The sequence below is a fragment of the Roseateles asaccharophilus genome (assembly GCF_004362405.1).
GTDB classification, from domain to species: Bacteria; Pseudomonadota; Gammaproteobacteria; order Burkholderiales; family Burkholderiaceae_C; genus Kinneretia; species Kinneretia asaccharophila.
Genome location: NZ_SNXE01000001.1, coordinates 281,485 through 503,324, shown reverse-complemented (window position 1 = coordinate 503,324; position 221,840 = coordinate 281,485). Strand labels below are relative to the sequence as shown.

206 protein-coding genes, 1 tRNA gene and 1 riboswitch (2 of these 208 only partly in view) are annotated in these 221,840 nt (G+C 68.9%); of the genes, 97 read left to right on the top strand and 110 right to left on the bottom strand.

Annotated features, from left to right (window positions below; all coding sequences use genetic code 11):
* The 3 genes in view from phnD to DFR39_RS02245 are tightly spaced (at most 23 nt apart) and all read left to right on the top strand, a layout consistent with a single transcriptional unit that may run on beyond the window.
* Positions 1-738, top strand: the 3' portion of a protein-coding gene (phnD, locus tag DFR39_RS02255) for a phosphonate ABC transporter substrate-binding protein (protein WP_133601902.1). Its footprint begins 246 nt before the window's first position; the window shows 738 of its 984 coding nt (coding positions 247-984); its start codon lies beyond the left edge, outside the window; it ends in the stop codon at positions 736-738.
* A gap of 23 nt (positions 739-761) precedes the next feature.
* Positions 762-1,574 (top strand): phosphonate ABC transporter, permease protein PhnE, encoded by an 813-nt coding sequence (gene phnE, locus DFR39_RS02250; RefSeq protein ID WP_133601901.1) that lies wholly within the window; start codon positions 762-764, stop codon positions 1,572-1,574.
* The gene (locus tag DFR39_RS02245; RefSeq protein WP_409846872.1) at positions 1,571-2,155 is read left to right on the top strand and encodes an HD domain-containing protein; all 585 of its coding nucleotides are present in this window, start codon (positions 1,571-1,573) and stop codon (positions 2,153-2,155) included. Before phnE ends, DFR39_RS02245 begins: the two co-directional genes overlap by 4 nt.
* A gap of 2 nt (positions 2,156-2,157) precedes the next feature.
* Here the strand turns inward: DFR39_RS02245 and DFR39_RS02240 are convergent, their stop codons facing one another.
* Positions 2,158-2,844: a DUF1045 domain-containing protein gene (locus tag DFR39_RS02240; protein WP_133601900.1), complete on the bottom strand. Its 687-nt coding sequence runs from the start codon at positions 2,842-2,844 to the stop codon at positions 2,158-2,160.
* Complete coding sequence (phnF, locus tag DFR39_RS02235; RefSeq protein ID WP_133601899.1) at positions 2,841-3,593, bottom strand: phosphonate metabolism transcriptional regulator PhnF; 753 nt, start codon at positions 3,591-3,593, stop codon at positions 2,841-2,843. The genes DFR39_RS02240 and phnF overlap by 4 nt, the downstream gene beginning before the upstream one ends.
* An 85-nt stretch (positions 3,594-3,678) precedes the next feature.
* Here phnF and phnG point away from each other — a divergent pair, with 85 nt between their 5' ends.
* The 9 genes from phnG to DFR39_RS02190 are packed head-to-tail and all read left to right on the top strand — an operon-like array spanning position 3,679 to position 10,907.
* Entirely contained in the window at positions 3,679-4,185 is a 507-nt protein-coding gene (gene phnG / locus DFR39_RS02230; RefSeq protein WP_133601898.1) for a phosphonate C-P lyase system protein PhnG, read from the top strand.
* Positions 4,182-4,820: a phosphonate C-P lyase system protein PhnH gene (phnH, locus tag DFR39_RS02225; RefSeq protein WP_133601897.1), complete on the top strand. Its 639-nt coding sequence runs from the start codon at positions 4,182-4,184 to the stop codon at positions 4,818-4,820. Before phnG ends, phnH begins: the two co-directional genes overlap by 4 nt.
* Positions 4,820-5,917: a carbon-phosphorus lyase complex subunit gene (locus DFR39_RS02220; protein WP_133601896.1), complete on the top strand. Its 1,098-nt coding sequence runs from the start codon at positions 4,820-4,822 to the stop codon at positions 5,915-5,917. The genes phnH and DFR39_RS02220 overlap by 1 nt, the downstream gene beginning before the upstream one ends.
* The gene (locus DFR39_RS02215; RefSeq protein WP_133601895.1) at positions 5,914-6,768 is read left to right on the top strand and encodes an alpha-D-ribose 1-methylphosphonate 5-phosphate C-P-lyase PhnJ; all 855 of its coding nucleotides are present in this window, start codon (positions 5,914-5,916) and stop codon (positions 6,766-6,768) included. Before DFR39_RS02220 ends, DFR39_RS02215 begins: the two co-directional genes overlap by 4 nt.
* Positions 6,765-7,574 carry a phosphonate C-P lyase system protein PhnK gene (gene phnK / locus DFR39_RS02210; RefSeq protein ID WP_133601894.1) on the top strand — a complete coding sequence of 270 codons (810 nt, stop codon included), beginning with the start codon at positions 6,765-6,767 and terminating at the stop codon, positions 7,572-7,574. The genes DFR39_RS02215 and phnK overlap by 4 nt, the downstream gene beginning before the upstream one ends.
* On the top strand, positions 7,571-8,305 hold the full coding sequence (gene phnL, locus DFR39_RS02205) for a phosphonate C-P lyase system protein PhnL (RefSeq protein WP_133601893.1): 735 nt from the start codon (positions 7,571-7,573) through the stop codon (positions 8,303-8,305). Before phnK ends, phnL begins: the two co-directional genes overlap by 4 nt.
* Positions 8,302-9,444: an alpha-D-ribose 1-methylphosphonate 5-triphosphate diphosphatase gene (locus tag DFR39_RS02200; protein ID WP_133601892.1), complete on the top strand. Its 1,143-nt coding sequence runs from the start codon at positions 8,302-8,304 to the stop codon at positions 9,442-9,444. Before phnL ends, DFR39_RS02200 begins: the two co-directional genes overlap by 4 nt.
* A 12-nt stretch (positions 9,445-9,456) precedes the next feature.
* Positions 9,457-10,029 carry a phosphonate metabolism protein/1,5-bisphosphokinase (PRPP-forming) PhnN gene (gene phnN, locus DFR39_RS02195; RefSeq protein ID WP_133601891.1) on the top strand — a complete coding sequence of 191 codons (573 nt, stop codon included), beginning with the start codon at positions 9,457-9,459 and terminating at the stop codon, positions 10,027-10,029.
* On the top strand, positions 10,026-10,907 hold the full coding sequence (locus tag DFR39_RS02190) for an EamA family transporter (RefSeq protein ID WP_133601890.1): 882 nt from the start codon (positions 10,026-10,028) through the stop codon (positions 10,905-10,907). Before phnN ends, DFR39_RS02190 begins: the two co-directional genes overlap by 4 nt.
* 10 nt (positions 10,908-10,917) lie before the next feature.
* On the opposite strand, the gene DFR39_RS02185 is transcribed toward DFR39_RS02190, so the two are convergent.
* The 3 genes from DFR39_RS02185 to DFR39_RS02175 all read right to left on the bottom strand — a co-directional run bounded on the left by DFR39_RS02185 (position 10,918) and on the right by DFR39_RS02175 (position 13,474).
* Positions 10,918-12,774: a M56 family metallopeptidase gene (locus DFR39_RS02185; RefSeq protein WP_133601889.1), complete on the bottom strand. Its 1,857-nt coding sequence runs from the start codon at positions 12,772-12,774 to the stop codon at positions 10,918-10,920.
* Positions 12,774-13,187, bottom strand: coding sequence for a BlaI/MecI/CopY family transcriptional regulator (locus DFR39_RS02180; protein WP_133601888.1), 414 nt, complete (start codon positions 13,185-13,187; stop codon positions 12,774-12,776). Before DFR39_RS02180 ends, DFR39_RS02185 begins: the two co-directional genes overlap by 1 nt.
* A 74-nt stretch (positions 13,188-13,261) precedes the next feature.
* A complete protein-coding gene (locus DFR39_RS02175; RefSeq protein WP_133601887.1) occupies positions 13,262-13,474 on the bottom strand; it encodes an endonuclease/exonuclease/phosphatase family protein in 213 nt (70 codons plus the stop codon).
* A 406-nt stretch (positions 13,475-13,880) separates the two neighbouring features.
* Between DFR39_RS02175 and DFR39_RS02170 the strand changes: the two genes are divergently transcribed.
* Both DFR39_RS02170 and queE read left to right on the top strand, forming a co-directional pair.
* Positions 13,881-14,993, top strand: coding sequence for a 6-carboxytetrahydropterin synthase (locus DFR39_RS02170; RefSeq protein ID WP_133601886.1), 1,113 nt, complete (start codon positions 13,881-13,883; stop codon positions 14,991-14,993).
* Between the two features lie 16 nt (positions 14,994-15,009).
* Complete coding sequence (queE, locus tag DFR39_RS02165; protein ID WP_133601885.1) at positions 15,010-15,648, top strand: 7-carboxy-7-deazaguanine synthase; 639 nt, start codon at positions 15,010-15,012, stop codon at positions 15,646-15,648.
* A 326-nt stretch (positions 15,649-15,974) separates the two neighbouring features.
* On the opposite strand, the gene DFR39_RS02160 is transcribed toward queE, so the two are convergent.
* Positions 15,975-17,111 carry an SGNH/GDSL hydrolase family protein gene (locus tag DFR39_RS02160; RefSeq protein WP_133601884.1) on the bottom strand — a complete coding sequence of 379 codons (1,137 nt, stop codon included), beginning with the start codon at positions 17,109-17,111 and terminating at the stop codon, positions 15,975-15,977.
* Positions 17,112-17,314: 203 nt separating this feature from the next.
* Between DFR39_RS02160 and DFR39_RS02155 the strand changes: the two genes are divergently transcribed.
* The 5 genes from DFR39_RS02155 to DFR39_RS02135 all read left to right on the top strand — a co-directional run bounded on the left by DFR39_RS02155 (position 17,315) and on the right by DFR39_RS02135 (position 19,426).
* Positions 17,315-17,635, top strand: coding sequence for a nucleotide pyrophosphohydrolase (locus DFR39_RS02155; RefSeq protein ID WP_133601883.1), 321 nt, complete (start codon positions 17,315-17,317; stop codon positions 17,633-17,635).
* Positions 17,636-17,760: 125 nt separating this feature from the next.
* Positions 17,761-18,279 (top strand): GNAT family N-acetyltransferase, encoded by a 519-nt coding sequence (locus DFR39_RS02150; RefSeq protein WP_133601882.1) that lies wholly within the window; start codon positions 17,761-17,763, stop codon positions 18,277-18,279.
* A 34-nt stretch (positions 18,280-18,313) separates the two neighbouring features.
* Positions 18,314-18,691, top strand: a complete 378-nt coding sequence (locus DFR39_RS20055) for an AbrB/MazE/SpoVT family DNA-binding domain-containing protein (protein ID WP_246030648.1) — start codon at positions 18,314-18,316, stop codon at positions 18,689-18,691.
* The gene (locus DFR39_RS02140; RefSeq protein WP_133601881.1) at positions 18,688-19,146 is read left to right on the top strand and encodes a PIN domain-containing protein; all 459 of its coding nucleotides are present in this window, start codon (positions 18,688-18,690) and stop codon (positions 19,144-19,146) included. Before DFR39_RS20055 ends, DFR39_RS02140 begins: the two co-directional genes overlap by 4 nt.
* A gap of 58 nt (positions 19,147-19,204) precedes the next feature.
* The gene (locus DFR39_RS02135) at positions 19,205-19,426 is read left to right on the top strand and encodes a hypothetical protein (RefSeq protein WP_133601880.1); all 222 of its coding nucleotides are present in this window, start codon (positions 19,205-19,207) and stop codon (positions 19,424-19,426) included.
* A 30-nt stretch (positions 19,427-19,456) separates the two neighbouring features.
* Here the strand turns inward: DFR39_RS02135 and DFR39_RS02130 are convergent, their stop codons facing one another.
* A complete protein-coding gene (locus DFR39_RS02130; RefSeq protein WP_133601879.1) occupies positions 19,457-20,584 on the bottom strand; it encodes a hypothetical protein in 1,128 nt (375 codons plus the stop codon).
* Between the two features lie 123 nt (positions 20,585-20,707).
* Here DFR39_RS02130 and DFR39_RS02125 point away from each other — a divergent pair, with 123 nt between their 5' ends.
* Complete coding sequence (locus DFR39_RS02125) at positions 20,708-21,703, top strand: helix-turn-helix transcriptional regulator (protein WP_133601878.1); 996 nt, start codon at positions 20,708-20,710, stop codon at positions 21,701-21,703.
* Between the two features lie 11 nt (positions 21,704-21,714).
* Here DFR39_RS02125 and DFR39_RS02120 read toward each other — a convergent pair whose 3' ends face one another.
* The 3 genes from DFR39_RS02120 to DFR39_RS02110 all read right to left on the bottom strand — a co-directional run bounded on the left by DFR39_RS02120 (position 21,715) and on the right by DFR39_RS02110 (position 24,335).
* Positions 21,715-22,302, bottom strand: a complete 588-nt coding sequence (locus tag DFR39_RS02120) for a cob(I)yrinic acid a,c-diamide adenosyltransferase (RefSeq protein ID WP_133601877.1) — start codon at positions 22,300-22,302, stop codon at positions 21,715-21,717.
* Positions 22,303-22,388: 86 nt separating this feature from the next.
* Positions 22,389-22,643: a hypothetical protein gene (locus tag DFR39_RS02115; protein WP_133601876.1), complete on the bottom strand. Its 255-nt coding sequence runs from the start codon at positions 22,641-22,643 to the stop codon at positions 22,389-22,391.
* Between the two features lie 174 nt (positions 22,644-22,817).
* Positions 22,818-24,335 (bottom strand): OmpP1/FadL family transporter, encoded by a 1,518-nt coding sequence (locus DFR39_RS02110; RefSeq protein ID WP_133601875.1) that lies wholly within the window; start codon positions 24,333-24,335, stop codon positions 22,818-22,820.
* Between the two features lie 128 nt (positions 24,336-24,463).
* On the opposite strand from DFR39_RS02110, the gene DFR39_RS02105 reads away from it, so the two are divergent.
* Positions 24,464-26,947: a penicillin acylase family protein gene (locus DFR39_RS02105; RefSeq protein WP_133601874.1), complete on the top strand. Its 2,484-nt coding sequence runs from the start codon at positions 24,464-24,466 to the stop codon at positions 26,945-26,947.
* 142 nt (positions 26,948-27,089) lie between these two features.
* Positions 27,090-28,514 (top strand): FAD-binding oxidoreductase, encoded by a 1,425-nt coding sequence (locus tag DFR39_RS02100; RefSeq protein ID WP_133601873.1) that lies wholly within the window; start codon positions 27,090-27,092, stop codon positions 28,512-28,514.
* A 5-nt stretch (positions 28,515-28,519) separates the two neighbouring features.
* Here DFR39_RS02100 and DFR39_RS02095 read toward each other — a convergent pair whose 3' ends face one another.
* The 6 genes from DFR39_RS02095 to DFR39_RS02070 all read right to left on the bottom strand — a co-directional run bounded on the left by DFR39_RS02095 (position 28,520) and on the right by DFR39_RS02070 (position 36,217).
* Positions 28,520-29,353 (bottom strand): PEP-CTERM/exosortase system-associated acyltransferase, encoded by an 834-nt coding sequence (locus DFR39_RS02095; RefSeq protein WP_211343768.1) that lies wholly within the window; start codon positions 29,351-29,353, stop codon positions 28,520-28,522.
* A 76-nt stretch (positions 29,354-29,429) separates the two neighbouring features.
* On the bottom strand, positions 29,430-31,028 hold the full coding sequence (locus DFR39_RS02090) for a SpoVR family protein (RefSeq protein ID WP_133601872.1): 1,599 nt from the start codon (positions 31,026-31,028) through the stop codon (positions 29,430-29,432).
* Between the two features lie 61 nt (positions 31,029-31,089).
* Positions 31,090-32,370 (bottom strand): YeaH/YhbH family protein, encoded by a 1,281-nt coding sequence (locus DFR39_RS02085; protein WP_162849382.1) that lies wholly within the window; start codon positions 32,368-32,370, stop codon positions 31,090-31,092.
* Positions 32,371-32,406: 36 nt separating this feature from the next.
* Positions 32,407-34,329 (bottom strand): PrkA family serine protein kinase, encoded by a 1,923-nt coding sequence (locus DFR39_RS02080; RefSeq protein WP_133601871.1) that lies wholly within the window; start codon positions 34,327-34,329, stop codon positions 32,407-32,409.
* 422 nt (positions 34,330-34,751) lie between these two features.
* Positions 34,752-35,651 carry a ParB/RepB/Spo0J family partition protein gene (locus DFR39_RS02075; RefSeq protein ID WP_133601870.1) on the bottom strand — a complete coding sequence of 300 codons (900 nt, stop codon included), beginning with the start codon at positions 35,649-35,651 and terminating at the stop codon, positions 34,752-34,754.
* Positions 35,652-35,668: 17 nt separating this feature from the next.
* The gene (locus DFR39_RS02070) at positions 35,669-36,217 is read right to left on the bottom strand and encodes an RBBP9/YdeN family alpha/beta hydrolase (RefSeq protein WP_133601869.1); all 549 of its coding nucleotides are present in this window, start codon (positions 36,215-36,217) and stop codon (positions 35,669-35,671) included.
* Positions 36,218-36,275: 58 nt separating this feature from the next.
* Here DFR39_RS02070 and argC point away from each other — a divergent pair, with 58 nt between their 5' ends.
* Both argC and DFR39_RS02060 read left to right on the top strand, forming a co-directional pair.
* Entirely contained in the window at positions 36,276-37,217 is a 942-nt protein-coding gene (gene argC / locus DFR39_RS02065) for an N-acetyl-gamma-glutamyl-phosphate reductase (protein WP_133601868.1), read from the top strand.
* Positions 37,217-37,648, top strand: coding sequence for a GNAT family N-acetyltransferase (locus DFR39_RS02060; protein ID WP_133601867.1), 432 nt, complete (start codon positions 37,217-37,219; stop codon positions 37,646-37,648). The genes argC and DFR39_RS02060 overlap by 1 nt, the downstream gene beginning before the upstream one ends.
* Positions 37,649-37,674: 26 nt before the next feature.
* On the opposite strand, the gene DFR39_RS02055 is transcribed toward DFR39_RS02060, so the two are convergent.
* From DFR39_RS02055 to mnmG, 4 genes are read right to left on the bottom strand one after another with little or no spacing between them, the layout of a single operon-like run.
* Positions 37,675-38,451, bottom strand: coding sequence for a GNAT family N-acetyltransferase (locus DFR39_RS02055; RefSeq protein WP_162849381.1), 777 nt, complete (start codon positions 38,449-38,451; stop codon positions 37,675-37,677).
* Between the two features lie 11 nt (positions 38,452-38,462).
* Positions 38,463-39,233 carry a ParA family protein gene (locus tag DFR39_RS02050; protein WP_133601865.1) on the bottom strand — a complete coding sequence of 257 codons (771 nt, stop codon included), beginning with the start codon at positions 39,231-39,233 and terminating at the stop codon, positions 38,463-38,465.
* Between the two features lie 60 nt (positions 39,234-39,293).
* Positions 39,294-39,971 carry a 16S rRNA (guanine(527)-N(7))-methyltransferase RsmG gene (gene rsmG / locus DFR39_RS02045; protein WP_133601864.1) on the bottom strand — a complete coding sequence of 226 codons (678 nt, stop codon included), beginning with the start codon at positions 39,969-39,971 and terminating at the stop codon, positions 39,294-39,296.
* Between the two features lie 22 nt (positions 39,972-39,993).
* The gene (mnmG, locus tag DFR39_RS02040) at positions 39,994-41,973 is read right to left on the bottom strand and encodes a tRNA uridine-5-carboxymethylaminomethyl(34) synthesis enzyme MnmG (RefSeq protein ID WP_133601863.1); all 1,980 of its coding nucleotides are present in this window, start codon (positions 41,971-41,973) and stop codon (positions 39,994-39,996) included.
* A 130-nt stretch (positions 41,974-42,103) separates the two neighbouring features.
* Between mnmG and DFR39_RS02035 the strand changes: the two genes are divergently transcribed.
* The gene (locus DFR39_RS02035; protein ID WP_133601862.1) at positions 42,104-42,370 is read left to right on the top strand and encodes a YkgJ family cysteine cluster protein; all 267 of its coding nucleotides are present in this window, start codon (positions 42,104-42,106) and stop codon (positions 42,368-42,370) included.
* On the opposite strand, the gene DFR39_RS02030 is transcribed toward DFR39_RS02035, so the two are convergent.
* From DFR39_RS02030 to DFR39_RS02015, 5 genes are all read right to left on the bottom strand, one after another.
* On the bottom strand, positions 42,367-42,579 hold the full coding sequence (locus DFR39_RS02030) for a DUF2061 domain-containing protein (protein WP_133601861.1): 213 nt from the start codon (positions 42,577-42,579) through the stop codon (positions 42,367-42,369). The two genes, DFR39_RS02035 and DFR39_RS02030, sit on opposite strands and share 4 nt — an antisense overlap.
* 101 nt (positions 42,580-42,680) lie before the next feature.
* Positions 42,681-44,855, bottom strand: coding sequence for a peptidase domain-containing ABC transporter (locus DFR39_RS02025; protein WP_162849380.1), 2,175 nt, complete (start codon positions 44,853-44,855; stop codon positions 42,681-42,683).
* Positions 44,848-46,092: an HlyD family secretion protein gene (locus DFR39_RS02020; RefSeq protein ID WP_133601860.1), complete on the bottom strand. Its 1,245-nt coding sequence runs from the start codon at positions 46,090-46,092 to the stop codon at positions 44,848-44,850. The genes DFR39_RS02025 and DFR39_RS02020 overlap by 8 nt, the downstream gene beginning before the upstream one ends.
* Positions 46,093-46,151: 59 nt before the next feature.
* Positions 46,152-46,322: a hypothetical protein gene (locus DFR39_RS19765; RefSeq protein WP_162849379.1), complete on the bottom strand. Its 171-nt coding sequence runs from the start codon at positions 46,320-46,322 to the stop codon at positions 46,152-46,154.
* Positions 46,323-46,437: 115 nt separating this feature from the next.
* A complete protein-coding gene (locus tag DFR39_RS02015; RefSeq protein ID WP_133601859.1) occupies positions 46,438-47,151 on the bottom strand; it encodes a helix-turn-helix transcriptional regulator in 714 nt (237 codons plus the stop codon).
* A 219-nt stretch (positions 47,152-47,370) separates the two neighbouring features.
* Here DFR39_RS02015 and DFR39_RS02010 point away from each other — a divergent pair, with 219 nt between their 5' ends.
* On the top strand, positions 47,371-47,688 hold the full coding sequence (locus DFR39_RS02010) for a hypothetical protein (protein ID WP_133601858.1): 318 nt from the start codon (positions 47,371-47,373) through the stop codon (positions 47,686-47,688).
* A gap of 58 nt (positions 47,689-47,746) precedes the next feature.
* Here the strand turns inward: DFR39_RS02010 and DFR39_RS02005 are convergent, their stop codons facing one another.
* From DFR39_RS02005 to DFR39_RS01985, 5 genes are read right to left on the bottom strand one after another with little or no spacing between them, the layout of a single operon-like run.
* Positions 47,747-48,067: a hypothetical protein gene (locus tag DFR39_RS02005; RefSeq protein WP_133601857.1), complete on the bottom strand. Its 321-nt coding sequence runs from the start codon at positions 48,065-48,067 to the stop codon at positions 47,747-47,749.
* Complete coding sequence (locus tag DFR39_RS02000) at positions 48,064-48,723, bottom strand: RNA polymerase sigma factor (protein ID WP_133601856.1); 660 nt, start codon at positions 48,721-48,723, stop codon at positions 48,064-48,066. The genes DFR39_RS02005 and DFR39_RS02000 overlap by 4 nt, the downstream gene beginning before the upstream one ends.
* Positions 48,720-49,166 carry a DUF3106 domain-containing protein gene (locus tag DFR39_RS01995; protein WP_133601855.1) on the bottom strand — a complete coding sequence of 149 codons (447 nt, stop codon included), beginning with the start codon at positions 49,164-49,166 and terminating at the stop codon, positions 48,720-48,722. Before DFR39_RS01995 ends, DFR39_RS02000 begins: the two co-directional genes overlap by 4 nt.
* Before the next feature lie 26 nt (positions 49,167-49,192).
* Positions 49,193-50,356 carry a DUF1501 domain-containing protein gene (locus DFR39_RS01990; RefSeq protein WP_246030647.1) on the bottom strand — a complete coding sequence of 388 codons (1,164 nt, stop codon included), beginning with the start codon at positions 50,354-50,356 and terminating at the stop codon, positions 49,193-49,195.
* Between the two features lie 10 nt (positions 50,357-50,366).
* Entirely contained in the window at positions 50,367-51,713 is a 1,347-nt protein-coding gene (locus tag DFR39_RS01985) for a DUF1800 domain-containing protein (RefSeq protein WP_133601854.1), read from the bottom strand.
* Positions 51,714-51,892: 179 nt separating this feature from the next.
* Between DFR39_RS01985 and DFR39_RS01980 the strand changes: the two genes are divergently transcribed.
* On the top strand, positions 51,893-52,258 hold the full coding sequence (locus tag DFR39_RS01980) for a hypothetical protein (RefSeq protein WP_133601853.1): 366 nt from the start codon (positions 51,893-51,895) through the stop codon (positions 52,256-52,258).
* A 25-nt stretch (positions 52,259-52,283) separates the two neighbouring features.
* Here DFR39_RS01980 and DFR39_RS01975 read toward each other — a convergent pair whose 3' ends face one another.
* Positions 52,284-53,162, bottom strand: a complete 879-nt coding sequence (locus DFR39_RS01975; protein WP_133601852.1) for a hypothetical protein — start codon at positions 53,160-53,162, stop codon at positions 52,284-52,286.
* A gap of 98 nt (positions 53,163-53,260) precedes the next feature.
* Here DFR39_RS01975 and gstA point away from each other — a divergent pair, with 98 nt between their 5' ends.
* Together gstA and DFR39_RS01965 are read left to right on the top strand one after the other, a co-directional pair.
* Positions 53,261-53,872 carry a glutathione transferase GstA gene (gene gstA / locus DFR39_RS01970; RefSeq protein WP_133601851.1) on the top strand — a complete coding sequence of 204 codons (612 nt, stop codon included), beginning with the start codon at positions 53,261-53,263 and terminating at the stop codon, positions 53,870-53,872.
* A gap of 249 nt (positions 53,873-54,121) precedes the next feature.
* Positions 54,122-55,954 (top strand): putative bifunctional diguanylate cyclase/phosphodiesterase, encoded by a 1,833-nt coding sequence (locus DFR39_RS01965; RefSeq protein ID WP_133601850.1) that lies wholly within the window; start codon positions 54,122-54,124, stop codon positions 55,952-55,954.
* 21 nt (positions 55,955-55,975) lie between these two features.
* Here the strand turns inward: DFR39_RS01965 and DFR39_RS01960 are convergent, their stop codons facing one another.
* Positions 55,976-57,544 carry a thioredoxin family protein gene (locus tag DFR39_RS01960; protein WP_133601849.1) on the bottom strand — a complete coding sequence of 523 codons (1,569 nt, stop codon included), beginning with the start codon at positions 57,542-57,544 and terminating at the stop codon, positions 55,976-55,978.
* Between the two features lie 199 nt (positions 57,545-57,743).
* Between DFR39_RS01960 and DFR39_RS01955 the strand changes: the two genes are divergently transcribed.
* On the top strand, positions 57,744-59,924 hold the full coding sequence (locus DFR39_RS01955) for a diguanylate cyclase (protein ID WP_162849378.1): 2,181 nt from the start codon (positions 57,744-57,746) through the stop codon (positions 59,922-59,924).
* A 31-nt stretch (positions 59,925-59,955) separates the two neighbouring features.
* Here the strand turns inward: DFR39_RS01955 and DFR39_RS01950 are convergent, their stop codons facing one another.
* Together DFR39_RS01950 and DFR39_RS01945 are read right to left on the bottom strand one after the other, a co-directional pair.
* Positions 59,956-60,900, bottom strand: coding sequence for a DMT family transporter (locus DFR39_RS01950; RefSeq protein ID WP_133601847.1), 945 nt, complete (start codon positions 60,898-60,900; stop codon positions 59,956-59,958).
* 62 nt (positions 60,901-60,962) lie between these two features.
* Complete coding sequence (locus DFR39_RS01945; RefSeq protein ID WP_133601846.1) at positions 60,963-62,249, bottom strand: DUF4397 domain-containing protein; 1,287 nt, start codon at positions 62,247-62,249, stop codon at positions 60,963-60,965.
* A gap of 118 nt (positions 62,250-62,367) precedes the next feature.
* Positions 62,368-62,598: riboswitch (cobalamin riboswitch) on the top strand.
* A 126-nt stretch (positions 62,599-62,724) separates the two neighbouring features.
* Here DFR39_RS01945 and DFR39_RS01940 point away from each other — a divergent pair.
* The 5 genes from DFR39_RS01940 (at position 62,725) to DFR39_RS01920 (ending at position 69,408) form a co-directional block, all read left to right on the top strand.
* On the top strand, positions 62,725-63,516 hold the full coding sequence (locus DFR39_RS01940) for an acyl-CoA thioesterase (protein ID WP_246030646.1): 792 nt from the start codon (positions 62,725-62,727) through the stop codon (positions 63,514-63,516).
* Positions 63,497-63,970 (top strand): GNAT family N-acetyltransferase, encoded by a 474-nt coding sequence (locus tag DFR39_RS01935; protein WP_133601845.1) that lies wholly within the window; start codon positions 63,497-63,499, stop codon positions 63,968-63,970. The genes DFR39_RS01940 and DFR39_RS01935 overlap by 20 nt, the downstream gene beginning before the upstream one ends.
* A gap of 114 nt (positions 63,971-64,084) precedes the next feature.
* Positions 64,085-66,148: an NADPH-dependent 2,4-dienoyl-CoA reductase gene (locus DFR39_RS01930; RefSeq protein ID WP_133601844.1), complete on the top strand. Its 2,064-nt coding sequence runs from the start codon at positions 64,085-64,087 to the stop codon at positions 66,146-66,148.
* 146 nt (positions 66,149-66,294) lie between these two features.
* Positions 66,295-68,571: a sensor domain-containing protein gene (locus DFR39_RS01925; RefSeq protein ID WP_133601843.1), complete on the top strand. Its 2,277-nt coding sequence runs from the start codon at positions 66,295-66,297 to the stop codon at positions 68,569-68,571.
* Between the two features lie 78 nt (positions 68,572-68,649).
* Complete coding sequence (locus DFR39_RS01920) at positions 68,650-69,408, top strand: phosphatase PAP2 family protein (RefSeq protein WP_133601842.1); 759 nt, start codon at positions 68,650-68,652, stop codon at positions 69,406-69,408.
* Here DFR39_RS01920 and DFR39_RS01915 read toward each other — a convergent pair.
* Both DFR39_RS01915 and DFR39_RS01910 read right to left on the bottom strand, forming a co-directional pair.
* Entirely contained in the window at positions 69,341-69,574 is a 234-nt protein-coding gene (locus DFR39_RS01915) for a hypothetical protein (RefSeq protein WP_133601841.1), read from the bottom strand. The two genes, DFR39_RS01920 and DFR39_RS01915, sit on opposite strands and share 68 nt — an antisense overlap.
* Before the next feature lie 194 nt (positions 69,575-69,768).
* The gene (locus tag DFR39_RS01910) at positions 69,769-70,233 is read right to left on the bottom strand and encodes an Lrp/AsnC ligand binding domain-containing protein (protein ID WP_133601840.1); all 465 of its coding nucleotides are present in this window, start codon (positions 70,231-70,233) and stop codon (positions 69,769-69,771) included.
* Between the two features lie 91 nt (positions 70,234-70,324).
* Here DFR39_RS01910 and DFR39_RS01905 point away from each other — a divergent pair, with 91 nt between their 5' ends.
* Positions 70,325-73,906 carry an L-glutamate gamma-semialdehyde dehydrogenase gene (locus DFR39_RS01905; RefSeq protein ID WP_211343767.1) on the top strand — a complete coding sequence of 1,194 codons (3,582 nt, stop codon included), beginning with the start codon at positions 70,325-70,327 and terminating at the stop codon, positions 73,904-73,906.
* Between the two features lie 15 nt (positions 73,907-73,921).
* On the opposite strand, the gene DFR39_RS01900 is transcribed toward DFR39_RS01905, so the two are convergent.
* Positions 73,922-74,437 (bottom strand): YciI family protein, encoded by a 516-nt coding sequence (locus DFR39_RS01900; RefSeq protein WP_162849377.1) that lies wholly within the window; start codon positions 74,435-74,437, stop codon positions 73,922-73,924.
* A gap of 364 nt (positions 74,438-74,801) precedes the next feature.
* On the opposite strand from DFR39_RS01900, the gene DFR39_RS01895 reads away from it, so the two are divergent.
* The 3 genes from DFR39_RS01895 (at position 74,802) to DFR39_RS01885 (ending at position 86,450) form a co-directional block, all read left to right on the top strand.
* On the top strand, positions 74,802-77,795 hold the full coding sequence (locus tag DFR39_RS01895; protein ID WP_133601838.1) for an RHS repeat domain-containing protein: 2,994 nt from the start codon (positions 74,802-74,804) through the stop codon (positions 77,793-77,795).
* A 65-nt stretch (positions 77,796-77,860) separates the two neighbouring features.
* Positions 77,861-79,396: a hypothetical protein gene (locus tag DFR39_RS20340; protein ID WP_133601837.1), complete on the top strand. Its 1,536-nt coding sequence runs from the start codon at positions 77,861-77,863 to the stop codon at positions 79,394-79,396.
* Positions 79,397-79,562: 166 nt separating this feature from the next.
* Positions 79,563-86,450: an RHS repeat-associated core domain-containing protein gene (locus DFR39_RS01885; protein ID WP_133601836.1), complete on the top strand. Its 6,888-nt coding sequence runs from the start codon at positions 79,563-79,565 to the stop codon at positions 86,448-86,450.
* A 748-nt stretch (positions 86,451-87,198) separates the two neighbouring features.
* Here the strand turns inward: DFR39_RS01885 and DFR39_RS01880 are convergent.
* Positions 87,199-87,378 (bottom strand): hypothetical protein, encoded by a 180-nt coding sequence (locus DFR39_RS01880; protein ID WP_133601835.1) that lies wholly within the window; start codon positions 87,376-87,378, stop codon positions 87,199-87,201.
* On the opposite strand from DFR39_RS01880, the gene DFR39_RS01875 reads away from it, so the two are divergent.
* Both DFR39_RS01875 and DFR39_RS01870 read left to right on the top strand, forming a co-directional pair.
* Positions 87,377-88,471, top strand: coding sequence for a DUF4034 domain-containing protein (locus tag DFR39_RS01875; RefSeq protein ID WP_133601834.1), 1,095 nt, complete (start codon positions 87,377-87,379; stop codon positions 88,469-88,471). The genes DFR39_RS01880 and DFR39_RS01875 overlap by 2 nt on opposite strands.
* Positions 88,472-88,666: 195 nt before the next feature.
* The gene (locus DFR39_RS01870) at positions 88,667-89,905 is read left to right on the top strand and encodes a vanadium-dependent haloperoxidase (RefSeq protein ID WP_133601833.1); all 1,239 of its coding nucleotides are present in this window, start codon (positions 88,667-88,669) and stop codon (positions 89,903-89,905) included.
* Here the strand turns inward: DFR39_RS01870 and DFR39_RS01865 are convergent.
* A complete protein-coding gene (locus tag DFR39_RS01865) occupies positions 89,887-90,462 on the bottom strand; it encodes a hypothetical protein (protein ID WP_133601832.1) in 576 nt (191 codons plus the stop codon). The genes DFR39_RS01870 and DFR39_RS01865 overlap by 19 nt on opposite strands.
* Before the next feature lie 340 nt (positions 90,463-90,802).
* On the opposite strand from DFR39_RS01865, the gene DFR39_RS01860 reads away from it, so the two are divergent.
* The 6 genes from DFR39_RS01860 to DFR39_RS01835 all read left to right on the top strand — a co-directional run bounded on the left by DFR39_RS01860 (position 90,803) and on the right by DFR39_RS01835 (position 95,605).
* Positions 90,803-91,045, top strand: a complete 243-nt coding sequence (locus DFR39_RS01860; protein WP_133601831.1) for a DUF3297 family protein — start codon at positions 90,803-90,805, stop codon at positions 91,043-91,045.
* A 42-nt stretch (positions 91,046-91,087) separates the two neighbouring features.
* Positions 91,088-92,824 (top strand): ExeA family protein, encoded by a 1,737-nt coding sequence (locus tag DFR39_RS01855; protein ID WP_133601830.1) that lies wholly within the window; start codon positions 91,088-91,090, stop codon positions 92,822-92,824.
* A gap of 2 nt (positions 92,825-92,826) precedes the next feature.
* Positions 92,827-93,525 (top strand): general secretion pathway protein GspB, encoded by a 699-nt coding sequence (locus DFR39_RS01850; protein WP_133601829.1) that lies wholly within the window; start codon positions 92,827-92,829, stop codon positions 93,523-93,525.
* A 25-nt stretch (positions 93,526-93,550) separates the two neighbouring features.
* On the top strand, positions 93,551-94,378 hold the full coding sequence (gene proC / locus DFR39_RS01845; protein WP_133601828.1) for a pyrroline-5-carboxylate reductase: 828 nt from the start codon (positions 93,551-93,553) through the stop codon (positions 94,376-94,378).
* A 10-nt stretch (positions 94,379-94,388) separates the two neighbouring features.
* Entirely contained in the window at positions 94,389-94,925 is a 537-nt protein-coding gene (locus DFR39_RS01840; protein ID WP_162849376.1) for a chorismate--pyruvate lyase family protein, read from the top strand.
* A 65-nt stretch (positions 94,926-94,990) separates the two neighbouring features.
* Positions 94,991-95,605 carry a histidine phosphatase family protein gene (locus DFR39_RS01835; protein WP_133601826.1) on the top strand — a complete coding sequence of 205 codons (615 nt, stop codon included), beginning with the start codon at positions 94,991-94,993 and terminating at the stop codon, positions 95,603-95,605.
* Positions 95,606-95,644: 39 nt separating this feature from the next.
* Here DFR39_RS01835 and DFR39_RS01830 read toward each other — a convergent pair whose 3' ends face one another.
* Together DFR39_RS01830 and DFR39_RS01825 are read right to left on the bottom strand one after the other, a co-directional pair.
* Positions 95,645-96,799 (bottom strand): GGDEF domain-containing protein, encoded by a 1,155-nt coding sequence (locus DFR39_RS01830; RefSeq protein WP_133601825.1) that lies wholly within the window; start codon positions 96,797-96,799, stop codon positions 95,645-95,647.
* Complete coding sequence (locus DFR39_RS01825; RefSeq protein ID WP_133601824.1) at positions 96,796-97,953, bottom strand: GGDEF domain-containing protein; 1,158 nt, start codon at positions 97,951-97,953, stop codon at positions 96,796-96,798. Before DFR39_RS01825 ends, DFR39_RS01830 begins: the two co-directional genes overlap by 4 nt.
* An 89-nt stretch (positions 97,954-98,042) precedes the next feature.
* Between DFR39_RS01825 and DFR39_RS01820 the strand changes: the two genes are divergently transcribed.
* Positions 98,043-99,155, top strand: a complete 1,113-nt coding sequence (locus tag DFR39_RS01820) for a serine hydrolase (protein ID WP_133601823.1) — start codon at positions 98,043-98,045, stop codon at positions 99,153-99,155.
* Here DFR39_RS01820 and DFR39_RS01815 read toward each other — a convergent pair.
* The 4 genes from DFR39_RS01815 to DFR39_RS01800 all read right to left on the bottom strand — a co-directional run bounded on the left by DFR39_RS01815 (position 99,152) and on the right by DFR39_RS01800 (position 105,405).
* Positions 99,152-101,527, bottom strand: a complete 2,376-nt coding sequence (locus tag DFR39_RS01815) for an ATP-binding protein (protein WP_133601822.1) — start codon at positions 101,525-101,527, stop codon at positions 99,152-99,154. The genes DFR39_RS01820 and DFR39_RS01815 overlap by 4 nt on opposite strands.
* Before the next feature lie 14 nt (positions 101,528-101,541).
* Positions 101,542-102,657, bottom strand: a complete 1,116-nt coding sequence (locus DFR39_RS01810; RefSeq protein WP_133601821.1) for an ABC transporter substrate-binding protein — start codon at positions 102,655-102,657, stop codon at positions 101,542-101,544.
* Positions 102,654-104,915: a putative bifunctional diguanylate cyclase/phosphodiesterase gene (locus DFR39_RS01805; RefSeq protein WP_162849375.1), complete on the bottom strand. Its 2,262-nt coding sequence runs from the start codon at positions 104,913-104,915 to the stop codon at positions 102,654-102,656. The genes DFR39_RS01810 and DFR39_RS01805 overlap by 4 nt, the downstream gene beginning before the upstream one ends.
* Before the next feature lie 103 nt (positions 104,916-105,018).
* Positions 105,019-105,405 (bottom strand): Fur family transcriptional regulator, encoded by a 387-nt coding sequence (locus tag DFR39_RS01800; RefSeq protein ID WP_133601819.1) that lies wholly within the window; start codon positions 105,403-105,405, stop codon positions 105,019-105,021.
* A 228-nt stretch (positions 105,406-105,633) separates the two neighbouring features.
* Here DFR39_RS01800 and DFR39_RS01795 point away from each other — a divergent pair, with 228 nt between their 5' ends.
* Genes DFR39_RS01795 through DFR39_RS01780 form a run of 4 tightly spaced genes read left to right on the top strand, consistent with a single transcriptional unit; the run spans position 105,634 to position 109,809 of the window.
* Positions 105,634-106,944, top strand: a complete 1,311-nt coding sequence (locus tag DFR39_RS01795) for a hypothetical protein (protein WP_133601818.1) — start codon at positions 105,634-105,636, stop codon at positions 106,942-106,944.
* A 35-nt stretch (positions 106,945-106,979) separates the two neighbouring features.
* On the top strand, positions 106,980-108,140 hold the full coding sequence (locus DFR39_RS01790) for a hypothetical protein (RefSeq protein ID WP_133601817.1): 1,161 nt from the start codon (positions 106,980-106,982) through the stop codon (positions 108,138-108,140).
* On the top strand, positions 108,121-109,047 hold the full coding sequence (locus tag DFR39_RS01785; protein WP_133601816.1) for a metal ABC transporter substrate-binding protein: 927 nt from the start codon (positions 108,121-108,123) through the stop codon (positions 109,045-109,047). The genes DFR39_RS01790 and DFR39_RS01785 overlap by 20 nt, the downstream gene beginning before the upstream one ends.
* Before the next feature lie 3 nt (positions 109,048-109,050).
* Complete coding sequence (locus tag DFR39_RS01780; RefSeq protein WP_133601815.1) at positions 109,051-109,809, top strand: metal ABC transporter permease; 759 nt, start codon at positions 109,051-109,053, stop codon at positions 109,807-109,809.
* Here DFR39_RS01780 and ubiA read toward each other — a convergent pair.
* The 4 genes from ubiA to DFR39_RS19760 form a co-directional block, all read right to left on the bottom strand.
* A complete protein-coding gene (ubiA, locus tag DFR39_RS01775; RefSeq protein ID WP_246030643.1) occupies positions 109,763-110,689 on the bottom strand; it encodes a 4-hydroxybenzoate octaprenyltransferase in 927 nt (308 codons plus the stop codon). The two genes, DFR39_RS01780 and ubiA, sit on opposite strands and share 47 nt — an antisense overlap.
* A 44-nt stretch (positions 110,690-110,733) precedes the next feature.
* On the bottom strand, positions 110,734-111,069 hold the full coding sequence (locus tag DFR39_RS01770) for a PspC domain-containing protein (protein ID WP_133601813.1): 336 nt from the start codon (positions 111,067-111,069) through the stop codon (positions 110,734-110,736).
* Between the two features lie 181 nt (positions 111,070-111,250).
* Complete coding sequence (locus tag DFR39_RS01765) at positions 111,251-112,897, bottom strand: peptide chain release factor 3 (RefSeq protein WP_133601812.1); 1,647 nt, start codon at positions 112,895-112,897, stop codon at positions 111,251-111,253.
* A gap of 128 nt (positions 112,898-113,025) precedes the next feature.
* Complete coding sequence (locus DFR39_RS19760) at positions 113,026-113,184, bottom strand: hypothetical protein (RefSeq protein WP_162849374.1); 159 nt, start codon at positions 113,182-113,184, stop codon at positions 113,026-113,028.
* 106 nt (positions 113,185-113,290) lie between these two features.
* Here DFR39_RS19760 and DFR39_RS01760 point away from each other — a divergent pair, with 106 nt between their 5' ends.
* The 4 genes from DFR39_RS01760 to DFR39_RS01745 all read left to right on the top strand — a co-directional run bounded on the left by DFR39_RS01760 (position 113,291) and on the right by DFR39_RS01745 (position 116,639).
* Positions 113,291-114,109, top strand: a complete 819-nt coding sequence (locus DFR39_RS01760; protein ID WP_133601811.1) for a P-loop NTPase family protein — start codon at positions 113,291-113,293, stop codon at positions 114,107-114,109.
* 279 nt (positions 114,110-114,388) lie between these two features.
* Positions 114,389-115,078 carry a DUF2306 domain-containing protein gene (locus DFR39_RS01755; protein ID WP_133601810.1) on the top strand — a complete coding sequence of 230 codons (690 nt, stop codon included), beginning with the start codon at positions 114,389-114,391 and terminating at the stop codon, positions 115,076-115,078.
* A gap of 146 nt (positions 115,079-115,224) precedes the next feature.
* The gene (locus tag DFR39_RS01750) at positions 115,225-116,082 is read left to right on the top strand and encodes an alpha/beta fold hydrolase (protein ID WP_133601809.1); all 858 of its coding nucleotides are present in this window, start codon (positions 115,225-115,227) and stop codon (positions 116,080-116,082) included.
* Between the two features lie 35 nt (positions 116,083-116,117).
* On the top strand, positions 116,118-116,639 hold the full coding sequence (locus DFR39_RS01745; RefSeq protein ID WP_133601808.1) for a GNAT family N-acetyltransferase: 522 nt from the start codon (positions 116,118-116,120) through the stop codon (positions 116,637-116,639).
* A gap of 36 nt (positions 116,640-116,675) precedes the next feature.
* Here the strand turns inward: DFR39_RS01745 and DFR39_RS01740 are convergent, their stop codons facing one another.
* From DFR39_RS01740 to DFR39_RS01715, 6 genes are read right to left on the bottom strand one after another with little or no spacing between them, the layout of a single operon-like run.
* The gene (locus DFR39_RS01740) at positions 116,676-117,485 is read right to left on the bottom strand and encodes a PPK2 family polyphosphate kinase (protein ID WP_246030681.1); all 810 of its coding nucleotides are present in this window, start codon (positions 117,483-117,485) and stop codon (positions 116,676-116,678) included.
* A 49-nt stretch (positions 117,486-117,534) separates the two neighbouring features.
* Complete coding sequence (locus DFR39_RS01735) at positions 117,535-118,692, bottom strand: ABC transporter permease (RefSeq protein ID WP_133601806.1); 1,158 nt, start codon at positions 118,690-118,692, stop codon at positions 117,535-117,537.
* Positions 118,689-119,849: an ABC transporter permease gene (locus DFR39_RS01730; RefSeq protein WP_133601805.1), complete on the bottom strand. Its 1,161-nt coding sequence runs from the start codon at positions 119,847-119,849 to the stop codon at positions 118,689-118,691. Before DFR39_RS01730 ends, DFR39_RS01735 begins: the two co-directional genes overlap by 4 nt.
* Positions 119,846-120,823 (bottom strand): HlyD family secretion protein, encoded by a 978-nt coding sequence (locus DFR39_RS01725; protein WP_133601804.1) that lies wholly within the window; start codon positions 120,821-120,823, stop codon positions 119,846-119,848. Before DFR39_RS01725 ends, DFR39_RS01730 begins: the two co-directional genes overlap by 4 nt.
* Before the next feature lie 6 nt (positions 120,824-120,829).
* Positions 120,830-122,215 carry a TolC family protein gene (locus DFR39_RS01720; protein WP_246030642.1) on the bottom strand — a complete coding sequence of 462 codons (1,386 nt, stop codon included), beginning with the start codon at positions 122,213-122,215 and terminating at the stop codon, positions 120,830-120,832.
* Between the two features lie 4 nt (positions 122,216-122,219).
* The gene (locus tag DFR39_RS01715; protein ID WP_133601802.1) at positions 122,220-122,726 is read right to left on the bottom strand and encodes a Dps family protein; all 507 of its coding nucleotides are present in this window, start codon (positions 122,724-122,726) and stop codon (positions 122,220-122,222) included.
* 134 nt (positions 122,727-122,860) lie between these two features.
* Here DFR39_RS01715 and DFR39_RS01710 point away from each other — a divergent pair, with 134 nt between their 5' ends.
* Positions 122,861-124,198 (top strand): ferredoxin reductase family protein, encoded by a 1,338-nt coding sequence (locus tag DFR39_RS01710; protein WP_211343766.1) that lies wholly within the window; start codon positions 122,861-122,863, stop codon positions 124,196-124,198.
* A 186-nt stretch (positions 124,199-124,384) separates the two neighbouring features.
* On the opposite strand, the gene katG is transcribed toward DFR39_RS01710, so the two are convergent.
* The 3 genes from katG to DFR39_RS01695 form a co-directional block, all read right to left on the bottom strand.
* Positions 124,385-126,532: a catalase/peroxidase HPI gene (katG, locus tag DFR39_RS01705; protein ID WP_133601800.1), complete on the bottom strand. Its 2,148-nt coding sequence runs from the start codon at positions 126,530-126,532 to the stop codon at positions 124,385-124,387.
* Positions 126,533-126,670: 138 nt separating this feature from the next.
* Positions 126,671-127,477 (bottom strand): substrate-binding periplasmic protein, encoded by an 807-nt coding sequence (locus tag DFR39_RS01700; protein ID WP_246030641.1) that lies wholly within the window; start codon positions 127,475-127,477, stop codon positions 126,671-126,673.
* 43 nt (positions 127,478-127,520) lie between these two features.
* Positions 127,521-128,441 (bottom strand): LysR substrate-binding domain-containing protein, encoded by a 921-nt coding sequence (locus DFR39_RS01695; protein ID WP_133601799.1) that lies wholly within the window; start codon positions 128,439-128,441, stop codon positions 127,521-127,523.
* A gap of 154 nt (positions 128,442-128,595) precedes the next feature.
* Here DFR39_RS01695 and panB point away from each other — a divergent pair, with 154 nt between their 5' ends.
* Together panB and panC are read left to right on the top strand one after the other, a co-directional pair.
* A complete protein-coding gene (gene panB / locus DFR39_RS01690; protein ID WP_133601798.1) occupies positions 128,596-129,408 on the top strand; it encodes a 3-methyl-2-oxobutanoate hydroxymethyltransferase in 813 nt (270 codons plus the stop codon).
* A gap of 13 nt (positions 129,409-129,421) precedes the next feature.
* Entirely contained in the window at positions 129,422-130,249 is an 828-nt protein-coding gene (gene panC, locus DFR39_RS01685; protein WP_133601797.1) for a pantoate--beta-alanine ligase, read from the top strand.
* Positions 130,250-130,273: 24 nt separating this feature from the next.
* Here the strand turns inward: panC and DFR39_RS01680 are convergent, their stop codons facing one another.
* Positions 130,274-130,708, bottom strand: coding sequence for an FKBP-type peptidyl-prolyl cis-trans isomerase (locus DFR39_RS01680; RefSeq protein WP_246030680.1), 435 nt, complete (start codon positions 130,706-130,708; stop codon positions 130,274-130,276).
* Between the two features lie 179 nt (positions 130,709-130,887).
* A complete protein-coding gene (locus tag DFR39_RS01675) occupies positions 130,888-133,056 on the bottom strand; it encodes an ATP-dependent DNA helicase RecG (protein ID WP_133601795.1) in 2,169 nt (722 codons plus the stop codon).
* Between the two features lie 147 nt (positions 133,057-133,203).
* On the opposite strand from DFR39_RS01675, the gene DFR39_RS01670 reads away from it, so the two are divergent.
* Positions 133,204-133,725 (top strand): DUF2799 domain-containing protein, encoded by a 522-nt coding sequence (locus DFR39_RS01670; protein WP_162849372.1) that lies wholly within the window; start codon positions 133,204-133,206, stop codon positions 133,723-133,725.
* A 36-nt stretch (positions 133,726-133,761) separates the two neighbouring features.
* Here DFR39_RS01670 and DFR39_RS01665 read toward each other — a convergent pair whose 3' ends face one another.
* Together DFR39_RS01665 and DFR39_RS01660 are read right to left on the bottom strand one after the other, a co-directional pair.
* The gene (locus DFR39_RS01665; protein WP_133601793.1) at positions 133,762-134,142 is read right to left on the bottom strand and encodes a hypothetical protein; all 381 of its coding nucleotides are present in this window, start codon (positions 134,140-134,142) and stop codon (positions 133,762-133,764) included.
* A gap of 56 nt (positions 134,143-134,198) precedes the next feature.
* Positions 134,199-134,597, bottom strand: coding sequence for a TraR/DksA family transcriptional regulator (locus DFR39_RS01660; protein WP_133601792.1), 399 nt, complete (start codon positions 134,595-134,597; stop codon positions 134,199-134,201).
* 139 nt (positions 134,598-134,736) lie between these two features.
* On the opposite strand from DFR39_RS01660, the gene queA reads away from it, so the two are divergent.
* Positions 134,737-135,831 carry a tRNA preQ1(34) S-adenosylmethionine ribosyltransferase-isomerase QueA gene (gene queA, locus DFR39_RS01655; protein ID WP_133601791.1) on the top strand — a complete coding sequence of 365 codons (1,095 nt, stop codon included), beginning with the start codon at positions 134,737-134,739 and terminating at the stop codon, positions 135,829-135,831.
* Positions 135,832-135,858: 27 nt separating this feature from the next.
* Here the strand turns inward: queA and DFR39_RS01650 are convergent, their stop codons facing one another.
* The 5 genes from DFR39_RS01650 to DFR39_RS01630 all read right to left on the bottom strand — a co-directional run bounded on the left by DFR39_RS01650 (position 135,859) and on the right by DFR39_RS01630 (position 141,945).
* Entirely contained in the window at positions 135,859-136,296 is a 438-nt protein-coding gene (locus DFR39_RS01650) for a hypothetical protein (protein WP_133601790.1), read from the bottom strand.
* A gap of 11 nt (positions 136,297-136,307) precedes the next feature.
* Positions 136,308-136,613, bottom strand: coding sequence for a TfoX/Sxy family protein (locus DFR39_RS01645; RefSeq protein WP_133601789.1), 306 nt, complete (start codon positions 136,611-136,613; stop codon positions 136,308-136,310).
* A 191-nt stretch (positions 136,614-136,804) separates the two neighbouring features.
* Positions 136,805-138,157, bottom strand: coding sequence for an argininosuccinate synthase (gene argG, locus DFR39_RS01640; protein ID WP_133601788.1), 1,353 nt, complete (start codon positions 138,155-138,157; stop codon positions 136,805-136,807).
* Between the two features lie 112 nt (positions 138,158-138,269).
* Positions 138,270-139,403, bottom strand: a complete 1,134-nt coding sequence (locus DFR39_RS01635; RefSeq protein ID WP_133601787.1) for a hypothetical protein — start codon at positions 139,401-139,403, stop codon at positions 138,270-138,272.
* A gap of 100 nt (positions 139,404-139,503) precedes the next feature.
* Positions 139,504-141,945, bottom strand: a complete 2,442-nt coding sequence (locus DFR39_RS01630) for a hypothetical protein (protein WP_133601786.1) — start codon at positions 141,943-141,945, stop codon at positions 139,504-139,506.
* Positions 141,946-142,091: 146 nt separating this feature from the next.
* On the opposite strand from DFR39_RS01630, the gene DFR39_RS01625 reads away from it, so the two are divergent.
* Positions 142,092-142,775: a response regulator transcription factor gene (locus DFR39_RS01625; RefSeq protein ID WP_133601785.1), complete on the top strand. Its 684-nt coding sequence runs from the start codon at positions 142,092-142,094 to the stop codon at positions 142,773-142,775.
* Here the strand turns inward: DFR39_RS01625 and DFR39_RS01620 are convergent.
* From DFR39_RS01620 to DFR39_RS01610, 3 genes are all read right to left on the bottom strand, one after another.
* Positions 142,726-145,047, bottom strand: coding sequence for a sensor histidine kinase (locus DFR39_RS01620; RefSeq protein ID WP_162849371.1), 2,322 nt, complete (start codon positions 145,045-145,047; stop codon positions 142,726-142,728). The genes DFR39_RS01625 and DFR39_RS01620 overlap by 50 nt on opposite strands.
* Positions 145,048-145,118: 71 nt before the next feature.
* A complete protein-coding gene (locus tag DFR39_RS01615; protein WP_133601783.1) occupies positions 145,119-145,709 on the bottom strand; it encodes an IMPACT family protein in 591 nt (196 codons plus the stop codon).
* Between the two features lie 11 nt (positions 145,710-145,720).
* The gene (locus DFR39_RS01610; RefSeq protein ID WP_133601782.1) at positions 145,721-146,563 is read right to left on the bottom strand and encodes a substrate-binding periplasmic protein; all 843 of its coding nucleotides are present in this window, start codon (positions 146,561-146,563) and stop codon (positions 145,721-145,723) included.
* Positions 146,564-146,716: 153 nt separating this feature from the next.
* Here DFR39_RS01610 and tgt point away from each other — a divergent pair, with 153 nt between their 5' ends.
* Genes tgt through DFR39_RS01590 form a run of 4 tightly spaced genes read left to right on the top strand, consistent with a single transcriptional unit; the run spans position 146,717 to position 149,938 of the window.
* Positions 146,717-147,877 (top strand): tRNA guanosine(34) transglycosylase Tgt, encoded by a 1,161-nt coding sequence (gene tgt, locus DFR39_RS01605; protein WP_133601781.1) that lies wholly within the window; start codon positions 146,717-146,719, stop codon positions 147,875-147,877.
* A gap of 23 nt (positions 147,878-147,900) precedes the next feature.
* A complete protein-coding gene (locus DFR39_RS01600) occupies positions 147,901-149,013 on the top strand; it encodes a saccharopine dehydrogenase family protein (protein ID WP_133601780.1) in 1,113 nt (370 codons plus the stop codon).
* Entirely contained in the window at positions 149,010-149,552 is a 543-nt protein-coding gene (locus DFR39_RS01595) for a DUF4166 domain-containing protein (protein WP_133601779.1), read from the top strand. Before DFR39_RS01600 ends, DFR39_RS01595 begins: the two co-directional genes overlap by 4 nt.
* Positions 149,549-149,938: a thiol-disulfide oxidoreductase DCC family protein gene (locus tag DFR39_RS01590; protein ID WP_133601778.1), complete on the top strand. Its 390-nt coding sequence runs from the start codon at positions 149,549-149,551 to the stop codon at positions 149,936-149,938. Before DFR39_RS01595 ends, DFR39_RS01590 begins: the two co-directional genes overlap by 4 nt.
* Positions 149,939-149,999: 61 nt before the next feature.
* Here DFR39_RS01590 and DFR39_RS01585 read toward each other — a convergent pair whose 3' ends face one another.
* From DFR39_RS01585 to DFR39_RS01550, 8 genes are all read right to left on the bottom strand, one after another.
* Positions 150,000-150,593 carry a malonic semialdehyde reductase gene (locus DFR39_RS01585; protein ID WP_133601777.1) on the bottom strand — a complete coding sequence of 198 codons (594 nt, stop codon included), beginning with the start codon at positions 150,591-150,593 and terminating at the stop codon, positions 150,000-150,002.
* Positions 150,594-150,662: 69 nt separating this feature from the next.
* On the bottom strand, positions 150,663-152,588 hold the full coding sequence (locus tag DFR39_RS01580) for an MFS transporter (RefSeq protein ID WP_133601776.1): 1,926 nt from the start codon (positions 152,586-152,588) through the stop codon (positions 150,663-150,665).
* Positions 152,585-153,202, bottom strand: a complete 618-nt coding sequence (locus tag DFR39_RS01575; RefSeq protein WP_246030639.1) for a CAAX prenyl protease-related protein — start codon at positions 153,200-153,202, stop codon at positions 152,585-152,587. Before DFR39_RS01575 ends, DFR39_RS01580 begins: the two co-directional genes overlap by 4 nt.
* 153 nt (positions 153,203-153,355) lie before the next feature.
* Positions 153,356-154,942, bottom strand: a complete 1,587-nt coding sequence (locus DFR39_RS01570; protein WP_133601774.1) for an ATP-binding protein — start codon at positions 154,940-154,942, stop codon at positions 153,356-153,358.
* Positions 154,943-154,957: 15 nt separating this feature from the next.
* On the bottom strand, positions 154,958-155,518 hold the full coding sequence (locus DFR39_RS01565; RefSeq protein ID WP_133601773.1) for a heme NO-binding domain-containing protein: 561 nt from the start codon (positions 155,516-155,518) through the stop codon (positions 154,958-154,960).
* A gap of 144 nt (positions 155,519-155,662) precedes the next feature.
* Positions 155,663-156,421 carry an SDR family oxidoreductase gene (locus DFR39_RS01560; RefSeq protein WP_133601772.1) on the bottom strand — a complete coding sequence of 253 codons (759 nt, stop codon included), beginning with the start codon at positions 156,419-156,421 and terminating at the stop codon, positions 155,663-155,665.
* Between the two features lie 50 nt (positions 156,422-156,471).
* Positions 156,472-158,094, bottom strand: coding sequence for a GGDEF domain-containing protein (locus tag DFR39_RS01555; RefSeq protein WP_133601771.1), 1,623 nt, complete (start codon positions 158,092-158,094; stop codon positions 156,472-156,474).
* 115 nt (positions 158,095-158,209) lie between these two features.
* The gene (locus tag DFR39_RS01550; protein ID WP_133602382.1) at positions 158,210-159,721 is read right to left on the bottom strand and encodes a CoA-acylating methylmalonate-semialdehyde dehydrogenase; all 1,512 of its coding nucleotides are present in this window, start codon (positions 159,719-159,721) and stop codon (positions 158,210-158,212) included.
* Between the two features lie 114 nt (positions 159,722-159,835).
* Between DFR39_RS01550 and DFR39_RS01545 the strand changes: the two genes are divergently transcribed.
* Positions 159,836-160,828, top strand: coding sequence for a LysR family transcriptional regulator (locus DFR39_RS01545; protein WP_133601770.1), 993 nt, complete (start codon positions 159,836-159,838; stop codon positions 160,826-160,828).
* Between the two features lie 134 nt (positions 160,829-160,962).
* Here the strand turns inward: DFR39_RS01545 and DFR39_RS01540 are convergent, their stop codons facing one another.
* Positions 160,963-161,523, bottom strand: a complete 561-nt coding sequence (locus tag DFR39_RS01540; protein ID WP_133601769.1) for a flavodoxin family protein — start codon at positions 161,521-161,523, stop codon at positions 160,963-160,965.
* Between the two features lie 31 nt (positions 161,524-161,554).
* Here DFR39_RS01540 and DFR39_RS01535 point away from each other — a divergent pair, with 31 nt between their 5' ends.
* On the top strand, positions 161,555-162,289 hold the full coding sequence (locus tag DFR39_RS01535) for a YecA/YgfB family protein (RefSeq protein ID WP_246030638.1): 735 nt from the start codon (positions 161,555-161,557) through the stop codon (positions 162,287-162,289).
* Positions 162,290-162,296: 7 nt separating this feature from the next.
* Here the strand turns inward: DFR39_RS01535 and DFR39_RS01530 are convergent, their stop codons facing one another.
* Both DFR39_RS01530 and DFR39_RS01525 read right to left on the bottom strand, forming a co-directional pair.
* Complete coding sequence (locus DFR39_RS01530; protein WP_133601768.1) at positions 162,297-163,619, bottom strand: Hsp70 family protein; 1,323 nt, start codon at positions 163,617-163,619, stop codon at positions 162,297-162,299.
* An 85-nt stretch (positions 163,620-163,704) separates the two neighbouring features.
* The gene (locus tag DFR39_RS01525; protein WP_133601767.1) at positions 163,705-165,018 is read right to left on the bottom strand and encodes a D-amino acid dehydrogenase; all 1,314 of its coding nucleotides are present in this window, start codon (positions 165,016-165,018) and stop codon (positions 163,705-163,707) included.
* Between the two features lie 196 nt (positions 165,019-165,214).
* Between DFR39_RS01525 and DFR39_RS01520 the strand changes: the two genes are divergently transcribed.
* On the top strand, positions 165,215-166,150 hold the full coding sequence (locus DFR39_RS01520; RefSeq protein WP_133601766.1) for a LysR family transcriptional regulator ArgP: 936 nt from the start codon (positions 165,215-165,217) through the stop codon (positions 166,148-166,150).
* An 8-nt stretch (positions 166,151-166,158) separates the two neighbouring features.
* Here the strand turns inward: DFR39_RS01520 and DFR39_RS01515 are convergent, their stop codons facing one another.
* On the bottom strand, positions 166,159-166,350 hold the full coding sequence (locus DFR39_RS01515) for a hypothetical protein (protein WP_133601765.1): 192 nt from the start codon (positions 166,348-166,350) through the stop codon (positions 166,159-166,161).
* A gap of 262 nt (positions 166,351-166,612) precedes the next feature.
* Here DFR39_RS01515 and DFR39_RS19945 point away from each other — a divergent pair, with 262 nt between their 5' ends.
* A complete protein-coding gene (locus DFR39_RS19945; protein ID WP_211343763.1) occupies positions 166,613-166,843 on the top strand; it encodes a hypothetical protein in 231 nt (76 codons plus the stop codon).
* A gap of 63 nt (positions 166,844-166,906) precedes the next feature.
* Here the strand turns inward: DFR39_RS19945 and DFR39_RS01510 are convergent, their stop codons facing one another.
* From DFR39_RS01510 to DFR39_RS01495, 4 genes are all read right to left on the bottom strand, one after another.
* Positions 166,907-167,329, bottom strand: coding sequence for a universal stress protein (locus tag DFR39_RS01510; RefSeq protein ID WP_133601764.1), 423 nt, complete (start codon positions 167,327-167,329; stop codon positions 166,907-166,909).
* Between the two features lie 89 nt (positions 167,330-167,418).
* Entirely contained in the window at positions 167,419-168,192 is a 774-nt protein-coding gene (locus DFR39_RS01505) for a metallophosphoesterase (RefSeq protein ID WP_133601763.1), read from the bottom strand.
* Positions 168,193-168,300: 108 nt separating this feature from the next.
* Positions 168,301-169,044 (bottom strand): UPF0149 family protein, encoded by a 744-nt coding sequence (locus tag DFR39_RS01500; protein WP_133601762.1) that lies wholly within the window; start codon positions 169,042-169,044, stop codon positions 168,301-168,303.
* Positions 169,041-169,994 carry a LysR family transcriptional regulator gene (locus DFR39_RS01495; protein ID WP_281277214.1) on the bottom strand — a complete coding sequence of 318 codons (954 nt, stop codon included), beginning with the start codon at positions 169,992-169,994 and terminating at the stop codon, positions 169,041-169,043. Before DFR39_RS01495 ends, DFR39_RS01500 begins: the two co-directional genes overlap by 4 nt.
* A 129-nt stretch (positions 169,995-170,123) precedes the next feature.
* On the opposite strand from DFR39_RS01495, the gene DFR39_RS01490 reads away from it, so the two are divergent.
* Positions 170,124-170,363, top strand: a complete 240-nt coding sequence (locus DFR39_RS01490) for a hypothetical protein (RefSeq protein WP_133601761.1) — start codon at positions 170,124-170,126, stop codon at positions 170,361-170,363.
* A 94-nt stretch (positions 170,364-170,457) separates the two neighbouring features.
* Here the strand turns inward: DFR39_RS01490 and DFR39_RS01485 are convergent, their stop codons facing one another.
* A complete protein-coding gene (locus DFR39_RS01485) occupies positions 170,458-172,326 on the bottom strand; it encodes a phosphoenolpyruvate carboxykinase (GTP) (RefSeq protein WP_133601760.1) in 1,869 nt (622 codons plus the stop codon).
* A gap of 226 nt (positions 172,327-172,552) precedes the next feature.
* Between DFR39_RS01485 and DFR39_RS01480 the strand changes: the two genes are divergently transcribed.
* Positions 172,553-173,140 carry an MOSC domain-containing protein gene (locus DFR39_RS01480; RefSeq protein WP_133601759.1) on the top strand — a complete coding sequence of 196 codons (588 nt, stop codon included), beginning with the start codon at positions 172,553-172,555 and terminating at the stop codon, positions 173,138-173,140.
* 34 nt (positions 173,141-173,174) lie between these two features.
* Here DFR39_RS01480 and DFR39_RS01475 read toward each other — a convergent pair whose 3' ends face one another.
* The gene (locus DFR39_RS01475) at positions 173,175-174,254 is read right to left on the bottom strand and encodes an alkene reductase (RefSeq protein WP_133601758.1); all 1,080 of its coding nucleotides are present in this window, start codon (positions 174,252-174,254) and stop codon (positions 173,175-173,177) included.
* Between the two features lie 228 nt (positions 174,255-174,482).
* On the opposite strand from DFR39_RS01475, the gene DFR39_RS01470 reads away from it, so the two are divergent.
* From DFR39_RS01470 to DFR39_RS01450, 5 genes are read left to right on the top strand one after another with little or no spacing between them, the layout of a single operon-like run.
* The gene (locus tag DFR39_RS01470) at positions 174,483-175,667 is read left to right on the top strand and encodes a right-handed parallel beta-helix repeat-containing protein (protein WP_133601757.1); all 1,185 of its coding nucleotides are present in this window, start codon (positions 174,483-174,485) and stop codon (positions 175,665-175,667) included.
* Positions 175,668-175,711: 44 nt separating this feature from the next.
* Positions 175,712-176,566, top strand: coding sequence for a 23S rRNA (adenine(2030)-N(6))-methyltransferase RlmJ (locus DFR39_RS01465; RefSeq protein WP_133601756.1), 855 nt, complete (start codon positions 175,712-175,714; stop codon positions 176,564-176,566).
* A gap of 9 nt (positions 176,567-176,575) precedes the next feature.
* Complete coding sequence (locus tag DFR39_RS01460) at positions 176,576-177,739, top strand: CaiB/BaiF CoA transferase family protein (protein ID WP_133601755.1); 1,164 nt, start codon at positions 176,576-176,578, stop codon at positions 177,737-177,739.
* Positions 177,736-178,131 (top strand): MerR family transcriptional regulator, encoded by a 396-nt coding sequence (locus tag DFR39_RS01455; protein ID WP_133601754.1) that lies wholly within the window; start codon positions 177,736-177,738, stop codon positions 178,129-178,131. The genes DFR39_RS01460 and DFR39_RS01455 overlap by 4 nt, the downstream gene beginning before the upstream one ends.
* A gap of 34 nt (positions 178,132-178,165) precedes the next feature.
* Entirely contained in the window at positions 178,166-178,759 is a 594-nt protein-coding gene (locus tag DFR39_RS01450) for an NAD(P)H-dependent oxidoreductase (protein ID WP_133601753.1), read from the top strand.
* 4 nt (positions 178,760-178,763) lie between these two features.
* On the opposite strand, the gene DFR39_RS01445 is transcribed toward DFR39_RS01450, so the two are convergent.
* Positions 178,764-179,858 carry a septal ring lytic transglycosylase RlpA family protein gene (locus DFR39_RS01445; RefSeq protein ID WP_133601752.1) on the bottom strand — a complete coding sequence of 365 codons (1,095 nt, stop codon included), beginning with the start codon at positions 179,856-179,858 and terminating at the stop codon, positions 178,764-178,766.
* Between the two features lie 110 nt (positions 179,859-179,968).
* On the opposite strand from DFR39_RS01445, the gene DFR39_RS01440 reads away from it, so the two are divergent.
* On the top strand, positions 179,969-180,667 hold the full coding sequence (locus DFR39_RS01440; RefSeq protein ID WP_133601751.1) for a fumarylacetoacetate hydrolase family protein: 699 nt from the start codon (positions 179,969-179,971) through the stop codon (positions 180,665-180,667).
* Between the two features lie 25 nt (positions 180,668-180,692).
* Positions 180,693-181,568 (top strand): carboxylating nicotinate-nucleotide diphosphorylase, encoded by an 876-nt coding sequence (nadC, locus tag DFR39_RS01435; RefSeq protein ID WP_133601750.1) that lies wholly within the window; start codon positions 180,693-180,695, stop codon positions 181,566-181,568.
* A gap of 20 nt (positions 181,569-181,588) precedes the next feature.
* Here the strand turns inward: nadC and DFR39_RS01430 are convergent, their stop codons facing one another.
* The 4 genes from DFR39_RS01430 to DFR39_RS01415 are packed head-to-tail and all read right to left on the bottom strand — an operon-like array spanning position 181,589 to position 185,544.
* Positions 181,589-182,323: a proteasome-type protease gene (locus tag DFR39_RS01430; RefSeq protein WP_133601749.1), complete on the bottom strand. Its 735-nt coding sequence runs from the start codon at positions 182,321-182,323 to the stop codon at positions 181,589-181,591.
* Between the two features lie 9 nt (positions 182,324-182,332).
* The gene (locus DFR39_RS01425; protein ID WP_133601748.1) at positions 182,333-183,154 is read right to left on the bottom strand and encodes a transglutaminase family protein; all 822 of its coding nucleotides are present in this window, start codon (positions 183,152-183,154) and stop codon (positions 182,333-182,335) included.
* Between the two features lie 33 nt (positions 183,155-183,187).
* Positions 183,188-184,156, bottom strand: a complete 969-nt coding sequence (locus DFR39_RS01420) for an alpha-E domain-containing protein (protein ID WP_133601747.1) — start codon at positions 184,154-184,156, stop codon at positions 183,188-183,190.
* A 2-nt stretch (positions 184,157-184,158) separates the two neighbouring features.
* Complete coding sequence (locus tag DFR39_RS01415) at positions 184,159-185,544, bottom strand: circularly permuted type 2 ATP-grasp protein (RefSeq protein ID WP_425466544.1); 1,386 nt, start codon at positions 185,542-185,544, stop codon at positions 184,159-184,161.
* Positions 185,545-185,832: 288 nt separating this feature from the next.
* On the opposite strand from DFR39_RS01415, the gene DFR39_RS01410 reads away from it, so the two are divergent.
* Genes DFR39_RS01410 through DFR39_RS01400 form a run of 3 tightly spaced genes read left to right on the top strand, consistent with a single transcriptional unit; the run spans position 185,833 to position 189,331 of the window.
* A complete protein-coding gene (locus DFR39_RS01410; RefSeq protein WP_162849370.1) occupies positions 185,833-187,353 on the top strand; it encodes an alpha/beta fold hydrolase in 1,521 nt (506 codons plus the stop codon).
* The gene (locus DFR39_RS01405) at positions 187,350-188,144 is read left to right on the top strand and encodes an ABC transporter ATP-binding protein (protein WP_133601744.1); all 795 of its coding nucleotides are present in this window, start codon (positions 187,350-187,352) and stop codon (positions 188,142-188,144) included. The genes DFR39_RS01410 and DFR39_RS01405 overlap by 4 nt, the downstream gene beginning before the upstream one ends.
* The gene (locus DFR39_RS01400) at positions 188,141-189,331 is read left to right on the top strand and encodes an ABC transporter permease (protein ID WP_246030637.1); all 1,191 of its coding nucleotides are present in this window, start codon (positions 188,141-188,143) and stop codon (positions 189,329-189,331) included. The genes DFR39_RS01405 and DFR39_RS01400 overlap by 4 nt, the downstream gene beginning before the upstream one ends.
* Positions 189,332-189,533: 202 nt before the next feature.
* Here DFR39_RS01400 and DFR39_RS01395 read toward each other — a convergent pair.
* A tRNA-Arg gene (locus tag DFR39_RS01395) sits at positions 189,534-189,609 on the bottom strand.
* A gap of 141 nt (positions 189,610-189,750) precedes the next feature.
* Here DFR39_RS01395 and DFR39_RS01390 point away from each other — a divergent pair.
* Positions 189,751-190,302 (top strand): c-type cytochrome, encoded by a 552-nt coding sequence (locus DFR39_RS01390; protein ID WP_133601743.1) that lies wholly within the window; start codon positions 189,751-189,753, stop codon positions 190,300-190,302.
* Positions 190,303-190,360: 58 nt separating this feature from the next.
* Here the strand turns inward: DFR39_RS01390 and DFR39_RS01385 are convergent, their stop codons facing one another.
* From DFR39_RS01385 to DFR39_RS01345, 9 genes are all read right to left on the bottom strand, one after another.
* On the bottom strand, positions 190,361-190,900 hold the full coding sequence (locus DFR39_RS01385) for a DUF2946 family protein (RefSeq protein WP_133601742.1): 540 nt from the start codon (positions 190,898-190,900) through the stop codon (positions 190,361-190,363).
* A gap of 45 nt (positions 190,901-190,945) precedes the next feature.
* Entirely contained in the window at positions 190,946-191,374 is a 429-nt protein-coding gene (locus tag DFR39_RS01380; RefSeq protein ID WP_133601741.1) for a TerB family tellurite resistance protein, read from the bottom strand.
* A gap of 141 nt (positions 191,375-191,515) precedes the next feature.
* Positions 191,516-192,511 carry a YheT family hydrolase gene (locus tag DFR39_RS01375; protein WP_133601740.1) on the bottom strand — a complete coding sequence of 332 codons (996 nt, stop codon included), beginning with the start codon at positions 192,509-192,511 and terminating at the stop codon, positions 191,516-191,518.
* A 5-nt stretch (positions 192,512-192,516) separates the two neighbouring features.
* Complete coding sequence (locus tag DFR39_RS01370; RefSeq protein WP_133601739.1) at positions 192,517-192,966, bottom strand: YybH family protein; 450 nt, start codon at positions 192,964-192,966, stop codon at positions 192,517-192,519.
* 10 nt (positions 192,967-192,976) lie between these two features.
* Positions 192,977-193,186 carry a zinc-finger domain-containing protein gene (locus tag DFR39_RS01365; protein WP_133601738.1) on the bottom strand — a complete coding sequence of 70 codons (210 nt, stop codon included), beginning with the start codon at positions 193,184-193,186 and terminating at the stop codon, positions 192,977-192,979.
* 141 nt (positions 193,187-193,327) lie between these two features.
* The gene (locus tag DFR39_RS01360; RefSeq protein ID WP_133601737.1) at positions 193,328-194,251 is read right to left on the bottom strand and encodes a branched-chain amino acid transaminase; all 924 of its coding nucleotides are present in this window, start codon (positions 194,249-194,251) and stop codon (positions 193,328-193,330) included.
* Positions 194,252-194,342: 91 nt separating this feature from the next.
* On the bottom strand, positions 194,343-194,729 hold the full coding sequence (locus DFR39_RS01355) for a hypothetical protein (RefSeq protein WP_133601736.1): 387 nt from the start codon (positions 194,727-194,729) through the stop codon (positions 194,343-194,345).
* 87 nt (positions 194,730-194,816) lie between these two features.
* On the bottom strand, positions 194,817-196,178 hold the full coding sequence (radA, locus tag DFR39_RS01350; protein ID WP_133601735.1) for a DNA repair protein RadA: 1,362 nt from the start codon (positions 196,176-196,178) through the stop codon (positions 194,817-194,819).
* A gap of 21 nt (positions 196,179-196,199) precedes the next feature.
* Positions 196,200-197,075, bottom strand: coding sequence for a hypothetical protein (locus tag DFR39_RS01345; protein WP_133601734.1), 876 nt, complete (start codon positions 197,073-197,075; stop codon positions 196,200-196,202).
* Between the two features lie 152 nt (positions 197,076-197,227).
* Between DFR39_RS01345 and DFR39_RS01340 the strand changes: the two genes are divergently transcribed.
* Positions 197,228-197,863: a LysE family transporter gene (locus DFR39_RS01340; RefSeq protein WP_133601733.1), complete on the top strand. Its 636-nt coding sequence runs from the start codon at positions 197,228-197,230 to the stop codon at positions 197,861-197,863.
* A 63-nt stretch (positions 197,864-197,926) separates the two neighbouring features.
* Positions 197,927-198,808 carry a DMT family transporter gene (locus tag DFR39_RS01335; RefSeq protein WP_133601732.1) on the top strand — a complete coding sequence of 294 codons (882 nt, stop codon included), beginning with the start codon at positions 197,927-197,929 and terminating at the stop codon, positions 198,806-198,808.
* Here the strand turns inward: DFR39_RS01335 and DFR39_RS01330 are convergent, their stop codons facing one another.
* The 3 genes from DFR39_RS01330 to alr are packed head-to-tail and all read right to left on the bottom strand — an operon-like array spanning position 198,809 to position 201,920.
* Complete coding sequence (locus DFR39_RS01330) at positions 198,809-200,341, bottom strand: EAL domain-containing protein (RefSeq protein WP_133601731.1); 1,533 nt, start codon at positions 200,339-200,341, stop codon at positions 198,809-198,811.
* A gap of 49 nt (positions 200,342-200,390) precedes the next feature.
* Positions 200,391-200,795: an alternative ribosome rescue aminoacyl-tRNA hydrolase ArfB gene (gene arfB / locus DFR39_RS01325; RefSeq protein WP_133601730.1), complete on the bottom strand. Its 405-nt coding sequence runs from the start codon at positions 200,793-200,795 to the stop codon at positions 200,391-200,393.
* A 15-nt stretch (positions 200,796-200,810) separates the two neighbouring features.
* Positions 200,811-201,920: an alanine racemase gene (alr, locus tag DFR39_RS01320; RefSeq protein WP_133601729.1), complete on the bottom strand. Its 1,110-nt coding sequence runs from the start codon at positions 201,918-201,920 to the stop codon at positions 200,811-200,813.
* 164 nt (positions 201,921-202,084) lie between these two features.
* On the opposite strand from alr, the gene lplT reads away from it, so the two are divergent.
* Positions 202,085-203,362, top strand: a complete 1,278-nt coding sequence (lplT, locus tag DFR39_RS01315; RefSeq protein WP_133601728.1) for a lysophospholipid transporter LplT — start codon at positions 202,085-202,087, stop codon at positions 203,360-203,362.
* A gap of 92 nt (positions 203,363-203,454) precedes the next feature.
* Here lplT and DFR39_RS01310 read toward each other — a convergent pair whose 3' ends face one another.
* Positions 203,455-204,408: a hypothetical protein gene (locus DFR39_RS01310; protein ID WP_133601727.1), complete on the bottom strand. Its 954-nt coding sequence runs from the start codon at positions 204,406-204,408 to the stop codon at positions 203,455-203,457.
* Positions 204,409-204,620: 212 nt separating this feature from the next.
* Here DFR39_RS01310 and DFR39_RS01305 point away from each other — a divergent pair, with 212 nt between their 5' ends.
* The 4 genes from DFR39_RS01305 (at position 204,621) to DFR39_RS01290 (ending at position 208,826) form a co-directional block, all read left to right on the top strand.
* Positions 204,621-205,493: a DMT family transporter gene (locus tag DFR39_RS01305; protein WP_133601726.1), complete on the top strand. Its 873-nt coding sequence runs from the start codon at positions 204,621-204,623 to the stop codon at positions 205,491-205,493.
* 42 nt (positions 205,494-205,535) lie between these two features.
* On the top strand, positions 205,536-206,024 hold the full coding sequence (locus DFR39_RS01300; RefSeq protein WP_133601725.1) for a glutathione peroxidase: 489 nt from the start codon (positions 205,536-205,538) through the stop codon (positions 206,022-206,024).
* A 162-nt stretch (positions 206,025-206,186) separates the two neighbouring features.
* On the top strand, positions 206,187-207,917 hold the full coding sequence (locus tag DFR39_RS01295; protein ID WP_133601724.1) for an AMP-binding protein: 1,731 nt from the start codon (positions 206,187-206,189) through the stop codon (positions 207,915-207,917).
* Positions 207,918-207,920: 3 nt separating this feature from the next.
* Positions 207,921-208,826 (top strand): bile acid:sodium symporter family protein, encoded by a 906-nt coding sequence (locus DFR39_RS01290; protein WP_133601723.1) that lies wholly within the window; start codon positions 207,921-207,923, stop codon positions 208,824-208,826.
* Between the two features lie 29 nt (positions 208,827-208,855).
* Here the strand turns inward: DFR39_RS01290 and DFR39_RS01285 are convergent, their stop codons facing one another.
* Positions 208,856-209,530 (bottom strand): Crp/Fnr family transcriptional regulator, encoded by a 675-nt coding sequence (locus DFR39_RS01285; RefSeq protein WP_133601722.1) that lies wholly within the window; start codon positions 209,528-209,530, stop codon positions 208,856-208,858.
* A 59-nt stretch (positions 209,531-209,589) separates the two neighbouring features.
* Between DFR39_RS01285 and DFR39_RS01280 the strand changes: the two genes are divergently transcribed.
* The 7 genes from DFR39_RS01280 to DFR39_RS01250 all read left to right on the top strand — a co-directional run bounded on the left by DFR39_RS01280 (position 209,590) and on the right by DFR39_RS01250 (position 217,786).
* Positions 209,590-210,696, top strand: coding sequence for a DUF2332 domain-containing protein (locus DFR39_RS01280; protein ID WP_162849369.1), 1,107 nt, complete (start codon positions 209,590-209,592; stop codon positions 210,694-210,696).
* A gap of 103 nt (positions 210,697-210,799) precedes the next feature.
* Positions 210,800-211,528, top strand: coding sequence for a substrate-binding periplasmic protein (locus tag DFR39_RS01275; RefSeq protein WP_133601720.1), 729 nt, complete (start codon positions 210,800-210,802; stop codon positions 211,526-211,528).
* Positions 211,529-211,629: 101 nt separating this feature from the next.
* Positions 211,630-212,976 carry a glutamate carboxypeptidase gene (locus DFR39_RS01270; protein ID WP_133601719.1) on the top strand — a complete coding sequence of 449 codons (1,347 nt, stop codon included), beginning with the start codon at positions 211,630-211,632 and terminating at the stop codon, positions 212,974-212,976.
* Between the two features lie 60 nt (positions 212,977-213,036).
* Positions 213,037-214,230: an amino acid aminotransferase gene (locus DFR39_RS01265; RefSeq protein ID WP_133601718.1), complete on the top strand. Its 1,194-nt coding sequence runs from the start codon at positions 213,037-213,039 to the stop codon at positions 214,228-214,230.
* 125 nt (positions 214,231-214,355) lie between these two features.
* Complete coding sequence (locus DFR39_RS01260; protein WP_133601717.1) at positions 214,356-215,615, top strand: D-amino acid dehydrogenase; 1,260 nt, start codon at positions 214,356-214,358, stop codon at positions 215,613-215,615.
* 10 nt (positions 215,616-215,625) lie between these two features.
* Positions 215,626-216,870 (top strand): serine hydrolase, encoded by a 1,245-nt coding sequence (locus tag DFR39_RS01255; protein WP_133601716.1) that lies wholly within the window; start codon positions 215,626-215,628, stop codon positions 216,868-216,870.
* Positions 216,871-216,874: 4 nt separating this feature from the next.
* Complete coding sequence (locus tag DFR39_RS01250; RefSeq protein WP_162849368.1) at positions 216,875-217,786, top strand: S66 peptidase family protein; 912 nt, start codon at positions 216,875-216,877, stop codon at positions 217,784-217,786.
* A gap of 84 nt (positions 217,787-217,870) precedes the next feature.
* On the opposite strand, the gene DFR39_RS01245 is transcribed toward DFR39_RS01250, so the two are convergent.
* Complete coding sequence (locus DFR39_RS01245; protein WP_133601714.1) at positions 217,871-220,693, bottom strand: TonB-dependent receptor; 2,823 nt, start codon at positions 220,691-220,693, stop codon at positions 217,871-217,873.
* Positions 220,694-221,083: 390 nt separating this feature from the next.
* Positions 221,084-221,840, bottom strand: the final stretch of a protein-coding gene (locus DFR39_RS01240; protein WP_162849367.1) for a TonB-dependent receptor. 2,039 nt of this gene lie beyond the right edge of the window; the window shows 757 of its 2,796 coding nt (coding positions 2,040-2,796); its start codon lies off the right edge, out of view — the gene reads right to left on this strand; its stop codon occupies positions 221,084-221,086.

The window sequence follows — 221,840 nt, the reverse complement described above, 5'->3', positions numbered from 1 at the left end:
GTGCAGGTGGGCTGGTTCGGCAACAAGTCGGCCATCGAGGCGGTGGACCGCGCCCAGGGCGAGGTCTTCGCCCGCATGGTGCAGCCGGACGGCGGCATCGGCTACTGGGGCTTCATCATCGCCCGCAAGGACAGCCCGCTGAACAGCCTGGACGATGTGATCAAGCAGCGCCAGAACCTGACCCTGGGCTTTGGCGACCCCAACTCCACCAGCGGCGCCCTGGTGCCGGGCTACTACGCCTTCAGCCAGAACAAGGTGGACCCGACCAAGGACTTCAAGCGCATGGTGCGCGCCAACCACGAGACCAATATCCTGGCCGTGCATGGCAAGCAGATCGATATCGCCACCGTGGCCAGCGACGCCATGGAGCGCATGAAGCTCAAGCAGCCCGAGAAGCACGATGAGCTCAAGGTCATCTGGCGCTCGCCCCTGATCGCCAGCGACCCCATGGTCTGGCGCGCCGACCTAGACGCCGGCACCAAGAAGAAGGTGGCGGACTTCTTCCTCGCCTACGGCAAGCAGCCGCGCGAGAAGGAGATCCTGGCCAAGCTGACGATTGGCGGCTTCATGAAGTCGGACAACAGCCAGCTCAACCCCATCCGCCAGCTGGGCCTGGTGGCCGAGCGCGCCAAGATCGAGGGGGATGCCAATCTCTCGGCCGAGGACAAGGCACGCCGCCTGCAGGCCATCGACCAACGCCTGGCCGAGCTGGGCCAGCAGACGGCCGCCGCCAAGTAAACCGCCGGGAAGCGCAGCACACCATGTCCACCGCCAGCAGCAGCCTCCTGCACAAGGCCTCTTCAGCCGTTCCGGCACCGCCCAAGCCCAGCCTCTGGAGCCTGCTGGGTTGGGGCCTGCTCATCGCCCTGCTGGCGGCCTCCTGGCAGGGCGCCGATATGCGGCCCCTGGACCTGCTGCGCGACAGCGCCAATATGGCGGAATACGCGGGCGGCTTCTTCCCGCCCGACTTCCGCGAATGGCGCCAGTACCTTCAGGAGCTCGTCGTCACCCTGCAGATCGCGCTCTGGGGCTCGGCCCTGGCCGTGATCTGCTCGGTGCCCCTGGCCCTGCTGGCGGCCGGCAATATCACGCCCTGGTGGGTGCACCAGCCGGTGCGTCGCCTGCTGGACGCCTTCCGCTCGATCAATGAGATGGTCTTCGCCCTGCTCTTCGTGGTGGCGGTGGGCCTGGGACCTTTTGCCGGCGTGCTGGCGCTGTGGGTGCACACCACGGGCACCCTGGCCAAGCTCTTCAGCGAGGCGGTGGAGGCCATAGACCCGCAGCCGGTGGAGGGCATACGCGCCACCGGCGCCAATGTGCTGGAGGAGATCGCCTACGGCGTGCTGCCCCAGGTGATGCCGCTGTGGATCTCCTATGCGCTCTACCGCTTCGAGGCCAATGTGCGCTCGGCCTCGGTGGTGGGCATGGTGGGCGCGGGCGGCATCGGCATGCTGCTGTGGGAGGTGATCCGCGGCTTCCAGTACGGCCAGACCGCCGCCATCCTGCTGATGCTCATCGTCAGCGTGAGCCTGATCGACATGCTCTCCGCCCAGCTGCGCAAGAAACTCGTATGAGCCCCGACACCACACGCCAGGACTTCATCGCCCGTATCGGGCATATGTTGCGCAGCCAAGCGCATATGAGCTACGACGGCCAGCGCGCCGAGGCCGTCAGCGCCCTGGACCATGGCCTGCAATGCGCCCAGCTGGCCGAGTGGGCCGGCGCACCCGCCAGCCTGGTGGCCGCGGCCCTGCTGCACGACATCGGCCACTTTGCCGATGACGAGGTGGTGAGCCTGGGCGACACGGTGGATGACGAGCACGAGCTGCGTGCCCTGCCGCTGCTGAGCCAGGGCTTTGGCGCCGCGGTGCTGGAGCCCATACGCCTGCATGTGGCCGCCAAGCGCTATCTGGTGGCCACCGAGCCGGGCTACCGCGAGACCCTGTCCCCGGCCTCCCTGCACTCGCTGATGCTGCAGGGCGGCCCCATGAGCCCCGACGAATGCGCGGCCTTTGCGGCCCTGCCGTTCGCGCAGGATGCGCTGGCCCTGCGCCGCTGGGACGATGTGGGCAAGGAGGTGGGCAAGCCCACGCCCTCGCTGGACTACTACCTGGCCCTGCTGGACGAGGTGGCGGCGCTGGACGCGCGCGCCTGAGCTCAGGCCGCGAGCGGGTAGCGGCGCTTGAGCAGGAAGGGCTGTTCGGGCGCGGCCTGCACGAACAGGCCGATATCGCTGCAGCGCAGCGGCTGACTGGCCAGCACGGTGGCGAAATGCTGGCGCGCCTGCTGCAGCAAGGCCTCGCGCTGGGCCGGGGGCAGGGGATCGCTGAGCGTCATATGAAAGCGCCAGCCCTCCAGCACATGCGGGTAGCCCCATTGGCGCAGGCGCAGCAGGGCGGAGGCATCCAGGGGCTTGCCCAGGCGGCGCACCTGCTCGGCCGAGCTGGGCGGGGCGCGGAAGCGGTCGAAGCCGCAGACACAGTCATCGGCCAGGCGCCACAGCGCATGATCGCGCGGCAGGGGCTGGGCGGGGCGCAGGGCCACAAAGTCCGCCAGGCTGTCCACGGCCAGGGCCGGCATCTCGAAGGCCGGCGTGCGCGCGGCCAGGGCCTGCAAGGCCTCGTCCAGCCCGGCCTCGCTGCAGCCGGGGGCCAGGCGCATGGGCGCCTTCAGGGTGGCGTGAAAGCCATAGCGCCAGGGCTCGTAGCGCTGGGGCGGCGCGGGCCGGCGGTCCTGGGAGCGGGCCGGGTCGCGGCCCAGCCACTGGCAGCCGGCCTGCCACAGGGCATGGTCGGCCGCCGGGGCGTAGTAGATGGCGTAGCGCGTCTGCGCCCCGGCACTCATGCCAGAGCCTCGCCGGTATCCACCTGCAGTTGCACCGCATCGGCGGCAAACAGCGTGCAGGCGGCCTCCACCGGCACGCCCTGGGCGTCCACATTGGTGTAGTTGACCACCAGCACCGGCTGCGTCACGGGACGGGCCAGGGCATCGGCCTCATCGGGTGTGGGCAGACGGGCGGAGATGCTGGAGCGCAGGCGCGTGTAGTCGCCCACGCCCAGGCTGCGCAGGGCCGCGGTGATGGAGCGCTCACGCAGAAAGGCCTCGGCCATGCCCGCCAGGCGCGCACTCGGATAGGCCGCCGTGCTCAGGCTGATGGGTCGGCCGCGCACCGAGGAGCGGGTGTAGAGCAGCTCGATACGGCTGCCGGCCGAAATCTTCAGGGCCTGGGCCCAGGGGCCGGCGGGTCGCCCGGACTCCTGGGCCAGCAGCTCGCGCTCAGCGCGCTCGCCGGCCTCGGCCAGGTTCTCGCTCAGCCGGGTGCGCTTTTGCAGGGCGTAGTCCAGCACCAGCTCGCGCACCCAGGTCCCGCTGCCCTGGCGCACATTGACAAAGCCCTCTCGGGTGAGCGCCTGCACCGCCTGGCGCAGGGTGTGGCGGTTCACGCCAAAGCGTTCGGCCAGCAAGGATTCATTGGGCAGACGCGAGCCGGGCGCAAAGTGGCCGCTGGCGATATCGGCCCGCAGCGCCGCGGCAATCTGCTCCCAGCGGCGCGTGCCGCCGCGAGGGCTGTCCAGGGAGGTGGGGCTGCTCATCGCCTGCTCATGTCCTTTGATTCAAGAAACTGTCACGGCTGCTGGTGATACTGGGCTCATCCTAAGTCGTCTAGATGACAGACCCATGAACTCAAGAACTGAAGCACCGTCGCCCGACCCCGAAGCGGCCGAGCTGGTGGCACAGCGCCAGCGCTGGCTGGGCATTCTGGCCCAGGCGCCGCGTGCGGCCCTGGCCCTGCATGGGCAGCGTGTTCTGGCGGACTACCGCTTCGAGGCGCTGCGCGCGCCCGAGGCCGGTCTGCTGATGCTGCGGGCCCGCGCCAGCAATAGCGGCGCACGCTTCAACCTGGCCGAGGCCACGGTGACGCGCTGTGCGCTGCGCTACCGTCCGGCCGCGGCGGCGGCCAGCGTGGGCGTGGGCTATGTGCTGGGGCGCGACGAGGAGCGCGCCCGCTGGGTGGCGGCCCTGGATGCGCTGCTGCAGCAGGCCGATCAGCAGGCCCTGCTGCTGAGCGAGGTGATCGCGCCCCTGCAAGCCGCGCTGGACGCGCAGCGGGCCGCCGAGCGCGCACGCGTGGCCGCCAGCCAGGTGCGCTTCTTCACCCTGCAAGCCGAAGGAGCGGCGGCATGAGCGCCCGGCTGGAAAGCGCCGCGCTGGCCGAGCTGGCACCCGCCTTTGCCGAGCCTGTGCATGACGCGCAGGCGGTGTTTCGCGTGCTGCTAGAGGCCATGAGCCGGCCGGGCCGGGTCCAGGCCCTGCCCGCGGCCTGCCTCTCCACCATGGGCCGACCTCAAGACCTGGCCCCGGCCCTGGCCGCCACCCTGCTGACCCTGCTGGATGCGGACACCAAGCTGTGGCTGGGCGAGAGCCTGGACAGCCCGGCGCTGCGCGCCTGGATCCGCTTTCACTGTGGCGCGAGCCTGGTGGCACAGCCCGAGCTGGCGGACTTTGCCCTGCTGGGCGCCCAGGAAGCGCGGCCGGCCCTGCTGCAAAGGCTCAATGCCGGCAGCGATGTGGCGCCCCAGGACAGCGCCACCGTGCTGATGCTGGTGGACGCGATGGCGCCGGCGCAAGGCAACCAGCGCTGGCGCGGCCCCGGCATCGAGCGGGAGCATGAGCTGACCATACTGGGCCCGCAGCCCGAGTTCTGGGCCTGGCGGCGCGCGCAGCAGGCCAGCTTTCCCTGCGGTCTGGACTTTGTGTTTGCGGCCGGTGACCGGCTGCTGGGGCTGCCACGCAGCACCCTGATTGCGGAGGTGGACTGATGTATGTTGCCGTCAAGGGCGGTGAAGCCGCCATTGCCGCCTCGCTGCGCCTGCTGGAGGCGCAGCGCCGCGGCGACCCCGCGCTGCGCGAGCTGCAGGTGGCGCAGCTGCGCGAGCAGCTGGGCCTGGCCGTCTCGCGGGTGATGGGCGAGGGCTCGCTGTACGACCCCGAGCTGGCGGCCCTGGCCCTCAAGCAGGCCCAGGGTGATGCGCTGGAAGCCGTGTTCCTCCTGCGCGCCTACCGCAGCACCCTGCCGCGCCTGGGCTATGGCGAGCCGCTGGACACCGCCGCCATGCGCTGCGAGCGCCGCATCAGCTCCATCTTCAAGGATCTGCCCGGCGGGCAGCTGCTGGGTGCGAGCTTCGACTACAGCCAGCGTCTGCTGGAGTTCGGGCTGCTGCAGGACCAGGACGCCGTGGCGTCTGAGCCTGCAAGCGATGCGCTGGCCGATGAGCCCATGCCGCATGCGCTGGCCGCACTCAGCGCCGACGGTCTGATCGAGCAGGAAACGCCGCCCGCGGGCGATCCCGAGCCCCGCGACATCACGCGCGAGCCGCCGCTGTATCCGCTCTCGCGGGCGCAGCGCCTGCAGATGCTGGCGCGCGGCGACGAGGGCTGGGTGCTGGGCCTGGCCTACAGCACGCAGCGTGGCTATGCCAACACCCACCCCTTTGCGGGCGAGATCCGCCATGGTCGGGTGGCGGTGACGCTGGTGCCCGATGAGCTGGGCTTTGCCATCGAGATCGGTGAGATCGAGCTGACCGAGTGCCAGATGGTCAACCAGTTCGTGGGTAGCGCCGAGCAGCCGCCCCAGTTCACCCGCGGCTACGGCCTGGTGCTGGGTCATGCCGAGCGCAAGGCCATGGCCATGAGCCTGGTGGACCGCGCCCTGCGCGCCGACGAGTTCGGCGAGGCGATCACCAGCCCGGCACAGCAGCAGGAATTCGCCCTGGCGCACAGCGACAACGTCGAGGCCTCGGGCTTTGTCCAGCATCTGAAGCTGCCGCATTACGTGACCTTCGAGTCCGAACTGCAGATGCTGCGCGCCATCCGGGCCGATCTGGCCGCGCCAGCGCAGGAAGGAACACCGGCATGAAGCACCCGCACAGCAGCCCGGCCCAGGGCTACAACTTCGCCTATCTGGATGAGGGCGCCAAGCGCATGATCCGCCGCAGCCTGCTCAAGGCCGTGGCCGTGCCCGGCCACCAGGTGCCCTTCGGCTCGCGCGAGATGCCCCTGGCCTATGGCTGGGGTACCGGCGGCATCCAGGTGACGGCCGCCGTGATCGGCCGCGCCGACACGCTCAAGGTCATTGACCAGGGCTCGGACGACACCACCAATGCGGTGAACATCCGCCGCTTCTTCGCCCGCACCACGGGCGTGGCCACCACCGAGCGCACCGCCGAGGCCAGCCTGATCCAGACCCGCCACCGCATCCCCGAGCGCGCGCTGCGCGAGGGCCAGATCCTGGTCTACCAGGTGCCGCAGCCCGAGCCCCTGTACAAGCTGGAGCCGCGCCGCCGCGAGGCCGCACAGCTGCATGCCTTCCAGGAGTACGGCCTGATCCAGGTGAAGCTCTACGAGGATCTGGCGCGCTGGGGCCGCATCGACAGCAGCTACGACCATCCGGTGCTGGTCAATGGCCGCCATGTGATGGCGCCCTCGCCCATACCCTCTTTCGACAACCCCAAGATGGACCGCATGCCGGCCCTGCAGCTTTTTGGCGCCGGGCGGGAGAAGCGGCTCTACGCGGTACCGCCCTATACCGAGGTGAAGAGCCTGGACTTTGCGGACCGGCCCTTCCACATCGAGCCGCAGGGTCATGCCTGCGCCCTGTGCGGCAGCAGCAGCAGCTTTCTCGACGAGGTGCCCCTGGCCGGTGGCGAGACGCTCTGGACCTGCTCCGACACCGACTACTGCCGCGAACAGGCAGAGCTTCAGCCATGAATCAAGCCACCATCGAGAACGCCCATCCGCTGCTGGAGGTGCGCAACCTGAGCCACCGCTTTGCCGGCGCACGCCCCGGTGTCTGGGCGGTGCAGGAGGCCAGCCTGCAGCTTTATCCGGGCGAGGTGCTGGCCATCGTCGGCGAGTCCGGCTCGGGCAAGAGCAGCCTGCTGAACTGCATTGCCGGACGCATCGCCTGCGCGCCGGGTCAGGTGCATTACCGACGCGGCAGCGACGAGCAATGGGTGGATGTGCATGCCTTGCCCGAGCGCGAACGCCGCCAGCTGGCGCGCAGCGAATGGGGCTTTGTGGAACAGCATGCGGCCGAGGGCCTGCGCATGAATGTCAGCGCGGGGGCCAATGTGGGCGAACGCCTGATGGCCGCGGGCGAGCGCCGCTACGAGACGCTGCGCGAGCAGGGCCGGCGCTGGATGGAGGCGGTGGAACTGGACCCCGAGCGCCTGGATGACAGCCCGCGCGCCTTCTCCGGCGGCATGCGCCAGCGCCTGCAGATCGCGCGCAATCTGGTCACGCATCCGCGCCTGGTGCTGATGGACGAGCCCACCTCGGGACTGGATGTCTCGGTGCAGGCGCGGCTGCTGGACCTGATACGCCAGCTGGTCAGCCGCCTGCAACTCTCGGCCCTGATCGTCACCCATGATCTGGGCGTGGCACGCTTGCTGGCTCAGCGTACCCTGGTGATGCGCCAGGGCCGCATCGTGGAGCAGGGGCTGACCGACCGCGTGCTCGACGATCCCCAGCATCCCTACACCCAACTCCTGGTCTCCTCGGTGGTCGCGCCATGACAAAGCTGCCCGTTCTGGATGTGCGCGCGCTGCGCAAAACCTTCACCCTGCATCTGCGCGAGGGCCTGCAGCTGCCGGTGCTGCATGGCGTGTCACTGAGCGTGCATCGCGGCGAATGCCTGGCTCTGGTGGGCCCCTCGGGCCAGGGCAAGAGCACCCTGATGAAATGCCTGTACGGCAGCTACGGGGCCGATGCCGGAGAGATCCTGGTGCATGGCGCCGATGGACGAACGCTGGACCTGGTGAGCGCCACGCCGCAGCAGCTGCTGGCGCTGCGCCGCCGGGCCCTGGCCTATGTGAGCCAGTTCCTGCGGGTGCTGCCGCGGGTGTCGGCGCTGGAGGTGGTCGCCGAGCGCGCCATGACGGCCGGCGAGACGGACGAGCAGCGCGCCCGCGCGCGTGCCGCCGAGCTGCTGTCCCGCCTGAACCTGCCCCAGGGTCTGTGGGGTCTGCCGCCGGCCACCTTCTCGGGCGGGGAGCAGCAGCGCGTGAACATCGCGCGCGGCTTCATCGCCCCGGCCGAGCTGCTGCTGCTGGACGAGCCCACGGCCTCGCTGGACGCGCTGAACCGCCGCGTCGTGGTGCAGCTGATCGAGGAAGCCAAGGCCCGCGGCACCGCCATCGTCGGCATCTTTCACGACGAGGAAGTGCGGGAAGCCGTGGCCAGCCGCTGTCACACCATGGCTTCGGCCCCCGCGGTCTCAAGCCATGAACACAAGGAGGCCGCATGAGCCACAGCCGCATCATTCACAACGCCCGCCTCGTGCTGGCCAACGAGACCGTGCAGGGTCAGGTCTTGATTGAAGACGGGCGCATTGCCGCCATCGACACCGGTCGCAGCGCACTGCCCGCGGCCGAGGACTGGGGCGGCGACTGGCTGCTGCCCGGCCTGGTGGAAATCCATACCGACAATCTCGAGCGCCATGTGACGCCACGGCCCAAGATCGTCTTCCCCATGCTGGGTGCGGTACAGGCCCATGATGCCGAGCTGGCCTCGGCCGGCATCAGCACGGTGTTTGACGCCATCGGCGTGGGCGATCCCTATGGCGAGGGCTTTCGCGCACGCAGCCAGGCGGCCGTGCTGGAGGCATTGGACCGGCTGGAAGCCGCGGGCGCGCTGCGCGCCGATCATCTGGTGCACATCCGCTGCGAGCTGCCGGCCCCCAATGCGCGCGAGCTCTTCGAGCCCTTTGCCTCGCATCCACGCCTGAAGCTGCTCTCGCTGATGGACCACACGCCGGGTCAGCGTCAGTGGAACGATATCGCCCATGCCCGCGTCTACTACACCGGCAAGAAGGGCTGGAGCGATGCCCAGTTCGATGAGGAGGTGCGCATCGCGCCGCAGCGCCAGGCCCAGCATGCCCAGCCCAACCGGCTGTGGTTTTCCGAGTTCGCGCGCCAGCAGGGTCTGGCCCTGGCCACGCATGACGACACCACGACCGAGCATGTGGACGAGGCCCGGGCCCTGGGCGCCTGCATGAGCGAGTTCCCCACCACCCTGGTGGCGGCGCGTCGGGCGCGCGAGCTGGGTCTGGCCACGGTGGCTGGCGCGCCCAATGTGATACGCGGCGGCTCGCACTCGGGCAATGTCTCGGCCCTGGAGCTGGCGCGCGAGGGCGTGCTGGACATGCTGTCCTCCGACTATGTGCCCAGCAGCCTGCTGCAGGCGGCCTGGGTGCTGCAACGCGAGGCGGGCTTCAGCCCCTCGGAGGCCCTGGCCATCGTCAGCCTGAATCCGGCCCGCGCCTGTGGCCTGCACGACCGGGGGCAGATCGCCATCGGTCTGCGCGCCGATGTGCTGCGTGTGGCCGAGGTCGACGGCTTTCCGGTCGTGCGTGAGCTGAGCGTGCTGGGCCGCCGTGTGGCCTGAACCGGATTGCGCATGAGTGCTCGCCTGATCTATGTGATGGGCCCCTCGGGCAGTGGCAAGGACAGCCTGCTGCGCCGGGCGCGCGAAACCCTCGAGGCCCGGCCACAGGGTCTGGATCGGATCTGCTTTGCCCACCGCTACATCACCCGGCCCGCCGATGCCGGGGCGGAGAACCACATCGCCCTGAGTCCGGCCGAGTTCCTGGCAAGACGCCGGGCCGGTTTGTTCGCCCTGCACTGGCACAGCCATGGCCTGGACTACGGCATCGGGCTGGAAGTGGAGCAATGGCTGGCGCGGGGCTTGACCGTGGTGATGAACGGATCGCGGGAGCATCTGCCGGCGGCGCAGCAGCGCTTCAGTCTGCTCACGGCGGTGGCCATCAGCGTGGACATGCAGACACAGCGCCAGCGTCTGCAGGCGCGCGCGCGCGAAAGTGCAGCGGCCATCGAGGCCCGCCTGGCACGCACACTGAGCCTGAGACTGCCTCCCGAGGTGCTGCTGATCCGCAACGAGGGCACGCTGAGCGAGGGTGCGGCCCAGCTCCTGCGCGTCATCGAAGCCGCCGAGACTGCCGCCTCCGCATGAACCACGCCGTGCTGGCCCTGGGCGCCTCGGTGAGCATGCATGTGGGCTGGAACCTGATCGCGCGCCGTGCCCCTCAGGACAGCTGGCCGCTGTGGTGGGCCCTGCTGGGCCATCTGCTGCTGTTTGCACCCTGGGGCTGGTGGAGTCTGTGGCAGGAGGCCCAGGCCAGCCCACTGCTCTGCGCTCTGGCCGCCATGTCGGCGCTCGCCAATGCGATCTACTTCATCGCCCTGGCCCAGGCCTATGAGCGGGCGCCCATCTCCCTGGTCTATCCCATGGTGCGCAGCTCACCCCTGCTGATCGCACTGTGGGGGCAGCTGTTTCTGGGACAGACCTTGGGCGCGGGCACCTGGCTGGGTCTGGGCGTCAGCGGTCTGGGCCTGGTGGTGATGGCCTTGAGCACCTTGGGCTCGGCCGGGGCAGGCGCGAGTGCCCTGGATCAGGCCGCGGTTCGCAAGGCGCTGCCCTGGGCCTTGCTGGCCATGCTCAGCACCAGCGTCTATTCGCTCAGCGACAAGGCCGCCACCGCTTACCTGCCCAGCACGGGGGCGCTGCTGGGCTATGTCTCGCTGAGCTATCTCTGCGCCTTTGCGGCCCTGAGCCTGCGTCTGAAGCGGCGCACCGGTGCCTGGCGCCCACCGCGGCGACTGCCCTGGCGTCTGTGCGGGCTGGGCGCGCTGTGCATCGGCTGGGCCTATGTGCTGGTCGTGCACGCCATGCGCCAGATGCCGGCGGCCGAGGTGGTGGGATACACCAATGCCGGCATCGTGATCGCCACCCTGGTGGGCATGCTGGTCTTTGGCGAGCGCTTTCGCTGGCCTGTGAGGCTGGGCGGTGCCTTGCTCATCAGCGCCGGTCTGGCGCTCATGGCGCGCTAAGCCCTGGCGCCTAGCCGCCCAGCTTGCCCAGTGATTGCCGGATGCGCCTGGCATCGGCCAGACGCTGGGCCGAGCCATCGGCATCCAGCAGAACCACGGTCACGAAGTGGCGCACGCCCTGTTTGCCCTCGGCCAGCAGGCGCATGGTCAGGCAGCGGCCGGCTTCCTCGGTATAGCCGGTCTTGGACAGGCGGATGTCCCAGCCCTTGCCCCCCACCAGATGGTTGGTGTTGCGCAGCTCGCGCGGGCGGCCGTTGACGCTGACCTTGGTCTTGGCCCGGCTGCTGATCTCGGCAATCTGCGGATAGCGGGCGGCGGCGGCCGCGAGGCGGGCCAATTCCTTGGCGGTGGACACATTGGCCGGCGAGAGGCCCGTGGGCTCCACCACCCGGCTCTGGTTCAGGCCCAGGGCCGCAAGCTTGGCCTGGGCGGCGCGGGCAAAACCTTCCGGCCCGCCGGGGTAGCTGCGCGCCAGGGCCGAGGCCGCCCGGTTCTCGGAGCTGATCAGGGCCAGGGCCAGGGCATCGCGCCGGCTCATGCGGGCGCCCACGGGCAGGCGCGAGGCGCTGTGCTTGAGGCGGTCCACATCCTCGGCCGTGACCTGCAAGGTCTCGTCCATGTCCTGGCGCGCATCCAGCACCACCATGGCCGTGAGCAGCTTGGTCAGGGAAGCGATGGGCACCACGACATCGGGGGCCTTGCTGGCCAGCACGCGGCCGTCCTCGTCCAGCACCAGCATATGGCGGGCATTCACAGGCAGCTTGAGCAGAGCGGCCATGCTGCCGGGCTCGGCCGGCAATTCCACCACCTTGCCAGCATGCTGGTGCTGGGGTGCCACGGCGGCGTCGGGCGGAGGAACGGGGCTGGCAGCGTTTTCGGCAGGGCCGCGGGCGGCCTGCACCAGCAGGCTGCTGCCGGCCAGCAGCAGGGCGGGCAGGGCCAGCTTCCAGCCGGCAACGCGGGAATCGGAGGAGCTCATCATCACCATGGTCATCAGTTGTTCGATACGGGGCAGCAGGCGACCACCGCGGGCACTCATTGCCATCGGGGGAAGGGGTCGGATGTCTTGGGCGGCCGGTCCGGCCCGGACATCCAGCTCGGCCAAGGCATGCAGGGCCTGGGCCAGACGGCGCGGGTCGTCCAGGGCGCGGGCGGCCAGGGCATCGGCCACCAGCTCCCGCTCCTGGCTCAGGCGCGAGGACAGCCACCACACCACCGGATGGAAGAAGAGCAGGGCCTCCACCAGGCTCTGTAGCAGATGGGCCAGATAGTCCTGGCGTCGCACATGGGCCAACTCATGGGCCAACAGGGCTTCCAGCAGGGGCACAGGCAGGCCGCTGAGCAGGGCGGCCGGGAGCAGCACCAGGGGCTTGAGGCAGCCGATGGCCACCGGCGCGTCCAGGCTGCCGGCCGGCGACAGACGCAGGGGCACGGCGCGGCGCAGGCCCAGGCGGCGGGCCAGGGCGTCCTGCCGCGCCTGCCATTCGGCCGGGGCCGGCAGGGCCCGGCGGCGCAGGCGTGCCACCCAGGCCAGGCCCAGACCCAGACGCAGCCCCATCAGGCCCACACCCAGGCTCCAGGCGCTCACCAGAGCCGGCAGCTGAGCCACCAGGCCGGCCAGCCAGCCGGGTAAGGCCGGGGGCGCGCTGGCGCTCTGACGCTCGCTCAGCAGCCAGAGCAGATGGCCGCTGGGGAGCAGCAGGCAGGCCAGCAGGGCCAGAGCGCAGACAGCGTAGCGCAGGCGCGCATCCGCCCCGCGCAGGGCGGCCAGGGCCACGGCGGCCAGCGCTCCGATCAGCAGGCCCTGCCAGATAAAGTGCAGCAGGGCCCAGCCCAGGGCGGGCACCAGGAGATCGAGCTCGCTCATCAGGCCTGCCCGTCGCGCGCGCCGGGCGTCTGCTGCTGTTGGAGCAGCTTCTGGATTTCCTCGCGCTCCTTCGCGCTCACATGACCCTTGAGCGCCGCCATCACCAGGGCCTTGCCCGAGCCGGCAAAGGCCTTGGCGATCAGGTCCTTGAGCAGGCGGGTCTGCAGCTTGTCCTGGGCCTGGGCGGGGATGTAGCGCTGCGGGCGCTGGCTTTCGTCGCGCAGCAGCAGGCCCTTGCCATGCATAACCTGGAGCTGGCGCAGCACCGTGGCATAGCTGGCCTCGGGACGCTCGGCCAGCAGGGCCTCATGCACCTGCTTGGCATCGGCCGGCGCATCCAGGCGCCAGAGCACGCGCAGCAGGTCCAGCTCGGCCGCCGTGGGCTTGGGCGCGGGAGAGGTCTTGTTCACCATGGATTCAGAATAATCGTTCTAGAACTTTTTGTCTAGAACTTTCATTCTGAATCAACGGCCGATGATCGCAGTGCTCAGCTGTGGATCTCGAAATAGAGCAGGCAGTGGTTCTGCCCACCTTTGTTGATGGTGACCAGCTGGCCGAAGACCATGGAGCCCTCTACCTCGTAGAGCCCGAACACATCCGGGTTCTGCTGCTTCATGAACTCCACCACCCGGCCCACGCGGGCCGGGTCTTCCTTGAAGTGCTCCACGTTCCAGGACATCACCGAGAAGAGCGTGGCCATGAGCAACCCCCTTGCCCTGTGAGCGGGCTGGCGCAGCTCGAGCGCCCGGCTCGGGCCCGACAAGCCCAAAATCCATCCGGACTTATGCACAAGTCTGTGAATAATTCTTGAACAAGACCCTGCTTATCCACAGGGTCGGCGCGTTTCGCCAAGTTGTTGTCTGTTGAGCCCGAATTTGTGCCCGGGTCGGCCCACAAGCTTGATCGCAAGACAAACCTTTGTCGCAAAAGGGAAAATCTGGCTTGTCCACAGGCTGGCGGCCCCTCTACTAAGACTACCAATTTGATAAATCAATAAGACAGGAATAACAAACGCAGCGCTGTACAAGTGCCTCCGCCCCTTTTTGCCCCGCCCGGCTTCGCCCTAGGCGCCCATGGCGGCCCATGTCACACTGCCGCCTCTCCCTATGAGCCAGATCCATTCCACACTTCACACCGCCTCCGGCGGTTTCGAGTCGGCCTGCCGCATTCCGGCCTTGCCGAGTTCGCATCGCAGCCATGGCCTGCACGGCCACAGCTATTTCGCCACCGTGCGTGCCCTGCTGCCGCAGGGCTGGGCGTCTTTCCCCGGCGCAGAAGTCGAGGAGCTGCGCCGCCGCCTGGAAGCCTGCGTCGCGCCCCTGGACCATGCCCTGCTCAATGACAGCCTGGCCCAGCCCACCGACGAGAACATCGCGCGCTGGATACGCCAGCGCCTGGAGACCGAGTTCGGCGTGCCCGGCATCCAGCAGGTGGGCATCCAGAGCACCCAGCACTCGGGCGTGGATCTGGATGTGTCCGGACAGGCCCATGTCTGGCGCCGCTACCGCTTCCAGGCCGCGCACCAGCTGCCCAATGTGCCGGCCGGCCACAAGTGCGGCCGCATGCACGGCCATGGCTTTGAAGTGATCCTGCATGCCAACCAGGACCTGGGCGAGCGCGATCTGGCGGTGGACTACGACCATCTGGACGAGGTCTGGGCGCCCTTCCACATGCAGCTCAACTACCAGTGCCTCAACAGCATCGAGGGCCTGGCCAATCCGACCAGCGAGGTGATCTCGGCCTGGCTGTGGGAGCGGCTCAAGCCCCAGCTGCCCGAGCTGAGCTGGGTCACGGTCTATGAGACCGGCTCCTGCGGTGCCAATTACGACGGCAGCCGCTACCGCATCTGGAAGGAGCTGACCCTGGACTCCGCCATCCAGCTCAAGCGCGCCCCCGCCGAGCACCCGCTGCGCGGCATCCATGGCCACACCTACACCCTGCGCCTGCATCTGAGCGCGCCGCTGGATGAGGTGCAGGGCTGGACCGTGGACTTTGGCGATGTGAAGACCCTGTTCGATCCCATCTTCAAGGCCATCGACCACCGGCCGCTGTACGAGATCGCCGATCTGCCGGATGGCGATGCGGCCAGCCTGGCGGCCTGGGTGCTGGCCAAGGGCCGGGCGGTGCTGCCGCAGATCGACCGGGTGGATCTGTACGAGACCCGGGGTTCGGGCGCCATCGTCAGCGTGGACCGCGCGGACGAGCTGATTCCGGTCTGAGGGGAGGGCTGGCGAGATGACTTATGCGGTCAAGGAAATGTTCTACACCCTGCAGGGTGAGGGCGCCCAGGCCGGGCGGCCGGCGGTGTTCTGCCGCTTTGCCGGCTGCAACCTCTGGAGCGGGCGGGAGCAGGACCGCGCGGAGGCGGTCTGCAGCTTCTGCGATACCGACTTCGTGGGTACCGATGGCCAGGGGGGCGGCAAGTTCGCCACTGCGGCCGAGCTGGCCGCGGCCGTGGCGGCCAAGTGGGCGGGTGGCCCGGGCGGCAAGCCCTATGTGGTGTGCACCGGCGGCGAGCCTCTGTTGCAGCTGGACGAGCCCCTGATCGAGGCCCTGCATGCCCAGGGCTTCGAGGTGGCGGTGGAGACCAATGGCACCCAGCCCGCACCGGCGGGGCTGGACTGGATCTGCGTCAGCCCCAAGGCCGATGCCGAGATCGTGCTGACCCGCGGCCACGAGCTCAAGCTGGTCTGGCCCCAGCCCCTGGCCCGGCCGGAGCGCTTTGCCGGCCTGGACTTCCAGCACTTCTACCTGCAGCCCATGGACACGCCCCTGCTGCAGAAGCAGCACGCGCGCGAGGCCATTGAGTACTGCCTGGCCCATCCGCAGTGGAAGCTCTCGGTGCAGATGCACAAGGTGGTGGGCATCGATTGAGGCCCGGGCATCGGCCCATGTGGACAAGTCTGTGGATGGCGCTTGAACAAGTGCAGGCTTGTCCACAGCACCCGCGAGCGGCTGGAACTTGTTCCGATTTCTGCACCTGCCTGTCCCGGGGTCGGCTCACAGACTTTGAGCCCGGCCAAGTCCTTGTGGCGCAAAGCTTTTTGGCGGCTGTCCACAGACAGGGCCGTCCTCTACCAATACGACTAAAGAGATAAGTTAAAAAACAAGGAAGAAATACAGGACATGAAAAAGGGAGCCGCGCGGGCTCCCTGAGCGGGGGAAGGGCGGGCGCCGCTTCCCCGAAAACAGCCTTGGCTTTACTTCAGCCAGCCCTTGGCCTTGAGTGCCGTGGTGATGGCCGAGGCGATCTGCTGGTGACCCAGGGGCGTGGGGTGGAAGCCGTCCGAGAACAGATAGGTCTTCCACCAGTCGGCGCCACCGCTGACACCGGCCGGCGGGTTGGCCGAGAGGGCCGGGGCCGTGCAGCTGGGGAAGTCATAGCTGGGCAGACCATCGCTGCCCAGGCCCTTGACCGGGCAAGCCGGCGTCTTGACATTGCTGAGCCCGAACTGGGCCGGCGTGGCCATCTGCTGGTTGAAGGTGGTGTAGAAGTCCACGATCACCACCTTGTCCTGACCGGTGAACTGCTTGGCCAGCTCGGCGTTGTAGGCCTCGACCCAGCTCTTGAACAGGGCCTCGGACTGGGCGCGTGCGGTGGCGCCGGCCGTGCCACCGCCGCTGGCGGCGGCAATGCTGTCCAGCACGGTCTGGAAGCGCGGCGTGTTGGTGATGCCGGGCATGTTCAGCAGGGCCACGCGACGGGCGCCCTTGTCCAGGGCCTGGTCCTTGATGCTGCTGGCGAACTTCTGGGCCAGGGCCTGCATATAGGGCACGCCGATGGCCGCGATGCTGCTGGCGCCGCCGGCCAGGGCCGTGCCCACCTGGGCCGAGGGCAGCAGGGTGCCCAGCAGCTTGGCGTAGGCGTCACCCTTGTCCTTGGGCACCGAGAGGTAGGCGGTGACCAGGTTGGCCGCATCGTTGCCACCGCCGTCGATCAGCAGCAGATCACTGGGCTTGAAGCCATTGGCCGCCACCAGCTGCAGCGGAATGCCGCGCGGATCGGCCGGGTTGCTGTTGTTGATGACCCCGCCACCGATGGCGTAGTTGGTGCAACCGGCCTTGCTGTTGAGGGTGAAGGTGGTGCCGGTGAAGGCGTAGTAGTTGCACTGACCGCTCAGGCCATAGGCCGCGGCCACACGCTCGGGGAAGGTGCTGGCCTCGCCCGTCTGCACGGTGAAGCGGATGCCAAAGGTGCCGACATCGGCCAGGCTGTCGCCAAAGACCTTGACGCTGCTGACGCTGTCATCGACGGGAATGGCATCGTCACCGCCGCCGCCACAACCGGCCAGGGCCAGCAGGGCCAGGCTCAGCATGCTGATCTTGAATTTTTTCATCGCTGTCTCCAGTAATCGGCGGCCCGAAAAGCGGTGGGGAAGCTCCCCGCGGGCGCCGGTGCCTTGACTCTAGCCAGCGGCCGCCGACGCTACGCGGGTGCAAACCCCGTGCTGTTGCGGAGGGCAGACTGCTTTGGAGGCTTGCGTCTAGACTGTGCCGGGCTGTCGCCGAGGTGACAGCCGGGGCGTGACACACTGGCGGCATGGACATCGAAAACCTTCAGCAGCGCTTGCGAGACTTTGCCGCGGCGCGGCAGTGGCAGCCCTACCAGACGCCCAAGAACCTGGCCATGGCCATGGTGGTGGAGGCTGCCGAGCTGGTGGAGATCTTCCAGTGGCTCACCCCCGAGGAGTCGCAGAACCTGGATGCGGCCCGGCGCGAGCATCTGGGCGAGGAGATCGCCGATGTGCTGCTCTACCTGCTGCAGATCGCGGCCCATAGCGGAGTGGACATCGAGGCGGCCGTGGAGCGCAAGCTCACGCTCAATGCGCGCAAATACCCCGCGCCAGCGGGCTCGGACTGAGCGCGCAGGGCTCACAGGCGGAGCAAAAAATATCCTGCTGTCAAGCGCCGCTTGACGGCTTTTTGGCGCGCAAAATCCCGCCCTTGCGTTTTTTCGCCGTCCCCTGAGTTTCTTTCGAGTTCCGTATGTCCAGTATCCAGGTCCGCCCGGCCACGCTGCGTGATGCCAAAGCCATTGCTGAAATCCATGTTGCAGCCTGGCAGGACGCTTACCGCGGTCTGCTGCCCGACACCACGCTGGACAGCCTGTCGGTCCAGAAGCGCCAGGCCTTTTGGCGTGAGGCCATCGATCTGTGCGAGCCCCAGGTGATGGTGGCCCATCTCGACAACGAGATTATGGGCTTCGTGGGTTTCGACCGTTCGCGTGACAAGGGCACCCCCTCCACCACCGGTGAGATCTGGGCCATGTACGCCAATCCCGTGCACTGGGACAAGGGCGTGGGTCTGGCCCTCTGGGATGCGGCCCGCGATGGTCTGCAGGAAGAGGGCTGCACCAAGGTCACGCTGTGGACCTATCTGCGCAATGAGCGCGCGCTGCGCTTCTTCGAGCTGGCCGGCTTCAAGCGTGAGCTGGGCAGTGCCAAGACCACCGAGGTGAGTGGCACGCGCATCGAGGAACTGCGTCTGCAGCGCTCCCTGGTCTGAGTTTCGCGGCTCGGCCCGTCGAGCCTTCTTCACCATGACTGCAAGTGCAGCGGCTGCCGTGCTGGCCAAGATTACCTCCAAGAACCAGCTCACCCTGCCCAAGAGCGTGACGCAGGCGCTGGGGCCCGTGCAGTACTTCGAGGTACAGGCCAAGGGCGGGCAGATCATCCTGACCCCGGTGCGCATACAGCGCGGTGACGCGGTGCGCGCCAAGCTGGCCGAGCTGTCTCTGGACGAGGCCGATATTGCGGCGGCCCTGGACTTTGCGGCTCAGGCCCAGGACGTGCCGGCTGCCGCCCAGGCGCAGCCAGTAGCCACCAAGGCCGTGGCCAAGAAGCCCCAGCCGGCCAAGAGCCGCAGCCCTGCCAGCGCGGGCCGCAAGCCGGCCGCTCGCAAGGCCGCCGCGCGGTGAACCGCCGGCCGGCCGTGGCAGCTGCGGCACCCCGTGTTGTCTTTGATACCGCGCTGCTGCTGCGCAGCCTGCTCGCCGGTTCGAGCGCTGCCCAGGCCCTGCGCCAGTCCTGGCAGGACGCCGCTTGCCAGCCCCTGGTGGATGCCGACGCGGCCCGTGGCCTGATGTTGGCGCTGGGCGCACCCAGCCTGGGGCTGTCGGCGGCGCAGCAGCAGGAGCTGCTGGCGGACTTTCTGCCCTATGCCCAGGTGGTCCAGCGCCCGCAGACGAGTCAGCCCCTGCGCCCGCAGCGCGGGCTGCCCTTGCTGCAAAGGCAAGCCCTGACCCTGGCACGCCAGGCCCGGGCACGTTGGCTGGTCAGCGACAGCCCGGCCTTGCAGGCCTACTTCGAGCGCCATCGCGTGGCGCGGCCGCTGGAACTCGTGAGCAGTGAGAAATTCTTGGCGGGCCTGTGAGCAAACCCTGCCCTTGGAGCGTGCGGAGCTCTGCTAGATTGCGCACGCCCCAAGCATCATGAACAGCTTCGATCGTTCCACCTCCACCACTACCGGCATGTGGCGCGTCGTCTTCTACGAGCGCCGCGGTTACCGCATCCATATGGACCGAACAGGCCCCTGGCTGCCCAGCAAATCCCAGGCCCAGCATTGGGCCAACTGGTTCGGCCAGCTGGGCTATCACGTGGCCCTGCAGGACCAGATGGGGGGCATGGAACGCCTGAGCCCCGGCCTGCCCTGAAGCTGGGCAAGACCTGGCCCTCTGAGGCCTTCAGTGCGTTGGCTGCGGGTGGTGGGTCCGGTAGCCGCCCCGATCCAGCGCCCAGCCCTCGGTGGCACGGGGTTGTGCGTGGCGTTGCACATGCACGGGACACAGCTGCTTGGCCGCGGCACGCTGCACCAGCTGCTCGGCCTGCGCCGCGCTGAGCTGCAGGGCGAGTCGCGTCCAGCGCTTCATCACCAGAGGCTGGCTCCAGGCATCTTCAAGCGCCCAGCGAATCTGCTGGGCCTCGGTCAGCGTGCCCTGTCCCAGCTGCAACACCCGCGGTGCCAGGGCCAGCACAAAGCGGTTGAAGTCGGCGCGCAGGGCCTCGCCGTGCAGCAGAGCCTCCAGGCGAGCCAGGCGGGCGCTCCAGCCCGGCGTGGCCAGCTGTCGCGTTATCAGGGCCTGCAGTGCCTGGATGGGGTTGAACAGACGCAGGCGGTTGGGCGGCAGCACATGCAGCGGAATCTGGGCTGCTTCCTCGTGCGGCAGCTCGGTGACAAAGCTGCACAGCACGGCCACGCGCTGCCACTGGGCGGCGTCCAGGCCGGCCACGCTGCGGATGGGGCCTTGGCTGAGGCTGCGCGCCAGCTCGCTGGCGCTGGCCCAGCCATGACGGGCCTTGGCCGCATTGGCGCCGGGACTCATCACGGCCAGATTGCCGGCGGCATAGCCGGCGTCGTCGCGCACCCGGTCCACCGAGATCTGCTCCCCAAGGGGGCAGCGCAGGATGGGGCAATGGCTGACACCCAGCAGCTGCTGCAGATGATTGGGGGTGAGCTCCACCTCTTCAAAGGCGCGGCCGCGCTGCCAGGCGTGCAGGCGCAGGGCCAGCCAGAGCTTGGTGGCGCGCGAGGGGCGGGGCCCCGGGCGGCGGCCGAAGGTGGCCATGCCGGCCTGCCAGCCCTGCAGCAGGGGGGATTGATGCGAGAGATGGGCCACCGGCGGGGTCAGGCCGTGACGGGCGTGGTCAAAGCCCAGCTCGAAACCCAGATCATTGCTGCAGCGTGCCGCGGCGGGCTCAGCGGCCGGGGCGGTGCCAGTGGCTGGGTCCACAAAGCCCGCCAGCTCCAGCTGGGCGGCGGAGACGGGGCTGCCCGGGTGGGCGATGGAAGCGGCTGCTGCGATCTGTGCCATGGTGTGCTCCTGTTGATATGGCACAGTGTGGATCGCGGGTGGCTCACTGGATGAGCTACCTATCGAGGCCTGCAAAAGACGCGCAGGCTACTGACAAATTTGGGCAGGAGGGCCCGTCCCGCCATGGACCGCACCGAGCGCTTCTACAAGATCGAGATGCTGATACGCGGGCGCGAATGCGTGAGCTTCGCCACTTTGCTGGAGGCCCTGGAGGTGTCGCCGGCCACGCTCAAGCGCGATCTGCAATACCTGCGCGAGCGCCTGGGCGCCCCCATCGAGTACGACGCCCTGGCCAATGGCTACCGCTTCGGCCAGCAGTGGCGCGGCCAGCAGCATGAGCTGCCGGGCGTCTGGTTCAGCGAGAAGGAGCTGCATGCCCTCCTGACCATGCACCAGCTGCTCTCCGGTCTGGACGAGAACGGCCTGCTGAGCCGGCATCTGCAGCCCATGTTCGACAAGCTCAGCAGCATGCTGGGTGCCGACGCCCAGGAGGCGCAGCAGATCACGCGGCGCGTGAAGCTGATCAGCACCGCGCGGCGGCGGGTGGCCAGCGAGTTCTTCGAGACCGTGGGCAGCGCCGTGGTGCAGCGGCGCCGCCTGCATATTGCCTACCGCAAGCGCGGGGGCGGCGGTGCGGAGCGCTCCGAGCGCGAGATCTCGCCCCAGCGTCTGGTGCACTACCGCAACACCTGGTACCTGGATGCCTGGTGCCACCGCAGCGAGGGCTGGCGGCGTTTTGCGCTGGACGCCATGGAGCAGGCCCGGCTGCTGGACACGCCGGCCCAGGCGGCAGATCTGGCGACCCTGGAGGCCGAGCTGGACCGGGGTTATGGCATCTTTGCCGCGGGGGCTGGCCAGATGCTGCAGGCCAAGCTGGTGTTCAGCGCCGAGGCGGCGCCATGGGTGTCACGCGAGGAATGGCATCCGGCCCAGCGCAGCCGCTGGCTGGAGGACGGGCGCTGGGAGCTGGTCCTGCCCTATGGGGAGGCCACGGAGCTGCTGATGGACCTGCTGCGCCATGCGGGGCAGGTGCAGGTGCTGGAGCCCCCCGCGCTGCGCGAGGCCTTTGCTCAACGCCTGCGCGAGGCCGTCGCCCGCCTGGATGCCGCTCAAGCGTAGCGCAGCGAGGCTCAGTCCCCGGCCTGCTCCTGCTGGCGTTGCAGGCGTTCGCTGTGCCAGTAGACATCGTCCCCGCCCTTGCCATCGAGATTGGCGCGGTTGAGCACGCGGGCCAGCACAAAGAGCAGGTCGGAGAGCCGGTTCAGATACTGGCGCGGGGCGGCGTTGATGGTCTCCTGTGCGGCCAGGGTGACCACGGCGCGCTCGGCGCGGCGGGCCACGGTGCGGCAGACATGGGCGATGGCGGCGCTGCGCGTGCCCGCCGGCAGGATGAACTCGGCCAGGCGGGGCAGGGTGGCGTTGTGGTCGGCCAGGGCCTGGTCCAGGCGCAGCACGGCGTCTTCCTTGAGCAGGCTGTAGCCGGGCATGCAAAGCTCGCCGCCCAGATTGAAGAGCTCGTGCTGGATGGTGATCAGGAGCTCGCGCACATCCTCGGGCAGGGGCTCGGCCAGGAGCACGCCGATCTGGGAGTTGAGTTCGTCCACATCGCCCATGGCCATCACGCGCAGATGGTCCTTGGGCACGCGGCTGCCGTCACCGAGGCCGGTGCTGCCGTCGTCACCGGTGCGGGTTGCGATCTGGGAAAGTCGGTTGGCCATGGGCGGTTTGCAGGTCTTGCTTGGAAAAGGCCTGCATCTTGCCCCAGAAGCCCGGCCCTCAGACGCGACGGGCTTTCAAGCCGTTCTCAGTGGCGGCGACCCCGGCGGTGGAAGGCCGGCTTCTGGGCTAGGCGCGGGTCGTCGCCGTGCAGGGGACGCGGACGGCCCGGCACATAGGGCCCGTGGGCATGGCCCGCGTCCGCCGTCTCGGCGGGGCTGGCCGGCTTGTCGCCCAGACGCAGCCACTCGCGCCAGAGCTGTCTGAGCGAGTCCAGGCGCAGGGCGCCCACCACAAGCAGAAGCACCAGGATCAGCAGCAGCACATTGGCGGTATCGGACATGGCGCAACACTCCTTTGCGTGTGTGGCCGGCAGCCGCGCTCAAGGCAGCAGACGCTTGCCGACCGTCTTCATGGTGGCACCGGCGCCTGGGGCATGCAAGCCGCTGGATCAAAGTCCTGGCATCGGCCAAGAAAAAACCCCGCCGGGGCGGGGTTTGTAGCGCTGTTGCGGTGCTCAGAACTGCTGGTTGTACTGCACGCCGAAGAGCAGGGAGTTCAGCTTGTAGCGGCCCCGGGTGGTGGCGCAGCTGGAGGTGTTGCGCGTGGCATCGCAGATCTGGCTGCCGGAGGCATCGGTAATGCCGCCGTTGTCGAACTGGTCGATCTGGCCAGCCTTCACATGCACATAGCTGGCCGCCAGGTCGATGGAGCGCTTCTTGTCCAGCTTCCAGTTCATGCCGGCCGAGAGCCAGCTGCGGTCATTGTCCGGCAGGGAGGCCGTGCGGTTGCGCGGGTTGACGGGCGACTGGTCAAAGGCCACGCCGCCACGCAGGGTCAGGGCATCGCTCCAGTGGTAGTTCAGGCCCAGGGAGGCGCGCAGGGTATCGGTCCAGTTTTCCGGGGTGTTGCTGTCCGGCAGGTTGTTGGCGAAGTCGATGCGCAGTTCCTTGAAGCGCGAGTGACGGGTCCAGGTGATGTCACCCATCACGCCAAAGCGCTCATGCTGCTTGAAGAAGTTGAAGGACAGGGATTCCGGCGTGTCGATGTTCAGGCGCGCATCGCTGTTGGTGTAGGCCGCCAGCAGACGCTGCTGAATGGCCGTGCCGGCACCGGGCTGCACCGAAGCCAGGGCGGTGTTCAGCAGGGTGGCCAGATTGCCGGCCGGGGTGGCCACATTCCAGGTGGCATTGCCCTTAAGCTGGTGGCTGATGGACGAGCGGTAGGCCAGGCCAAAGCGGGTGTCCTTGTCGTACTCGTACATCAGGCCCAGATTGAAGCCGAAGCCCCAGTCATCGCCCGTGACTTCCACGCCGCCGGAGTAGGCGGGATTGCCCGAGACCTGCTTGACCAGACCGGAGAGCTGGTTCATGACGGTGGCGCGGATCATCTGCACCGGCACGCCCGGGTTGGCGGCGGCATTGGCAGCCACCAGCTGGTTGATCAGATTGCCCAGCGCGCCTGAACCAAAGTCGGCGCCCTTGACCAGCTTGCCGTCGATGTACTGGGCGGTCAGACCGGCGCCCACGCTGAGCTTGGGGCTGAGCTTGTAGGCCACCGAGGGGTTGAAGGCAATGGTGGTCAGCTCGGTGGACAGCGAGGTGTAGCGGCCGGCCCAGTTCTTGTCGTACTCGGTCTTGGAGCCGAAGGGCACGAAGACGGCCATGCCCACGGACAGATCGTTGGAGAGCTTGTGCGTCAGATAGCCATGGGGCACGGCCGTGGTCTTGACGAACTTCTTGGTGTCACCGCCGCTGATGGGCAGGCCAAAGGAGGTGACCGAGCCCTGGTCGCTGTACTTGGTGCTGGGCACCACGATGTTCAGCACGCCGGAGGCCTGGGTGCCGTCCAGGCGGGTCATGCCGGCGGGGTTGTAGAAGAGCACGGTGGCGTCGCTGGCTTCGGCGGCATTGGCGTTGGCCGTACCTTGGGCCGAGGCCGACTGGGAGCCGAAGTGGTAGCCCGAGGCCAGGACGCTGCTGCTGGCGAGCGCGCACAGCAGACCGAACATGATGGGAGAGGGGGCGAAACGCATAGGGTCTCCTGTTGTTGTTTAGCAGGGACCATGATGTCCCTATCGCTCCTCATAATAGCCAGCACCCGACTGGGGAAAGCCCGCGGCTTGATGCCGCAAGACAACAAGATATTAAGGAGAGACATCTAATGCGCAAGACCAAGGGCGCCCTGCGCGCGCAAGTCCTGACCCCTGTCGCCTTGGCGACATCGCTGGTCCTGCTGGCCGGCTGCGGAGGTGGCTCCGGCGATCAGAATCCGGCCGATCCGCCGCCGACGGCGGCGCCCACCTTCCAGGCCGAAGTCCGCTACACCAGCTACGGTGTGCCGCATATCAAGGCCGAGAACTTCAAGGGTCTGGGCTATGGCTATGGCTATGCCTTCGCCACCGACCATGTCTGCCTGTTTGCCCAGGAGACCGTGACCCTGCGCGGAGAGCGCTCGCGCTACTTTGGTGATGTGGATGCCAAGGGCATGCCCATCACCTATCTGGGCCAGTTCGGCGATTTCACGCCCAATCTGTCCTCCGACTTCTTCTACAAGCTCTTGATGACGCCCAAGCTGGCCACCTCGCTGAAGGAGGCGGCCAGCCAGGAGACGCGCGATCTGGTGACGGGCTTTGTGGCGGGCTACAACCGCTATCTGCGCGAGAAGGGCGAGAACGGTCTGCCCAACGAGTGCAAGGGCGCGGCCTGGGTCAAGCCGCTCACCGAGGAGGAGATGTACTGGCGCTTCAGCCAGGCCGCCATGGCCGGCAGCTCGATGCAGTTCATCAACGCCATCGGCAGCGCACAGCCGCCGGTGCTCAAGACGGCCTCTGCCACGCTGCCTGGCGCCAAGGCCCTGCGCGCCCAGAGCACGCGCATGGCCGTGCTCAACAGCCCCCTGGTGCGTGGCACGGATGCGGTGTACGAGCACATGATCGGCTCCAATGGCTATGGTCTGGGCAAGGGCGTGACCCAGAGCGGCGCCGGCATGGTGCTGGGCAACCCGCACTTCCCCTGGTGGGGGGCGCTGCGTCTGCACCAGCTGCACATGACCATTCCCGGTCAGTACGACGTGATGGGTGCTACGCTGCTGGGCGCGGTGGTGCCGCTGATCGGCTTCAACAAGGATGTGGCCTGGACCCACACCTTCTCCACCGACAACCGCTTCACCCTGTTCCAGCTCAAGCTGGACCCGGCCGATCCCACGCGCTATCAGGTGGACGGGGTCTTCAAGCCCATGAGCAAGACCACGGTGAGCGTGCAGGCGCTGCAGGCCGATGGCAGTCTCAAGACCCATGAGCGCACGATGTACGGCACCGACTTCGGCCCGGTGCTCAGCGATGGCGCGACCTTCGCCTGGAGCGGTGCAGCGGCCTTTGCCATGCGCGATGCCAATTACGGCAATTACCGCCTGATCGACCAGGCCCTGCTCAACGGCAAGTCCACCAGCGCCGAGTCCCTGCGCCAGAACCTGGCCACCTACAACGCCATGCCCTGGGTCAACACCATGGCGGCCGACAGGGCCGGACGAGCGCTCTACGCCAATTACTCGGTGGCGGCCAATGTCAGCGATGCGCAGCTGGCCAGCTGCGTGAACAGCCCCACGGGCCAGTTCTTGCTGGCCAGCCGCGGCCTGGTGCTGATGGATGGCAGCAAGAGCAGCTGCAACTGGAACGGCGCCATTCCCGCCGCCCAGCGTCCCTATGTGCTGCGTGATGACTACATCGTCAACGCCAATGACAGCCACTGGCTGCCCAATGATCAGGTGCGCCTGAGCGGCCATCCCAAGATCATCGCCACCGGCCCCGTGGCCGAGGGCGCGGAGCAGGGCGAACGCACCCGCGCCGGCATTGCCCAGGTGCTGGACCGCATGAAGGGCAGCGACGGCCTGGCCGGCACCGGCTTCACCCTGGCCAATCTGCAGCAGGTCTACGCCAAGAGCCGATTCTTCAAGGCGGAGATGTGGCTGGACGAGTTCCTGGCCGCCACCTGTCAGGGCAAGCCCACGCCCATTGTGGTCAAGGACTCCAAGGGGGTGGATACCGACATCAGCAAGGCCTGCGGCGTGTTGGCCATCTGGAAGAAGACCGAGGGCATGACGGATCCGGGCGCCCTGCTGTTCCGCAAGTTCTATGAGCTGGCCGGTGAACTCAAGGACGCGAGCTACTGGCGCGTGGCCTACAGCCCGGCCGATCCGGTGCAGACCCCGCGCGGCTTCAACACCGCCAACACCAAGGCCCGCACTCTGCTGGCCGACACGGTGCAGTGGTTCGCCGCCAACGGCTTTGCGCTGGAGGAGGTCAGTGCCCGCAAGCAGGTGGTCATTCGCGACGGGGCACCGATTCCCTTCCCCGGTGGCCGCTACACCTTCAACAATGTGCGCGGCAACCTCAGCGCTGGTCTGTACGGCGATCCGGTCTATGGCAATAGCTATATGCAGTTCGTGACCTTCGATGCCAATGGGCCGGTGGCCGAAGGCCTGCTGACCTATTCGCAGAGCACGCACACCTTCAGCGCACATTTCGCGGATCAGACCAAGCTCTATTCGGACGTCTTCCTCAAGGGCGCCAAGTGGGCCAAGCTGCCCTTCAGCGAGGCGGAGATCAAGGCCGATCCGGCCTACCGCTCCTTCAGCCTGAGCGAGTGATCGTCGGGTTCCCCGACTGCCAGACCAGGCCTGGGCGCACAGCGCTCAGGCTTTTTTTTGGCGCCTCGCGCCAGCAGCCTGGCGGCGCACAATCGGGGTCAAGAGGCCCCGCGCGGGCCGGCATCCCCTTCGGAGACAGTGCATGAACCACCCCAGTCCGGCCCCCGAGCTGCTGCAGTCCTCCCCACGGCGCGAGCTGCCGCACGCCATGCTGGAGGCCTTGCGCGCCCGCTTTGGCGAGCGCTGCTCGACGGCGCTGGCCGTGCGCCAGCAGCATGGTCGGGACGAGTCACCCTTTGATGTGGATCCGCCGGACTGTGTGGTCTATGCCCAGAGCAATGAGGAGGTGGCGGCCGTCCTGACCCTGGCGCAGCAGCATGGTGTGCCCGTGATTCCCTACGGGGCCGGTTCTTCGCTGGAGGGCCATCTGCTGGCGGTACAGGGCGGGGTGAGCCTGGACCTCTCGGGCATGAAGCAGATCCTGCGCGTCAATGCCGAGGATCTGACCGTCACGGTGCAGGCCGGCGTCACGCGCAACCAGCTCAATACCGAGATCCGCCACCAGGGCCTGTTCTTTCCCATCGACCCGGGGGCGGATGCCTCCATCGGCGGCATGGCGGCCACGCGCGCCAGCGGGACGAACGCGGTGCGCTACGGCACCATGCGCGAGAACGTGCTGGGCCTGACCGTGGTCACGGCCAGCGGCGAGATCATTCGCACCGGCTCCCGCGCGCGCAAGAGCAGCGCCGGCTATGACCTGACCCGGCTGTTCGTGGGCAGCGAGGGGACGCTGGGGGTGATCACCGAAGTCACGCTGAAGCTGTTTCCGCTGCCCGAGGCGGTGTCGGCCGCCATCAGCTTTTTCCCCAGCATTGATGCGGCCGTGCAGGCCACCATCCAAATCATCCAGATGGGTGTGCCGATTGCGCGCTGCGAGCTGCTGGACGCCAATGCCATACGCGCCGTCAATCTGCACGACCGCCTGGGCCTGCGCGAGGCGCCCATGCTGCTGATGGAGTTTCATGGCTCGCAGGCCGGCGTCGCGGAACAGGCCCAGCTGGTGCAGGAGATTGCCCGCGACCTGGGCGGCGAGGACTTTGAATGGGCCACCACGCCCGAGGCGCGCAGCAGGCTCTGGACGGCGCGGCACCACGCCTATCTGTCGGCCCTGCAGACTCGTCCGGGCTGCCGCTGCGTGACCACGGATACCTGCGTGCCCATCTCACGCCTGGCCGAGAGCATCAATGAGTCGGTGCGCGAGGTGGAGGAGGCCGGGCTGCCCTATTTCATCGTCGGCCATGTGGGCGACGGCAACTTCCATCTGGGCTATCTGATCGACCCCGCCGTGCCGGCCGAACGGGAGACCGCCGAGCGCCTGTCCGCCCAGATGGTGCAGCGGGCCCTGCGGCTGGAGGGCACCTGCACCGGCGAGCATGGCATTGGCCTGCACAAGCAGGGCTTTCTGGTGGATGAGGCCGGTGAGGGGGCCGTGGCCCTGATGCGCCAGCTGAAGCTGGCCCTGGATCCCCGCAACATCATGAATCCGGGCAAGATCTTCGCGCTCTGACGCGCTCAGAGCCGAGACGCTGGCTCGGGCGTGTCTCCAGGCGCGCGCGGACCGTCAGCGAGCCGGGCCCGTAGGGCGGGCAGGTACTCGGGATTCTGGCGGAAGTTCTCGAGCACGGCCGCCTCGATGACTTCGTAAAGCGGCTTGATCAGCGGCCGCAGATTGGCCACCACCTTGCTGGAGCTGATCAGCGAGGGCATGCGGGTGCCGCGGTGCTCGATGGTGCCACCAATGCCGTGGATATCGAAGCCGATGCGGGTGAAATGGGCCGCCAGGCGCGGCTCGGTCAGCACGAACACATGCTCCACATTCAGATGCCGCGCGATGGCGGCCGCGCCCAGGTAGAGGCTGATGGGGATGAAGGGGAAGCGAGGCGTCTGCCCGCGCGACTCGAAGTCTTCTTCCGAGATGGAGACGGCGGTGCCGGATTCGCCCTTGCGCTGCCGGAAGTTGCTCATCACGGCCAGCCGGGATACCTCGCCAATATCTTGGCGGGGCAGGGCTCTGGGATCGATGATGGAGCGGTCAATCACCTCATCGCAGCTCACCTCGAAGGGCAGGCGGGCCTCGGGCTGGCCGGGGTAGGCCATGACCAGGCGGGTGCAGCCCACCGGCTCACCGCTGCCGCGCCGACGCAGCAGACAGTGCACGGACTGCGGGTCGTACTTGTCGGTTTCCAGGCCGTCCTCGCGCAGAGGCTCCCAGCCCAGATCGCGGCAATAGACCTCATGCCGGATGCGGTAGACCTCTTCGATGCTCGCGGGATCCAGGGCGGCCGACAGCTCAAACAGCTGGTTGAAGGTGCCACCCAGATTGCGACGGTCCATTTCGACGTTCAAGTTGCATCCCTCCCGCTAGACGACCTTGCAGGATATGTCCAGGCATGGGTGCTGCCTAGGCCCTAGAACCGGGGGGTCAGTGCGCGGGAGGCGGCACGGTCCAGCGCTTGCTGATGTCACCGCGATCGTTGACGCTCTCCAGATGCACACCAAAGCCCCAGAGCCGGGCCACATGCTTGAGCACCTCCTGTGCGCCCTCGTGCAGGGGCCGGTTCATGTGCTGGGTGTGGCGCAGGGTGAGAGAGCGGTCGCCGCGCAGATTGACGTTCCAGACCTGGATATTGGGCTCGCGCGTGCTGAGGTCGTACTGGCGCGACAGGGTCTCGCGCACGTGCTGGTAGCCCGACTCGTCGTGGATGGCCGAGATCTCGTACTCGCTCTGGCTTTCGTCATCCACGATGGAGAAGAGCCGGAATTCGCGCATCAGGTGCGGGCTCAGGTACTGGCCGATAAAGCTCTCGTCCTTGAAGTTGCGCATGGCGTGGTCCAGCGTGGGCAGCCAGTCGCTGCCGGCGATGTCGGGGAACCAGCGCCGGTCTTCCTCGGTGGGCTGCTCGCAGATGCGCTTGATGTCGCTGTACATCGCGAAGCCCAGGGCATAGGGGTTGAGATTGGCCATGGGCGGCTGGGCCACCACATTGGTGTGTGACTTGAGCCACTCGATCATGACGCCGTCGGTCAGGTAGCCGTCGTCGTACATGGTGTTGAGCAGCTTGTGGTGCCAGAAGGTGGCCCAGCCCTCGTTCATCACCTGGGTCTGGCGCTGCGGGTAGAAGTACTGCGCGATCTTGCGCACGATGCGCACGATTTCTCTCTGCCAGGGTTCCAGCAGGGGCGCATGCTTCTCGATGAAATAGAGCAGGTTCTCCTGCGGCTCCTCGGGGAAGCGCCGCGCCTCGCGACCTTCCTCGGCACGGTCCTTGCCGCGCGGCAGGGTGCGCCAGAGTTCGTTGATCTGCTGCTGGGCGTAGGCCTCGCGATCGTGCTGGCGGGCGCGCTCCTCGGCGAGCGAGAGCTTGGAGGGGCGGCGGTAGCGGTCCACGCCGTGGTTCATCAGGGCGTGGCAGGAGTCCAGAAGGGTCTCCACCGCGTCCAGGCCGTGGCGCTCCTCGCATTCGGCCACATAGTTCTTGGCGTAGACCAGGTAGTCGATGATGGAGGAGGCGTCCGTCCACATGCGGAACAGGTAGTTGCCCTTGAAGAAGCTGTTGTGCCCGTAGCAGGCGTGCGCGATCACCAGGGCCTGCATGGCCATGGTGTTCTCTTCCATCAGGTAGGCGATGCAGGGGTCGGAGTTGATGACGATCTCGTAGGCCAGGCCCATCTGGCCGCGCTTGTAATGGCGCTCGGTGGCGATGAACTCCTTGCCATAGCTCCAGTGGCGGTAGTTCACCGGCATGCCCACCGAGGCATAGGCATCCATCATCTGCTCGGAGCTGATGACCTCGAGCTGGTTGGCATAGGTGTCCAGGCCGTAGCGCTCGGCGGTCTGGCGGATCACCTCGTGGTACTGCTCGATCAGCTCGAAGGTCCAGTCGCTGGGGCCGGGCAGGGGGCCGGCGGGGCGCTGCTTCAGGGGCAGGAGCTGGCGCAGGGGCTCGCGGCAACGGCGGCCGCCATATTCGCTTCGATCGGCCGCGATGCCGATCTGGCGGCGGTTCTCGATCATGCTCATTGGATAACCTCCGTGCTGCGCACTGCGCTGGGAGCCGCCTTCGGAGCGGCCGGGCCGGGGCTCATGCGCTGGCCCCTTCCTTCTTGAACAGGTCGCGGAAGACCGGGTAGATCTGCGCCACCTCCACCGCCTTGCGCATGGCGAACAGGGGTTCCTCGTCGGCCAGCTTGGCGTATTCCTCCCAGAGGTTCTGCTCGGCCTCGGCCACCTGCACATAGGCGAAGTAGCGGCACAGGGGCAGGATCTTCTCGGACAGCAGCTCGCGGCAGCGGCCGCTGTCGTGGTGCCAGTTGTCGCCGTCGCTGGCCTGGGCGCCGTAGATATTCCACTCGGTGGGCGAGTAGCGCTGGCGGATGATCTGCTCCATCAGCACCAGGGCCGAGGAGACCACGGTGCCCCCGGTCTCGGTGGCGTGGAAGAAGTTCTGCTCGTCCACCTCCTGGGCCTGGGTGTGGTGGCGGATGAAGACCACCTCGATCTTTTCGTAGTGCCGGGTCAGGAAGAGGTAGAGCAGGATGAAGAAGCGCTTGGCCAGGTCCTTGCGCGACTCGTCCATGGAGCCGCTCACATCCATCAGGCAGAACATCACGGCCCGTGTGGTGGGCTGGGGCACGCGCACGCGGTTGCGAAAGCGCAGGTCGATGGGGTCCAGAAAGGGAATGGCGTCCAGGCGCTGGCGCAGCAGCAGGATGCGGGCCTCGGTTTCGGCCAGCAGGGCCTGCACCTCGGGCTTGGCCGCGTCCTCGCGGCGCAGCAGGGCCAGGCGCTCTTCCAGCTCACGCAGCTCGCGGCGCTTGTCCATGCCCAGGGCGATGCGCCGGCCCAGGGCACCGCGCATGGAGCGCACCACGTGCAGATTGGTGGGCGTGCCGTCGCTGACGAAGCCGGCGCGGTGCGTCTTCCACTCGGGGGTCTCGGCCAGGGTGGTGCGGGCCAGATTGGGCAGGGCCAGATCCTCGAAGAAGACCTGCATGAACTCCTCCTTGCTGAGGTGGAAGACGAAGTCGTCCTCGCCCTCGCCGGAGTCGCTGGCTTCGCCGCCCCCGCCCTGGCCCGCGCCGCCCTTGGGCTTGGCGATGCGGTCACCGCGCACATGCTCGGTATTGCCGGGGCGCACCACCTCGCGCACGCCGCCCTCGCCATGGCTGAAGACGGGTTCGCTGATGTCCTTCTTGGGGATGTGCACCTCTTCCCCGCGCTCCATGTCGCGGATGCCGCGCCCGTCCACCGCGCGCCGCACCGCCTCGCGGATCTGCTCCTTGTGGCGGCGCAGAAAGCGCTCGCGGTTGCCGATGGACTTGTTCTTACCTGACAGTCGACGATCGATGATTTGTTGCAGCATCTTCGTTCCTTGGCCCTGTCACGGCCCTTGCCTATATCAGGAGCTCTTTCTCACCCGCAGGTACCACTCGCAGAGCAGGCGCACCTGCTTGGCCGTGTAGCCCTTGTCCACCATGCGTTGCACGAAGTTCTCGTGCTTCTTGGCTTCATCGGCGCTGGCCTTGGCATTGAAGCTGATGACGGGCAGCAGCTCCTCGGTGTTGGAGAACATCTTCTTCTCGATCACCGTGCGCAGCTTCTCGTAGCTGGTCCAGGCGGGGTTCTTGCCCTGGTTGTTGGCGCGCGCCCGCAGCACGAAGTTGACGATCTCGTTGCGGAAGTCCTTGGGGTTGGAGATGCCTGCGGGCTTCTCGATCTTCTCCAGCTCGGCGTTCAGGGCCGCGCGGTCGAAGACCTCGCCGGTGTCGGTGTCGCGGTATTCCTGGTCCTGGATCCAGTAGTCGGCATAGGTGACGTAGCGGTCGAAGATGTTCTGGCCGTACTCGCTGTAGCTCTCCAGATAGGCCGTCTGGATTTCCTTGCCGATGAACTCGGCATAGCGCGGGGCCAGGGCCTCCTTGATGAAGCCCACGTACTTCTGCTCCAGATCCTGCGGGAACTGCTCGCGCTCGATCTGCTGCTCCAGCACATACATCAGGTGCACCGGATTGGCCGCCACCTCGCTGGAATCGAAGTTGAAGACCTTGGACAGGATCTTGTAGGCGAAGCGGGTGGAGATGCCGCTCATGCCCTCGTCCACGCCGGCGTAGTCGCGGTACTCCTGGTAGCTCTTGGCGCGCGGGTCGGTGTCCTTGAGGTTCTCGCCGTCGTAGACCTGCATCTTGCTGAAGAGCGAGCTGTTCTCGGGCTCCTTCAGGCGCGTGAGGATGGCGAACTGGCTCATCATCTTGAGCGTGCCCGGGGCGCACTTGGCCTCGGCCAGCGAGGAGCCGCGGATCAGCTTCTCGTAGATCTTGACCTCCTCGCTGACGCGCAGGCAGTAGGGCACCTTGACGATGTAGATGCGGTCCAGGAAGGCCTCGTTGTTCTTGTTGTTGCGGAAGGTCTTCCACTCGCTCTCGTTGCTGTGCGCCAGCACGATGCCGTCAAAGGGGATGGCACCAAAGCCTTCGGTGCCCTTGAAGTTGCCCTCCTGCGTGGCGGTCAGCAGGGGGTGCAGCACCTTGATGGGCGCCTTGAACATCTCCACGAACTCCAGCAGCCCCTGGTTGGCCAGGCACAGGCCGCCGGAGTAGCTGTAGGCATCGGGGTCGTCCTGGGCATAGGTCTCGAGCTTGCGGATGTCCACCTTGCCCACCAGGCTGGAGATGTCCTGGTTGTTCTCGTCACCCGGCTCGGTCTTGGCCACGCCCACCTGGCGCAGCACGCTGGGATAGCGCTTGACCACCTTGAAGCGCCGGATGTCGCCGCCGAACTCCTCCAGGCGCTTGACGGCCCAGGGGCTCATGATGCGGTTCAGGTAGCGGCGCGGGATGCCGTATTCCTTCTCCAGCAGCGGCCCGTCCTCGACGCCGTCAAACAGTCCCAGCGGCGACTCGTTGACCGGCGAGTCCTTGAGCGCGTAGAAGGGCACCTGTTCCATCAGGCTCTTGAGCCGCTCGGCGATGGAGCTCTTGCCGCCGCCCACCGGACCCAGTAGGTAGAGGATCTGCTTCTTCTCCTCTAGCCCTTGCGCGGCGTGGCGGAAGTAGGAAACGACCTGCTCGATCGCGTCCTCCATGCCGTAGAACTCGGCGAAGGCCGGATAGATCTTGATGGTCTTGTTCGCAAACAGGCGCGAGAGCCGCGGGTCGTTGCGCGTGTCCACCATCTGCGGCTCGCCGATGGCCTGCAGCATGCGCTCGGCGGCGGTGGCGTAGGCGAGGGGATTGCGTTTGCACTCGGCCAGGTACTCTTCCAGCGAGAGCTCTTCGACCCGGGTGCGCTCGTAGCGAGCGGCAAAGCTGCTGATCACGTCCATGCTGACCTCCTGTGTCGGACAGAGACGGCCGCCGGGCGTGAAACACCGGCGTCGTCTGGGAAGTTCTGATGGCGCCCCTACAACCGGACCGAGGCGTCATCAGAGCTTTCCGAGGTTCAGCAGCAAAGCGAGGGCTCTTGCTGTCTAGCTTGGTTCATGCACCAAGCCTTGAACACAGGATAAGCCTAGTCTTTGTCCTTCAACACAGAAGATTCGCGTCGCGTTGACATCATGCTACGCCCTTCCGTGCGTTCTTGCTCAGGGCAAGACCTGGCCCTGTTGCCTGCCCCCCCCGCAAAGTGATGGACGGGGCGTGCATTTCAATATGCATGCACCATGCCGGCTTGTGCACCGGGCATGAAAAAGCCGTGAAGAGCTCACGGCTTTGCGGAGGCTTGCAGCGACCGGTGTCCGCGCTGGTATTACTGCGGGCCGCGCAGTTTCTCGATCAAGCCATTGAGTTCATCCAGCGAGCCGAACTGTATGGCCAGTTCGCCCTGCTCGCCGCGCTTGGTGCGCTTCTTGACGCGGATCTCCACCTGGGCGGTGAGCAGGTCCGAGAGCTCTTCCTCCAGGCGCAGCACATCGCGGCTCTTGTCGCTCTTGACGCGCAGCAAGGGCTTTTGCCGGGCCGAGCCCTGGCGGGCCACCAGCTTCTCGGCCTCGCGCACGCTGAGCTTCTTGGCGGCGATCTCGGTGGCGGTGGTGATCTGGTGCGCGCCATCCAGGGGCAGCAGGGCACGGGCATGGCCCATATCGATATCGCCGGCCATCAGCATGTTCTGCACCGGATCGGCCAGCTGCAGCAGGCGCAGCAGATTGCTGGCGGCGCTGCGCGAGCGGCCCACGGCCTGGGCGGCCTGTTCGTGGGTGAGTCCGAACTCTTCGGTCAGGCGCTTCAGGCCCTGGGCCTCTTCCAGCGGATTCAGGTCTTCGCGCTGGATGTTCTCGATCAGGGCCATGGCGGCCGCGGCCTCGTCGGGCACGGCCTTGACCAGCACCGGCACCTCGCGCAGACCCGCCAGCTTGGCGGCGCGGAAGCGCCGCTCGCCGGCGATGATCTCGTAGCGCGCTTCACCGTTCGGTGTGATGGGCCGCACCAGGATGGGCTGCATGATGCCCTGGCCCTTGATGCTCTCGGCCAGCTCATAGAGCGAGCCCTCGTCCATGCGCGTGCGCGGCTGGTACTTGCCGGCCTGCATCCATTCCAGGCGCAGGGTGCTGGGCTCACCCTCGCGGCTTGCGGCGGGGCTATCGCTGACTTTGGGGCCGAGCAGGGCCTCCAGGCCCATGCCCAGGCCCTTGGGTTTTTTCGTGACCATAGGGGCTGGATTGTCCCTTATGCCGCGGCCGTCGCCTGCAGGCGTTGCAGCAGGGCCCGGCCCTCGGGCCAGTCGCCCAGGCCGGAGGCGCTGTTGATATGGCCGCAGGCGCCCAGCATCAGCAGCTCGGCGCCCCAGTCGGCCGCCATCTGGGCGCCGCGCTCGGGGGCGCAGAAGGGGTCGTCGCTGCTGACCACGGCCAAGGCAGGGAAGGGCAGGCGCGGTCGGCGTATGGGGCGCCAGTTGTGCAGCTGGGGCGGGGTGTCCTCGCGCTCGGTATCGGGCGGGGCCACCAGCAGGGCGCCGCGCACCCGGGCCGTGTGCTGCGAATGAGCGGCCCAGCTGGCCACCAGCTGGCAGCCCAGGGAATGGGCCACCAGCAGGGCGGGGCGGGCATCCTGCTGCAGCACCTCGTCCAGCCGGGCCATCCAGTCCCCGCGGCGCGGCCATTGCCAGTCGGCCTGCTCGACGCGCTGGTCGCCATGCAGGGCCTCCCAGCGGCTCTGCCAGTGATCCGGGTCGGAATTCAGCCAGCCAGGCAGTAGCAATACACGCGGTTCAATCATGGTTTGGCCTTATGCTGTCGGTCCTTTCTGATCGATCGATTGTGCTGGAGAAGAGGCCATGGCTTACAAGGTGTTTGTGGATGGACAAGAGGGCACGACGGGCCTGCGCATTCATGAGTACCTGGCCGGTCGCAGCGACATCGAAGTCCTGAAGATCGACGCCGACAAGCGCAAGGACGCCGCCGAGCGCGCGCGCCTGATCAATGCCTCGGATGTGTCCTTTCTGTGCCTGCCCGATGCCGCCTCGCGCGAGGCCGCGGCCATGGTCAGCAACCCCAACACCTGCCTGATCGACGCCAGCACCGCCCACCGCACGGTGCCGGGCTGGAGCTTCGGCCTGCCCGAACTGGCCAAGGATCAGCGCGCCAAGATCCGCGCCAGCAAGCGCATCGCCAACCCGGGCTGCCACGCCAGCGCCTTCATCCTGGCGGTGCGCCCCCTGGTGGACGCCGGCCTGCTGGCGCCCGAGGCCCTGATCAGTGCTACCTCCATCACCGGCTACTCGGGTGGCGGCAAGTCCATGATTGCCCAGTACGAGGCCGGTGGCGACAGCAAGCTGGACTCGCCCCGCCCCTACGCCTTGGGTCTGGCCCACAAGCACCTGCCCGAGATGATGGCCCACACCGGCCTGAAGCAGGCGCCGGTGTTCATGCCCATCGTCGGCAGCTTCTACAAGGGCCTGGCCGTGACCGTGCCCCTGCATCTGAGCCAGCTGCGCGCCGGCACCCGGGCCGAGCATCTGCACGAGGCCCTGAGCGCGCATTACGCGGGCGAGCGCTTCATCAAGGTGCTGACCCTGCGTGACCCGGCCACGATGGAAACCGGCTTCTACGATGTGCAGGCCTGCAATGACACGAACCGCGTGGACATTGCCGTCTTCGGCAGCGAGACCCAGGTGCTGGTGATGGCCCGCCTGGACAATCTGGGCAAGGGCGCCAGCGGCGCCGCCGTGCAGTCCATGAATGTGCATCTGGGTCTGGACGAGGGCCTGGGCCTCTGATGTCCCAGCGGGTGTGGCGTCGCGACGCCGAACTGCCCCCCGCCGATCTGGACGCCATCCGCGATGGCGTCATCCTGCATGGCCGTCAGCAGACCCAGGGCAGTGACGCCCGTGACATCGCTTGCGGTCTCTATGAAGACGGCCAACTGATCGCCGGGGCCTGGGGCCGCACGGAGTTCCAGCGCCTCTACCTCAGCTATATCTGGGTGCAGCCCGAGCATCGCGGCCAGGGGCTGGGCGGCCAGCTGCTGCGCCAGATCGAGGCCCAGGCGCTCAAGCGCGGCTGCGTCGACGCCCTGATCGAGACCCTGTTGGACGAGGCGGCCGACTGCTTCGAGCACCTGGGCTATGCCTGCGTGGCCTATCTGCACGACTATGTGCCGGGCTTCACCCGCCACACCCTGCTCAAGGTCTGGCAGCCGCGCGATTGAGCGCCACGCCCTGACCTGAGTCGTCGTCAACGCAGTTCGGCGAGCGGGCTGCGGTAGTGGTAGCGGTAGGCGAACTCGAAGCCCAGGCGGCCATAGACGCGCTGCGCCACCGCGTTGTCGCTGCCCACCTGCAGATAGGCATGCCGGGCACCTTCCTCCCGGGCGGCCGCCAGCAGGGCCAGGCAGAGCTGGTGGGCATGACCACGACCCCGCTGCTCGGCGGGCGTGAAGATGTCGTAGAGGCCCACCATGACGCCTTCCCGGGCGAACTGGCCGCAGGCCAGCAGGGTGCCCGCGGCATCGCGCAGGGCGTGGCCTCGGTAGGGCACGGGCGATTCCCGCAGGCGCTGGGCATGGGCCTCGATTTCGGCCGCGCTGGAGCCGCGCAGGGCACCCACCAGGGCGGCATAGGCCTCGGCTTCCAGCGGCTCGACCCGGCAGCCTGGTGTCAGGTCCTTGGCCGGCAGATCATCCAGCCGGGCCCGAACCATGACCTCGGCCGGATCGAAGCTGGACCAGCCCAGGGCGGCCAGCTGCGCGTCCAGATCGGCCGGCTGGCTGAAGGGGGTGACGCGCACACACAGGGGCAGGCCGGCGGCAGCAAAGGCGGTGGCGCAGCGCTGCAGCAGCTCATGCAGGGGCAGCTCGCCTTGCTCCAGCGCATTCACGCAGCGCGAGCGCTTGGCCTTGCCCGGCGAGAGCCGGATCAGCCAGCCCGCCACGCGCTGCTGCTGGGGCGGGGTGCTGGCATTGAGCCCCGCTTCCTCGGCCAGGCGGGCCAGCGCGGGCAGGGAGGGGCTCATCGCGGCCTGCATCACATGGTGGCGACGCGCCGCACCATCTCCCGGGCGAAGTCCACAAAGGCCTGGGCGCCCTTGGAGCTGGGGTCGAAGACCACGCCGGGCAGACCGTAGCTGGGGGCCTCGGCCAGGCGCACATTGCGGGGGATCACGGTGTCGAACACCTTGTCGCCGAAATGGCCCTTGAGCTGCTCACTCACCTGCTGCTGCAGGGTGATCCGGGGGTCGAACATCACGCGCAGCAGGCCGATGATCTGCAGGTCCGGGTTCAGATTGGCATGCACCTGCTTGATGGTGTTGACCAGGTCGGACAGGCCTTCCAGCGCGAAGTACTCGCACTGCATGGGCACCACCACGCCATGGGCCGAGCACAGGCCGTTCAGCGTGAGCATGGACAGCGAGGGCGGGCAGTCGATCAGCACGAAGTCGTAGTCGGCATCGGCGGCGGCAATCGCGGCCTTGAGCCGGCGCTCGCGGCGCTCCAGCTCCACCAGTTCCACCTCGGCACCGGCCAGCTCGCGGTTGGCGCCCAGCACGTCGTAGCCCACCTTCTCATTGCGCTGGCGGGCCTCGGCGATGCTGGCCGATTCCAGCAGCACGTCATAGACGCTCAGCTCCAGGGCGCGCTTGTCGATGCCCGAGCCCATGGTGGCATTGCCCTGCGGGTCCAGGTCCACCACCAGCACCCGCTGGCCCACCTGGGCCAGGCCGGCGGCGAGGTTGACGGTGGTGGTGGTCTTGCCGACCCCGCCTTTTTGATTGGCAACGCAGAAAATCTTGGCCATGGTCTTGTAGTTCTGAGCAGGCAGCGATGGTAGCCCGGAAGCGGCCGGGGCAAGGACGGATCAAGCCCGCGGTTTGATCCAGATGAGACAGCGCTGGGCATCCAGACCGGGCACCTGCAGCTGTTCCACGTGAAACACATCCAGGTCCGGGGGAAGGGCGGCCAGTTCCTCGGCGGGGTGCTGGCCCTTCATGGCCAGCCAGATGGCGCCGGATTTGGCGCCGGATTCGGCACGTGGCTTCAGGTGCTGGCGGGTGAGGCTGGTGAAGTCCAGCAGGGAGGCAAAGGCGCGGGAGGTGATCAGGTCGAAGGGGGGCACCTCAAGCGCTTCCACCCGCGAGTGCTCACCGTGCAGATTCTTCAGGCCCAGCTCGGCCGCCACCTGCTTGATGAAGCTGGCTTTCTTGGCCACCGCGTCCACGCAGGTGACATCGATCTGCGGCGCGCAGATGGCCACCACCACACCCGGCAGACCGCCGCCGCTGCCCACATCCATCAGCCGCAGCGGCCGGCCCTCGGCATGGCGCAGCAGGGCTGGCAGCAGGCTCAGGCTGTCCACCAGATGCTGGGTCAGCATGGCCTGCGGGTCGCGCACGGCGGTGAGGTTGTAGACCTTGTTCCATTTCTGGATCAGGCCCTGATAGGCCAGCAGCTGCTCGATCTGGCTGTCGCTGAGGCTCAGGCCCAGCTGCTGCGCGGCCGCCACCAGGGCGGGGCGCAAGGAATTGGTATCAGTCATGAGTGCGGGGTGGGGCGGGAGCTCAGGCCGGGGTGCCGGCTTCGGCGGGCATGTCGGTGAAGCCCTTGAAGCGACCCTTTTTCAGATGGATCAGCAGCAGGGAAATGGCGGCCGGGGTGACGCCCGAGAGGCGCGAGGCCTGGCCCAGGGTCTCGGGGCGGTGCTTGTTCAGCTTCTGGCGCACCTCGAAGGAGAGGGCGCTGACCTGGGTGTAGTCCAGCTCGGCCGGCAGCTTGAGGTTCTCGAAGTGTGCGGCGCGAGCCACGTCCTCCACCTGCTTGTTGATATAGCCGGCGTACTTGACGCTGGTTTCGATCTGCTCGATCACGGCATCGGCCACGGTCTTGCCCAGCTCGGTGTTCAGGGTTTCACGTGAAACACCGGACTCGGGGCGTGCAATCTGGGCCACTTCCACCAAGGTGTCGTAGCCCACACCGGGGCGGCGCAGCAGATCGGCCAGGTTGTACTCGCGCTCCAAGGCCTTGCCCACCAGGCGCTCGGCCTGCTCGGCGGGCAGGATGCCCGGATGCACCCAGGTGCTCTTCAGTTTCTCGGTTTCACGTGAAACAGCATCGCGCTTGCGGTTGAAGGCGTCCCAACGTGCGTCGTCCACCAGGCCCAGCTGGCGGCCGAACTCGGTCAGGCGCATGTCGGCGTTGTCCTCGCGCAGCTGCAGGCGGAACTCGGCCCGGCTGGTGAACATGCGGTAGGGCTCGGTCACGCCCTTGGTGATCAGGTCGTCCACCAGCACGCCCAGATAGGCCTGGTCGCGCGAGGGCAGCCAGGCCTCCAAGCCTCGCACTTGCAGGGCAGCGTTCAGGCCAGCGAACAGGCCCTGGGCCGCCGCCTCTTCATAGCCGGTGGTGCCATTGATCTGGCCGGCGAAGAACAGGCCCTGGATCGCGCGGGTCTCGAAGCTGCTCTTGAGTTCGCGCGGGTCGAAGTAGTCGTACTCGATGGCGTAGCCGGGGCGCAGGATGTGGGCGTTCTCCAGGCCGGGGATGGACTGCACCGCGGCCAGCTGGATATCGAAGGGCAGGGAGGTGGAGATGCCGTTGGGGTAGAACTCGTGCGTCGTCAGGCCCTCGGGCTCCAGGAAGATCTGGTGCGAGTCCTTGTCCGCAAAGCGGTTCACCTTGTCCTCGATGCTGGGGCAGTAGCGCGGACCCACGCCCTCGATCACGCCGGTGAACATGGGGCTGCGCTCAAAGCCGGAGCGGATGATTTGGTGCGTGCGCGCATTGGTGTGGGTGATCCAGCAGGGCAGCTGGGCCGGATGCTGATCGGCCGAGCCCATGAAGCTGAACACGGGCATGGGCGTGTTGGTGCCGGGCATGCCGTCGCCGGGCTGCTCGGTGCACTTGGAGAAGTCGATCGTGCGGCCGTCAATGCGCGGCGGCGTGCCGGTCTTCAGCCGGCCCTGGGGCAGCTTCAATTCTTTCAGCCGGGCCGAGAGGCTGACGGCCGGTGGGTCGCCGGCGCGGCCGGCGCTGTAGTTCTGCAGGCCGATGTGGATGCGGCCATCCAGAAAGGTGCCGGCGGTCAGCACCACGGCGCGGCCGCGGAAACGGATGCCGCTCTGGGTGACGGCGCCCACCACCCTGTCGCCCTCGACCATCAGATCGTCCACCGACTGCTGGAACAGCATCAGATTGGGCTGGTTCTCCAGGCGGCGGCGGATGGCGGCCTTGTAGAGCACGCGGTCGGCCTGGGCCCGGGTGGCGCGCACGGCCGGGCCCTTGGAGCCGTTGAGGATGCGGAACTGGATGCCGCCCTCGTCGGTGGCTGCGGCCATGGCGCCGCCCAGGGCGTCCACTTCCTTGACCAGATGGCCCTTGCCGATGCCGCCGATCGAGGGGTTGCAGCTCATCTGGCCCAGGGTCTCGATATTGTGGGTGAGCAGCAGGGTGGACACGCCCATGCGTGCCGCGGCCAGCGCGGCCTCGGTGCCGGCATGGCCGCCACCGACCACGATGACGTCGAATTCCTTGGGATAGAGCATGGCTTGAGCCTCGATCGGGCACCGCAAAAAGAAGGGAGAAAGCGCGGCGCGGGCAAACCCTGAATTTTACGGGCGGCCTGTGGATAAGTCACGGCCGCAGTCCATGCCCGGGCCGACAATACGCCCCACCATGAACTGCCGTGACCACTGTGCCGCCTGCTGCATCGCGCCCTCGATCAGCTCCCCGATTCCGGGCATGCCCGTCATCAATGGGGTGAGCAAGCCGGCCGGCGTGCGCTGCGTGCAGCTGGACGAGGCCGACCGCTGCAAGATCTTCGGCCGGCCCGAGCGTCCGGCGGTCTGCGCTTCCCTGCAGCCCAGCGAGATCATGTGTGGCGAGAGCCGCGAGCAAGCCATGCGCTGGCTGGGCTGGATGGAGCGCGAGACAGCGCCTTAGGCCATCTGCGGCTGGCGGCGGCGCAGCAGCGACCGGGCCCAGGCCTCGACCCGATCCCAGTGCTTGTTGTGGAAGTAGTGCAGTACGGTGTTGACCAGGGGCTCTACAAAGGTCACGGCCCCGGCGATGCTCACGCTGCCGGTCAGCAGATAGGTCACGCCGAAGGCGGTGCCCAGGTGCATCACCCCGAAGCTGGCGGTCTTGCTCATGGCCCATCTCCTATCGCATTGAAAAGTCAGTTTGCAAATGCTACTGATTCGCATCGCCGCGGACCAGTTGGATTTGCCCATCGCCGCGATAGGCAGGTTTCTCAGGCCTGGGCGCCGGGCGCGGGGGGCAGGGCGCGCAGGTCCTGGGCCACCCGGCCCTGGTGCAGGGTGATGACGCGCTGCGCCGCCGCAATGGTTTCGGGCCTGTGAGCGATCACTATCCGGGTGATCGAGAGCTGGCGTAGCGAGGCATTGACCTGGCGCTCGCGCTCCACGTCCAGGGCGCTGGTGGCCTCGTCCAGGAAGAGGAACTGGGGCCGCTTGTACAGGGCGCGCGCCAGCAGGATGCGCTGGCGCTGGCCGCCCGAGAGGCTGGAGCCCATATCGCCGATCAGGCTCTCGTAGCCCATGGGCATGGCCTGGATGTCCTCGTGCACGCAGGCCAGGCGCGCGCACTGCTCGATCCACTCGGCATCGGCCTGGGGGTCGAAAAAGGAGATGTTGTCGCGCAGGCTGCCGGCAAAGAGCTGGTCGTCCTGCATCACGGTGCCGATGCGGCGGCGCCAGTCGGCCAGGCCGATCTGGCTCAGGGCCTGCTCGCCCAGGCGGATCTCGCCACTCTGTGGCCTGTGGATGCCCAGCATCAGCTTGAGCAGGGTGGTCTTGCCGCAGCCCGAGGGGCCGACGATGGCCACCGCCTCGCCCGGCTCGATGCGCAGGCTGCAGTGCGAGATCACCTCGGGCTCGCCATCGGCATAGCGGAAGCTCACCTCGCGCAGCTCCAGCGCGGCCGGGGCCGCGGCCTGGGCGGGCAGCTGGTGGTCCAGGGGCTCGGGCGCGGTGAGCACGATATCGGCCAGGCGCTCGCCCTGCAGGCCCAGCATCTTGAGCTGCACCAGCTTGTCGATCAGGGCGGCCAGGCGCAGGCTGAACTGCTCCTTGTAAGCCAGGAAGGCGAAGAGCATGCCCACCGAGAGGCTGCGTTCCAGCACCAGCAGGGCGCCCAGCCAGACGATGGCCACCCGCTCCAGGCCGAAGACCAGCTTGTGCGCCACGCCCATGGCCAGCTCCAGGCGGCGCGAGCCCAGCTGGGCGTTCATATGCTCGACCACCAGATTGGCGAAGCGGGCGCCGCGGTCGGCCTGGGCATTGAAGAGCTTCACCGCCTGCGCGCCGCGCAGGGACTCGATGAAATGGCTGGTCTGGCGCGCCTCGTGCACCAGGGCCTCTTCCGAGGCCTGGCGCAGTGGCCGGAAATAGGCCCAGCGCAGCGCGCCATAGGCCGCCACCGCCGCCAGCGCGATCAGGGCCAGACGCGGGCTGTAGACCCACATCATGGCCAGGGTGATCAGCACCAACAGCCCGTCCAGCACCGCCTCGATGAACTGGGTGGTGAGGGTCTGCTGCATCTGCTGCACGCTGTTGAAGCGCGAGAGGATGTCGCCCAGATGGCGCTTCTCAAACCAGTCCAGCGGCAGGCGCAGCAGGTGGTTGAAGACATTGGAGAGCCACTGCAGGTTCAGGCTGGCCGAGAGCTGCAGCACGGCCCAGGAGCGCAGGGCGCCTATGCTCACCTGCAGCAGCACCAGCAGGCCGAAGCCCAGACCCAGGGTGACGAGCAGATCGCGGTCATCGCTGACCAGCACCCCGTCCACTACCCATTGCAGGAAGAAGGGCGAGAGCAGCACCAGCAGCTCCAGCGCCAGGGCCAGGGCCAGGATCTGGGCCAGGGAGCGCTTGAGCCCCAGCACCCGGCCCAGCAGCTGCTGCCAGCGGATCCTGGGAGGTGCCGGCTTGGGCGCGAAGTCGGGGCCGGGCCGCAGCTCCAGGGCCACGCCTGTGAAGTGGCGCGAGAGCTCGGCCAGCTTGATCCAGCGTCGGCCGGCCACCGGATCGTGCAGCAGGGCGCGGTCGCCGCGCACCTCGGCCAGCACCACGAAATGCCGGAAGTCCCAGTGCAGGATGCAGGGCAGCTGCAGCTGGGCCAGGTGCTCGGGCTCGGCGCGCAGGGCGCGGCTGGCCAGGCCCAGCTGGGCGGCCATGCGCACCAGATCGGCCATGGTCGCGCCCTTGAGCGAGAGCGAGAAGCGTGCGCGTAGCTCGGCCAGATCGCAGCGCTGGCCGTGGAAGCTGGCCACCATGGCCAGGCAGGCCAGGGCACATTCGGCGCCCTCGGTCTGCAGGATCAGGGGCAGGCGCGAGCCGCGCCGCCAGCCCAGGTTCAGGCGCTCCAGCAGGCTAGGGGCTTGCTCGTTCTTGTTGATGGGATCAGACACGGTTCGCCAGGGCCAGCAGGGGTTCAAAAATCCATTCGATCAGGCGGCGCTTTTCCAGCAGCACATCGGCGTCCAGCTGCATACCCACCGCCAGGGGCTGCTCGGCGCCATAGGCGGCCACGCTCTGCCGTTCCAGGGTCACGGTGATGCGGTATAGGGGCTCATGCCCGCCGGCCGCCGGACCCAGGGGCAGGGCGGCCAGCTCGGCCGCCGGCAGGGGGGTGCGCGAGACCTGCAGCACGCGGCCCTGCTGGTGGCCGAACTTCTGATACGGATAGGCCTGGTAGCGCAGGCGCACCGCCTGCTCGGGCCGCACAAAGCCCACGGCGCTGGAGGGCGCGTATAGATAGGCCTGCATGCGCGTGTCGGCCGGCAGCAGGCTGGCCAGGGCCAGTGCCGGCGTCACGGGCTGGCCGGGCTCGGCCTGCAGGGTGGAGACGATGCCGTCGCTGGGCGCACGCAGCACCAGGCGGCGCCGTGCCTCGGTCTCCAGGCCCAGGGCGCGCAGCGAGGCCAGCTCGCGCGTGAGCTCGCCGCGGCGCTCGCTCAGGCGCAAGGGCAGGGCCTCGCGCTCGGCGCGCAGGGCGGCCTGTTCGGTGCGCAGCTTCTCGCGCTCGCGCTCCAGGCTCAGGGCTTGCGCCTCGGTGTCCAGCAGCTCGCGGCGGCGCGCCTGCAGCTGGGTGTCGGAATAAAAGCCCTGGGCGCGCAGGGCCTCGGCCCGCGTCAGCTCCTCGCGCGCCAGGCGGCGGCGTTCGCGGTGGGCCTTGGATTCCTGCTCGGCCGCGTCCAGCTCGCCCTGCTGGGCGGCCAGGCGGCGCTCCAGGCCCTGGCGCTGCTGCTGGAACTGCGGCTCCAGCTGGGCCAGGGCCTCGCGCAGCGAGGCCTCGCGCTCCAGCAGGCTTTGGGCCACGCCCTCGCCGGCCTGGCTGCTGGCGCTGTCCAGGCTCAGCTCGAAGAGGATGTCGCCGGCCTTGACGGCCTGGCCTTCGCTCACGCGGCGCGCCAGCACGGTGGCCGCCTGCGGGGCGGTGATGCGCAGCACGCCGCGGTCCGGCACCAGATAGCCGCGCACACGCGCCTTGCGGCTGTACTCGGCCGTGCTGAGAAAGACCCCGACCAAAACGACGCTGCCCACGGCACAGGCCGTGAGCAACTTCAGCGAGAGAGGGCGCAGCAGCTGAATGCTGCCCAACCAGGACTGTTGCTGGCCGGCCAGTGCTTCAGGACGGAACAGCATTCAGCTTGGGTGCCGCTGTGGGCCCTCACAGTCGGTGTGGCTCGACAAGTCGCCGGGGCTCACCAGGTGTTTTTCGGCGCCTCGACGTACTCGAGTGCTTGGGGCTCCGACCATGTGTTCTTGGGGGCGCCACCACTGACATGTGCCAGCAGGCTCATATCGATTTCGACAGGGCCATTGAGCTTCGCGGGGGAGAGATTGACTTGCTCTTGAACTTGTTGCTTCTGCATGACCGGCTCCGTGTGTTCTGTGGCGTGCGGGGGAGTGCACAGCCCCAATTGAAGCGGCGGATCCAAACATGCGTAACTGTCAACTCTTACAGATGGGGGATAGCCTAAGCCCGGACTAACGTATTAGGCCGAAGCGCAAGGCCTTCAACACAGCTTGGTGCTTGTTGCTGCACTTCAGCTTTCGCATGGCGTTGTTGATGTGCAGAACTGCCGTGCGCTCGGCGATACCCAAGATGCCGCCAACCTCCCAAGCGGTCTTCCCTTCCATGGTCCATCGCAGGCACTCAAGTTCGCGCGGGGTTAGTTTTGGGGCTTCAAGTTGCTGCTCGGGAGGCAGCAGCACTCGCAGTGCCGCATCGAGCGCGTGCACTGCAAAAAGTTGCAGATCGGCAACCAGCCGAATCAGCTGAGCGTTGTCGTTGGGCAAGGGACGATCTCGGTCGACGCCCAACACAAAATGCCGGCCTTCGGGTAAATGTAGTGCGAGACAAATCCCGGTTCGGTAGCCATAGCTGGCCTGCGCTTCCCAGAGATCGTCAGCATCGTGGCGTCTGTAAGTGTCTCTATCCCAGACTATCGGGACACTGTTGCGCTTGCAGTGCTGCATAACCGGATCCAGACGACCCAGTCTTGGATCATTCAGGGCCTCGCTAAATCCCGGTGGCGAATTGTCGATCGCGATGAACTCCGACCGACCCAGCGCGTGATCCACAACGGTGATCGCCGAAAAGGTGTCGAACTCCAGCTTTTTCGTAAAGCGCAGCACCTCCCCGCGAAATTCTTCGCGGGTGCGGGCTTCGAGTACGGATTGGTAACCGCCCTGCAGCATCAAACTCTTTCCACACGTTTCCCGCGTTGGTTCGGAACGGGCCTTCACATCCCTGACAAGGTTTACAGCTAGCGATGGATTCCAGTTGTCAGCAAACTTTGCGCAGCGTGGCCGACATTGTTTAAGTCACATCCTTCACTCTCAGTACAAGCCGAAGAAAAAATGACTCCAACTTGGATTGTGTATGCATGGCCGCGGATTTTGTGCGAAGCCAGGCGCGTGGATCGCCTGCAATTCGCGCATTCCACGACGCGCGTGTTGGTGTCGGGCGACGCGGCCCGACCTTCCATGGGGCAAACCCTGTGGACTGGTGCCTCGGAGAACGGGACGGCGGCCGGCGTGGCCTGGGATTGGGTCTGCCTGCCCGAGGGCGTGGTGGCCATGGCCGACCCCATGGCCCTGGTGACCAATCTGCAGTTCGTCAGCGTGGAGGGGGAGGTGCTGGCGCCCATGGAGTCGGTGCTCCAGCTCAATGGCATCGTCCACACCCTGCCCTGGCAATGCGAGGTCCAGAAGGCCCTGGGCTATCTGCACTAGGGCGAGTCGCGGCCAGGAAGGGGCCAGCGCAATGCCGGCCCTGTGCGCCGGCGCGGGCTCAGAGTTCGCCAATGGCGATCTGGGACAGCACGTCCGGCTGCATCAGCTCCTGCAGACCGGGGTCGGGGCGGGCGCACCAGGCCAGCAGCAGGGCACTGCCCAGCAGGGCAGCGGGCAGCCACCAGCGCAAGGGGTGGTCGCGCCAGCGAGCCAGGGCCAGCTGGGCGGCCCCGACGCGCTGAGTGGCGCCGTCGCGGCCGGGACGAGCTTGTTGTTGCCACTGCGCCAGCACGCGGGCCTGCAGGGCCTCGCTATCGGCGCTGGACGCGCCCTGACGCAGGACTTGGCGCAGATCGTGGTCGGTGGGCTCGGGCTTCATGGGCGTACTTCTTTCTTCGACGAGGTGCTGGCAAGCTGCAGCTGTCGTCGCAGGGACTGCTTGGCGCGGTGCAGCAGCTGGTGGGCGGCATTGGGCTCGCTCAGGCCCAGGGTCTGGGCGATCTCGGCCACGCTGGCATCACCATAGGCCCACAAGGCCAGGGCCATGCGCTGGCGGGCCGGCAGGCCTTGCATGGCCTGCTGGAGCAGGGCGGCCTCGATGCGCGTCTCCAGCGCCACCGCGGCGGCGGGCAGGGCTTCGCTCAAAGCCTCCAGGGCTTCGGGTTCCAGGCTCAGCTCGCATCGCTTGACCAGCAGGCTTTTGCAGCGGTTGATCACGATGGTGTTGAAGAAGGTGGCCAGGCTGGCGCCCCGGGCATCGCTGGGCCGGCTGCGCCACAGGCGCAGAAAGGACTCCTGCACCATGTCCTCCGCATCCTCGCGGCGGCGCAGCAGCTGCAGGGCCAGCCCCAGCGCCTGGGGCGTGAGCCGCTGCACCAGGGCCGTGGCGGCGGCGGCCTGGCCGTCGCAGGCCTGTTGCCACAGGACCCAGTCTTCCCCGGCCGGCAGCCCTGCGGGACGGCCGAGCCTGGCCTTTGCTGCCGACCACCAGCTCAGGGGCGCCGGGGCTTGGCGCGTGTCCAGCGTCTTGCTCATTCGCTGGGCAGCCGCTCGCGCAGGGCGCGACGCTCCTCCGGGCTGAGCTTCTCCAGCATGGCGCGGCGCTGCTGCAGCAGCTCGCGGCGCTGGGCCGGGCTCATGGCCTGGATCTGGGCGCGGCGTTCCTCGGCCTGGCGGCGGCGCTCCTCGGGCGGCATGGCCTGCCAGCGTTCACGGGCCTGGGCCGCCAGGGCCTGGCGCTGCTCGGGGCTCAGGGTTTCCAGGCGCTCACGCATCTGTTCGCGAAAGGCCCGGCGCTCGGCCGGCGGCAGTCGCTCCAGCTGCTGGCGCAGCTCGGCGCGGCGCTGGGCCTGCTGCTCGGGGCTCATGCGGGCCCACTCCTGCGGGTCGGGCACGGCGGGCGGCTTGGCCTGAGCCATGCCGCTCAGGGCCGCGAGGCTCAGGGCCAGCACGGCCGTGGGGAGCAAATGGTTCTTCATGATGATTCCCGTGATCATGACGCACATCAGGCGCGCCACAGGCCTTCCAGCGCGCGCGGGGCATCGGGCAGCACGCCACCCTCCAGGGCCGCGCGGCCCAGGCCGAACTGGCGCTGCAGCAGGGCGGCCTGCAGGGCGCGGATGTCCAGGCTGGGGCGCAGGTCGCGGCCCTCCAGCAGCTCGCGGTTGGCGAGGCCCGGCCAGTCGGCCAGCACCCGGCCGCCGGCCACTGCGCCACCGGCCAGCCAGGCCACGCCCCCCGTGCCATGGTCGGTGCCGCCGCTGCCATTGGGCCGGGCCGTGCGGCCGAACTCCGTCATCACCAGCACCGTGCTGCGGGCCCACTGCGAGCCCAGGGCGCTGCGCAGGGCCGCGAGGCCCGCGTCCAGACCGGCCAGCTGACGGGCCAGGCGGTTGTTCTGCTGGTTGTGCGTGTCCCAACCGCCGCTTTCCAGCCAGGCCAGGCGCGGGCCGCGCTCCGCGGCCAGAAAGCGCCCCGCCTGCTCGGCCAGGGCGGCAAAGCCATTGCCCGCTGCCCCCTCGCCGGCCATGCGACCCAGATCGCGCTGGCTCATGGCCTGCTGCCAGGCGGCGTGCAGGGCGGTGTCGCCGGCATAGAGCTGCTGCACGCGCGCCAGCAGGTCCTCGCTGTCGGCGGGGCCGGGGCGGCTGGGCGTCCAGGTGCTGGCCTGCTCGGCGCCGCGCAGGGCCACGGGCAGGGCCGGGCTCAGGGCCACGCCGCCCTGACCCGTGGCCTGCAGGGCGCGGCCCAGCCAGCCGGTGCTCAGGGCAAAGGGGCGGGGGCCGCCGCTTTCCAGCTGCTGCTGGGCATCGAAGTGGGAGCGCTCACGGTAGGGGCTGGCCAGGGCATGCAGCACCAGCAGCTGGCCCTCGGCATACCAGCGCGCCAGCGTGGGCAGGGAAGGGTGCAGGGCGTAGAAGCCGTCCAGGGGCAGGGCGCCCGTGGGGGCCAGCTCGCCGCGCAGGGTGGCAAAGGCGGGATCGCCCGGCACCGGCACGGCGGCCAGGCCGTCCAGGGCACCGCGCAGCATGATCACCACCAGGCGCGGCGCCTCGGCCGGGCCGGGCGCGGCCAGGCTCAGACCCGGCCAGGTGGGCAGCAGGGCGCTGGCGCCCAGCAGCTGCAGCAGCTGGCGACGGGCCGGATTCATCGTGGGCTTGAAGAACATGGTGGGGGCCTCAACGGCGTTGGAACTCGGGGCTGGCCAGCCACAGGGCCAGGGCTTGGGCGCCGTCGGCGGCGCGCTCGATCTGCAGTCGGGTGCTCTCGCCCAGGTCCTCGCCCAGGGCCAGGCGGGCCAGGGCGCGGGCGTCTGCGGCCTGGGCATGGCGCTGGGCAAAGCGCTCGGCCCATTGCACGCGCTTGAGCAGGGCATCGGGCGAGAGCCAGTCCTCGCTGCGGTCGGGCCAGCCCTGGGGCGAGGGCGCGCGGCCGGGCGCCTGGCCCAGGGCCGTAAGCGTCTGCATGCCGGCATCCAGCTCCCGGTCTCCCAGGGGCAGCTTGAGCTGGCGGTGGGCCGAGAGCAGCAGCTCCTCGGGGCGCTTGAGCTTGGGCGGGTTCTGCGCCGACCAGGTGGCCGGATGCTCGAACAGGGCCTGGGCCACCTGGCGCAGATCGCCGCCGCTCTCGCGCCAGCGCCGCGCCAGGGCGTCCACCAGGGCGGGTGGCGGCGTGTCGCTGACGAAATGCAGGGCCAGCTTGCCGGCCAGATGGCGGGCGGTGGCCGGGTGCAGGGCCAGGTCTTGCAGCAGCTGATCCAGGGCCTCGGGGCCCTCGGGGTAGCGCCGGCCCAGCACGGTCTTGGGGCCGGGCTGGTGCAGGGCCGGCTGGAAGCTGGCGCGGCCGTCGCCGCCTTGCAGGCGCACGGTCCAGCCGGTCAGCAGCCGGGCGGTCTCGGTGACATCGGCCTGGCTGTAGCCCCCATTCACACCCAGGGTGTGCAGCTCCAGCAGTTCGCGCGCCAGGTTTTCATTCAGCCCACGCTCGCGCCGCAGGCCGGCCCGGGACTGCGGGCCCATGGACTGGGCGTTGTCCAGATAAAGCAGCATGGCCGGGTGCAGGGTGGAGGCGCGCAGCAGGGCGCTGAAGCGGCCGAAGGCCTGCGGACGTATGGCCTCGTTCTCATGCGGCCAGACCAGGGCGCGGGTGGCGCCCTTGGTGGCGGCCACGCAGCAGTGGTTGGCCCAGAACTGCACCCAGCGCTCGGCCACCGGGGTTTCGGTCGTGATGATGTGCTGCCAGCGCCGCTGCAGGGCGGCCCGGTTGGCGCGGCGCAGGGTCAGGGCTTGCGCGTTTGGGCGCAGCTCGGGGGCGGACGCGGCAGCCGCGGGCGCGGCCGCGCTGCGCAGCAGCTCGCCGGTCAGGCGCAGGGCGGCCGCGCCGTCCATCAGGCCGCCGGCGTCAAACGGCGTCTGGGCGCCGGGCAGGAACTGGGCCAGCACCCAGGACCTGGGGTCGGCCCCGGGGCCGCGCAGACTGGTTTCGCTGTAACCGAAGCGATGGGCGGCGAGGGTGGCGGCTTGCATGAGGTGGCGAGGCGCATAAGCGCAAGCGAGGACCCTGCTTGAACCCCGGTGGCATGCCGCTCTTACGCGCCGCTTGGCAAGTCCTACCTTGTTGCTGGGCCATGGAGGCTGGCTCGTAAGTCGCGCTGCTGGACGGCGGTTCAAGCCGCACCTTTCCACTTCAGTGTCCAGGAGTTCTCATGAACCTGTTTTTCCGCGCCCCGACCTTGAGCGTGCTGTTGCTGCTGGGCCTGAGCCCCTTGTTGGCCCAGGCCCAGGCCCAGGGCGAGGCCGCCGAGCGCATGGAGCAGCGCATCGACCAGCGCCAGGAGCGCCAGGCCCAGCGCCTCGCCCAGGGCGCGGCCTCGGGCCAGCTGACGGCGCGCGAGCAGCACCGCCTGGCGCGTCAGCAGCAGCACACGGCCCGCATGGAGCAGCGTGCCGAGGCCGACGGCCAGCTCAGCCGCCGCGAGGCCCGCCGCCTGGAGCACAGCCAGGACCACAACAGCCGTGCCATCGCGCGCCAGAAGCGCGATGGGCAAACCCAGCCCCAGCCGCAGCCTTGAATCCTGCGCTCGGTGAGCCGCGCGCTCAGGGCGGCGTGCTGGCGCGCTGCTGCGCGTAGTGCGCGGCCCGCGCCGCGTCGCCCCGGGCGCGGTAGAGGATCTCCAACTCCTCGAAGACATAGGGATCGGGCTGGCCGGCCGCGGCGCAGGCCTGTTCCAGGGCCAGCTGCTGGGCCAGGGCCGCCTCGGTCTCGCCCAGCAGGCGCAGCTGGTTGGCCACCATCCAGCGCGCGATGCGCAGGCGGCCGCCGCCATCGCTGCCTGGCGCCTCCTGCTCGCGCAACTCCAGCGCGGTCTGGAAGGCCAGCAGGGCCTCCTGCTGCCGGCCGAGCGCGCGCAGGTTGAGGCCCAGATTGTTCTGCAGCGAGGCGCGCCAGCGCCGTGCCGCCGGCTGCGGCGAGGTCTCGGCCAGGGCCAGGGCCTCGCGGTTCCAGCGCAGCTGATCGGCGGGCGCACTGTCCACAAAAGCCATCATGTGCAGCGCGTCCACGGCCAGCCCGTCGAGGCCGGCCGCGCGCGCCTCGGCCAGGGCAGCGAGATAGGCGCGGCGAGCGGCCACGCGGGCCTCGGGCGTACGCTGCGCGGACGGGTGGCTGGCCGAGATGAAGCTGCGGCCCAGCTCCAGGGCCTGGCGCACGCGCGCCTCGGGCCCGGCCGTGGCCAGCTGGGGTTCGAGGCTCAGCAGCAGGGCGCGGGCGCCTTCGAAATCGCGCCGCAGGCCCAGGCTGCGGGCGATCTGGGTCTGCAGGATCAGGGCCTCATCCCCGCGGGCCTGGACCAGGGCGGCGCGAAAGCGCTGCTCGCTCAGGGCGGGCCGGGCGTAGTCCCACAGCGCGTCCAGATCCTGGGCCTGAGCCGAGGCGGCCAGCAGCAGGAGCGAGCAGAGTAGGGCGGATGGCTTCATGGGGCGGCGGCAAGTTTTTGCGTTTCATCGTATCGTGTCACCGCGACGATCCCGGCCCCCGGCCGGATCCCTTGATTCCCGACTCACACGGAGACCCCATGAAGCTCTACTACAGCCCCGGCGCCTGCTCGCTGTCCCCCCATATCGTGGCGCGCGAAGCTGGCCTGAATGTCGATCTGGTGCTGGCCAGCACCAAGACCAAGAAGCTGCAGGACGGCACCGACTTCTACACCATCAACCCCAAGGGCTCGGTGCCCGTGCTGGAGCTGGATAACGGCCAGCGCCTCACCGAAGGCCCGGCCATCGTGCAGTACCTGGCCGATCTGGCGCCCGCCAGCGGCCTGGCGCCGGCCGCCGGCACCTGGGAGCGCGCACGCCTGCAGGAATGGCTGAACTTCATCACCTCCGAGCTGCACAAGGGCTTCTCGCCCCTGTTCACCCCGGGCATGGTGGAAGAGGCCAAGCCCCTGTTCCGCGCCAAGCTGCTGGAGCGTTTCAAGTACGTGGACCAGCAACTCGAAGGCAAGAGCTATCTGATGGGCGAGACCTTCACGGTGGCCGACGCCTACCTCTTCACCGTCAGCAACTGGGGCCAGTATGTGGGCGTGGACATCGCGCCTTTCGCCAACCTGGCCGCCTTCCGCGCCCGCGTCTCGGCCCGCCCGGCCGTGCAGGCCGCGCTGGAGGCCGAGGGCTTGCTGAAGAAGTAACGCCGCGGGTTGTTTGAGGGCCCCTCACCAGGGGCTCTTGATTGCGCGCAAGGCGCTCAGCCGCGTCGAGAGACTTGATCCAGCGCAAGCCTGCGACGGTGCGGGGGATGGCCAAATCGCCGCCTCCAACAAGCTGGCCGTCCGTGGCGGCGCCGGTCGCGGTCGCGAGACCTGCATGGCGTCCTGAATCCGAAGCCCGAGCGCGCTCCAGCGCATCGGGGACCATGGGGCAACTGAAAGGTTTTTGCCTTGAGTATCGAACCCTGGTCGGATGATGAATTCGCCGAACTGGCCCTGATGCCGGTGCCCGAGCCCGGCGGCTCGGGCGTGGCCCCGGCCCCGCAGCCCTGGGATGGCAGCCGGCGCTGGATAGACCTGATGCCCGATGGGGTGCTGGTGGTGGACCGCGAGGGCCTGATCTGCTGTGCCAACCAGGCCATGCAGGAGCTCAGCGGCCATGCGCCCGCGGCGCTTGAGGGCCAGGCCCTGAGCGTGCTGCTGCCACCGGCCTTGCGGTCGCGCCACGGCGCGCATCTGCAGGCCTACTTTGCCGCGCCCCACAGCCGCGCCATGGGCCGGGTGCAGGCATTGAACCTCTGGCATGCCGAGGGGCGGGAGCGCCCGGTGGACATCTCGCTGGGCCTGTGCCGCTTCGAGCAGCGCCCCTGCACCCTGGCGGTGATCCGGGACATGAGCCACTTCCAGGCTTTGCAGGCCCAGCTGCGCCACCAGGTCATGCACGACGGGCTGACGGGGCTCTACAGCCGCCAAATGTTCGGTGAGCTGCTGGGGCGCGCCCTGGAGCAGAGCGCCCGCAGCGGCCAGCCCACCGCCTTGCTGCTCATCGATCTGGATGATTTCAAGTCGGTCAACGACGGTCATGGCCACCATGTGGGCGATGCGCTGCTCAGGGAAGTGGCGCGTCGCATGCGGCGCTCCCTGCGCCAGAGCGATGTGCTGGCGCGCCTGGGCGGGGACGAGTTCGCGGTGCTGTTGCCCGAGCTGCTGGACGCCGAACATGCGCTGCGGGTGGCCGAGAAGCTGGTTCAGGTGCTGACCCGGCCCTGGCGCCAGCAACACCACGAGCTCACGCCGGGGGCCAGCATCGGCATCGTGCTGCTGCCGCGCGATGGTCAGGATGCCGACACCCTGATGCGCCGCGCCGATCTGGCCATGTACCGCGCCAAGGAGGCGGGCCGCGGCTGCTATGCGGTCTATGACGCCGAGATGTCCCGGCGCGTGGAGGAGAAGCTGCGCCTGCAGGCCAGGCTCAAGCTGGCCCTGCAAAGCCCGGACGGCGGCGGCCTGAGTCTGCACTACCAGCCTCAGGTGGCGGCCGAGGGCGGACAGGTGGTGGGCCTGGAGGCCTTGCTGCGTTGGCGCGATGCCGAGCTGGGGGAGGTCAGCCCCGCCCGCCTGATTGCCGTGGCCGAGAGCAGTGGCCTGATCCTGCCCCTGGGCGACTGGGTGTTGGTCCAGGCCTGTTCTCAGCTGGCCCAGTGGCGCGAGCAAGGTCAGACCATGCTGCGCATCTCGGTCAATGTCTCGCCCCACCAGCTGCGCCAGCCCGGCTTCGAGCAGCGCCTGCTCGAGCTGCTGCAGGCCCATGCCGTGCCGGCGGGCATGCTGGAGCTGGAGATCACCGAGAGCGCCGCCATGGCCCATCGCGAGCAGGCCTCGGACCTGCTGGAGCGCATTGCGGCCCTGGGCGTGCCGCTGGCCCTGGACGACTTCGGCATGGGCTACTCATCGCTGGGGCATCTGCAGCAGCTGCCGGTGTGCCGGCTCAAGCTGGACCGCAGCTTTATACGCGGCCTGCCCGGCCACAGCCAGGATGCGGCCCTGACCCGGGCCGTGATCGGCCTGGCCCGCAGTCTGGGCAAGAGCCTGGTGGCGGAGGGTGTGGAGACCGCGGCCCAGCACAGCTTTCTGGCCGGGGAGGGTTGTGAGCTGCTGCAGGGCTGGCTGTTCGCACCGGCCCTGCCGCCGGCCGAGCTGCCCGCCTGGCTGGCAACGCGGCCGGCGCAGCCCGGGCCCGGCCTGCCGCTATCGCCTTGCCCGCCGCCGCCGCCCAGGTCCTGAGCGCCGGCGGCCGGGCCGGCTTCAAGCCTTCTTGGCCGGGGCCTTGATCAGACCCTCGCAGGTGGCGCGCTGCTGGTCGGCGGTGTCGACCTTGGCACAGATGCCGTTGAGCTGGGTCTTGAGGCGGTTCAGCACCGCCTGGTGCTGGCCCTCGGCATTCCAGCTGGCCAGCTTGGCGCCCACGCGCTGCAGGGAGCGGGCGCTGCGCTCATAGAAGGCGCCCTTGTCCTGGCCGGCTTCCTTGAAAAGCTGGGCCGCGGTCTTCTCGATCTTGGCCGCATCCTGCGGCGCCAGGTCCACCAGGGCCGCGAAATAGCCCGAGCCCCATTGCAGGCGGGTGGCCGGGCCCTCGCTCTTGTTGAAGGCTTCCTCGTACCAGCGCAGGGCCTCGTCCTTGCGGCCCTGCTTGCGGGCATTGCCGCCCAGCTGGCTCATCAGGTAGTAAGGCGAGTGGCTCTTGGCCAGGCTGGCCTTGAGCAGATCGTCGCTCTCCTTCCACAGCCCGGCCTGGCCCAGCAGATAGGCCACCGAGGTGATCACGGCCTGGCGCTCATAGCCCTCGGTGACCTCGCGGTCGGCGCGGGCGGCATGGGCCTTCACATCGGCCAGCAGCTCGGCCGGCAGCTTGGGGCTCACGGCGTCGGCCGGCTGGTCCATGCGGGCCAGGCGCACCCGACCGATCATGGCCGAGCTGCGGTCCGCACGCGACAGGCTGGCATCGGCCTCCAGGCGGCGCAAGGCGCTGTCGTAGAGGGCCACCAGGCTCTGGCGCTCGGCGCCGGCCTCGGGCTGCAGGGCGCGCACGATGTCGGCGGCTTCGCCCGTCAGCACATCGGCGTGGGCCCGGCTCAGAACGGGGTTGCTCAGAATGCCGCGCACCCGCTCGCGCAAGGCTGCATCGGCCTTCACGCCCTGGCCACTGTTGCTGGCCGCCAGGGCCTTGAGCCAGAGGCGGTTGACCGTGTCGGCGTCGGCGCCGCCGCCCTGTGCGCCCGCTGCCAGCTGCACCAGCAGACCCGTGCGTTCGGTGGGGGCCACCAGCTGCTGCTCATCGGTCTCCCAGGAGTAGAAGCCCAGCAGGCGCCATTCGTTGGCGCTGAGCTTCTTGCCCGCCTGGGCGTCCGTCAGCACGGCCTTGACCGGGCGGCCGCCGGCCAGGCCCAGCTGCAGCACCTGCAGCACCTGGGCCGCCTCGGCCTCGCCGGGCAGGCGGGTGAGTTCCTGGCCTTCGGGGCTGAAGAGAATCAGGGTGGGATAGCCGCGCACCTTGAAGCGCGCGCCCAGCTTCTGGGCGCCGGGCAGGTCGCCATCGATATTCACGGCCACGAAGGCGCGCGTCTGCTGGATGAAGTCCTGGCTCTTGAACAGCGTGGCCTTGAGCTGGTTGCAGGGCGGGCACCACTTGGCGCCCCAGTACAGCAGCACCGGCTTCTTCTCGCTGCGGGCCTGGGCAAATGCGCGCTCGATATCGGCATCGGCGGCAGCCGGCAGCCAGGCGATGGCCTGGGCGGCGGTGGCGGGAGCGGTCGCCTGGGCAACCGGGGCGATGAGTGCCAGCGCGAGGGCCAGCGCGGAGAGTGCGGGTTTCATGCCGGGGATTGTCGCGCTCCGGGCCCACCCCTGCCCATGAGGGGAATGCAGTAGCTTATGCGGCCAAGGCACAAGCCGGTCGCGCCGGCCCAGGGGCATCCCGCCGTGGCCAGGTGTCGCGCCAGCTGTCGGCTTTCGACTAGGATGATTGCTGCCACGCCCTGCATCCATGCCCTTAGACAAAGCGCCAGCAGTTCTGTTGCCCCGGGGACCCGCCGTCCGCGCCGGGCTGGCCCGGCGCAGCGCCTGGCTGCTGGTGCTGGTGCTGATGCTCACCGTGCTGCTGCCGCTTCCCGTTAGTGCCCAGGTCTCGGCCGTGCAGCTGGACGCCGAGCAGCAGGCCTGGGTACGCAGCCAGGCCGGACGCACGCTGAGCGTGGGCTTCGACCCCTTCGCCGGCAGCGACAGCTTCGAGTTCCGCGGGCGCCGCCAGGGCCTGCTGCCGGCCATGCTGGTCGATATGCGCGAGCAGCTGGGCCTGCGCATCGTGGCCGCCGAGGTCAAGAGCTGGGATGACGCCTACCAGCGTTTCGTCAGCGGCGAGCTGGACCTGATCTATGGCGTGAACCAGACGGCCGAGCGCGAGCGCATCATGCGCTTCACCCGCGCCGTGCTGCAGTATCCCTATGTGGTCTTCGCGCGCAAGGACTCCGGCGTCCAGACCCTGGGTGATCTGGACGCGCGCCAGGTGGCCTTCCAGACCAGCGACTTCGCGATCGATCGCCTGGCCAGCGAGTACCCGAACATCAGGTTCCGCCCGCAGACCTATGCCGATCCGGCGACAGCCCTGCGGGCCCTGCAGCAGCGCGAGGTGGATGGCTTTGTCACCTCCGGCGGCAGCGTGGTGACCGAGTTCCTGCAGCAGTTTCCCAGCCTCCAGGTGGTGGCACAGCTCAGAACCATCACCTCGGACATGCGATTTGCCGTGGCGCGCGATCAGGTGCTGCTGGCGGGCCTGATCGACAGCTATCTCCAGCAGCGCAGAGAGTTCCTGCTGGCCCAGGCGGCCGCGGCCGACCGGCACTACATGCGCAAGCAGCTGCGTCTGAGCGAGGCCGAGATGCGCTGGCTGGATCTTGAGCAGCCGGTGGTGGTGGGTGTGGCCGAGGACTATCTGCCCTTCGACTACAACGACCAGGGGCGCTACGCGGGCATCATGGGCGTGACCCTGCAGCGCATCAGCGATCTGATCGGCCTGCGCATCCAGGTCCGGCAGGGCAGCTTCTCCGAGCTGCTGGCACAGGCCCGGGCAGGCCGGGTGCATGTGCTGAACATGGCCAGGACGGAGGAGCGCTTGGCCCATTTCCACTTTCCGCGCCCCATCAGCACGGAGCGCGACATCATCGTGGGCCGAAAGTCCATGCCGCCGGTGCAGGACATCTACGGCCTGGAGGGCCAGCGGGTGGCCGTGGTCGAGGGCTTCTGGCATGAGGAGCATCTGCGCAAGAACCTCAAGGCGCTGCGCCTGGTCAGGACCGCCAGCGTGGAAGAGTCCCTGGTCGCGCTGCGCGAGGGCCGGGCCGACTACATGATCGAGAACCCCACGGTGGTGGAGTTCTACATCAATGGTCTGGGCTATACCGAGCTGATCAAGCGCGGCATCACCTCCAAGGACTCCTACATCTACTTCGGCGTGAGCAAGCGCCAGCCCGAGCTGGCCGCGATCATGGACAAGGTGATCCCCCTCATCGACTTCGAGGACATGAAGTTCGAGGGCCTGCAGACCGTGCCCTCCCTGAACCACGCCGGCCGGCAGCGCCTGCTGTGGATGCTCAGCCTGCTGGCGGCCGCCCTGCTGCTGCTGGCGGTGTTTGCGCTCAGGACGGCGCGCAAGCTGATCCACCAGCGCGCCCTGAACCAGTTCCTCAGCGAGCGCGAGCACCTGCTCTACACCGACAGCCTCACCGGCCTGCACAACCGCAACTACTTCAGCCACAAGGCCGATCTCATCGGGGTGAGCGGCTTTCCGCAGGCGGTGGTGATGGCCGATCTGAACAACCTCAAGCGGGTCAACGACGGCCATGGCCATGCCGCCGGTGATGCGCTGATTCAGGGCTTTGCGCGCATCGCGCGGGCCCAGTGGCCGCAGGCCGAGGCCTTCCGCCTGGGCGGCGACGAGTTCCTCTTCATCCTGCCCGGGGTCGATCAGGCGCGCGTGGACCGCGAGGTGGCGGCCCTGCAGCAGCGCCTGCTGTCTGAGCACATCCTGCTGCCGGACGGCGCCCGCGTCCATGTCGGCGTGGCCCTGGGCAGCGCCCTGCGGCTGCAGGCTTCCCAGCCCCTGCAGGAGGCCATGGCGGCGGCCGATGCACGTATGTACGAGGCCAAGGCCGGGTTCAAGCGCCGCAGCAGCGACCCGGTCGACGATTCGGGGGCCTGAAGCCGGCCGATGCTCGCGGCCGGCATGGTGCCTACTCCGGCTCGCCGCTCGGGATGGGCCGCGCCCGGTTGGCGAACTGCGCCATCGCCACGCCGCCCAGGGTGATGGCCGCGGCCAGCAGCTTGACGGCGCTGAAGCTCTCGCCCGTGCTCAACCAGGCCGACAGGCCCGCGATGGGCGGCATCAGGTAGATCAGCGGTGCCGTGCGGGCCACGCCGCGCCGCTCGTTGACATAGCCCCAGGCCAGCCAGCCCGCGAAGCCGCTGGCCAGGATGGCCCAGGCCGCACCCAGCCACAGCCAGGGCGAGAGCCCGGCCCAGTCCACCCGCGCGGCCGCCGGTGCGCTCAGGGCCAGCACCGGCAGGCTGGCGATCAGGGTGGCCAGGCACATCACCAGCACGCCACCATGGCGCTCGATCAGGGGTTTGCTGGCCACCGTGTAGTAGCTGAACAGCGCGGCGGCGGCCAGCAGCACCAGATCGCCGCCGCTGGCGGTCCACTGGGCGGCCAGCAGCTTGTCCGACATGAAGAGCAGGGCCCCCGTGGCCGCCACCGCCACCCCCGCCACCTGGGCCCGGCTCAGGATCTCGATGCCGCTGGCGCGCAGGATCAGCAGGGTGAAGACCGGCCCACAGGCCAGCAGCACCGAGCTGGAGAAGGCGGTGGACCAGTGCACCCCGTAACTGGCCAGGGCCAGATGCAGGCCCTGGCCGATCAGGCCCAGGCGCAGCAGGGCGCCCCAGTCCGCGCGTGACAGACGCGGCCAGTGCCGGCCGTAGCGCCAGCACAGCAGGCCGGCGGCGCACAGCGGCATCAGCAGATAGCGCAGAAACAGAAAGCCCTCCGGCCCCATGGCCTGGAACAGAGTCTTCTGCAGCGGGAAATTCAGGCCCCACACCAGGATGGTGCCCAGGCCCAGCGCCAGGGCCAGGCCCTGGCCCTGGTCCGCCTGCGCGGCTTGCTCTTGTTTTGGCATGCCGCCATTCTTGCCCGGACCGGGACTGCCGGCGTGCGAACCGTGGACCGGGCCAGCGGACCTCAGCGCTCGCGGCGCAGCGTGCCCTGCATGGCGTTGGCGCCGCCCATCATGAAGACGGTGTAGATCCCCGTGCTCTGCACGGCCAGGCCGGAGACGCTGTAGACCGGGCTGCCCGAGCTGGGCGAGCTGACGTGGAGCAGCGAGCTGGTGCTGGCCGTGACGGTGCTGCTGCCCGAGATGCTGCCAGGCTGCACATTGCTGGCGATGGCGCTGTAGTCCAGGCTCAGGGTCAGCCCCGCGTTCAGGCGCGCCACGCCGTTGATCATGCGGAACTTGGCGCTGCCGGCGGCGGGCAGTCGGTTGTCGTCGCTGAGCACGCTGAGCTGGGGCGCGGCGGCCTCACCCCACACCAGCAGGGTGTAGTCATTGCCTGCGCTCATGGCGGGCGTGCTCACCGGCAAGGCGCGGCCATTGACGCTGAGATTCAGGGTCGGCGTACCCGCATCAACCAGCTGGTACTCACCGATATTCGGTGCCACCGAGCGCGGCATCAGCGTTACGCTGTCCAGGGTGGCCGTCAGCTCGGCGCTGTCGGCCAGGGCGGCCACCACACGGGCGCGGGCCTTGCTGGCGCCATAGGTGCTCAGCCCACCCTGCTGGGTCAGCAAGAGGCCGTTGACCAGCACGCCGCCCTGGGTGGGCGTCACCACCAGGGTGGCGACCTGCTTGCTGCCCAGGGTGATGCTGGGGATGTCCAGACGCAGATCGCCCTGGCGCCCACTGCCACTCAGGCGCAGGCGATAGCTGCCGCTGGTCAGGGTGTAGTAGCCGCTGCTGCTGCCCCCGGCTACGGCCGACATGGCGGGCGAGACATTGGCCAGCTCATCGATGTTCTGGGTCAGGTAGACGTCCAGGGCCCCCGCTTCGGGCGCCAGGTTCAAGACCATGAGCTTGCTGTAGTTCTCGGCCGGCGCCTCCTCATTCTCCTGCAGCACGGTGCTCTTCATGGCACCCGCCCAGCCGTAGCTGATGATGCTGTAGTGCGCGTCCTTGCTGAGCGAGGGGTACAGGGAGCTCAGGGTGTTGCCGCCCGATTGCACCAGGGCCACCAGGCTGCTGCCGGCCTGGGCGCTGGCGTAGGCGCTGGCCGCGCCATAGGCCACGCCGCTGGCCAGGCTGTTGTCGCCATGCTTGAGGTCCAGCCCGGCGTAGGCGCTGCTGGCATTCACCAGGCGCAGCTGCGCGCTGCCGCTGTCCTCGCTGTCTCCCCCGCCGCCGCCGCAGGCGCTCAGCAGGCCCAGGCCCGCAATCAAGGACAAGCAGGCAGCCCGGCGCTTCCAACCCATATTCAACTCCTGTGTGTGATGAAGTGGGCGCGATTGGAGTCGGGGCCTGTTGCCGGCATTTCTCGGAACATTGCGCTGCGTGAAGTTTTGTGGCGCGGGGCGGCGCAGGCCCGCTGCTAGACTGCGCGAGCCCGGCGGTTTCTCGCAGCACCGCGAGAATGAAAAGGGAACGACAGAACGGATGCGGACAGGCCTGCGCGAGCAGGCGGTTGGCGCCGAAGCTGTGGCTGCCCCCGCAACTGTGATCGGCGAGATCCCTGCCCCCTTGTGTCACTGGCCTTGTGCCGGGAAGACAGGCAGGGAACGATGACCCGAGAGCCAGGAGACCTGCCACCGGGCGATTGTGTTGTGCCGGGCGGGGTGTCCTGGAGCAAGAACTGATGGCTGTCCGCAGCCTCCTGTCAGGGAGGCCGCGGCGACCTGTCTTGCCGGGTCTGCAAAGACCTGTCCCCGCCTCCTTTTCCGGAGGTGTCTCTTGTCTCTTCAGTGTTCCGATGATGCGGCGTCTGCTGCCGCAGTCTCCCGGCCGGGCGATGCGCTCTTGCCGGCCCTGACCGTGGTGGACATGGTCTGGCCCGAACAGTCCAATCACCATGGCACCCTGTTTGGCGGGGCCGCCCTGTCCATGCTGGACCGTCTGGCCTTCATCCTGGGCAGCCGGGTGCTGCGTGGCACCGTGGTCACGGGGGCCGTGGGGCGTCTGGACTTTGCGGCCCCGGTGCCGGCCGGTCAGGTGGCCGAGTGCCGGGCGCGGGTCTGCCGGCGCGGGCAACGCTCGGCCACGATCGGCCTGGAGCTCTTTGCCGAGGACGTGCTCAGCGGTGAACGCCAGCTCTGCCTGTCCGGTGAGTTCGTCATGGTGCGGCGGGCCGAGAGCGAGGGGACGCTGCCGCCTGCCATGGCCCCGACGCCGGCTCTCGAGGGGCCGGACCCGGCCGTGGTCCGCGTGGCCGAGATCGTGTTTCCCGGCCATGCCAATCACCGTGGCCTCTTGCATGGCGGCCCCGCCATGGCCTGGATCGCCAAGGCGGGCTTTGTGGCGGCGAGCCGGCGTGTGCGGCGCCCGGTGGTTGTGGCCAGCAGCGAGCGCATGGACTTTGTGGCCCCGGCCCGTGTCGGCGATGTGGTCGAGGTCTGCGCCCAGGTGCTTGAGCAGGGGCGGCGCTCCATCCGTGTGGCGGCCAGCATGTGGGCCGAGTGTCCCGGCACCGGCGAGCGCCGGCTGTGCACCTCCGCGAGCCTGGTCTATGTCGCACTTGCCGATTGAGCTGGGCGTGCTGGACGCGCGCCACGTCCATGCCCTGGGCCTGCATCTGCTGGCCCTGGATGAGCCGGATCGTCATGCCCGCTTCGGCCAGTCGCTCAGCGACGAGGCCCTGCTGGCCTGGGTGCATCGCATTCCCTGGCAGCGGGACCGCTGGACGGGCGCCTGGGCCGGCCCCGAGAACCATCTGGTGGGCGCGATCCAGCTGGTGCGCACGCGGCGGCCAGGCGTCTGGGAGCTGGCGCTGAGCGTGGCCGTGCCCGCCCGTCGTCATGCCGTGGCCACCCGGCTGCTGGCCGCCGTCCTGAGCGACACGGCCCTGGCCGACTGCCGCAGCCTGCTGTGTCATCACGGCCATCCGGCACTGCGCCGCATGGCCCGGCAGCTGGGCCTGGCCTGTGTCGAGGGCGCTCCCACGCCGGGTCTGCTGATCCAATGCCGCGGCGGGCTGCGCTGAGGCCCTGGGGGCGCGGTCTCGGCGCCATGGGCACTTTCCCCAGGCTGGCGGGCGGGCATCTTGGATAGATTGCGGCGCCAGGGCGGCCCCCCTGGCTGCTAGCATCGCGCCCCCATGAGTCATCCCTATCCCCATCTGCTCGCCCCGCTGGACCTGGGCTTCACCACCCTGCGCAACCGCGTGCTGATGGGCAGCATGCACACCGGCCTGGAAGACAGCCGCCGCCATGTGGAGCGGCTCACGGCCTATTTCGCCGAGCGCGCGCGCGGCGAGGTGGGCCTGATCGTGACCGGCGGCTATGCCCCCAATATCGAGGGCTGGACCAAGCCCTTCGCCGGCACCCTGGCCACACGCGGCGCCGCGCGGCGTCACCAGCCCATCACCCAGGCCGTGCATGCCGAGGGCGGCAAGATCGCGCTGCAGATCCTGCACACCGGCCGCTATGGCTACCACCCGCTGGCCGTCGCGCCCTCGGCCCTGAAGTCGCCCATCACGCCCTTCACGCCGCGCGAGCTCTCGGCACGCGGCATCGAGCGCCAGATCCGTGCCTTCGTGCGCTGCGCCCAGCTGGCCCGCGAGGCCGGCTACGACGGCGTGGAGGTGATGGGCTCCGAGGGCTATTTCATCAACCAGTTCCTGGTGGCGGCCACCAACCAGCGCCAGGACGGCTGGGGCGGTGCCTACGAGAACCGCATGCGCCTGCCGCTGGAGATCCTGGCGCGCATGCGCGAGGCCGTGGGGCCGGACTTCATCATCATCTACCGCCTCTCCATGCTGGACCTGGTGCCCCAGGGCAGCAGCTGGGACGAGGTGCTGCAGCTGGCGCGCGGCGTGGTCAAGGCCGGTGCCACCCTGATCAACACCGGCATCGGCTGGCACGAGTCGCGCATTCCCACCATCGCCACCAGCGTGCCGCGCGGCGGCTTTGCCTGGGTCACCCGCCAGCTGCGCGAGCAGCTGCGGGCCGAGGGCATCAACATCCCGCTCATCACCAGCAACCGCATCAACACCCCCGAGGTGGCCGAGGACCTGCTGGCCCAGGGCGACGCCGATATGGTGAGCATGGCGCGGCCCTTTCTGGCCGACCCCGAATTCGTGCGCAAGGCCCGCGAGGACCGCGCGGCCGAGATCAACACCTGCATCGCCTGCAACCAGGCCTGTCTGGACCATGTGTTCAAGCAGCGCATCGCCAGCTGCCTGGTCAATCCGCGCGCCGCCCACGAAACCCTGCTGCGCCCCATGCCCAGGCCGGCGGGGCAGGGGCCCAAGCGTGTAGCCGTGGTGGGGGCGGGCCCCTCGGGGCTGGCGGCGGCCTGCACTCTGGCCGAGCGCGGCCATGCGGTCACGCTCTTCGACGCCGCGGCCGAGATCGGCGGCCAGTTCAATATGGCCAAGCGCATCCCGGGCAAGGAGGAGTTCCAGGAAACCCTGCGCTACTTCGGCCAGCGCCTAGCGCGTGCCGGCGTCGAGCTGCGTCTGAACCAGCGCGTGGGCCTGGATGCGCTGCAGGGCTTTGACGAGGTGCTGCTGGCCACCGGCGTGAGCCCGCGCAACCCGCGCATCCCCGGCCAGGCCGAGGGCGAGGCACGGGGTCAGGTCTTGAGCTATATCGATGTGCTGCGCCACGGCAAGCCTGTGGGCCAGCGCGTGGCCGTGGTGGGCGCGGGCGGCATCGGCTTCGATGTGGCCGAATACCTGGTCGAGGCCGGCCATTCCCTGGCCCTGGATGCGCCGGCCTGGCGCCGCCACTGGGGCGTGGGCGATCCGGCCCAGGCGCGCGGCGGCCTGCTGGCACCCCAGCCCCAGGCCCCGGCGCGCCAGGTGACCCTGCTGCAGCGCCGCGCCGGCAAGCCGGGCGCGGGCCTGGGCAAGACCACCGGCTGGATCCACCGCGCGGCGCTCAAGATGGCCCAGGTGCAGATGCTCGCGGGCGTGAACTACGAGTCCATCGACGAGCAGGGCCTGTGGATCAGCTTTGGCGAGCGCCGCGAGGACCTGCAATGCCTGGCGGTGGACAGCATCGTGCTGTGCGCCGGCCAGGAGCCGCAGCGCGAGCTGGAGGCGCCGCTGCGCGCAGCCGGCGTCTCGTTGCATCTGATCGGTGGCGCCAGCGAGGCGGCTGAACTGGATGCCAAGCGTGCAATATTGCAGGGAACCCGGCTCGGCATGAGCCTGTAGTCCCTAGTCAGGCTCAAGCGGGGCCCCGACACTCCCGAAACGCCGAATACGAGGGAACACCCGGCGGTAACGGGTGCATCTGGCAATAACAGGTCGCACGGGCGTCACGAACGCCCGGCTGTGCGACCGATAAGGTGTGTTCGCCCATGAGCCTGATCTCAAGCCTGCGCCATCCGCGCTGGCCTGCATTGCCGGCCCTGGCCTTGCCCGGGACGCTGCTGGCCCACCCCCACGGGGGTGAGGGCTGGGCCGCGGCATTCAGCGGTCCTCTGGACCTCTCCAACCCCCAGCTGTGGCTGGGCGCCGCCTCCCTGCTGGGCGCGCTGGCCATGGGTCTGGGCCTGGTGCTCCTGCGCCGCCAGCGCCTGCGTCTGCGCCTGCGCAAGCTGGAGCTGCAGCGCGTCAGGCGCGAGCGCAGCCGCCTGGCGGCCCTGCTCAATGCCATTCCCGACGGCGTGTTCTTCAAGGACCAGGACGGGGTCTACGAGGCCTGCAATCCGGCCTTCGAGCGCCTGATCGGCCTCAGCGAGGCCCAGCTTCAGGGCAAGCGCGACGCCGACCTCGCCCAGATCCTGCCGGAGCACGGCCGGGCCTGGGCCCGTGGCAGCGACGGCATCCGTCTGTGCCTGGACATGCAGCAGGCGCCGGTCTCGGCCGACGGCGAAGCCTTGGGCGTGCTGGGCGTGGCGCGCGATATGACCGAGCTGCAGATGGCGCTGGAGGAGTTGCGCCGCGCGGCCGTGGTCTTCGAGCATTGCGCCGAGGGCATCCTGCTGCTGGACGAGCAGGCGCGCATCGTGGATGCCAATCCGGCGTTTTCCATCATCAGCGGCCACGATCTGCGTGATGTGATGGGCCAGATGCCCCAGCCCCTGTGCCTGGGCGAGCAGCAACCCGAGGTGCTGGAGCAGCTCTGGGCCAGCCTGGACGCCGAGGACAAATGGTGCGGCGAGCTCATGCTGCGCCGCCGCGACGGCGAACCCATTCCCGTCTGGGCCACCATGGTGCGGGTGCAGCCCAGCAGCTCCAGCCCGCTGCAGCATCTGCTGGTGCTCAGCGATATCTCCAAGCTCAAGAGCACCGAGGCCGAGCTGCTGCACCAGTCCCTGCACGACCGTCTGACCGGCCTGCCCAACAAGGCCCTGCTGCGCGACCGCATCGGTCGTCAGATCGGCAATGCCCAGCGTGACCAGACCCGGGTGGCCGTGCTCTACATCGATCTGGACGGCTTCCGCGATGTGAACGACATCGTCGGCCATGGCGCCGGCGACGCGGTGCTCAAGGAGGCGGCGTCGCGCTTTCTGGGCGTGGTGCGGGCCAGCGACTCGGTGGCCCGGGTCGGCGCGGACGAATTCGTGGTCATGCTCTCCGGCCTGGTGGACGAGGAAACCTCCATGCGTCTGGGTGATCGCCTGATCCAGGCCATGGACGAGCCCATCATGGTGGGCTCACATCGTTTCAATCTGGGCGCCAGCATCGGTCTGGCCATCTATCCGGCCGACGGCCAGGATGTGGACGAGCTGCTGCGCAATGCCGAGGCCGCCATGTGCCGCGCCAAGGTGCATGCCCGCAACTCGGTGCAGGCCTACCGTCCCGAGCTGACCCAGGCGGTGCAGCAGCGCTTCGAGCTCACCCACGCCATGCGCCAGGCCAATGAGGCGGCGCAGTTCCGCCTGGAGTACCAGCCCCAGGTGCGCCTATCCGATGGCGCGCTGATCGGCGCCGAGGCCTTGCTGCGCTGGCGCCACCCCACGCGTGGCCCCATCTCGCCGGCGGAGTTCATTCCCCTGGCGGAGGAGACCGGGCTCATCATTCCCATTGGCCGCTGGGTGCTGGAGCAGGCCTGCGCCCAGGCCGCCCGCTGGCAGGGCCTGGACGGCAAGCCCCAGCAGGTGGCCGTCAATGTCTCGGCGCGCCAGCTGCGCCAGGGGGACTTCGTGCAGAGCCTGGATGCCATCCTGGCCGACACCGGCTGCCCGCCCCAGGCCCTGGAGCTGGAGGTGACCGAAAGCCTGGTGCTGGAGGACGCCGAGCAGACCATCGAGCTGCTGACCCAGATCACGGCCCGCGGTGTGCGCATCGCCATCGACGACTTCGGCACCGGCTATTCCTCGCTGTCCTACCTCAAGCGCATGCCGGTGCAGACGCTCAAGGTGGACCGCAGCTTCGTCACCGAGCTGGGCAGCGACAGCAATGCCTCGGCCATCGCCCGCACCGTGATCGTGCTGGCGCACAGCCTGGGCATGGACGTGCTGGCCGAGGGCGTGGAAACCGCCGAACAAGCCGCCTGGCTCCAGCGCGAGGGCTGCGACTGGGCCCAGGGCTGGCTCTATGGCCGCCCCATGCCGGCCGAGGACTTTGGGCTGGCCACGCCGCCCACCGAGCCGCGCGTCGCCCGGGTCCGGCATCTGCAGCTGGCCTGAGCCCGCCGCGGGCTCAGCGCCCGCTGCGGCTGCCGGCTGTCACCAAGCCCTGCCGCCGCAGCGGCTAGCATGGCCCCCATGCTGTCCGACACCCTGTTCCACCCCGACGCGGCCCGTGCCTGGCTGCTGCTCACCCGTCTGGGTGAGATGCAGATCCTGCTGCCCCTGGCGGCGGCGGCCTCGCTGTGGCTGTGGAAGTCGGCGGCGCAGACGCGCCTGGTGCTGCGCTGGGCCGCTGCCGCCGCCCTGGCGGCCACCCTGACCGCCGGCAGCAAGCTGGCCTTCATGGGCTGGGGCCTGGGCTCGGCGCGCTGGGACTTCACCGGCATCTCGGGCCATGCCCTGTGCGCCGCGCTATGCCTGCCCCTGCTCGCCTGGGTCAGCCTGGCGGCGGGTGGCCGCCCCGACCCCCGGGGTCTGCGCCGCAAGCTGGCCCTGCTGGCGGGCTATATGGTGGCGGCCCTGGTGGCCTGGTCGCGCATTGAGGTGGGGGCGCACTCGCATTCCGAGGTGGCCGCCGGCTTTGCCCTGGGGGGCCTGGCCAGCGCCTGGGCCCTGACCGGGACGTCTGAGCTGCGGGCCTTGCAGCCCCGCTGGCTGGCGGCGGGCTTGGCGGCGGGCCTGCTGCTGCTGCCGCTTGCGGCACCGCGCTCCCGCAGCCATGAGCTGATGATGGAGCTCTCGCGCCAGCTCTCGGGGCGGGACCAGCTCTACACCCGGCGCGATCTGCACCGCCGCACACCGGCGGCGGCACGCTCCGCCCTGCGCTTCAGTGAAGCCGCGCCGTCGCCTGCGGGAACCACAGCCCCAGGGCCGGCTCATCCAGGGCTTCGCTGATCTCCAGGCCGCGGTTCAGCTCATAGCTGGACTCATACCAGCCGCAGCCCGCGGCCGGGTCCTGTGCCGGGATGCTGCTGGCCGCAGCCGGGCGTGTGCCGTCACGCGGGGCGGCTTGCGGGGCTTGCGAAGCGTGGTGCCGGCGGCTGCAGAACTGGAACAACATGATGCGGACTCCTGGACGGTGGGCTTCTGCGGCCGGGGAGGGGCTGCAGGCCCTGTGCTATCCAGTGTGGTCGCCCGGCCTCTGGCTTCCCATCACACGGAGGGTGGGGCGGTGGGGGAGGGGGGAACCCGCTCCCGCCGAAGGGGGAGGGCGGCGCTGAGGCTTGAAATTCCGCCCGCCCTGGACAGGAGGCCTCAGATCGGCAGTGCCGTCGTGTGCTTCACCTCTTCCATCACCGCATAGGTGCGGGTCTCCCGCACGCCGGGCAGGGTCCAGATCACGCTGCCGATGAACTCGCGGTAATGGCCCATATCGGCCACCCGGGTCTTGAGCAGGTAGTCAAAGCCGCCGGCCACCAGATGGCATTCCAGGATCTCGGGTCGGGCTTGCACGGCGGCCTTGAAGTTGTCCATCACATCGTGCACCGTGCGGTCCAGCAGGATCTCGATGAAGACCAGCATCGAGGCCCCCAGCTTGGCCGGGTTGAGCCGGGCCTCGTAGCCCAGGATGTAGCCCTCGCGGGTGAGGCGCTTGACGCGCTCCAGCACCGCCGTGGGTGAGAGGTGCACCGCCTCGGCGAGTTTGAGGTTGGAGATGCGACCGTCCGCCTGCAGCACGCGCAGGATGCGGGCGTCGATCTTGTCGAGTTCTTCGGTCACAGGATTTTTCTCTGAGGAAGCGTCAATGTTCTGAATTTAATTCAGATTGATGATCAATAAAGTTCCGACAGTCACTAATGAGAGGTCCGCCATGAGCGCTTTTGCCCTGCCCCCGGAGTCGCCCCGTCTGCCCAATCCCTACCGGGATGAGATTCCCCTGGTGCAAGCCCTGGCGGCCAGCGTGCGGCTGGACTGGCCGGCGGTGCTGGCCACGGCCGCGCCCTGGGTGGAGCAGGTGCGTGCCAACCCGGCGCCCTTCTGGGCCATGGAATCCCTGCTGCGCGAGTACCCCATCACCAGCGCCGAGGGCCTGGCCCTGATGCGCCTGGCCGAGGCCCTGCTGCGGGTGCCGGATGTGGAAACCGCCATCGCGCTGACGGCCGACCAGCTGGGCAAGGCCGATTTCGACGCCAGCTCGGAGGGCCCGCACAAGCTGTTGGCCGGTCTGGCGGCCAGCGCCATCGGCCTGTCCAAGAAGTTCCTGCCCGAGGCCGAGAGCGAGGGCGGCCTGTTCAAGCGCCTGGGCGCCCAGACGGTGGTGGCCGCCACGGTGCGCGCTATCCAGCTGCTGGGCCGCCAGTTCGTGCTGGGCCGCAGCATCCAGGAGGCCATGGGCGAGGCCGATGCGGCGCGCAAGGCCCAGGCTCAGCTGCGCTTTTCCTACGACATGCTGGGCGAAGGCGCCCGTACCGAGCACGATGCCGAGCGCTACCAGGCGGCCTATGTGGGCGCCATCAAGGCCATCGCGGCGGGCCGCAAGGCCGAGTCGCCCGAGGGTGCCGACGGCATCTCCATCAAGCTCAGCGCCCTGTTCTCGCGCTACGAGGTGCTGCAGCGCGAGCGCGTGTTCGCCGAGCTGCTGCCGCGCGTCTGGCAGCTGATCGAGCTGGCGGCCCAGGCCAATATCAACCTCACCATCGACGCCGAGGAGGTGGACCGCCTGGAGCTCTCGCTCGATGTGCTGGACACCCTGGCCGCGCGCATCGCCACGCATTACCCGCAGTGGCGCGGCTTCGGCCTGGCCGTGCAGGCCTACCAGACCCGCGCCCGCCAGGTGGTGGACGAGGTGGCCGCCATCGCCCGCAAGCATGGGCTCAAGTTCATGGTGCGCCTGGTCAAGGGCGCCTACTGGGACGGCGAGATCAAGCGCGCCCAGGAGCAGGGCCTCTCGGCTTACCCGGTGTTCACGCACAAGCAGCACACCGATGTCTCGTATCTGGCCTGTGCCCAGGCGCTCATCGGCCATGCCGATGTGATCTACCCGCAGTTCGCCAGCCACAACGCCGGCACCATCGCCGCCATCCTGCAGATGGCGCGCGCGGCGGGGGCCAAGTTCGAGATGCAGCGCCTGCACGGCATGGGCGAGGGCGTGTACCGCGAGGTCTTGAAGGACTCCAGCATTCCCTGCCGCGTCTACGCCCCGGTGGGCGAACACCGCGACCTGCTGGCCTATCTGGTGCGCCGCCTGCTGGAGAACGGCGCCAACAGCTCCTTTGTGCACCAGCTGGCCGATGCCGAGGTCAAGGTGGACGAGCTGCTGGCCTCGCCGCTGAGCCAGGTGCAGAGCAGCGGCTCCCTGCCCCTGCCGCTGCACATCCTGGGCGAGCGGCTCAACAGCCGCGGCGCCGACCTCACCGCGCCGGACGAGCGTGCGCCCATCGTGGCCGCCATCGCCGCGGCCCGCGTGCAGCCCGTGCCCGAGGCCTTTGCCGCCGATGTGGACGCCGCCATGGCCCGCCTGGCCGCCGGCTTCCCGGCCTGGAGCGCCCGCCCCGTGGCCGAGCGCGCCGCCATCCTGCGCCGCGCCGCCGATGCGCTGGACGCGCGCCTGCCCGAGTTCTGCGGCCTGCTGGTCCAGGAGGCCTACAAGACCGCGGGCGACTGCATCGCCGAGGTGCGCGAGGCGGTGGACTTCCTGCGTTACTACGCCGACCAGGCCGAGCTGGAGCGGGAGCCTCTGCAAGGCCGCGGCGTCTTCGTCTGCATCAGCCCCTGGAACTTCCCCCTGGCCATCTTCGCCGGCCAGGTGGTGGCCGCCCTGGTGGTGGGCAATACCGTGGCCGCCAAGCCCGCCGAGCAGACGCCCTATGTGGCGCTGAAGATGGTGGAGCTGCTGCATGAGGCCGGCGTGCCGCAAGACGCCCTGGCCCTGCTGCACGGCCCCGGCGAGACCGTGGGCGCCGGCTTGGTGGCCCATGCCCAGACCGCGGGTGTGTGCTTCACCGGCTCCACCCAGGTGGCCCAGATCATCAACCGCACCCTGGCCGCCAAGCCCGGCGACGGCCTGCTGCCCCTGATCGCCGAAACCGGCGGCATCAATGCCATGGTGGTGGACTCCACCGCCCTGCCCGAGCAGGTGGTGGACGCGGTGGTGCAGAGCGCCTTCCGCTCGGCCGGCCAGCGTTGCTCGGCCCTGCGCCTGCTGTGCGTGCACGAGAGCATTGCCGGCGGCGTGATCGCCATGCTCAAGGGCGCGCTGCAGGAGCTGTGGGTGGGCCATCCCGCCGAGCTGGCCACCGATGTGGGCCCGGTCATCGACGACGAGGCTTTCGACAACATCCAGCGCCATGTGGACCGCCTCAAGCGCGAGGCGCGCCTGATCGCCGAAGCCCCGGTGCACGATGCGCTGCCGCGCCTGGTGCGCCCCGTGGCCTTCGAGATCGCCAAGGTCGAGGACCTGGGCCAGGAGATCTTCGGCCCGGTGCTGCATGTGCTGCGCTGGAGCGGCGAGGCCGATGGCCTGATCGAGCGCATCAACGGCCTGGGCTACGGCCTCACCCTGGGCATCCAGACCCGCATCGACAGCCGCGCCCTGCGCCTGGCCGAGAAGGCACGCATCGGCAATGTCTATGTGAACCGCAACATCATCGGCGCCGTGGTGGGCGTGCAGCCCTTCGGCGGCGAAGGCCTCTCGGGCACCGGCCCCAAGGCCGGCGGCCCCAGCTATCTGCGCCGCTTTGCCGCCGTGCAGGCCGCGGCCGCCGCCGCCGCGCCCTTGGCCGCATCGACCGGCGGTACCACCCCGGCCGTGGCGCCCGCCTTTGCCGAGCTGCAGCAGGGCCTGGCCGGCTGGAGCGCCACCCCGCTGGCCCAGCGCGCCGCGGCCCTGCGCCGCGCGGCAGCCGGCCTGGGCGCCGAAAGCGCCGCCCTGGTGGCGGCCCTGGCCGCCGCCGCCGAGCAAGACCTGGCCCCGCTGGCCCTGCCCGGCCCCACGGGCGAGAGCAATGAGCTGCGCCGCCATGCCCGTGGCGTCTTCCTGGTGCTGGGCGCCGGCGCGGGCGAGGCCGATCTGGCCGCCGCCCTGGCCGCGCCCCTGCTGGCCGGCAATAGCGTGGCCCTGCTGGCCGATGCCGCCGGCGAGGCCCTGGCCCGCCGCCTGCAGGCCGAGCTGCCCCTGGGCGTGCTGCGCCTTGCTGGCGCCCAGGACAGCCTGGGTTGCTGGCTGGCCCCGAGCGGCCTGGCCGGCGTGGTGCTGGCCCGCGCGGGCGACGCCGAGCTGCAGCGCGCCCTGCGCCAGCAGCTGGCCGAGCGCCCGGGCGCCATCCTGCCCCTGGTCGCCGCCGCCGAGGCCCGCGATCCGCGCCAGCTCTACCGCTTTGCCGCCGAGCAGACGCTGACCATCAACACCGCCGCCGCCGGCGGCAACGCGGCCCTGCTGGCGGGCGGGCACTGAGGCGCCCGGCGCGGTTCAGAAGTTCTTCCGGGCCAGGCGCGGATGCAGTTCGTTGACCTGCATCAGCGCGGCCGAGCCATAGAAGCGGTGGTACTCGGCCAGCATTTCGCCCTGGGCCACCACGGGGTCCGTGGCGACCAGGCGCTTGGCCTCTTCCAGATCGCTGACCGCCAGCACGAAGATGCCGCGCCGGCCCTCCGCCCCGTCCAGCGGACCGGCCAGGGCCAGCTTGCCCTCCGCGGCCAGTCGCTTGATATTGGCGAAATGGCCCTTGAACATCTCGTCCCGCGACGGCCCGCTGGGCAGGGGTGTGGGTGAGCTCTTGAGGATTACCAGCACATAGCGGCGCATGCCGTAGTCGTCCGCGCCGCTGGACTGGGCCAGGGCGGCGTCATAGGCGGGCGCGGTGGCGCCGTTCTGGGCCTGGCCCAGGGCGCCGCCGCAGGCCAGGGTCAGGGCCAGCGCGGGGCCGGCGATTCGGGTGGCAATGGAGCGCATCACGGCACGAGCCTCCGAAGGATGGGGGTGCATCGATGCTAAGCCAGCTCGTCCTTCGGACCATGGTGCTTGCTTCATGTCGGAGCTCAGCATTCCTCAGATGTGCTTGTCTGTAGCGTACGGTGCGGCGAGGGGCGGGTCTTGCCAGCCCTGCTGTTTCCACGGCAGTTCTGTTTGTCCCCAAACCGTAGTACACGCAGGGCTCAATAGGCCGGATTAGCTCGAAATCAAGGGAAAACGATAGGGAGGCCAGGCGCACATCGCGTTGACGGCGGCCAAACCCCCGTGCTCCACTGCCGGCCAAGCGTGACCCGTCAGCCCGTCGTCGCAGCGTCCTTGGACGCCTGCCCACGGAAGTGGCACGCAAGCCGCGGTAGATGGCTATCAGGGGGAAGATGTGGGCTCCAGCAGAGCACTGTCGTCTGTTCTTGCGCTGTGTCGCGCCGGCCTGTTCCGGTTTCTGCGGCTCCACCACCTGTTCCTGCTCGCTGCGGCGCTGCTTGCCCTGCCGACGGCGCAGGCGGCGACCGAGCGTTACGAGTACGACGGCCTGGGGCGTTTGATCCGCGTGATCGACGCCGCCAACAAGCTCACCGAGTACCAGTACGACGCCGCGGGCAATATCCTGGCCGTGCGTACCGATGGCACGGCACAGCCGCCCACCGCGACTAGCATTAGCCCGGCCTCGCTTCGACGAGGCAGCAGCACGCGCATCACACTCAACGGCACGCAGCTGGCTACGGCCGCACTCACGGCCGACGATCCCGAGCTGGGCATCTCGCGCGTCAGCCGAAGCACCGGCAGCATCGCCTTCGATCTGGCGGTGTCTCCCACGGCTCGGCTTGGTGCCAGTGCCTTGCGCTTGAGCTCGGCCGCCGGCACGGCCAGCATCAGCCTGCAGATTCGGCCGCTGCTGCCCATCGCCCAGGTGGCGCCCCTGCCCATTGCCGTGTCGCCCAGCGCTGGCGCAGCGGGTTTCGATCTGACCCTGAGTCATGCCGACGATGAGGCGCATCAGTTCACGCTGGCCGTGGTTCGGGACGACATCGCGACGGTCAGCCCGCTCAGCCTGAGCCTGGCCGCCGGGCAGACCGCTGCACGCTTCGCGGTGCGAGGCCTCAAGGGCGGCAACACGGAGTTGCGCCTGAGCTCCCCCACGCTGGGCGTGCTGCAGGTCCCCATCTTTGTCACCATCAACCCCGAGGGCATCAGCACGGCCCGAGCCGCCCTGGTCGGGGTAGAGGTGGCGACAGTACCGCAGCCGCCCAGCGGCATTGCGACCCTGCTGGGGGCGCCGCTGGTTGGTGTTCACATGAGTGCGGGCAGCCTGTGGCTGGACACTCAACCGCGCTATCTCTCGCAGGGTGCCACACAGACCCTGCGCATCCTGGGTGAATCACTGCCTCCCGACTTGAGCGCCAGCCTGGAGCCGGCCCAGGGCTTGACCCTGGGGACACTGAGCCTGAGCGCAGACCGCAAGCAGGCCGAGCTGCCCGTGACGGTGGATGCTGCAGCGGCCACCGGCCTGCGCAGCCTGGTGCTGCAGGCGGGCGGTGTCAGCCTGCGTCCGGTCATTCAGGGGGCTGACGATATCGACATCGTCCTGCCGCGGCCGCAGATTTTCTCGGTGGCGCCAATAGCCCTGAAGGCGGGCAGCACGGTGGCGGAGTTCGTGATTCGCGGCCGCAATCTGCAGGATGTGAGTGGTGTGGAGGTGCGCGGCGCCACCGGCCTGCGTCTGGGCTCCACCCTGAGCGTGTCGCCGGACGGCAGCAGCCTGACCGTGGGGCTGCAGGTGCTGGCCAGCGCGGTGCCCGGGCCCCGCGTGATTGTGCTGAGCAGCCCCAGTGGCCTGAGCGACGAGGGGGCCTCGGCGGCCAATACCGTGACCGTCTATGAGGACGATAGCGATTGGAAGTCCGTGCAGCAACTGAGCGCCGGCGTGGTCGGGGTGCTGCTCGAAAAACCCGTGGATCCGGGTGCTGGCTTGAACACCTTCAGTGCCGCGCCGCTGGTCGGTGTGACCCTGGGCACGGTGCTCAGCGACTTTGCGCCCCGCAGCATCGCCAAGGGAGAGACCCGCACCCTGGTGTTCAGTGGCGAAGGCCTGCAGGGCGTGGATGCACTGGGTATCGAAGCTGCGACCGGGCTGACGGTGGGCGCAATCAGTGTGGCGCCCGATGGCCGCAGTGTCAGCGTGGCGGTCACCGCGGCCAGCGATGCGCCCCTGGGCCTGCGCCGTCTCAAGCTGGTGGCCGCGGGCGTGGCGCTGCCTTTCGCGGCGCCGGAAGAGCCGCTGCTGCTGGTCACCCCGGTACTGCCGGTGCTCGACTCCATCGAGCCGCCGACCGCCAAGCCGGGCAGCACGATTGCCCTGACCCTGCGTGGCCGCAACTTCCTGAATGCGCAGTCGGTGCAGGTGTCGCCCGCCGCGGGTGTGTCCATCGGCACGGTCAATGTGGATGCCGAGGGCAAGCTGGCCACCGTGTCGCTGATCATCGACGCTGCCGCGGCCAAGGGTGCGCGCACCGTCACCCTGCAGACGCCGGCGGGCAGCACCAGCGCCACGCCGGGCCCGAACAATCAGCTGACCCTGGGCGATGTGGCCAGTCAGGTGAGGGATCTGCAGGCCGCAGCCGTGGGCGTGTTGCTGGGGGCCGATGGGGGCACGCCGCCGCCGCTCGCCACGCTCGTGACCGGCTCCCTGGTGGGCGTGCAGTGGGAGCAGACGGCGCAGCCGCGCGAGCAGGAGCTGCAGCTGCGTGCCGCCACCACCGGTGTGGTCCTGGGGGCTGGCGTCCTTGGACTAAGTCCCGCGGCCGTGCAGCGTGGCCAGTCCCTGGAGCTGGTGGTGAGTGGGGTTGCCCTCCCGGAGGATGCGAGCCTGCAGCTGCTGCCCGCCACCGGCCTGGTGTTGCAGGGTGCCGCACTGCGCAGCCCCGACGGCAGCAGCCTGCGCCAGACGGTGCAGGCCAGGACCGATGCGCCGCTGCAGCCCTACGAGCTCATCGTGCTGGACGAGACCGGCAAGCCGATTCCGGTGCTGAGTGCTCCCCACCGCTTGCAGCTGGAAGTGCTGGCCGAGATGCCGGAGATCGTGTCGATCGAGCCCATCCTCGCGCGCCAGGGTGATGTGATCGTGCTGCGCGTGCGTGGCAAGCATCTGCAGCGCGTACAGCGTGTCGAGGCCTTGCCGGGCGGCGCCCTGGTGATGGGCGACACGCCCAGCATCAATGCCGATGGCAGCGAGCTGACGATTCCCGTGGCCGTGCGGGCCGATGCGCCCACCGGCGCCTACACCATCAGGGTGTTCAACCCCATCGGGGGCTCGTCTGCGCTGGCCTCGCCCGCGAACACCTTCACCGTCTATGTCAAGGAGGCCACGCCATGAGCGCGCGCCATTCCGCAGTCCCGCAACTCACCTTACGTTCTTTCCATAGCAAAGGAGGCCGCGCCATGGGTGCAGCACAACATCATCTCAGCACTACCGGACGCGCCGTGATGACGCTGGCGCTCGTGGCCCTGGCCCAGGGTGCGCAGGCCTTCAACAGCGGCAGCACCGGCGCCGACGGCGATCTGGCGCCGGCGGTCGACACGGTCATCACCCTGCCGCCCTCGGGCATCCTCAACTACGCCAATATCAACATTCCGGCCGGCGTGAAAGTCACCTTCAAGAAGAACGCCACCAACACGCCGGTGGTCCTGCTGGTGGCTGGCAACGCGGTGATCAGCGGAACGATCGATGTCAGTGGCAGGCCTTCGACAGCTTCCGGCACCGCCGGGGATGGTGTGTTGGCCGATGATGGCAATCCGGGTGAAGGCGGGCCTGGGGGTTATGGCGGTGGTCGCGGTGGTCGCCCCGGGGCGGTGGACCTGATCGAGCGCCTGGGTGGCAAGGGGCTGGGGCCGGGGGGCGGCATAGCGGCGGGTCGAGCGACCTGCAATGGCTTGGACTGGGAACTTGCGAATACGGTCGGTTACGGAGGCGGCACCGGTGGCGGCTTTGGTACTGTTGGTGGAACGAGCAGCGCTTACTGTGTTGAGCCGCCTGTGGGGCCTGTTTACGGAGCTGCTGAGCTATTGCCGCTGGTTGGAGGATCCGGCGGCGGTGGCGGACAAGGTGGCCGTAACTGGGCGGGCTCTGGCGGTGCCGGTGGCGGCGGTGCCCTGCTGATGGCGGTCTCCGGGACACTGACGATCACCAACACCACGGGCAAGATTCTCGCGAACGGCGGGCGCGCCGGCGATGTGGCCACGGTGGGCTGCGACAGCATGAATCGGGCGTCGGGCGGTGGTGGCGGCAGTGGCGGCGCTATCCGATTGGTCGCGACGACCATTGCGGGCAATGGCGAGATCGCAGCCACGGGCGGCGGCTCTGGCAGCTATACCTGCGGCTATCGTGGCGGTGCCGGTGGCGTCGGCCGCATCCGCCTGGAGGCCGAGAACATCACGCGCACTGCGGCCACCAACCCGGCCGCCAGCAGCGCCCAACCCGGCCCCGTCTTCATCGCCGGCACGCCAACCCTGAAGATCACCAGCGTGGCCGGGGTCAATGTGCCGGAGCCGCCGACCGGCGTGGCCGATGTGCGGCTGCCGGCCAATACGGCCAACCCGGTCACGGTGAGTTTTGCCACCACCGGCGTTCCGGTGGGCAATACCGTGCGTTTGGCGGCCACACCCAATAACGGCCCCGAGGTCAGCGTGGTCAGCACCGCCCTGGCCGGCACACCGCAGGCCGCTACCGCAAGCGCCAGCATCAATCTGCCGGCCGGGGCCAGCACCCTGCAGGCCACCATCACTTACACGGTGGTGGTGGCCATGGGCGAGGCGCTGTCGCGGTTTGCCCAAGGCGAGCGGGTGGAGCGGGTGACCCTGATGGCCAGCCTGGATGGCCGCGCCTCCCGCACCTTGCTGATCACGGCCAGCGGGCGTGAGTTCGAGGCCTCGCCGGAAGCCCTGGCCACCCTGCGACTGGCCAGCATGGGAGGCTGATTCCGCGTCGCCGTGGCCGGGCGCGAGCGGCCACGCGATGGCGATTTGACACAGCAGCAGTGTTCATCGACCCGGTCACATTCGTGGCGGCACAAGCGGTACTCATCTTTCTATGCGGCAGCAGCACAGCAAACTATCGATGGCGGGCCCGGTGTGGTGTGAGGCCTTGCAGCCGAATGTCCGCTCGGGCTGGCGTGATTGGATCGCCGGTCTGCTCCTGGGCCTGCTGGCACTGCTGAGCCTGGCGCCCCCGCATGCCCAGGCCCAGATCGTGGGCCGGGGTGACGTGCCGATGCTGGATGTGTCCGAGCTCGCACTGGAGGTGGGTGCGGCCTCCCAGCTGCAGCTGCGCCTGCCCAGTCCGGCCGCCCGTGCGCAGACCTATCAGATTCTGAACAGCGCCCCCGAGGTCGTGAGCGCGCCCGAGCAGTTGAGAGTACCGCTTGGGGCCACCCTCGTCCCCTTGCCGCTCACGGGCCTGCGTGCCGGTATGGCGCAGCTGAGCATCTCGACGCCGTCCCGGCGTCTGAGCGTGTCGGTGCTCGTGATTGAGGGTTCGGCGCGACTGGTGTCCATCGCTCCCGCACCCGGCCAGGCCCGGGTGGGTGGGCCCCTGGGTGTTCGCTTGAGCCTGAACGCCATACCGCGCGAGGAGGTCCGGATCGGTCTTCACAGCAGCACGGCCGGCGCCTTGCAGCTGCCCGAGCAGGTGCTGCTGGCGCCGGGTCAGCAAAGCGCAACGGTCGCGGTTCGCGGGCTGGAGGTCGGCACACACCCCGTGCAGGCTTCGTTGGGCGCCGATCACCTGGAAACCCTGCTGCGCGTGAGCGAGGCCGCGGCACGCCCCGTGGCCCTGCTGCCCGATCGCAGCGTGCTGGAGGTCGGTGCCAGTGGCAAGCTGGGTGTGCAGCTCAGCGGCTTCACGCACCAGCCCCTGGACCTGAGCGTCAAGGTGTCGCCAGCGGAGCTGGCGCAGGTGAGCAGCCCCTTGCAACTGCCAGCGGGTGTGGAGGCGGGCGAGCTGTCGATCAAGGCCTTGAAGCCCGGTCTGGCGACGGTGGAGATTGAAGGCGCGGGCAGCCGGGTCAGCGCACAGCTGCAGCTGCGCAACCCGGTGGGTGAGGCGGTGGCCCCCTCCATCGCTCTCACGCCCCCAGTTCTGCGTCTGATGAGTGGCGCCAGTGCCCCGGTGCTGCTGACCCAGGACGCGGTCCGCGCCTATGGCCAGGAACTGAAGCTCAACATCGACAGCCAGCAGTCCACAGGGGCAGGGGCCCAGGTGCCGGTGCTGAGCGTGCCGCCCTTTGTGCTCTTGCCGGCCGGTGAGCGCCAGGCGCAGTTCGCCGTGCAGGGCATGGCGCCGGGCCGGGCCAGGCTCAGCCTGGCGGGTCGGGGCGGTGCTGTGCTGGCCAGCCTGGACGTGCTGGTGGAAGCCGGCCCGCCCCGCGTCACCGGCCTGAGCCCGGCGCAGCAGAGCCTGCCCAAGGGCATGGTGGGCCAGGCCTTGGTGCAGGTGGCGCCCAGCGGTCCCGCACCCAGCGAGCTGAGCCTGCAGGTGGACGCCGCCAATGTGCTGGAGCTGCCCGCCAGCGTGACGGTGGCACCGGGGCAGAGTCAGGTCAGCGTGCCGCTGCGCGCGTTGGACGAGGGCGTGGCGCAGCTGAGCGTGGGTCTCAATGGCAGCCAGGCCACCGCCCGGGTGCAGGTGACGCCCCCGGTGATCGAAGAGTTGCGGCCGCCGCAGGACTTTGAGCTGGGCCTGGGCAATACGGCGGCCTATCCGCTCAAGGCGCTGATGACCGACGGCCAGATCAGCGACCGGCCCGAAGGCCCGATCCAGCTGCGCAGCGAGGACGAGAAGGTCTTCCGCGTGACGGCCCGAGGCGAGCTGGAGGGGCTCAGCCTGGGTCAGGCCTGGCTGGAGATTACCCTGGGCAGCCAGTTCAAGCTGCGCGCCAAGGTCAGCGTCAAGCAGCTGCCGGCCCTGCTGCTGTCGCCGTCTTCCGTGGAACTGGCCGTGGGCGCCAGCCAGCCTTTCGTCCTCAGCACGGCCAAGCCCGCGCCGGCCGGCGGCCTGACTGTGCAGCTGAGCCTGAGCGGCCAGGGCACTGCCGAGGTAGCCGCCAGCGTTCTGATTCCGGCCGGCGCTACCTCGGTCGGCTTCACGCTGCGCGCCCTCGGTGCGGGCAGCCTGCAGCTGCTGGCCGAGGCGCCGGGCCACCAGAGCGCGCGCGCCCAGCTGCTGATGCGCCAGGGCCAGCTCAGCATTGCCGCCATCAGCCCGACGCGCGGAGCGCTGGGCACCCTGGTTCGCATCAGCGGTCAGGGCTTCGATCCGGTGTTGGCGAACAACCGCGCCTGGGTGGGGGACGCGCCGGTGGAGCTGGTGTCGGCCACCGCGAGCGAGCTGCAGATCCGCATCCCGGCCACCGCCAGTACCGGCGCGGTGCGCGTGGCCAATGGTCTGGGTTCGGCCACAGGCCCGGTCTTCACGGTGGACCAGGCCCAGGATGCGGGTCTGGGCGCCACGCCCAATGCGCTGCGCCTGCTGCGCGGCAGCGAAGCCGCCAGCCTGATCTCCATCGTCAGCACCGGCTCGCAGCCCTATGCCGGCGCGATGGCGCTGAGCATCAGCGGTCTGCCGGCCGGCGTCAGCGCCAGCTTTGATCCGGCGCTTCTGCCGGCCGAGCGCCAGGCCACCTTGCGCCTGAAGGCCAACGGCGAGACCAAACCCGGCAGCTACGAGCTGCTGGTGAGTGGCAGCGGCAGTTCCTCGGCGGGCAGCATCAGCCGCAGCGTCAAGATCACGCTGACCGTGCCCGACCCCGTCTCCACGCCCAGCACCGGTGTGCGCGGCCGCTTCATCACGCCCGAAGGTCAGCCGATTGCCGGTGTGATCGTGCGTGCGGACACCGGGGCCCAGAACTCGCCGTCCACCACCACCGATGCGGCCGGCAGCTTCGAGCTGGCCGGCTTGGCTGCCGGGCCTGTGACCCTGCGCTTCGACGCGACACCGGCCAACCCGCTCTATCCCATCTGGCCCTTCAGTGTGGATGTGCAGGCCAATCAGATCGTGCTGCTCAAGGACTTCGTGATCGCGCCGCCGCCGGTGGTGGAGACCTTCAAGCCCATCAACAACGCCGGCGCCGAGCAGCGCATCAGCGACCCGCGCTTCCCAGGCCTGGAGATCGTGCTGCCGGCCGGCGCCGAGATCATTGGCTGGGACGGGGTGAAGAAGACCCGCATCGCGGTGGAAAAGCGTGAGATCTCGGAGCTGCCGGTGGTCTCGCCACCGGTGCCCACGGGCGCGGCCTATCAGCTCTACTTCGGCACGCCCATGGGCGGCATTCCGACCAAGCCCATCCCCATCACCCTGCCCAACGACACCGGCGCCGAGCCGGGCGAAACCGTCAACGTCTGGTTCTTTGACGGCAGCCCCATGGGTGGCACCGGCGAGTGGAAGGTGGCGGGTCAGGCCGTGGTGAGCGCCGATGGCAAGACCGCCAAGATGGTCAGCGGCGGTCTGACGCGCTTTTGCGGCGTCTGCGGCTTGGCCTGCCTGGAGCGCCCGCCCAAGCCGCCGCCGCCGCCGCCCGACTGTCCCAAGCCCAGTGGCGGCAATCCGGTGGATATGCTGACCGGCCAGGAGTTGACCCGCACCGGCGGCATGAGCTGCAAGGGGCACACGCCGATCGAGACGGGGCGCAACTACAACCCCATCGACGCCTTTGGCAATATCGGCGGCACCGAGGGCTCCATCGGTTATGGCTGGGCCTTGGACCATGACGCCATGCTGCTGGCCGGCAGCACGGTGCGTCTGGTGATGCCCGGCAATGTGCACCATGTGTTCGCGCCCGACGCGGACGGCTCGCTGCGCAATCGCACCGAGCCGGCCTTCGACGGCGCGCGCGTGGCGCAGGTGGATGGCTTGTGGCGCCTGTTCTTCAAGGACGGCACGCGCTGGACCTTCCAGGGCTATGCCGGCGCGCCGGGCAATGTGCGCGGGCAGCCGCAATTCCTGATCGAGACCCTGTCGCCCAGCGGTGCCCGGGTCACGGTGGCCCGCAACACCCGCGGCCAGCTCCTGTCCGTGGGCACGGAGCAGCGGCGCATCACGGCCAGCTATGGCAGCAGCGGCTTCATCGAGGCCTTGACCGATCCGGAAGGCCGGGCCGAGCGCTTCAGCTACACCGCCAGCAAGCGCTTGGCCACGGTGACCGATGCCGACGGCCGGGAAACCCGCTACGGCTATGTCAAGGATGCGGACATGCCGGTGGATGCGGCCTGCCGCCATGTGCTGCCGCCGGAAACCGGCGAGCGGCTCAAGAGCATCCAGTACCCTGGCCTGCAGCACCCCACCGAGAACGTCTACGGTTCCAGCCGCCGCGTGCTCAAGCAAAGCACGGCCCAGGGCAAGGAGTACCGCTTCAGCTACCGGGTCGGTGGTGCCTGCATCACGCACCAGAGCAATCCGGGCAAGGTCTGCAGCGGCGCCAGCTGCCCGGTGGAGGATAGCTGGGAGAACTACGAGGCGGGCTGGCGCTTCCATGGGGGCCAGGTCTTGTCCACCACGGTGCGCGAGCCCGACGGCACGACCCGCATGGCCCGCTTCGGCAGCCAGGGCCAGGTGCTGGAGATGAGCGATAGCGCCGGCGGCCGCACCCAGTGGACACGCGATGCGCAGAACCGCCGCACCCGGGTGGTGGACGCTATCGGCCGCACGACGCGCATGGTCTACGACGATCTGGGCAATGTGGTGCGCCAGATCGACGCCCTGGGCCGCATCACCGACATCCAGTACGACCCGCTGTGGAACAAGCCCAGCAGCGTGAGCCGCTACGCGGACGACGGCACGGCCCAGACCTGGCGCATGGGCTATGACGGCAAGGGCAATCTGAACCGCCTGACCGACCCGCTGGGGCATGTGGTCAAGATGGACTACAACGCCAACGGCCAGCTGACCGCCCTGACCGATGCGCTGAACCAGACGAGCAGCATGGGCTACAACGCGGCCGGCGATCTGGTGCGCCTGGTGGATGCGCTGGGCAACACCACCCGCATCAGCACCGACCGCAGCGGCCGGCCGGTGAGCAGCACCGACCCGCTGAGCTACACCAGCAGCAGCAAGAGCAATGGCATCGGCCAGACCGTCGAGATCGAGGACCCGCTGGGCGGCAAGACCCTGATGAGCTATGACGCCGGGGCGCGGCTGAGCAAGGTGACCAACCCGCTGGGCAAGGACATCGCCAGCTATGGCTATGACGAGTTCGGCCGCCTGGTCAGCCGCACCGACGCCCTGGGGGCCGTGGAGCGCTATGCCTATGACGCGGCAGACCGCCTATCGGAGCTGACCGACCGCAAGGGCCAGGTCACGCGCTACAGCTATGACGAGGCCGGTCGCCTGCTGCGCATGGAAGCGCCGGACCGCAGCGTGGAGCAGGTCTATGACGGCGCGGGGCGCCTGATCCGCATCGAGAGCAATGGCGGCCAGGGCGCCAGCCGCATCGACTACGAGTACGACGCGGCGGACCGCCTGCTGCGCGAGGTGCAGACCTTCCAGGGCCGCAGCCAGGTGCTCAGCTATGCCTATGACCGGCTGGACCGCCGCATCAGCCGCAAGCTCGACGAGCAGGACGAGGTGCGCTACGAATGGGATCTGGCCAACCGGCTCACCGCGATCCACTACGCCGGCCAGGCCACGCGCTACAGCTGGGATGCGGCCGGGCGGCTGAGCAAGAAGACCCTGCCCAATGGCATCACGGCCGACTACGGCTATGACGCTGCCAACCGGCTCCTGAGCATCGACTACAAGAAGGCCGACGGCAGCCGCATCGACCAGCTGAGCTACAGCTACGACGCGCGCGGCCAGCGCAGCAGCAAGACCGTCGCAGCCCAGCACCTGGGCGTCGAGACGCCCATGACGGCCGAGTACGACGCTGCGGACCGCATGAGCCGCATCACCCTGCGCCCTGGCCAGCCTGGCCGCGAGGAACGCTGCGTGCTGAGCTACGACGCCAATGGCAATCTGGCCGAGAAGGCCTGCGACGGTGCCTCCGGTACCACCCGTTATGGCTGGGACAGTCTGAACAAGCTGGCCAGCATCACGGGGCCGGGCCTGAACGCTGGCTTTGCCTATGACGCCCTGGGCCGGCGCGTGAGTCGCACGCTCAACGGCGAAGTGAGCTGGTACAGCTATGACGGCGAGCAGGCCATTGCCGAGACCAAGAGCGGCGTGACGACCCGCCTGCTGACGGGCCTGGCGGTGGATGAGCTGATTGCTACCTACACGCAGGGCCAGCAGCGGGTGATGCTCAGCGACGCCCTGGGCAGCATCCTGGGCGAGACCCGCGCGGACGGCTCAAGGGCCACGATCCGGACCTACAGCCCCTATGGCGAAACCAGCCACAGCGGTGAGGCACCGAGCAGCAGCACGGCCTACACGGGGCGGGAGCAGGACAGCGGGAATCTGTATTACTACCGGGCGCGGTTTTACGATCCGCAGTTGAAGAGGTTCCTCAGTGAGGATCCGATTGGGTTGGCGGGTGGCGGTAATGTTTATGTCTATGTTGAGGGAGATCCGCTCAGCTTTACGGACCCGACGGGAGAGTTCATTCCCCAACTAATTGGTTTTGGAATAGGTGTGGGGTTGGAGTACCTGACTAATCCCTGCGCCAGCGCCGGTGACCTTTTGCTCGCTGGCGGATTGGGTGCCCTAGGCGGTGGACTGAGCAAAGCAGCGTTTTTACGACTCGGTGCAAAATCACGAACAAGAGATACAGGCCTTGAGTGGTCGCACAGCATCGCAAGAAGAACCGTTGACCGTTACACGTCCGGCGCATTGAACAAGGCTTTGAATCAGCGTGGGGGGCTTAACGGAAGCTGGAGAACACCGGCTTCGCATGCTAGGCACGATCCCAGTAGGCATGTTCCGGGCGTGGATCCTTTGCCTCTTCCGCTTCGTGCTTTGGACCGCATTCCGGACTGGCTGAAAGGAACTGGAGTTGGCGGTGGGGTTGGTGCGACCGTGGCAGGTAGCGACTGTGCTTGTCGTTAGAGCCTTGCTCCAGCTATTTTGGGACTCGCTTTACTTCCTCACTGGGGAAGGCAGTTGGGGGTTTCGGCCACACGAGAGATTGGTGCTCGATGCTGCAATCGGATTACTGCCGGAGCGGTCGAAAATATTGTGTCGGACGCTCGTCGGAAACACGGTTTTTGTGCAGCGGTCTCACAAACAGATTTCTCGTCCGCGCTTCTACAATAAATTCTATGTCAGAGATTTTAGTGAAGTTCAGGAAGTTGAATGGCGCGACAGAATTGTTGACGTGTCAATCGACGTTGGAGGCGCGGTAGAGGTAGCGCAGGTTGAATTTTTTAGAGGACGGATCGATAGTATTCAGCTCGAGCGACCAGCTTCATACTACACCGGCAAGAGCATCAAAGTTGTTAACGCGAGGCTATCTGAAAGTGCCGATTCAATCGCCGAGTCGATAGATCGGCACGAGCACAACTTGGACAGCTAGCTTCAAGCCCTGTATAGATTTCTGTCCAAGTCATGGGCACTGGGAGCTGGGGGCTGGAGAGCCAATTGGAAACCATGGCGGTACCACCGCAGGAAGCAGCGTCCCGCCGGCATCCCCTTCGAGTTGAGCGTGTCGATGAACCACGATTTGGTGTTTGTGCTGGGCGCATTCGCTCTGGGAGTCCTATTCCCAACCCTCAGGCGTCGAGCTGCCGGTTTCGTGGCTAACTGCGCATGTGACGGCGGGACGAGGGCAGGTCCAAGGAGCGTGGGGCAAGCCTTGTTAGGCGAGGCCCTCGCGCTGGCGGTGGTGGTCGCCGGCCTGTTTTTCCTGGCGCAGCACTTCACCGGGCCGGCCGGCATGGTGATCGGCGCTTTCCTCGCGGGGGGAGCGCTCGGGAGTTTGCGGAGATGAGGCCGAAAGGGGGGAGGAACTCGTGGGCGGGTCCTTGGATGAAGACATGATGCGCGGGGCGAAGGTCCGGCCATGGCGCTGGCGCCGCAACGGCCGGGTGGGCCAGAGCGGCAAGTCCTTGCCGCAGCAGCAGCAGCGCCTGCAGCGCGCCTCGATGATGCTGAGCCTGTTGCTGATAGTCGGCTGCCAGCGCGGCACTCCCGACACCCGTCCAGACCTGAGCGCCGCCGCGACGGCGGCCTTGCTGGCCTACGCCGAGCACAGCCCGCCCGACCCGAAGGCCTTGCTGAAATTGGTGCTGGACGGAGAGTTCGAGGCCTTCGAGGCGCAGGCCCGTGCCCATGAGCAGGGCTGGGAGCAACTGCCGGCGCGCGAGATTGCCTACCAACACCTGTTTGAAGCGCTGCAGCAGAGTGATGTGCCGGGCCTGGAGCAGCGCCTGGATGCCTGGGTGGCGCAGCGGCGGCCGTCTTCCTCCTACATCGCGCTCGGCGCGCGCGGCAGCTACCGCGTGGGGCTGGGCTATGCCCTGCGCGGCGCCGGCTGGGCGCGTGAGACCTCGCGCGAGCAGTTCGAGGCCATGGCGGCGCAGCATGAACTGGCCCGCCAGGATCTCATGGCCGCCTTGGCCCTCAAACCGGACTTCACCGCCGCGCACACCCTGCTGATCTCGATGGCCCGCAGCGACAAGCGGCGCCCTGGGGAGGCCCGTCGTTGGCTGGATCTGGCGCTGGCGGCGCGCCCCGAAGCCTATATGCCCAGGCAACGCTTTCTGGGCGGGCTGCTGCCACGCTGGGGTGGCAGCTACCAGGCGATGGACGAGTTCACGCAAGGGCTGGAAGGCCCGGCTGCGAAGAACCCCCTGTTGTGGACCCTCATGGGCGAGGCCGCCGCCGACCGGGGCGAGGCGGCGTACCGTCAGCGCGACTTCCAGGCCATGCTGCAGCACTACAACGCGGCCTTGAGCCACGGCCGCCGCGCGGACTTCCTGCGCGGACGGGCGCGGGCGTACTGGGAGCTGGGTCAATGGCAACTCGCCTTGCAGGACTATGAGCGCTGTCTGACGCAAAGCCCGTTCGACGGGGAGTGCCGTGAGCACCAGAAGACCCTGGCGGACTATGCGGCGCGGGTGGGCGGCTGATAGGTAGATGGTTGGGTTCGTAGCCCTACTGACTGCCACCAGACCGGATCAAACCGAATGACAGATGCTTCTGGCGCCGGGGGCACCGAGCGCACGGGCTTGATGCATGGGGCCAGTTCTTGCTCTTGACCGGCGTTGCGTCGAGACTCGATCCCGCGTCATTCCATTTCGCCCCCGAAGGGCCCCTGCCCAGCCATGCACCGCAGCAGCGCCACCCCGAGTCGCCCATTCGTCCTTCCGCTGGGCCTGCCCCTGCTGCTGGCCTGCTGCCTTGCCCTGCCGGCGCATGCCGCCACGCAGCCGCTGGTGCATCTCAGCGCCGCCGAAGCCAGCGGCGAGCGGGTGCAGGAGCTGACTTTCCGCAGCAGCACCGCGGTCGTACGTGCGCGCCAGCACAACCCGCTGCGCGCGGCGCGCATCTTCAGCTATCTGCGTGTGGCGCAGTGGCGTTCGCTGCAGACCGCTGCAACAGCCGCGGGGGATCCGCCCGCCCAGGCCGCGCTGCTGGACATCAGCCTTGCAGCCACCGCCGCCTGGCTGCTGCCGCAGGAGGCTCAGGGCGTCTGGCAGATGGCGGCGCTGCGCGCACAGCAGGGTCTTGCCGACGAGTCGCAGCAGGCCGCGCTGAAGGCAGCGGCTGCGGAGGTCAGCGCGGCGCTGCTGCAACGCAGCCTGACCGACGGCGCCGATGCACGCCGCCGCCCGCTGGTCAAACCGAGCTGGCAGCCGGGCGTCTGGGCCCGCACGCCCCCCTTGTTCGCCGAGCAGCCCACCGAGCCCCAGGCGCCGCAGTGGACACCCTGGTGTGCGGGCACGGAGTCGCTGCAGACCGAGCCGCCGCCGGCCTATGGGTCTGCGCGTTGGACGGCGGACATGCGCGAGGTGATGACGGTGCGCGCCACCCTCACTCCCGCTCAGAAGGAAGCGGCCGAACGCTGGAACCTCGATGCCGGCAGCATCACACCACCCGGCGTCTGGAATGCAGTGGCGCTGGAGCATCTGCGGCAGCACCCGCTTGCGCCCGCCCGGCAGGCCGAGTTGCTGGCGCGCTTGAACATGGCCATGCATGACGCCCTGGTGGCCGCGTGGCGCATCAAGATGCAGTACTGGGGGGAGCGGCCGGTGAGCGCCATTCAGCGCGAGTGGCAGCCGGACTTCCAGCCCTGGCTGGTGACGCCGCCTTTTCCGGGCTATGTCTCGGGGCACTCGACCGTGTCCGGTGCCGCGGCCGCGGTGCTCACCTTTTATGCACCCGAGGCGGCGTCTCGGTGGCGGGCCTTGGCGGAGGAGGCCTCTCTATCGCGCCTGTGGGGTGGGATCCACCCGCGTTACGACAACGATGCCGGCCTGGAGCTTGGGCAGCGGGTGGGGCGTCTGTGTCTGCCGCAGGCCGCGAACGGCGCCGCGGCGCCCTCTCACGGAACCAGCCAGTAGCTGGGCGCGCTGCGTTGGCGCTTGCTACACAGCCGCTGCACGCGCATCAGCCAGGGCTGTTCGAACGCTTCGCTATGGGCGGAAGACAGGCGCCATTGGCCTTCGCTGACGGTCGCGTCACCGCTGTCCATGGCGCCGGCGCCGGCGTCGCGCCCGCCAGCCTCCCAACGCAGCTCGAAACGTTCATGGGCCTGAGCTTGCCAGCGCGCCAGCACGGCCTTCCCGCCCGGCTCGCGGACGCTGGGCAGGGGCTGCGGCGGCGGGCAGTCGCTGCCGGCCAAGGCCTGTTGAAACTGGCGCAGCAGCGCCGGGCGCGAGCGCGTGCCGTCGGCGCACAGGCTGATCAGCTCGACCTGCAGCTTCAGCAGCCGCTCGGGCGCGGGGCTGGCCGGCAGCGCGAATTGCGGCTGCTCGGTGCTGAGTTCCAGGGTCTTCAAGACTTCGGCCTCCGGTACGCGCCATTGCGCCCACAGCAGATAGGCGCTGGCTCCGGACACAGGCTGCCAACGTAGCTCCGTGCTGCCGCCCTCGCCATGTGTCGGTAGCGGCGCGGGCATGGGGGCGCTGCATGAATGGGCCGAGGTGCTCGCTGCAAAAGCAGCGACAGTGAGCGCGGCAAGCGTCAATAAGGTCGGCTTGACGCTCTGTAAAGCCTCAGCAACCGTCATGACTTGCCACGCCCCATTCTTGAACCGTCTGGGCGTTCCATGAATCTTGAGCACATGCGAGCGCATCCTCCCTGCTCCCTGAATTCGTGGCGCAGGATAGCGTGATGCGCTGTGCACGACGAATGGCGTTTGTCCGGACGGGTCTGCGCAGAGTCGAAAGCGTCTGAGCAGCGTTGGGGCCCCGTCCTCTGGGACAATAGCGCGAGCAAAAGACCCTTGAGATACCTCTATGAGCGACAACAAGCCCGCATTGCCCGACCACCTCTCCATCGACCCGCGCAGCCCCCACCATGTGGCCGCGGTCTTCGAGCACGACATCGGCATATTCTTCAATGGCAAGGAGCGCTTCGACGTGGAGGAGTACTGCGTCAGCGAGGGCTGGATCAAGGTGCCGGCCGGCCGCACGGTGGACCGCAAAGGCCGCCCGCTGCTGATGAAGCTCAAGGGCAAGGTCGAGGCCTTCTACAAGTAAGCCGCCACCCGCAGCCGAACCACCCCCCCTCGCGCGTCCCGCATGTACGCCGCCTTCTTCGGCCTGCGCCACGAGCCGTTCTCGATCGCGCCGGATCCGCGCTACCTCTTCATGAGCGAGCGCCATCGTGAGGCCCTGGCGCATCTGCTCTACGGGCTGTCGGGCGGCGGCGGCTTTGTGCTGCTGACGGGCGAGATCGGTGCCGGCAAGACCACGGTCTGCCGTTGTTTCCTGGAGCAGGTGCCCGACACCTGCGACATCGCCTACATCTTCAACCCCCGCCTCACGGTGCGCGAGCTGCTGCGCACCGTGTGCGAGGAGTTCCATATCGAGCTGCCGCCGGAGAGCGTGCCCTCGCTCAAGGATCTGGTCGACCGGCTCAACCGCTTTCTGCTGCAGGCCCATGCCCAGGGCCGCAGCTGCGTGCTCATCATCGATGAGGCGCAAAACCTGGCCCCCGAGGTGCTGGAGCAACTGCGCCTGCTGACCAATCTGGAAACCAGCGAGCGCAAGCTCTTGCAGATCATCCTGATCGGCCAGCCCGAGCTGCGCAGCATGCTGGCCCGGCCCGAGCTGGAGCAGCTGGCCCAGCGCGTGATCGCGCGCTACCACCTGGGCGCACTCAGCGCCGAGGAGAGTGCGCAGTATGTGCGCCACCGCCTGGCCGTGGCCGGCGGGGCCGAGGCGGCCCTGCCTTTCGACGCGCGCGCGCTCAGACTGATTCACCGTCTGAGCCGCGGCGTGCCGCGGCGCATCAATCTGCTGTGCGATCGCGCCCTGCTGGGCGCCTACGCCCAGGGCCGTGCCAAGGTGGATGTGCGCACCGTGCAAGGCGCCGCGGCCGAGGTCTTTGGGGGGCCGCCGGCCGCGGCACCCACCCTGCCTCGCCGCGCCGCCCTGCTGGCGGCTGGGGGGCTGGGTCTGGCCGCGCTGGCCACCGCCGCCGTGCTGGGGCTGGGCGAGCGCCTGCCCTGGTCCCAGCCGGCTGCGCAGCCCGCGCCCGTGGTCGCCAGCGCGGCGGCCGTGCCGGGTTCGGCGGCCGAAGCGGCCCCGGCCCCGGCCTCCGCGGCCGCCAGTGAGCCGGCGGAGGCCCTCGAGCCGAGCGCAGCGGTCGACGTGCCGCCCGACGCGCTGGGGCTCAAGGACGAGCGCCAGGCCTGGGCCGCGCTGGCCAGGCTCTGGGGCTTGGCGGAGGCCGAGGCCCTGGCCGCCCGCCCCGACCCCTGCCAGGCGCTCAAGGCCCGGGCCGATGCGACCCCCGCGACCGAGAACCCCTTGCAGTGCTTCCGCAGCACGGAGGGGCTGGCTCAGCTGCGTCTGCTGGACCGCCCGGCCCTGCTGCGCCTGTACCCCTCGGAGCAGGGGGCGGCGCCGGTGCATGCGCTTCTGGTGGGACTGGACGAGCGCCAGGCCCGGCTTCGCTTGCCCGACGGCCGGGTGCAGCGCCTGGACCTGCTGAGGCTGAGCCGCCTCTGGCGCGGCGATTTCCTGACCCTCTGGCGCAGCCCGCCGGGCGGCTATTCGGGCCGCGGCCTGAGCGAGGCCGGCCTGGGCTGGCTGGATCAGCAACTGGCGCGAGTTTTCGAGCTGCCGCCCTTGACCCAGACGGAGGCGCAGTCGCGCGCGCGTTTCGACACCGCCCTGCGCAGCCGGCTCGGCAGTTTCCAGCGCAGCCAGGGCCTGCGCAGCGACGGGCGCCCCGGTCCCGTCACCCTGATGCAGCTCAACCGTGCCGTGGGCCTGAACGAGCCGCGTCTGGACCCTCATCAGCCCTCCTAGCCATGTCCTACATTCTTGAGGCGCTGCGACGCGCCGAGTCAGAACGTGAACGGGGCCAGGTGCCGCGTCTGCACAGCCAGGCCTGGAGCGGCCAGGGCGGCCCCGAGGCCGCGGGCGCCCCAGCGGCCCGGTCCGGCCGGCGTTGGTGGTGGCTGGGCCTGGGACTGTCCCTGCTGCTGGGGGCTGCCGCGGCCTTCTGGCTCTGGCAAGCGCCGGCTGCCGTGACGGCGCCGCCTCTTGCGCCTGGCGCCCAGGCGCCGGCCAAGCCCACTCCCGAGGTCCGCCCGCCGGTGCCGGCGGTGGCCCCGGCACCTGCCCCGACACAAGTTGCCTCGCCAGACGCCGAGATGCGTGCGCCGAGTGCGCCCTGGCCGCTTCCGCCGCCGCCCGCCGCCTTGCCGCCCGCAGTGAGAGCCGACGCCCTCAGACCGCCGCCGGCTGCCTCGGCGGCCGTGGTCGCCGCGGCCTCGACACAGCCACCGGCCCTGGCGGAACTGAGCCCCGCACTGCGCGCCGAGCTGCCCTCGCTGCAGGTGGGCGGCGCCATGCATTCGCCCACCCCGGCCCACCGCATGCTCATCCTCAACGGCCAGGTCTATCGCGAGGGCGATCAGATCGCCCCGGGTCTGCGCCTGGAGCAGATCCAGCTGCGCAGCGCGGTGCTGAGCTACAAGGGCCAGCGCCTGCGCCTGGACTACTGAACAGCCCTCCTACACTCAAGGCACGATGAGCACTTCTCGCATTGCATTCATAGGTGGCGGCAATATGGCCAGCGCCATCATCGGTGGCCTGCTGCGCGCCGGCCGCCCGCTGGACTCCCTGCTGGTGCTGGAGCCCTGGGAGGCTCAGCGCCAGCGACTGGCCCAGGACTTCGGCCTGCAAGCCTGCGCGGACGCGGTGGCCCTGGACGCGGCCGGTCTGGCGCAGGCCGAGCTGGTGGTCTGGGCCGTCAAGCCCCAGCTCTTCAAGGCCGCCGCCGCACCGCTGGCGGGGCGCCTGGCCCATGCGCTGCAGCTCTCGGTCATGGCGGGCATTCCCAGTGCGGCCCTGGCGCAGGCCAGCGGCAGCGAGCGCGTGGTGCGGGCCATGCCCAACACCCCGGCCCTGATCGGGCAAGGCATGACGGGACTGTATGCCCGCGCCGCGGTCTCGGCCGGCGACCGGCAGCTGGTGGAGCAGGTGCTGGCACCCACCGGGGCCCTGCTGTGGTTGGCCCAGGAGTCGCAGATCGACGCGGTGACCGCGCTCTCGGGTTCGGGGCCGGCCTACTTTTTCTTCATGGTCGAGGCCATGATGCAGGCCGCCCAGGAGCTGGGGCTGAGCGCCGAGCAGGGGCGCCAGCTGGCTTTTGCCACCTGTGGCGGCGCGGCGGCCCTGGGTCTGCAGTCGGGTGAATCGCCGACCCAGCTGCGCGAGAAGGTGACGTCCAAGGGCGGCACCACCCATGCCGCCATCAGCAGCCTGCAGGCCGAGGGGGTGGATGCCGCCATCCGCCGCGCCGTGCTGGCGGCCGAGCGACGGGCCCGGGAGCTGGGCGAGGAATTCGGACGCTGAAGCACCGACCATGGGAATTGCGAGCCGTGCCGGTCTGCGCGCCTGGTTGCGCGCGCCGGGGTCTCTGAGCCGCCGCCTGGCGGCCCTGGGCGAGCGTTATCAGGTCCAGGTGCTCAGGCAGACCGTGGCGCCGCTGCGTGCCGCCGAACGGCGCGCCCTGGGCCTGCCGCGGCGCGGCTGCACCGTGGTGCGCGAGGTCATCCTGCATGTGGACGGTCAGCCCCTGGTCTGGGCCCGCTCCGCCCTGCACGGGGCGGCCCTGGCCGGCCCCTGGAAGGCGCTCAAGGGCCTGGGGTCCAAGCCCCTGGGTCATCTGCTGTACGCCGATCCGCGCGTGGCGCGCAGCGAGCTGCAGCCGCGGCGCCTAGCCCGCCATGGCCATACCTGGCGCCAAATGGCGCGGCAGTGGGAGGCCGCCACCGGCGCGGCGCCGTCCAGCCAGATGCTCTGGTCGCGCAACTCGGTCTTCACCCGCCATGGGGCCCGGCTGCGGGTGATGGAACTGTTCGCGCCCGGTCTGGGTGGGAGCCGTCCGCCAAAACCCTGAGCCGGTGCCGGGCTCGCGGGCCGGGCATGATGCGGCGCTGTCGCGGTCTTGTGCGAAAGAGCCCCATGCCCTCGAACACCTCGCAAGAACTTCTGGCCCGCCGCCGGCTGTTGCAGCTGGCCGCTGTGGCGGGCTGGCCCGGTCTGGCCCTGGCGGCCGGTCCCGGTCCCGAGGCCGACGCCGACGCCCTGGCCCTGCTCAAGCGCGGCGGCGTGGTGCTGGCCCTGCGCCATGCCCTGGCGCCCGGCACCTTCGATCCCCCGAGCTTCAAGCTGGGCGACTGCAGCACCCAGCGCAATCTGAGCGAACAGGGCCGGGCCCAGGCCCGCGCGCTGGGACAGCGCCTGCGCGCGGCCGGCCTGAGCCCGGCGCGGGTACGCAGCAGCCCCTGGTGCCGCTGCATGGACACGGCGGAGCTGGCCTTCGGCCGTGCCGAGGCCTGGTCGGCCCTGGGTTCGCCGCGCGCCGGCAGCGAGGAGACCAATGCGCAAAGCCTGGCCGAGCTGCGCCAGGCCCTTGGCGTTGCGGTGCGCCAGGGCGCGGGCTTCGAGGTCTGGGTCACGCATATGTTCGTGCTCAGCGATCTGCTGGGGGTGAACACCGCATCCGGCGAAGGGCTGGTGCTGGGCTGGGACGCCAGCACCGGCCCCCGGCTGCTGGCGCGGCTGCCGGCTCCTTGAGCCAGCAGCGGCCTGGTGGCCTGCCGACCGGAACCGCACTCAGCAAACCCGGTCGCGCCCCTGTCGCTTGGCCTCGTACAGGGCCGCATCGGCACGCGCCAGCACGCGCTCGGGCCCGCTATCGCCGGCTTCCCAGGCGGCCACGCCAAAGCTCGCCCGCAGCGGCCAGGGCCGGCCCTGCCATTGCCAGTCCAGCTGTCGCAGCCGTGCACGCACCCGCTCGGCCACCTGGAACGCGCCCTGCTTGTCGGACTCGTGCAGCAGCAGCGCGAACTCCTCACCCCCCAGCCTGGCGATGGTGTCCACCTCACGCAAGACCTCACGCACCCGGGCCACCAGCCAGCGCAGCGCCTCGTCCCCGGCGGGGTGCCCCAGCTCATCGTTCAGGCGCTTGAAGTGGTCCATATCCACCAGCACCAGGGCCTGCGCTTGTCCGCGTTCATGAGCGGCATGTGCTTGCTTCATGGCCAGCTCGAAAGCGCGTCGGTTGAGGGCGCCGGTCAGTGCGTCCTGGTGGATGAGCTGTTGCAGCTGCAGTACCAGGCGCAGCACCAGCATGAAGGCGACCTGGGCATTGATGAGCAGCACCATCAAGAAGCCGGTCCAGAGCCATAGGGTGTTTGTCAGGCTCTGGGTCAGCAGGCCCTGCTGGCTCGGGTCCAGCAGCACAAAGCCCAGCCCGCGCAGGGCGAACATGAGGCTCAGCAGGATGTAGGGCAGGGTGAGCAGCAATGCGGTGGCCGCCTTCACCACACGCAACAGCCGGATGTAGACCCCGTGACAGATCAGCAGGATCATCAGCGTGATGCCCAGGGCGCTGACGGTCAGCCACCACCGTGAGCCCTGTGGCAGCAGCAGCAGCAGGGCCAGGGTGGCGAGCACCAGCCCCGCGGGCGCACGCCAGCGGGGCGCCTCCAGCGCGATCAGCGGGCCGAAGCTGCACATCAGCCCGAAAGCCGCCATGAGCAGGGTCACCGAGCCCTCGTGGGTGAGCAGGGCCGGCCAATCGGGCCGTCCGCGCAGCGCATACAGCCCGATACCCAGCACCAGCAGCACATTGACTGCGGCCATGACCCAGGACACCCGGCGCGCGAAGTGGCGCACCCTGGCCATCAGCAGCCACGCTGTGCAGGCCAGCAGGCACAGCGTGTTGATAAGCAGTAGCAGCGTGACGGTCTGGGGGGCCATGCTCATGCCGGCACCTCACCCTGTTCAGTGACCACGCAGTTGCGCCCTGAGGCCTTGGCTTGGTAGAGCAGGGCATCGCTGCGCTGCAGCAGGGCGTCACTGCTGTCACCGGCATCCAGCTCCGGCCGGGCCTGACTGACGCCGAAGCTGGCTTGCAGCACCACAGAGCGCCCTTCCCATTGCAGCGGCCGTTCCAGGATGCGCCGGCGCAGTCGTGTGGCCAGGGTTGTGGCGCCGGCCAGATCGCAGCCCGGCAGCAGCAGGCCGAACTCCTCGCCGCCCAGGCGCAGCACCGCATCGGGCTCGCGACACTCCTCCATCAGCAGTCGAGCGATGTGGCGCAGGGCCGCATCGCCGCCCGCATGTCCGAGCTCATCGTTGATCTGCTTGAAGTGATCGACATCCAGCACGATCCAGGCAAAGCTCTGGCCGCGGCGTAGCCGAGCCCGGGCCCGGGCCAGCATTTCATCAAGGGCGCGTCGGTTCAGCGCGCCGGTTAGTGAATCGTGTCGGGCCAGGTGGGCAATGCGCAGCCAGAGGCGACGCACGGCCAGGGCCATCAGGCTTAGCGGTATCCACACATGCAGGGCCACCGGTAGGAGCTGCGTGGCCAAACCGGGCACGTGATAAGCCGGCTGGAACAGGGCCATCAGCAAGGTCAGCAGGCTGATGGCCAGATAGGGCAGGCACAGCGCGGTGCGCCAGGGCCAGTGCTCATGAGCGCCGGTCGTGCCGCGCCACAGCATCAGGCCACTGAGTGCCGCGGCCAGGGCCATGCCCAGCAAGGCCAGTCGCAAAGAGAGCGTCTCCTGGCCCAGCACACCGCTGAGCAGCGCGGCAGCACCCAGCGCCAGGGCCGGCCCTGCGAGCCGGCGCTGGGCCCGGAGCTTGAGCAGGCGGCTCACCCCTGCGGCCAGCAGACCCAGGGACAACAGCCCGCACAGCGCCAGCACCCAGACCGGCAGCCAAGCCCCGGGCCAGGGCGGTCCGCAGCCCTGGCAGGGCAGGGCGGGCAAGGCCATCCACTGGCTGGCGAAGAAGAAGGCGGCCGCGCTCGGCGCGATGCGGTAGAAGCCACCCAGGACGGCCCACACGCCAGCCGCAAACAGCAGGATGGCGGTGTTGGCCATCCACAGTGTCCAGGGGTCGAGTGCGGCCATCGCCCAAGTATGCCGCCAGGCGCTCTTCGGCACACGTCATAAAGGTCCGTCGGCTTGTCCGCTCTGCGTGGAAGCTCTCTAATTCAAGCATGCCCGTGACATGTTCCGACCTCTCTGCTTCCCTGGCGCAGGCCTTGGCCTTTGCGCAAGCGCATGAATGTCCCTGGCCTCGCGATCCGGCCGCCGTGCTGCCGCCCGGGGCAGCGCCCTGGGGGGTGCATCACGAGGACCCCGCTCCCTACAACCGTCTGCGCGGGCCGGTGCATGCGCGAGGGCCCCAGAGCGGCGTGCTCTGGCAGCGTGGCCACGAGTTGGCGGCCTGGGGTGAGCCGGATCGGTCCGACCTGACATTCAGCGTGGCCAAGACCTATCTGGCCCTGCTCGCCGGCATCGCCCGACGTGAGGGCCTGCTGCCCGATCTGCACCGGTCGGTGGCCGAGCAGCTGCCGGGCATAGGCTTTGACGGCTCGCACAACCGCCGCATCAGCTGGGCCATGCTGCTGGAGCAGACCAGCGAGTGGGAGGGTGAGTGTTTCGGCCTGCCGGACCAGGTGGACCGCTGGCGCAAGGTGGCGCAGGACCCGCGGCCCGCGGGTGGGCCCAAGGGTGGGGCGCGCCCTTTGCAGCCGCCTGGCCGCTACTGGGAGTACAACGATGTGCGTATCAACCAGCTGGCCCTGGCCTTGTTGCATCTGCTGCGCCGGCCCCTGCCCGAGGTCTTTCTGAACGAGATCCTTCGCCCTCTCGGCGGGGGCGAGGGCTTTGCCTGGCGCGGCTACGACGACGCCTGGGTGGAGCTGCCGGGCCTGGGCCCGGTGCAGTCGGTGCCGGGCGGTACGCACTGGGGCGGCGGCGTGAGCGTCAGCGCACGCGATCAGGCCCGTGTGGGCCAGTTGCTGCTGGATGGCGGTGCGCATGGCGGACGACAGATCCTGCCGCGGGACTGGGTCAGCGCCTTGAGCGAGCCCTGTGCCATCGCTCCCTTCTATGGGCGCTTGGTCTGGCTCAACCGCGACGGGCGCAGCTTTCCCGCGGCCTCGACCCAGGCCTTCTTCATGATGGGGGCCGGAGGCCATGTGGTGTGGGTGGAGCCGGCTTGGCAGTCGGTGCTGGTGCTGCGCTGGTTTGACGGCACGCGGCTGCCTGCCCTGCTGCAGCGCTTTGCTGCCGTGCTGGCGCCCGAGCCTCAGGACAGGGACTAGGCCGGCGCGCTCGATGCGGGTGCCTCCAAGGGCAGCAGCAGCTCGAACACCGTGCCCTTGCCCTCCTGGCTCTGCACCCGGATCTGTCCGCCCATCAGCTGGGTCACCAGGTTGTGCACGATGTGCAGGCCCAGGCCGGTGCCACCGCGCCCCATGCGCGTGGTGTAGAAGGGGTCGAAGATCCGGCCCATGGCCTGTGCCGGGATGCCCAGGCCGTTGTCGCCCACATCCAGCTGCACCAGACCAGGTTGGGCCTCCAGCCGCCGGGCCCGTATGCTGATCTGGCCACCGCCCTCGCGCCCCTCAAACGCGTGCAGCAGGGCGTTGTGGACCAGATTCGTGATGACCTGGGCCAGGGGGCCCGGATAGCTGTCCAGCTCAATATCCGTCTCGATGTCCAGGCTCAGCTTGTGAGCGCTGCGCTTGAGCATGGGGTTGAGGGTGAGCAGGATCTCCTCGATGGCGGCATCCAGCTTGAAGCGGCGCCGCTGGGTGGTGGTCTGGTCCACCGCCACCTGCTTGAAGCTCATCACTAGCTCGGCCGCCCGGCTCAGATTGCGCTGCGCGATGTCCGTGCCCTCGCCCACATGCGTGACAAAGCTCTCCAGCATGGAGCGCTTGAGCCCGCCACCGGCCATGGCGGCGCGGATCTGCTCCATGGGCTCGCGCAGGCTGGACACGGCCATGAGGCTATTGCCTATGGGGGTGTTGAGCTCATGGGCCACACCGGCCACCAGGCGGCCCAGGGCGGAAAGCTTTTCGGCCTGAACCAGCTGCTGCTGCGCCTGGCGCAGTGCCTCCAGATTCATGGCCAGCTCGGCATTGGCGGCGGACAGGGCCTCGGTGCGCTCGACGACCCGGTCTTCCAGTTCCAGATTGAGTTTGCGGATCTGGTCCTCGGCCCGGCGGTGTTCGGTCACATCCACATCCATGCAGACCACAAGGCGGCTGCCGTCCTCGGCCGGGATGGCAAACAGGGTTGCCAACACGAGCAGCTCGTGCCCATCCTTGTGCCGCAGCGTGAACTCGGTCGGTCCGAAAGGCTGGCCGGTCTCGATGACATCGGCGATCACCGCCTTCAGGGCCTGGACCTGTTCCTCGTCCCGAAGGTAGAGGGTGCGCTCCGCGAGTGAATAGCCCACTGCCTCCAGCGCACTGAAGCCATACATGCGTGTGGAGGCCTCGTTCCAATAGAGGATGCGGCCTTCGCTGTCAAACCATTGGATGGCGATGCTGGGCGCCGACTCCAGCGTGGCGCTGAGCCGCTCGGCCGCGCGGCGCGCATCGGCCTCACGCGCCTGCAGCTGGTCCACCATGCGTGCGATGTCTTCAGACAGGCGCTGCAACTCCAGAATGGCGGAGGGCTTGACGGAGGGGGGATTCAATTCGCCTGCCGCGATGGCCCGCACGCGTCGTTGTAGCCGGGTCAAGGGTCGCGCCATGAAGGCGGCCGCCACCGGTGCGGCAATCAGCGCCAGCACCGGACCGGCAATCAGGCCGGCCAGAACCAGCAGCACGGTGACGCGGTAGTGGTACTCGGCCATGCCACGCGGGCTGCTGGCCATCAGCACCCAGCCCAGCTTGTCTGAGCGCGTTCCGGCGTAGCTCAGGGCCTGCCCATCGGTCCCCACTTCCTGGGGAGGTGGGTCCTGGCCGGCCAGGGCGGCGCGGAAGCTGGCGCTGCCGCTGAAGTCGCGAAACAGCATGCGGCCCTCAACACCGTGCGACGAGGCCAGCTCCCGGCCGCGCTGATCGATGACGATCAGTTCGAACTCCGCCGAAGAGGCCTGGCCACGCCGGCTGATGCTGGCCAGCAGCTGCGGCGCGGACAGCTCCAGGATGAAGCTGCGCCCCTGCAGCAGCAGGCCGACGGCCACGGTGTTGCGACCCGAGAGCACCGAGAGGTATTCACCGCTCCACAGCGGCGCATTGCTGTGGCCCTGGGCGCCGCGCGCCAACTCCCGGACCAGGGGACTGGCCGAGAGGTCCATGCCGCGCAGCTGGTCCAACAGGGGCGGCCCCTGATCTGCCGCCAGGGCCAGCACCTCGACCCGCTGCTCGTGGTCCAGCACGTAGACGGCGTTGAACAGCCGGGAGTGATCGGCCAGGACCTGGGCCAGCATCTGACGCCTTGGCCCGTCCATCTGGCTGGCAGCCGTGGCGAAGCCGCGCAGCTGATCCTCCACCATGCGCGTGTACTGCTCCAGCTGATGCCTGGCGCCCTGCACCCGCTCGTTGAGCAGGTCGCGGTTGCGCTGCTCGACCTGCGGCAGCCGGTAGGCGAGCACTAGGCTGCCCACCACGGCAAACATGGTGCTGACCAGGAGCAGGAGCAGCAGGGTCCACCAGCTGCGCAAACTCAGGCTGCGCATCCCCGGGCCTGGCCTCAGTCGCGTACCTTGAAGCGCCCGTCGCGCACCTCGGCGATGCGCACGGCACGCAGGGTGTCGCCCATGCGGTCAAAGCGCCAGCTTTCCTGCAGGCCCGCATAGGGACCGCCCTCCTGCAGGGCCCGTTTCAGGGCCGTCCCACCCTGTCCAGAAGTGCGAGTCAGGGCATCCAGGGCCGCGCGGGCCGCATCGTAGGCGCCCACGGCGGCGAAGCCGGGTTCCTGCTTGAAGCGCTCGCGATAGCGGGCGGCGAAGCGAAGATAGTCGGGATTGCCGTTGTCGCGGTCGAAAAGCTGTGCGATGTACATGCCTTCCACGGCCTTGCCCCCCAGCTGTATGAGCGCCTCGGTGCCGGCCCAGGACGAGGCGCTGAAACGCGGCGTCAGGCCGCGGTTGCGGGCCGTCTGGATCAGACGCACCGTATCCACGGCACTGGCTACCACCATCAACGTGTCAACGCCCTGGCGCGGCAGCGCGTCCAGGGCGCGACCATAGCTGGCGTCATCGCCCGAGGTGAAGCTCTGCTCGGCCACGATCTGGGCCCCCAGTCGCCTCATGGCCTCGCCGTACTGCAGGGCCCAGTCCTGGCTGAAGGCGCGATTGCCCAGATCCAGCACGATGGCCACCTTGCGCGCCCCGGCCTGGTAATCGGCCTGGGCCATCTGATCCGAATAGCTCTTCACCGAGGGTGCGACCCGGAACAACATATCGTCCCGTCCGGCCAGGCTGGTGGCGGTGACGGTGGGGCTGACCGTAGGCAGCTGGGCCGTCTCGATATCGGGCAGCACGGCCTGAGCCATGGCGCTGGTCATGGGGCCGATCAACAGCTGCACATTCTTCTTCAGCAGATTCTGCAGGGCCAGCTTGGCGGTGGCCGGATCCTGGGCATCGTCCGCATACTCGACCAGCACCTGCCGTCCCCGGATGCCGCCCTGGGCATTGACCTCCTCCACGGCCAGCATCACGCCATTGCGACCGGCTTCACCCAGGTCGGCCACGCGGCCGCTCAAGCCACCCAGGTAGCCGATGTGCAAGGGGCCGCTCTCGCGGCTGCAAGCGCCCAGTGCGGCGGCCAAGCACAACACAAGCAAGGGGAGGGCACGGCGTCTCATCGCAGCTTCTCCATGCTCGGACGGACCTTGATCCACTCCAGCAGCTCGCTCAGCGGCATGGGTTTGGCGAACAGATAGCCCTGGGCCTCGTCGCAGCCCAGGGCTGCCAGCAGGCGCGCCTGCTCCGAGGTTTCCACGCCCTCGGCCAGCACCTTCATGCCGATCTGGCGGCCCAGGGGCAGCACCATCTCGGCGATCTGGGCGCTGCGCTCGCCGCTGCCCAGGCAGGAGACGAAGGCGCGATCAATCTTGAGCCGGTCGGCCGGCAGCTGGTGCAGATAGCTCAGCGAGGAGTAGCCGGTGCCGAAGTCATCGATCGCAATGCCCACGCCCATGGCCTTGAGCGAGGCCAGGATCTGCAGCACCTGCTGGGCACCGGCCATGGCCACCGATTCGGTGATCTCCAGCTCCAGCGCCTCGGCGCCCACCCCGGTCTGCGCCAGGGCCTGCTGCACCATGTCCACAAAGCCCGGCGCCTGGAACTGCATCACGGAGACATTGACCGCCATATGGAAGCCCTGCAGTCCGGCACGCCGCAGCTGGCCCACGGCCTGCAGGGCCGTGATCAGGGCCCAGCGACCGGTTTCGATGATCAGGCCCGAGCTTTCCGCCACGGGGATGAAGGCATCCGGCGAGACATGGCGGCCATCGGCCGTGCGCCAGCGCATCAGGGCCTCGAAGCCGATGATCTCGCCGCTGTGCAGCGACCACTGCGGCTGGTAAGCCATATAGAGCTGGCCCAGGCGCGGCGCCTCGGTGAAGGCCTGCAGCAGGCTCATGTGCTCGCGGGTGCTGGCCTCCAGCTCGGCCCCGTACCACAGCAGCTGGCCGGCCCCCTGGGCCTTGGCGCGCTTGAGGGCCAGGGAGGCGTTCTTCAGCAGCACCTCGCCCGTATCGCCGGGTCCGCTGGCCTGGGCCAGGCCCATGGAGGCGGTGATGCGCAGCGGCTTGCCTTCCAGCTCGAAGGGTTCGTCCGTCAGCGCCTTGAGCCGCCCCAGATCCAGGGCCGCGGCCGGGCACAGCAGGCCAAAGATGTCCGGCCCGATGCGGGCGAGAAAGCAGCTGCCACCCAGACGCTCGCTCAGGCGCCGGGCCATGGCGCACAGCAGTTGATCGCCATGGGCGTGGCCGAACATATCGTTGATCTCGCCGAAGCGGTCGATGTCGATCACGCCCACTACCCAGCCCACGGCCGAGTCCGCCGGGGAACGGACGTCGATCTTTTCCACCAGGGCGCTGCGGTTGGGTAGACCCACCAGGCGGTCGAAATAGGCCAGGCCATGCAGGCGTTCGGTGAGAAAGACCTTGGCCGCGCTCAGGTCCAGATGGCGGTGCAGCACCTGCAGCAGCTGCAGCTGCGCCGGCACCAGGGGGTTGTTGGAGCGGGCGTACATCAGCAGGCCCTGACCGCGCTCCAGCGCCACCCAGACGATGACGGCATCGGCCTCGACGACGATGGACTTGGACAGGGCACAGCGCTCAAGGTGGGGCAGGATCTGGTCGTCGCCCAGATCGCCCAGGGTCTTGCCCAGCTTGTCCTCGAAACCTTGGCCGGCCACCAGCACCCGGGCTTGCGCCAGGGTTTCCGGCATATCTCTGGCCAGCGCCACGAAGCCGCTGAGCTCGGCGCGAAAGGGCTTCTGCAGCTCTTCGATCAGGGCTGCCGCGTAGTCGCTGATGCCCTGCTTGTCCAGGAGCGCGCTGCTGACGTCCAGGGTCTCATGCAGAAAGCGTTGCTGCTCGGCGGTGCGGCGCAGCTGGTCATAGGTGCGTATGGCCGTGAACAGGGCCACGAAGAGCTTGCTCCGCGTGAGCTCGCTCTTGGTGCGGTAGTCGTTGATGTCGAAATGCACCACGGTCTGCTCGTCCGGCGCATAGCCGGGCTGACCGGTGCGCAGGATGATGCGCGCATCACGCATGGCCAGGTCCTGGCGTATGGTGCCCACAATGTCCAGGCCGGCGGTGACGGTTTCCATCACCACGTCCAGCAGCACCACCGCCACATCCTGCTCGCGCTTGAGCATCTCCAGGGCCTCGGCCCCCGAGTGGGCGTGCAGCAGCAGCAGGGGACGGTCCAGGATGATGACGCCGCGCAGGCCGAAGTCGGTGGCCTCATGAACCTCGGGATCGTCGTCAACGACCAGCACCTTCCACGGCGGCTGCTTGGAGACGGCCGCAGGCGCGGAATCGTCATCGTCCACCAGCAGCAACATGTCGTCGGCTGCAGCGGGCGCGGCGATTTGACCTGGATGGTTCATGGGCTTGCAAACGAACTCCGGGCATCCAGCATACCGCTGCCGCCGCTGTTTTCGCCCGCGGATTTGCGCGCAGGTCGGGTCGAGGCGGCGACCCCGGGCCGCTTCAGGGCGCGGGTCGGCAGTCGGGGCAGCGCCCGTAGAGCGTGAGTTCGTGGTCTTCGACGCTGAACCCGGCCGGGGCCAGCCGAGCCAGATTGCCCGGGCAGGCATGAATGTCGAACACCCGCTGGCACTGCCGGCACAGGAAGTGATGGTGGTGGCCATGCACCGCCTCGTAGCGCGGGTTCTCGCCCGGCAGCTGCACCACCTGCAGCTCCGCACCCTCCACCAGGCTCTTGAGATTGCGGTAGACCGTGGCCAGGGACAGGCCCGGCACCTCCAGCTGAGCCAGCTCCAGGATCTCCTGGGCCAGCAGGGGGCGGCCGGCCTGATCCACGGTGGCACGGATGGCGGTGCGCTGGCGGGTTGAGCGCTGCGGGGCTTGTTCCATGGCGGCAGTGTAGCCAGCACGCCCAGGCCGCCGGCCCGGACTCGGGGCTTGTTTGTGTAAATGCAAATGCATTATCATTAATAAATGCCTGCCACCCTGCCAGCCCAGCCTCCGTTTGCCGGGGGAGGTCCGTCGGCTTGCCTGTCGAGCCGGCGGGCCGGATCCGCCTAGCGGCTGCCCGGCGCCCGGTCGCGCGCCCACCGTCTTCAACACACAAGGACAGAAACCATGAATGCTTCAGTGCAGCTGCGCCCCTGGGCGCTCAGCCTTCTTGCCACGGCCCTGCTGGCCGCCTGCGGCGGCGGCGTGGACGAGCCCGAGAAGGATGACAAGCACGACGCCGTGACCATCGCCACCGCGGGCCGACTGGCCCTGGCCGAGCAGGGCAGCAAGACCCTGCGCCTGCACGATCTGGACAGTGCCACGGCCGCGGTCGAGGCCAGCTACACCCTGGAGCATGAGCCCGCGGCCCTCTACACCAGCCCGCGTGGCCGTTACGCCCTGGTCGTGCAGCGCCTGCAGGACCAGGTGCAGATCCTGGACGGCGGCATCTGGCAGGAAGACCATGGCGACCATCTGCACGACTACAAGCAGGGCAGCCGCGCCTTGGCCTGGAAGATCACCGGCCCGCGCCCGACCCACTACGACGTGCAAGCCGGCAAGCAGGCTGCCTTCTTCATGGACGGCAATGCCACGGCCTCGCCGGTGCAGAACGCCGGCGTGCGCCTCTTCACGGACGCCTCGATTGCCGCCGGCGCCCTGGTGGCCAGCACCGATCTGGCCGCGCCCATTCACGGCCTGGGCGAGCCGGTGGATGACAAGCTGCTGCTGGTGAGTCGTGCCGCCGATGCGCCCGACTCCCTGCCCACCCATCTGAACCTGCATCTGCGCAATGGCAGCGGCTACACCTTTGTGCGCCAGGTCGCCACGCGCTGCAACGGCATGCATGGCAGCTTCAGCAGCGGCGCCTACACCGTGGCCGGCTGCCTGGACGGCATGCTGCTGGTGCAGCACACCGGCGCCACCACGGTGGACGATGGCCGCAAGCTGAGCACGCCGCTGCGCGTGGGCACCATCGCCGGCCATCCCCGTCTGCCGGGCCAGTTCATCGGCATTGCCACCGAGGGCGCCGCGCCCGCGCCGGTCACCACCCGCTTTTATGCGGTGGATGGCGAGCGCGCCAGCGTCAGCGACTTCGTGCCCGAGGGCTGGAGCACGGGCCGGTTGCGCCGCGCCCATGGTTTTGACCGCAGCGGCCAGCGCTTCTTTGTGCTGGACGATCAGGGCAGCCTGGTCGTCAGCGAGCGCCGCAACGGCGCCTGGGCGCCCCTGGCCCGCGTGAGTGGCGCCATTCCAGCTATGCCCAAGGCTGCACCCTGGCCCGTGTTGGTGGCCAATGGCGCGGTGGACGAGCTCTACCTGAGCGACCCCGTGGCCAAGCAGCTGGTGGTGCTGGACAGCAAGACCGGCGCCGTCAAGGCCCGCCGCGATCTGGGCTATGTGCCCACCGTGATCACCTGGCTGGGCATCAACCGTTGAACCAGAAAGCCGCTCCCATGAAGCACGCATCACCCATGTCCCTCCTCAAGATGGCCGCGACCCTGCTGGCCCTGTCTGCCGCCGCGGCTCAGGCCCAGGCGCCGGCCAAGCCCGCCAGCCAGGCCTGGCAGTTTGGCGCCGTGCTGGACCTGACGCACACCAGCCGGCCCCTGGCCCTGGGCGGGCGCGACCAGGGCCTGCAGCTGGGCCATAGCGACCTCACCGCCAGCGGCCCGCTGGGCCCCTGGCTGCGCGCCCAGGCCACGGCCACCGTGGCCACGCATGAAGGCAAGCTGGAAAAGGGCATGGAGGAGTTCTGGCTGGAAACCACCCGCCTGCCCGCGGGCCTGCAGCTGCGTGCCGGCCGCTTTGCCTCCCAGATTGGCTACCTCAACCAGCAGCACCCGCATGCCGACGACTTTGTGGAGCGCCCCCTGCTCTACCGCGCCTTCTACGGCGGGCACTGGAATGACGATGGTCTGCGCCTGAACATCACCCTGCCCACCAGCTTCTACTGGATGGTGGGGGCCGAGGTCTTCCGCGGTCGCAAGCTGGTGGCCGAGGCCGCGCCGGGCAGCCCCAGCGGCCTGGGCGTCAGCACCCTCAGCACCAAGCTGGGCGCCGACCTCAACCGTCACCACAGCTGGCAGCTGGGTCTGTCCCACATCCACAACCGCCGCGAGGCCGCCGTGGAGGATGAGGACCATGAACACGAGCACGGCGATGAAGCGCACGAGCACCACCACCACCATCACCATCACGGTGCTCAGTTCAGCGGCCGCAAGACCTGGCTGCTGGACGGCACCTGGAAATGGGCGCCCGGCGGCAACAACCGCGAGCAGCAGCTGCGCCTGGGCTTCGAGGCTGCGCGCATCACCGGCCTGAACCGCTTTGCCCGCGGCAGCGACAAGCACGAGGCCAATGCTCTGAGCGCGGTCTGGCGCTTCAATCCCAGCTGGGAAGTCGGCGTGCGCAGCGACTGGCTGCGCGCCCGCCAGCCCCATGGCGATCACTTCCACAGCGTGTTGCTGCGCGAGCAAAGCCTGATGCTGGCCTGGAAGCCCACGCATATGCAGGCCCTGCGCCTGCAGTACGCCCGCCAGAGCGATGCGCATGAGGTGGAAAACCCCTCGCGTGGCAGCTGGCAGCTGCAGTACGTGATGGCCTTTGGAGCCCATGGTGCGCACAGCTTCTGAACCCCGCCGCACGCGCCCCTGGGCGCGCCTGCTGGGGGCTGGCCTGCTGCTGGGCCTAGCCCTGCCGGTGCGCGCGCTCACCGTGTTTGCCTGCGAGCCCGAGTGGGCCGCCCTGACCCGGGTGCTGGCGCCCCAGGCCAAGCTGCATGTGGCCACCCATGCCGGCCAGGACCCGCATCACATCGAGGCCCGGCCCAGCCTGATCGCCCAGCTGCGCGCGGCCGATCTGGCAGTCTGCACCGGGGCGGGTCTGGAGTCGGGCTGGCTGCCCATGCTGCGCCAGCGCGCTGGGCGCGAGCCGGTGCTGTTCGAAGCCAGTGACTATGTGGCCCTGATCGATGCCCAGCCCGGCGCCCGCGCCACGCCCTGGAGCGGCGATGTGCATGCCGAGGGCAACCCCCACATCCACACCGACCCGCGTCGCCTGCTGGAGGTGGCCGCCGGCCTGGCCGAGCAGCTGCAGGCCCTGCTGCCCGCCGCGGAGCGCCCGGCGGTGGCCCAGCGCCTGGCGGCCTTCCAGCAGGACTGGCGCGGCCGCATCGCCGCCTGGGAGCGCCAGGCCGCGCCGCTGCGCGGCCGCGCCGTGGCGGCCCAGCACAGCAGCTTTGGCTATCTCTTCGCCTGGCTGGGCCTGCGCCCGGTGGCCGATCTGGAGCCCAAGCCCGGCATGGCGCCCACGCCCGGCCACCTGCAGCAGCTGCTGGAGCGCCTGCGCGGCCAGCCGCCCGCGGCCGTGGTGATCAGCAGCTACCAGGACCCGCGCCCGGGGCGCTGGCTCAGTGGCCAGCTGGGCGGCACGCCCCTCTTGGTGTTGCCCGCCACCGTGGCCGAGGACGCCGCCGCGCCCGAGCTGGCGCAGTGGATGGACGGCCTGCTGCAGAAGCTGCTGGCGCCGGCCGGCCGCTGAGTCATGAACTCGATCAGCGAACTCTGGTTCCTGGCGCCCGCGGCCGCCCTGGCCCTGGGCCTGCTGGCCCTGGCGCCCCTGGGCGAGCAGGTGCTGCGCCGCGGCGTGGTCTTCATCGACCTGGCCGTGGCCCAGGCGGCGGCGGCCGCGGCCCTGGCCGCCGCCGCCCTGGTGGACCATCCCGGCTGGTGGCAGACCCAGGCCGCGGCCGCGGCCGGCGCCCTGCTCAGTGCCGGCCTGGTGGCCGCGCTGGCGCGGCGCTGGCCGGCCCAGCGCGAGGCCCTGATCGGCCTGCTCTATGTGGCCGCCGCCTGCGCAGCCCTGCTGGCCGCGCGCCTGGATCCGCATGGGCGTGAGCGCCTGGCCGAGCTGCTGGCGGCCGATGTGCTGTGGGCGGGTTGGTTCCAGGTGGGCGTGCTGGCCGTGGCCGCGGCCGCCGTCTTGCTGCTGCGCCCCTGGCTGGCGCACAACGCGCTCTTCTTTCCGCTCTTCGCCGGGGTGGCCAGCCTGGCCGTGCCGGTGCTGGGCCTCTTCGTGGTCTTTGCCGCCCTGATCGCACCGGCCCTGTGGCGGCGCGCCGGGCATGGCTGGGCCCTGGCCCTGGGCGGTGCCCTCGCGGCCGTGGGACTGGGTCTGGCTGTTTCCTGGGGCCTGGATGCGCCCAGCGGTGCCTGCGTGGCCCTGGGCCTGGCGCTCTTTGGTGCGGCGGCGGCTTTCAGCCCTGCAGGCTCAGGTCCAGAACCGTCGCCACGAACAGGGTGAAGCCCAGCCAGTGGTTCTCGCGGAAGGCGCGGAAGCAGCCCTCCCGCGTGCGGTCCTTGATCAGGCGGTAATGCCAGACCACCTGGGCCGCCGCCACGGCGATGCCCAGCAGGAAGACCCGGCCCAGGCCCAGCTGCAGGCCCAGGGCCGCCCAGCTGGCCAGGAAGAGGGCGTAAAAGCCCATCACGCCGGCCACATCCCAGCGTCCCAGGGTCAGTGCCGAGGTCTTGATGCCGATCTTGATATCGTCATCGCGGTCCACCATGGCGTACTCGGTGTCGTAGGCCAGCACCCAGAACAGGTTGGAGATCAGCAGGGCCCAGGCCGCCAGCGGTACGGCGCCGCGCAGGGCCTGCCAGCTCCAGTCATTGCTGCCCAGGGTCGCGGCAAAGGCCATGGGAATACCGAAGCTGAAGGCCACGCCCAGCACCGCCTGGGGCATGGCCACCACGCGCTTGGCATAGGGGTAGGCAATGGCCACCAGCAAGGCCGCGAAGGACAGGGCGATGGTGGGCGCATTGGTGGTCAGCACCAGCAGGAAGGCCAGCAGGGCCAGGGTGGCGCCCAGCAGCAGGGCTTCCTTGACCGACACCGCGCCGCTGGTGACCGGGCGCTGGGCGGTGCGCTTCACATGGCGGTCGAAATCACGATCGGCCACATCGTTGACGCAGCAGCCGGCCGAGCGCATCAGGATGGTGCCCAGCGTGAACACGATCAGCAGATGCCAGCCCGGCCATCCGTCCGCCGCGATCCACAGCGCACTGAGCGTGGGCCAGAGCAGCAGCAACCAGCCCGCGGGACGGTTCCAGCGGATCAGGTCCAGGTAGAGGGACAGGCGGTTGCGGCCGGTGGCCGCCGGGGACAGGGGCTCGGAATTCACGCCCGCCATTGTGTCAGCAGCGGCAGCGATTGCGGCCCGGCGGCTCACTCCTGGGGCACGAAGATCCAGAGCAGCAGATAGATCAGGGCGCCCGTGCCGGCGAACAGCAGGGCCAGGGCGAAGAGCAGGCGCACCGCCCAGGCCTCCAGGCCGGTGAAACGGGCCAGGCCGCCACAGACGCCGCCCAGCCAGCGATCGTCGCGGCTGCGGCGCAGGCGGTTCAGGGCCAGTCCCTGGCCCAGGCCATCGGGGTTGTCCCCGGCCTTGCCGCTGCCATGCCCTTCCAGCACCCGCGCCTTGGCACGCGCAAACTCCTCGTCGCTCAGGGCGCCGCGCTGATGCAGATCGGCCAGACGGCCCAGTTCTTCGCTATCGGACATGTCGTGCTCCCGAGGGGAGTGGATTGAACACAGGCGCAAGCCTACGCTGCACGACCAACCTCGGCCAGTTGGGAGCGACGAAACGCCGCTGCAGTGGTACAGACTTGCGCAGCGCCGGACAGTCCGTCAACACGCGGCACGCGCAAGAAAACGCCACCGGGTCGTTTGGCTGCTTGAGCAATCAGCCGTCGATCTTCTGCTGGAACACCAGACCCGCGTGCTCGCGCAGGGCGTGGAACTTGATCTTGGGCCAGTTCTCCTGCATGGCGCGCAGCTCGCCGGCGTACTCCAGCAGCACGGTGGGCGCGTTCACCGCGTCCCAGGCCACGCGGTGGGCGTTGTGGTCGATGAAGCGGCGCAGCTCCTTCTCGCCGCCGTCCGCATCGTCGCAGGTGACCCAGCGGGCCACGTTGTAGCGCGCCGCGGTGATGCGGGCCTTGACGCCGTACTCATGCTCCAGGCGGTGGGCCACCACCTCGAACTGCAGCTGGCCCACGGCGCCCAGCAGCAGTACAGAGCCGGCCTCGGGGCGGAAGACCTGGATCGCGCCTTCCTCGCCCAGCTGGCGCAGGCCCTCGCGCAGCTGCTTGGTCTTGAGCGGGTCGGCAACTTCCACGCTGCGGAACATTTCCGGTGCGAAGAAGGGCAGGCCGGTGAACTGCAGGGCCTCGCCCTCGGTGATGGTGTCGCCCAGCTGCAGCACGCCGTGGTTGGGGATGCCGATGATGTCGCCGGCAAAGGCCTCGTCCAGCAGCTCGCGGCGCTGCGAGAGGAAGCTCACCACCGTGTTGGGCCGCAGCTCCTTGCCGCTGCGCACCACCTTCAGCCGCATGCCGCGCTCGAAGTGGCCCGAGGCCACGCGCAGGAAGGCAATGCGGTCGCGGTGGGCCGGGTCCATATTGGCCTGGATCTTGAAGACCACGCCGCTGAACTTGGGCTCCTCGGGCTTGACCACGCGCTGCATGGCGGCGCGCTCGGCCGGGGCCGGGGCCAGCTCCACCAGGGCGTCCAGCACCTCCTGCACGCCGAAGTTGTTGACCGCCGAGCCGAAGAACATGGGCGTTTGCTTGCCACCCAGGAAGTCGTCCAGCTCGAAGGCCGGCGCGGCTTCGCGCACCAGCTCGATCTCGCCCTGGGCGTTTTCATACTGCATGCCGAAGCGCTCGGCATAGGCCGGGTTGTCCAGGCCTTCCAGCACTTCTTCGGTGCCGGCCACGCGGTCCTCGCCGGGCGAGAACACGCGCATGCGCTCTTGGCGCAGGTCCATCACGCCATGGAAATGCTTGCCCATGCCCACCGGCCAGGTGAAGGGCACGACGGTCATGCCCAGCTCCTGCTCGATCTCGTCCATCAGGGCCAGCGGGTCTTTCACCTCGCGGTCCATCTTGTTGACGAAGGTGAGGATGGGCGTGTTGCGCGCGCGGCAGACCTGCAGCAGGCGGCGGGTCTGCGGCTCCACGCCGTTGGCCGCGTCGATCACCATCAGGGCCGCGTCCACCGCGGTCAGCACGCGGTAGGTGTCTTCCGAGAAGTCCTGGTGGCCCGGGGTGTCCAGCAGATTGATCACGCAGTCGCGGTACTCCATCTGCATCACCGAGGAGGCCACCGAGATGCCGCGCTGCTTTTCGATCTCCATCCAGTCCGAGGTCGCATGGCGCGAGGCCTTGCGCGCCTTGACCGAGCCGGCGATCTGGATCGCGCCCGAGAACAGCAGCAGCTTCTCGGTCAGCGTGGTCTTGCCCGCGTCAGGGTGGGAAATGATGGCGAAGGTGCGGCGGCGGCGGACTTCGCTGTCGATGCGCGAGGCGATGGGACTGTCGGCGGACATGGGAGGGGCTCAGGCAGGGCCAGCCGCGCGGGCCGTGCTCCACAAGGGAGGCGGCGCGCGCGCAGACAAGCGGGTGATACGGGCAAGTCCGGGATTATCGCAGCCGGCCCGCAGCCGCCCTCAGGCGCTCAAGCTCCGCCGGTTTGCCCCTGAGCAGCCTTCTGCTGCTCCAGCAGCGCTTGCTTGCGCTTGCGGCCCTTGTCGTAATGCCACTTGATCGCGAAGTACATGCCCGTTCCAAAGACCAGGATCTTGAACGTGAAGAGGGCGATGGGAATCCAAGCCATGGGTGCTGAGCTTTCAGACGTTTGCTGAAGAATCGGGGCGGCGGACAGGCGCCGGCCTGAAGTCTAAAGCCCAGGCCCGGCCTCGCGCCTTCCTACACTGCGGGCGATGAAGACCGTCATCCTTGGCAATAGCGGCAGCGGCAAGACCTGGCTCGCGGAACGACTCTCCAAATTTCACTCGGTGCCCGTGGTGCACTTGGACAGTAAGCTGCATCCCTTGCGTCAAGCCCTCAAGCCTCACATGTGCCGACCCGACATCCGCCGCCTATTCCTCGTGCTCAGTGTGACCGCCATGTGGCGACCGGGGTTGGCTGCTGCTGCCGATGCCGCCTCGGCGCCCGCTGCAAACACCGTCCATGCCAGCGTCGCAGCCTATGTGAAGGCGGCCGCAGGTGGGCGTGAGCCGGATGCACCGTGGCTCTCGACCGAGGAGGGCTCGCCGGCGCTGCGGCGCGTTTTTGGCGTGGCCCTGGGCCTGGGCGAAGGCCGGCGGCAGGCGAGGGTCTTTGTGCTGGAACGGCAGGCTGGTGGTGGTCTGCGGGAGCTGGCGCGCTCCAAGCTCTTCGATTTCTTTGACGCCAGCGGCCGGACCGACTTCGAGATCGTCGAGGCCCAGTCCGAGCGGCGCTTCTCGCTGCAGATCAACGCCCGGTCGGCTTGCGGCGTCCACGTCACGATCTACCGCTTTGCGCAGCTCGATGCTGGCGACTGGGTGCTGTCCGGCATGGACGCCCGCACGCCGCGCTGCGGCCGCACGGGCGAGCTGGAAACGGCGAGTACCCGCTCGACCAACTTCCTCACGGGCAAGCGCATCGACCAGGCTTACCGCCATGACAAGCCCGGCAAGCCCAGCACCCGCCAGCTGACTTTCCCGCCCTTTCCGCTGGCCGAGTTTGAACCGTTTGACAGCCGGCACGAGCCCTGAAGAAACTACTGCTGGTGGCGGTGGCCAGACACTTCGGGCTGCTGATCTACCCAGGGGGATCCAATCTGGGCTTGGCCGAGCCGTGAAACTTGCGGATGTCCTGGCCTGAATGACTGGCTTGCAGCGCTGCAGCACGCCATCGCACAGACCGCCGGCGCCCCGGCTGCAGCCTGTCCCTCCCTTTATGCAGTCCGTCGTGTGGTCGCCGCGCCATCGACATCTCGTCCCTAGCATGCGGCAGCGCTGCATGTGGCGGCGCACAAGAGGGTGTCTCGACCGATGATCGAACTGAACGCTTTGTCCTGGGCGCATCTGCTGACCGGAACCTTGGCCGTGTGCAGCGGCTTCACGGCCTTGCTCGCCCCCAAGGGGCGGCGCGTGCATCGCCTGGCTGGGTGCCTCTTTGTGCCCAGCATGGTGCTGATGGCGCTCAGCGGCAGCCTCATGGCGCTGCTCAAGCCCATGCCCATCGCGTCCATGGCCGGCCTGGCGACGCTCTACCTGGTGCTGAGTGCCTGGCTCACGGTTCACCCCAGGGGGCAGAACCCGCGCTGGATTCGGCTGCTGTGCCTGGCCGCCGCGGCCATTGCCCTGGCTTGTATGGCCCTGGGGCTGATGAGGACGGGGACACAGGCGGTGCCCTACTACTTCTTTGGCGTATTGGTGGCCTTGGCGGGCGCCCTGGACCTGCGCCAGCTGATCAAGGGGCCAGCACAGGGCCGACACCGTCTGGCGCGGCACCTGTGGCGCATGTGCCTGGCCCTGTTCATTGCCGCCGGCTCCTTGTTCACCGGCCCGGGCGCGGTGATCTTCCCGGCCGCCTGGCGCAATTCGGGCTGGATGTCCCTGCCCGAGAACCTGACGTTGCTGATCATGCTTGCCTGGCTGCTGGGCTTGGCCTGGGCGGGGTTGCGCCAGCGGCGGCGCCGTCAGGTCGGGCCGAGCGTCACCCCGGTGGGTCAGCGCTGATCGGCCCGGCAGCGTCTGCCCGAGCCGCGCAATTCGCAGATTGCGATGGGTCTTGGAGTCGTCCGGCAGGGACGCCCGCCTTTGCCTGGACGCGAGTCGCTCGCTTGCATAAAACCGTCGCAGTCTTGGCTTAGGCTCACGCGGTCATGACGGAAAGAGCTGGTGCATCGTCGCTGAATGAGCTGCGGCTTAGGGCCGGTGGGCGCTATCTGCCGCTGCGTGCGGGCCTGACGCATATCGTTGACGAGGGCGGCGAGGATCAGCCGACCGTCCTGCTCTTGCATGGCGCGACCGTACCGAACTGGGAGTTCGACCGGCTGGTGCCGCATCTGCGCGCGGCAGGCCTGCGCATCGTGCGCTTCGACTTTCTGGGCCACGGACTCTCGGATCGCCCCGCGGTGGCCTACGACTTCGGCCTGTTTCTCGACCAGGCCCTGGAGGTGCTTGATGGCCTTCGCGTCAGTCGCCCCTTGACCCTGCTGGGTCACTCCTTTGGCGCAGCCATTGCCGCCGCGCTCGCGCATCAGCGCCCGGCAAGCGTAGGGCGGCTGGTGCTGGTCGCGCCCCTGCTGGACTTCATGGCGAGTTCCCTTTGGCCCAGGGCTTTTGGATTACTGGGGCTGGGCCGCCCCCTGATGCGCTGGATCGGCCTGCCCACACTGGAGCGTCGTCGCGAGCGCCGCTACGCGGCCATCGGCGCGCATGACCTGACCCCGCGCTTCATCGCTGAGGCTCGTGCACCCGGCTATGCCGAGGCGCTGGCTTCCATGTTTGCGAGGCGCACGCTCGGCAATCAAGGCGCTCACTACCGGCGTCTGCAACCGCTTGGCCTCGAAACCCTGGTCATCGCGGGCGCCGCGGATCGCGTGGTCCCTTTGCACGACGTGACTCGCGTCCGAGCCTTGCTGCCACGGCACCGCTATCTGGAGATAGCGGGCGCCGAACACAATCTGCTGCTGACCCATCCCGAGCCGGTGGCCAGGGCCCTGACTACCGGGGTTTAGACTTGGCTGCGTTGCTGGATGGCATTGGAGGCCGCATGAGAATTCGAGAAGCACATGCCTCGGAGGCCCAGGCGATTGGCGCCTTGCATCGGACTGCTTTCGGGGATGAGGGCGCGGAGGTGTCTGCGCTGGCTCTGGCGCTGATGGCGGATGCGTCCGCCCGACCTCTGTTGGTGCTCATCGCCGAGTCCGACATGGGCATGCTTGGAAACGTCATCTTCAGCGCGGTCCATGTTCCTGGCCTGACGTCGGGCCCCTGCTACATACTGGCGCCCCTGGCCGTCGCTCTGACGATGCAGGGGCAGGGCATAGGGAGCCGGCTGGTTGAGGCAGGTATCGCGGCGCTGAAGGCGCGCGGTTGTGAACTGCTCTTCGTTCTGGGTGACCCCCGCTACTACAGCAGGTTTGGTTTCAGTGCTGCACATCATGTGCGTGCTCCATTTGACCTGCCGTACCCGGACGCTTGGATGTGTCTGTCTTTGGGCCAGGTGGCCATCGCTGCGGTGCAAGGTCAGCTGCGGTGTGCCGACACGCTCAATCAGCCCCAGCACTGGTGAACGTGCGATGGCGCAGGGCAGGGAGTCTCGGCCCGACTACTCGACCTTGACGCCCATCAGCGCCGGATCACCCGTGGGGTAGCGCAGGTCCAGCCCCAGCAGCGTCTGCTTGAGCCGCTGCGCAATCATCAGATTGCGATGGGTTTTGGAGTCGGCCGGCACGATATGCCAGGGCGCCCAGGGCGTGGCGGTGGCGGCGATGGCGCGCTCGTAGGCCGCCTGGTACTCGTCCCAGCGCTTGCGGGTCTCCAGGTCCGAGGGCTGGAACTTCCAGTGCTTGGCGGGGTCGTCCACGCGCTCTTGCAGGCGCTGGCGCTGCTCTTCCTTGGAGATGTGCAGCATGAACTTGAGGATCACGGTGCCGGTCTCGGCCAGCATGCGCTCGAAGTCGCGGATATGGGCATAGCGCTGGGCGGTCTGGCGGGCATCGATCCAGCCTTCCACCACGGGCACCAGCACATCTTCGTAGTGGCTGCGGTTGAAGACCATGATCTCGCCCGCGCCCGGCATCTGGCGGTGGATGCGCCAGAGGTAGTCATGATCGCGCTCCTCGGCGCTGGGCGCCTTCCAGCCCACGGTGTGCACGCCCAGGGGGCTCATGCGCCCGAACACGCCGCGCAGGGTGCCGTCCTTGCCGCTGGTGTCCATGCCCTGCAACACCACCAGCAGCTTGTAGCGCCGGTCGGCGTAGAAGAGGTTTTGCAGCGCATCCAGCTCCTGGGCCAGGGTCTCCACCGCGGCCTTGTCCTCGGCCTTGCCAATGCCATTGCCGCAGGGCTTGGCGGCGGGGTCGTAGGCGCCCAGGCTGAAGCTGCTGCGCGCGCGCGTGATCACGTAGTGGCTCAGGGGCGGCTTGCGGCGGGGGCGGGGTCGGACTGCGCTGTCGGGGCTGTTGTCACTGGGCAATTGACCACTCCTTGTGTGCGGGGTGACGCTGACGGTGCGCGATGGCCCAAGCCGCCAGCAGGCTGTAGCCCAGGGCCTGCAGGGCCATGGACAGCAGCTGGGGCTGCACCGCCTGCAAGGGCGCGTCCATCTGGTTCAGGCGCAGCAGAGCCTGGATGCCGGTGACGGCGGGCAGGGCCTCACCCAGCCACCACAGCGGCAGCGGCAGGGCCTCGCGCGGCCAGGAGAAGCCGGCCAGAAAGGCCATGGGCAGGGAGGTGGCCAGCATCAGGGCCATGGCGCGTTCGCGGTCGGCCAGCAGGGCACCCAGGGCCATGCCGGCGGCGCAGCTGGCCCAGACCAGCAGGGCCAGGGCCAGGGCGCTGCCGGCGGGGTTGCCGCCATGGGCGTAGCCAAAGAAGGGAAAGATCAGCGCATAGAACCAGGCCGCGCTCAGCCCGCCCAGGGCGGCCAGGGCCGTCAGGCGTGCGCTCCACAGGCTCAGGCTCTGCGCAGGGGCGGGGCGCTCGAAGCGCTGGCCCACCCACATGGCCACGCCGATCAGCAGCAGCTGCTGGATGATGAGCACGGCCACCGCCGGCACCACGGCGCTGCCATAGCCCTCGTGCGGGTTGTACAGGGCCGCCAGCTCCACATTCAGCGGGCTGCGGCTGGCCTGGGCCTGGCGGGGCGACTGGCCACCGGCCTGCAGCTGGCGCAGCTCGATGCCGGCGGACACCGTGCCCAGTACCTCGGCAAAGCCCTGCAGCACGATCTTGTTGGGCAGAAAGTAGGCGCCATCGGCCAGTACCGGCACGACCTGACCCCGGCCCAGGCCCGCCTCGCGCTTGAGCCCGGCGGGCAGCAAGGCGTAGCCGCGGATCTCGCCCGCCGCCAGAGCCGCGCGGGCCGCGCCCTCATCGGCGGTGAGCAGGCGCAGCTCCAGGCGCGGACTGGCTTGCACAAAGCGCTGGACTTGGCGCGAAAGCGCGCTGTGGTCCTGGTCCACCAGGGCCACCGGCACGCGCTGCAGCTGCTCGCTGCTGTAGGGCCAGGGATAGAAGAAGGAGTAGATCAGGGGCGCGATCAGCAGCATCAGCAGCACGCCGGCATCGCCCAGCACGGCGCGCCAGGTGGCGAGAAGCTCACGCAGCCAGCTTCTGCTCATCGCCGGCCCCAGGCGCGCGGATCGGCGGCCGCCGCCGGCAAGCGCCAGGCGCCCAGGGCCAGCAGGGCCAGGCTGGCGGCGGCCAGCAGGCTCATCAGGGGCAGGGCGCGCGTGGCGGGCCAGCCCTGCTGCAACAGGCCCACCTGGGCCTGCATTACCCAGGTCAGGGGCAGGGCCTCGGCCCAGAGCCGGGCGCCCTCGGGCATGGCCATCAGGGGGAAGCCTATGCCCGAGAAGGCAAAGGCCGGCGCGGTGATGAAGCCCGCGGCCGAAAGCGCCAGGCGCAGCGAGCGGGCCAGCAGGGCCGCGGCCGCGCCCAGGGCCAGATACAGCGCCAGCATCAGCCCGTGCAGGGCCAACAGGGCCGGGCCCTGATGCAGCAGACCCTGATGTGCCAGGGCCAGCAGGATCAGCAGGTCCACCGCCAGCAGCAGCAGCCAGGCGGGCGCCAGCTTGCCCAGCAGGGCCGGCCAGGCCTGGCCCCGGGTCTGGGCCAGCCAGGCGCTCACCGTGGCCTCGCGCAGCTCGCGGCCCACGCTCCAGGCGCCGGCCACCATGGCCAGCAGATGCAGCAGGGCCGGCATCAGGGCCGTGGCCAGGAACTGCTGGTAGTTGAGCCCGGGGTTGTAGGCCGAGCCCAGGCCGGCCCGCAGCGGCTCGAAGCCACCGGCCGCCGCCAGGGCGGGCTGGCCGCGCTTCTCGCGCGCCAGGATCTCGATGCCGGCCGAGAGCGTGCCCACCACATTGCGCACATCCTTCTGGATCAGGCCCGAGTGGGTGCTGAACTGGGCGTTGTGCACCAGGCTCAGCTGGGCGGCGCGGCCGCTCTTGAGCTCGCGGGCCATGCCTTGGGGAATCACGAGCAGGGCATAGACCCGCCCGGCGCGCAGGGCCGCGCGGGCCTGCGCCTCATCGCTGGCGGGCTCGGCCAAGCGCAGACCCGGGGCCGCGTCCAGCATGCGCTGCAGCTGGCGCGAGAGTCCGCTGTGGTCCTGGTCCAGCACGGCGATGGGCAGCCGCGTGGCCTGGCCGGCCGCAAAGCTCCAGAGCATGAGCAGGCCCAGGGCCAGGGGAAAGAGGCTGATCAGCAGCAGGTCCAGGGGCGAGGCGCGCAGGCGTGCCCATTCGCGCCGCCAGCTGCCCATCCAGGCGCTCATTCCACAATCACGCTCATGCCCGGCCGCGCGCCGGCCACGGGCTGCAGGGGCCGGGCCTTGACCTCGAAGGTGCGCAGGTCATAGCCCTGGTTGCCGCGGGTGGCACGCCAGGTGGCGAAGTCGGGCAGCACCTGGCTGGCCACCACCTTGAAGCGCTGCGGCCCCAGGGCCGGCAGGGCGGGCAGGCGGGCGCTGAATTCCTGGCCCACGGCATAGCGGGCCAGCTGGTCCTCGCGCACATTGAACAGGGCCCACTGGTTCTGCAGGTCCACCACCGTGACCACGGGCACGCCCGCGGGCGAGAGCTCGCCCACCTTGGCCAGCACCTTGGCCACTTCGCCGGCCACGGGGGACTTGAGCTGGGTTTCGGCGCGGGCGGCTTCCACCTCCTGCACCAGGCCCGCCACCTGGCGCGCCTGGGCCGCGGCCGCCAGCTGGTCCTCGGCACGGGCGCCGGCCAGGGCCATGTCCCACTGGGCCTTGGCGGCCTCGGCCTGGCGTTCGCTGGCGCGCCAGTTGGTCTCGGCCTCGTCGCGTTTCTGGGCGGCAATCAGGCCATCCTTGAACAGGCTGTCCACCCGCTCGAAGCTCTTGCGCGCCAGATCGGCCCCGGCGCGGGCGCGCTCGTAGCTGGCCTGGGCTATGCGGATCTCTTGGGGGCGGGCGCCGTTACGCGCCTTCAGGGCCACGGCCGAGGCGGCGGCCTCGGCGTTGCTGGCCTGGGCCAGCTTGGCTTGCACCTCGGGCGAGTCGATGCGCAGCAGCAGGGCACCGGCGGCGATGGTCTGACCTTCCTGCACCACCACCTCGGCAATACGGCCGGTGAGCTTGGGCGCGATATCGGTTTCCTGAGCTTCCATCATGCCCTGCAGCGGTGCTTGCGCCGGGCCATGGCCGGCGTTCCAAAGCGCATAGACGCCCAGGGCTGCGAGCAGCAGCACGGCGGCGGGGATCAGGGCCTTCTTGGCATTCATCTCGGATCACTCCAGACGCAGGTCGGCGCGGGCCAGGTACTCGCCCAGCCGCCCGATCTGACCGCTGGCCGCGAGCAGCTGGGTCAGGGACATCAGATAGTCGTAGGCCAGCTGGGCGCGCTCGGTGCGCAGCTTGGCCAGATTGAGTTCGGCGTCGATCAGCTCCAGGGCCGTGCCGCTGCCCTGGCGCAGGGCCGCCTGGCGCAGGCGCAGCAGCTCCTGGCCCAGCGCTTCCTGCGCGGCCATGGCCTGGTAGCGCTCACGCGCGGCTTCGGTGGCGCGCCATTGCTGCTCAACCAGCAGGGCGATATCGCTGCGCGCCTGGGCATCGCTGGCCTGGGCCTGGGCGATCTGGCGCGCATGGCCGCGCTCCAGGGCCTGGTGGTCCAGCGAGTCCCAGAGATTGATGCGCAGGCCGACGCCCGCCACCCAGTCGCCGCGCTCGCCGATCTGGCGCTGGCCAAAGGCGAAGAGCTGGGGCCGGTTGATGGCCTTGCTGGCCTCGCGCAGCTGCTCGGCCTGGCTCTTCTTGGCCGCGACCTTGGCCAGGCCGGGGTGCTGTTGCAGGGCCTGCTGGATGAAGTCGCCCAGCGGCGCCAGGGGCTGGCTGGACAGGGCCAGGGGGCTGCTGGGACGCACGCCCCCGGGCAGGCGCAGGCTGTGGGCCAGGGCGCTGGCGGCCAGCTCGGCATCGCTGCGGGCCTTGCGGGCCTGCTGGCGCGCGTCCGCCAGCGCGGCCTGGGCCTGCAGGCGTTCCAGCGGCGAGGCCAGACCGGCCTTGAGCAGCTTCTCGGCCGCCGCATCGTGCTGGGCAATGGTGTCGGCCGCGGCCTCGCGCAGGGCGGCGGCACGGGCGGCCAGCTGAGTCAGGAAATAGCGCTGGGCCAGCTGGGCCAGGGCTTCCTCCTCGCTGGCCCCCAGGTCGGCGCGGGCTTCCTGACCCTGGGCCTGGACCAGGCCTCGGGCCGCATCGGCGGCGCCGCCCATATAGATGGGCCAGATGCCGCTGAGCATGGCCAGCTGGCCGCTCTTGCTGCGCTCCAGGGTGTAGCTGTGCGGCAGCTGGGGCAGGGGCGGCAGGATGGCGCCGATGCTGGGCGGCAGCAGATTGCCCAGGACCTGGTCCAGCCGCGACTTGAGCGGGTCCAGGTCCAGATCCAGGCTGGCCTGGTAGCGGTAGGCCGCGGCCAGCACGCTGACGCTGGGGCCGCCCAAATGGCGTATGCCCTCGGCCTGGGCCTCGCGCTGTTCCAGCTGGGCCCGGGCGGCGGCCAGACGGTCGGAGCCCTGGCGCAGCTGGGCGGCGGCCTCGTCCCAGCTCAGCGAGACGGGCTGAGCCAGGGCCGGGGCCAGGCTCAGCGCCCCGAGCAGACTGATCAGGAGTCGATGCAAGCGCTCAGTCTTCCAGCAGGCTGCGCAGCATCCAGGCGGTCTGCTCATGCACCGTCAGGCGCTGGGTGAGCAGATCGGCGCTGGGCTCGTCGCTGGCCTTGTCCACCAGGGGGAAGAGGCTGCGCGCGGTGCGGGCCGCGCCCTCATGGCCCTCCATCAGGATGCGCACCATCTCCAGAGCCTTGGGCGGCTCGGTCGGGGCGTCCGGCAGGGAGCTAAGCTTGGCGAACTGGGCGTAGGAGCCCGGCGCGGCATGGCCCAGGGAGCGGATGCGCTCGGCGATGGGGTCCACCGCGTTCCAGAGCTCGGTGTACTGGGCCATGAACATCGCGTGCAGCGAGTTGAACATGGGGCCGGTCACGTTCCAGTGGAAGTTGTGGGTGGTGAGGTAGAGGGTGTAGGTGTCGGCCAGCAGCTTGGACAGGCCAAGCGCAATGGCGCCGCGGTCCTTGTCGCTGATGCCGATATTGATGGCCGGACCCGGGGTCGCGGCAGCCTTCTTCTTGCTCATGACGTACCTCATAGTGAGTCGGATGCTCAGCTGCGACTATAGGCCGTCGAGGGGCTTGGCAGGCGCTCTGGCAAGATCGTGCCAGGGCTTGCCCTGGCAACACGATGGGGAGCGGAATGAAGACGGCAACGAGCTTGGCGATCCTGATCCTGCTGCTGGCGGGCCTGCTGGGTCTGCCGGCCTGGCCCGATCAGGGCTCGGCGGCGCTGCAGCGCTGGACGTTGTATCTGGATGGCCTGTACCTGAGCGGCTATATGGCCGTGGGCCTGATGTCCCTGTCCATGGTGCTGGCCATGCGCTGGCCGCGCCTGGAGCGCCGTCTTGGGGGGCTGGATCGCGCCTATCAGCTGCACAAGCAGCTGGCCCTGTGGGGCTTGGGCCTCGCCGCGGGACATTACCTGCTGCGAGAGCTGGTCAAGGCCCTGCGTCGCGCCGGCCTGATGCTCAAGCCGCAGGACGCGCCGGCCGGTGCCCTGGAGTGGTTGCGGCCCCTGCACGGCTCGGCCAAGGAACTGGGCGAATGGGCCCTGTACCTGGTCGCGGTGCTGGTGCTGCTGGCTCTGTGGCGGCGCCTGCCCTACCGCTGGTTTGCCCTGGCGCATCGCCTGATGCCGCTGGCCTATCTGGCCATGGTCTATCACAGCCTGGTGTTCCTGCCCCGGGGCTATTGGCAGGGCATGGGCCTGTGGGGCGCGGGCCTCTTGCTGGGCCTGATGCTGCTGGGCAGCGTGGCGGCCCTGATTTCATTGGCAGGGCGTGTGGGCCGTGGCCGTCGCCACGAAGGGCGGCTGATCGAGGTCAGGCAGCAGCCGCTGCAGGTGCTGGAGTTGCGGCTCAAGCTGGCGCCGGGCTGGCCCGGCCACGAGAGCGGGCAGTTCGGCCTGCTGACCCTGGACAGCCGTGAGGGTGCCCATCCCTTCACCATTGCCTCCAGCTGGAAGGGGGATGGCGAGCTGATCTTCGCCATCAAGGCCTTGGGTGACTACACCCGGCGTCTGCCCCAGCTGGTGCGGCCGGGCGACCGGGCCTGGGTGGAGGGACCGTATGGCCGCTTTGTGTTTGCCGATGGCCGGCCGCGCCAGATCTGGGTGGGCGGCGGCATCGGCATGACGCCTTTTGTGGCGCGGCTGCAGGAGCTGGCGCAGGAGCGTTCACAGGCCCAGGGTGCCGAGGGCGCTCCGCAGAGCGCGCACGCGGTGGACCTGTTCTATTGCACGCGCCAGGGCGATCCCGACATCACCCAGGGGCTGCGCGAGCTGGCGGCGGCCGCGGGTGTGAGCCTGCATGTGATCGAGGCGGCCACCCAGGGCCAGCTCAGCGCGCAGCGCCTCATGGACAGCGTGCCGCAGTGGCGCGAGGCCAGTGTGTGGTTCTGCGGGCCGGCAGCTTTTGGCGATGCCTTGCGCCAGGGCCTGACGGCGGCGGGGCTGGCCGCCAGCGACTTCCACCAGGAAGCCTTTCACTTCCGCTGAGCCCGGGCCACCCGGCTCAGACCTGGCTGTGACGCATCCAGCTGATCAGATAGTCCGCATTGAGGCTGGCGCCGGCCAGCACCAGGGCCAGGCCCAGCAGTCGGCGGCAGGTCTTGGGGCGCATGATGTTCTCCTTGTCTGGCGGGAGCGGCCCGGCGTGGGGGCCGGGTCGCTCCCGGGCTCCGATCAGGCCAGGTCGAAGCGGTCGAGGTTCATGACCTTGGTCCAGGCGGCCACGAAGTCCCGCACCAGCTTGGCCTGGCCATCGGCGCTGGCGTAGACCTCGGCATAGGCGCGCAGCACCGAGTTGGAGCCGAACACCAGATCCGCGCGGGTGGCGGTGTGCTTGACGGCGCCGCTCTTGCGGTCACGACCCTCGAAGAGCTCGGCGCTCGCGTCGGTCGCGGTCCAGACCGTGCCCATGTCCAGCAGCTTGACGAAGAAGTCATTGCTGAGCACGCCCACACGGTCGGTGAACACGCCATGGGCGCTGCCATCGAAGTTGGCGCCCAGCACGCGCAGGCCACCGACCAGGGCAGTCAGCTCCGGCGCGCTCAGGGTGAGCTGTTGGGCCCGGTCGATCAGCAGGGCCTCGGTGGGCGCACCGACTGGCGCCTTGCGGTAGTTGCGAAAGCCGTCGGCCACGGGTTCCAGCACCGCGAAGGACGCCACATCGGTCTGGTCCTGGCGGGCATCGACGCGGCCGGGGTTGAAGGGCACGTCCACGGCCACGCCAGCCGCCCGGGCAGCCTGCTCCACACCGACCACGCCGGCCAGCACGATCACATCGGCCAGCGAGGCCTTGCCCGAGGCCTTCTGGATATCCACCAGGGTGGGCAGCAGCTGCACCGCGCGCTGGTTGACGGCCCAGTCCTTCTGCGGCGCCAGGGCCAGGCGGGCGCCGTTGGCCCCGCCGCGCTTGTCACCACCGCGGAAGCTGGAGGCCGAGGCCCAGGCCACCGAGACCAGATCGCTCACCGACAGGCCCGAGGCCGCGATGCGCGCCTTCAGGTCGGCAATGTCCGCGGCGCTGGGTTGATGGCTGGGCGCCGGCAGGGGGTCTTGCCAGATCAGGTCTTCGGCCGGCACCTCGGGGCCCAGATAGCGGGACTTGGGGCCCATATCGCGGTGGGTCAGCTTGAACCAGGCGCGGGCAAAGGCCTCGGCAAAGGCTTGCGGGTTCTCGTAGAAGCGCTTGGAGATCTTGCCGAACTCGGGGTCGAAGCGCAGGGTGAGGTCGGTGGTCAGCATCTTGGGCTTGTGGAACTTGCCCGGGATGTGCGCGTCGGGAATGATCTCGGGCGCATCCTTGGCCACCCATTGCTTGGCGCCGGCGGGGCTGTGCTCCAGCTCCCACTCGTACTTGAAGAGGTTCTCGAAGAAGTTGTTGCTCCACAGGGCCGGGGTCTTGGTCCAGGTGAGCTCCAGACCGCTGGAGACCGTGTCCTTGCCATGGCCCTGGCCGAAGCTGCTGGTCCAGCCCAGGCCTTGCTCCTCGATGCGGGCGCCTTCGGGCTCGGGGCCCTTGTGCGATTCGGGGGCGGCGCCATGGGCCTTGCCGAAGGTGTGGCCACCGGCGATCAGGGCGACGATTTCCTCGTCATCCATGGCCATGCGGTAGAAGGTGGCGCGGATGTCATGCGCGGCGGCCAGATAGTCGCCGCTGGCATTGGGGCCCTCGGGGTTCACATAGATCAGGCCCATATGGGTGGCGGCCAGGTTGTGGTCCAGCTCGCGCTGACCGTGGAAGCGCTTGTCATCGGCCAGCCACTTGGTTTCGGCGCCCCAGTTCACGTCTTGGTCGGGTTCCCACACGTCCTCGCGGCCGCCGGCGAAGCCGAAGGTGCGAAAACCCATGCTCTCCAGCGCCACATTGCCGGCCAGGATGAAGAGATCGGCCCAGGAGATGCTCTGGCCGTACTTCTGTTTGATGGGCCACAGCAGGCGGCGGCTCTTGTCGATATTGACGTTGTCGGGCCAGCTGTTGAGCGGCGCGAAGCGCTGCTGCCCGCGCCCGCCGCCGCCGCGTCCGTCCAGGGTGCGGTAGGTGCCGGCGCTGTGCCAGGCCATGCGCACCATCTGCGGACCGTAATGGCCGAAGTCGGCCGGCCACCAGTCCTGGCTGTCGGTCATGAGCTTGACCAGATCGGCCTTGAGCGCGTGATAGTCCAGCTTCTTGAAAGCCTCGGCGTAGTTGAAGCGCTCACCCAGGGGATTGGACTTCTCGGAGTGCTGGTTCAGCAGATCCACCCGCAGCTGCTGGGGCCACCAGTCCTTGTTGGTGGTGCCACCGCCGGCAGCGTGGTGGAAGGGGCACTTGGCTTGGCTTGTCACGGTCATTCTCCTTGGGTGGGGCTGCCGGCATCAGCAGCGTGAGACACGGGGCCGGTCGGGGGACCGGTGTGGCAAGACTTTAGAAAACATCTATTGATTGATCTATTTGAATAGTTCAATCTAAACCATAGCCAGGCCCTACTTGCCCACGGTGGTCTGGCCTTCGCCCAGATAGCGCTCGTAGATGGCACGCAGGCGGCCGCTGCTGCGCAGCCAGCGCAGGCCCTCGTTGAACTCGTCCCGGAGCTGGGGCGAGCGGAATACCGGCCGGTAGTCGCGCGGGTTGGGGCTGGTGAAGACATGTTCGTCCACCGGCAGCAGGGTCTCCCCCTGACGAGCGATCTGCTGGCTGAAGTAGCGGAAGATGCTGCGGTCGGCCAGCACCAGGTCGTAGCGCCCCCGCATCAGGGTGCGGACCTGCTGGGCCTGGTCGTTGACCTCGGTCAGCCGCCCGCTGCGCTGCAGCGGGCCCAGCCAGTCGGGGAAGCGCTTGTGGGCGCCCTGGAAGGCGATCACGCTCAGCCCGTCCAGGTCCGAGGGCTGGCGTATGCGCAGGGCTCGGGCCTGCAGGCTGATGAGCACGTTGTCGTACATGACCGCGGTGTCGCCGTAATGCCCGCCGGCGCTGCCCAGGTCCTCACCCAGATCGGTCATGGTGGCATCCACCAGGCCCTCGCGGAAGGCCCGCGGCACCCGCGCGAAGGGGTAGAACAGGGGTTTGAGCTGGATGCCGCGATGGGCCAGCGCCTCGCGGAAGACATCGACCTCGATGCCCGAGGCGGTCCGCGGAAAACAGAAGGGCGGGATGTGCTCGCCAAAGGCCATGCGCAACTCGCGCGGCTGGGCGCCCAGGGCCATGGGGGCGCACAGCAGGGGCAGCAGCAGGCAGGTTCGGCGCTGCAGCCCATGCTCCGGCAAAGTCTCCCTGACCTCGTGTCGGCTCATGGGCTCAGCATAGCGGGGCCGGCGCCGCGGCGAAATAGGCCCTTCAGCTCAGGCGGGTGATATCGGGCAGGCTGCAGGCGTAGATGGCATTGCGCAGCGCCGCAATCGCCTCGTAGCGTGTGAAGCTGCGCCGCCAGGCCAGCACCACGCGACGGCTGGGCACCGGGGGCTCGAAGGGCACGAAGCGCAGATGGGCCTGCGGCTCCTTGGGCACCGAGAGCGCCGGCACCACGGTCACGCCCATGCCCGAGGCCACCATATGCTTGATGGTCTCCAGCGAGCTGCCCTCGAAGCTCTTGCGTATGCCCTCGGCGTCGCTGGAGAAGCGCGCGAACTCGGGGCAGACCTCCAGCACATGGTCGCGGAAGCAGTGGCCGGTGCCTAGCAGCAGCATGGTCTCGCTCTTGAGCTCGGCCGCGCTGATCTGCTCGCGCTGCGCAAAGGGATGGCCGGCGGGCGCGGCCACCACAAAGGGCTCGTCATACAGCGGGGCGATGGCCAGGCCGGTGTCCGGGAAGGGCTCGGCCATGATGGCGCAGTCCAGCTCCCCGGTGCGCAGCATCTCCAGCAGCTTGACGGTGAAGTGCTCCTGCAGGATCAGGGGCATCTGGGGGTAGTGCTCGATGCTGTGCCTCACCAGCTCGGGCAGCAGATAGGGGCCGATGGTGTAGATGATGCCCAGGCGCAGCGGACCGGCCAGCGGGTCCTTGCCGCGCTTGGCGATTTCCTTGATGGCATTGGCCTGCTCGATCACCGACTGGGCCTGACGCACGATGTCTTCACCCAGGGGCGTGATGCTCACCTCGCTGCCGCCGCGCTCGAAGATCTTCACCTCCAGCTCCTCCTCCAGCTTCTTGATCGCCACGCTGAGCGTGGGCTGGGAGACGAAGCAGGCCTCGGCCGCGCGGCCGAAATGGCGCTCGCGGGCCACGGCCACGATGTAGCGGAGTTCGGTCAGGGTCATCGATTTGTCCTATCGAGGCTAGAAGGGGGATTGTCGGCCCCAAAGTCAGGGTTTGCCAGGCCCCGCTACACTGCGCCCCGCCGCGGTTTGCGGCGTTCCGCTATTCGCACGCCGCGCTTCGGCCCGGCGTCCGCAACCTCCCGACCGCCCATCCATGATGAGTACCGAACGCAAAGCCCTGAGCCTGCAGCGCCTGCAGGAAATGCACGCCACCGGCGAGAAGATCGCCATGCTGACCTGCTACGACGCGGCCTTTGCCTCAGTGCTGGACGAGGCGGGCGTGGACGTGCTGCTGGTGGGCGACTCCCTGGGCATGGTGCTGCAGGGCGAGGCCAGCACCGTGCCCGTGGGCCTGCAGGACATGGTCTATCACACCCGTTGCGTGGCCCGTGGCCGCCGCAGCGCCTGGGTGGTGGGCGATCTGCCCTTCGACAGCTACCAGGCCAGCACCGAGGAGGCCTGGAAGAGCGCCGCCGCCCTGGTCAAGGCCGGTGCCCAGATGGTCAAGCTGGAGGGCGGCGGCTGGACCGCGCCGGTGGTGCGCTTTCTGGTGGAGCGCGGCATCCCGGTCTGCGCCCATCTGGGCCTGACGCCGCAGACCGTCACCATGCTGGGCGGCTACAAGGTCCAGGGCCGCGACGAGGCGGCTGCCGACAAGCTGCGCCGCGAGGCCCGCGAGCTGGTCGAGGCTGGTGCCCAGATGCTGGTGCTGGAGATGGTGCCGGCGCCCCTGGCGGCCGAGCTGACGCAGAGCCTGGGCATTCCGGTGATCGGCATCGGCGCCGGCGTGGGCACCTCGGGCCAGGTCCTGGTGCTGCACGACATGCTGGACGTGACCCCGGGCCGCCGCCCCCGCTTCGTCAAGAACTTCATGCAGGGGGCGTCCTCCGTGCAGGATGCGGTGCGCCGCTATGTGGCCGAGGTCAAGGCCCAGACCTTCCCGGACAACGCCCTGCACAGCTACTGATCCGCTGCCACCCATGCAAGTCATTCACACCATCGCCGAGCTGCGCGCCGCCCTGGCCGACCAGTCCAGCGCCTTCGTGCCCACCATGGGCAATCTGCATGAGGGCCATCTGAGCCTGGTGCGCCAGGCCCGCGCGGCCGCCGGCACGGGGCCGGTCGTGGCCAGCATCTTTGTTAACCGTCTGCAGTTCGCGCCGCACGAGGATTTCGACCGCTATCCGCGCACCCTGGCGCGCGACGCCGAGCTGCTCCAGGGCGCGGGCTGCGACTATGTGTTCGCCCCGGCCGAGCAGGAGCTCTATCCCGAGCCCCAGGGCTACAAGGTGCAGCCCCCAACGGCGCTGGCCGACATCCTGGAAGGCCATTTCCGCCCCGGCTTCTTCACCGGCGTGTGCACCGTGGTGCACAAGCTCTTCAATATCGTGCAGCCGCGCTGGGCCGTGTTCGGCAAGAAGGACTACCAGCAGCTGATGGTGATACGCCGCATGGTGGCCCAGATGGCCCTGCCCATCGAGATCCTGGCGGGCGAGACCACGCGCAATGCGGGCGGCCTGGCCCTGTCCTCGCGCAACGGCTATCTCAGCGAGGCCGAGCTGGCCGAGGCGCTGCGCCTGTCCGCCACGCTCAAGACCATGATCGCGCGCTGGCAGGCCGGCGAGCGCGATCTGGCCGCCATCGAGGGCGAGGCCGAGGCGGCCCTGCGCGCCGTGGGCTGGGCGCCGGATTACTTGGTGCTGCGCCGCCGTCTGGACCTGGGCGCGCCGACCGAGGGCGAGCCCCTGGTGGCCCTGGCGGCGGCCCGCCTGGGCAACACCCGCTTGATTGACAACCTGGAGTTCTGAGCTCCAGGTTTGCAGACCGCCGGTTTACTGCACCGAGACCAGCTCGACCTCGAAGATGAGGGCGGCGTTGGCCGGGATGGCAGCGCCGGCGCCCTGGGCACCATAGCCCAGCGAGGCCGGGATCAGCAGGGTGCGCTTGCCGCCCACCTTCATGCCGCTGAAGCCCTGGTCCCAGCCCTTGATGACCTGGCCGGCGCCCAGCGTGAAGCCAAACGGCGTCTTGCCGACGGAGCTGTCGAACTGCGCGCCCTTCTGGGTGCCTGCCACGCGCTGGTCGTAGAGCCAGCCGGTGTAGTGCACGGTGAGTCGCTTGCCATTGCTGGCTTCGGCGCCCGTGCCGGCCAGGGTGTCCGTGGTCTTGAGCGCCGTGACGGTGTTGGAGCCCGAGACTTCGGCCCAGCTGACGCCGAGCTCGCCATTGCCACCACCACCGCCACCCCCGCAGGCGCTCAGGCCCAGCAAAGCGGCGCTGCCAAGTGTGAGGAGAAGGCGACGGCGGGAAGCGGCGGAATTCATGGTCTGCGGATACTCAGGAAAAATTTTCAGATGCGGGCCCATCGGCGCCGCGAAAGTGCGCAGTGTAGCCACGCCGCTCGGGTCAGTCGGGCGCAGGGCGCGCAGCTCCCGTGGCGGCGCCCTCAGGCCTTGAGGAACTCCGCCTTGCCGCCTAGCCAGCGCTCCACATGACGCAGGGCGGCCTCGGCATGCTCGTCCAGCAGCCGCGGTGCCAGTGCGCGCGCAGCCTTCAGCAGCGGCGCGTCTTCCTGCAGATCGGCGAATCGCAGCAGCTCGGCGCCGCTCTGGCGTGCGCCCATGAACTCGCCGGGGCCGCGTATGTCCAGGTCCCGGCGCGCGATCTCGAAGCCGTCGGTGGTCTCGGCCATGGCGCGCAGGCGGTCCTTGCCGGTGATGGACAGGGGGCCGGTGTAGAGCAGGACGCAGACACTCGCCACCGCGCCGCGGCCCACGCGGCCGCGCAGCTGGTGCAGCTGCGAAAGACCGAAGCGCTCGGCATGCTCGATCACCATGAGGCTGGCATTGGGCACGTCCACGCCGACCTCGATCACCGTGGTCGCCACCAGCACGCTCAATCGGTTGGCGCTGAACTCCGCCATCACCGCGGCCTTCTCGGCCGGTGGCATGCGGCCGTGCAACAGGCCCACGCCATGGCCGGCCAGGGCGGCGCTGAGCTCGGCATGGGTCTCGGTGGCGTTCTTGAGGTCCAGCGTCTCAGATTCCTCGATCAGCGGACAGACCCAGTAGACCTGCTGCCCGTTCTCCACGGCGTCAGCGATCTTGGCGATCACCTCCAGTCGCTTGGTGTCGGCGAACACCTTGGTGACGATGGGGCTGCGGCCCGGCGGCAGTTCATCGATGGTGGAGACGGCCAGATCGGCGAAATAGGTCATCGCCAGGGTTCGCGGAATCGGCGTGGCGCTCATCATCAGCATATGCGGCTCCATGCTCTGGCCGCGGCCACGTGAGGCCTGGACCTCCAGCTTCTTGCGCAGGGCCAGACGCTGCGCCACGCCGAAGCGGTGTTGTTCATCGACGATGGCCAGGCCCAGCTGCTTGAACTGCACCTTGTCCTCGATCACCGCATGCGTGCCCACCACCAGGCCGGCGCTGCCGTCCGCCACCGCGTCCAGCATCTTCTGGCGCGCCCGGCCCTTGACCGAGCCGGTCAGCCAGGCCACCTTGATGCCCAGGGGCTCCAGCCAGCCAATCAGCTTGCGGAAATGCTGCTCGGCCAGGATCTCGGTGGGCGCCATCAGGGCGCATTGCCAGCCCGCGTCCATGGCCACCGCGGCGGCCAGGGCCGCCACCACGGTCTTGCCCGAGCCCACATCGCCCTGCAGCAGGCGGTGCATGGGCTGAGCCAGGGCCGAGAAGTCTCCTGAGGAGACTTCGACGCCTGGCGAAGGACTGCCGCCGTCCCGCGGCGGCAGGCTGGGGCGTGGGCGTGCCAGGTCTTGTGCAATCTCCTCGGCCACGCGCTGCTGGGCAGCGGTCAGGGCAAAGGGCAGGGCGGCCAGCAGCTGCTTATGCAGGCCGCCGGGACCGGCGCGCAGGGCGGGTGCGCGCAGCTGGGCACGCTCGCGCTGGGCCCGCATCTGGCTGAGCTGCTGGGCCAGCAGCTCCTCGAACTTCAGGCGCTGCCAGGCCGGGTGGCTGTGGTCCTCCAGCGTGGCCAGGCTGACCCGCGGCGGCGGGTGGTGCAGAAAGTCCAGGGCCTCGCGCAGCGTGGGCAGCTGGCGCGGCACGCTGCCGGGCGGCAGCACCTCGGCCAGGTCGGCGCGCCGCAGGCCCGCGGCCACGGCCTTGCGCAGATAGGCCTGGGGCAGGTTGGCGCCGGCCGGGTAGACGGGGGTCAGGCTTTGCGCCAGCGGCGTGTCCTCATTCACGGCGCGGAAAGCGGGGTGCACCATCTCGCGCCCGAAGAAGCCGCCGCGCAGCTCGCCACGCACGCGCAGGCGCTGGCCCTCGGCCATGCTCTTCTGGTGCGAGGGGTAGAAGTGAAGAAAGCGCAGCAGCAGCTGCGCGCCGTCCTCGCCCTCCATCTTCACGATCAGCTGGCGCCGGCCGCGCAGCTCGACGCGGCTCTCGATCACCACGCCTTCGCACTGCACCGTCTCGCCCTCGCGTGCCTGACCGATAGGCGTCAGCCGGGTCTCGTCCTCGTAGCGCAGGGGCAGGTGCAGGGCCAGATCGATGTCGCGCTTCAGGCCCAGCTTTTCCATGGCCTTTTGCGGCGCGGACTTGCTGGCCTTGATGGGCGCGACGGGACTGGATGAAACCTCAGGCATGGGCGGCATTCTGCCAAGATGCGGGCCACGCGCGGCATTGGACAATGCCGGCTCTGTTCAGCCTGCGGCGCCGGCCGCCATCCGACCCTGCCCATGATCAGCTTTCCTGTCTCACTGCACCAGCTCCGGTGCCACGGTTCCGGGCTCATGCTGGCGCTGGCCGCCCTGGGTCTTGCGGGCTGCGCCAGCCTCAGCGAAAGCGAGTGCCTGAAGGCGGATTGGCAGCGCTACGGGCTGCGCGACGGGCGCAGCGGCATGCCCGCGGACCGGGTAGACGAGCATGCCAAGGCCTGCGGCAAGGTGGGGGTGCAGCCCGATGCCGAACGCTGGCGCCAGGGCTGGGAGCAGGGCATCGCCCAGTACTGCGTGCCCGAGAACGGCTGGCGCGTGGGCCTGCGGGGAGAGTTTGATCGCGGCGCCTGCGATGAGCGCCCCGATGGCGATCGATTCCAACGCTTGTATGAGGCGGGCCGACGCATCCACGAGCTGACACAGCAGCTGGACCGCAACTATCGCGAGGGCCAGCGCCTGGAGCGTGAGCTGGCGAACGCCAAGACCGACGAGGAGCGCAAGCGCCTGCGCGCGATGCTGCGCGAGCTGGACTATGCGCAGCGGCGCCTGCGCAGCCAGTACGACCTGGAAATGCTGCAGGCGCCGCGGCGCTACTAAGCTCAGGCAGGCCAGGGCGGCCGAGCCGCCCGCCCATCACATCGGGGTGGGCACACCCGCCATGCGGTCGTGCTTGAGGAAGAACTGGCGGGCCAGGGCCACCAGCTGCTTGTCGCTGGGGTGGTCCACGGTCTCATAGCCCACCACGCTGCTCACCTGGGCCGGGCGGTGCTTTTCCAGATAGTGCTTGAAGTCCGCCTGTGCGGTCTTGGAACCGGTGATCAGGATTTCGCTGATGCCCTGCAGGGCCTCGCACACCTCGGCGTAGAACTCATGCTCGGTGCGCACGGCGCTGCCATGCTGCTTGCTATGGCGGCTGCTGGCCTTGACCTTCTCGGCCTGCACATGCTCGGCATCGAACTGAAGGATCTGGGCGCTGTGATGGTCCAGCCAGACCACGGCGTGAAAAAGACTCATGGTGACTCCGTTGGTGGGGTGAATGAAAGAAATGGTGGGCCGGCGCTGCCGCGGCTTCAGAGCGTGTGGCGCTGGGCCTGGCCGGCGCCCTGCTGCTCGCGCTCGCTCTGGCAGCCGGTGCAGCACAGGGACTGGGGATTCAGGCGCAGGCGGTCGAAGGCGATGGGCTGGCCGCAGTCCTGGCAGAAGCCGTAGTCCGGCTGCTCCAGGCGATCCAGCGCCGCATCGATGGCGCGCAGGCTCTGCAGGGTGAGGTCGCTGCGGGCCAGATCCACATCGCGGTCGGCGCGGTGGGCGGGCTCGTCCTCCTGGCTGGCCAGGGCGGCGCTCGCATGCTCGACGCGGTTGGCGTCCTCGCCCAGCTGCAGACTGAATTCACGCTCCAGCTCGCGTCGCTGCAGCAACAGCGTGCTTTGGAGCTGGGCCTTTTGCCCGGCGGTGAGAAGGGTGCTCATGGGGGTGAACTCCTGGCTGATTGCTTCCCATGCTGTCACCGCAGGCCCCGGCGGGCGTTGATGCGCATCAAGCTGTGTGCGGCCCCATGGGACAATGCAGGCCTGTTTGGAACGGGTCCGTCCGGCCCTCAACACCACCATGTCCGATACCGCCCTCTCCTCTGCTGCAGCCCTGCAGCGCGACTACAGCGTCGCCGACTTCGACTTTGAACTCCCCCCCGAGCTGATTGCCCAGACCCCGGCCGCCGAGCGCAGCGCCTCGCGCCTGCTGGACGGCCGCAGCAGCCCACCGGTGGACCGCATCTTTCGCGAGCTGCCCCAGCTGCTGAACCCCGGGGACCTGCTGGTCTTCAACAACACCAAGGTCATCAAGGCCCGGCTCTACGGCCAGAAAGCCAGCGGCGGCGCCGTGGAGGCCCTGGTGGAGCGTGTGCTGCCCGCGGCCGCAGGCGGCCAGTCCGACGAGGTCTGGGCCCATATGCGCGCCAGCAAGAGCCCCAAGCCGGGCGCCCGGGTCAGCTTTGCCGATGGCGCCTTCGAGGCCGAGGTGCTGGGCCGCTGCGGGCCCGACAACGGGCTCTTCCATCTGCGCCTCTCGGGCGATGCCTTCGAGCTGCTGGAGCGCCATGGTCATGTGCCCCTGCCGCCCTATATCGAGCATGCCGACTCTGAGGACGATGTGCGGCGTTACCAGACCGTGTTCGCCAAGGAACCCGGCGCGGTGGCCGCACCTACCGCGGCCCTGCACTTTGACGAGGGCGTGCTGGCCGCCCTGGCGGCCCGCGGCGTCGCCACGGCCCATGTGACCCTGCATGTGGGTGCGGGCACCTTTCAGCCGGTGCGGGTGGACAAGCTCAGCGAGCACAAGATGCACAGCGAGTGGTTCGAGGTGAGCCCCGCCACCGTGGACGCCATCGCCGCCTGCAAGGCCCGCGGTGGCCAGGTCGTGGCCGTGGGCACGACCACGCTGCGTGCGCTCGAATCCGCCGCCCTGGGCGGCAGCCTGCAGGCCGGCGCCCGCGAGACCGATATCTTCATCACCCCCGGCTTCCAGTTCCGGGTGGTGGATCGCCTGGTCACCAACTTCCACCTGCCCAAGAGCACGCTGATGATGCTGGTGAGCGCCTTTGCGGGCTATGAGCCCATCATGGCGCTCTACCGCCACGCCATCGCCCAGGGCTACCGTTTCTTCAGCTATGGCGATGCCATGCTGCTGGAGCGGCGCACGGGCTGAACCCCGGCGCCCCGTAGCCTGCGCACGCTAGCAGGCCAGGGACTCGCGGAAGGCCGCGTCCAGGTCCGTGAGCGCCACGCTGCATTGCAGGGCCCAGCCCTGCAGCAGCAGCAAGGGCGCTCCGTGCAGCTGCAGCTCCAGGCCAATCGCCTCGCCCTGGCCCTTGCCTGGGATGCGACCGGGCAGGGGCAGACGGGCCTGGCGCCAGGCCTGATCCGGGCCGCAGCGCAGCCGCGCTTCCTGCACCCGGCCCAGCAAGGCGCCCGCCTCGCAGTCCGGCGGCAGCCGGGCGCCCTCCAGCAGCAGCACCACCACGCCACCGGCGAAATAGCCGGGCGTGGCCCGCGCCTCGTGGGGGCCTGCCGCGCGCAGCGCATGAGCCGCCGCCAGACGCAGCCGCAGGCCCTGGGGCACAGGCTCGATGCCGGCCAGCTCGCTATCGGCCAGCAGCAGGGTGTAGCTCATGCTTGCGGGGCTCATTCGCTGTGAGCGCCGTCGCGCCCCGTGTGGTGCTCGTAGTCTTCCAGGGCCATCAACAGGCGCGTGCGCTCGCTGCGCGCCACCACTTGCCAGGGCTGCCCACAGATCGCGCCCTCAAGCGCCCAGAGCAGATTGAGGCTGGCCGCCACGCCGCTGCGCCTCACCCGCACAAAGGCCGCCACGGCGCCCATGGCGCGCAGCTGTGCCGCGTCCTCGATGCCCACGGCCTGCAGCCATTGCGCGGACTTGGGGCCGAGATTGGCTAGTTCGGCCAGTGCGGTGGTCGGCTGCTTCTTGTTCATGCAGGGATCATGCTGAAAAAGGGGCTGACTCGGGCGGCCGGGAACTCAGTCGGCCGCCCCGGTCTTTGCAGCCCGACGCTAAGCGATTTCCGGGACTTGCGCCGCATCGATGCCGCTGATGATGGCCGGAAAGCGAAAAGCCGCCCGAAGGCGGCCGCTGCAGATTGAGTCCGGACGGTAGTCCCTCAGGCTCAGCCCTTGCTGCTGTCGCCCTCGCCCGTCAGCAGCTGCACGCTGCCTTCGCTCTGGTGGCCCAGCAGACCGGTCTGGGTGTAGATGCCCAGCTTCTGGCGGGTGTCGCTGATGTCCAGATTGCGCATGGTCAGCTGGCCGATGCGGTCGGCCGGGGTGAAGGCGGCGTCTTCCACCTTCTCCATGGACAGGCGCTCGGGCGCATAGGTCAGGTTGGGGCTGACGGTGTCCATGATGCTGTAGTCATTGCCGCGGCGCAGCTCCAGGGTCACCTCGCCGGTGATGGCGCGGGCCACCCAGCGCTGGGCGGTTTCGCGCAGCATCAGGCATTGCGGGTCGAACCAGCGGCCCTGGTAGAGCAGGCGGCCTAGCTTCATGCCGTTCATGCGGTACTGCTCGATGGTGTCCTCGTTGTGGATGCCGGTCACCAGGCGCTCATAGGCGATGTGCAGCAGGGCCATGCCCGGGGCTTCGTAGATGCCGCGGCTCTTGGCCTCGATGATGCGGTTCTCGATCTGATCACACATGCCCAGGCCGTGGCGGCCGCCGATGGCATTGGCCTCGGCGAACAGCTCCACCGCGTTGGCGAAGCTGCGGCCGTTCAGGGCCACGGGCACGCCTTCCTCGAAGCGCACGCTCACGGTCTCGGGCTTGACGACCACGTCCTCACGCCAGAAGGCCACGCCCATGATGGGCTTGACGATGTTCATGCCGGCGTTGAGGAACTCCAGGTCCTTGGCCTCGTGGGTGGCACCCAGCATGTTCGAGTCGGTGCTGTAGGCCTTCTCGACCGACATCTTGTAGTCGAAGCCGTTGGCAATGAGGTACTCGCTCATTTCCTTGCGGCCGCCCAGCTCGTCAATGAAGCTCTGGTCCAGCCAGGGCTTGTAGATCTTCAGCGCCGGATTGGCCAGCAGGCCGTAGCGGTAGAAGCGCTCGATGTCATTGCCCTTGTAGGTCGAGCCATCGCCCCAGATATTGACGCCGTCGTCGCGCATGGCCACCACCAGGGCGGTGCCGGTCACGGCGCGGCCCAGCGGGGTGGTGTTGAAGTAGGTGGCGCCACCGCTCTTGATGTGGAAGGCGCCGCACTGGATGGCGGCAATGCCTTCGGCCACCAGCTGGGCGCGGCAGTCGATCAGGCGGGCGATCTCGGCGCCGTAGGCCTTGGCCTTGCGCGGGATCTCCTCGTAGTCGCTCTCGTCGGGCTGGCCCAGGTTGGCAGTGTAGGCGCAGGGGACGGCGCCCTTGGCGCGCATCCAGTGCACGGCGGCACTGGTGTCCAGGCCGCCGGAGAAGGCGATGCCGACGCGTTCGCCAGCGGGAATCTTTTGGAGGATGGTTGCGGACAAGTCGGTCACCTTCGATGGACAGCCGGGTAAGCCCTCGATTCTATCCAGCCGCCCGCCGGGGCTTGAGCCGGCGGGCGGTGCAGCCCCTGCGCGCGGGCGAGCTGCGGCTTGTTCAAAGGGGCTGGATCCAGGCCAGGCTGAGCTGGCGGGAGTGGGCCTCGCTCCCGCTCAGGCGGTCGCTGCCCCAGCTCAGCCGCCAGCGCCGGCCCTGCAGGTCCAGGCTCAGGCGGCGCTCATGGCTGGCCCAGCGCAGGCCCCAGCCCTGCAGGCCCAGGCGCTCGCTCATGCCGCCGGGCGCCAGATTCCAGCCCAGGCCCAGCTCGGGCAGCCAGCCAAAACCCTGCAGATGGGTCAGCTGCAGGCTGCTGCGGCCCCAGTCGCTCTCGTAATGGCCGCGCAGCCGCAGGCGCTGGCGGGCCGAGCTGCTGTAGCGCGGCTGGCTGTAGCGGCCGCTGAGCATGGGCTTGTAGACCAGATAGCCATCGGCGTCATAACTATTGGTTTCGCTGTTCAGGGTCAGAGCCTCCTGGGGCAGACCTTTCCAGACCAGGCGGCCCAGGTCCTGCCAGGCCAGGGCCGCGCAGGCCCTGGCGCCACACCATTGCAGCCCGGCCTGGCCCAGCAGGCCCCAGCCGGTGCCCGCGTAGTCCTGCTGGAAGGGAAAGTCCATGCCGTCCTGCGCGCGCCGGCCCTGCAGCTCAAAGGCATAGGCGCGGCGGGCGGCGTTGAAGCTGGCGCTGCCCAGCAGCTCGGTGTGGCGCAGGCGCTTGAGGCTCAGGGCCTGCACCTCCAGATGGGCGCTCCAGCCGTCGCGCGCGCTCTTGGCATCGCCGAACAGGAACTGTCGTGCCAGGGCCAGACCACCGCCGGCAAAGCCGCGGTAGTCCAGGTCCAGATCGAAGCGGCGGTCGCCGGCCGGCAACTGCTTGTCGATCAGGTGCCGGGCGAACTCCAGGCCGTCCTGATTGGCGACGATGGCCGCGCTCTGCCGACCCAGGGCGCTCAGGGTCCAGCTCCCCTGGCGGTAGGCCAGTCGCAGCTCATTGTCTTCGTAGCTCAGATTGCGACCGGCGCGCGGGCGCAGCGGCGGTGCGCTCTTGTGCGCCATCTCGTTCAGCCGGGTGGCATCGCTGTGGCGCTGGGTCTGCACGCTGAACTCGAGGCTCTGAGCATGGCCGGCAGTCGCGGCGCACAGGGTCAGCAGCAGGGCGCTGCCCAGGGGCAGCAGGGGGGAGGGTGATGACATGGCTGGCAGCAGGGGTCTGGCGATCCTGCCCATCAGGGGGCCGAACAAAAAGAGGGGGCCGCAGCCCCCTTTGCAAAAAGTCGCGGACCGACTTGAAGGCTTACTGCAGCGACCAGAACTCGCCATTGGTGAAGGTGATGCGGCCGTTGCGCACATCGATCACGCCGATCTTGACCTCGCCCTTCTTCAGGTCGATCAGGCTCTGCTCACCATCGGTCAGGAAGTTCAGACCCGAGGTGGCTTCGCTGAGCTTGAAGCCGGCCTTGCCCGTCGTGGCGTTTTGCGAGGCTGTCAGGGCGATGACCAGGGTCTCTACCTTGTCCTTGTTCAGCACCTTGTACTGGCCGTCCAGCTTGGCGTCGTTGGCGCCGGTCCAGGCTGAGCTGCTCAGGCTCAGATTGAGCTTGAGCTGCGGCCGTTGCTCGGCGGTGAGCGCGCCTTCCAGCGTCAGCGTGCCCTTGTAGTTGTTGGTGGCGGACTTGGGCTTGGCCTCGTCAAAGAGCTCGTAGCCGCTGAGCTTGGCCGACACCGCACCGCTGAAGAAGCTCAGGCCCAGGGAGCCGTCCGCGTTCTTGTTGCGCAGATTGCCGTTGAGCTGCACGTCGGTGGGCTTGCTCATGCTGCCGCTGATCCCGCCAATGCGCAGCTTGCCATCCATCTGGGCCTTGGGGGTGCCGGCGACCAGATTGATCTCGAAGGCCGCGGGCTCCCGGGCCACGGAACCGTCTGCCACCACGCGGTTGACGAGCTGGCTGCCGGTGAGCAGGCTGATCTCGCTGTCCACGGTGCTGCCACCGTCCTTGAACACGGTGACCTTGCCCTCCAGGCTGACGGTCTCCAGATCACCCTTCTTGGCCGTGGCCGCCAAGATCAGGTTGCGGCTGCCCTTGAGCGTGAGGCTGCTCTTGCCGCTGGGGTTGTACAGGGTATCGGCGGCCGATTTGGGCACCGTCACCTGGTCCTTGAACATGGCGGGCAGATCGCCGCTAATTTCGAAGGACTTGATCTTGTCCTGCTCCAGCGCGAGCTTGATGCTGCCGCTGAAGTCCGTGGCCGGTGCGGTTTGGGCGCTGGTCACCGAGAAGGCGCTGCTGCTGCCGCAGACGGTGCTGGCGTCCTTGCAGACAAAGACCTGGGAGCGCGCCGTGTAGCTGTACTCGGTGGACGTGGCGCCTGGGGTGATGAAGAAACGCTGCCGGACATGGGCCAGCACCAGCTTGCCGCCTTGCGCCGGATCATTGAAGGTGGTCAGGCCATAGCGCACGGCGCAGAACAGGAACTTGCCGTTGGCCGGGGCCGTGGCCAGGACCTGCCGGTCCGCGTCCTGGTAGACGGCGCAACTCACGGCCGGCAGATAGCTGGGGCCGCCGGGCACATCACCCAAGAAGCCGTTGCCCGAGACCGAGCCCTTGCCCAGGCTGTAGTCGATCATGCCCTGAATGCCCGACAGCAGGGCCGAGCTGGTCTTCACGGCCATGTTCAGCGGGTCCTGCACCTCATCCAGGGCGGCGCCAAAGCGCTCGGCCTCCTTGTCCAGCGCGCTCAAGGTCGCGCCGGCATCGGGTCGCAGCAGGGACGAGGCCGAGGTGCGCAGCTCGTCGAACAGTTTCTTGGCGGCTGCCACATCGGTGGCGCTGCTCACCGGCGCCGGTGTGCCATCGCCCTTGAGATTGCCCAGGGCCACATTGACCAGACTGTCGTCTACCTTGCCCTTGTTGAGCTCGGGCGTGGTGACGACCTTGTTGACGGCCTCGACCAGCTTGGCGGCCACATCGATGCCGCCCACGCTGCCCGGCTTGGTGGAGTCGGGCTTGCTGGCCTCGGCCAGCTTTTCCACCACGCACTTGATCTTGTCCCCGGATTGGGTCTTGTCGGCACAGCCCAGGGCGCCCTCGCGTGCCAGCTGGGCCACCGAGGTCAGCATGATAGCCAGCTTCTTCTCTTCATCGGTGCTGGCCGCGCTGATGTCGGTGGGTTTGACCTTGCTGGGGTCAAAGCCAAGCATCTGCACCAGATTCGACTGGGCCTGGTCCTTGTTCGCCTTGGTCAGGCCGCCGCTGGCCTTGATCGCGGCCGCCGTGGCCATCTCGGTGAAAGGCGTGATGTTGAGGTCGGTCTTGGTGACGCTGGACTCGGCCTGGATCACGGCGCGCAGGGCAAAGCCGGCCGGCAGGGCCTGGGCCTGGCCGGTGATTTCGTCCTTCTGCGTGGTGCTGCCGTCATCCTTGGCGCTGATGCGGACCACGTAGAGGCGACCCGGCTGGGTGGGGATGCTCAGGGTGTAGCGACCGTCCTGATCGGTGACGGTCTCCTTGAGCACGATGCTCAGATCGGGCTGACCATCGTCCTTGACTGGGTGGGCCCGCACGATGGCGTTGGCCAGCAGGCCCTTGGCCGCAATGCCGCTCACATCGAAAGGGGTGCTGGTGACGGTGGTGCTGGGCGGCACCACGGGCTGACTGGCCTCATCGCCGCCGCCACCGCCGCAGGCGCTGAGGAAGAAGGCGGCGCTCAGCGCCAGACCGAGCTGGTGTTGTTTCATCGGTGTCCTCGCTGGATGTCGGGATCGGGCCAGCCGGGGCCGGCGCGCTGACGGTTTGGGAGCCATCGTCGGGCCATGCTAAAAAGACGCTCCGACGCCTGCCATCGGCCAAATGGCCGATGGTTCCCCCACGGATACGCCTGTAGATGCGAATAGCCCTTGTCGATGACCACGCCCTGCTCCGGGAAGGACTGGCCGCCATGCTGGACCGCGCCAGTCCGGGCCTGGTCTGTCTGCAGTTCGCGACCCTGAGTCAGCTGCTGGAGGCGGTGCAGGTGCAAGCCGCGCCCCAGCTGGTCCTGCTGGACCTGGGCCTGCCCGATGTGCAGGGCATCGAGGCCCTGACGCGGCTGCGCGAGCAGCTTGACGCGGTGCCGGTGCTGGTGGTCTCGGCCGATGAGCGGCGCGAGACCGTGCTGGCCTGTCTGGAGGCGGGGGCCGTGGGATTCATCCCCAAGACCGCCAATTTCGAGCGCCTGCTGGAACAGCTGGGGGCGGCCCTGCAGGGCTGCATACAGCTGCCGGCCGGCCTGGGCTTGGGGGCCGATGCGGCACTTGAGGCGCCGCAGTTCTCCGGGCGCCAGCAGGAGGTGCTGCAGCTGCTGCTCATGGGCATGAGCAACAAGGGCATCTGCCGGGCCCTGCAGATGTCCGAGTCCACCGTGAAGACGCATCTGGCCGCCATCTTCCGCAAGCTGGGCGTCAATCGCCGGGCCGAGGCCATGGTGGCGGCCATGAGCCTGGGCCTCAAGCTGCAGCTGGACGGCGCGGCGCCGGGTCTCAGGCCCGCGGCGGCCGAGCCAGGAGGTCTTGCAGCGCTTGCGGACTGAAGGGTTTGCGCAGCAGCGGCCAGCGCTGCTCGGCAGCGGCTTCGTCCGGCGCGATGTCGGCACTCATCAAGGCCAGGCGCATGCTGGGCCATCGCTGACCGAGCCGTTCCAGCAGGACATCGCCATGGAGCCCCGGCAGCCCCCGGTCGGCCAGCACCCAGTGTGGCGGTGGGAGCGCGGGCTGGTCCAGCTGCTTCAGCAGGCTTTCGGCATCGGCAAAGGCGCGCACCTCCATCCCCCAGTGCTGGAGCTGCAGCTGCAAGGCCTCGCGCAGGGGGCCGTCGTCTTCGACCAGATCGATGCGCTGGCCCGCCAGGCTGACGGGGGGGGCTGCCTCGGGGCTCTCGCTGGACATCCAGGGCCATGAGCTCGGTGTGGGGCAGAGCGGCAGGATCAAGCGGAAGCAGCTGCCGCGGCCCAGCCGGGAGTGCAACTCCAGGCGGTGGCCCAGGCGGCGCAAGGCGTGTCGCACGATGGCCAGGCCCAGTCCGCTACCCTGCTCATGGCTGGTGTCCGCCCGATCCAGCTGTACAAAGGGCTCGAAGATGCGTTGCTGATCGGCCGGGGCGATGCCGGGGCCACCGTCCCGCACCTCCAGCCAGGCCTGATGCCCGCGGGGACGCAGACTCAGCAGCACCCGCCGGCCGGTGCTGTGCTTGATGGCATTGCTGACCAGATTGCGCAGCACCTGCTCCAGCAGCAGCGGATCCGAGCGCACCCAGAGCCGGCAGGGGCGTATCCGCAGCTCCAGGCCGCGCGCGCGGGCCAGCGGCTCGGCATGCAGGGCAATGGCCTCGAACAGACCCTGCATGGGCAGGGTCTGCTGCTGCACCGGCGCATCGTCCCGCTCCACGCGCGAGTAGTCCAGCAGTCCCTTGAGCATCTCCTCCAGGCTTTGCAGGCCCTGCGTGGCACGGTCCAGCATCTGCCGCTGAGCCGGGTCCTGGGCGCGCAGCTTGGCCATGCCGAGCTGCAGGCCCAGAGCCGTCACGGGCTGGCGCAGATCATGGCTGGCCGCACGCAGCAGCCGGGTCTTGGCCAGATCGGCCGCCTGCAGCTCGGCCGTGCGTGCGGCCACCAGCTGCTCCAGCTCCGCCTGGTGCCGTTCGCTGCGCCGCAGGGCCTGGACCAGGCGCTCGGCCAGCAGGCTGGCGAAGGCGATCATGGCCACGGGCTGCAGCCAGGGCAGCACATAGCGGTGGGTGACATCCATGAAACCCTGGCCGACCAGGTAGTCGAAGATGCCGCCGCACACCAGGAGCAGCAAGGCCAGGGCCAGGCCCAGCCGTCGCCAGCCGCCCAGCTGAAAAGCGCGGCGCAGGATCAGGGCCAGGGAGCCCAAGCCCACCAGCATCAGCAGGGGGTAGCTCCAGGTGCGCCAGATCTCCAGCTTGTGCTGCCAGGAGGCCAGGGCGCCGGCCAGCAGCAGCAGCACAGCGCCACCGACGAGTCCGCGCATCAGGCGCGGGCGCCAGTGCTCGGTCCAGGCCATGGCGAAACCGGCCAGCAGCAGCAGGCTCAGCACCTGGGCCGCATAGAAGAACAGGTCGAAAGCCTGGACCAGGGCGGGAGGAAGGCTCAGGCCATAGACCGCATTGCGCACGGCGGTCAGCAGGCAGAGCAGGGCAAACAGGCCCAGCGCGCGTTCGTGCTGGCGGTCCATCCACACCAGCAGCAGCAGCAGGGAGAAGCCGGCGGCCAGCATATTGAGCCACTGGGGCAGGGTGGCTTCCTTGAGGCGCATCCAGCGGTAGCCGGCCTCCAGCTCGCTGGCCGGGCCCACCCAGATCGTGGAGAGGCCGGCGCGACGGTGGTAGTAGAGCTGGATGTCCAGCCGGTTGCTGCCGAGCTGCAGGGCCTCGGCGGGCAGCTCCAGCCAGGTTTGGGCCGGCGAGGCGTGCACGCGCATGGCAGGCGTGTCGGGGGTCTCGTGGACCAGATGACCGTTGAGCCGCAGCTGGTGCAAGCGGCTCAGCCGCTCGGCGCGCAGCACCCAGGTCTGGCCCGGAGCCGGCAACTGCGTCAGCGCGAATTCCAGGCGGTAGTGGGCATGGCCGCGTGCTGGCAGATCGCGCTGGCGCCAGGTGTCGGGCAGGGGCAGGGCCTGCTCGCTGCCGCCGTCCGCCTGACTGAACCAGGCCCGACGCAATTCCTGGCTCAGGGTCTGGCCCTGGCCCCAGGCGGCGGCACCCGGCAAGAGCAGCCAGGCCAGCAGCAGAGGCAGCAGCAGGCGCTCCCAGGGGGCGGGGGCGGCCGGTGGGCGCTGGGGCATGGTTGATGAGGCGGCAGAGTCCATCCTGGGGCGCAACGATATCCCACCGCCCGCCAGGCGCTTCGGGGGCCTCAGTGGCTCAGCCAGCCGATGCGCCCCTGCCCACTTTCCTGCAGGCGCTCCACAAAGGCCGCCACGGCCGGCTGCGGCAGACTCAGGCTCGCTTCGACCAGGGCCCCATGCTGAACGGCCAGCAGCTGCGCGCCTGCGGTGAGCTCGATCTCGCGCCGCAGCAGGCCCTCCAGGGCATAGGGCAGGGTGCAGCGCAGCTCGGCCCGCCGCACCAGGGGAATCTTCTGGGCGCCCAGCAGGGCCTGGGCCACGGCGTCGGTATAGGCGCGCACCAGACCGCCGGCCCCCAGCTTGACCCCGCCAAAGTAGCGCACCACCGTGGCCAGCACGCCCTCCAGGTCCTGGTGACGCAGCACCTCCAGCATGGGTCGGCCCGCCGTGCCACCGGGCTCACCATCGTCGTTGGCCGCGCTCTGGCCACCGGCCAGCAGGGCCCAGCACACGTGCGCGGCACCGGCGTGCTGCGCACGCAGTTCCGCGACCCGCGCCAGGGCCGCCTCGCGACCGGCGCAGGGCTCCACACAGGCGATGAAGCGGCTCTTCTTGATCAGCAGCTCATGGTGTGCGGGGGCGGCGAGGTTCAGGGGCATGGCTGGGATTGTCACCCCCCCGGTCCGCCCAGGCGCGAGCGCCGCCACATCTCCGGGCTCAGATACTTGCGCAGGATGCGGTCCATTTCGCCGTCGCGCAGCATGGCCTCCAGATGGCGGGCCAGCAATTCCCGGTCGGCTGGGCGCACGCGCTGCCGCACCAGGACCAGGCTGGCCTGCACGCTGTCCTGCGGGGCCCAGTCCAGCAGCTCGAACTTGGCTGCCCAGTTCGTGTGCCACCAGGGATCCAGCACCAAGGGGTGGGCAAAGAGCAGGGCGACGCGACCTGCCGCCAGCACCCGCAGGGCGACGGGGAAGTCCGAGACCTCGTCCACCCGGCCCTGGGCGCGCAGCTGGCTCAGCCAGCCATCGATCTGGCTGCCGTAGCGGAAGCCTCGCACGGCCACGGCACGCAGGGTGGGATCGGCAAGAAAGCTGCTGAAGCTGGCGCCGGCGGCCTGGGCCTGCTCGCGACGCATCAGGGCATGGTTGCGCGCCACCAGATAGGGCAGAAAGTCGGCGTACTGCAAACGCTCGGCCGTGGCAATACCTGACACCGTCATGTCCAGTTGCCCGCGCTGCAGCTGGTCCCAGATGCGGGCCCGCGATTCAAGTCTTGTCTCCAGCACGCAGCCACTGCGGCGGACCAGGGCATCCAGCACATCCTTGTCGATGCCCGTGAGCTGCTCCTTCTCGTCCCGGTAGAGCAAGGTGCCGAACTCGTAGAGACCGACCTTGTAAGGGCCGCAGGCCTGAGCCAGCGCTGGGCCGGCGTGCCACAGCAGGGCCAGTGTCAGCCCCAGCAGGCGCAAGGCCTGCCGGCCGCGGTCGATGTCCAGGGGGCTGCGTTTCATGGCCGAGCTCCTGAGGGCCGGAGATGCGATGGGCGAAGCCAGGGCGTGCCATGGATCCGCGTACCGTGCGGTTCTTGTCGACTATAGCCCTGAGCCGCCCGGCCAAGGCCTTGTTTGGCGCCCGTACGGCACGCTGCGACAATCGCAGCCATCATGCTGAAGTTCGACCTGCTCAAGACCGAAGGCCGCGCGCGTCGCGGCGTGCTCACGCTCAACCATGGCGTGGTTCAGACCCCCATCTTCATGCCGGTGGGCACCTATGGCACGGTCAAGGGCGTGATGCCGCGCTCGCTTGAAGAGATGGGCGCCCAGATCATCCTGGGCAATACCTTCCACCTCTGGATGCGACCGGGCCTGGACATCATGAAGCAGTTCGGCGGCCTGCATCAGTTCGAGCGCTGGAACAAGCCCATCCTGACCGACAGCGGCGGCTTCCAGGTCTGGAGCCTGGGCGAGATGCGCAAGATCAGCGAGGAGGGCGTCAAGTTCGCCAGCCCCGTGAACGGCGACAAGCTCTTCCTGACGCCCGAGATCTCCATGCAGATCCAGACGGTGCTGAACTCCGACATCGTCATGCAGTTCGACGAGTGCACGCCCTACGAGACCAAGGGCCACATCACCACCGAGATCGAGGCGCGCAAGTCCATGGAGATGAGCCTGCGCTGGGCCAAGCGCTGCCAGGACGAGTTCGCTCGCCTGCAGAACCCCAACGCCCTGTTCGGCATCGTGCAAGGCGGCATGTTCGAGAACCTGCGCGACCACTCCCTGGCTGGCCTGGCCGCCCTGGACCTGCCCGGCTATGCCATCGGCGGCCTCTCGGTGGGTGAGCCCAAGGCCGATATGCAGCGCGTGCTGGCCCATATCGGCCACCAGCTGCCGGCCCACAAGCCGCGCTATCTGATGGGCGTGGGCACGCCGGAAGACCTGGTGGAAGGCGTGGCCCAGGGCGTGGACATGTTCGACTGCGTGATGCCCACCCGCAATGCGCGCAACGGCCACCTCTTCACCCGCTACGGCGATCTGCGCCTGCGCAACAGCCGCTACAAGGCCGACGAGCGCCCCGTCGACGAGACCTGCACCTGCTACACCTGCAAGGGCGTGACGAATGCCGACGGCACGGTCAGCGGCGGCTTCAGCCGCGCCTATCTGCACCACCTGGACCGCTGCGGCGAGATGCTGGGCCCCATGCTCACCAGCATCCACAACCTTCACTACTACCTGAACCTGATGAAGGAAGTGCGCGAGGCCCTCGACGCGGGCGACTTCGCGGGCTTCCAGAAGAAGTTCGCTGAGGACAGGGCGCGCGGGGTCTGACATTGGCCACGGGCCCTGAAAAGATGCCTGGCTGCACGGTACTGATTCTTGGCGGCTATGGCTTCTTTGGTAGGCGGCTTGTCGAGCGCCTGGCGCGTCAGAGAAGCCTTCGGCTGATCATCGCCGGGCGCTCTCTTGCCAAGGGGGAGGCGCTTGCAGCGCAGCTCCGGGCCCAGGCGAAAGCCTCCATGGTGTGCATCGCGATGGATGTCCAGGCTGGCGATCTGGCGTCGCGGATCGCCAGCACCGGTGCGCAAGTCGTTGTCCACACCTGCGGTCCATTTCAGGGCCAGGGCTATGAGGTCGCCCGCGCTTGCCTGGCCGCCGGTTCGCACTACATCGACCTGGCTGATGGGCGGCAGTTCGTCGCTGGCATCTCCGCACTGGATGAGGAGGCCCGGCTTGCCCGCCTGTGCTTGCTCAGTGGTGCCAGCTCGGTGCCGGCGCTTTCTAGCGCTGCGGTGGACCAGTTGTCGCGAGACATGCTTGCGGTGCGCAGCATCGATATCGGCATCAGTCCCGGGAATCGCACAGATCGTGGTTTGGCCACCGTCAAGGCCATCCTCGGCTACTGTGGAAAGCGGCTGCCCGGCGACGGTGCCGCGCCGGTGTTCGGCTGGGCGGGGCGCTGGCGGCATGCCTACCCAGCACCGGTCGGCTTGCGCAATCTCTCACCCTGCGACGTTCCCGACCTGGAGCTGCTAGCCCCTCGCTATCCCGGTGTACCGCGTGTGCGCTTTGGTGCCGGCCTGGAACTCGGCCTTCTGCACCGGGGAATGAATCTGATGGCTTGGCTGGTCCGTCGAGGGTTTGTGTCCGACTGGAGCGTTCATGCACGGTGGCTCAAACGCGCGGCTGACCTACTGCAGGCCTTTGGCTCTGACGCTGGTGCCATGCATGTTGGCGTCGTGGGCGAGAGTGCGACCGGCGAGCGCTTGGAGCGGCTATGGCACCTGGTTGCCACTGCGGGCGACGGTCCCTATGTCCCCACGCTTGCTGCAGCTGCTCTGGTGAGGCGAGTGTCGGATGGCCGGCCGCCAGCGGCGGGCGCGCGGCCGGCCATGGGACTATTGACGCTAGAGGACTTCATCTTCGAGGCCAGTGGTCTGCATATCAGCATGGCAGAGGTTCGATGAGCCTGTACGAGCAGCTCCTTGGCCAACGCTATGGCGAACTGCCCGAGGCCGTCCAGCGATTCCATCGGCTGCGCGGAACGCATGCGCTGTTCGGAGAGGTGCGTACATGGGCGCCCGCCAATTGGTGCGCCAAGCTGTTTGCGATGGGCTTGGGAACACCGAGGAGTGGCGGCGAAGGCCCCATACGCTTCGAACTGGAAGCCGCTGCGGGCGAAGAGCGATGGACGCGGTTCTTCCCCACGCAGACCATGAGCTCGGTGCTGGCGCTCGGCGATGGTGAGGTGATCGAACATCTTGGGCCGGTGCGCCTGCACTTCGAGCTGGCTTTGGGTGCGCAAGGACAGCTGAGCATGCGGCTCATCCGGCTGAAGTGCCTTGGCTTGCCCTGCCCGCGGTGGCTGATGCCATGTGTCACGGCCGATGAGTTTGGCGAGGCGCCGGATGTACTTCGCTTCGAGATCAGCGCCAGCGTCCCATGGGTCGGACGCGTTGCGGCCTACAGTGGTTACCTCAAGCTGCCGGAAAGCGAGACGCTGTGATCATTGTGTTTGATGCCAAATGCCTGCTGTGCAGCGCCTGGGTTCGCTTCCTGTTGAGGCGAGACCGGCAGGGCCGGTTCCGTTACGCCTCCATGCAGGGGCAGACGGGTCGGCGGCTGCTGGAATCCGCGGGCTTGCAAGTCGATGACCTGCGGACGCTTCTGGTGGTGGACGGCGAGCGGAGTTGGCAGCACACGGCGGCCATTTTCCGCGTTTTGCATGCGCTGGGCGGCCCCTGGCGCCTGGCGTGGTTGGCCTGGCCCGTGCCGGCCTTTCTGCGGGACGCCGCCTACCGCTGGGTAGCGCGCCGCCGTTACCGACTCTTTGGTTCTTCGGAGCAATGCATGCTGCCGCCTGCCGACGCGGCGGCGCGCTTCCTGGATTGAAGCTTGAAGCGGCCGGGGTCATGATCCCAGCTGATCCCCTCAGCACGCTGGGCCTGAGGCCCTAGATCAAGCTGGCAATCTGCTCGAAGCCCAGGCGCGGGCCGCGCGGGTGGTTGCCGCTGGCGTCGCCGTAGCCCAGATTGATCAGGAACTGCGCCTGGTAGCGGCCATCGGGGAAGAACTCGGCATTGAGCTTGGCGGTGTCGAAGCCGGCCATGGGGCCGCAGTCCAGCCCCAGCAGGCGGGCGGCGAGGATGAAGTAGGCGCCTTGCAGATGGCTGTTTAGGCCCGCCGTGCCGGCCGCCGCCGTGGCATTGCCCGCGAACATGTCATGGGCGCCGGGGAAGGAGGGGAACTGGGTGGGCAGGTGCTCGTAGAAGCGGCTGTCGGCGGCCACGATCACCGTCACCGGCGCCGCCAGGGTCTTGGCCAGATTGCCCGGTGACAGGGTGGGGGCCAGTCTTTGCTTGGCCTCGGCGCTCTGCACGAAGACATAGCGCACCGGCTGGCTGTTCATGGCCGTGGGGCCCCATTGGGCCAGGGTCACGATCTCGCGCAGCGTGGCCTCGCTGACGGGCTTGTCGCTGAACTTGTTGAAGGTGCGGGCCTGGCGGAAGGCCAGGTCCAGAACGGTGCTGTCGGCGGGGTTCTTCATGGCGCGGGAACTTGATGGGTGGGCGGGTGGGCGCGCAAGCCTTGACTGTAGCGCTCGACGGTAGCGCGCTCAGGCAGGTGGTGCCGCCAACAGCTGCCCCACGCGCTGCTGCAGGCCCTCGGGGCTGACCTCGGCGGCGATCAGGGGTGTGCCGGCCACCAGGCCCACGCGGCTGAAGATGCCGCGTCGGAAGGGGCGCACCATGGCCTGTCCCTGCTCCACGCGCGAGAAGAAGGAGCCCCAGAGATTCGTCAGCGCCAGCGGCACCACCGGCAGCTCGGGCCGGTCTTCGATGATCTTCATCACGCCGCCCCGGAAGGGCTGGAGCTGGCCGTCGCGGGTGATGCCGCCCTCCGGGAAGATGCACAGCAGCTCGCCCTCGTCCAGCACCTCGCGGGCGCGGGCAAAGGCAGCCTCGCAGGTGGCCGGGTCCTGCTTCTGCGGCGCGATGGGAATGGCCTTGGCCAGGCGGAACAGCCAGCCCAGCACCGGAATGCGGAAGATGCGGTGGTCCATGATGAAGCGTATGGGCCGCGGGCTGGCGGCCATCAGCAGCACCGCATCGACAAAGCTCACATGGTTGCAGACCAGCACGGCCGCCCCCTGGGCCGGGATGTGTTGCTCGCCGCTGAGGCGAAAGCGGTAGATGCAGCGCGAGGCGATGAAGGCCACGAAGCGCAGCAGGTACTCGGGCACCACCAGAAAGATGTAGGCCGCCACCACCGCATTGGCCAGGCCCAGCAGGCCGAAGAGCTGGGGAATGCTCAGACCCGCACCCAGCAGCACGCCGGCCAGCAGCGAGCTGGCGATCATGAACAGGGCGTTCAGGATGTTGTTGGCCGCGATGATGCGCGCGCGGTGCGTGGGCTGAGCCCGCAGCTGGATCAGGGCGTACATGGGCACGCTGTACAGGCCGGCAAAAAGGGCCAGCAGGGCCAGGTCGGCCAGCACCCGCCAGTGCGCGGCCTGGGCCAGAAAGGCGCCCAGGCTCAGTGCCTGGCTCGCCGGGGGCAGGGCGCGCGAGGCGAAGTACAGATCGATGGCGAACACGCTCATGCCGATGGCGCCCAGAGGCACCAAGCCGATTTCCACATGACGCTTGGACAGCATCTCGCACAGCAGCGAGCCTATGCCTATGCCCACCGAGAACACCACCAGCAGCAGCGAGGCCACCTGCTCATTGCCTTGCAGCACCTCCTTGGCGAAGGCCGGGAAATTGGACAGGAAGACGGCGCCGAAGAACCACATCCAGGAAATGCCCAGCAGGGAGCGGAATACCGCCAGCTGGCCATGGGCCAGTTTCAGATTGCGCCAGGTCTCGCTCACCGGATTCCAGTTGATGCGCAGCTCGGGGTCGGTGGCGGGGCTGGCGGGAATGGCCTGGGCCGTGGCGCGGCCGGCCAGGGCCAGGAGCAGGCCGCCCAGGGCCACATGGCGGGCGCCGACTTCCGGCGTGGCGATCAGCAGGCCGCCGGCCACATTGCCCAGCAGGATGGCCACAAAGGTACCCATCTCCACCATGCCGTTGCCGCCGGTGAGCTCGCGCTCATTGAGCTGCTGGGGCAGGTAGGCGTATTTCACCGGCCCGAACAGGGTGGAGTGCAGGCCCATCAGAAAGACGCAGGCCAGCAGGGCCGGCACCTGGGTGGTCCAGAAGCCCCAGGCCGCCAGGGCCATGATGAGGATCTCCAGGCTCTTGATCAGGCGCATCAGCGCGGCCTTGTCGTGCTTGTCCGCCAGCTGGCCGCTGGTGGCCGAGAAGAGCACAAAGGGCAGTATGAAGAGCGCGCCGATCACCAGGCCCGCCTGGGCCGGCTGCAGCCAGCTGAGCTGCAGCTGGTAGGTCAGCATGACCGTGAGCGCGAACTTGAAGAGATTGTCATTGGCCGCGCCCAGGAACTGGGTCCAGAAGAAAGGCGCGAAGCGGCGCTGGCCCAGCAGGGCGAACTGGCTGGGATGTCCGGCGGAGCCGGGGTCTTGCAGGTCGTGGCTCACCAGAACTCCCAGCGCCCGGTCTTGATCACCCACAGGCCCAGGGCGCCGTTGGTCACGGCATGGGCGATCACGGCCGTCCAGAGCTTGCCGCTGCGCACATAGAGCCAGGCGTAGGCCAGGCCGGCCACGATGGCGGCCAGCCACAGGGTGTGGGCCAGCATGAAGACAAAGGTGGAGAGCACGATGGCACGCAAACCTATCTGCTGCGGGTCCACGCGTTCGAACTGCGGGTGGGCGATCCAGCGCATCAGGAAGCTGCGCCAGAACAGCTCCTCCATCACGGGCACCAGCAGAGCCGCGCCGATCCAGCGCATGGCGATCAGCGTCCAGTCGATCCGGCCCTGCGCGTCCAGGGGCACGAAGTTGGCCGTCGCCTCGCCCAGCTGCATCCAGGGGGCGTCAAGGTGGATCCACAGACCGAACACGGCCAGACCCACGCCCACGCTCCACAGCGTCTGGCGAAGGTCCGGGAGATTCTGGCGAGCCAATTCCCCGTACTCCTTCCAGAACCAAAGCAGGGCGCCGCCGACGATCAGTACGCTCAGCCCATAGACCCAGCGTGGATCAAACACACCCTCGGCTGGCAGCGAGCCGCGCAGCACAAGCAATCCCATGAAGAGAACGAAAGGAATGCAGCGCGCTATGGCGGCTGAGCTCAGGCCGTGGAGATGTGCGGTCTTCATAGTCGCGTGGGAGACGAACAAGGCGGACAGCCTAGCGCCAAATCGTGACGTGGCGACACGACGATCTCGCTCTTACCCCCGGGATCAGGGCCTGTTCGTGGCGTCTGCCCTCAGCCCCAGGCTACGACTGTCGCCGCTGCGCGGGGCCAGCCGCAGTGGCAGCCAGAGCGTGACCTGGGTGCCTTGTCCGATCTGGCTTTGCACCTCAACCTCACCCCCCTGCAACTCGATCAACTCCTTGACCAGACACATGCCCAGCCCGGTGCCCAGGATGGTGCCACTCGGGTCGGCTCGAAAAAAGCGCTCGAACACCCTGCTGAGCTGGCTCTCGGTCATGCCAATGCCCTGGTCGCTCACGCGCAAGCCCCAGGCCTCACGGCCGTCTTTAAGCAGTCCGCGCCGGGCATCAAGGACCACCTCTCCGCCTTGAGGCGAGTACTTGAAAGCGTTGGAGAGCAGATTGCTCAGGGCCTGCAGGATCTGGCGTTCGTCACCGAGCAGCCGCGCCGGTCCGTCCAGCATGTCTTGCGCCGGCAGGGGCAGCAGTGTGGGAACACGTGCGTCGGGGGCGCAGAAGGCCTGCGCTGCATCTTGCAGCAGGCGCTCTGGATCCAGGCTGCGTATCTCTAGATCCTCGCCTTGGCGGGCTTCGATCCGCGCAAGATCCAGCAACTGGTTGACCATCTCGATCAGTCGACCGGTCTGGCGGTGGATGGCCTCGAACATCTCCTGCTGGCGCTCTGCCTTGTAGCGGCCGCACAAGAGCAGCTCGACGAACCCGTGCACGCTGGTCATGGGCGTGCGCAATTCGTGCGCTGCGGTGCTCAGAAACTCGCTCTTCATGCGGTCCACCTCGAATTCCTGCGTCACATCCTGCAGGTGCAACACCAGGCCGGCATCCGGCGCGGGCTGCAAGTCGAGTCGTACCATGCGCTGGCCTGCAAATCGCAAAACCTGACCCTGCAAGGGGCTGGGCTGTGCCCGCAGGACCTCGGCCTCGATGCGCCGGCTTTCTTGCCCAGACAAGCGAGCCTGGCAGAGCTCGGCGATCTGCTCCAGATCCAGACCGAGCAGCTCGCTGCGTGGCATCACGAGAAGATCGGCCAGGGCCTGGTTGGCGATCTTGAGCACGGCGTTGGCGTCGAAGTACGCAATGCCCTGGGGACTGAGTGCCAGCACGGTTTCTAGCTCGGCGCTGCGCTGGCGCAGGCGCGCGGCCTGCTGGACCGCGTCGTCCAGTGACATCTTCATGGTCTGATGAATCATCAGCATGTCACCCAAAGCATCGTGCGGGGCGAAGTGCTCAAAACCCAGGCCGTGAGTACGGAGCTGTGACTGCTCGGTGATGATGGCTGCACATAGCAGCAGCGCGCTGCCGTCCGGTTGGCTCAGCACACTGCCGCGCAGCATCACTGGCGGCTTGTGTTGGGTACGAAGAACGCACAGACTGCCTTCGTAGCGTCGCCAGTCGGTCTGTTGCGCACCGAGCCCTCGTGGCCGACGGATCTCGATGTGCTCATGGATCGCAGCGCCGGGCTGCAAATCCTTGACCAAGTGCTTCAAGCTGGCGCCGCAGCTGATCAATCGGCCCTGGGGATCGACGTGGAGGTAAAACGGGAAGGCCGCCGCCACGCGGTCGCCGCAGAGGCTGGGCGCGAGCTGCTCGGGCATGGCGAACCACCAGCCTCAGCCGTGCTGGATGCGTATCTCGAAGCGATCGGCTGCTGCGCCCTGCGACCGGTCGTCGGTCTGGCTGACCTCGATGGTTTCGCCAAAACGCTTGGCAAGACCATGCAAAAGGCCCACCACAAAGGCCGAGAGCCCTGGCCGCTGAGACTGGTACAGCAGGACGAAGCGCTCAGGCTCTCCGCTGGGATGATCCTGCAGCTCGAAGTAGGGCATGGACATCTCGCTGAACACGGTCTCGACTCGGCCGTGCATATCGTTAAGCCGGGACAGGAACTCCCGTGTGCTGTGACCGAAGCCGTCCAGCAGATCGCCATAGCCCTTTTGCGCGGTATAGAGGATCCAGTGCTCACCGAAAGCGTGCAGCACCTGGGAGGCCGGCAGGCCGAGTTCCTCGCTGGCGGCGCCGACCAAGCGGTAGGTGAGCTCGTCTGGATAGGTCTGCATGGAGAGGAACTCCTCATCCGGGCAGCCGGCGCGCTCGCGAATCCTCTGCCAGCCGGGTTCCCCGCGCAGGGATACCACCAAGTCTCGAACCGCACGATTGACAAGTCCGTACATCGCCGACCTCCGCGTGCAAACTGCTTGCCACCTCAATGTAGGCGGCACGCCCGGCGATGTCTCGAATTTCTTAGCGCTGCTGTCGTGAAGATGTCACGCGGCAGGTGATATCGCACCAGCGCCTTCGCCCCGCTGCCCAGGCGCTCAGCGGCCTCCCGCCACATCCAGGGTCGTTGCCACGGTGTAGCTGGCGGCGTCCGAAAGCAGCCAGGCAATCGCCTCGGCCACCTCCTCGGCCCGGCCCAGGCGCTGGATGGGAATGCCGGCGGTGGCCGCGGGTAGCAGATCCATGGTGCCGCTGTCGGCATGGATCTCGGTCTCGATGATGCCGGGGCGCACACCGTTGACGCGTATGCCCTCGCCAATCAGCTCCCGGCCCAGGCTCACGGTGAGGCTGTCCACCGCGCCCTTGCTGGCCGCGTAGTCGGCATAGATGCCCGGCGAACCCAGCTTGGCGGCGCGCGAGCTGAGGTTGACGATGGCCCCGCCCGCGCCACCCTGGCGCGTGCTCATGCGCCGTGCGGCCTCGCGGCTGCACAGCAGGGTGCCGAAGACATTGACCGCGAACAGGCGCTGCCAGCGCGCCATGTCCATCTGGGCCAGACGCTGGGCCGGCACCACGATGCCGGCGTTGTTCACCAGGCCGTTCAGGCGGCCCAGCTCGGCGTCGATGCGGGTGAACATGGCCAGCACCTGGGCCTCGTCCGCCACATCGGCCTGCAGGGCCAGAAAGCGCTGGCCCGGGTGGGCGGCGCGCAGCTCGGCCTCCAGGGCCTGGGCGCTGCCAGCGTCGCGGGCGTAGTTGAGGGCCAGGTCATGCCCGCGCGCGGCGAGCAGTCGGGCGGTGGCGGCGCCGATGCCGCGGCTGGCTCCGGTAATCAGGGTGAGCGGGACAGGTTTCATCGCAGCGCGGGTGCTGGCCGAGATGCGCTGGATGATAGGCGCTGAAGCGCTCAGGCCAGGGCCACGCGGTTGCGACCCAGATGCTTGGCCCGGTACATGGCGCTGTCGGCGCGCGAGATCAGCAAATCGGTGGCATAGGGTGGGCTGCTGGCCAGGCCGATGGACAGCGTCACCTGCAGGCCCGGGGCGATGCCGTCCCATGGGAAGGACTCGACGCACTGGCGCAGGCGCTCGCAGACCTCGAAGGCGCGGTCGGGCACGGTGTCGGGGAAGAGCACCAGGAACTCCTCACCGCCGTAGCGCAGCAGCAGATCGCTGCCGCGGGTGTTGTCGCGCAGCATCTGGGCCAGCTGCTGCAGCACCCGGTCGCCCACTGTGTGGCCCAGCTGGTCATTGATGAGCTTGAAGTGGTCGGCGTCGATCAGCGCCAGGGTCAGCACCTGGCCGGCCGCTTCGGCGGCACGCAGCAGGGCGGGCATGCGCGACTCCATGCAGCGGCGGTTGCCCAGGCCGGTGAGCGGGTCCAGCTCCAGATGGGCCTCCAGGGTCGCGGCGCGGGCCTCCTGGTGCTCGGCGCGCTGGCGGGATTGCTCGGCCTCCAGCCGCGTCACGAAGAAGCGCGACTGCGCCATCCGCTGGGCCGCGGTGCGGCGCCGCTCCAGGCGCTGGCAAAGCTCCAACTGCTTCAGCGCCTCCTCGTACTGACCCATGCGCTGTGCCGCGCGGTACAGCGCATGGTGGGCGCGCAGCGCCGTGCCAGAGGGGGCACGCTCGCCCGCCTCCTGCAGCAGCAGGCGCAGGTCCTCGTAGGCTTGTCGGGGCTCGCTCTGCAACAGGCGCAGCTCGGCCAGGGAGCAGCGCAGAATCCAGGCCTGGACTTCGTAGCCCAGCGCACGGGCTTGCTCCAGCGTCTGGACCAGCAGGGCCTCGGCCGCCTCCAGCTGACCGCTGTGAAGCAGGGCCTCGCCCAGATTGGCCTCGGTCGTGACCCGGGCAAAAGGGTCGCCAAAGGCCTCGGCGTGCGGGCGCACTTCCTGGGCATAGCGCAGTGCACGCGCCAGCGCGTCGGCGCAGGCGGCGTCATGACCGCTGTCCCGCAGCAGGTGGAAGGCCCCCAGCGCGACATGGCAGAGGTTGTTCAGCGTGACCACACGCTCGTACAGGGATGGCTGCTCGCGCACCAGCGCGGCTGCTTCCGTCATGAGACGCTCGGCCTGCCAGGGGTCGCCCATGCGCTCGAAAGTGGCGCCCAGGGCATTCAATGCCACGGCGATCAGGCGGCTGTCGCCCAGCTCCTGGGCCACTGCATAGCCCTCGTTGGCACAGCGCATGGCGGTCTCGAAATCGCCGGTCTCGCAGCCGGCCAGCGTCATCCAGCGCAGCAGCTCGCCCAGCTCCGGGCTGGGGCCCTGGGCCTGCAGCAGCGGCAGCAAGGCCTCTGCGGCCCGCAGGAAGGCATTCAGGTCGCCGCGACGGTAGAGAAAAAAGGCGCGCAGGCGGCCTGCCTCGACCTGCTCGGCCAGCATGTGCAGATCCCGGGCCAGGTCCCAGGCGCGCTGCGCGTGGGTCAGGCCTTCGTCCAGTCTGGACTGGGCTTGGGCATGCCGGGCCTCGGCCAGGCAGTGGCTCAGTGCATCGTCGTGCTGGACCTCGGGACTGAGGACATCGGGCATGGGCGCGGTTTACAACGTGTCACAAAGGCGAGAGGGTAGCCCAAGCCACAGGCTTGCGGCGCCCCTTGTCCTGTTCTTGCAACTTGTGCGCGCAGCGCCCGCTGATGAGCGGCCGTCAGCGGCTTGTCGGCATCACGAATTCGGCGCCCTTGCCAATGCTGGCGGGCCAGCGCTGCATCACGCTCTTTTGCTTGGTGTAGAAGCGCACGCCTTCCTCGCCATAGGCATGCATATCGCCGAACAGGCTCTTCTTCCAGCCACCGAAGCCATGCCAGGCCATGGGCACGGGAATGGGCACATTGATGCCCACCATGCCCACCTGGATGCGCCGGGCGAACTCGCGCGCCACATGGCCGTCGCTGGTGAAGCAGGCCACGCCATTGCCGAACTCGTGCGCATTGACCAGGTCCACCGCCGCGGCGAAGTCCGGCACGCGCACACAGGCCAGCACCGGGCCGAAGATCTCTTCCTTGTAGATGCGCATGGCGGGCGTCACATGGTCGAACAGGGTGCCGCCGGTGAAGAAGCCGCCCTCATGGCCGGCCACTTGGTGGCCGCGTCCGTCCACCAGCAGGGAAGCACCTTCCTCCACGCCCAGCTTGATATAGCCCTCGATGCGGTCGCGCGCCTCGCGGGTGACGATGGGGCCCATCTCGGCCTCCAGCTCCATGCCGTTCATGATCTTCAGCGCGCGGGCGCGTTCGGCCAGCTTCGGGATGATCTTGTCGGCCACATCGCCCACCAGCACCGCCACCGAGATGGCCATGCAGCGCTCGCCGGCCGAGCCGTAGGCGGCGCCGATCAGGGCATCCACGGCCTGCTCGATGTCGGCATCGGGCATCACCACCATATGGTTCTTGGCGCCGCCCAGGGCCTGGACGCGCTTGCCCAGGCGCGCGCCGGTCTCGTAGATGTACTGGGCGATGGGCGTGGAGCCCACAAAGGACAGGGCGCGCACATCGGGGTGGTTGAGGAGGGCGTCCACCACCACCTTGTCGCCCTGCACCACATTGAAGATGCCGTCGGGCAGGCCGGCGCGCTTGAAGAGCTCGGCGATGAAGAGGCTGGGCGAGGGGTCGCGCTCGCTGGGCTTGAGGATGAAGGCATTGCCGGTGGCAATGGCCAGGGGCGCCATCCACATGGGCACCATGAAGGGGAAGTTGAAGGGCGTGATGCCGGCCACCACGCCCAGGGGCTGGCGCATTGTCCAGTTGTCGATGCCGGTGGAGACCTGCTCGGTGTAGTCGCCCTTGAGCAGCTGGGGCACGCCGCAGGCGAACTCCACGATGTCGATGCCGCGGCTCACCTCACCCTGGGCGTCGGTGAAGACCTTGCCATGCTCGGCGGTGATCATGGCGGCCAGCTCGTCCTTGTGCTGGTTCAGCAGCTCCAGGAACTTGAACATCACGCGGGCGCGGCGCAGCGGGGGGGCATCGGCCCAGGCCGGGAACGCGGCCTGGGCGGCCGCCACCGCGCGCTCCACATCGGCCACGCTGCCCAGCTGCAGCTGGCGCGCCACCTGGCCGGTGGCCGGGTTGTAGACCGCCTGATTGCGACCTGCCGTGGCCTCGGCCGGCGCGCCGGCGATGAAGTGGGTGATGACGCGCGAATCGGTGTAGGCGGGCACGGGGGCGAGGGCCATGGCGGTCTCCGGGTGAGGACTTGTTGCGGCGCAGTCTAGGCCGCAGCTGTGCACCTGCCAATCGGCTGGCAGTGATTTGATTGTTCAATAATCCGAACAATGCAAGCCCCTGAAGCCCGCGAAGACAGCCCCAAGCCGCCCGCCCTGCCCGAGCTGCGCAATGAGCTGCTCTGGGGCCAGCTGCATGCCCTGCTGGTGATTGCCCAGCTGGGCAGCTTCACCAAGGCGGCGCAGCGCCTGGCCCTGTCCAAGGCCGCGGTGAGCCAGCGCATTGCCGATCTGGAGCGGGCCATGGGCCAGCAGCTGGTCGCCCGGACCACGCGCTCGGTGCGCCTGAGCGAGGCCGGCCAACGCTTGGTGGAGGAGACCGAGGCCAGCTTTGCCCAGATCACCCGCAGCCTGGCCGAGGCGCGCGATGCCGCCGGCCAGCCGCGCGGCCTGCTGCGCGTGACGGCGCCCGTGGCTCTGGGCCGCCAGCATGTGGCGCCGCAGCTGGAGAGCTTCTTTCGCCGCTACCCGGAGATCCGCATCGAGCTGGACCTCTCCGACCGCCTGGTGCCCCTGGCCCAGGAGGGCTACGACCTGGCGATCCGCCACACCAGCAGCCCGCCGGACACCCATGTGGCGGTCAAGCTCTGCGCCTCGCGCGCCCTGCTGGTGGCCAGCGGCGCCTATCTGCGGCGCCAGGGCGCGCCGGCTCATCCGGCCGAGCTGGGCCAGCACCAATGCCTGCCCTATCTGCGCCCGGGGCCGGCGGTCTGGCTCTTCGAGCGGCGCGGCGCCGCGGGCGGGGAGCGGCTCAAGGTGCCGGTGCAGGGGCCCTTGCGCGCCGGCAATAGCGAGGTGCTGCGCGAGGCCGCGCTGGCCGGTCTGGGCATCGCCCTGCTGCCCGATTTCAGCGCTGCGCCCGCGGTGCGCGCCGGGCGTCTGCGCGAGCTGCTGCCCGACTGGCGTCCGGCCGGCTTCTTCGGCGACGGCATCTACGCCATCCATCCCTGGAGCAGCAGCACGCCGCGGCCGGTGCGCCTGTTCACCGAGCATCTGAAGGCGGCGCTGGCGCCGGGCTTCGAGGGCGCGCGAGGCGGCGGATAAAAAAACGCCCGACCGGCAAGCCGGGCGGGCGGTGCAAGTCCTTGGAGGCAAGGACGTCGTTGGGATCGGTGCCCGGCCTGAACCGGGCGTGCTAGCAATGTAGCCGCGGGCTCGGGGCGCCGCCCATCCCACCCTTAGGGGATGCGCGTGAAATATGTGAGCGCCTGTGTCCAGGCCGCCTCGTCCTGCCGCACCGCATCGGGTGCGCCGCCCTTGCCCCACAGGGGCTCGCGCCAGTCCATGGACAGAAACTCGGCGCACAAGCGTGCGCTGTCCAGGGTGGGCTGGGCCTTGGCGCGGTCGCCGCTGGTGCTGATCAGCCACAGGCGCTTGCCGGCCATGCGGGCCTTGAAGTCCAGGCCGGGCACACGCATCCAGGCGCTCCAGTGATCCAGGTAGAGCTTGAGCGTGGCCGGGAAGCTGAACCAGTAGACCGGGGCCACGAGCACCAGGTCGGTGGCGTCCAGGGTGGCGTCCAGCAGCGCCCGGCCGTGGCCCTCGGGCATGGGATAGCTGCCGATGTCGTGGCGGTGGTCGGTGAAGGGCGGCAGCGGGCGCTGGGCCAGGTGTTCCCAGCGCTGGCTGGCGCCCGCGGGCAGCTGCTCGGCGGCGCGGCGCGCCAGGGCCTCGGTATTGCCCAGCACACCGGTCTGGCGGGTGCTGGCGACGAGAAAAAGGAAGTGGCGGGAGCTCATCGCGGCATGATAGTGGCGAGACAATCGAGGCATGAGCACGATGACGACCCCGAGCAAGCCCGCGATCCAGCCCCTCAGCGAGGCCGAGATGGAACGGCTGCAGGACCTGCTGGACGCCCTGCCGCCGCCGCTGGAGCCCCTGGACATCAGCATGCTGGACGGTTATCTGGTCGGCGTGCTGCTGCAACCCAAGGCCGTGCCGGCGCACCAGTGGCTGCGCCCCATCCTGGACAGCGAGGGCCGCGAGCTGCCGCCGGGCCTGCAGACCGAGCCCATCCTGGCCCTGTGCAAGCGCCGCCACCAGCAGCTCAACCGCGCGATTGCCGAGCGCCAGTGGTTCGATCCCTGGGTCTTCGAGCTGGGCGATGAGGACGGGGACGATGAGGACGAATTCGACAGTGATCCCTCCGAGGTGCTGCTGCCCTGGGTGGCGGGCTTTGCCCTGGCCACCGAGATCTTTCCCGATCTGATGCGCCAGGAGGCCAGCCAGCTGCTGGAGCCCCTGGCCGCGATCTACCGCCATCTGGATCCGGACGATCTGGAGGATGCCGACGATCTGCTGGAAGAGATCGAGAGTCTGGAGCCCGCCGCCGATCTGGAGGAGGCGGTGGAAAGCCTGGTCGCCGCCTGTCTGATGCTGGCCGACATCACCCGTCCCCAGGCCCAGGCGCCGCGCGCCGCGCCGGCCCGGCCGGGGGCCGGCCGTCGCACGCCGCCGCGCCCGGGTGCGGCACCCGGCGGCCGCGGCCCGCGCAAGCCCCGCTGAGCGAGGCTCAGCGCGCCGCGCCGAAGAGGCGCGCGGCGTGCAGGCCCAGGCCGGTGGCTACGGAGGCGAAGCGGTCGCCGCGCACCGCCTCGGCCGCCGGGAAGGCGGCGGCAATGCGCTCGGCCAGCAGGCGCAGGCCGGTGGAGCCGCCGGTGAAGTAGAGCGCGTCCACCTGGTCGGCGCGCAGGCCAGCCTGCCGCACGGTGTCGCGCCCGGCCTGCACGATGCGCTCCACATCGCTGTCCAGCGCTTCCAGGGCCTGGCTCTCGCCCAGGCTCACGCGCAGACCGCTTTCCACCAGGCCCAGGTCGATCTCGGTGCTGCCGCCGCCGGACACGGCGATCTTGGCGTCTTCGGCGCGGCCCGCCAGCTCATGGCCCAGATGGTCTTCCAGCACCGTCATCAGGCGGGCGTGGTGCTGGGGGTTGCCGTAGAAGCTGCGCATGCCGCGCAGCTCGGCCACGCGCTGCGGGCTGTAGACGGTGTTGATCAGATGCCAGGTCGCGAGGTCGAAATAGATGCCGCTGGGCACCTCGCGCGCGGGCTGACCGGGGCGCTCGGGGCCCAGGGAGCGGTAGCCCAGCTCGCGCAGGATGGAGGCCAGCTCGATATGGCGGTCGAAGTCGGTGCCGGCGATATGCACGCCGTGGTTGGCCAGGATGTCATCACGCCGGTCCAGGCGCGCCATGCGCTCGGGGCCCACACGCACCACCGAGAAGTCTGAGGTGCCGCCGCCGATATCGGCCACCAGGACCAGGCGCTCGCGCGTGGTCTGGCGCTCGTAGTCGAAAGCCGCGGCGATGGGCTCGTACTGGAAATGCACCTCGCTGAAGCCCACGGCGTGCGCGGCGGCCTCCAGCGAGGCCTGGGCCGCGGCGTCGCGTGCCGGCTCCTCGTCCACGAAGAAGACCGGCCGGCCCAGCACCACGCGGTGCAGGTCGTCCGGCGCACCGGCGGCCTGGGCCTGGCGGCGCAGGCGTTTGAGGTAGCCGGCCAGCATGTCGAAGTAGCGCACGCCGCGGCCGCCGCCCACATCGGTGCTCTGCTCGATCAGGCTGGAGCCCAGGATGCTCTTCATGGAGCGCATCAGCCGGCCTTCCACGCCCTCCACATAGGCGGCCAGGGCGGCGCGGCCGAAGGCACGCGGCGGGCCGTCGGCATCATGCGGGCCCTCGGCGTAGTAGAAGACCGCGGTGGGCATGGTGAGCTGGCCGGGCTCCAGCTCCACCAGGCGGGTGCTGCTGGGCGGCGCATCGGGAGCGCTGGAGGGAATGGCGATCGCGGAGTTGGACGTGCCGAAGTCGATCGCGCAGAAGGAGGGGCTCATCATGGCTCGCACACCGCAAAAAAGGGGTCGCGGATTGTAGTGGCCATGGGCGGGGCCTTGGGGCCCGCGGGCTCGCGTGGCGCGGGCTTCAGGCCGCGGCCACGCTGTGCAGCTTCTTGGCCGGCAGGGCGTCGCCGTAGAAGCCGAAGGCCATCTCCGGCGCCTGGCCCGCCATCAGCTCGGCCAGGGCGCGGCCCGAGCCGGCGCCGTGCGTCCAGCCCAGGGTGCCGTGGCCGGTGTTGAGCCAGAGGTTGCCGGCCTTCTTGCTGCGGCCGATGTAGGGAATATTGGTGGGCGTGCTCGGACGAAGACCCGTCCAGTAATTGGGCTCGCTGGTGTCGGCCACGCCGGGGAAGAGTTCTTCGTAGCGGCGCACCAGGGCGGCACAGCGCGCGCGCGCGGTGGGGTTGTCTAGGCTCAGGTCGAAGCCGGCCAGCTCGGCCGTGCCGGCGATGCGGATATGGTCGCCCAGGCGCGAGATGGCGAGCTTGCGCCCGTCGTCCAGCAGGCTGACCGTGCTGGCCGCTTCCGGGCGCTTGAGGCGCAGCGTGGCCGAGTAGCCCTTGGCGGGATAGATGTTGAGATGTTCGCCCAGGGGCTTGAGCAGGGCGGGTGCGTAGGAAGCCAGGGCCACCACATAGGCGTCGGCGCTGAGGCTGGTCTTGCGGCCGCTCAGACGCGAGGCGACCACGGCGCCGCTTATGGCGCCGCCCGCCGTTTCCAGGCCCAGCACATCATGCTCCCAGAGGAAGGTGGCGCCACGCTGGGCGCAGAGCTGGGCCAGCTTCTGGGTGAAGACGCGGGCATCGCCGGATTCGTCGCTGGGGGTGTAGGTGCCGCCGAAGACGCCCCGCTCGAAACTGCGCAGCGCGGGCTCCACGGCGAGCACTTCCTCGCGATTGAGCACGCGGCGATCCACGCCATGACGCTGCATGATCTCGGCGGCGCCGGCGCCGGCATCGAAGTCGGCCTGGCTGGAGAAGAAGTGCAGGATGCCGCGTTCCAGGCGGTCGTACTCGATGCCGGTGCTGGCCACCAACTCCTTCATGGAGGCGTGGCTGTAGCGACCCAGCTGTATGAGTTGCTCCACATTGCGCTCGAAAGCGGCGGTGGTGCATTGGCCCAGGAAGCTCAGACCCCAGCGCCACTGAGCCGGGTCGAGCCGCGGGCGGAAGAGCAGGGGCGAGTCGTCCTTGAGCAGCCATTTGGCCACCTTGAGTGGCGCGCCGGCATTGGCCCAGGGTTCACAGAAGCACACGGAAATCTGCGCGCCGTTGGCGTAGCTGGTTTCCAGCGCGGCGTCGGGCTGTCGATCCACGACGACGACTTCGTGGCCCTGCTCCAGCAGATACCAGGCGGTGCTGACACCGATGATGCCCGCGCCCAAAACGACAACCTTCATGACGGCTTCCTCAAAGGTTTGCTTGGCCCGATGGGTGGGCCAGTATGACTCTTAGACCCAGGCCTGGTCCATGAGGGGCACATAGCCCGCATCGACGTGGCCGCCCGGCGGCGGGCAAGGGTGGACCGAATTGTGCTCAGAGCTGGTGAATTGATGAAGATTCATTCATATTTCTAGGAGTACATTAGAAACACTTATGAAAGATCTGGACTCCGCAGGACTGGATTGCCTGGCAGCGCTGGCCGATGAAGGCAGCTTCGAACGCGCGGCCAAGGTGCTCAGCATCACCCAGAGTGCGGTATCGCAACGCCTGCGCAGCCTGGAGGCCCAGGTCGGGCAGCCGCTGGTCGTGCGTTCGCGGCCCCTGCGCCTGACCGAATCCGGCAAGCTGCTGCTGCGCTATGCCCGGCAGTTGCAGGCCCTGCGGGCCGATGTCATGCGGGAGCTGGGCGCGGGGCTGGCGCCTCATGAGCGCCTGGCCATTGCGGTCAATGCGGACAGCCTGGCGACTTGGGTGCTGCCGGCCTTGAACGACATCGTGCAACGCGGCCTGAGCGAGGGCTTCGGGCTGGAATTGGTGGTGGATGATCAGGACTTCACCCATGACCGTCTGCGCCAGGGCGAGGTGCTGGGCTGCGTGAGCACGGTGCGGCAGGCCCTGCGCGGCTGTGTGGTCCGGGCCCTGGGCGTGATGCGCTATGTGGCGGTGGCCAGCCCTGACTTTGTGGCGCAGCACCTGCCGCAGGGGCTGACTGTGGCCAATTTTGCCCAGACCCCGTTTCTGGTGTTCAACCGCAAGGACGATACACAGTCTCTTTGGGTGTCCAAGGCCTTGGGACTGCGCGCACCCCGCTTGAGGGAGCGCTTTGTGCCGTCCAGCGAGGCTTACGCGCGCGCGGTGTGCATGGGCTGGGGTGTCGGTGTGGCACCGGAGCTGCAACTGCGGCCCTTGCTGGCCAGTGGGGAACTTGTGCCCCTGCGTCCGGATGTGAGCGTGGATGTGGCGCTCTACTGGCACCAGTGGAAGCTGGTGGGCGAGCTGGAGACCGCGCCGGTGCGAGCGGCCTTGCTGGACGAGCTGGGGCAGGCTCTGGCCCGTGGCGCCCGTCAGGCCCTGGTCATGCCGTCATAGCCGGACGTCTATTGCTCGCTGCCTGTCTGATCTCGGGCCAACAACCGATCTGGAGACGCGGCGGACTTGCCGGCAATTCGTTCAGGCCTTGAGTCGGTGCCCATGCCCACATCCTGGCTGCGGTGTGCGAGCACCAGCGCGCTGAGCACGGCGATGCAGACGATGGCCCGGCTGAGCCAGGTATGGATGGAAGGATTCATGACAAACAGTTGACGTCGGGCTCGGGCTCGAGGTCGCGAAGGATAAGGGGGCTGCGCCGTGCCAGACATCCTTCCGAGGAGGGATGGGCCGAAAGTGCATCAGTAGGCCTTCTGCACGTGCTTGACGCCACCACGAGTTGTAACGCTAGGCCATGACGTGCGTTTTTCCCAACTGTGACGGCTTGCACCCCTAATTTTGGGATTCGGTACCCGGGCCGCGGGAGCACACTGGAACAAACTGGCGAAGTCTGCGAGGTCCACCATGCGATTCACTCCCGCACTGCGTTTCTTCCGGAAGAATTCGCTGCCTGGGGATGGGCATGACCCCGCCGATCTCGGGACGGCTTTCGGCATGGAAGCCAGCCTTGAAGGTGATCCTGCCGGTGGCCCGCAGCCACGGCCCGTTTATCCCTTGGAGTCGGAACAGCTGGCCGCGCGGCCAGCCTCGGAGTCGCCGCTGGCTTGGCTGAGCCGGCGCAACGGCAAGCACTGAGGCCCGAAGGGCCCGAGGGCCCAGAGGGCCGTTCGGGCTTGCTCCGGGATGCGCGGGACGCGCTTAGCGCACCAGCAGGGTCGGCACGTTGGTATGGGCCATCACCTTGGTGGCGACCGAGCCCATGACCAGATTGCCCAGGGTGCTGTGGCCGTGCGAGCCCATGATCAGCAGATCAAACTTGCCCTTGTCCGCGACGCCGGCGATGACATCGGCCGCGGCGCCCACCTTGTGGACAAACTCGGCCTGGATGCGCTGCTTGGTGAAGAAGGTGCGCAGGGTCTTCAGCACCTTCTCGGCCTCGTCGTTGTAGTAGCTCTTGAGCACTTCCTTGTCCAGCACGGCGGCGGCGCGAGGCGGCACGGCGGGCACGGCATGCAGCACCGTGTACTGGTGTCGGTCGCCCAGCCACTCATCATGGGCGGCCAGATAGGCCAGCATCCGCTTGGTGTAGGGGCTGCCGTCGACGGCGACCAGAATCTTCATGCTCCACTCCTTCGTTGAGGTTTGCCAAAAATGGCTCGGTCTTGCGTATGCAGTCTGTCAAAGAGGGCTCGCAGGCAGCTTGACGCTTGTCAAGTAGCGAACACCTCCACGCAGCGCTGGCCATCGTAATTCAAGGCCTCGCCGCGCTGGCTGTGGCCGCGCGCATTGCAGACCACATGGCAGCCATGCAGCCGATAGTCGTGGCGGCAGTGCAGATGGCCATGCAGCCACAGCCGCGCGCGCGGCATCAGATCTTCATCGTTATTGCAGAAGCTCGCGGTGCCGGGCTGGCCGCCGTAGCGTGGATCGGCGCTGCGCAGGCTGGGGCCGAAATGCGTGATCACCACGGTAGCCTCCCAGTCCGGCCCCTGTTCGGGCGCAGCCAGGGTCTCGGCCAGCCAGGCGCGGCAGCGCAGGGCCTGCTCGCGCACGGCGGGAGCATCAAAGGGCCGGCCGTGGCGGCTGCTGTTCATCACCCGCTGGAAATAGCTGCCGGCACGCAGGGCACGCTCGCGCTGCGAGGGGCCGAAGAGATCGAAATCGCACCAGCGCGTGCTGCCCACGAAGCGCACGCGTCGGCCCTGGGCATCGCGCATCAGGTGCACGCCGTCGTCCAGCATCACAAAGCCCAGCTCGGCGGCCAGGATGTGCAGGCCGGCCCGGGCCGCGTCGAAGTCGCGGCCGTCGTACTCATGGTTGCCCGGCACGAAGAGCACCGGCACCGGCCAGCCCGCAAAGCGGCGCAGACCGTGCCAGCCGCTGTCCACATCGCCGGCCAGCACCAGGGCCTCGGCGCCGGTTGCGGGCTCGGGCTGGAAGTCTTCGGTCTCGAGGTGCAGGTCCGAGATCAGCTGAAGTCGCACGTCGTCAGCATTCAGGCGGCTGGCCGAGCGGCTGCCGCTGATCCGGCTTTGCCGCTCAGCCGGCAGTGCCCCCTCAAGGGGGCGGCCGCAGGCCGCAGGGGGGGAGCCTTAGTTGGCGCCATGGCACTGCTTGTACTTGCGGCCCGAACCGCAGGGGCAGGGGTCGTTGCGGCCGACCTTGGGCAGATCGCGGCGCACGGTCTCAACCTTGTAGCGGTGCTCTTCGGTCAGGTCGCGCAGATCGGCCACGGTGACCACCAGCTCCTCGACGGCGTCGTCAAAATCCTTGAGCGGATGATCGCGGTCCAGGGTGGCGACCACTTCCTTCTCTTCCGGCGTCTCGGCCGGCAGATGGCGGTACAGGCGGGCCAGGGCGGCCATCACGGCGTCGTCGGGCATCTCCGAGAGCTCGGGGAAGCACAGGCAGGCGTGCTGGAAGCCGGCCACCCAGGGCAGCAGGGCGCGCGAGATGGGGCTCATCGCGGCAAAAGTGGGGTCTTCGTCGGAGGCGACATCGGCATTGCTGGGATCGTCCAGATCCAGCACCACCGGATCGAACCAGCCGTTTTCCACCATGGCGCGGTTCAGGGCCTTGTAGCGGCGGTCCACCAGGGCCTGGATGCGGGCCAGCCAGACCGGGTCGGCATCCTCGGGCAGCAGGCCGCCGTCGTAGTCGAAGATATTGGGCAGCCACTCCTCGATGTCGATCATGCGCGGCTGCACCAGCACGCCGCAGAGGTAGCCGTCCAGCATCGAGGCGTCCAGCGGCTGCAGGGGCTCGGGCGTGGTGGCGAGGAGTTCGTCGAGTTCGGCGAACTCTGCGTCGGTGAGGTCGGTTTGCGGGGTGCTCATGCCCCGATTGTCGCTGTTGTGGCGCGCTTTGCGGCCTCGATCAAGCGTTCGCGCATCCAGCGCATGGCGCTGCGACCGTCGTTGCGCAGATGCCAGAGCATGTCCACATGCACCCGCGCCAGGGGCATGGGCAGGGGGCGCTCGACCAGCTGGCCCTTGTAGCCCGTGGCTTCGACAAAGGAGGCGGGCAGCACGGTGAGCAGGTCGGAATGGGTGACGATTCGGCCGGCCGTGAAGAACTGGTTCACGGTCAGCATGATGCGCCGCGAGCGGCCGAGCGCGGCCAGGGCCTCGTCGGTGAAACCATGGGGGCGGCCGGAGAAGCTGACCAGCAGGTGATGGGCGGCGCAGTAGCGGTCCAGGTCCAGCTCGCCCTCGGCCAGGGGGTGGCCGCGGCGCATCACGCAGACGTACTCGCTCTCGTAGAGCCGGTGCTGGCGCAGGGCGGCCATGCTGCCCAGTGACTGCAGGGCGGCCACGGCCTGGGGGAAGTAGCCCAGGGCGAAATCGGCCTCGCCCTGCTCCAGCAGGCCACGCGGATCGCGGGTGGTGAGCGGCAGCACATGCACATTGGCCAGGGCCTGGGCGGCCTCCATCTGTACCACCAGATGCGGCAGCAGCAGGGCGGCGGTGGAGTCGGCCATGGCCAGGCGGAAGGTGTATTCGTCGCGTTCCGGCTGGAAGTCGTCCGGATCGAGCAGGCTGCGCAGGCGGTCCAGGGCGGCCCGCACCTCGGGCCACAGACCCTCGGCCCGCGAGGTGGGCTTCATGCCGAAGGCCTGACGCACGAAGAGCTCCTCGCCCAGGGCCTCGCGCAGACGCTTGAGGGCATGGCTGACGGCCGGCTGGGTCATGGCCAAGCGGTCAGCGGCCCGGGTCAGGCTGCGTTCGGCCATCACCGCGTCAAAGACTTTCAGCAGGTTCAGGTCCAGGTTGCGGAAGTTTGTCACGAAGGCCCTCTGATATGTGCCGTGTTTATATATTCAATGCACAAGATTCATTTGCCGCAAGTCTAGGGTTAACCCCATACTTCGCCCCGTCGTCGCCACAAGCGCATCAACAAATCCAGGAATTCAGTCATGAGCGTTGCTTCCCACACCTTCGGTCTTCCCCTGTCCCGCAGCCTGGCCCACAGCGGCTCCTTCGCCGCCATCGGTGCCCGCGTCTGGCTGCGCCTGATCGACAGCATCAAGACCCAGTACCGTCTGGCCGCCGAGCGCCGCGCCGAGCGCGAGCTGCTGGCTCTGGCCGCCCAGTACGAATCCAGCATGCCTTCCTTCGCGGCCGAACTGCGCGCCGCCAACGCTCGCCGTCGCTGAAGTCCAGGCCTCGGCAGTACCGAGCCTGGCGGTCAAGCCAAGGCATGAAAAAAGCCCGCTCCATGAGCGGGCTTTTCATTTGCACGGTTAGTGCTTACTCAGCAGCCAGGCGTTGCTCAATCTTGGCCTTGGTGGCGGGCAGGGCGGCCGGCAGATGGTGGGCCAGCTGGGCGAACAGGTCCTCATGCAGCTTCAGCTCGGCGGACCAGTCGCTCTTGTCGATGCGGGTGGCGACCTCGAACTGCTCCTTCGAGAAGTTCAGGCCCTCCCAGTTCAGGTCTTCGTAGCGCGGGGTCACGCCGAAGACATGCTCCTCGCCGGACGGGCTGCCGCTGACGCGGTCCAGCATCCACTTGAGCACGCGCATGTTCTCGCCGTAGCCGGGCCAGACGAACTTGCCGTCGGCACCCTTGCGGAACCAGTTCACGCAGAAGATCTTGGGCAGGGTGGCGCCCGAGGCCTGCAGCTTGGCGCCCAGATCCAGCCAGTGCTGGAAATAATCGCTCATGTTGTAGCCCATGAAGGGCAGCATGGCGAAGGGGTCGCGGCGCACCACGCCCTGCTGGCCGGCGGCCGCGGCGGTGGTCTCGGAGCCCATGGTGGCGGCCATATAGACACCCTCCACCCAGTCGCGCGCCTCGGTCACCAGGGGCACGGTCGTCGAGCGCCGGCCGCCGAAGATGAAGGCGTCGATTGCCACGCCGGCCGGGTTGTCCCACTCGGCGTCCAGCACCGGGTTGTTGGTAGCGGCCACGGTGAAGCGGGCATTGGGGTGCGAGGCCTTGGCGCCCGTGGCCTTGGCGATCTCGGGCGTCCAGTCATTGCCCTGCCAGTCGATCAGATGGGCCGGCGGCGTGTCGCTCATGCCTTCCCACCAGACATCGCCGTCGTCGGTCAGCGCCACATTGGTGAAGATCACATCGCGCTGCAGGCTGGCCATGCAGTTCGGGTTGGTCAGGGTGTTGGTGCCCGGGGCCACGCCGAAGTAGCCGGCTTCGGGGTTGATGGCGTACAGGCGGCCATCCTGGCCGGGCTTGATCCAGGCGATGTCGTCGCCGATGGTCGTGACCTTCCAGCCGGCGAAGGCCTTGGGCGGGATCAGCATGGCGAAATTGGTCTTGCCGCAGGCGCTGGGGAAGGCGGCGGCCACATGGTGCTTCTTGCCCTCGGGGCTTTCCACGCCCAGCACCAGCATGTGCTCGGCCAGCCAGCCCTGGTCACGGCCCATGGTGGAGGCAATGCGCAGCGCGAAGCACTTCTTGCCCAGCAGGGCGTTGCCACCGTAGCCCGAGCCGTAGGACCAGATCTCGCGGGTCTCGGGGTAGTGGACGATGTACTTGGTCTTGTTGCAGGGCCACTTCACATCGGCCTGGCCCGGCTCCAGCGGCGCGCCCACGGTGTGCACGCAGGGCACGAACTCGCCCTCGGCTCCCAGCACATCCAGTACCGCACGACCCATGCGGGTCATGATGCGCATGTTCACGGCCACATAGGGGCTGTCGGAGAGTTCCACGCCAATGTGCGCGATGGGCGAGCCGATGGGGCCCATGCTGAAGGGCACCACATACAGGGTGCGGCCGCGCATGCTGCCCTTGAACAGGGCCTGTTCACCGGTCTGCAGCAGGGTGCGCATCTCGGTCGGGTCCATCCAGTTGTTGGTGGGGCCGGCGTCTTCCTTCTTGGCCGAGCAGATGTAGGTGCGGTCTTCCACGCGCGCCACATCGCTGGGATCGCTCCAGGCCAGATAGCTGTTGGGACGCTTGGCGGGATTGAGTTTCTTGAAGGTACCAGCCTCGACCAGCTGCTGGCACAGGCGCTCGTACTCGGCCTGCGAGCCGTCGCACCAGTACACCTCGCGCGCTTCGGTGAGCGCGGCGATCTCGGCCACCCAGGCCACCAGGCGCTGGTGCTTCACATAGGCCGGCACATTCAGGCGCAGGCCTTCCATCAGAGGTTGGTTCATGACGTTCCCAATCAATTAAAAAGCGGAATTGGGTCAGGCCCGCCGAGCGATCCTGACCCAATGCCGCCAGACTGTGGAAGCGCCAAGTCATTGTCGCCGGGCTGTAACCTCGCCGTAACCTCCCCGGATGAGGTGCCCATGCATTTCCCGCATGAACTAATGCCGACTTGGCCGGCTTTGTGCGCGGACCGGGCCATGCAGAGCTGGCGCGGCACAATCGCGCACCATGAAAGTGCTCAGCCTCAACACCGCGCTCGTCCAGGATCTGCTGCTGGACGACGGCCGCCGCGTGCCCAGCGGCATTGCCAAGCGGGCGCGCAGCGCTGCGGTGGAACTGGGGGCCCTGGGCCTGGAGGGGGATGCCCAGGCGGACCTGAGCGTGCACGGCGGCCTCTCCAAGGCGGTCTATGCCTACCCCAGCGAGCATTACGCCTTCTGGCAGACGGTGCGGGCCCAGGCCGGCGTGGCTCCCTGGGGCGAGACCCTGGCGCCGGGCAGTCTGGGTGAGAACCTGACCCTCGTGGGCCTGCAGGAGCAGCAGGTCTGGATCGGTGATGTGCTGCGCTTCCCCGAGGCCGAGCTGGTGGTCAGCGAGCCGCGCTACCCCTGCTTCAAGTTCAATGCCGTGATGGGCTTCAAGCAGGCCGCCAAGCTGATGACGCAAAGCGCCTGGTGCGGCTTCTACTTGGCGGTGCAGACGCCCGGCCGGCTCGCGGCCGGCCAGGGCTTCGAGCTGATCCCCGGCCCGCGCGAGGTGGGGATCAGCGAGCTGTTCCGCGCCAAGACGGGCGGCAGCAACAAGTCACGGGCCTGAGTCGGGCTCAGGCGCTTTAACCGCCTCAGCGGCCTCAGGCGTCCAGCGCCGGATAGTCTGTATAGCCCTCGGCGCCCCCGCCATAGAAGGTCTCGCGCACATAGGGCTGCAGGGCCGCGTTCAGGCGCAGGCGGCGCACCAAGTCGGGGTTGCTGATGAAGTCGCGCCCGATGGACACGGCGTCCGCATGGCCCTCGGCCACGGCCTTGATCGCCATCTCGCGGGTGTAGCCGTTGTTCACCATCCAGGGGCCCTGGAAGCGTGCGCGCATGGCCGCGTAGTCGAAGGGCGCCACATCGCGCGGGCCGCCGGTCGCGCCTTCCACCACTTCCAGGAAGGCCAGCTTCAGCGGTGCCAGGCGCTCGGCCACATGGTTGAACAGGGCCTGGGCATCGCTGTCCTGGCCGATGTCATTGCTGGGCGTCACCGGGCTCAGGCGCAGCGAGGTGCGACCCGGGCCGATGGCCTCGGCCACCGCCGTCATCACCTCGATCAGCAGGCGGGCGCGGTTCTCGATGGAGCCGCCGTAGGCATCGCTGCGGTCATTGGCGCTGTCGCGCAGGAACTGGTCCAGCAGATAGCCGTTGGCCGCATGCACCTGCACGCCATCGAAGCCGGCCTCGATGGCATTGCGGGCGGCCTGGGCATAGTCGGCGATCAGCTGCGGGATCTCCTCGGTGGCCAGGGCGCGCGGCGTGTCGGTAGGCACCAGCTCGCCGCGGCTGGCGTAGGTGCGGGTCTTGGCGGCCCGCGCGGTGGACGAGACCGGGGCGGCACCGCCCGGCTGCAGGCTTTTCACCGAGATACGGCCCACATGCCAGAGCTGGATCACGATCTTGCCGCCAGCCGCGTGCACGGCCTCGGTCACGGTCTTCCAGCCGGCAATCTGCGCGGGGCTGTGGATGCCGGGGGTGTCGAAATAGCCCTGGCCGTCGGGGCGGATCTGGCTGGCCTCGGTGATGATCAGGCCGGCGCTGGCGCGCTGGCGGTAGTACTCGGCCTGGGCGGCGCCCGGAATCTGCTGGGGCGCGCGGTTGCGCGTCAGCGGGGCCATGACGATGCGGTTGGCAAGCTGCAGCTCACCGAGCTGCACGGGGTCGAAGAGATTGGGCATGGAAGAAATGGGCGGCCGAAACAGCGGGGTCGGCTCAGGCAGATGGTGGGGAGATGCGGGATTGCAAGAGTCGCTAGCCTAGCGGGAAGCGCGGGCCGGCGCCGTCCTGCCGGTGACAGCCCATCACGGCAGTTTGCTATGGTCCGGGGGCCGCGGGCCGGCGCACGGTTTTCAGTAGACTCGCGCGCCCGCCCGGGCAGGGTTGAACTCATGGGTATGGAGCGTGCCTTGATTCAGAGCGATCTCCCATCCGCCGCGGCGCTGCCGGGGCGGCGTCAATTGCTGTGGCTGGGGGCTGCCGCCCTGCTGCCGCCGTCCGCCCGGGCCCAGGCCCAGGTGCTGAAAGTCGGCCCGCAACGCGAGCTGCGCAGCCTGGCCGCCGCCGCTCGGGTGGCCCGGGATGGCATGCGCATCGAGGTGGATGCGGGCGACTATCCGGGTGATGTGGCCGTTTGGCGCCAGCGCGGCCTGCAGATCGTGGCGGTGGGCGGCCGGGTACGGGTGTCGGCCCAGGGCGCGCATGCCGAGGGCAAGGGCATCTTTGTCACCGGGGGCGAGGACATCAGCATCCAGGGCCTGGACTTCAGCGGCGCGCGCGTGCCCGATGGCAATGGCGCCGGCATCCGCCTGGAGCGGGGCAGCCTGCTGCTGCGCGACTGCAGCTTTCGCGACTGCGAGATGGGCCTGCTCAGCAGCAATGACGCCACGGCGCGCCTGTCGCTGGAGGGCTGCGAATTCAGCCATGCCGCCGCGCGGCCGGGAGGGCGGCCCGCCCACCTGCTCTACGCCGGCCGCATCGCGCAGCTGCGGGTGCAGGGCTGCTACTTCCACCAGGGTCGGGTGGGCCATCTGATCAAGAGCCGGGCCGCGCTGAGCGAGATCTTCTACAACCGCCTGACGGATGAGCCGGGCGGCCGCGCCAGCTACGAGCTGGAGTTTCCCGACGGCGGTCAGGCCTGGGTGCTGGGGAATCTGATCCAGCAAAGTGCCAGCAGCGAGAACCCACACCTCATCGCCTACGGGGCCGAGAGCCTGCTTCACCCGCGCCGCGAGCTCTATCTGCTGCACAACACCCTGGTGGACAACCGGCCCGGTGGTGGCCGCTATCTGCGTGTGCCGGCGGGCCAGCTGCGCGTGCAGGGCTATAACAATCTGCTGGTCGGCGGCGGCCGCATGCCCACGGAGTCCGGCTGGGACTGGCGCAACAACCTGGCGGTGGACTGGGATGTGTTCGAGCGCGCCGCGCGCGAAGACTTGCGGCCCCGTACGGCCAGCGGGCTGCAGGGGCGGCTGATCGAGCCCGCGCCCCTGCCCGATGGGCGGCAGCCGCGCCTGACGCATCAGTATGTGCATCCGCGTCAGGCGCTTGCCCTGGCCGGCCCGCCCCGCTATCCCGGGGCCTTCCAGCCCTGAACCGGCGGCCCTGAAGGCGGCACAAGGCGCTACAGTGCGGGCCTATGCTCGCCTATCGTCACGCCTTTCATGCCGGCAACCATGCCGATGTCCTCAAACACCTGGTGCTCGCCCAGGTGCTGCGCTATATGGGCGAGAAGGACAAGGCCTACACCCTGGTGGACACCCATGCCGGGGCCGGCGGCTATTCCGTCGAGAGCCGCTACGCCCAGAAGAATGCCGAGTACGGCACCGGCATCGCCAAGCTCTACGACCGCAAGGACCTGCCTGCGCCCCTGGCCGCCTATGTGGACCTGGTGCGCCAGTTCAACCCCGATGGCCAGCTACGCCAATACCCCGGCTCGCCGGCCGTGGCCCATCTGCTGATGCGCGAGCATGACCGGCTGCGCTGCTACGAGCTGCATCCCACCGACCACCGCATCCTGGCCAGCTATCTGGAGAGCCGGCCCAACACCCAGGTTTCGGACCGCGACGGCTTTGCCAGCCTCAAGGGCGAGCTGCCGCCGCCCTCGCGCCGCGCCGTGGTGCTGATGGACCCGCCCTACGAGATCAAGACCGACTACGCCAAGGTGCTGGCTGCCCTGCGCGAGGGCCTGCAGAAATTCGCCGAGGGCGTGTTCCTGATCTGGTATCCGCAGCTGCAGCTGCTGGAGTCCAGCCAGCTGGCCCAGCGCCTCAAGGCCACGGCGGACGCCTCGGCCAAGAAGGGCTGGCTGCATGTGCGCCTGACCGTGGCCCAGGCCGACGAGCGCGGCTACGGCATGCTGGGCAGCGGCATGTTCATCGCCAACCCGCCCTACACCCTGTACGACGAGCTGCAGGAATGCCTGCCCTACCTTGTCGAGCGCCTGGGCCAGTACGACGGCGCCAACTTCGTGCTGGAGCAGAAAGCGGTCTGAGCCCCGGGCATGAGTGAGGTCGCGCAATCCTCCGGCCCCCTGGCCGGGCTCAAGGTGCTGGAGCTGGGCCAGCTGATCGCCGGCCCCTTTGCCGGCAAGACCCTGGCCGATTTCGGTGCCGAGGTCATCAAGGTGGAACCGCCTGGCACGGGCGATCCCCTGCGCCAGTGGCGCCTGCTGCACCAGGGCGAGAGCGTCTGGTGGCAGGTGCAGAGCCGCAACAAGAAGAGCGTGACCCTGGACCTGCGCCAGGAGGCCGGCCGCGCCATCGCGCGCCAGCTGGCGGCCGAGGCCGATGTGCTGATCGAGAACTTCCGCCCCGGCCTGATGGAGGACTGGGGCCTGGGCTACGAGACCCTGGCCGCCGCCAACCCCGGGCTCATCATGCTGCGCATCAGCGGCTACGGCCAGAGTGGCCCCTACCGCGATCTGCCCGGCTTTGCCGTGGTGGCCGAGGCCATGGGCGGCCTGCGCCATCTGATGGGCGAGCCCGGCCGGCCGCCGGTGCGCGCGGGCGTGAGCCTGGGCGACACCCTGGCGGCCCTGCATGGCGTGATCGGCGTGCTGCTGGCCCTGCAGGCGCGTGCGAGGACCGGGCGCGGCCAGGTGGTGGACGTGGCCCTGTACGAATCGGTCTTCAACTGCATGGAGTCCCTGCTGCCCGAGTACAGCGCCTTTGGCGCGGTGCGCGAGCCGGCGGGCTCGGCCCTGCCGGGCATCGCACCCAGCAATGCCTACCGCTGCGCCGACGGCCAGGTGGTCATCGGCGGCAATGGTGACTCCATCTTCAAGCGCCTGATGACGGCCATAGACCGCGAGGACCTGGGACAAGACCCGCTACTTTCCGGCAATGCCGGCCGGGCCGCCCGCGTGGACGAGCTGGATGCGGCCATCACGGCCTGGACCGTGCAGCGCCCTGTGGCCGAGGTGCTGGCCACGCTGCAGGCGGCGCGCGTGCCGGTGGGCCGCATCTACACCGCGCGTGATATTGCCGAGGACCCGCATTACCGCGCCCGCGGCATGATCGAGCGCATCGTCACCGCCTCGGGGCTGGCGCTCGATGTGCCCGGCGTGGTGCCCAAGCTCAGCGACACGCCCGGCGCCATCCGCAGCCTGGCGCCCAGCCTGGGTGAGCACAATGCCGAGCTGCTGCCCGGGGAGCGCAAGGCGTGAGCGAGGCCGGCCTGCTGATCGGCGAGCTGGCGCGCCGCACCGGGGCCAGTGTCAAGGCCCTGCGCCTGTACGAAAGCCTGGGCCTGATCCCCGCGCCGCGCCGCCGCGGCAGCTACCGGGTCTACGAGCCGGCGCACGAGGAGGCGGTGCGCTTCATCCGCCAGGCCCAGGCCGTGGGCTTTCGATTGCAGGAATTGCAGCGCCTGTTCTTTGATCACGGGCCGCGGCCCGAGCTGGGCGCACTGCTGAATGCCGTGCGCCTCAAGCGCCAGACTCTGGCGCGCGAACGCGAGCGCCTGGCGCATCAGGATCGTCTCTTGCTGGACTGCGAGGCCATGCTGCTCAGCGGCAGGCTGGAACCTCTGTGCGAGGAGTTCGAGCGCGAGGCTTGACTCTGCCCCATGGGGCAAGGCCCAGACTGCGCCCATGAAGAACCCTCAAGCCAAACGCATTCTCCTGATCCAGGCCCATCCCCGGTCCGACAGCTTCTGCGCCGCCCTGGGCCAAGCCTATGCCCAGGCGGCCAGCGCGGCCGGTCATGAGGTGGAGCAGGTGCATGTCGCCGCGCTGCACTTCTCGCCGAATCTGCCTGCGGGCTATGAAAGCCTGCCGCCGCTGGAGCCCGATCTGCAGCGCCTGCAACAGCAGATCCGGGCCGCAGACCACCTGGTCTGGGTCTACCCCGTCTGGTGGGGCTCGGTGCCGGCCCTGCTCAAGGGCCTGCTGGACCGCCTGCTGACGCCCGGCTTTGCCTTTCGCTACACCGCGGCGCAGACCTGGCCCAAGCGCCTGCTCAAGGGCCGCAGCGCCCGCCTACTAGTCAGCCTGGACACGCCCGGCTGGTACTTCCGTTGGCTGCAAGGCGCCCCGGCCCACCGCATGATGAAGGACGCGGTGCTGGAGTTCTGCGGCGTGGCGCCGGTGCGCATCAGCGAGTTCAGCCCGGTGATCAAGAGCACGCCCGCGCAGCGGGAACGCTGGCTGGCGCGGGCTGCCGAGCTGGGGCGCTTGGGACGCTGATCGCTCAGCGCCGCTCTACCACCAGGGGCGTGAGCGCCAGCTCCAGGCGCAGGCGCTCGGCGGCCTGGCGCGCGTCGTCGCGGCTGGCGTAGGGGCCGGCCTGCAGGCGGTGCAGGCCCTTGTCGCGCACCACGGCCAGCAGGGGGGCCAGGCTGTCCAGGCGCTCCAGCACCTGGCGGCGCATGGTCTCGGCCCCGTCCAGCCGGGCGTAGGCGCCCAGCTGCAGCCAGAAGCCGGGCGCGATCTTGGCGTCGGTGCGTGCAGTGCTCTCGCCGCCGCCGCTGCTGCTGCCACCGGCGAGCAGGGCGGCCGGATCCGTTTGTGCACCGGCCGCGAGACTGGGTGCGGGTGCAGGCGGGGGCGTCGGCGTCGGGGCGGGCGTTGCGGCGGGTGGATTGCGCAGCAAGGCGGTGCTGGTCTGCTCGGGCGCGCCAGCGGCCGCGCCGGGCACGAAGAGCGGGGCGGGTTCGGCCGCGGACAGGACCGTGGCGTCTGCCGGTGTGCCGCCCCGCATCCAGGCACCGGTACGGATGTCCTCGTAGGTGATGCGCTCCACCTCCACCGGCGCCACACCGCGCAGCAGGTCCAGCTTGAGTGCGGCGGTGTAGCTGAGGTCGATGACGCGGCCCTTGTGGAAGGGGCCGCGGTCATTGACGCGCACGATCACCTCGCGGCCATTCTTGGGGTTGCGCACCCGCGCATAGCTGGGCAGCGGCATGGTGGGGTGGGCGGCCGACATGGCGTACATGTTGTAGACCTCGCCGGTCGAGGTGGGGCGGCCATGGAACTTGCGGCCGTACCAGGAGGCCAAGCCGCGCTCGACCAGCGGCCGGTCCTCGGTCATGGGCTCGTAGCGCTGGCCCAGCACCTCGTAGGGCTTGTTGGGCCCGCCCTTGCGGATGGGCTCCAGGCGCGGCTGGGCATCGGGCACCTTGTGCAGATCGGGGGGAATCACCGCGTCGGGGCCGTCCTTGTCGGGCCAGCCTCCGGCGGGGCGCGGGGCGGGCGCCGGATCGCCGGATGGCTGGGGCGCGCGCGTGGCGCAACCGGCGGCGAGCAGGGCCAGCAGCAGCGGGGGCAGCAGAAGCGGCGAGGGCATGCGCATGGGCGCGATGGTAGCGTCTGCGCATTGCGCACAAGCCCGACGAGCGGGCCCGCATGCTTGGCTATGCTGGCGCATTGTTCAGTCTTGCGGAGCTACGCCACATCATGACCGACTACGTCTTCCCGCCCCAGGAACAAGCCAGCGTGGCGGTGCGCGGCAGCGCGCAGCGCTACGCCGTGCACCGCATCTTCTGCGTGGGCCGCAACTACGCCGCCCATGCCCGCGAGATGGGTGGCAACCCCGAGCGCGAGGCGCCCTTTTACTTCAGCAAGCCGGCCAATGCCCTGCTGCCCTCGGGCTCGGACATGGCCTATCCGCCCGGCACCCAGAACCTGCACTACGAGATGGAGCTGGTGATCGCCCTGGGCGCGCCGGTCTTCAAGGCCACGCCCGAGACCGCGGGCGCGGCCGTCTGGGGCTATGCCGCGGGCCTGGACATGACGCGCCGCGATCTGCAGGCCGAGGCCAAGGCCGCCGGCCGGCCCTGGGACACGGCCAAGGGCTTCGAGCAGTCCGCCGTCATCAGCGAGCTGGTGCCCGCGGTCCAGACGGGCGAGCTCAAGGGCGGCGCCATCACCCTGGCGGTGAACGGCGTGGAGAAGCAGCGCGGCGACCTCTCGGACATGATCTGGAGCGTGCCCGAGATCGTGGCCAATCTCTCCCAGTTCTATCACCTGCAGCCCGGCGACCTGATCTACACCGGCACGCCCGAGGGCGTGGGCGCGGTCAAGCCCGGCGACCGCATCACGGGCCATATCGAGGGCCTGGGCGATTTGAGCCTGACAATCACGACTCCCGAGTAAACCGCGACCCCTGCCGCTTGTGCCGATGTTCGACCACAACGAAACCCTCGAAGAAGCCCGTGCCCGCAATATCCGCGAGGCGCTGATGGAAGACATCGGCGTGTGCGACTGGACCGCCCAGCTGGTGCCGGCCGGTCGCCGCGTCAAGGCCCAGGTGCGGGTGCGCGAGGCCGCGGTGCTGTGCGGGCGCGACTGGTTCGAGGGCGTGTTCGCCGCGCTGGACACCACGGCGCGCATCCACTGGCATTACGCCGAGGGCGCGCGCATGGCGGCCGACACCCTGGTCTGCGAGATCGAGGCCGACGGCCGCGCCCTGCTCTCGGCCGAGCGCCCGGCCCTGAACTTTCTGCAGCTGCTCTCGGGCACGGCCAGCATCACCCGCGCCCATGCCGATGCCATCGAGGGCGCCAGCCCGCACCCGCGCGGCTGCGTGGTGCTGGACACGCGCAAGACCGTGCCGGGCCTGCGCCTGGCGCAGAAGTATGCGGTGCGGGTGGGCGGCGGCGCCAACCAGCGCCTGGCCCTCTATGCCGGCATCCTGATCAAGGAAAACCACATCGCCGCCGCCGGTGGTGTGGGCGCGGCCCTGCGCGCGGCTCAGGCCCTGAACGCGGGTGTGGACATCCAGATTGAGGTGGAAGACCTGGAGGAGCTGCGGGAGGCCCTGGACGCCGGCGCCACCAGCGTGCTGCTGGACAACTTCGACGAGGCCCAGATGAAGGCCGCCGTGGCCCTCAATGAAGCGCGCGGCCGCCCGGCCCTGCTGGAGGTCTCGGGCGGCGTGGCCCTGGAGCAGCTGCGCTGGATCGCCGCCACCGGCGTGGACCGCATCTCCATCGGTCGCCTGACCAAGGATGTGCGCGCGGTGGATTACTCAATGCGGGTGCTGGGCCCGGTCTGAGGTCTCGCCCGGCGGCGTGCTCAGCCGCCGAACCAGTCCTCGTCCGGCAGCTTGGCGAACACGCGGCGCAAGCCCTCGCCCCAGCCGCGGCTGAGCTTGAGGAAGTAGGGGTCGGTGGCTTCCACCCGGTGCGGGGCCGCGGGGGCAAAGCTGTCGCTGCGGTAGATCAGCATGTCGATGGGCAGGCCCACCGAGAGATTGCTGCGTATGGTGGAGTCAAACGAGATCAGCGTGCACTTGGTCGCCTCGTTGAGGCTGGAGCCATGGCGGATCACGCGGTCGATGATGGGCTTGCCGTACTTGGACTCGCCGATCTGGAAGTAGGGCGTGTCCTCGGTGGCCTCGATGAAATTGCCTTGCGGGTAGACGTGGAAGAGCCGTGGCGCCTCGCCCCGGATCTGGCCGCCGATGATGAAGTTGGCGCCGAAGTCCACGCCCTGGCCCAGGGTGGCGTCATTGGCGTCGCGCGCCACCACCTCCTTGAGCGTGCGGCCCAGCAGCTCGGCCGCCTCGTAGAGCGAGGCCACGTTCAGCAGATGCCGGCCCTCATGCGCGCAGCGCTGGCGCAGCAGGCTGATCACGCTCTGCGTGGTGGCCAGATTGCCGGCATTGAGCACGCAGATCAGGCGCTCGCCCGGCTGCTCGAACACATTCATCTTGCGGAAGGTGGAGATGTGATCCACCCCCGCATTGGTGCGCGAGTCGGAGGCGAAGAGCAGGCCGGCCTTAAGCCGCATGGCAACGCAGTACGTCATGAGGCCGGATTATTGCTGCTGGGCCGCGGCACCGGCCAGGCTGACCTGCACCAGGGTGTGCAGCACTTCGCCCCCGCCGCCCAGGCGCATGCCGCGCACCGGGCAGGCGTCCAGATAGTCCGCACCGATGGCCAGCTTCACATAGCGGCCGCCGGCCAGGCACTGGTTGCTCACATCAAAGCCCAGCCAGCCGCCCGCGGGGTCGGGTAGGCGCACCTCGGCCCAGGCGTGGCTGGCCACATGCTCGGCGTCGGCCGCCAGATAGCCCGAGACATAGCGGGCCGGCAGGCCCAGGAGGCGCGCGCAGGTGACGAAGACCTGGGCATGGTCCTGGCACACGCCCAGGCGCGAGGCGAAGGCCTGGGCCGCGGGCGTGGCGGCATCGGTGACGCCGGGGGTGTAGGGCATGTGCTCGCCCAGGGCCTGCATCAGGGTGTGCAGGGCGGCCAGGGGCTCCAGGCTGCCGGGGGCGCCGGTGCAGCGCTGCACGAACTCGCGCAGGGCCGCATCGGGCTGGGTCAGGGGCGATTCGCGCAGAAAGAGCGGGGCGGGCAACTGGTCCTGCGCGTCGGGTCGGGGCGGACCGTCCTCCGTGTCCACCTCGCCGCGGGCCTGCAGATGGATCTCCTGGCCGGGGCGGTCCAGGGTCAGCACATGCATCACATTGCCATAGGCGTCGCGCGACTCGCTGGCGCGCGCGGGCAGGCCCAGCGCCCAGCGCAGCACGCGCTGGCGCGCATCGCTTTGCGGCGTCAGGCGCAGGTACTGGGTGCTGCGCGTGGGCGGCAGCTCGTAGCGATAGACGGTTTCGTGGGCGATCAGCAGGTGCATGGCCGGCTCCGCGCGGGCAGGGGAGGGTGTGCGTCAGTTGGCTTCGAGGTAGGCGCTGCGTATGGCCTCGCCCAGCCCGGCCGACTCGTCCAGGAAGCCGGTCAGCCAGCGGTGCAGGCCGGCGTCCAGGATCTCGTCCACCCGACCATACTCCAGGCGCAGGGCCAGGCGGCCGGCCAGCAGCTTGACCTGGCGGCCGGCGTCCTGGGCGCCGGGGTTGGCCTCGATCTGGGGCAGGATGGCCACGATTTCGTCGCAGCAGGCGCGCAGGCTGCGCGGCACATCGGGCCGCAGGATCAGCAGCTCGGTCACGCGGCGGCCGTCCAGGCTGTCGCGGTAGGCGGCGTGGTAGGCCTCGAAGGCCGAGAGCGAGCGCAGCAGGGCGCTCCAGGCGTAGAAGTCGGGCGCGCTCTCGCTGGGCGCGTCCACCGGCATCAGGGAGTCCACCGCGGGCTCGATCAGCTGGGACTTCACGTCCAGCAGGCGCGCGGTGTTGTCGGCCCGCTCCACGAAGGTGCCCAGGCGGATGAAGCAGTAGGCGTCATTGCGCTGCAGGGTGCCGTAGGTGGCGCCGCGGAAGAGGTGGGAGCGCTCCTTGACCCAGTCGAAGAAGCTGGAGACGCTGGGGATGCCGCGCTTGGGGAACTGGCGGCCTTCCAGCCAGGTGCTGTTGATGGCCTCCCACATCTCGGCCGTGATCTGGCCGCGCACCGCATGGGCGTTCTCGCGCGCCAGCTTCAGGCAGCTCAGCACCGAGGCCGGGTTCTCCAGATCCAGGGCCATGAAGTTGAACAGGGCCTGGGCATCGAGCTTGGGGTGGCGGGCGCTGTAGGCCTCCAGCGCGCCGGTCACGGCCAGGGGCGCGGCCAGTTCGGTGAGCGCGCCGCGGCTCTGCGGCAGCAGGGACAGGGAGTGCGTCACGTCCAGCATGCGCACCAGGTTCTCGGCGCGCTCCACATAGCGGCTCATCCAGTAGAGCTGGGCAGCGGTTCTCGACAACATCTTCAGTTCTCCAGAATCCAGGTGTCCTTGGTGCCGCCGCCTTGCGAGGAATTGACCACCAGGGAGCCCTGCTTGAGCGCGACGCGGGTCAGACCGCCCGAGACCATCTGCACCTCGCGGCCGGTCAGCACAAAGGGCCGCAGATCGATGTGGCGCGGGGCTATGCCACTCTCCACAAAGGTGGGGCAGCTGGACAGGCACAGCGTGGGCTGGGCGATGTAGTTGCTGGGGTTGGCGCGCACGCGCTCGCGGAAGGCATCCACCTCGGCGGCCGTGGCGGCCGGGCCCACCAGCATGCCGTAGCCGCCAGCGCCATGCACCTCCTTGACCACCAGCTCGGCCATATGGGCCAGCACATGGTCCAGATCGGCGGGCTTGCGGCACTGCCAGGTGGGCACGTTGTGCAGGATGGGCTCCTCGCCCAGGTAGAAGCGGATCATGTCCGGCACATAGGGGTAGATGGACTTGTCGTCCGCCACCCCGGTGCCTATGGCATTGGCCAGGATCAGATGGCCCTTTTTGTAGACCGAGAGCAGGCCCGGCACGCCCAGCATGGAGTCGGCGCGGAAGGCCAGGGGGTCGAGGAAGGCGTCGTCGATGCGGCGGTAGATCACGTCCACCCGCTGCGGCCCCACCGTGGTGCGCATGTAGAGGTGGTCGTCCTTGACGAAGAGGTCCTGCCCCTCCACCAGCTCCACGCCCATCTGCTGGGCCAGGAAGGCGTGCTCGAAATAGGCGCTGTTGAAGGGGCCGGGCGTGAGCACCACCACGGTGGGGTTGTCCACGGTGCTGGCGTGGCGCAGGGTGTTGAGCAGCAGGGTGGGGTAGTGGGCCACCGGCGCCACCTGGTAGCGCTCGAAGAGTTCGGGGAAGAGCCGCATCATCATCTTGCGGTTCTCCAGCATGTAGGAGACCCCGCTGGGCACGCGCAGATTGTCTTCCAGCACGTAGTAGCCGCCGTCCGCGTGGCGGATCAGGTCCACCCCGGTGATGTGGGCGTAGATGCCCAGCGGAAGGTCCAGGCCCTGCATGGCGGGCTGGTACTGGGCATTGGCAAAGACCTGCTCGGCCGGGATCAGGCCGGCCTTGATGATCTCGTGATCGTGGTAGATGTCCCAGAGGAATTTGTTCAGCGCGCTCACGCGCTGGCGCAGGCCGGCCTCCAGCATCCGCCATTCCTCGGCCGGCACGATGCGCGGCACGGTGTCGAAGGGGATCAGGCGCTCGGCGCCGGCCTCGTCGCCGTAGACGGCGAAGGTGATGCCCACCTTGTGGAAGAGCAGGTCCGCCTCGGCCCGCTTCTTGGCCAGGGCCTCGGGCGTCTGGGCCTGCAGCCAGTGGGCAAAGGCCTGGTAGTGCGGGCGTATCGCCCCGCTGGCCAGCAGCATCTCGTCATGGTGTCCCGCGGGCGGGAGGGTCAGGGCATGCATCGGTCGCCTTCCAAGAGCGTGTCTGGGGGTAAATGCAAGCCCCGTGCCCAGGCTGCCAGGGCGTTATTGCCCCGATATGGTGCCCAGGGGCGGTGGCACCGGCTCAGTGCATCCGGCGAAGCGCCGTCTTGGTGCACCCATCCAGCTTGCCATTCATCCGCCAGTCTGGCTATTCGTCGCAGGCCATGCCCCGTTCGTGCCCTGGCTGCGCACAATCGCACCCGTCTCAACCCGCTGTCATCCACCATGAATCTGCCCCTGTGGCTGCGCCGACTGCATAGAAGAGGCGCGGCTTTGTCCCTGCTGCCGGTCCTGCTGGCCGGACTGGCCGTCCATGCGCCCGCCCGCGCGGAGGCCGAGCTGGCACTCAAGCCCTGCCGCCTGCCCGGCTTCCCGACCGAGCTGCAATGCGGGGTGCTCAAGCGCGCACTCGATCCCGCCCAGCCCCAAGGCCGGCAGATTGCGCTGCAGGTGGCCGTGGTGCCGGCCCTGGCGCGCAACAAGCTGCCTGACCCCGTGGTCTTTCTGGCCGGCGGGCCGGGGCAGTCGGCCATCGAGCTGCTGCCCACCCTGGCCGGGCGCATGGGCCGGCTGAACCAGCGCCGCGATCTGGTCTTTGTGGACCAGCGCGGTACGGGCAAGAGCGCCTCACTGGCCTGCCGGGACGAACGCTATCTGCCCTTGAGCAAGCAGCTGGACCGCGAGGCCATGCTGCAGGAGCTGCAGCAGTGCCGCGCGGAGCTGCAGAAACTGCCGCATGGGGATCTGCGTTTCTACAGCACCTGGATCGCCTCCCAGGACCTGGATGCGGTGCGCCGGGCCCTGGGCGTGGCGCAGTGGAATGTGATCGGCGGCAGCTATGGCACCCGCGCCGGCCTGGACTATCTGCGCCAGTTCCCGGGCGCGGTGCGCCGCGCCGTGCTCGACGGCCTGGCCCCGCCCGATGGCGTGCTGCCCCTGAGCCTGAGCCAGGATGGCTACGAGGCGCTGCAGACCCTGCTGAACGAATGCGCCGCCGAGCCCGGCTGCGCCCGGGCCTTTCCCGAGCTGAGGGCCCAGTGGGAGCGGCTGCTGGCCAGCCTGCCGCGCGAGCTGAGCCTGCGGCACCCCCTCACCGGCAAGAGCGAGACCGTGCGCCTGCAGGCCGAGGACCTGGTGATGCGCCTGCGCAGCCCGCTCTATGTGCCCAGCCTGCGCAGCGCCCTGCCGGCCGCCATCGCCCAGGCGGCGCAAGGCAACTTCGACGCCCTGCTGGGCGTGGCCAGCGGCATGTCGGGCGGACGCGGCGGCCAGCTGTCGACGGGCATGCATTTCTCGGTGATCTGCAGCGAGGACTATCCGCGGCTCGCGACCCGGGACGCGGCGACCCTGAGCGGGCCGGCGGCCTTCTACGCCCGGGTCTGCCGCGACTGGCCACGCGGCGAGGTGCCGGCCGCCTTCTACGAGATGCCCAAGGCGCAAAGCCCGGTGCTGCTGCTAAGCGGCGGTGTGGACCCCGCCACCGCGCCGCGCCATGGCGAACGCGTGCTGCAGGCCCTGGGCCCGCTGGCTCGCCATGAGCTGGTGCCCGGTGCCGGCCATGGGGTGATGGGCCTGCCCTGCATGCGCGACACCCTGGCCCGCTTCATCGAGGCCAAGACCGATGAGCAGGCCCTGGCGCTCAAGACCGATTGCGCCGCCCGCATGCCCCTGCCGCCGGCCTTTGTGCCCCCCAATCCCGAGCTGCCGGCTGCGGCGGCCCGCCCCACTGCGGAGAAGCGTCCGTGATCAGCATCGACCGTATCAGCAAGCGTTTCAAGACCGCCTCGCAGCGCCAGCCCGGACTGGCCGGCTGGCTGGGTCGCCGCCAGGGCGGCTGGGTGGAGGCCGTGCGCGAGGTGTCCTTCAGCGCGGGGGATGGCCGCATCACCGGCCTGCTGGGCGCCAACGGCGCGGGCAAGACCACCTCGCTGCGCATGCTGGCCGGCCTGTTCCGGCCCGATACCGGCGCCATTGCGGTGGATGGCATCGATGTGCTGCGCCAGCCCCGCCAGGCCCTGGCCCGCATGGGCATTCTGGGCGATGCCCACGGCCTGTACCCGCGGCTGACGGCGCGCGAGAACATCGTCTATTTCGGCCAGCTCCAGGGCCTGAGCGCCGCCGTGGCCAGCCGACGCGCCGAGGAACTGGCCGAGCTGCTGGAGTTGGGCGCCATCCTGGACCGGCGTGCCGAGGGCTTCAGCCAGGGCGAGCGCATGAAGACCGCCCTGGCCCGCGCCCTGGTGCATGACCCGGCGAACATCGTGCTGGACGAGCCCACCAACGGCCTGGACGTGCTGGCCACGCGCAGCCTGCGCGGCGCCCTGCGCACCCTGGCGCGGGAGCAGGGCAAGTGCATCGTCTTTTCCACCCACATCATGCAGGAGGTGGAGTACCTCTGCGACGAGGTGGTGGTGGTGGCCCAGGGCCGCTCGGTGGCCCGTGGCAGCGTGGATGAGCTCAAGCAGCTCGCCGGCTGCCACAACTTCGAAGACGCTTTTGTGGCGCTCGCCTTTGCGCCGGCCCAGGAGGCCGCATGAACATGATGCCCAATGCCTCGCTGCTGAACCATGTGCTCGTCGTCTTCCTCAAGGAGCTGCGCGAGGCCCTGCGCGACCGCCGCACCCTGCTGCGGGTCTCGCTGCCGGGCCTGCTGATGGGGCCATTGATGCTGTTTGCGCTGTCCATGCTGGTGGCCCAGTTCGAGAAGCAGGCCGAGCAGCGCGAGATCGTGGTGGCCGGCATGGCGCAGGCGCCCAGCCTGGTGAACTATCTGCAGCGCCAGAACTACAGCGTCAAGGAGGCGCCGGCCGACTACGAGAAGCAGCTGCGCGAGTCGCGTCTGGCCAGCGCCGTGCTGGTGGTGCCGGCCGGCTTTGAGCAGGCCCTGGCCCGCGGCGATGAGGCCGAGCTGGAGGTGGTGACCGACAGCGCCAACACCCGGGCCAGTGCCAGCGGTGGTGGCGTGGCCCGCCTGGTGCGCGGCTTCAACGACGAGCGCGCGCGCCTGCATCTGATGCTGCGCGGCGTCAGCCCCGAGCTGCTCAGCCCGGTGGGCCTCACCGAGCGCGATCTGGCCAGCCCCGGGGCCCGGGCCGCCCGCATCACCGGCATCATTCCCATGTTCGTGATCATGGCCGTGCTCTATGGCGCGCTCACCGCCGCCCTGGACACCACCAGCGGCGAGCGCGAGCGCCAGAGCCTGGAGCCCTTGCTGGCCAACCCGGTGCCGCATGGCGCCCTGGTTCTGGGCAAGTGGCTGGCCGTGGCCCTGATGGGGGCGGTGGTGGCGGCCCTGGCCAGCTTCAGCTTTCTGCCGGCCCAGCTGCTGATCAAGAGCGATGCCCTGGCAGCCCAGTTCCGCTTTGGCTGGATGGATGCCACCTTGTTCGCCCTGCTGCTGATGCCGGTGGCCGCGGCCATGGGCGCCCTCCTGATGGCGGTGGCCATACGCACCAAGACCTTTAAGGAGGCCCAGGCCAGCGCCAATTTGGTGATCATGGTCTTCAGCCTCATGCCCCTGCTGGCCATCATGAATCCCGGCGCGGACGCCGCCTGGCATTACTGGCTGCCGGGCCTGGGCCAGTACCAGCAGATGATGCAGTTGCTCAAGGGTGAGGTGCTGCGCCTGGATCAGTGGCTGCCGCCGGTACTGACGGCCCTGCTCATCATCAGCGGCGCCATCGTCTATGTGGGGCGCGCCATGCGGGCGGCGGCCAGCCGCTGAGGGTGGCTGGGGCGCAACAGGCCGGTGCGTATAGCGGCGCCGGCTGCGCCGGGCGGCTTGATCCAGCGCAAAGCACCGCACTGGGCGCCGGCGCGCGCGCCTGAGCGTGCCCCGCGGCAAGAACTGGCCCCGGGCGCGGTCCCGGCGCGGGGCGCTGAAAACGCAAACGCCACCCGAGGGTGGCGTAAGTGCTTGATTTTCTTGGCGCGCCCGGCTGGGATCGAACCAGCAACCCCTGCCTTCGGAGGGCAGTACTCTATCCATTGAGCTACGGGCGCAGCGCGGCGGATTCTAGCAGTGCCGCGGGCTTGCACGGGGGAGGCAAACGGACGGCCTCGATATAATTTGCCGCTTCAAGCCGCCCGCAGGCGAGGCGGTGCTGCGTGATTTCCAATTTCCCGACAGCCAACGAGGATTCAATGAGCGCAACCCAAGATCAAGGCCACAAGCACGACGCGCATGAGGCGCATGAAGGGCCGATCAAGACGCCCAAGCAGCTGGCATGGGCCGTGGGTTTCGCCTTCGTCGTGCCGGTGGTGGTGATTGTGCTGCTGGCCAATTACGTGACCAGCGCCGCCAAGCCGGCTGCCGGCAGCGTGGGCCTGGAAGAACAGGCCGTGGCGGCGCGCATCCAGCCGGTGGGCAGCATCGAGCTCAAGGACGTTTCCAACCCGGGCGCCATGAAGACCGGTGAGCAGGTCTACCAGGCCCAGTGCGCGGCCTGCCATACCAGCGGTGCAGCGGGCGCCCCCAAGCTGGGTGATGCCGCTGCCTGGGGCCCGCGTCTGGGTCAGGGTTTCGAGCTCCTGGTGCAGCATGCGCTCAAGGGCAAGGGCGCCATGGGGCCGCAGGGCGGTGGCGACCACAGCGATTTCGAGATCGCACGCGCCGTGGTCTATATGAGCAACCAAGGCGGCGCCAAGTTCGAGGAGCCCAAGGCGCCGGCCGCTGCGGCTTCGGCCGCGCAGTAAGCGCTAGTTTGCGATCACGATGAGCCGCCCCGAGGGGCGGCTTTTTCATGCCCGCGTCTCAGGCCGCTTGGGGTTCGACGATCACGCCGTAGCGCTGCAGCAGTTCGGCGTGGCGCAGGGTCTCGGGCTGCCAGCGCCCGGTTTCCACCGGCGCCAGGGCCAGGCCCATGTCCAGGCTGTGCACCAGGCCCAGGCCCAGGGGGGTCGCCACGTAGAAGCGATCGTGCTCGTCCAGCCAGCAGGCCTGAACCGGACCGGCCGCCAGGCCGGTGTGGCTGTGCACCTGCGGCGCGCCGGGCTCGGCTGGGTTCTCGCTCAGGCGCCAGACCCAGGGCGCGGCCTCCAGCTGCACATAGACGCGCTGCGGGCCATTCTGGAAGAACCAGGCGCCTTGCGCGTCGGCCGCGTAATTGCGGTGGATGAAGTCGCGCAGCTTCTCGTGCGTGATACGGCTGCCCTTGACCCGGGGGAAGGGGCCCGCCGCCTGGATGCGCTCATCACGCATATACCAGTCGCCGCGGGCGTCCAGGGCCAGCCAGCCATAGCAATCCGGCACATTGGGCCATTTCTTCAGGGCGGCTTCGACGATGGGGTCCATGGCCCGGAGTCTAGCCGCCGGCGCCCAGCGCGACGGTGCCGCGCCTCAGCTGGGCAAGCCCGTGCCGGCCCGCGCTCTGGGGGCCTGTGCTCCCGCCTCCCAGCGAGCGAGCATGCGCTGCAGCACAATGCCTTCCCCGCTGGCCAGATACTGATCGGCGGCCACCACCGTGGTCACGGCATCCAGCACGCGCTGGCGCAGCTGGGGTTGATCCACATCCTCCAGCAGGGTGTCCAGAATCTGGTCGCTGACGCAGGCCTGCTGCATATCGAGGGCTTGATGGGCGCTGACCAGGTCTTCGCAAAGCTCTTGCACCAAGGCGTACAAGCGTTCCGGCGGCAAGCCCAGCTTGAGGCTGTGGCCCAGCTGCTGCAGGGCCTGTGTTTCCTGCTGGCAGACCTTGCCATCGGCGATCAAGGCCAGGGCGACCAGCCGGCTTGCGGCTTCGGCACTGTTGCGTGGGTAGTGGCGCATGCACGATCTCCTTCTTGCTGAGCGAGGGGGGCCGGACGCGCATCCGCGCCGGTCCGCGCAGTGTCGGCAGAGCCGGTGCCCGCTGCCACTACGCCGAAGGGGAGTGTGGCTTCGTAAAAAACGCAGTCTTTGCCCGCCCGCTCAGGGACTTAGGTTTGCCGCGGCGGCCAGCCAGTCGCAGACCAGCCGGGGCATCTGCATCACGCGTGCCGGGGGCGCCCCATGCGGAAAGCCCACATGGCCGCCGTGCGCGGGCTGCCAGAGCGTGACGTGACGACCCACCTCGCCCGGGCGCGGCAGGCTCTCGGCCGGCACAAAGGGATCGTTGCGCGCGTTCAGGGCCAGGGCCGGGATGCGGATGCGGTGCAGATGGGGCTTGGCCGAGGCCCGGTGCCAGTAGTCCTCGGTGTCGCGAAAGCCGTGCAGGGGCGCGGTGAAGAGATTGTCGAACTCGTAGAGGTCGCGCGCCCGGGCCAGGCGCTCGCCATCGAACAGGCCCGGATGCTGGCGCAGCTTGGCCAGGGCCTTGGGCACCATGCTGCGCAGGAACATGCGCGTGTAGACCAGGCGGTTGAAGCCCTGGCCAATGGCGATGCCGGCCGCGCGCAGGTCCAGCGGCGAGCAGATGGAGCAGACGGCGGCGGCCGTGGCCGCGGCGCTCTCGCCCGCCTCCTCGGCCCAGCGCATCAGGGCATTGCCGCCCAGGGAGACGCCCGCGGCGATCAGGGGGCCGCGGTGCGCGGCCTTGAGCCGCGCCAGCATCCAGCCGATCTCTTCATAGTCGCCCGAGTGGTAGGCCCGCGGCGCCAGATTCAGCTCGCCCGAGCAGCCGCGGAAATGCGGCATGGCAAAGGCCCAGCCACGCTGCCGCGCCATGGCCGCAAAGGCCTGGGAGTACTGGCTCTGGGAGCTGCCTTCCAGGCCGTGGAAGAGCACGAGCAGGGCTTGCTGCGGGGGGGGCGGCGCGGCGCCCGGCTCGGGCTGCAGATGGTCCACATCCACGAAGTCGCCGTCCGGCGTGGTCCAGCGCTCGCGCCGAAAGCGCGGCGGCGCGCCGTGGAAACGCCGTGCGTACAGCGCCGGCCAGATGGTCTGGGCATGGCCGCCTGGCAGCCACAGCGGCGCGCGGTAGCGCATCGCCGTCAATGCAGGGTGGCCGGTTCCTCGACCACCTCCTGGATATCGTGGGCCGTGCCCGGGCTGGCATGGTGCAGCACCATGCGCCAGCCTTCGGCGGTCTTCAGATAGACATTGGTCGCGATGACCCAGGCGCTGTGCTGGCCCTCGGGACCGTCCACCTGCACCCGCTCCAGCACCTGGTGGATGGCGGTCTCGCCGCTGAGCAGGCGCCGCACCCGCTCGGGATGGACCGAGATCGCCCCCTGGGCGAACAGGCCCTCGAAGGCGGCGCGGATGGCGCCGAAGCCCACCAGACGCGGGCCGCCGGGATGCACGCAGGAGATCTCCTCCTCATCCGCCCAGACCGACATCAGGCGCTCCAGGTCGGCGCTCTGCAGCGCCTCGTAGAACTGGGCCTCGGTGTCCTCGGGCGCGGCCAGCAGGGCCGCGGTCTGGGCTTTGGGGCGCTGCATGGGTTGTGGCTCAGTGGTGGCCGTGCAGGACTTCGCCGGCCTTGAGCTTGTAGACGGTGCCGCAGTAGGGGCACTTGCCGCCGCCTTCGTGCGTCACGTCCACGAAGACGCGCGGATGGTTGCTCCACAGCGCCATCTTGGGATTGGGGCAGGCCACCACGCCGGGGCCCTGCACGTCCTTGGCCGTCACTTCGACCACTGCCTTGACTTCGTTACTCATGATGTTCCTTCTCAATGCTTCTGTCACTCGCCACCCACGGGGCTCCTGACCCAGCGACGCCCGAGGATCCGGCTCGGCCGGGCCTGCGGGCGTGCCCCCTTTGAGGGGGCGCGCGCAGCGCGTAGGGGGTGGGCTGTGACCTCAGACCAGGGTCAGCCAGTGGGCGTACTTGGGGTTGCGGCCGTTGACGATGTCAAAGAAGGCCGCCTGGATCTTCTCGGTGATGGGGCCGCGCGAACCGGTGCCCAGCTCGATGCGGTCCAGCTCGCGGATGGGCGTCACTTCGGCGGCGGTGCCGGTGAAGAAGGCCTCGTCGCAGATATAGACCTCGTCGCGGGTGATGCGCTTTTCCACCAGCTTCAGGCCCAGGTCCTGGCAGATGTGGAAGATGGTGTTGCGGGTGATGCCGTTGAGCGCGCCGGCCGAGAGGTCGGGGGTGTAGACCACGCCGTTCTTGATCACGAACAGGTTCTCGCCCGCGCCCTCGGATACAAAGCCCGAGGGATCCAGCAGCATGGCCTCGTCATAGCCCTCGTCCGTGGCTTCCATATTGGCCAGGATGGAGTTGGTGTAGTTGCTCACCGCCTTGGCCTGGGTCATTGTGATGTTGACGTGGTGGCGGGTGTAGCTGCTGGTCTTGACGCGGATGCCGCGCTTCAGACCTTCCTCGCCCAGGTAAGCGCCCCAGGCCCAGGCGGCCACCATCAGGTGCACCTTGTTGCCCTTGGGGCTCACGCCCAGCTTCTCGGAGCCGATCCAGGTCAGGGGGCGCAGATAGCAGCTCTCGAGCTGGTTCTCGCGCACCACCTGCTTTTGCGCGGCCTCGACCTGTTCGATCGTGAAGGGGATCTTCATGCGCAGGATCTTGGCGCTGTTGAACAGGCGCTCGGTGTGCTCGCGCAGGCGGAAGATGGCCGTGCCCTTGTCCGTCTTGTAGGCGCGCACGCCCTCGAAGGCGCCGCAGCCGTAGTGCAGGGTGTGGGTCAGCACATGGATCTTGGCATCGCGCCAGTCGACCAGCTGGCCGTCCATCCAGATCTTGCCGTCGCGGTCTTCCATGGACATGGGGAACTCCTGTTGCTGCAAAAGGTGTTGGGGCGGGTGAGCCGCCGATTTTATGCGCCCCCGGGGCCGCGGCCCCGGCTTGGCGCAGGCCTCAGGCCTGGGGTTCGGCGGGGCGCTGCAGGCTCCAGCGCGCCACGCGGCCGCCTTCCAGCACCACCTCCACGCTGACGCCGCCCGGATCGGCCCAGACATAGGTCTCGGGCGTGTCGGCCGTCTTACGGCCCAGGCTCAGCGTCAGCGGCAGCACATCCACCAGCTTCATGCCGGGCTTGAGCTTGGCATTGAGCATGATGGCGCTGTCCACATGGCCGACGGGCGAGCTGCCCGCCATGCGCATCACGCGCATCAGGCGGGTGAACTGCATCAGCAACCAGAACACGACGGCCGTGAGCGCCAGGATCACGCCTTTCCAGCCATAGAGAACGCCGCCCAGCACCAGGGCGGCCAGGGCTAGGGCCCCACCAATCCATTGATTCATGGGGCGGGATGCTACCGTGTCGCCGGGTCCGTATCGGCCAGGGTGGGCGCTGGCTCAACGCGGTCAAGGCTGAAGTCAGGCTCTTGGTCAGAGCCCGCGCGCCAGCTCCATGGCTTCCTCGATGCGCTCCACGCCATGCACGGTCAGGCCCTCAATGGGTTTTTTGGGCGCATTGGCCTTGGGCACCACGGCCACGCTGAAACCTAGTTTGGCCGCTTCCTTGAGCCGCTCCTGGCCGCGCGGCGCGGGTCGGACCTCGCCGGCCAGACCCACCTCGCCAAAGGCGATGAAACCCTTGGGCAGGGCGCGGCCACGCAAGCTGCCCTGGATGGCCAGGAGCACGGCCAGGTCGGCCGCGGGTTCGCTGATGCGCACGCCGCCCACGGCGTTGATGAACACGTCCTGGTCCATGGTGGCCACGCCCGCGTGGCGGTGCAGCACGGCCAGCAGCATGGCCAGGCGGTCGCGCTCCAGGCCCACCGAGAGCCGGCGCGGACTGGGGCCGCCGGCATCCACCAGGGCCTGCAGCTCCACCAGCAGGGGGCGCGTGCCCTCCAGCGTGACCAGCACGCAGCTGCCCGGCACCGGCTCGCCATGGGTGGAGAGGAAGATGGCGCTGGGGTTGGCCACGCCCTTGAGCCCCTTCTCGGTCATGGCGAAGACACCGATCTCGTTGACCGCACCAAAGCGGTTCTTGATCGCGCGCACCAGACGGAAGCTGCTGTGGGTGTCGCCCTCGAAATAGAGCACCGTGTCCACGATGTGCTCCAGCACGCGCGGCCCGGCGATGGCGCCCTCCTTGGTCACATGGCCCACCAGCACCATGGAACAGCCCGTGGCCTTGGCCGTGCGGGTGAGCTGGGCGGCGCACTCGCGCACCTGGGCCACCGAGCCGGGGGCGGAGCTGAGCTGCTCCGAGTAGAGGGTCTGGATGGAGTCGATCACGCAGAAGTCCGGGGACTCGGCCTCGATGGTGGCCAGCACCTTCTCCAGATTGATCTCGGCCAGCACCCGCACCTTGTCCCCGGCTAGACCCAGGCGGCGGGCACGCATGGCCACCTGGGCGCCGCTCTCCTCACCGGTGACGTAGAGCACCTTCTGGGACTGGGACAGGGCATCCACCGCCTGCAGCAGCAGGGTGGACTTGCCGATGCCCGGGTCGCCGCCGATCAGCACCACACCGCCGGCCACGATGCCGCCGCCCAGCACCCGGTCCAGCTCCTCCAGCCCGGTGGCGGTGCGCTCGAAGTCGCGCGCCTCGATCTCGCTGAGCGTGGCCACCGGCTGACTCTTGGCCAGGGCCTGGTAGCGGTTCTTGCCACTGCCGCCCGTCTCGGCCGGCCCCTCGATCAGGGTGTTCCAGGCGCCGCAGCCCGGGCATTTGCCCAGCCACTTGGGGCTGGTGGCGCCGCACTCGCTGCAGCTGAAGACGGTTTTTTCCTTGGCCATGCGGCGATTGTCGCCGCGCGATCAAGCCGCCTGGAGCAGGCGCAGGGCGTGGGGCAGGGAGTCGGCCTGGGGCAGCCAATGGTCCAGCAGCAGGCCCAGGGCCACGCCCAGCACCAGCATGGCCAGGGCGGGCTTCCAGGTGTGGGCCAGGGCTCGACGCAACCAGCCCTCGCGCTGGCGCCGCCATGCAAAGCCGCCGGCCAGGCCGGCCAGACCCAGCTCCAGCACCACGGCCATCAGCACGTCCACGCCGAAGAGCGCGAACACGCCCAGGCCCAAGAGGGTCATCAAGAGGGCGCCTAGGGCGAGCACCACCAGCAGGGGTACGGCCACGACCGCGCCTTCGTCCGAATCCAGGGCCGCGGCGCCCAGCTTGGCGGTCTGGCCGGCGATCTCGCCCGCGGCCTCGCCCAGGCCGGTGCCGGCGTCCAGCACATCGTCCACCTCGAAGCTGCCGCTGGCGCCGCCGCCGCCAAAGTCGCCGCCCCCGCCCGTGCGGATCGGCACGCTGCTGCCCGTACCGCCACCGCCGCGGGGTGTGGGCAGCAGATCCAGGCCATCCAGCACGTCGGGCGTCTGGTCCAGCAGCTGCGAGTCCCGGCCCAGCAGATGCCCGGCCCACAGGCGCAGCAGCCCGAGGTAGAGCAGATAGCTGATGGGCAGGGCGATCGCATAGCGCCAGGCCAGCGATTCCACACCCAGCACCCGCAAGAGGCCGCCGGCCGCCATCAGTCCGCCCAGGGTCAGCAGGGCGATCAGCAGCACATGCAGGCGCAGCCAGCGCTCGCGCTGCAGGCGCTGGCGGGTTTCGCGCACAAAGGCGCGCTCGCGCTGCTGCGGCGAGTGTCGATGCTGGCTGGCACGGCTGCGTGCGCGGTTGGCGGCGGTGGGGGGCATGGGGTGTCGCTGCGTCAGACGTGGAGGCAGACCACCGTCGTCGCAGCCCTGCTGGTGTCGCGATCTGGGCGAGTGGCGGACCAAACCGAGCTCGGTGGCAGCGGGTCGATGCCGGGCATGCTACAACGCTGTTCGGTTGCAGGAGTTACATCATGGAGTTTTCAGTCTGGCTTGGCTTTTTTGCCGCCTCGTGGGCGATCAGCCTGTCGCCCGGCGCCGGCGCCATTGCCGCCATGAGCGCGGGCCTGAACCATGGCTTCAAGCGCGGCTACTTCATGACCTTCGGCCTGGTGCTGGGCATCCTGACCCAGATCGTGCTGGTGGGTGCCGGTCTGGGCGCCCTGATCGCGACGTCCTCATTGGGCTTTGCCATCATCAAATGGTTGGGCGTGGCCTATTTGGTCTATCTGGGCGTGCAGCAATGGCGCGCGCCGGCCAAGCCCTTGGTGGCTGAGACGGGCGAGGCTGAAGGCAGTCGGGTGACGCGCAGGCAGCTGGTGCTGCGTGGCTGGGCCATCAATGCGGTCAATCCCAAGGGCACGGTCTTTCTGCTGGCCGTGGTGCCGCAGTTCCTGGATCTGCAAGCGCCGCTGGCCCCGCAGTACGCGGTGATCGGCGCCACCCTGATGTTCACCGACCTGGTCGTGATGGCCGGCTACACCGCACTGGCCGCGCGGGTGCTCTCGGCGCTGCGCTCCGAGTCGCATCTCAAGCTGATGAACAAGACCTTTGGTTCGCTCTTCATCGCGGCCGGCGCCCTGCTCGCCAGCTTCAAGCGCGCGCTCTGAGTCCCCGACTTCCCAGGCAGGCCGCCGCTGGGCGGCCTTTTTCTTGCCCCGTTTTCCTCGCGCATGTCCCATCTTTCCGACCGCTGGCTGTTCTGGGTGCCCACGCTGATCTGGGCCAGCACCTGGCATGTGATCCTCTATCAGCTGGAGGCCGGCGTGCCGGTGGTCAGCTCGGTGGCCTGGCGCTTTGCCCTGGCGGCTGTGCTGCTGGCGGCCCTGGCCTGGCGCCAGGGGCAGTCCTTGCGTCTGCCGCGTTCGGCCCATGCCCTGGCCCTCTTGACCGGCGTGGTGCAGTACAGCGGCAACTACTGGTCGGTGTACGAGGCCGAGCGCCACATCCCCTCCGGTCTGGTGGCGGTGCTGTTCTGTCTGATGGTGTTCGGCAATGCCCTGTCCGGCCGCGTGTTCTTCGGGCAGCGGGTCAGTCGCGGCTTCTTGCTGGCGGCGGCCGGCGGGGTGAGCGGGGTGGTGATGATCTTCTGGCCTGAGATCGCGGCCACGGGCGCCCGACCCACGGCCCTGCTGGGTCTGGGCCTGGGTCTGGCGGCCGTGCTGGCCGCCTGCATCGGCAATGTGCTCACCCTGACCCTGACCCGGCGTGGCCTGCCCCTGGTGCCCGTGCTGGCCTGGAGCATGGGCTATGGCGCGCTTTTCATGGGTGGCCTGGCCTTGATGAGTCAGGGCGGCCTGCAGTTCAGCTGGACCAGGTCCTATGGCCTGAGCCTGCTCTACCTCTCGGTTTTCGGCTCGGTGGTGGCCTTTGTGCTGTATTTCAAGCTGGCCCAGCGCCAGGGGCCCGCGCGGGCGGCACTGACGGGCGTGATCATTCCCGTGATCGCCCTGGGTATCTCCGCGGCCTTTGAGGGCTGGCGGCCCAGCATGCTCTCGGTGCTGGGCATGGCACTGTGCCTGGGCAGCATCTGGATGGCTCAGCGCCAGCGCTGATCAACGGTCGGCCATCCAGCGCATGAAGTCCTCAGCACTCTGAGGGCGGCCGTAGACATAACCCTGGATGGCATACACGCCCATGGCCGCCAGCTTGTGCACTTGGTCCTCGGTTTCCACGCCCTCGGCTATGGTCTGCAGCCCCGACTGCCGGGCAAACTGCACGATGGCATCCAGCACCGGCCGTTTGGCGTCGGAGCCGCTGCGCAGGGTGTCCACGAACATCTTGTCGATCTTGAGCGTGCCGATGGGCAGCTCCTGCACATAGGAAAAACCGCCGAAGCCGGTGCCGGCATCGTCCAGCTTGATCTCTATGCCCGCCTGGACCAGCAGGCTGAGCATCTGCCGGCCCTTGACCAGATCGTGGAACTGCCGCCTTTCGGTGATTTCCACCGAGACATTGCGGCTTTGCAGGCCCTGCTCGGCAATCAGCTGAGACAGGGACTGGCCGTAGCTGGGGCTGTCCAGCTGCTCGGGCACCAGATTGATGCTGACGAACTGATCGGTGCCGGCCCAGCCGAAGCGGGCGACGTCCTTGATGACCTGGCGGGTGAGCTGCTCGGTGATGGGCAGGATCAGGCCGCTGTCCTCCGCATAGGGGATGAACTGGCCCGGCGGCACAAAGCTGCCGTCGGCGCGCCGCCAGCGGATCAGGGCCTCGGCCCCCAGGATGCGGCCATCGCGGGAGTCCACGATGGGCTGGTAGAAGGGCACGAAGGCATTGCGCCGCAGGCCCTCGCGCAGCAGAAAGTCCAGGGAGCTGCGTGACTTGAGCAGCTTGTGCATGCCCAGGGCCAGGGCGGCGGCCACCAGGGTGGCGATCAGCAGGCTGGCCAGCCAGCCCTGCAGCCGGTAGTGCTCGGCAAAGCGAGCGTCCGCCTGCAGGGTGAGCACCATGCCCAGCTCGCCCTCCTGTCCCTGGATCTCGTGGCTCAGGCTGCTGCTGCCGCGCAGTCCGCCCCCCTGCAGCTGCAGGGGGGGCGTGCCCTGGATCTTGAGGCTGAAGCGGCGGCACTGGGCACAGCTGGCCTCGCCGACCGCATCGAGATTGGGGGGCTCCAGCGCCGCCAGGTATTGCAGCCCCTGCTGCTCGCGGCTCAGGAACAGCCCGTAGCGCCCCTCGCCGGGTTCCAGCGCGATCAGGGACCATTGGGCGTCGACCTTGTGCACCCGCTTGGCGCCGTTCCAGGGCACGCCCACCACATGGCTGCGGCACAGCAGCTCGCCCTCGCGTGCGATGGCCATCCAGCGCACGCCGGCATTGCTGAAGGTGCGTCGGGCCAGGGACAGGCTCAAGCCCCCCTCGCAGGCGCGGGCCTCGGCGGGGTCCAGGGCCAGCAGCTCCTGGCCAGCCTGTCGCAGCGAGGCCTGGAACTCGTGCAGCAAGGCCTCGCCCTGCAGGCGCAGCTGGCGCTGGGCGAATTGCTGGTTCAGCGAGCCCAGCAAGCCCAGGCCCAGCAGGGTGCTGAGCACAAAGGTGCACAGGACGATGAGCCGGTCTTGCGGGACACGAGCCAAAAGCGTGGGGCGCATGGGTCAACCTGAGGGAATGGTGCCCGCATATTAAGCGGGCACGCGTGACTCAGACCCGGAGCTTGCCCCGACCTGCCTTGACTTCGCCACGCAGGGCCTTGCCGGTCAGGCGGCGCTGCTGCGAGCCCCAGCTGGGCTTGGTGGCGCGCCGCGCCTTGGGGGTGTGGGCCACGCTCTGCACCAGGGCCTGCAGCCGGGCGATGGCCTCCTGGCGGTTGGCTTCCAGGCTGCGCGAATCCTGTGCCTTGATCACCACCACGCCCTCGCTGCTGATGCGTTGGTCGGCCAGAGCCAGCAGGCGCTCCTTGATCGCCGCCGGCAGGCTGGAGCGCCGGATGTCAAAGCGCAGGTGTACCGCGTTGGACACCTTGTTGACGTTCTGCCCACCGGGCCCGCTGGCCCGTATGGCGCTGATCTCCAGCTCCCAGTCCGCCGGCGTCCAGTGCAGCAGCATGGGGCCGGCCGGGACTCAGCCCAGGGCTTCCAGATGCATGGGCACGCGGCGGGTGATGGCACACATCAGCTCATAGCCGATGGTGCCGCCGGCACGGGCCACTTCGTCGATGTGCAGCACGCTGCCCTTGGGGCCCTGACCCCAGAGTGTGACCTCGCTGCCGAAGCCGGCCTGGGGCAGATCGCTCAGGTCCACGGTCAGCATGTCCATGGAGACACGGCCCACGGTGCGGCTGCGCCGGCCGTCCACCAGCACCGGGGTGCCGGTGGGGCAGTGGCGGGGGTAGCCGTCGGCGTAGCCGCAGGCCACGATGCCGATGCGCATGGGCTTGTCGGCGGTGAAGCTGCTGCCATAGCCCACGGTGTCGCCGGGCTGCAGGTTCTGCACGCCGATGATGCGCGAACGCAGGGTCATGGCCGGGCGCAGGTCCCAGTGGGCGGCGTCGTGCTCCGGATAGTCGGGCACGCCGCCATAGCTCATGATGCCGGCGCGCACCCAGTCACTGCGCACGCGCGGGGTGTGACGCAGGGTGGCGGCGCTGTTGGAGAGCGAGCGCTCACCCGGCAGGTCCTGGGTGACGGCCTCGAAGGCGGCCAGCTGGTGGGCAATGCCGTCCTGGCCGAAGCGCAGGGCGTCGGCATCGGAGAAATGCGTCATCAGCGAAATCTCGTCCACCTGGGGCAGGGCGTTGAGCCGGGTCCAGGCGGCGCGGAAGGCCGAGGGCGTGAAGCCCAGGCGGTTCATGCCGCTGTTCATCTTGAGGAAGACGCGATGCGGCTCATGGGTCTTGTGCATGGCCAGCCAGTCGATCTGCTCCTGGCAATGCACCGCATGCCACAGGCGCAGGCGCGAGCACAGCTCCAGATCGCGGGCCTCGAAAGCGCCTTCCAGCAGCAGGATGGGGCCGCGCCAGCCCAGCTGGCGCAGCTGCTCGGCCTCGGCAAAGTCCAGCAGGGCGAAACCGTCGGCGCCCCGCAGGCCCTCATAGGCGGCGGCAATGCCGTGGCCGTAGGCATTGGCCTTGACCACGGCCCAGACCTTGGCGTCCGCTGCGCAGGCCCGGGCGCGGGCCAGGTTGTGGGCGAGGGCGGGAGCGTGGATCAGGGCTTCGATGGGGCGCGGCATGGGGCGCATTGTGGCACCCCGCAGCCGCGGGCCAGCGCGGGCGCCGACCTAGGGATTGCATGGCCTGCATGCTATAAAGCCGCGCTCGTGCCCACTTGTGGAAGCTCCTTCCGGGTGCCAGGCCAGCCTCGTTCGCAAGCACCAGACCTTCTCACCCCGGGCCGATGAAAAAAGGTTTCTACACCATCATGTCAGCGCAGTTCTTCAGCTCGCTGGCTGATAACGCGCTGTTCGTCGCCGCCGTGGAACTGCTGCGCACCTCGGGCGAGCCCGAGTGGCAACGCGCCGCCCTGGTGCCCATGTTCGCCCTGTTCTATGTGCTGCTGGCGCCCTTTGTGGGCGCTTTTGCCGACGCGGTACCCAAGGGCAAGGTGATGTTCTACTCGAACAGCATCAAGGTCGTCGGCTGTCTGATGATGCTCTTCGGCAGCCACCCCCTGCTGGCCTATGCCATCGTGGGCCTGGGCGCGGCGGCCTATTCGCCGGCCAAGTACGGCATCCTCACCGAGCTGCTGCCCCCCTCCCAGCTGGTCAAGGCCAATGGCTGGATCGAGGGCCTGACCATCGCCTCCATCATCCTGGGCGTGCTGCTGGGCGGGCAGCTGGTGGGCGACAAGATCTCGGCCATGCTGCTGGGCCTTGATCTGCCCATGATCAATACCGGCATCGACAGTGCGCCCGAGGCCGCCATCGCGGCCCTGGTCAGTCTGTATGTGGTGGCGGCCCTCTTCAATCTGCGCATTCCGCGCACCGATGCCGCCCTGCAGCCCCTCTCGGGCAGTCCCCTGTGCCTGGTGCGCGACTTTGCCCAGTGCAACTCGCGCCTGTGGCAGGACAAGCTGGGCCAGATTTCCCTGGCCACCACCACCCTGTTCTGGGGCGTGTCCGGCAATCTGCGCTACATCGTGCTGGCCTGGGCGGCCGCGGCCCTGGGTTATGGCACCACGCAGGCGTCTAGCCTGGTGGGGGTGGTGGCCATTGGCACGGCCGTGGGCGCCGTGGTCGCCTCGGTCTGGATGCGCCTGGACCAGGCCACCCGCGTGATTCCCCTGGGCATTGCCATGGGTCTGTTGGTGATCCTGATGAACTTCATCAGCAATGTCTGGGTGGCGGCGCCGTTCCTGATCATCCTGGGCGGCATCGGCGGCTTCCTGGTCGTGCCCATGAACGCCCTGTTGCAGCACCGCGGCCACAATCTGATGGGCGCCGGCCGCTCGATCGCGGTGCAGAACTTCAATGAGCAGGCCTGCATCCTGGGCCTGGGCGCGCTCTACACCGGCCTGACCAAGTTCGGCATGTCCGCCTTCGGCGCCATCACCATCTTCGGTCTGGTGGTGGCCAGCACCATGTGGCTGATCCGCGGCTGGCATCAACGCAACTGCCAGCAGCATCCGGCGGAGCTGGAGCGCCTGCTGAGCATCGCCCGCAGCGATCATCACTAGCCCACCGCCGGCGCGCTTCGCGCGCGCCTCCAGGGGACAGGCCCGGCGGCCCGGCTGAGCCGGATCCGCGGGCCTCGCCCAGCGGTCAGGGTTCAGCGGCCGCGGCCGCGCAGCTTGGGGGCGGGTGCCGGCACGGCCGGCTCGCCACTGAGCACGCGCTCGATATGCTCGGACCAGGCCCGGGAGATCTTGAAGCTGCCGCTGTGGTTGAGATGGATCTCGTTGTGCCAGTCGCCGCTGATGCCGGTACTGCCCGGGGCGGCCAGGGCCAGGGGCACGGCCGTGCTGTCGAACACATGCAGGCCGGGGAAGTTCTCCTGGTCGGCGGCCAGGCTCTTGAGCAGCTGCGCCAGATGCATGACCATGAGCCGGCTCACGGCCGCCCAATCGGCGCTGGGCACGTTGTAGGCCTTGAGCGTGGGATAGAGCCAGGGGCCGCTGCCCTCGCTGGCGGCCGGGCGTGGCATGGGCACGGCATAGCAGTGCATGAACACCGGCTTGCCCGCCGAGGGGCCCTGGTCGCGCAGGCTCAGCAGATGGCGGATATTGGTGCGCAGATAGTCCGCATAGGTCTGCCAGCCCGGCTCCGAGAAGTAGCGGGCCACGCCTTGCGAGGGCGCGCCCCACTCGGTCTGGTGGCGCAGCAAGCGCAGATGCAGGGGGATCAGACCGGCCGGGGTCGGGTCTTGCCCCGGCGTGTGGGCCGGTGTGCGCGCCGCCTCGATCAGGTCATTGCCCCCCACGGACAGCAGCAGGCCGTCCCAGACCGGGGCGTCCTGGCCGGTGAGCAGTCTCACGAAGTCGGGGGCGGACTCCAGGTCCACCATATGGGACAGGGCCTCGCCCTGACCGGCGCAGTTGATGGCCATGGCGCGCTGCTTGAAAACAAGTTCCTGCAGCAGATTGGCATGTGCCCCGAGCCGGGCGGCGGCCGTCGAGAACCAGGAATCCCCTTGGGCCAGCAGGTGCCAGCGGTAGCCGTCCAGCAGGGCGGCGGGGTTCGTCGAGGGCAAGTCTGCCGGTGTGAAGCAGGCCAGATGATCCAAAAGAAGCTCTCCCTAGATGGCTCGAACGGTGAGGGCGGGACGCGGGCACCGCAGCCGAATTGGAAGGCCAGGGCCATGCGTTTCGCCATGCTATAAACCCTGGGCATTGTTGGCCGGTCCGCAGCGGCTTTGCCAGCGCATTTCAGGGGGTTGTTGCAGCCAGCCAACCCTCCCGTTTCCCGCCCTCATGTCAGCTGGGCGTCATATCGCCCATGCCTGCCCTGCTTCCCTATTTCGCCCTTGTCTTCAATGCCCTGGTCTGGGGCCTGTCATGGTGGCCTTTCCGGCAGTTTCAGGAGGCTGGTCTGCATCCCTTGTGGACTACGGTGCTGCTCTACGCCCTGTCCCTGCTGGTCATCAGCCTGAGTGCCGGACGGCGGGCCTGGGCGGAGTTCTTCCGCCATCCCAGCCTGTGGCTGATCCTGCTGGCCGCGGGCAGCACCAATGCCGCCTTCAACTGGGCGGTCTCCATGGGCGATGTGCTGCGGGTGGTGCTGCTCTTCTATCTGATGCCCTTGTGGGCGGTGCTGCTGGCCCGGCTCATCTTGAAGGAGCCGCTGCGACCGGCGGCCCTGGCGCGTATTGCCATGGCCCTGGCCGGGGCTGCGGCCGTGCTGTGGCCGGCCGAAGGCGGCTTCCCCCTGCCTGCCAGCGCGGCCGACTGGCTGGGTGTGCTCGGCGGCCTGTGCTTCGCGCTCAACAATGTGATGCTGCGCCGCGAGGCGGCCCGCAGTCCGCAGGCCCGCGCCCTGGCCATGTTTGGCGGCGGGGTGCTGGTGGCCGGTGCCGTGGCCACCTTGATGACGGGCGGCGGCCTGATGGCCGCTCCCAGCCTGCCGGGCTGGCTCTGGGCGCTGCCCCTGTTGCTGATGGCCCTGGTGTTCTTCTTGTCCAACCTGGCCCTGCAGTACGGGGCCAGCCGCCTGCCGGCCAATATCACGGCCATCGTGATGCTGGTGGAGGTGCCGGCGGCGGCGCTGTCGGCGCTGTGGCTGGGCGGCGGCGTGCTGGACACCAAGACCGCCATCGGCGGCCTGGCCATCCTGGGGGCGGCCGTGCTGGCCGCGCTGGAGCGTCAGCGCTAGCATCCCGCACAAGGCTCCCGCCCCGGGGGCAAGGAAAAGCTCATGTCCCAGACCGTCTATGACTTCCAGGCCCAGACCATCCGCGGCGAGGCCGCGGACCTGGCCCAGTACCGCGGCAAGGTGCTGCTGATCGTCAACACCGCCAGCGCCTGCGGCTTCACGCCCCAGTTCAAGGGCCTGGAGCAGCTCTGGGAGGACTATGCGGCCCGCGGCCTGGTGGTGCTGGGCTTTCCCAGCAATGAGTTCGGCGGCCAGGACCCTGGCAGCAATGAGGAGATTGCCTCCTTCTGCGAGATGAACTACGGGGTCAGCTTCCCGATGATGTCCAAGGTCCGCGTCAATGGCGCCGAGGCCCACCCCCTGTGGCAGTGGCTCAAGAGCGAGAAGCCGGGCTTTCTGGGCACCGAGGCCATCAAGTGGAACTTCAGCAAGTTTTTGCTGGGCCGGGACGGCCGGGTGCTCAAGCGCTATGCGCCCAACGAGGCGCCGGACAAGCTGCGCGCGGACATCGAGGCGGCGCTGGCGGCGTGAACGCCTAATGCACCTACGCCCGGGACTGGATTGGTAGAAGCCTGCTGGACAGGCGGCCCTCATTCGCTAACCTTCGCGCCGCTGCGTCCGGTTTGGGCGCGGCCGCGCCGGCCGGTCCAGCCGGTGCGTACTGCCTCAACGCCTGGGCCGCGCCTTCGATCCATGACCGATTCCGCCTCCCCTTACGCTCGTAAACCCTGGCTGCAGCATTACGGCAGCAGCATCCCGGCCGAGCTGGCCGCACCCACGGTGCCCCATCTGCCGGCCATGGCCCGTGAGGCCGCCCGGCGCTACGGCGCGCAAACCGCCTTCACCTGCGTCATGCCCAATGGCATGTACGGCTCCCTGAGCTATGCCCAGGTGGACGAGATGAGCGACGCCCTGGCGCACTACCTGCGCGGCGTGTGCAAGCTGGAGCAGGGAGACCGCGTGGCGGTGCAGATGCCCAACTGCCTGAGCTATCCGGTGGCCCTGCTGGGCATCCTGAAGGCGGGTTGCGTGGCGGTGAACACCAACCCGCTCTACACCGCCCAGGAGATGGCGCACCAGTTCAAGGACAGCGGTGCCAAGGCCATCGTCATCGTGGACATGTTTGCCGACAAGCTGGAGTCCATCCTGGCCCAGACCGGCATCCGGCATGTGCTGATGACGCGGGTGCCCGAGTTCTTCCCGCCGGTGGTGAAACCCATCGTCTACGGGGTCATGAAGTACTGGAACCGCTTGGTGCCGGCGCACGGCATGACGGTCACGCGCCTGCCCGAGGCCCTGGCCCAGGGCCGGGCTCAGGCGGGAGACCTGAGTTCTTATGTGCAGGGCCTGGGCCAACAGAGCCTGGCCCTGCTGCAGTACACCGGCGGCACCACCGGCGTGGCCAAGGGCGCCATGCTGACCCATGGCAATCTGCTCTGGAATGTGGAGCAGATGCTGGGCATGACGCGCAGCCATATCGACGAGGGCAAGGAGGTGGTGCTGACCGCGCTGCCGCTTTATCACATCTTCGCCTTCACGGTGAACTTCCTCACCATGTACCGCATGGGGGCCCGCAACATCCTGGTGCCCAGCCCGCGGCCCATCCAGAACCTGCAGCGCGCGCTGGAGAACTACCGCATCACCTGGCTCACCGGCGTCAACACCCTCTACAACGCCTTGCTGCGCGAGGAATGGTTCACCGCCTATCCGCCCAAGCACATCAAGGCGGCCGGCGGCGGCGGCGCGGCCATGCACCACGCCGTGGTCAAGCATTGGGAAGAGACCACCGGCGCCCCGTTGGTGGAGGGCTACGGCCTGACCGAGAGCAGCCCGGTGGCCTGCTTCCAGCCGCTCAACAGCGGTCGCCGGGTGGACACCATCGGCATTCCGGTGCCCATGACCGAGATCCGCCTGGTGGACGATGCCGGCCAGGACGTGCCCTTGGGGGCGCCCGGCGAGCTGATCCTGCGCGGCCCCCAGGTCATGCAGGGCTACTGGCAGCGCCCCGAGGAAACCGCCCAGGTGCTCAAGGACGGCTGGCTCTACACCGGCGATGTGGCGGTGATGAGCGAGGACGGCACCTTCAAGATCGTGGACCGCAAGAAGGACATGATTCTGGTGAGCGGCTTCAATGTCTACCCCAACGAGATCGAAGATGTGCTCACCCAGCACCCCGGGGTGATGGAGGCGGCGGTGATCGGCGTGCCCGATGCCAAGACGGGCGAGGCGGTGCGCGCCTATATCGTCAAGGGCGACGCCGCGCTGACGTCCGAGGCCGTACTGGCCCACTGCCGCCAGCAGCTCACCGGCTACAAGATGCCGGTCCATGTGGAGTTCCGCGACGAGCTCCCCAAGACCCCGATCGGCAAGATCCTGCGCAAGGACCTGCGTGCCGAAGTCCTGGCCGCCCTGAAGAAAGCCTGAACCATGTTGAGCGAACTCGAGACCAAGCTGCTGGGCGTGATGATGATGGTCATCATGCTGGGCATGGGCGCCAGCCTGACCTTCAAGGACTTCGCCATCGCCCTGCGCAAGCCCCAGGGCCTGATCGTGGGCCTGTTGTGCCAGTACGGCCTGATGCCGGCGATCGCCTACTTCCTGGGCCAGGCCGTGGGCCTGCCCCCGGCCTATGCCATCGGCCTGATCCTGATGGGCTGCATGCCCGGTGGCACGACCAGCAATATCTTCACTTACTTCAGCAAGGGCACGCTGAGCCTGTCCATCCTGATGACCATCAGCTCGACCCTGGTGGCCATCGTCATGGTGCCGCTAACTCTGGCCTTCTACAGCCAGGGCATCGAGGGTGACTGGAAGATCCCGCCCGGCAATGTCATCCAGGTGCTCTTCGTGTTGCTGGTGCCCACGCTGCTGGGCATTGTGCTGCGCAAGTGGAACGCCAATGTGGGCGCGGTCATCGAGATGATTGGCGGCCTGCTGGGCGTGCTGGTCATCCTGTTCCTGATGGGCTCCTGGGTGCCGCGCAACTTCCAGCTGCTGCTGGACACGGGCTTCCCGGTCTACGCGGCCTCCATCGGCCTGGGCCTGCTGGGCTTTGTGCTGGGCTTCGGCCTGTCTCGCCTGCTGCGCCAGGACCCCCAGCGCTCGCGCACCATTGCGCTGGAGACCGGCATCCAGAACGGCCCCCTGGCCGTGCTCATCGTCACGCTCACCTTCACCGGCACGCAGCAGCAGGATGTGTTGCTGATTCCGGTGCTGTACTCCTTCTTCATCGTGCTGACCAGCTCCATGGTGACCATCTGGTTCCGTGGCATCACGCGGCGCGAGGAGCTGGCGCGCGACCAGAGCAAGATCGGGGCCTTGTCCAAGGCCTGAGCGCCGTGCAGGCCGGGGCCCGCCCGGTGTCAGCGGGCCTGCACCCACAGCCGGCCATAGCCGCGGCGCAGCTCGCCCCGCGCCACGGCCTCGCCCAGCAGCTGGTTCACCGTCTGGCGTGAGAGATGCGACAGGGCGGCCAGCTCGGCCTGGGTGGCGGCCACAGCCTGCCAGCCCCCGGCGTCGGCCGCGAGGCCTCGCTCGCGCGTCAGCTGAGCCAAGGCGAGGGCGAAGCGCTGGGATGCGCTGCGGTGGCGTGCCGCCTCCAGCAGGCGCAGATTGCCGTCAAAGCGCAGGGCGAACTCGCGCAGCAGAGCGCGGGCAAAGCCCGGCTGCTCGTCCATGAGCAGGGTGTAAGCCGCCGGGCCGATCACCAGCAGGCGGCTGGGGCGCCGTGCCAGGGCCTCGTAGCCGGCGGGTCGCCCCGTGGCAAAAGCGGCCAGGCCAAAGAGGCGCGGCGCCTGCACATGCTCCAGCACCGAGACATGGCCGTCCTCGCCGGTGAGCCGGGCTTCGATCTCACCGGTCACCACGGCGTAGAAGGCGCTGCAGGTCTGGTCCTGGGCGAAGAGCGTCCGGCCGCGCGCCAGGCGCTGTAGACGCAGCAGGGGGCGCAGGCGCCCCTGCATGGCTGGGGCCATGTGCATGCCGGGAAAGTTTGCGGCCAGCACCGCGTCCAGGGCGGTATCCACGGAGTCATCCATGCATGCATTGTCGGGTACCCGACAGTTGCGGCGCGGCGGTGGGGCTAGGCTTGTGGCCCATGGACATCGCCACCCTGCTGCCCGCCTGGGCCGCCCAGTACCGCCGCTTCGCCGAGTCCGAGTGCCAGGACGACCCGCTCTATGTGGCGATCTGCCTGGCCCTGGCCGAGAGCCCCGAGATGCTGGCCCTGATGGCCGAGGCGCCCGAGACCCAGCGCCGGCCCAATCTCTTGCTGGCGGCCCTGCATGAGCGCCTGCTGGCGGGTGTGGCCCACCCCCTGGCGACCTACTACCCCAGCTGTGGCGGCCAGCGTGCGCCCGACGGCGAACTGCCTGGTCTGCTGCTGGACCTGGTGCGTCAGGAGCGGGCCGGGCTGATCCAGCATCTGCGCAGCCGGGCCACGCAGACCAATGAGATTGGGCGTTGTGCGGTGCTCTGGCCGGCGCTCTCGCATGTGGCCCAAGTGACGGGCCGCAGCGAACTGGCGCTGTTTGACTTCGGCAGCAGTGCCGGACTCAACCTGGCCGTGGACCGCTACCGCTACGACTACGGCCCCATGGGCCAGCGCGGCGCGCCCGAGGCGCCGGACACGCCGCGCCTGGCTTGCCGCTGGCAGGGCGAGGCGGCCTTGCCCGGCGCTGCGCCCTGGCGCCTGGTGGCCCGCCTGGGCTGCGATCTGGCGCCCGTGGATGTGCGGGATGCCGATGCCACGCGCTGGCTGCGCGCCTGCCTCTGGCCCTGCGATCTGGAGCGCGCACGGCGCCTGGATCTGGCGCTGGGCCTGGCGCGCCGGCACGGCGATCTGCGGGTGCAGCCATCCAGCCAGGGGCTGCTGCTCCTGGAGCAATGGCTGGACGCCTTGCCTCCCGGCGTGCAGCCGGTGCTGCTCAACACCTGGGTGCTGGCCTACTTCGAGGCGCAGGCGCTGCAGGCCTATCGCGCCCGGGTGGCCGATCTGGTGCGCCGGCGCGGTCTGGCCTGGCTGAGTGCCGAGGCGCCCTCGCTCGCTCCGCCAGAAGCCCGGCCGCCCGAGGCCCTGCCGGCCGGCTATCAGGCGGGCTCGACCAGCTTGTGGACCCTGCAGATGGCCGAGGCCGGGGGCGTCCGCACCCAGGCCTTGGCCTGGTCGCATCCGCATGGGCGATGGCTGCACTGGCTGAGCTGAGCCCCAGCCTCGGGCCCCAGACCGCCCCCGCATCCCCAAAAGCCATGACCCTGTAAGAGTTGACAAGCGCAATCTGCCCTGTGGGGCGTAAGCTGGCTCTGCCATGCGTCGTCGCACACTGCTCATGCTGGCCCCGGGGCTGCCGTTCTACCCCGGCGCGCTGCAGGCTCGCTCAAGAACTGCCCTGGTGGTGGGGAGTGCCGACCCGCCGTACCGCATTTTTGCCCCGAGCGGCGCCACGGGCCTGTACTACGACCTGCTCAACGAGGCTGCGTCCCGCCTGGCTTGGCCCTTGCGCTATGAAGAGACGCCCTCCGCCCGTGCCCTGCGCATGATGGAGCTCGGCGAGGCCGATCTGATGGTCGGCCCCTTCCGTTCGCCCGAGCGCGAGCGCTTCATGATCTACACACAGGCTCCCCTGCCGCCCGTCGCGATTGCCTTCTACACCCGGCCCTTTGCGCCCGTGATCAAGGTACCGGCCGATCTGCTCGGCCTGCGCATCGCTGTCCACCGCGGCAAACGCTATGGCCCTGAGTTCGATGGCGACGCGCGCCTGAGCCGGCATGCACTCAACAACTACCGAACGGCGTTCGAAATGGTGGTGCGAGGGCGGCTGGATGTGGTGGTGATCCCGGAACTGCAAGGGGATCTGCTGCAACAGGAATTGCAGCTGGAGCTGGTCAAGCAACCCCTGCGTATGGCGGCCCAGCAAGCCCATGTGGTGCTTTCCCGGCGTTCCCCCTGGCAAAACCGGCAAGGTGATCTGGAGCGTGCATTTCGTGCCATGCGTGAGGATGGGAGCTGGCAGGCCATTTTGCAGCGCTACCGCTAGTGGTATCTGGGCGAGGGCCGTATCGTCCTGGCCTGAACCGTCTCGCAGCCTCGGTGGCTCAGGCTAGCATCAAGCTTCCCATTCCTGAACAGGCCGCCAGCATGAGTACTCTGCGCCCATCTTTCGTCGCTCGCCGGTCCCTGCTGCAGCAGGGCTTGGCCGCCCTGGCCCTCAGCGGTGGCCTGATCGGCCTGCCCCAGCCCGGCTGGGCCCAGAGTCCTCTGCTGGCCCCCGAGGTGGTGCAGGCGCTGGTCGCCAAGGAGCAGGCGGCCTTTGTGCAGACGCTGAAGTCCCTGGTCGAGATCGAGTCGGGCAGCAGCGACCGGGAGGGGCTGGAGCGCATTGCCGCCCTGGTGGCCGAGCGGCTGCGCGCCGCGGGCGGTCAGGTGGAGCTGATCGAGCCCAGCGAGGCCGAGATCTACAAGATGTTCGACACGCCCGAGCGCATCGGCCCCATGGTCAAGGCCACGTTCAAGGGCAAGGGCAGCCGCAAGATCCTGCTGATCGCCCATATGGACACGGTGTATCCGCGCGGCATGCTGGCCCAGCAGCCCTTCCGTGTGGAAGGCAGCAAGGCCTATGGCCTTGGCATTGCCGACGACAAGCAGGGCGTGGCCATGCTGCTGCATGTGGTGGGTCTGCTCAAGCAGCTGGGGGTGCATCAGGACTGGGGCCAGCTGACGGTGCTGATCAACTCGGACGAGGAGATCAGCTCCCCGGGCTCGCGCGCCACCCTCACCCGCGAGGGCCGGGCTCACGATGTGGTGCTGTCCTTCGAGGGCGGCGGCGCGCCCGACGGCCCGGACCAGCTGCGCCTGGCGACCAGCGGCATTGCCGCGGCCAATCTGCTGGTCAAGGGCCGGGCCTCGCATGCCGGGGCTTCGCCCGAGCGTGGCGTCAATGCCCTGTACGAGCTCTCGCACCAGCTGCTCAATGCCCGCGATCTTTCCGACCGTGCGGTGGGCCGTCAGGTGCACTGGACCCTGGCCCGCGCCGGCATCGTGCGCAATATGATCCCGCCGGCCGCCGAGGCCTCGGCCGATATCCGCGTGGAACGCGTGGCGGACTTTGACGGCATCGAGGCCGCGCTGCGCGAGCGCATCAAGAACAAGCTGCTGCCCGAGTCGGAAGTCAGCCTGAGCTTCGAGCGTCGTCGTCCGCCCCTGCAGGCCACGGACGCCGCCCGGCGCCTGGCCGCCCATGCCGAAAGCCTGGCCAAGGCGCAGGGCACGCCCCTGGTCGTGCGTGATGTACCCACCGGCGGGGGCACCGATGCCGCCTTCGCCGCCCTCAACACCCAGGCCCCGGTGATCGAGGGCATGGGCCTGCGCGGCTTTGGCGCCCACACCACCAATGCCGAGTATGTGCAGCTCGACTCCTTCGTCAGCAAGATGAGCCTGACCCTGCGCCTGATCGCCGATATTGCCAGCGGCCGCGCCCGCTGGTGAGGCGCGAGGCATCAGGCTGGTGATAATGGCGGCCGACATCCGCATCTTGGAGTTCCCACCATGTTCCAGCACGTCGATGCCTACGCCGGCGACCCCATCCTGAGCCTCAACGAAGCCTTCCAGAAGGACGAGCGCCCGGGCAAGATCAATCTCTCGATCGGCATCTATTTCGACGACGACGGCCGCATCCCCATGATGGACTCGGTGCGCCGCGCCGAGCTGGCCGTGGTGGCCGAGGCCGGTGCCCGCCCCTATCTGCCCATGGAGGGCCTGGCGGCCTTCCGCACGGCGGTGCAGGGCCTGCTCTTCGGTGCCGAGCACCCGGCGCTCAAGGCCGGCCGCGTGGCCACCATCCAGAGCGTGGGCTCCAGCGGCGGCCTCAAGGTGGGCGCCGATTTCATCAAGCGCTACTTCCCCGGCAGCGCCATCTATGTCTCCGACCCCACCTGGGACAACCACCGCGCCGTCTTCGAGGGTTCGGGCCTGGAGGTCAAGACCTACCCCTACTACGACCCCAAGACCGGCGGCCTGCGCTTTGCCGACATGCTGGAGACCCTGCGCGGCCTGCCCAAGCACAGCGTGGTGCTGCTGCACGCCTGCTGCCACAACCCCACCGGCGTGGACCTCACGCCCCTGCAGTGGGATGAGCTGATCCCGGTGCTGGCCGAGCGCGAGCTGCTGCCCTTCCTGGACCTGGCCTACCAGGGCTATGGCGACGGTCTGGAGCAGGATGCCTTTGCCATCCGCGCCCTGGCGGACGCCGGCCTGTCCTTCTTCGTGGCCAATAGCTTCTCCAAGAACATGAGCCTGTATGGCGAGCGCTGCGGCGCGCTGTCGGTGGTCTGCCCCGACGCGCAGCAGGCCGCCAATGTGCTGGGCCAGCTCAAGTTCATGATCCGCCGCAACTACTCCAACCCGCCCATGCACGGCGGCCAGGTGGTGGCCCGGGTGCTGAACGACCCCGAGCTGCGCACCCTCTGGGAGGGCGAGGTCGAGGAAATGCGCGAGCGCATCCTGGCCATGCGCAACGCCCTGTTCGATGTGCTCAGCGCCAAGCTGCCGGGCCGCGATCTGCGCTACTTCCTGACCCAGCGCGGCATGTTCAGCTACACCGGTCTCTCGGCGGAGCAGGTGGACCGCCTGAAGAACGAGTTCGGCGTCTACCTGATCCGCTCGGGCCGCATGTGCGTGGCGGGTCTGAACACCCGCAATGTGGAGGCCACGGCCGCCGCCATGGCTGCGGTGCTGGCCTGATCACCCCAGGTTAAGCCGCCCGGGCCCCACATTCGCCAGGGTTATAGCGTCCGCCACGGCTTTCATTGGCCCGGCGGGCCGCTGCTCCCTTACCCTGCCGGGCCAAGCCAAGCCCAAGGGACAGGATGAAGCAGATTGTGGTGATCGGGGGTGGGGTGGTCGGCCTGACGACCGCCTGGACCCTGGCCGAGGAGGGCCACCAGGTCACGCTGGTGGAGCGCGAGGCCGCCCTGGCCGAGGGCGCCAGCCGTGCCAATGGCGGCCAGCTCAGCTACCGCTATGTCTCGCCCCTGGCCGATGCGGGCGTGCCGCTCAAGGCCTTGCGCTGGCTGCTGGACCCGGACGGCCCGCTGCGCTTCAAGCCCGAGCTGCGCTGGCACCAGTGGGCCTGGATGCTGGCCTTTCTGCGCGCCTGCCGTGGGCCGGTGAACCGCCGCAGCACCGAGCGCCTGCTGGCCCTGGGTGCGCTCAGCCAGCAGGCCTTTGCGCAGATGCAGCAAGCGGCTCGTCTGGACGCCATCGCCCTGCGCGCGCCCGGCAAGCTGGTGATCTACCGCAAGCCCGAGGAGTTCGCCCGCGTGGCGCAGCGCCTGCGCGCCACCCCCGGCGGCCCCGAGCAGATCCTGGACCATGGCGAGTGCCTGGCCCTGGAGCCCGCCCTGGCCCTGGCCGACAGCCGCTTTGCCGGCGGCATCTTCACCCCCGGCGAGGCCGTGGCCGACTGCCACGCCCTGTGCCTGCAGCTGGCCGAGCGCCTGCACAGCCACCCCAATTTCCGCGGCGTGCAGCGCGCCGAGGGCCGCAGCTTCCGCCTGGAGGGCGGCCGCGTGAAAGCCCTGATCGCCCGCGACGGCCAGGAGATCGGCGGCGACGCCTTTGTGCTGGCCGCCGGCCTGCACAGCCGCGGCCTGGGCAAGAGCCTGGGCCTGGACCTGCCGCTCTACCCGCTCAAGGGCTACAGCCTGAGCGCGCCCATCGTGGCCGGCGAGCACCGGCCGCCCGAGGTCAGCGTGACCGATTTCGAGCGCAAGGTGCTCTATGCCCGCATCGGCGCGCAGCTGCGCGTGGCGGCCATGGTGGATCTGGTGGGCGACGATGCCCGCATTGCCCCGCAGCGCATCGCCTCGCTCCAGCGCGCCTGCAGGGCCATCTTCCCGCGGGCCGCCGACTACGAGCGCGCCGAGCCATGGGCCGGCCTGCGCCCGGCCACGCCCAGCGGCGCGCCCATCCTGGGCGCCAGCGGCGTGGCGGACAACCTCTGGCTCAATGTGGGCCATGGCGCCCTGGGTTTCACCTTCTCCTTCGGCTCGGCCCGCATCGTGGCCGATCTGATGGCCGGCCGCCCCAGCCCCCTGCCGCTGGACGGCCTGCAGCTGGCGCGCTGAGGCCCGACGCATGAACGACCCCGCCCTGGCCGAAGCCCTGCGCCGGGCCGTGCTGGCCCAGGATTTCATGGCCACGCCCGACGGCCTGCGCGTCGGCGCCCCGCTGGAGGCCTTTCCCAGCCTGGACCTGGCCGTGGCTGCTTTCCCCGAGGGAGGGCGCCCCTTCTGGGCCAATGTGCTGTTCTCGCGCGAACACCCTGAGGGCGTGGTCGCCGAGATCGGCCCCGAGGCCGGCACGGTGCGCAACATCGACTTCCGCGCCGATGTGCAGAACGCCCAGGGCGACTCCATCGCCTGGCTGCCCGGGGCCGACTGGTCGCGCCTGGACTTTGCACCCCTGGCCGGCCCGCAGCACGGCGGCGCGCCGCGCTTTGTGGCGCCTTACCCGGCCTCCCTGCTCAAGCTCATGGTGCTGGTCGGGGTGGCCCGCCTGATCGACCAGGGCCGGGCCAGCTGGACCGAGGATCTGGAAGACCAGGGCAGCTCGCGCCGCGTGGCCGACTGGGCCTTCGATATGGTGGCCATCAGCTGCAACCGCGCCACCTCGGCCCTGGTTGTGCTGCTGCACGCGCGCGGCGCCATCCGGCGCGATGCCGCCAGCGGCCAGGAGCTGCACAACGCGCTGCACCAGCTCTTCCAGGATCTGGGCCTGCCTACCTTGCGCCTGGCCGGCACCCGGCCCGAGGGCGGCTGGGGCAATGCCGCGGGCGCGGGTGTGGGCCGCATCCAGATGACGGCCTGGGACAGCCTGCGCCTGCTCTGGCTCATCGACCCCGCCGCGCCGCCCGCGCCCTGGCTGGGGCCGGAGCACGCGCCCCTGCTCAGCCCGCTCTCGCGCAGCTGGGTGCTGCACACCCTGGAGCAGCAGGCCCTGCACGAGATCCTGTCCAGCGGCCTGCTGGCCGGCCTGCCCGGCCATGTGGAGGGCCTGCCCGCCCGCCTGCCCGGGCGCTGGCTCAAGCCCGAGGACGGCAGCGCCCAGGCCGGCGAACGCGCCTTCCCCGGCGATCTGCGTGCGCGTGTGCAGCAGGGCAGCCTGCTCTTTGCCCACAAGACCGGCACCACCGAGAACTACGCGTCCGATGCCGGCATCGTGCGCGGCGTGGCCCCCGGCGCGCGCCGCCACTATCTGATCGCGCTGACCAGCAATCTGGGCCGCCGCTACGCCCCCGACCCGCGCGCCGCCAGCACCTGGCGCCTGCCGGCACTGGGTCGCGCGGTGGATGACTATCTGCGCAGCCGCCTGGGAGAATGAAGCGATGGACCTGCTGATCCCTGCGCTGCCGCAAGGCGCCACCATTGCCTTGATCGCGCCGGCCGGCCCGCCCCGGCCCGAGACCCTGCCGCGCGTGCCGGCGCTGCTCGAAGCGCATGGATTCAAGGCCAAGCTGATGCCCGGCGTGGCCGGGCCCAGCCCGCTGAGCTATCTGGCGGCCGACGATGCCACCCGCCTGGCCGATCTGCATGCCGCCTTTGCCGACCCCGCGGTAGACGCGGTGATGTGCCTGCGCGGCGGCTACGGCTGCGCGCGCCTGCTGGACCGCATCGACACGACGCTGCTGCGCCGCCATCCCAAGCTGCTGGTCGGCTTCAGCGACATCAGCTCGCTGATCGGCCTGTTCGACCATCTGGGGCTGCCCAGCCTGCACGCGCCCATGCCCAGCGCCAACCTGCTGGATCCTGGCAGCGAGGCCGATGCGCGCGGCTTGTTCGGGCTGCTGCGGCGCGGCCTGCGGCGGGGTGAGTGCCTGCAGGCGGCGCAGGCCGGCGCCGCGGCGCCTCATGCGCTGGACCGTCCGGGTCGGGCGCGTGGCCGCCTGATCGGCGGCAATCTCGCGGTGTTCACCGCCTTGCTGGGCACGCCCTGGGCGCCGCGCGCCGAGGGCGCCATCCTGTTTCTGGAAGACGTGGGCGAGGCACCCTACCGGGTGGACCGCCTGCTGGCCCAGCTGCGTCTGGCCGGCGTGCTGGACGCCGCCGCCGGCTTTGTGCTGGGCGGCTTCACCGGCGCCGAGGAGCCCGCGGACGCGGTGCTGGCCGACTATCTGGGCGAGCTGGGCAAGCCCGTGCTGGCCGGCTGGCCCAGCGGCCACCAGGTGCCCAATCTGGCCCTGCCCATGGGCCTGGTGGTGGAGATGGATGTGGCGGGGCGAGTGCTGCGCTACCTGTGAGCGACAAGCGCCGGGAGCGGAAAGAAAAGCCCGTCGGCTGTGTTGCCGACTGGCTTTTGCGCTTCAGGGCCGCAGGGGCGGGCCTCAGAACTTGGCGCGCAGGTTCAGGTAGTACTGGCGACCCGAGACGAAGTAGCCCTGGGGCAGCTGCTCCAGACCGTCGTGGTAGTACTTGCGGCGCGGGTTGTTCAGATTGTTGGCGTCCAGGCTCAGGCTCAGCGTGTCGCTGATCTTGTAGTTGAGCGAGGCCGAGAGCGTGCCCACGGCATCGGCCCAGCGCTGGACGTTGAAGGGCGCCGAGGCCACCTGCACCCACTGGAAGGGCGAGCGGTGGTTCCAGGCCATGCGTACCGAGTAGCGCTCGGTCTCGTAGAAGCCGACCAGGTTGTAGGTGTGCTTGGAGCTGCCCACCATGGGCTGTGCCGGCGTGAAGCTGTCGTCCTCGGCGTCCACATAGGTGTAGTTGGCGCCAAAGCCGAAGCCCGCACCCACCGGCAGCTCGGTGGCCAGCTCCAGACCCTTGACCCGGGCATCCACGCCCACGCGGGTCGCGGTGTCGAAGCTCTCCACCTTGTTGGTCAGGGGGTTGAACAGCGGCAGGCTGGTGCGGCCGCGACCGGCGTAGTCCTTCATGCGCTGCTGGAACAGGCCGCCCGAGACAAAGGCGCGCGGTGCGAAGTACCAGCCCAGGGACACATCGATATTGTTGGACACCGTGGGCTTGAGCGCCGGGTTGCCGCCCATGGTGGCGGTCAGCGGGCCCTTGGCAATGTCCTCGTTCGTCAGGCTGACCGAGCCAGCCAGCTCGCCGTAGTTGGGCCGGCCCATGGTGCGGTTGAGGCTGAAGCGGCCGATCAGATCGCGGCTGAACTGGTAGCGCGCGTTCAGGCTGGGCAGCAGCACACGGTGCGTGGTCTCCACCGCCTGGGGCAGAAAGACGCCGTTGACCTGCGCATTGGTGCTGAAGGCGCCATCGACGCGGCAGCGCGGCGTGGTGGCTTCACAGCCGTAGTTGCCCAGGCGCTGGTAACTGATGGAAGTGACTTTGGTCGTCACGCTGCGCAGGCCCAGATTGCCGCTCCACTTGCCGGTCTCGAACTCCGTCATCAGGTAGGCGGCCTGATTGGATTCCTTGATGGTGTAGGCACCACCCCAGTTGATATTGGCCGGGTCCTGGTAGAGGTACTGTGCGTTGAAGGCGCGGATCTGCGCTTCCGAGAAGAAGGGGTAGGCTGTCGGATAGTTGCCGCCCAGGCCCTTGCCCTGATCGGCCGGGAAGCTGCCGGCCGGCACGGGCAGGGCGGGGGCCACGCCATTGATCAAGGGCAGGAAGTTGCCCGAGCTCAGGCCCACCTGGCTGTAGCCGCCGTCGCGCTCGGCCTTCCAGAAGATCAGGTTCTGCGAGAAGTCGCGCCGGTGCTCGGTGGCGCGCAGACCGAACTTGAGCAGGTTGAAGGGGCCCCAGTCCAGGCGCTGCTCGCCGTCCAGGTGCAGATAGTCTTCCTTGTCCAGGGACTTGGGCGCATTGGTGCGCTCCTGGACCAGCTGGTAGTTCTTGATGTCCGAGAGGTCGATGGCCTTGCCAGCTGCGTCATAGAAGGCGTACTCGGGCGCCTTGTCCGGGAAGATCTTGTACTTGAACTGATGCGGGTTGATCAGGCCCAGCTTGATATAGGGCTGGGCCTCGGTGACGCCATCACCCTTGGTCGTGCCGATGCGGGCCTTGAGCTTGAAGCTGTCCGAGAAGCGGTGCTCGGCCTCCAGGTCCAGGAACTGGCTGGTGGAGTAGGCCCCGTCGCGCAGCAGCTGGTCCACCATCAGGCCCTGGGTCTGGGTGCTGCTGCCGGCCGGGCGGGTGAGGGTGGCCTCGGTCAGCACACCGTCCACCACCTTGGCGTCGCTGACGCGGTAGGCGCCGGTCGCCAGGGTGCCGATCATGCCGCTGACCGTGGCATAGGGGGCCTTGTTGAAGTTCTGCGCATCCAGGCGCGCGCTGAAGGCGCTCAGATGGATGTCGGTGTCCTTGCTGGGGCGCAGCTGGGCGCCGATGTAGGCGCCCTTGCGCTCGCGCACGCCCTGGAAGCTGGCGGCATTGAAGTTGGCCGGGAAGCGCACATTGAGCAGGGAGGCATCACCCGAGGCCGTGGCACCGGCGGCGTTGAAGAAGCCGCGCGAGAAGGTCTCGGCCGCATCGCGCTGGATATGGCGCTTTTCCGAGAAGGCCTGCACCAGCACGCCGGCGCTGCGAGCCTCGTTCTGCCAGGCGATCAGGCCGCTGAGCTGGGGGTCGGTCTTGCCGGCGCGGTCGGCATAGACCACGCCCAGGGAGGCCTCGCCGGTCAGGCTCTTGCGGAAGTCCAGGGGCTTGCGCAGCTTCATGTCCACGCTGCCGGAGATGCCGCCCTCGATGGCATCGGCCTGACCGTTCTTGAACACGGTGACCTGGCCGATCAGCTGCGAGGGCAGCAGGGCAAAGCTGACGCTGCGGGTGGAGGACGCCTGGTCGGAGATATGCCAGTCGCCCGAGCTGATGGCATGGCCGTTCACCGTGAACAGGTTCAGGCTGGGCGGCACGCTGCGAATGGCCACGCGCTCGGCCTCGTCCATGGCCAGCGCATTGCCGGCCTGCACATTCACGCCCGGCACGCGGCTCAGCGCATCGCCCACATTCTTGTCGGGCATCTTGCCCACGTCCTCGGCGCTGATCACCTCGACATTGGTGTCGGCCTGCTTCTTGGCGTCGATGGAGCGCTGCAGCGAGGCGCGGATGCCGGTGACTTCCACCGTCTCCAGCTTGTTGCTGGACGCCGCGGCAGGGGCGGGCGCGGTCTGGGCCATCAGGGCCGGGCTCAGTGCGGCCAGGGCGCTGGCCAGGGCAAGGGGATGGAACTTGAGGCGGGGGGGCATGGAGTTCTCCAGAGTCTTGCTGGGTTGAGTGCGTGCGGCCCTGGCTGCGCCTTTGCCGACACTGCCCGGACTGTCGGACCTTTGCGCCTGGAGCGCTCATTGCGTTGTGAGGGCGGGGCATGTACCGCGGTTATGCATGCGGCTGCACGGGCCTCGCCGTGACCTGCGACTTGTTGCCAAGCGACGCAAACTTGCAGTGGCTGCGCGCGATACCGTGACCTAGGGTCTTGCCCGCATGTACCACCCGCGCGACGGATGCGGGCTGGAGTTCGGCCTGTCGCGATGACTGGCCTCAAGCGGCGGCGCACAAAAAAACCGCCAGGGCCTGACGGCGCTGGCGGTTTGGCGCTGATGGGAGCAGGGAGCGCGGTTGGCGCTCCGCGCGCGCTGTCAGCGGAAGCTGTAGTTCACAGAGACGCTCAGCGTACGGCCGAAGGGGTCGCCCACGCGCGGATCCCAGCCCGCACCCACCACATCGTCCACGTTGTGATACGTGAAGGGCGGAGCCTTGTCGAACAGATTGTTCAGGCCGGCCGTGATGGTGGTGTTCTTGAAGCCGGTGTAGCTGGCGAAGAGATTGGCCGTGGTGTAATCGTTGATCTTGCGGCGCGGCGTGCCGTAGCGCGTCATGTCCTGGTCCATATAGCCCGACTTGTAGATCGTGGTCAGGGTGGCGGCCCAGTTGTCGCGCGCCCAGCCGATATCGGCGCTCAGCTTGTTGCGCAGGTACAGGGTGCGCAGCGCGAATTGGCCCACCAGCTCCTGCAAGGGCTGGTTCTCCAGGGCACGCTCCTTGTGGCTGATCATGTAGGTGCCGTTCACGCCCGCGCGCCAGGTGCCGCTGCTGTGCTTGAACAGATAGCTGCCACCCCAGTCCAGGCCCTTGGTGGAGCTGTCGGCCGCGTTTTCCCAGCCGGTGGTCACCAGGGACACGCGGCCGCTGCTGTCGCGGGCGAAGCGATCCTTGAACAGGGCGTAGTTGTTCTTGACCTCGCTCAGCGTGAGCTTGCGCAGGCGCTCGTCCAGATCCACGCGCCAGTAGTCGGCGTAGAAGGACAGGTCGCGCAGCGGCGAGAACACGATGCCGATGGTGCCCTGGGTGGACTTTTCGGGCTTGAGGTCGGGCTTGCCGGTCACGATGTAGTCC

Bases quoted from the DNA above. Each gene is read 5' to 3' on its own strand.
- DFR39_RS01995 (WP_133601855.1), bottom strand. From the start codon at position 49,166: ATGAAGAACCATTTGCTCCCCACGGCCGTGCTGGCCCTGAGCCTCGCG.
- phnF (WP_133601899.1), bottom strand. From the start codon at position 3,593: ATGAGCAGCCCCACCTCCCTGGACAGCCCTCGCGGCGGCACGCGCCGC.
- DFR39_RS01835 (WP_133601826.1), top strand. From the start codon at position 94,991: ATGCCCTCGAACACCTCGCAAGAACTTCTGGCCCGCCGCCGGCTGTTG.
- DFR39_RS01785 (WP_133601816.1), top strand. From the start codon at position 108,121: ATGGTGCGCACAGCTTCTGAACCCCGCCGCACGCGCCCCTGGGCGCGC.
- DFR39_RS01525 (WP_133601767.1), bottom strand. From the start codon at position 165,018: ATGAAGGTTGTCGTTTTGGGCGCGGGCATCATCGGTGTCAGCACCGCC.
- DFR39_RS01980 (WP_133601853.1), top strand. From the start codon at position 51,893: ATGAACCTGTTTTTCCGCGCCCCGACCTTGAGCGTGCTGTTGCTGCTG.
- DFR39_RS02120 (WP_133601877.1), bottom strand. From the start codon at position 22,302: ATGGCCAACCGACTTTCCCAGATCGCAACCCGCACCGGTGACGACGGC.
- DFR39_RS01260 (WP_133601717.1), top strand. From the start codon at position 214,356: ATGAAGCAGATTGTGGTGATCGGGGGTGGGGTGGTCGGCCTGACGACC.
- DFR39_RS02090 (WP_133601872.1), bottom strand. From the start codon at position 31,028: ATGAGCATGATCGAGAACCGCCGCCAGATCGGCATCGCGGCCGATCGA.
- DFR39_RS01365 (WP_133601738.1), bottom strand. From the start codon at position 193,186: ATGAGTAACGAAGTCAAGGCAGTGGTCGAAGTGACGGCCAAGGACGTG.
- DFR39_RS02035 (WP_133601862.1), top strand. From the start codon at position 42,104: ATGAACTGCCGTGACCACTGTGCCGCCTGCTGCATCGCGCCCTCGATC.
- DFR39_RS01765 (WP_133601812.1), bottom strand. From the start codon at position 112,897: ATGTCCGCCGACAGTCCCATCGCCTCGCGCATCGACAGCGAAGTCCGC.
- DFR39_RS01600 (WP_133601780.1), top strand. From the start codon at position 147,901: ATGCCTGGCTGCACGGTACTGATTCTTGGCGGCTATGGCTTCTTTGGT.
- DFR39_RS01755 (WP_133601810.1), top strand. From the start codon at position 114,389: ATGATCGAACTGAACGCTTTGTCCTGGGCGCATCTGCTGACCGGAACC.
- arfB (WP_133601730.1), bottom strand. From the start codon at position 200,795: ATGCTGCTGCACTGGACGCCGGCGGACTGGGAGCTGGAGATCAGCGCC.
- DFR39_RS01660 (WP_133601792.1), bottom strand. From the start codon at position 134,597: ATGAGCACCCTTCTCACCGCCGGGCAAAAGGCCCAGCTCCAAAGCACG.
- DFR39_RS02085 (WP_162849382.1), bottom strand. From the start codon at position 32,370: ATGCTGCAACAAATCATCGATCGTCGACTGTCAGGTAAGAACAAGTCC.
- DFR39_RS01345 (WP_133601734.1), bottom strand. From the start codon at position 197,075: ATGCCCCCCACCGCCGCCAACCGCGCACGCAGCCGTGCCAGCCAGCAT.
- DFR39_RS01795 (WP_133601818.1), top strand. From the start codon at position 105,634: ATGAATGCTTCAGTGCAGCTGCGCCCCTGGGCGCTCAGCCTTCTTGCC.
- gstA (WP_133601851.1), top strand. From the start codon at position 53,261: ATGAAGCTCTACTACAGCCCCGGCGCCTGCTCGCTGTCCCCCCATATC.
- DFR39_RS02100 (WP_133601873.1), top strand. From the start codon at position 27,090: ATGAACCACCCCAGTCCGGCCCCCGAGCTGCTGCAGTCCTCCCCACGG.
- DFR39_RS01880 (WP_133601835.1), bottom strand. From the start codon at position 87,378: ATGTCTTCATCCAAGGACCCGCCCACGAGTTCCTCCCCCCTTTCGGCC.
- DFR39_RS01990 (WP_246030647.1), bottom strand. From the start codon at position 50,356: ATGTTCTTCAAGCCCACGATGAATCCGGCCCGTCGCCAGCTGCTGCAG.
- DFR39_RS01635 (WP_133601787.1), bottom strand. From the start codon at position 139,403: ATGTCATCACCCTCCCCCCTGCTGCCCCTGGGCAGCGCCCTGCTGCTG.
- DFR39_RS01400 (WP_246030637.1), top strand. From the start codon at position 188,141: ATGAACATGATGCCCAATGCCTCGCTGCTGAACCATGTGCTCGTCGTC.
- proC (WP_133601828.1), top strand. From the start codon at position 93,551: ATGAGCACTTCTCGCATTGCATTCATAGGTGGCGGCAATATGGCCAGC.
- DFR39_RS02105 (WP_133601874.1), top strand. From the start codon at position 24,464: ATGCGCAAGACCAAGGGCGCCCTGCGCGCGCAAGTCCTGACCCCTGTC.
- mnmG (WP_133601863.1), bottom strand. From the start codon at position 41,973: ATGCTCTATCCCAAGGAATTCGACGTCATCGTGGTCGGTGGCGGCCAT.
- DFR39_RS02155 (WP_133601883.1), top strand. From the start codon at position 17,315: ATGGACATCGAAAACCTTCAGCAGCGCTTGCGAGACTTTGCCGCGGCG.
- DFR39_RS01500 (WP_133601762.1), bottom strand. From the start codon at position 169,044: ATGAGCACCCCGCAAACCGACCTCACCGACGCAGAGTTCGCCGAACTC.
- DFR39_RS01570 (WP_133601774.1), bottom strand. From the start codon at position 154,942: ATGCCCGAGCAGCTCGCGCCCAGCCTCTGCGGCGACCGCGTGGCGGCG.
- DFR39_RS01760 (WP_133601811.1), top strand. From the start codon at position 113,291: ATGAAGACCGTCATCCTTGGCAATAGCGGCAGCGGCAAGACCTGGCTC.
- DFR39_RS01300 (WP_133601725.1), top strand. From the start codon at position 205,536: ATGTCCCAGACCGTCTATGACTTCCAGGCCCAGACCATCCGCGGCGAG.
- DFR39_RS20340 (WP_133601837.1), top strand. From the start codon at position 77,861: ATGGGTGCAGCACAACATCATCTCAGCACTACCGGACGCGCCGTGATG.
- DFR39_RS01820 (WP_133601823.1), top strand. From the start codon at position 98,043: ATGCCCGTGACATGTTCCGACCTCTCTGCTTCCCTGGCGCAGGCCTTG.
- DFR39_RS02190 (WP_133601890.1), top strand. From the start codon at position 10,026: ATGAACCACGCCGTGCTGGCCCTGGGCGCCTCGGTGAGCATGCATGTG.
- DFR39_RS01945 (WP_133601846.1), bottom strand. From the start codon at position 62,249: ATGGGTTGGAAGCGCCGGGCTGCCTGCTTGTCCTTGATTGCGGGCCTG.
- DFR39_RS19945 (WP_211343763.1), top strand. From the start codon at position 166,613: ATGCGATTCACTCCCGCACTGCGTTTCTTCCGGAAGAATTCGCTGCCT.
- DFR39_RS01745 (WP_133601808.1), top strand. From the start codon at position 116,118: ATGAGAATTCGAGAAGCACATGCCTCGGAGGCCCAGGCGATTGGCGCC.
- DFR39_RS20055 (WP_246030648.1), top strand. From the start codon at position 18,314: ATGACTGCAAGTGCAGCGGCTGCCGTGCTGGCCAAGATTACCTCCAAG.
- DFR39_RS01475 (WP_133601758.1), bottom strand. From the start codon at position 174,254: ATGCCCAATCTCTTCGACCCCGTGCAGCTCGGTGAGCTGCAGCTTGCC.
- DFR39_RS01905 (WP_211343767.1), top strand. From the start codon at position 70,325: ATGAGCGCTTTTGCCCTGCCCCCGGAGTCGCCCCGTCTGCCCAATCCC.
- DFR39_RS01935 (WP_133601845.1), top strand. From the start codon at position 63,497: ATGTCGCACTTGCCGATTGAGCTGGGCGTGCTGGACGCGCGCCACGTC.
- rsmG (WP_133601864.1), bottom strand. From the start codon at position 39,971: ATGACTGATACCAATTCCTTGCGCCCCGCCCTGGTGGCGGCCGCGCAG.
- DFR39_RS01715 (WP_133601802.1), bottom strand. From the start codon at position 122,726: ATGAGCAAGAAGAAGGCTGCCGCGACCCCGGGTCCGGCCATCAATATC.
- DFR39_RS01650 (WP_133601790.1), bottom strand. From the start codon at position 136,296: ATGAGCTACACCCTGCTGCTGGCCGATAGCGAGCTGGCCGGCATCGAG.
- DFR39_RS01750 (WP_133601809.1), top strand. From the start codon at position 115,225: ATGACGGAAAGAGCTGGTGCATCGTCGCTGAATGAGCTGCGGCTTAGG.
- DFR39_RS01265 (WP_133601718.1), top strand. From the start codon at position 213,037: ATGTTCCAGCACGTCGATGCCTACGCCGGCGACCCCATCCTGAGCCTC.
- DFR39_RS01670 (WP_162849372.1), top strand. From the start codon at position 133,204: ATGCTGGCGCTGGCCGCCCTGGGTCTTGCGGGCTGCGCCAGCCTCAGC.
- DFR39_RS01555 (WP_133601771.1), bottom strand. From the start codon at position 158,094: ATGCCCGATGTCCTCAGTCCCGAGGTCCAGCACGACGATGCACTGAGC.
- DFR39_RS02185 (WP_133601889.1), bottom strand. From the start codon at position 12,774: ATGAGCGAGCTCGATCTCCTGGTGCCCGCCCTGGGCTGGGCCCTGCTG.
- DFR39_RS01870 (WP_133601833.1), top strand. From the start codon at position 88,667: ATGCACCGCAGCAGCGCCACCCCGAGTCGCCCATTCGTCCTTCCGCTG.
- DFR39_RS02075 (WP_133601870.1), bottom strand. From the start codon at position 35,651: ATGGTCACGAAAAAACCCAAGGGCCTGGGCATGGGCCTGGAGGCCCTG.
- DFR39_RS01630 (WP_133601786.1), bottom strand. From the start codon at position 141,945: ATGAAACAACACCAGCTCGGTCTGGCGCTGAGCGCCGCCTTCTTCCTC.
- DFR39_RS01415 (WP_425466544.1), bottom strand. From the start codon at position 185,544: ATGCTGCTGGCCAGCGGGGCGATACGCCCGCACTACCAGGCCTTTGCC.
- DFR39_RS02060 (WP_133601867.1), top strand. From the start codon at position 37,217: ATGTCCCAGCGGGTGTGGCGTCGCGACGCCGAACTGCCCCCCGCCGAT.
- DFR39_RS01535 (WP_246030638.1), top strand. From the start codon at position 161,555: ATGAGCACGATGACGACCCCGAGCAAGCCCGCGATCCAGCCCCTCAGC.
- DFR39_RS02150 (WP_133601882.1), top strand. From the start codon at position 17,761: ATGTCCAGTATCCAGGTCCGCCCGGCCACGCTGCGTGATGCCAAAGCC.
- DFR39_RS01625 (WP_133601785.1), top strand. From the start codon at position 142,092: ATGCGAATAGCCCTTGTCGATGACCACGCCCTGCTCCGGGAAGGACTG.
- DFR39_RS01695 (WP_133601799.1), bottom strand. From the start codon at position 128,441: ATGACCCTGACCGAACTCCGCTACATCGTGGCCGTGGCCCGCGAGCGC.
- alr (WP_133601729.1), bottom strand. From the start codon at position 201,920: ATGCCGCGCCCCATCGAAGCCCTGATCCACGCTCCCGCCCTCGCCCAC.
- DFR39_RS01450 (WP_133601753.1), top strand. From the start codon at position 178,166: ATGAAGAACCCTCAAGCCAAACGCATTCTCCTGATCCAGGCCCATCCC.
- DFR39_RS01730 (WP_133601805.1), bottom strand. From the start codon at position 119,849: ATGAGCGCCTGGATGGGCAGCTGGCGGCGCGAATGGGCACGCCTGCGC.
- DFR39_RS01295 (WP_133601724.1), top strand. From the start codon at position 206,187: ATGACCGATTCCGCCTCCCCTTACGCTCGTAAACCCTGGCTGCAGCAT.
- DFR39_RS01385 (WP_133601742.1), bottom strand. From the start codon at position 190,900: ATGGACCCCATCGTCGAAGCCGCCCTGAAGAAATGGCCCAATGTGCCG.
- DFR39_RS01900 (WP_162849377.1), bottom strand. From the start codon at position 74,437: ATGCACCCCCATCCTTCGGAGGCTCGTGCCGTGATGCGCTCCATTGCC.
- DFR39_RS01515 (WP_133601765.1), bottom strand. From the start codon at position 166,350: ATGAATCCTTCCATCCATACCTGGCTCAGCCGGGCCATCGTCTGCATC.
- DFR39_RS01465 (WP_133601756.1), top strand. From the start codon at position 175,712: ATGCTCGCCTATCGTCACGCCTTTCATGCCGGCAACCATGCCGATGTC.
- DFR39_RS01815 (WP_133601822.1), bottom strand. From the start codon at position 101,527: ATGCGCAGCCTGAGTTTGCGCAGCTGGTGGACCCTGCTGCTCCTGCTC.
- DFR39_RS02215 (WP_133601895.1), top strand. From the start codon at position 5,914: ATGAAGCACCCGCACAGCAGCCCGGCCCAGGGCTACAACTTCGCCTAT.
- DFR39_RS01595 (WP_133601779.1), top strand. From the start codon at position 149,010: ATGAGCCTGTACGAGCAGCTCCTTGGCCAACGCTATGGCGAACTGCCC.
- DFR39_RS02170 (WP_133601886.1), top strand. From the start codon at position 13,881: ATGAGCCAGATCCATTCCACACTTCACACCGCCTCCGGCGGTTTCGAG.
- DFR39_RS01355 (WP_133601736.1), bottom strand. From the start codon at position 194,729: ATGAATCAATGGATTGGTGGGGCCCTAGCCCTGGCCGCCCTGGTGCTG.
- DFR39_RS01915 (WP_133601841.1), bottom strand. From the start codon at position 69,574: ATGTTGTTCCAGTTCTGCAGCCGCCGGCACCACGCTTCGCAAGCCCCG.
- DFR39_RS01675 (WP_133601795.1), bottom strand. From the start codon at position 133,056: ATGCCTGAGGTTTCATCCAGTCCCGTCGCGCCCATCAAGGCCAGCAAG.
- DFR39_RS01615 (WP_133601783.1), bottom strand. From the start codon at position 145,709: ATGCCCCTGAACCTCGCCGCCCCCGCACACCATGAGCTGCTGATCAAG.
- lplT (WP_133601728.1), top strand. From the start codon at position 202,085: ATGAAAAAAGGTTTCTACACCATCATGTCAGCGCAGTTCTTCAGCTCG.
- DFR39_RS01280 (WP_162849369.1), top strand. From the start codon at position 209,590: ATGGACATCGCCACCCTGCTGCCCGCCTGGGCCGCCCAGTACCGCCGC.
- DFR39_RS01850 (WP_133601829.1), top strand. From the start codon at position 92,827: ATGTCCTACATTCTTGAGGCGCTGCGACGCGCCGAGTCAGAACGTGAA.
- DFR39_RS02005 (WP_133601857.1), bottom strand. From the start codon at position 48,067: ATGAAGCCCGAGCCCACCGACCACGATCTGCGCCAAGTCCTGCGTCAG.
- DFR39_RS01245 (WP_133601714.1), bottom strand. From the start codon at position 220,693: ATGCCCCCCCGCCTCAAGTTCCATCCCCTTGCCCTGGCCAGCGCCCTG.
- DFR39_RS02135 (WP_133601880.1), top strand. From the start codon at position 19,205: ATGAACAGCTTCGATCGTTCCACCTCCACCACTACCGGCATGTGGCGC.
- DFR39_RS01390 (WP_133601743.1), top strand. From the start codon at position 189,751: ATGAGCGCAACCCAAGATCAAGGCCACAAGCACGACGCGCATGAGGCG.
- phnE (WP_133601901.1), top strand. From the start codon at position 762: ATGTCCACCGCCAGCAGCAGCCTCCTGCACAAGGCCTCTTCAGCCGTT.
- DFR39_RS01585 (WP_133601777.1), bottom strand. From the start codon at position 150,593: ATGAAGAACCCCGCCGACAGCACCGTTCTGGACCTGGCCTTCCGCCAG.
- DFR39_RS01790 (WP_133601817.1), top strand. From the start codon at position 106,980: ATGTCCCTCCTCAAGATGGCCGCGACCCTGCTGGCCCTGTCTGCCGCC.
- phnL (WP_133601893.1), top strand. From the start codon at position 7,571: ATGACAAAGCTGCCCGTTCTGGATGTGCGCGCGCTGCGCAAAACCTTC.
- DFR39_RS01485 (WP_133601760.1), bottom strand. From the start codon at position 172,326: ATGAACCAACCTCTGATGGAAGGCCTGCGCCTGAATGTGCCGGCCTAT.
- DFR39_RS01530 (WP_133601768.1), bottom strand. From the start codon at position 163,619: ATGATGAGCCCCTCCTTCTGCGCGATCGACTTCGGCACGTCCAACTCC.
- DFR39_RS01250 (WP_162849368.1), top strand. From the start codon at position 216,875: ATGGACCTGCTGATCCCTGCGCTGCCGCAAGGCGCCACCATTGCCTTG.
- DFR39_RS02020 (WP_133601860.1), bottom strand. From the start codon at position 46,092: ATGCTGTTCCGTCCTGAAGCACTGGCCGGCCAGCAACAGTCCTGGTTG.
- DFR39_RS02160 (WP_133601884.1), bottom strand. From the start codon at position 17,111: ATGAAAAAATTCAAGATCAGCATGCTGAGCCTGGCCCTGCTGGCCCTG.
- DFR39_RS02070 (WP_133601869.1), bottom strand. From the start codon at position 36,217: ATGATTGAACCGCGTGTATTGCTACTGCCTGGCTGGCTGAATTCCGAC.
- DFR39_RS01275 (WP_133601720.1), top strand. From the start codon at position 210,800: ATGCGTCGTCGCACACTGCTCATGCTGGCCCCGGGGCTGCCGTTCTAC.
- DFR39_RS01840 (WP_162849376.1), top strand. From the start codon at position 94,389: ATGGGAATTGCGAGCCGTGCCGGTCTGCGCGCCTGGTTGCGCGCGCCG.
- DFR39_RS01565 (WP_133601773.1), bottom strand. From the start codon at position 155,518: ATGTACGGACTTGTCAATCGTGCGGTTCGAGACTTGGTGGTATCCCTG.
- DFR39_RS01340 (WP_133601733.1), top strand. From the start codon at position 197,228: ATGGAGTTTTCAGTCTGGCTTGGCTTTTTTGCCGCCTCGTGGGCGATC.
- DFR39_RS02110 (WP_133601875.1), bottom strand. From the start codon at position 24,335: ATGCGTTTCGCCCCCTCTCCCATCATGTTCGGTCTGCTGTGCGCGCTC.
- DFR39_RS01420 (WP_133601747.1), bottom strand. From the start codon at position 184,156: ATGTTGTCGAGAACCGCTGCCCAGCTCTACTGGATGAGCCGCTATGTG.
- DFR39_RS01960 (WP_133601849.1), bottom strand. From the start codon at position 57,544: ATGAAACCCGCACTCTCCGCGCTGGCCCTCGCGCTGGCACTCATCGCC.
- DFR39_RS02175 (WP_133601887.1), bottom strand. From the start codon at position 13,474: ATGGCCACGCTCTTCTCGGTGATGTCCTGGAACGTGGAGCACTTCAAG.
- DFR39_RS01520 (WP_133601766.1), top strand. From the start codon at position 165,215: ATGAAAGATCTGGACTCCGCAGGACTGGATTGCCTGGCAGCGCTGGCC.
- DFR39_RS01985 (WP_133601854.1), bottom strand. From the start codon at position 51,713: ATGCAAGCCGCCACCCTCGCCGCCCATCGCTTCGGTTACAGCGAAACC.
- DFR39_RS02180 (WP_133601888.1), bottom strand. From the start codon at position 13,187: ATGGTGAACAAGACCTCTCCCGCGCCCAAGCCCACGGCGGCCGAGCTG.
- DFR39_RS01645 (WP_133601789.1), bottom strand. From the start codon at position 136,613: ATGAACAAGAAGCAGCCGACCACCGCACTGGCCGAACTAGCCAATCTC.
- DFR39_RS02080 (WP_133601871.1), bottom strand. From the start codon at position 34,329: ATGGACGTGATCAGCAGCTTTGCCGCTCGCTACGAGCGCACCCGGGTC.
- radA (WP_133601735.1), bottom strand. From the start codon at position 196,178: ATGGCCAAGGAAAAAACCGTCTTCAGCTGCAGCGAGTGCGGCGCCACC.
- DFR39_RS02030 (WP_133601861.1), bottom strand. From the start codon at position 42,579: ATGAGCAAGACCGCCAGCTTCGGGGTGATGCACCTGGGCACCGCCTTC.
- DFR39_RS01290 (WP_133601723.1), top strand. From the start codon at position 207,921: ATGTTGAGCGAACTCGAGACCAAGCTGCTGGGCGTGATGATGATGGTC.
- queE (WP_133601885.1), top strand. From the start codon at position 15,010: ATGACTTATGCGGTCAAGGAAATGTTCTACACCCTGCAGGGTGAGGGC.
- DFR39_RS02245 (WP_409846872.1), top strand. From the start codon at position 1,571: ATGAGCCCCGACACCACACGCCAGGACTTCATCGCCCGTATCGGGCAT.
- DFR39_RS01270 (WP_133601719.1), top strand. From the start codon at position 211,630: ATGAGTACTCTGCGCCCATCTTTCGTCGCTCGCCGGTCCCTGCTGCAG.
- queA (WP_133601791.1), top strand. From the start codon at position 134,737: ATGTCCGATACCGCCCTCTCCTCTGCTGCAGCCCTGCAGCGCGACTAC.
- DFR39_RS01735 (WP_133601806.1), bottom strand. From the start codon at position 118,692: ATGAGCAGAAGCTGGCTGCGTGAGCTTCTCGCCACCTGGCGCGCCGTG.
- DFR39_RS01950 (WP_133601847.1), bottom strand. From the start codon at position 60,900: ATGCCAAAACAAGAGCAAGCCGCGCAGGCGGACCAGGGCCAGGGCCTG.
- DFR39_RS01610 (WP_133601782.1), bottom strand. From the start codon at position 146,563: ATGAAACGCAGCCCCCTGGACATCGACCGCGGCCGGCAGGCCTTGCGC.
- DFR39_RS01560 (WP_133601772.1), bottom strand. From the start codon at position 156,421: ATGAAACCTGTCCCGCTCACCCTGATTACCGGAGCCAGCCGCGGCATC.
- DFR39_RS01825 (WP_133601824.1), bottom strand. From the start codon at position 97,953: ATGGCCGCACTCGACCCCTGGACACTGTGGATGGCCAACACCGCCATC.
- DFR39_RS01425 (WP_133601748.1), bottom strand. From the start codon at position 183,154: ATGCACCTGCTGATCGCCCACGAAACCGTCTATCGCTACGAGCTGCCG.
- DFR39_RS01855 (WP_133601830.1), top strand. From the start codon at position 91,088: ATGTACGCCGCCTTCTTCGGCCTGCGCCACGAGCCGTTCTCGATCGCG.
- DFR39_RS01410 (WP_162849370.1), top strand. From the start codon at position 185,833: ATGAATCTGCCCCTGTGGCTGCGCCGACTGCATAGAAGAGGCGCGGCT.
- DFR39_RS01255 (WP_133601716.1), top strand. From the start codon at position 215,626: ATGAACGACCCCGCCCTGGCCGAAGCCCTGCGCCGGGCCGTGCTGGCC.
- DFR39_RS19760 (WP_162849374.1), bottom strand. From the start codon at position 113,184: ATGGCTTGGATTCCCATCGCCCTCTTCACGTTCAAGATCCTGGTCTTT.
- DFR39_RS01540 (WP_133601769.1), bottom strand. From the start codon at position 161,523: ATGAGCTCCCGCCACTTCCTTTTTCTCGTCGCCAGCACCCGCCAGACC.
- DFR39_RS01725 (WP_133601804.1), bottom strand. From the start codon at position 120,823: ATGAATGCCAAGAAGGCCCTGATCCCCGCCGCCGTGCTGCTGCTCGCA.
- DFR39_RS02220 (WP_133601896.1), top strand. From the start codon at position 4,820: ATGTATGTTGCCGTCAAGGGCGGTGAAGCCGCCATTGCCGCCTCGCTG.
- DFR39_RS01830 (WP_133601825.1), bottom strand. From the start codon at position 96,799: ATGAGCATGGCCCCCCAGACCGTCACGCTGCTACTGCTTATCAACACG.
- DFR39_RS01285 (WP_133601722.1), bottom strand. From the start codon at position 209,530: ATGGATGACTCCGTGGATACCGCCCTGGACGCGGTGCTGGCCGCAAAC.
- DFR39_RS02130 (WP_133601879.1), bottom strand. From the start codon at position 20,584: ATGGCACAGATCGCAGCAGCCGCTTCCATCGCCCACCCGGGCAGCCCC.
- DFR39_RS01865 (WP_133601832.1), bottom strand. From the start codon at position 90,462: ATGCCCGCGCCGCTACCGACACATGGCGAGGGCGGCAGCACGGAGCTA.
- DFR39_RS02000 (WP_133601856.1), bottom strand. From the start codon at position 48,723: ATGAGCAAGACGCTGGACACGCGCCAAGCCCCGGCGCCCCTGAGCTGG.
- DFR39_RS01620 (WP_162849371.1), bottom strand. From the start codon at position 145,047: ATGCCCCAGCGCCCACCGGCCGCCCCCGCCCCCTGGGAGCGCCTGCTG.
- DFR39_RS01920 (WP_133601842.1), top strand. From the start codon at position 68,650: ATGCTGTCCGACACCCTGTTCCACCCCGACGCGGCCCGTGCCTGGCTG.
- DFR39_RS01490 (WP_133601761.1), top strand. From the start codon at position 170,124: ATGAGCGTTGCTTCCCACACCTTCGGTCTTCCCCTGTCCCGCAGCCTG.
- nadC (WP_133601750.1), top strand. From the start codon at position 180,693: ATGTTCGACCACAACGAAACCCTCGAAGAAGCCCGTGCCCGCAATATC.
- DFR39_RS01480 (WP_133601759.1), top strand. From the start codon at position 172,553: ATGAAAGTGCTCAGCCTCAACACCGCGCTCGTCCAGGATCTGCTGCTG.
- DFR39_RS02055 (WP_162849381.1), bottom strand. From the start codon at position 38,451: ATGAGCCCCTCCCTGCCCGCGCTGGCCCGCCTGGCCGAGGAAGCGGGG.
- DFR39_RS01460 (WP_133601755.1), top strand. From the start codon at position 176,576: ATGAGTGAGGTCGCGCAATCCTCCGGCCCCCTGGCCGGGCTCAAGGTG.
- DFR39_RS01930 (WP_133601844.1), top strand. From the start codon at position 64,085: ATGAGTCATCCCTATCCCCATCTGCTCGCCCCGCTGGACCTGGGCTTC.
- DFR39_RS01375 (WP_133601740.1), bottom strand. From the start codon at position 192,511: ATGCGCTACCGCGCGCCGCTGTGGCTGCCAGGCGGCCATGCCCAGACC.
- DFR39_RS01545 (WP_133601770.1), top strand. From the start codon at position 159,836: ATGCAAGCCCCTGAAGCCCGCGAAGACAGCCCCAAGCCGCCCGCCCTG.
- phnK (WP_133601894.1), top strand. From the start codon at position 6,765: ATGAATCAAGCCACCATCGAGAACGCCCATCCGCTGCTGGAGGTGCGC.
- argC (WP_133601868.1), top strand. From the start codon at position 36,276: ATGGCTTACAAGGTGTTTGTGGATGGACAAGAGGGCACGACGGGCCTG.
- DFR39_RS01335 (WP_133601732.1), top strand. From the start codon at position 197,927: ATGTCCCATCTTTCCGACCGCTGGCTGTTCTGGGTGCCCACGCTGATC.
- phnG (WP_133601898.1), top strand. From the start codon at position 3,679: ATGAACTCAAGAACTGAAGCACCGTCGCCCGACCCCGAAGCGGCCGAG.
- DFR39_RS01665 (WP_133601793.1), bottom strand. From the start codon at position 134,142: ATGAGTCTTTTTCACGCCGTGGTCTGGCTGGACCATCACAGCGCCCAG.
- panB (WP_133601798.1), top strand. From the start codon at position 128,596: ATGATGAGTACCGAACGCAAAGCCCTGAGCCTGCAGCGCCTGCAGGAA.
- DFR39_RS01575 (WP_246030639.1), bottom strand. From the start codon at position 153,202: ATGGGATTGCTTGTGCTGCGCGGCTCGCTGCCAGCCGAGGGTGTGTTT.
- DFR39_RS02200 (WP_133601892.1), top strand. From the start codon at position 8,302: ATGAGCCACAGCCGCATCATTCACAACGCCCGCCTCGTGCTGGCCAAC.
- DFR39_RS01860 (WP_133601831.1), top strand. From the start codon at position 90,803: ATGAGCGACAACAAGCCCGCATTGCCCGACCACCTCTCCATCGACCCG.
- DFR39_RS01330 (WP_133601731.1), bottom strand. From the start codon at position 200,341: ATGCGCCCCACGCTTTTGGCTCGTGTCCCGCAAGACCGGCTCATCGTC.
- DFR39_RS01370 (WP_133601739.1), bottom strand. From the start codon at position 192,966: ATGCAGCGCCCCAAAGCCCAGACCGCGGCCCTGCTGGCCGCGCCCGAG.
- DFR39_RS02050 (WP_133601865.1), bottom strand. From the start codon at position 39,233: ATGGCCAAGATTTTCTGCGTTGCCAATCAAAAAGGCGGGGTCGGCAAG.
- DFR39_RS01440 (WP_133601751.1), top strand. From the start codon at position 179,969: ATGACCGACTACGTCTTCCCGCCCCAGGAACAAGCCAGCGTGGCGGTG.
- DFR39_RS01975 (WP_133601852.1), bottom strand. From the start codon at position 53,162: ATGAAGCCATCCGCCCTACTCTGCTCGCTCCTGCTGCTGGCCGCCTCG.
- DFR39_RS02240 (WP_133601900.1), bottom strand. From the start codon at position 2,844: ATGAGTGCCGGGGCGCAGACGCGCTACGCCATCTACTACGCCCCGGCG.
- phnN (WP_133601891.1), top strand. From the start codon at position 9,457: ATGAGTGCTCGCCTGATCTATGTGATGGGCCCCTCGGGCAGTGGCAAG.
- DFR39_RS01380 (WP_133601741.1), bottom strand. From the start codon at position 191,374: ATGCGCCACTACCCACGCAACAGTGCCGAAGCCGCAAGCCGGCTGGTC.
- DFR39_RS01925 (WP_133601843.1), top strand. From the start codon at position 66,295: ATGAGCCTGATCTCAAGCCTGCGCCATCCGCGCTGGCCTGCATTGCCG.
- DFR39_RS01770 (WP_133601813.1), bottom strand. From the start codon at position 111,069: ATGTCCGATAGCGAAGAACTGGGCCGTCTGGCCGATCTGCATCAGCGC.
- DFR39_RS01700 (WP_246030641.1), bottom strand. From the start codon at position 127,477: ATGAGCCGACACGAGGTCAGGGAGACTTTGCCGGAGCATGGGCTGCAG.
- DFR39_RS01780 (WP_133601815.1), top strand. From the start codon at position 109,051: ATGAACTCGATCAGCGAACTCTGGTTCCTGGCGCCCGCGGCCGCCCTG.
- panC (WP_133601797.1), top strand. From the start codon at position 129,422: ATGCAAGTCATTCACACCATCGCCGAGCTGCGCGCCGCCCTGGCCGAC.
- DFR39_RS02125 (WP_133601878.1), top strand. From the start codon at position 20,708: ATGGACCGCACCGAGCGCTTCTACAAGATCGAGATGCTGATACGCGGG.
- DFR39_RS01810 (WP_133601821.1), bottom strand. From the start codon at position 102,657: ATGAGACGCCGTGCCCTCCCCTTGCTTGTGTTGTGCTTGGCCGCCGCA.
- DFR39_RS01875 (WP_133601834.1), top strand. From the start codon at position 87,377: ATGATGCGCGGGGCGAAGGTCCGGCCATGGCGCTGGCGCCGCAACGGC.
- DFR39_RS01800 (WP_133601819.1), bottom strand. From the start codon at position 105,405: ATGGAACAAGCCCCGCAGCGCTCAACCCGCCAGCGCACCGCCATCCGT.
- DFR39_RS01430 (WP_133601749.1), bottom strand. From the start codon at position 182,323: ATGACGTACTGCGTTGCCATGCGGCTTAAGGCCGGCCTGCTCTTCGCC.
- DFR39_RS01445 (WP_133601752.1), bottom strand. From the start codon at position 179,858: ATGCCCTCGCCGCTTCTGCTGCCCCCGCTGCTGCTGGCCCTGCTCGCC.
- DFR39_RS01805 (WP_162849375.1), bottom strand. From the start codon at position 104,915: ATGAACCATCCAGGTCAAATCGCCGCGCCCGCTGCAGCCGACGACATG.
- DFR39_RS01305 (WP_133601726.1), top strand. From the start codon at position 204,621: ATGCCTGCCCTGCTTCCCTATTTCGCCCTTGTCTTCAATGCCCTGGTC.
- DFR39_RS02115 (WP_133601876.1), bottom strand. From the start codon at position 22,643: ATGTCCGATACCGCCAATGTGCTGCTGCTGATCCTGGTGCTTCTGCTT.
- DFR39_RS01510 (WP_133601764.1), bottom strand. From the start codon at position 167,329: ATGAAGATTCTGGTCGCCGTCGACGGCAGCCCCTACACCAAGCGGATG.
- DFR39_RS02015 (WP_133601859.1), bottom strand. From the start codon at position 47,151: ATGCTGCAGGGCGGTTACCAATCCGTACTCGAAGCCCGCACCCGCGAA.
- tgt (WP_133601781.1), top strand. From the start codon at position 146,717: ATGCTGAAGTTCGACCTGCTCAAGACCGAAGGCCGCGCGCGTCGCGGC.
- DFR39_RS01360 (WP_133601737.1), bottom strand. From the start codon at position 194,251: ATGTCCATGGAAGACCGCGACGGCAAGATCTGGATGGACGGCCAGCTG.
- phnH (WP_133601897.1), top strand. From the start codon at position 4,182: ATGAGCGCCCGGCTGGAAAGCGCCGCGCTGGCCGAGCTGGCACCCGCC.
- DFR39_RS19765 (WP_162849379.1), bottom strand. From the start codon at position 46,322: ATGCAGAAGCAACAAGTTCAAGAGCAAGTCAATCTCTCCCCCGCGAAG.